Raw genomic sequence first — 230,686 nt, forward strand, 5'->3', positions numbered from 1 at the left:
ATGTCCGAGAGCCACTGCCACCCGTGCCGGGATCCCCAGCACGGGTGGATCATGAATACAAGCGGTATTGGAGTGAACCCAAAGCGCAGGACCAGCAGGCAAGTCACTTCTAGGCTGGATGATAGCGGGCGGCGAACTCGGCAGGTGGGACGTAGCCGAGACTGGAATGCAGGCGTTCTTGGTTGTAAAGCTTACCGATGAAGTGGTTCACATGGCGCTGTGCATCGTCCAGATCAGCATAATCTTGAAGATCAACCTCCTCTGTTTTGAGAGTTTTGTAGAAACTTTCCATGCGAGCGTTGTCGTAGGGATTGCCTCTTCTGGACATACTTGGCGTGATACCCATCGCCCGCAGGCGGGCGATATAGAGCCGGCTGGCATATTGGACACCTTGATCAGAGTGATGAAGGAGTCCAGGTGCTGGATTGCGAGCAGCAAGCGCGTTATTCAGCGCGGCCAGTGATAGGTCGGCGTCGATAAACTTTGACATTGACCAGCCCACGATCTCACGCGTGAAACTGTCCAGCACGCATGCCAAGTAGACGAAACCCTGCTTCACCCTCACATACGTCAGATCAGCTTGCCAGACCTGATCTGGTTGGGTTGGAATCACTTGTGGGAGCAGATTGGGGAAGCGTTTCTCGCTGTGAGTGGAATCGGTGGTGCGCTGGTAACGCCGCTTGGGTCGACACAATAAGCGATGTTCCCGCATGACCCGCAGAACGCGTTTGTGATTGATGGACTGCCCGCTGCGTGCCAGTTCGCGAGTGACCCGCCGATACCCATAGCCGTTCCACTTCAGCACCACTGCTTCAATGTCAGTAGCGAGTCGTTGATCTTGGTCGATGACTGCGCGGTTTCGTTGACGGAGGTACCACGACCGACTGACCGCATGCAGCTCACACAGGCGACGCACCGACACCGTGGGATGCGCGTGTCGCGCATCCGAGATCATTTGGTGCCTTTGTTCAAGCGGTACGTCGCCAGCGATTTTTTCAAGATGGTGTTTTCTAAGGCAAGTTGGCCGCAATACCGCTCCAGCTCAGCAATCCGCAGCTCGGCGCTGCGATCTGTGGCCACGCCGTCGGTGAAGGCGGCTTCTCCGCGCGCCTCGACCTCTTTGCGCCAACGGTGGATCAGGCTGGGCACTAAACCATGTTCCCGGCTGAGTTGAGCGGTCGTTCGCTGGCTTGAATTGATTTGGTTGACGACCTGAAGCTTGAATTCACGGCTGTGATTGCGTCCTGGCATGAATGCTCCTTCGCGCTGTGATCAGCCTAACGGCTGGTCGGGGCAAAGTGGCTTGGCCGTTGGTCCTCTCTAGGGGGTTCATTCCAGTATGGCACCGTCAATTTCTTTGTCGCTCTGGAACCACACACCGGTCAACGCACAGTCACGGTGACCGACCGACGGAGCAATGCGGACTTTGCTGAGCAGCTCCAGGCACTGGAGCTGCGCTATGCGGTTGCCGAGAAGATCGTTCTGGTGCTGGATCAGCTGTCCACGCACAGTCCAGCAGCGCTATATCAACATCTTCCGGCAGAGGAAGCTCGGCGGCTGAGCCGACGCTTCGAGTGGATCTACACACCAAAACATGCGTCCTGGCTCAACATGCGGGCAGGCCCCATATGGGTGCCGTTCTGCCCAAGACGGCGGAATTGGAGTGGTCAGCCTTGCAACGCCAGTGTCTGGGTCAGCGCTTGGCGAGTAAAGAGGCCGTCGAGCGTGAAATCCACGCCTGGGAAACAGACCGCAACGCGCGGTCTGTGCGCGTGAACTGGCAGTTCTCGACACCCACAGCTCGGGAGAAACTCAAGCGCCACTATCCGACTCGCAAATAACTATAGACATGCCTGTGGTCATATACTAGAAGGTGATGGCGGCCTGTTTGCCGTCCACCTCAAAGCGGTATTCGCCCGGTACCACGCTTCCCGTGACCGGCCCGAAAACGTCTCCGGTAAAGGCTTCCAGCCGCTCGGCAGGCACCGTCAGGCTGAGCGTGCGCGACTCGCCCGGCTTGAGTTCGGCCCGAACCACGCCCACCGGACGCTTGACCGCTTCCAGGTTTCCGGTAGGCGGCAAGCTGGCGCGGACAATGAAGGTGCCGGTGCCTGTTTTCTCGCCGACGTTTTTGAGCGTCACGCTGATACTCACGCCTCCGGGCACAGCGCTGGCCGTCATAGCCGAGGTGGCGAAGCGGGTGTAATCCAGCCCAAAGCCCAGCGGATACAGCGGCAGGAGCGTTTCACCCGCGCCTTCCGGGGGGCGGTCGGCGCTCAGCCCCGCTTCGCCGAGACTGCCGGGCCAGGTGAACGGCAAGCGGCCAGCGAATCCGGCGCGGCCATACAGCGCGTCGGCCAGCGCTGCACCGCCTTCACTGCCGGGCAGATAAGCCATCACCAAAGCCGCGAGGCGGTTGCGTAGGTCTTCGGGCAGCAGGATCGGGCGGCCTGCCATCAGCACCAGCACCACCGGCTTACCCGTGTCCAGCACATCGCGCAGCAGTTGAATCTGGCTGTCCGGCAGCGCCAAATTGGGATTGTTGGCCTGACTCTCAGCGGCAGGGGCCTCCCCCAGCGCCAGCACGATCTTGTCGGCGTTGGCGGCGGCTTTGAGCAGGGCCGCACGCTTGCCATCTGGCAGGGCGCTGACGCTGACACCCGCCGGGGCCGAGGTTTTGAGGGCCGACGCCAGCGTGCTGACTTTCGGCACATAGGTCACGTTGCCCTTGCCCACGCCCTGCCAGTTGACGCTCCAGCCGCCGAGCTGAATGGCCGCGCTATCCATCGCCGGGCCAGTCACCAGCACCCGGCCTCTGGTCAGCGGCAAGGCGGAGCTGTCGTTCTCCAGCAGGGTCAGGGTCGCCGCCGCCGCCCGCTTGGCCAGCGCCCGGTGGTCGGCCAGCACGCCGCTGCCAGCGGGCCGGGCGTCCATCAAATTCAGCTCGGCCTTGAAGGTCAGCATCCTGAGTGCCGCTTCGTCCAGCCGCGCCTGCGTGATGAGCTGGCCCTGCACCGCTTCCTTCAGCGCGGCCGCGTACTTTTCCACGTCGTAAGGCACCATGTAAAGGTCGATTCCGGCGTTGACGCTGTCGGCGGCAGCTCTCACCAGATCCGCGTGGGTCTTGTAGACCGTGACCAGCCGGTCGATGTCGTTCCAGTCGCTGACCACCAGCCCCCCGAACCCCAGCTCACCGCGCAGCACATCGGTCAGCAGGGTGTGCGAGGCGTGAACCGGCAGTCCGTTGACGCTGCCGCTGTTGGCCATCACCGCCATCGCCCCGGCCCGAATTCCAGCTTTGAATGGGGGCAGGTACAGCTCGTGGAGGGCACGCAAACTGATCTCGGCGTCGGCCCTGTCGCGGCCCAGACTCGGTGAGCCGTAACCCACGAAATGCTTGAGGGTGGCCGCCACCCCGCCCGCCTGCAAGCCCAGCACGTCGGCGCTGATCTGATCGGCCACCAGCCAAGGCGACTCGCCAAAGGTCTCGTAAAAGCGTCCCCAGCGTGGATCGCGGCCCAAATCGGCCACCGGACTGAAATCCCAGTCCATGTTCATGGCCCGCATGTCCTGAGCGGTGGCGAGGGCAATTTCTCTGGTCAGCGCCGGATCAAACGCCGCGCCCAGCCCCAGATTGTGCGGGTAGAGGGTCGCGCCCGCGACGTTGCCCACCCCGTGAACCGAGTCGGTGCCGAAAACGGCGGGCACGCCACCGGGCAAATGCTGGCGTCCCAGTTCTTCCAAGCCGCGCAGGGTGTCGGCCCAGCCGAGGGGCGTGTTGGGCTGTGGGGTGTCGCCGCCGCCATTAAGGATCGCGCCGGGCAGCAACCGAGAAAAGCTGTCGCCCGCGTTGGCAGCCACAGGCCCGCTGCGACCTCCCTCCAGAAAGCGGAAGAAGTGGGCCATGCTGACCTGCCCGATCTTCTCGTCGAGGGTCATTTTGGACAGCACGGCGCGGGCGCGGGTTTCGGCCTCGGTTCGGCTCAGCGTGGGGACGGCCTGAGCGCTGGCCACAGGAGTCAAAAGAAGGGCAACGGTCAATAGACGCTTCATTCAGTTTCCAGTCCTTAGAGCATTTGTCCGAATAGATGCCTGAGCAAAAAGCACGCTCAGGCATCCATCCTCCCAAATGCTCTCTTTATTCCACTCCCGCTGGTGCTCTAGGGCTGTGTTTGGCGGGTCGGTTAAGTGGCCTTACTCTGCTGGGTGCGGGCCAGAAAATCCTGGTACCACTTTCCCGACGCTTTAAGGGTTCGCGCCTGCGTCCCAAAGTCCACATGGACGATGCCGAAGCGCTTGTCATAGCCTTCAGCCCACTCGAAGTTGTCCATCAGCGACCAAGCGAAGTAGCCGGCCATTTTCGCGCCGCCGGTGATGGCCGCTCCCAATGCAGCGAGGTGCTGCTGGAAGTAGCGGGTACGGGCCGTGTCATGCACGGTGCCGTCCGGTGAGACGTGGTCTGGATAGGTCGCGCCGTTTTCGGTGATGTAAATGGCGGCGGGGTTGTAGTCGCGCTGCAACCTGAGCATCAAATCGGTCAAGCTCTGCGGAGCCACTTCCCAGTCGAAGCCGGTGTATTCGCTGCCCTCTACCTTGACCTGCTTGACGCCGAGGAAGTCGCCATTGTCCGGGGCGTCTTCCACCACGCTGCGCGAGTACATGTTGACGCCCAAAAAGTCAGACGGGCTGCTGATCATTTCCAAGTCGCCGGGCAGCACCAAACCCTGTGCCTGCGGGCTGGCCGCGCCCAGAAGGTCGACGGTGTCCTGCGGATAGCCGCGCCCGAACACTGGGCCGAGATACCAGCGGTTGGCAAAGCCGTCTTGCCGGTGGGCCGCTGCCTCATCGGCGGGTGAGCTGCTGGCCGGATACGCCGCCCCCAGGTTGAGGGTGATGCCCACCTGAGCGTCCGGCACGCTCGCCCGCACCGCTTGAACGCCCAGGCCGTGTGCCAGCAGCAAGTGGTGTGAAGCGGCAAAACTCTCGGCCAGATCGGTGTGGCCCGGCGCGTGAATGCCGACGCCGTAGCCCAAAAAGGCCGCCACCCAGGGTTCGTTGATGGTGATCCAGTGCTTGACCCTGTCGCCGAGTTCGGCGGCCACCACCGCCGCGTAGTCACCGAAGGCCAGCGCCGTGTCGCGCTCAGGCCAGCCGCCTTTGTCCTGCAAAACCTGCGGCAAGTCCCAGTGGTAGAGCGTCAGCCAGGGTGTGATGTCCCGCGCCAGCAAGCCGTCCACCAAGCGCGAATAAAAGTCCAGTCCGGCCTGGTTCGTCGCCCCGCGGCCACCGGGGATGATGCGCGGCCAAGCCACGCTGAAGCGGTAGGCGTTGACATTCAGCGAAGCAATTAAATCGAGGTCGCTGTCTAAGCGGTGATAGTGGTCACAGGCCACGTCGCCGTTTTCGCCGTTCATGACTTTGCCTGGCGTAGCGCAAAAAGTGTCCCAGATGCTGGGCGACCTGCCGCCTTCGTGGGCTGCGCCCTCAATTTGATACGAGGATGTGGCGACCCCGAAGACAAAGTCGGGCGGGAAGTTCTGGCGGGTGAGGCGGGTGGTGTCAGGTAAAGTCAGGGTCATAATTCTCCAAAAGTGAAGATAGAGACGAGGAGGGAAGGGGAGACTAAGGACAACAACGTTTTGTCCTTAGCCTTTCAGCGCTCCGCTGGTCAGGCCGTCGATGAGGCGGCGTGAGGCGAAGGCGAAGATGACCAGCAGCGGCACCACCGTCAGGGCCACGCCGCACATCAAAGCTCCCCAGTCGGTGTTGGCGATGCCTTGCAGGGTGCGCAGGGCCAGCGGCGCGGTATAAGTTTCAGCGCTGCGGAAAATAATCAGCGGCCCCAAAAAGCCGTTCCACGACTGCACGAAGGTCACCAGACCGAGCGTCGCCATCGCTGGGCCGGTCAGCGGCACAATGACTTTGCGGAAGGTCGTGAATTCGGTGGCTCCGTCGATGCGGGCGGCCTCGACCAGTTCACGTGGAATGGCGCTGCCGATGTACTGGCGCATCAAAAAGATGCCGAAGGCGTTGGCCATGCCGGGAATCCACAGCGCTCTGGGGGTGTCGATCCAGCCCAGTGCCTGCATGATCAGGGCGTACGGCACGATGTTGAGGGTCGACGGAATCAGCAGGGTCGCCAGCAGCAGCCCGAAGAGCCAGCCCTTGCCCTTGAATTCGTACATGGCAAAGGCGTAGCCGCCCAGCGTGCAGAAAAACAAGGTGGTTGCGGTGGTCAGCACTGCCAGGTACAAGCTGTTCCAGAGGTTGCGCCAGAACGGCATACGTGACAGCAGGCTTTCGTAGTTGTTGGTCAGGTCGTGGCCGAACCAGACGGGCGGCGGCAGCGAGAAGATCTCCTGGCGCGGGTGGGTGGCGAAAACAAACATGAAGTAGAAGGGAGCCAGCGTCAGCAGGCCGCCGAAAACGAGCAGCAGGATGGAAGCGGCGCGGCTGAGTGGGCGCTTGCCGCTGATGCTGCGGGGCGTCGTGCGCGGCGCGGCCAGAGGTGTGGAAGTCATTTTGCCGCCTTGCTGTCGCTCATGCCGCTGCGGCCGAAGATGCGGTTGTTGACCAGGGTCAGCAGGCCGATCACGATAAAGAGCAGCCAAGCCATTGCGGCGGCCAGTCCAGCGTCGCTGTAAGCGTTGTAGGTTCTAAACATATACATGATGGTGGTCAGTCCTGCCTGCCCGACGCCGCCGCCGCCGTTGGTGAGAATGTACGGTTCTTCGAACAGCTGGAAGCCGCCGATCAGGCTCAGGGTCACGGCCAGGAAGATGGTGGGGCGCAGCAGCGGCAGGGTGATGAACCGGAATTGCTCGGTGCGGGTCGCGCCGTCCACTGCCGCCGCCTCGTAGAGGTCGCCGGGAATGGCCTGCAGGCCCGATAAGTACAGCAGCATGTTCCAGCCCACGTAGCGCCAGACGATCACCATGGCAATCGACGGCTGCACAAAAGCGCGTTCGCCCAGCCAGTTGATCTTGTCGGCTGGAAATAGCGCACCCAGCACGGGAATGTTGTGCAGGCTGCCCAGGGCGGCGTTGAGCACCCCATACTGCCAGCTGAACAGCGTGAAGAAGATCACCGAGATGGCGACCACCGAGGTGATGTACGGCAAAAAGTAGATGGCCGTGATGAACGACTGCGCCCGCTTGAGGCCCATGTTGATGGCAAAGGCCAGCGGAATGGCGATCAGATGCTGCGGCAGACCGCTCTCGACGGCCAGGATCGCGGTGTTTTTCAGCGACAGCCAGAAGGTGGGGTCGGTCAGGTTGTCGGTGAAGTTTCTCAGGCCCACGAATTTCATGTCGCCCAGGCCGCTGCCGGGTTGCCATTCGTGCACCGAGAGGTAGGCATTGAAGATAATCGGAAACAGCCCAAAAACGAAAAACAGCAGGAAAAATGGGCTGATGAAGATGTAGGGGGCGTACTTGCGCTGGAAGTTGTCCCAGCCGCCGACCTTGGGAATGGGCGGCGTGGGGGTCAGATTGGCGGGGGGAGCAGTCACAGCGGAAGCCTCCTTCAAGACGGTGAACCGGGTCGGCGTGGCCGGTGCGAAAACCGGCGCAGCAAAAGCTGAGCGCGGGCACATGCCAGACACGCTCAGCCGGTTGAACTCAGGGGATGGAGTGCGCCCGGATTAGCGGGTGCGGCGCTCCACCAGACGCTGCGCGTCGGCCAGGGCGGTGGGGATGTCCTTGCTGCCGTCGAGCACACTGCCCAGCGCGTCGCCGACGATCTGGTCGGCAATGGGGTCGAGCTTGTTGACGTCGAGCGGCTGAATCTTGGTCGCCGCCGTGCGCCACAGCAAGCGGGCTTTCTGGTTGCCCAGGTAGGCCACGCCCTGGTTGAACACCGAGTCGGTCTGGCCGGCCTTGAGTGCCGGGAAGGCTCCGGTGGTCTTGAACGCCAACACCTGCTGGGCCGGGTTGGTGGTCAGGTACTGCAGCAGCTTCCAAGCGGCGTCCTTGTTGGCGCTCTGGGTGGGGATGCCGTAGAACGAGCCGCCCCAGCTGGCAAAGGTGTTGCCGGGAAGGTTCTGGGCGTTCCACTTGCCGCTGAAGTCCTTGGCCAGCCAGTTCTGCATGTGCCCGACCAGCCACGCACCCGAGAACTCGGTGGCGAGGTTGCCTTTCTGGAAGGCGGTGGTCCACTCCGGTGAGAAGGCTGCGCCGGCCTTGGCGTCGAGCTTGGCGTCGCGGATCTGCTTGGCCACCGTGAAGGCCTTGACGAAGCGGGCGTTGTCGGGGCTGACCAGCACCTTGTTATTCTTGTCGAAGTACAGGCCTTCGCCGGCCTTGAGGCCCGTGCGCAAAATGATCTGGGCCGCTTCAGAGGCGTCGGGAATCAGGAAGGTGCCGGGGTTGGCGGCCACCACTTTCTTGCCGTTGGTGATGTACGATTCCCAGCTGGCGTTGAGCTGCGCAGGCTTAACGCCAGCCTTGGCCAGCAGATCGGTGCGGAAGAACATCGAGCCGGGGCCGATGTCGGTGGGAATGGCGACGATGCGCCCGTCCTGGGTGGTGCTCTGCGGGAAGGTGAAGCTGACGAACTTGGAGGCGAGCGCTCCAGCGTTGTAGGGGGCCTTGCTGAGGTCGGTCATGCCGTTGCCTTCAGCAAATTTGGCGACGTAGCCGAAGTCGATGGCTTCGAGGTCGTTGGCTCCCTTGCCGGTCGAGAGCGCGGTGGTCAGCGCGTTGTGGTGATCGGCGTAGGCCAGCGAGTTGATCTTGACGTCGATGTCGGGGTAGAGCTTGTTGAAGCCCGGCAGGGCGGCCTTGACCACGCTGTCGAGGTCGGGGAACACGCCGACGGTGACGGTGGTTTTCTGGGCGGCGGCGAGGGTGGTCGAAAGCAGAGCAGTCAGAACGAGTAAGCGTTTGATCTTCATGGTAAAACCTCCGAGAACAGGAATTCTAAAAAAGGAAAGGAAGGCGGTGGGTGCGCTGCGGACAGTGCTGCCCAGAAACGAATGCTGCCCAAGAGTCAACCCAGAAGCGGCCGACTGTCACGCGCCTCCTGGGGGCGAAGCGGCCCGGACTGGGCCAGTGGACTCGCGCACGACGAGCTGCGGAAGGTGAATGGGCAAAGACGGGGTTTTTGAAGCCAGCAGTTGCAGCACGGCCTCGGCCGCCTGCTCTCCAAGTTCACTGACCGATTGACGCACGGTGGTCAGCGGCGGGGTGGTGTATTTGGCGGCGAACAGATCATCAAAGCCGGTCAGCGAGAGGTCTTCAGGCACCCGCACGCCCCGGCGGTACAGCGTCAGCCGCGCTCCAAAAGCCATCTGATCGTTGGCGCAGCACAAAGCCGTAAACGGGTGGCCTGCTTCGAGAAGGGTCGCGGCGGCCTGTTCGCCGCTGACCTCGGTGTAATCGCCGCGCCGCATCAGCTCAGGAAAAACCGTCAGCCCGGCGTCCCGCATTGCGGTCTCAAAGCCTTCCCGGCGCTCGAAAGCGTCGTGCTGCCCTTCTGGCCCGCCGATATAAGCGATGCGGCGGTGGCCGAGTGCCGCCAGGTGCTCTACGACTTGCCGCATCCCGGCTTGGTTGTCGGTCATCAGGCAGCGCTCAGCGAGGCTGTCCAGACTGCGGCCCACCACCACCAGCGGCAGCCGCTCGGCGGCCCGGTTTAGCGCCGCGTCTTCAATGACGCCGCCCAGCACGATCAGGGCGTCTACTCGGCGGCGCAACAACAAATTGAGAGCTTCGCGCTCTTGTTCGGCGTCCCAGTGACCGCTGACCGCAAGCAGGTGGTAGGCCGTACCCACAAAGCCGCGTTCGATGCCTGCCAGCGTTTCGCCGTAAAAGGGACTGGAGAGGTTTTGGGTCAGTACACCCACCGAGAAGCTGCGTCCACCTGCAAGGGCTTGGGCCTGCGCGTTGGGCGCAAACTCAAGCTTGTGAATAGCCGCTTCAACCCGCGCCCGTTTGTCGGAAGCGACTTTGGCGCTGCCGTTGAGGATGCGCGAGACGGTGCTGGGCGAAACGCCCGCTTCTCTCGCGACCTCGACCAGCGTCACCGTTTCTGTTGTTGAGGCCGTCACGACATGATCTCCTTGGCAGCCGCAGTGGCCTGCCGGTAACACGACATCCGAACTTTGTTTGGTGAACGGCTTTAGATTAGGCGTTCTTGAAAGCGCTGTCAAGCTTTCAGCCGCCTTGCCCAAAAGTCTTATCTCGGCGCAAATCCGTGCGGCGTTTTGTTTTGGCTTGGGGTCTGCTGAGCGGCGGTAAACTGCACCTGAACGCTGAAGTTTCCTGAAGACCACTGCGGCTGCACCCGCGCGTTCCAGCGCTGGGTCAGAGCCGAGACCAACGCCAGTCCCAAGCCACTGCCCGGCGTGCTTTGGACTCCGCTGCCACGCTCAAACGGTTGCAGTAAGCGGGGCCAGTCGTCTTGCTTTGGCCCCGCGCCCCCACTCCTGATGATGCAACTTTGCTGCTCTACCCGCACGTCAACCACCTCACCTGTACCGTACTTGAGGGCATTTTCCATCAAATTCATCAGTACCCGTTGCAGGCCGTCCGGTTCGGCTTCTATCCAGCTTTCGGTGAGCGACAAATGGACGCGCTTGCCTGTTCGCTGGGCCGCGTCGCTGAGTTGCTCGGCAGCCGCGATCACGCCAGCGGCCAACTCGACCGGCTCCAGTTGCACGGGGGCGTCGCTGCGGGCCAGCGCCAGCAGGCTTTCTGACAAGGTCATCAGGGCGTCGACCCGTCCCTGCATGCCTGCCAGCGCTTTTTGGTAGGCGGCGGCGTCGCGGGGGCGCTCTAAAGTCAACTCCAAGCGGCCCTTGAGAACGGTCAGTGGGGTGCGGAGTTCGTGGGCGGCGATGCGGGCAAACTGTTTTTCGCGCTCGATGGTGTGCTCCAACTGATCGAGCATGGCGTTGACGGTGTTGGTCAAGCGGGCCATTTCGTCGTGGCCGCTCATCGCTGGAACGCGCTCACGGTAATTGCCGCGCCCGGCAATCGCCGCCGCCGTGCGGGCCACCGCGTCCACTGGCCTGAGCGCCCGGTCGGCCAGAGAGTAACCAGCGGCGCAGGCCACCCCGATCATCAGCACGCTGCCGACCAGCAGAATGCGGGCCAGCGTTTCGAGCAAGTGGCTCAGGGTGTCGCTGGGCCGCGAAATTCGCAGATACAGACCGCTTCCGACGTCTTGGGTAAAGACCCGCTGCTCCGCGAAGCTGACAAACCCGAGCGTAAAGGGCGGTGAAGTGTCTTCGTCGCGTCCCACGCTGGTCAGCAGTCGGCCCGACGCCGAGAGCAGCTCAATACTCAGATCGCTGCTGGCTTTGAGTTGGGGCGCAAAAAAAGAGCGACCTTTTTGAGTTTCCACGCTGGCCTGCGCGACGGCAGCAGTTTCCCGCAGCGTCTGATCGAGCGAAGCGGTCAGCGACGAACGCGCCGTGAAATACACGCCCACCGCGCCGAGCAAGATGGTGAGGGCAAACACCAGCGCGTAGCCCAACGTGAGTTTGAGGCGCAGGCTCCAAGACTGTGGTTTCCAAGAATGCGGGCTCCAGCGGCCCATCAAGTGGTGCCGCGCCCGAGGCGGTAGCCGGTACCGCGAATGGTGTCGATGAGGGTGTCGTGGGTTTTGCGCCGCAGGGTGCTGACATACACGTCAATCACTTTATGCTCCACGCTGCCCTCACCGCGCCACAGCCGCTCAATAATCTCGTCCCTTCCAAAGGCCCGGCCCGGATTCATCACGAACAGTTCCAGCAATGCGAACTCCCGGCGCGTCAAATCGGCCCGAATGCCTGCCGCGTAGACTTCACGCGCTCCCAAGTCCATCATCCAGCCTTTTGGCAACGGCACCGCATTCTGGGTGTTGCCGCTGGCCCGCCGCAGCAGGGCGCGGATTCTGGCCCGCAACTCGGTGAAGGCAAACGGCTTGGTCAGGTAATCGTCGCCACCGGCTTCCAAGCCGGTGACGCGGTCTTCCACGGTGCCGCGTGCGGTGAGATAAAGGATGGGCACTTTAGACCCCGCTGCCCGCAACCGTTCGCCGAGTTGATAACCGGCGTCAATCCCCTCGGGCAGCATCACGTCCAGAATCAGCAGGGCGTAAGGGAACAGCGTCGCCAGCTGTTCACCTTCGGCGGCGCTGGCGGCGAGGTCGCATTCGTAACCTTCTTCGGTCAGGCCGTCGCTGAGCAGCTCGGCAATGTGTGGGTCGTCCTCGACAATCAAGAGCCTCATGAGTTGGGCCGTCCCGATCTGTGATTGGACATGATGCTGTAGACGCCCAGCACCCAGGCCAGCCCCGACAGCCAGCCGCACAGCACGTCGGTGGGGTAGTGAACGCCCAAATAAAGGCGCGACAGCCCGACGCTCAGGGTAAACAGCACACCCAGCACCAAAACCAGCGGGCGGTAAGGGGTACGCCATGACATCAAGATGAGGGCCACCACGAAGGCCATGCTGTACATACTGTGCCCGCTGGGAAAGCTGGCATCGCTTTCCTGAACCAGTCTGGGCCACAGCTCAGGGCGGGCACGGTGAAAGGCCAGCTTCATGATGACGTTGAGTGCTGCCGCGCCGCCGACCGATAAGGCCCAGAAGTAAGCGAGCGAGCGGTATTTCCACCACAAGAACGCCAGAATCACGGCGCTGAGTGGGGCGATTACACTGACGCCGCCTACGGTGGTGAAGATCAGGGCCAGGCGGTCTAGGCTGGGCGTGGCGAAAGAATGAATCCACAGCAGCAGCGGTGTCTCGAAGGCGAAACGGGCTTTTTCTACCAGGTCTTCGGCCACCACACCGACGATCAGCAGCGGAATCAGAATGCCGATCAGCAGCCGTAAGAGCTGGGCAGGACGGGCAGTGCGGGCGCGGGTGAGCAAAGTAGCCATGACAACAGCTTGACAAACAAAGGTATAAAAACGGTATAGCGACGAAGGCAAGGCAGGGAAACAAGAAAAAAGCGCTCCCACTGGGAGCGCCTCTCTTACGGGGGGAATGCGAGGAAGGTTAGTCGCTGGTTTCGGTGCCGCTCTCCATTCCAGTATCCATACCTTCAGCGTCGGCGGCGCTCTGACCCAGCACTTGGCCGTTGCCCGCGTCCACGGTCACTTCCATGTTGCCAATCTTGACCGTGTACACCAAGAAACCGTCTTGGTCTTCGAGCATCACGCTGCGGACTGCGCCGGGTACTTTGGCCTGCGCGGTAGCGCTGGCCTGCGCGGCGCTGATTTTGGCGAGGGCTTGATACTGGCTTTGCTCCTGAGCGTCCGGCACTTCGGCTCCGGCGGCCTCGGCGGGTAGGGCAATGCTGCCTTTGATGGTGGCTTCTTGGGTGTCGGGGCCGTCGTTGGTTTCGGTGTCGGCCATTTCAGGTTTGGTGGGCTGAGCGGCTTGGGCGAGGGTCATCAACTTAACACCCGGCGCTGAGCTGGTTTGGGCGAAGGCGTATCCGGCCAGCGGCGCGGCGAGGGCGGTCAAGACGGTGAGGGACAGCAAAGCGTTCTTGGTTGGCTTGTTCATGGTGTGTTCTCCTTGTAGCGCGAAGATAGGTGTTTTTTCGCGTAGGCCCAAGGTAGAACATATTGGTATAAACGCCGTATAGCACGGTAAAGAGAAAGTATAGAGCGCTAATCCGCTGGCGTCAGCGCTTCACTTGTTGCAGAAGAATGGCTTTTATGCGCTGCGCTGACCAGCATGAAAACCAAGATTAAACCGCTCAGGCCCAAGGTCACGACGCCGGTGCCCAAACCGAGTCCACCTTGACTGTGCGTCACCGCCACCCAATCGGCAAATGAAGCGCCGACAGGCCGTGTGATGACGTAGGCCCACCAAAAGGCCAGCACGGGGCTGAGCTTAAGCCGCACGCGCAACAAGACAGGTAAGGCTATCAACGCCGCAAACAACAGGCCGGAGATGAGCCAGCCCAGCCCCAGCGTGCGGGCCGTAAAATCTCCGGCGGCGGTGCCTAGCGCAAACGTCGCCAGCACGGCAGCCCAGTAAAACAGTTCGCGGCGGCGGGTGGTGACGCTGTGAATAGATAGCGTGCCCTCTAAGCGCTGCCAGAGAGTAAAGATCATTCCAAGCGCCAGCAAAAAACCAACCGTAGAAGCCCAATACGGCACCCCGAAGCCCACATGCACGGCGTCGGCGGCCAGCGTACCGAAGACGCTGACCATGATGACGGCAAACCAGTACAGCAGCGCGGCGTAGCGTTTTGCCTGCAGTTGCAGCGATAGGGCAACCACAAAGACACTGCCGGTCAAGGCGACGGCGGGCAGCGGCCCCAAGCGGTGCGCCAGAAAATCCGAAGCGGTCTCGCCCATGCCAGTGCTCAGCACTTTAATGATCCAAAATGATGCGGTGATGGATGCGACTTTGCTCAGTGGGGAATGGCCCAGCGGGGAGTGGGTTTGTGAATCTGGACTGCTCAAAAAAGGAAATGGCACGGCTGGCAGCTTAAAAGGCGCAGGTAACGCTGAGGTATAGCGGCGGCGTCACCCCGAGTTCTTTAGAATGACGAAATGTCATTTTCTTCTACTGGCCACCGCTTGCTGGTTTCTTTTGCTGTGTTGGGTGTCTTGGCACTTCCCGCTCAGGCCGCCCAAGTCAGTTTGGGACTTCAGGCCAATGCCACGCTGGGTTCAGTCGGCTTTGGCGCTCATACAACAGTTGAGACGCCCCTCAACGCTGCTGGTGATCTGCGGCTGCGCGGCAGTGTGGAAGGTAATCTGAATTTAGGTGGTGTGCCTGATATTTTGCTGGATGGTGTCCCTTATTAAGCGCTACGATGCCTTTTATGTCGGTCTGGGCGCGGGTTCGGGCGTGGCTTTCGATTTTGTAGATCACGGCAGCAGCTTTCCGGGCATCGTGCTTTCACCGATCTTTTTGGCCAATGTTCACGGCATTCTGGGCACCACGCTTAGCAGCGCCACGACGGTGGAAGGCGTGCTGCGGGTCGGCGCAGTGCCGCGTCTGGAAGCGCGAGTGAGCTTTCCACTGCATTAAGGTAAAAGATAGAAAAGGGCGACGTTTACTCTGTGTCCACTCTGTCGCCTTCATTGAAATTTTTATGATCTTGCTTGGCTCAAACTTCTGGAATATATACTTTTCTTCTTATTTCCACTTCTACACACGTATTCAAGTGACTCTTTTCCACTATGGGTCGCATACCCTGTGGTTATATACCGTGCTGGTCGTACTTGGTCAGCTTATTTTCAGCTTCGCCTGGCCTTAAATGACGTGCTTAGGCTAAGGCATCCGCACCCCGTAATGTGTCTACCTCTAGTTGACTTCTACTGCCAATGACTTTGAGTATCCCCGAGGCTACCAAAATCAAATCAGTGGCGATTGTCAAGATCTTAGACTGATTGTTATATATATTCTTACTGGCTTTAACTTCCACATTAAACTAGGCTTCTGACGCCAGTGCTGGCGAATGAATTTTGCCTTGATGTCCATCAAGCGGCCCGCCCGAAAATCCCCGGCTGGCTGCCAACAACTCGGCGACGACGCTGATGGCCACCTCGGTGGTGGTGTCGGCACCAATGGCAAGGCCCAGCGGGTTGCGAATACGGCTCAGTTCGGCTGGAGTAAGGGGCAATCCTTCATCTTGAGCATTGGCAGCCAGTTTGTCGAGGCGGCTGCGTGGCCCCAGCAACCCGATAAAGGGAGCCTCAGACTGTAGAGCACGCCGCAGACTGGCCAGATCGAGAAGAAAATGATGGTTCATGACGACGACAAAGCTGCGCGGCCCAATGGACAACTGGGAAAACTGCTCCGGCGTAAGGGGGGAGAGGGACGCGCCGGGAAAGCGCTCTGGTGTGAGCAACCCCGCCCGCATATCCACCACCCGGACTCGAAAGCCCGATTCGCAGGCGAGGCGCACCACCGCTTGGCTATCGTGCGCGGCTCCAAACAGCAGCAGTTCGGGCGGCGGGATATTCACATCTAAAAAGTAGGTCAGTCCGCCTAGCTCGACCAAGCCAGCCTTGGGTTGGGGCGAGGCCAGCCGCTGGCGCATCAGGACTTCGGCCTGCTCCTGCACCGCGCCGAGCGACCCGTAGACTTCCAGTGGCGTGAGAATAGTCCGCGCTCCTGAGCCGCTGAGGCAAGTCAACTGCGCGGCCAGTTCGAAGTTCTCCCAAGTCTGGTGCCAGCGCTGCTGGAGGGGATCAGCTGGGTTGGCCGCCTCGATATAAATATCCATTTCACCCGCACAGCCGATGCCCAAGCCAAACATCCGCTCCTCATCGAGGTTGTAGCGCTGCAAGCGTGCCTCACCGGAACGCATCACTTCCTGCGCCAGAAAAACGATTTCACCTTCGAGGCAGCCGCCCGAAACGAGGCAAGTGTACGTGCCGTCAGCCCGAACCAACATCACGGTGCCTTCACGACGGTAAGCACTGCCAATCACATTAACCACCGTTGCGAGGGCCGCTCGCTCACCCAGAAAACGGGCTTCACGCAGACCATTCAAAACGTCCAGACGCTCCATAGTTCCTCCACTTGTTGCCCGTTATGTTAGCCGCAATGCTGCTGGGCAAATGGGTCTGTGCCTTCACGGCACCAAGTGGAGTTGGAACAGCCTCACGGTTCTTTCTGTGAGCGGGCGATACACGCACACGGCAAGGCCACCTTCATGGTCGGTGGTCACCCATAATAAACGGGTGCTGGATTTGTGTGACCGAGCGGTGAGCACCGTCAGCGCTCAGCTCCGACCGTAAGCGCGTGCGCCCCTTTTCTGCTGGCAGTGCTTCTCTCTGATCTCAACATTCCACCACCGCGTTGCTCATTTGCCTCTTCAAGGAGTTTGGACATGAAAACCCCCATCACCGTTCTGCGCTGGATCGTCCGTATCGCTGGTGTCGCCGCCCTTGGGATGGGCCTCATTTTCTGGGGTGGGAGCGGCTACGCCCTGCTGAGTGCCCACCAAGGTCTGGGCTACCTCGTTTCTCTCGGGCTGCTGCTGCTGGCGATTCTCGGATTCAGACAAGGCGTCGCGCCGGGCCTGTTGATCACCGCCATCATCTGGAGCTTGGTCGTCCCGGCCATCGGCAGTATGCAGCTCAAATTGCTGCCCGGCGATCAGCACTGGGTGATTCAAGTCTTTCACCTGCTGCTCGGCGTGGGGGCCATCGCCTTTTCCGAAATCATCGCTGGCCGCGCACTACGGAGCCGAGTTGCCTAGAGGCTTTATGGGGGCTGGCTGGCTAAGCCAAAAGCACGCTCAGCCAGCCAGCCCCCCAAACACTCCCGTTGATTGCCGGTAGCCACCAACACGTCGAAGAGACAAAACAGAGGCTTTGAGTTGGGCGTCAGCTCGGCACCCAAGGCTCTCTCAGCTCTCAGCCCAGCGCCAATTCTTCACGTCGGGAAGGTCGTCCCCAGTGGCACGCACGTAAGCGTGATGCTCGGCGAGCTTGGCGAGAAGCTGTTGCCTGACGTCTGCACCCGCGTCCTTGAGATGAGGCACACGGTTAATCACGGCAAGGGCCAGGTGGAAGCGGTCGAGGTCGTTGAGCACGGTCATGTCGAAGGGGGTGGTGGTCGTGCCCTCTCCCTTGTAGCCGTGGACGTGCAGATTGCGGTGTCCAGCGCGGCGGTAGGTCAGGCGGTGAATCAGCCAGGGGTAGCCGTGATACGCGAAGATGATCGGTACGTCCGTGGTGAAGACCTCGTCAAAGGCCGCGTCGGACAGCCCATGGGGATGCTCGATCTGCGGTTGCAGCGTCATCAGGTCAACCACATTCACCACTCGGATTTTCAGCTCAGGGAAGGCTTTGCGCAGCAGACTCACCGCCGCGAGCGTCTCCAGGGTCGGCACGTCGCCCGCGCAGGCCATCACCACGTCGGGCGTGTCGCCCCGGTCATTGCTGGCCCAGGCCCAGACACCCAACCCGGCCGCGCAGTGCTTGGCAGCGTCGGCCATGTTGAGCCATTGAAGTTCAGGCTGCTTGCCCGCCACGATCACGTTGACATATTCGCGGCTGCGCAGGCAGTGATCGGTCACCGACAGCAGCGTATTGGCGTCAGGCGGCAGGTAAACCCGCACCACGGCAGGCGCTTTGTTCACCATCAAATCGATAAAGCCGGGATCCTGATGCGAGGAGCCGTTGTGATCCTGCCGCCAGACGTGCGAGGTGAGCAAGATGTTCAGGGACGGCACCGGACGACGCCAGGAAATCTCCCGGCTGGTGCCGAGCCACTTGGCATGCTGCCCGACCATCGAGTCCACCACATGAATAAACGCTTCGTAGCAGGAGAACAACCCGTGGCGTCCCGTCAGGGTGTAGCCTTCCAGCCAGCCCTCGCACAGGTGCTCGCTCAGCACCTCCATCACCCGCCCGTCCGGGGAGAGGTGAAGATCGGTGCTGAGCTGCGGTTCTTCCCAGGTCTTGCCGCTGGCGGCATACACGCCGTCTAAGCGGTTGGAGGCCGTCTCATCGGGGCCGAACAGCCGGAAGATGTTCATGTTGCGTTCCATGACACCCTTCAGAAACGTGCCGAGCACCCGTGTAGACTCGCCGTCCACCACACCGGGCTGAGGCACGGCCAGTTCGTAGTCGCGGAAGTCAGGAAAATCGAGGTCACGTGGCATAAGGCCGCCGTTGGATACCGGGTTCATACCCATGCGCCGCTCGCCGGATGGAGCCAGCGCCGCCAGTTCCGGGCGCAGCACACCGGCTTTGTCAAAGAGTTCCTCGGGGCGGTAGCTGAGCAGCCATTCTTCGAGCTGCCGCAGGTGTTCCGGGGAATCGCTCAGACCGGCGAGCGGCACCTGATGAGCACGCCAGGTGCCCTCGACTGGCAGGCCATCGACCACCTTCGGGCCAGTCCAGCCCTTGGGGCTTCTCAGCACGATCATCGGCCAGGCGGGGCGCTCCTGCACGCCGTCCACGCGGGCGCGGCGCTGGATGGCGGAGATGTCGGCGTAAACCTGCTCCAGCGTCCGGGCCATCTGCTCGTGCATCAAAGCCGGCTCGTCGCCCTCCACGTAGTACGGCGTGTGGCCGTAGCCGCGCAGCAGGGTGTCGAGTTCTGCATGGCTGAGGCGGGCCAGCACGGTCGGGTTGGCGATCTTATAACCGTTCAGGTGCAAGATCGGCAGCACCGCGCCGTCGGTGCGGGCGTTCAGAAACTTGTTGCCATGCCAGCTGGCGGCCAGCGGCCCGGTCTCGGCCTCGCCGTCGCCGATCACGCAGGCCACCAGCAGATCAGGGTGGTCGAAGGCCGCGCCGTAAGCGTGGGTCAGGCTGAAACCCAGTTCACCGCCCTCGTGGATCGAGCCGGGCGTCTGGGGCGCAGCGTGGCTGGGAACGCCGCCGGGAAACGAGAACTGCCGGAAGAGTTTGCGCAGGCCGTCCTCACCCGGCCCGACATCGGGGTACAGCTCGCTATAACTGCCTTCCAAGTAGACGTTGGCGACCACGCCGGGAGCGCCGTGACCCGGCCCGGCGACGTAAAGCACACTGAGGTCGTGCTCCTTGATCAAGCGGTTGAGGTGAACGTAAATGAAATTCAGCCCCGGCGTGGTGCCCCAGTGGCCCAGCAACCTCGGTTTGACATGCTTCAGGGTGAGTGGCTCGCGCAGCAGCGGGTTGTCCAGCAAGTAGATCTGCCCCACCGACAGGTAGTTGGCAGCCCGCCAGTAAGCGTCGAGATGCTGGAGTTCAGTCGGTGAAAGGGTTGAGCGTGACGTCGTGGGCGTGGTCATGGTAAACCTCCGGAAGTGGACTGAGGGCGGGGCGCGGCGGTATCAGCAGTGTGGCAGCTGAGCGGGTAAGTCTGGTCAAGGGCCGGTCAGCGCCCTCGGCATTCAGGACATTCCACAGACCACTCGGGTTCAGACAGCAGAGTCAAGAGTCACAGTGAGCCGCCCACGCTCAGGCGGGCGGCCGTGAAGAAGGGGATATTGGCCGCTTCAGGCGGGGGCGCAGTTCTGGTTCTTCTACCGAACGGTCGCCGGCTCCGCAGCACTCGGCCCTTCAGCAGCTGGCGGGGTAGCCCTGACTCCAAAGAGAGCGAGAACCCAGCGGTCAAGGCCCCACCAGCCCGCAACGCGCCAGCCGAGCACCAACCACGTCGCCAGAATGAACAGCAGCGGATTGGTGCTGATGGTGCCTGCCAGCAGGTAACTGGCATTCATCACGCCGCCAAAAAAAGCTGCGATGCCGGTGAACAGCCCCACGATCAGGGCCGCGCCCACCAGCACCTCGCCGTAGGCCACCAGATACGAAAAGGTGGCGGCGTTGGGCAGCGCCACGTGCTGCAAAAACCAGGCGTACCAGCCCTGCACGTCGGGATGTGCGCCGCCTGTCTTGGCGAGTGCGCCAGTCAGAAAGCCGCCGACAGCGGTTCCGGCCTTCTCGCCGACCCACACTCCAGCCGGATTGGTGATCTTTTCCCAGCCGGCCATCAGCCACTCGTAGCCGACATAAATACGCAGCAGCGCCCAGATGGGAGCGAGACGGGGATCAGCGAAGAGCAGGCGCGACACATTGGGTTCGCGCAGCAGGCCGGGACTGGCCCGCTGAAGGCGTGGAGTGGTCATCCGGCCACCTCCTGCGCGGCGGCTTTGTGTGTCACTGGTGCAGCGGTCTTGGGGGCCCGCACCAGCAGCACCGGCACCCCGATCCGGCGCATGACGCCCTCGGCGACGCTGCCCAGGAAAAACCGGTCCAGTCCACTGCGGCCATGCGTGCCCATCACCACCAGCGAGCAGTGCTGCTGCTCGGCCACATCGGCGATCGCCTGAGCGGTTCGTGGATCGCCGCCCTCCAAGCACAACAAACGGATGTTGGGCGATCCAAGCGCCGTGCGGGCGTCTTCCAGCAGGCGCTGGCCCTCGGCCTTGGCGCGTTCGCTGGCGTCCGGATCATCGTAGGTGTAGACCGCGTCGCCGTAAATCACGGGAAGCGGGGGCACGACGTACAGCACGGTCAAGGTGCTGTGGTGGCAGCGGGCCAGTTCGGCGGCCACCGGCAGAGCGAGAGCACTCAGTGGGCTGCCGTCAATTGGAACGAGAATGTGATCAAACATGGCAAACTCCTTTTTTCTGTCATTGGAGAAGGCTTCAACGCGGATTTGCGGAGAGTCAGGCCCTGTAGAATCAAGCCCAACGAAATCAGAATCAGGAGCCGGGCCAGCGCATGCCGGGGAGCCGTAATGCTGCTCATCAGCATTCCAGAACGCCGCGCCGTACCAGTTGCTCAGGACATCAGCGTTCCCGTTCCGGTTGACGCGGTGGGCGGTGCGCCTGCTTGCGCCACGCGGCGTCGTCGGGATCGTCACCGCAGCCGCCCTCATTTACCCAGCGGTCTAGGGCAGTCACCCAGGGCGGAATAACCGGCGCGGGCGTGCCGCTTTGTACCGTATGCTGACTCAGTAGCGTGGGCTGACTCACAGGTGTGTTCATTTGTCGGCCAACCAAGCTTTCCGCTCTGCTTTGGTCAGCCAGCCCAAGCCGGCCTGCACCACCATTCCGTTCTTGATTTGACCTGACTTGAGGTAAATTGGGGAGTTCATGCGATGCCTCCGAAGTTCATTTGAGGGTTTTGAGAAGCGCCGTTTGGGTGCGCTGACAAATCCCACTTTGACGAGTCGTTCAGTACTGGGCTTGAAGTGGCCGCAGGCGCGGCTCCGTGTAGGGCGGTCAACTAGGACGCTGAACAAGCTCAGGCTGCTCCTGCGCCGACTGAGTCAAAATGGCTTTGAGCATGTCGCTGATGGTGATGACGCCCAGCAGGTGACCGCCCTCGCCCATGACCGGCAAACCGTGAACGTCCGCCGAGAGCATGGCTTTCATGGCTTCTTCCACCGGGGCGCTGCTGCGGACTTGTGCGCCAGACGGTTTCATCAAGTCCGTGACTTTCAGCTGGCCGAGCATGAACTGATCAGGCATGACCGTGTCGCCGTGAGCCGAAGAGGCCCGCTCCACCGCCGCGAAAACGTCCTTTTCGTGCAGCACGCCCACCAGCCTGCCGCCTTCCAGCACCGGCAGCACCCGGAGCTGCGAGATTTTGAGGCGGGCGGCCCCCTCCGACGCCAGCGCTCCAGCGTCCACACTGACTGTGCTGGAGGTCATGTGATTGCCCACCCGCCCCCACGTCAGCGGCGCGGCCTGGGCAGCAGCCTTGAGCACGTCCGTCAGGGTCAGAATGCCGACCAAAGCGCCTTCCTCATTGACCACCGGCACGCCTCCGATGCGGCGCTCGACCATCATTTCGAGGGCCGCACCCAGGGGGCTGTGCTCCTCCACCGTCAGCACCGGGAAGCGCATACTCTGGCGTACGAGTAAGCTGCCCGCCCGCACGGCAAATTCCCAGGGCGTCAGGCCCTCGTGAACAGCGGGCAGGGCGCGGCGCACCTCGCCGTCGGTGAGGATGCCGACGAGTTGGCCCTGATGAACAATCGGCAACCGCTCGATCCGCATCGTCTGCATGGTCATGGCCGCTTTGGCCAGGTTGGCAGACGGCGAAAGGGTAAGTGGCCTGGGCGTCATGACCTCGCTGACGGGTCTGGAAGTGTTCATGCGCTGAGTGTGGCGGCGGGGCGTTACCAGAGCATTACCTGTCAGGTGCTGGGCTGTGGTGGAGTGGAGGCCAGCGAAGTGGGAGCCCGCAGCAGGCCAACGCCTCCCGGCTAGCGCTGACCCAGTTCGCGCCAGCGGCCTAGAAGTTTGTCTGGAAGCTCGCTTATGCGTTCAGGCCGCGCGGTGGCCAGCGGAATGACCTGCACCGGCACGCTGGCTCCCAGCAGCACGCCGCAGGTCACGCGGCCCAGCCGCAGCCGCCGGGGATCATGGCCGCTGTGCAGGCCCAACATCACCAGCTGGCTGCCCCGCGCCTGCGAAGCGGCCAAAATGCTCCCGCTCACCTCTTCCTCCGCCGCCAGCACCATCAGGCACACTGGAGGGCGGCGGTACCAACCGGCGAGCTGGGCCAGCCGCGACTCGGCCAATTCAGCGTCTTCGCCCGGAAGCAGCACGTGCATCAGCATGACCTGGCCGCCGGAGGCCCGCGTCAGGTGAGCGCCGAACGCCGCCGCCCGCAGGCTGCACGGCCCAAAGTCCACCGGCACCACCACCTGACTGATCTTTTCCAAGTGCGGCGGAGCGCGGCAAGGCAAGAATTCATCCATCGTTGACCTCCACCATCTGTGACCTCCACGTCCTGATGAGCCTCGCCCCAGCCCGTTACCCAGGCATTACACCCCAAACTGACCTCTGGCCACCCAAAAACCGGCCCGAGACCGGCCCACAGCCAAAAAGAGTACGATGAGTTACCAACCGCGCAGAAACGGCGGTTGCTAACCCGCACCCGGGTGACGGCGCACAGGCGCACCGCAAGGTCAGGTGTGCCAGAGGAGGAAGCGTATGATCACCCTCCACATTCAGACCTTAGGTCAAACCCGCATGACACGTGGCGGCACTGAACTCAAGTGGAGCGCCCAGAGCGCCCGCGAACTGCTGCTGTATCTGCTTTCCTTTCCCGAAGGCCGCACCCGCAGCCAAATTTTTGAGGATTTGTGGCAGCAAGACGTCGACGCTGCCAGCAACAACCGCTTCCGCGTTACCCTGCACCGCCTACGCACCTGCTTGGAGATGCCGCAGGCGGTGTCCGAGGAGCATGGCCGCTACCGACTTGCCCCGGAGGTGTGGCACGGCTCGGACGTCTACGCTTTTTATCAAGCGCTCGGCCAAGCGGAAACGGGAACAGCCGCGCAGCGCCGGGAAGCCTTGCAGCGGGCCGTCAATTTTTACACCGGCGATTATCTGGCCGAGGAGGGAGAGGAGTGGGTCATCAAGGCGCGGGGCGAGCATCAGGCCGCTTACGTGCAGGCCAATCTCGAACTCAGCTTGCTGCACTGCGACGAACACGCCTGCGACCTGTCGGTGCTGGCAATGGTCCGCGCCCTGAGAGCCGATCCCTACGTGGGTGAGCAGTATCACCAGCGGCTGATGACTTGCCTGTCGGTGGTGGAGAACAAATACCAGTCGATAGACCATTACCGCCGGTTTTTGAAGTTTCTGCGTGAAGAAGTCAACGACTTGCCGATGCCCGAGACTTTGCAACTGGCCGAGCGGATCAAAGCTGGAGAGCGCATCTGCCAGCACGATGACGGGGCCGTGCTGGCGATGCCGCAGGTTCGTCACTGCCCGCTGGCCTCCGACGGGCAATGTCCCGGCACTTTGCAGGCGCTGATAGAGTTGGAGACGTGGCCTACACCGCCTACAGGCACTACCACAGCCGCAACGTTTACCACAAACGCAACCCCGGCACCGGGTGCGGATTGAGCAGCAAACTGATGAAGGTGGGCAGGTACATCACCAGCACCAGCGCCAGTGCCAGCGCGAAGAACACCCACAGCCGCTCGAGTACCCGCACCGCGCCCGCGATTTTGGGCGAGCCGCCGTTGCCTGCCAGGGCCTCGACTTCGGCCAGCGACTGACTGAACGGAATCGGCACCTCGGCCTGTGCGCTGACGCGGGTGCGGCCCAGCAGGGTGCGGAAGATCACCGTGAAGTACAGCACGGCGGCGACCGCCAGCACCATGCCGCTGATACCGGTCAGCGCCAGCGGCACTTGAGCGCGGCTGATCATCTCGCTCAGGCCGGTGGCTCCCGCGAAATAGGTGCGGCGCGGAATACCGATGAGGCCTTCCCAGTGCATGCCGACGGCGAAGATGATCATGCCCCAAAACCACAGCCAAGCTGACCAGAGGGCCATTTTGACGCTTGCCAGCGGCTTGCGGGTCAGGTGCGGCAGCAGCCAGAAGCTGATCGCGAAAAAGGTCAAAGTCGTGGCGGTGCCCACCGTGATGTGAAAGTGACCGGGAATCCAAGCGGTGTTGTGGACGGCGGTGTCTAGAGCCAAGCTGGCGTTCACGATGCCGCCCGCGCCGCCGGGGATAAAGGAGATCATGGCCAGCACCTGCGCCGTGAACACCGGGTCTTTCCAGGGCAGGCGGCGCGTCCAGCCAAAGTAGCCGCCGCCGCCACGGGCCTGTGCGGCCAGTTCCAGCGACGCGCCCACGCTGAAAGCGGTCAGCATCGAGGGTACCACCACCAAAAAGGTTAGCAGCATCTGCACCGTCTTCCAGCCGATCGACAGTCCGGTATCGGAATACTGGTGGTGCAGACCCACCGGGGTAGAGAGCAGCAAGAACAGCACGAACGAAAGCCGCGCCATGCTGTCCGAGGCGATTACGCCGCCGGCTTGGCGCGGCAGCAGCGCGTACCACGAAATATAAGCGGGCAGCACCCAGAAATACACGATGGCGTGTCCGGTGTACCAGAACAGCGTACGGGCCAGCAGCGGATCGACGCCCTTGGTCCAGCCCAGCGACCAGGGAATCAAAAAGACGACGACCTCGACCACCAAGCCCAGCGAGGCGATCACCCACATCATCCAAGTCGCCACGCTCATGTAGGCCACCAGCGGGGTGGTTTCGCCGGGGTGCTGGCGCTTCCAGCCAGTCCAGATGACGATCACCTGCACGGCGATGATCAAGCTGCCGACCACCAGCAAGGCCGCGCCGATGTAAAAGAGTGGGCTGCCCTGAAGCGGCGGGTAAAACGTGTAGAGCAGCGTGGCGTTGTTGCCCAGCACTGCCCAGGCGGCCATCAGCACGCCTATGGTCATCGTCCAGTAAGCGGCCCAGGCCACCACCAGATTCGGGCGCACCCCCAGAGCGCGGCAGGGCAAGTAGAGCAGCAGGCCGCTGATGAAGTAGGTGGTAAACACCAGCGCGTTGAGAACCCCGTGCAGCGACAGGCCCTGGTAATACGATTTGAGAAAGGGCAGGTACTGATACACGTCGATGTTGGCGTAGTTGAGCGCTTGCAGGGGGCCGATGGCGACGCCGATCAGCAGCATCAGCAGGCCCGTCACCAAAAAGTAGAGCGTGACCTTTTTTTCGGGGTGGCCGAAGTAGACCTGCTCGGCTGGTGAAGCGGGCGCAGAGACGGTTGGGGGCGGGGCAGTGGTCACTTGGGAGCCTCCACGATCAAGGTAAAGCTCATGGTTTGGTGTCCGCTGCCGCAGTACTCGTTGCACTGGCTCACAAAGGTGCCAGCGGACTTGAAGGTGCGCGTGAAGGTGGCGACTTGACCGGGAACCAGCTCGGCATTGACATTGCCCTGACCCAGCATCAGGCCGTGAATGACGTCAGCAGCGACGAAATGCAGCGTAACGGGCGTGTTGGCCGGCACCCGCAGCACGTTGGGCTGAAACTGAAAAGCCCGCGCCACCATGTAAGCGTTCACCGATCCGTCGGGGGAAACCTTTAGGCCCGGCGCGGCAAACTCGGTCTTCGAGAGTTGGGTGGGATTGATATAGCGGGCGGGCGAGCCGAACATTCCCGGCACCGTCTCGGTGATCATACTGGCGATGACGCCGGCGAACATCAGCAAGACCATGACGACGGCCACCACCAGCCAGCCGAGCTCGTAGCGCTCGATGGTGTGATGATCGAGCATCTTTAGCTCCGGCCCTGCACGACGCCCAGCACCAGCATCCACAAAATCATGGTCGTGGCAAAGACCAGGCCCACCACCACCAAGGTGCCTTTGGGTGTTTTCTCGTTCATTTCAAGTCTCCTGTTGAACTTTGCGCTCTGCTCACAGGCCGCGCACGAAGGCGTAGAGATCGGCCATCTGGGCTTCGCTGGGCGGCTGACCGTCTAGGCCAGCGGTTCTGAAGTGCGGCATCATGGCGCTCAGGGTTCGTCCGCCGGGCGCGTGGCCGTCCAGCACGGCAGCGTCAAATTCGGCGGCGCTCCAGGGTTTGACCAAACCCGCCAGCTTGGGGCCGATGCCGCCCCCGCCCGCTGCGCCGTGACAGCCCGCGCAGTTGCCGGCAAAGAGGGCCGTGCCGCCCGTGCCCGCCGGAGCCGCCGTGGCCACAGCGGCGGATTCCTGAATGCCGGAAAGTTGGGTGCCCGCGTAATACGACAGACCCAGCACCGCGAAAAAAAGGGTCAGCACACCCGGAAGAACGATCTGCCCGGCTCTCAAGCGTGCCGCCGGAAGATGAATGATGATGCTTGCATAAAGTGTCCTCCTGGCCTTGAGCCTGCACAAAAAGCATTACCAAGCCGTTACGGCAACTTTTCGGCTTGGGCAATGCAGACCACCGCCGCGAATGAGCGCCCGCAAAGAAGCCTCTCTAGCTTGAGGTGCTGGGCAATGACCCGGTTCGGTAAACACCGCGCCACACTGAACCGACCTGTCACAAGACCGGAACGAAGCTGCGATATTTGCTCTGATATTTATCAAATTGACTTCTAATATTCTATTGAAAACGTAATCACTGGTGTTATTTGATATTGCTTGCGCCATTCAAATTCTGGTGTTATAGTCCTGTAGAACACTTTAACCCGTGTTGTGCGTCCGCTCATCTGTTGGTGCCTTGACAAAAGAGTTGTAGAAGTGCTTTCCGCTGCCCGGCAGCCGAACAATCCAGAGGAGATCTAATGAAGAGACTGACCCGCGCCGCGCTTGCCCTTGCCGCCACGCTCTCTCTCGGTCAAGCCCTCGGCGTTACTCGCGGCGGCCAGATGGTGTATGGCCGCTACGCCGACTCGCAGTTCCTTGATCCTGTCCTCAACGACTCCAACCTCGACATCTGGATTCTGACCAACCTCTACGACACGCTGCTGCAACCCACTGCTGACGGCAAGCGCGTTCAGCCGGGCCTGGCCAGCCGCTACGTCGTCTCCAAAGACGGCCTAACCATGACGCTGACCCTGCGCCCCAACATCAAGTTCGCCGACGGCAGCCCGATCACCTCCGCTGACGTCAAGTGGAACCTCGACCGCGCCCGTAACCCCGACAACGGGGCCTGGAACAACCTGATCGAGTCGATCGCCAGCGTCGCGGCCAGTGGCAACACCGTGACCATCACGCTCAAGCACCCCGATCCCGTTCTGCCTTCGGCGCTGGCGGCCTTCAACACCGCCATCATGCCGCAGAAGCTGTTCGACGCCGCGCCCGGCAAGAACGACGCCGAGAAGGCCAAGGCGTTTGCCGAGAAGCCCATCGGCTCGGGCCCCTTCGTGCTCAGCGAGTGGAAGCGCGGCTCATACATGGTGCTCAAGCGCAATCCCTATTACTGGAAAAAGGGCGAGGACGGTAAGGCCCTGCCCTACCTTGACACCCTGCGTTTCGAAATCCTTCCCGACGACAACACCCGCATTCTGAAGTTGCAGGCCGGTGAGTTGCAGGGTGCCGAGTTCATTCCGCTCAGCCGGGTGGCCGAACTCAAGGCCAATCCCAAACTCAATATGATGCTGTTTCCCTCCACCCAGGTCAACCAAATCGCCATGAACACCCGTCCCAAGCTCAAGGACGGCACGGCCAACCCGCTCACAGATGTGCGGGTGCGTCAGGCGCTCAACTACGCCGTCAACCGCCCGGCCCTGATTCAGCTGGTCACTTTCGGCAACGGCAAGCCGATGAAGTCGCTCATGTCGTCGGCCACCCCGCTGTTTGACAAGGGACAGAAAGGCTACACCTACGATCTGGACAAGGCCAAGGCGCTGCTGGCCGCCGCCGGTTTTAAGAACGGCTTCGATGTGACCACTATGGCAACCAGCGGCAGTGCCAACGACCTGACACTGACGACGGCCCTTCAGCAGATGTGGGGCGCGGTGGGCGTGCGCCTCAAGATTGAGCAGATCGACAGCGCGACCAAGGTCGCCCGCCGCACTGCTGGCGATTTCCAGATGAATACCGGGGGCTGGACCGACGACCTCGCCGATCCCAGCGAGGTTACCGGTTACTTCGCCACAAAAGGGGAGACGGACGCGGCCCACACCGGATTCAGCGATCCCACCATCGAGAAGCTGTTTCCCCAGAGCCAGCGGGAAATCGACAAGACCAAACGCGCGGCCATCTACAAGCAGATTCAGACCATCTACAGCAACGCCGCGCCCATCATTTTCCTGTATGAAACGCCCTACCCGGTGGCGCTGGCCAAGAACGTCAAGGGCTTCTATCAGATTCCACTGGGCTACAACGTCTTCGAGAAGACGAGCATCGAGAAGTAGAGAGTAGAGACAAGAACCGGGCCACAACGGCCTGAAGCAAATTTCCCGCGCGCCACGCTCCCCTCAATTCAAGGCGTGGCGCGTTTTTCGGCTCTCTACTCAAACTTAGGTGAGATGTGATGCATACGAGTTACATTCTGCGGCGACTTCTTCAGATCATTCCTCTCTTTCTGGCGGTGATGGTGCTCGTCTTCGTGCTTGTTCACCTCATTCCTGGCGATCCGGTGAGCGCCATACTCGGTGACCGGGCCACCCCGGAGAGAGTGGCGCGTGCCAACCGCCAGTTAGGACTGGACAAGCCCTTGATCGTGCAGTTTGGCCTGTTCGTGAATCAACTGCTGCACGGCAACTTGGGCGAGAGCATCAACCTCAAGGTGCCGGTGCTGCGGCTGATGCTCGACCGGTTGCCGATCACCCTCTTTCTGGACGTATACGCCGCCGTACTGGGTGTGCTCATGGCGGTGCCGCTGGCGGTGCTGGCCGCCGTGCGCCGCAACACCTGGGTTGACGGCGTCATCCGGGCTGTGTTTCAGGTGGGTCTGTCGTTGCCGGTTTTCTACGTGGGCCTGCAACTGTTGACCCTGCTCGGCGCTCGCCTGGGCTGGTTTCCCATCGGCGGCTACGGTGTAACCTTTGGTGATCACCTCTACCACCTGTTTTTGCCCGCCCTGACGCTGGGCCTCAACCTGGCGGCGGTGCTGGTCCGCACCCTGCGCAACAGCGTCATCGAGGTGCTGACTGCCGAATACGTGGATTTCGCCCGCGCCAAGGGGCTACGCAGCCGCGTCATCATGACCCGCCATGTCCTTCGCAACGCCCTGATCGCCACCGTCACCCTGCTAGGTCTCAACATCGGCGGGCTGATCGGTGGGGCCGTCATCACTGAAACGGTCTTCGCCATCCCCGGCGTTGGGAAGCTGATGGTGGACGCCATCTTCGGGCGCGACTACCCGGTGGTTCAGGGCCTGACCCTGACGTTCGCGGTGCTGGTGTCGCTGGTGTTCCTGGCGACCGACCTGATTCATGCCCGGCTTGATCCGCGTGCGGAACTCTCATGACCACCATGCATTCCCCCGCGCTGGAGGTGCAGACCCGCCCACGCCGCCGGATGCCCAAAGCGACGCTACTGATCGGGCTGGTGCTGCTCTTCATTCTGATCGTGGCCGCGCTGTTTCCGCAGTATCTGGCCCGCTACAGTCCCACCGACTTTGATTATCAGGCCATCTTGCAGGGGCCGAATGCCAAGCACGTGTTCGGCACCGACAACTTCGGGCGCGATATTCTCAGCCGGATCATCTACGGCACCCGCGTCGACATGCAGATCGCCATTTTCACGACCCTGTTTCCGTTTATCTTCGGCACGCTGCTGGGTGCTCTGACCGGCTATCTGGGCAAGTGGAGCGACGCGGTGGTGGGCCGCGTCGCCGATCTGGTGGTGGTCTTTCCCTTTCTGGTGCTGGTGATCGCCATCGTGTCGGTGCTGGGGCCGGGCCTGAGTAATATGTACATCGCGGTGAGCGCGGTGGGCTGGGTCAGCTACTGGCGGCTGACACGCGGCGAGGTGATGGCGCAGAAGAAAGCCGAATACGCGCAGGCCGGACGGGTGCTCGGCTACAGCCCCGGGCGCATTTTGCTGCGCCACCTGCTGCCCAATGCCGTCACGCCCGCTATCGTCTACCTGATGACCGACATGAGCCTCGGCATTTTGCTGGGCGCGTCGCTCGGCTATCTGGGCCTGGGCGCACAACCGCCGACCCCCGAGTGGGGCGTGATGGTCTCGGACGGCAAGAACTTCATGGCCACCGCTTGGTGGATCAGCACCTTTCCGGGGTTGGCCCTGACACTGGCGGGCGTGACCTTCAGCCTGATCGGCGACGGGCTGGCCGACGCCCTGAGGCCCCGCGCATGACCGCTTTTGTTAAGGAACAAGCCCCATTACTGACTGTGCGCGATCTGAACGTCCGCATCCCCACGCCCGGCGGCGTCCTCCACGCGGTGCGCGGCGTCAACTTCGATCTGATGCCCGGCGAGGTGCTGGGCTTGGTGGGCGAGTCGGGCAGCGGCAAGAGCGTGACCCTGCGCTCGCTGATCCGGCTGCACCGCCCGCCGATTCAGATGACTGGAACCGTCGAGTACAGCGGCCAGAATCTGTTGGGTGTGTCCGACTCGAAGCTGCGCTCGGTGCGCGGCGGGCAGATCAGCATGATCTTTCAGGAGCCGATGTCGGCCCTCAATCCGGTGCTGACGGTAGGCGAGCAAATTGAAGAGAATCTGCGCGAGCATAAGGGCTTGCGGGGCAAGGCGGCGCAGAGCCGGGCCGCCGAACTCCTCGACCTGACCGGCATTCCCAGCCCCCGCGCCCGCTTATCGGATTATCCGCACCAGTTTTCCGGCGGGATGCGCCAACGGGCCATGATCGCCATTGCGCTGGCTTCCGAGCCGCAACTGCTGCTGGCCGACGAGCCGACGACGGCGCTGGACGTGACCATTCAGGACCAGATTCTGAGACTCCTGCTGAGGCTGCGCGAGGAGCTACACATGAGCGTCATTCTGGTCACGCACGATCTGGGCGTGGTGGCGCAGACCTGTGACCGGGTGGCGGTGATGTACGGCGGGCGATTGGTCGAGACGGCAGGTGTCAATGATTTGTTTCACGCGCCCAAACACGCCTACACGCTGGGACTCTTGCGAAGCCTGCCGGGGGCCGGGGAACACCGCCGCCCGCTCCAGCCGATTCCCGGCGGGCCACCTGATTTGCGCTCGTTGCCGCCGGGCTGCCCTTTCGCGCCGCGCTGCGAATACGTGACGGATGAATGCCGTGGAACGGAGCCGCCGCTGCTGGAAGTTGCGCCGGGACGGTTCAGCGCCTGCATTCACTACGCCGAATTGCCCGCCCTCAAAGCCAGTCTTGAGGAGGTGGGCGTATGACCGTTCCTCTGTCTAAATCCACTCCAGCCCTGATGGAAATACACAACCTCACCAAGACCTTTCCGGTGGCACAGAGCTTACTGGCTCGCTGGAGAGGCCAGCCTAGGCGTGCCGTGCAGGCCCTGACCGACGTGGAACTGACCGTGCAGCGCGGCGAAACATTGGGCATCGTGGGCGAGAGCGGCTGCGGTAAATCCACGCTGGCCCGCACATTGGTGCGGCTCTACGACGCCGACCGGGGCAGCGTCCGTTACGGCGATCTGGACGTGCTAGCGCTACGCGGCGCAGAATTGCGTCAGTACAACCGCCGGGTGCAGATGATCTTTCAAGACCCCTATTCCAGCCTCAACCCGCGTATGACCGTGGAAGCCGTGCTGCGCGAGGCGCTGAGTGTTCACAAGATGCGCCCCGCTGCTAAGCAGCCTGCCCGCGTGCGCGAACTGCTGCAACTGGTGGGTCTGCCGCCCGAGGCTGCTGGACGCCTGCCGCACGAGTTCTCTGGCGGTCAGCGTCAGCGCATCGGCATTGCCCGCGCTCTGGCACTGGAACCCGAATGCCTGATCGCCGATGAGCTGGTCTCGGCGCTGGACGTGTCGGTACAGGCACAGGTGGTCAACCTGCTGCTGGAGTTGCAGGAACGTCTGAACCTGACGGTGCTGTTCGTGGCCCACGATTTGCGGCTGGTGCGCCACATCTCGCACCGGGTGGCGGTAATGTACCTGGGCCGGGTGGTGGAGGTGTCGGATACGCAGGCGATCTTCACTACTCCGCGCCATCCGTATACGCAGGCCCTTCTCGCCGCCGCGCCCACCCTCGATCCGTCGCGGCGCACGGCGGCCCCGGCCATCACGGGCGAGTTGCCCAGCCCGCTGAACGTGCCGAGCGGCTGCGCCTTTCGCACGCGCTGCCCGCACGCGTTTGAGCGCTGCGCCACCGAGCGGCCCGCCCTGCTCAAGTTGGAAGACGGCCCGGAGGTGGCCTGCCATCTGTACGACCCTGCCCACACCGCGTCACTCAAGCGGGCGACATGAAATCTCCCGTGCAGGAGCCATCCTCCGGAGCCGCTGAGCCTCTTATCTGGCCGCTGGGCATCGACCGCAGTCTGGGGGTGCCGGTCAATACCCAACTGCGCGGGCAACTGGAATACGGCATAGCTTGCGGGGACATCCCGCGCGGCGCACGGCTGCCCAGCGTGCGCGAACTGTCTCAGGAACTGGGCGTGGCGCACATGACCGTGGCGGGCGTCTACAAAGAACTGCTGGGGCTGGGCTTGATCGTGACCTCACGCGGGCGCGGCACCTTCGTGGCCACCACGCCGCAGCCGCCGCCCGGCCCTGATTTGACGCGGCTGACCCGGCTGCTCTCGGACACGCTGGCGCGGGCCGAGGGCGAGGGTTACAGCCTGCGCCAGATCGGGGAGGCCATGAACGCCCTGATCGCACGCGGCGCACAGCCACCGCAGCAAACCGGCGTCAGCGTGCTGCTGGTGGGCTTGTTTGCCGACGCCACCCGCAGTTACGCGGCGAACGTTCAGGCGGCGCTGCCCACCGGAGACCGGGTGCAGGCGGTCACGCTGGACGATTTGCGCTCCGGGCGCTCGCACACCGACGCGCAAAACGCCAACGTGGTGCTGGCTCTGGCCCACCGCCTGAATGAGACGCGGTCACTTTTGCCGGGCCGGGAGATTATTCCGGTGGGCTTCATTCCCTCGCAGCGCACCCGAGCGGCGCTGGCGGCCCTCGACCCGATGATCCGGCTGACGATTGTGGCGACCTTCGAGGAATTTCTGCCCACTTTCTTGAGCGGCGTCAAACGTTTCGCGCCGCACGTCTTGTCTATTCAGGCCACTCACCTGCACGCCAAGGACTTACAGAGCGTGCTGGACGCCTGCGACGTGGCCACTTACGCCACCGGCTCCGAAAGAGTCCGCACCTTGATACCCAATAAGCCGGCCCTCGAATACCGCCACGTCGTCGACCCTCGCGACATCGGGGGGCTGGTGCTGCCCGCCGTGGAAGCGCAGCGAGCGTTCCAAAAAACGACGCCGCATAAGCCCAAAAAGGAGCTGTCATGACCGCGATTGAACAGATGAACTGGATGCAGGTCGAAGAGTACCTCAAGAGCGACAACCGCTGCATTTTGCCGCTGGGCAGCACCGAGCAGCACGCGCACCTGAGTCTGTGCGTGGACAACATCCTGCCCTCCAAGCTGGCGCACGACGCGGTGGGCGACTCGGGCGTGCCGGTCTTTCCCGTGTTGCCCTACGGCATCACGCCGTATTTCCGGGCCTATCCGGGCAGCATCAATATCCGGGTACAGACGTATTTGGCAATCGTGCGCGACATTCTGGACGACCTGCACGAGCAGGGCTTCCGACGAATCCTGATCGTCAACGGGCACGGCGGCAACACCCCGGCGCAGGGCTTCACCGCCGAGTGGATGGCCGACCATCCCGGCACCCAGGTCAAATTTCACAACTGGTGGAATGCGCCGCAGGTCTGGGCCAAAGTGCAGGCCACCGACTCCAACGCCAGCCACGCGTCTTGGATGGAGAATTTTCCGTGGACACGGCTGGACGGCGTGGAGATGCCGGACACGGAGAAAACTGGCGTGGACTTCGATTACATGCGGCTGCTCGGCCCGGCGGCGCTGCGCGAGTACCTTGGCGAGGGCAATTTCGGCGGCAAATTCCAGCGCCCCGACGCCGATATGCAGGCCATCTGGGACGTGGCCGTGGCCGAAACCCGCGCCCTGCTGGAAAAGGGATGGGCCGAGTGAGCGAGGAGGACTCGCAACGCTTACTGATCTGGGGAGCTGGGGCCATAGGCGGCACCATCGGCGCATATCTGCTGCGCGGCGGCTGTGACGTGACCTTCGTGGATGTGGATGCGGGTCACGTTGGAGCAATCCATGAACGCGGCCTGAGCATCACCGGCCCGTTTGGAGAGTTTAACGTGGCCGCGCCCGCCTTCACCCCGGAGACGCTGCAAGGTCAGTGGGACACCATCTTGCTGTGTACCAAGGCGCAACACACGGCGGCGGCAGCTCAGGCCCTCGCACCCCATCTCAGCCCTGGCGGCGTGGTGGTGTCCATCCAGAACGGCCTCAATCCGCTGATCATCAACGAACACATTCCGCCGGAGCAGGTGCTGGGCAGCTTCGTCAACTTCGGCGCAGATTATCTGGAACCCGGCGTGGTGCAGTACGGCGGGCGGGGCGTGGTGGTCATCGGCGAGCAGGACGGACAGTTGACTGAGCATGCGCGGCAACTTCACGCCATGCTCCAGCACTTCGAGCCTGACGCCGTCCTGAGCCCCAACGTGTTCGGCTACCTGTGGAGCAAGCTCGCTTACGGCTCACTGCTGTTTGCCACCGCCGTCACCAACGACGGCATCGCCGACGCGCTCGCACGGCCCGAAGACCGCGCCCTCTACACCGAACTGGGCCGCGAGGTCATGCGGGTGGCTCTGGCGCACGGGGTCACGCCCGAAGCCTTCAACGGCTTTGCCCCGGTGGCCTTTTTGCCGGATGCCGGTGATGCGGCGGCGCAAGCGAGTCTGGACGAGATGGTGGCCTTCAACCGCCGCAGCGCCAAGACCCACAGCGGCATCTGGCGCGATCTGGCGGTTCGCAAACGCACGACGGAGGTGGACGCGCAACTCGGCTGGGTGGTGCATTTCGGGGAGCAGCACGCTGTTCCCACGCCATTAAATGCCCGCCTGATCGAGCTGATTCACGAGATAGAGCAAGGAACGCGTGAGCTGGGCCGGGGCAATCTAACTGATCTGCGCGGGCTGATGCTTCAGGAGCAGGTATGACAGCAGGGAAGAGATTTGCGGGCCAGACCGTCATCGTCACGGGCGCGGCCCACGGCTTCGGGCGCACGATTGCCCACGCCTTCGCCAGGGAAGGCGCGGCGGTGTGGGCCTGCGACGTAAACACCGAGGGGTTGGATGAGACAGCCCGGCTGGTTCAGGAACAAAGACTAACAATCCAGACCCGAAAAGTGGACGTGGGTGACTCGGAGGCCGTCTCAGCTTTCGTGGCCGAAGTCGTGGCAGAGACGGGCCGCGTGGATGTACTGGTCAACAACGCGGGCGGCGTGCGCGGGCAGGTGGGCCGCCCCATCGAAGAGATCAGCCCCCTGGATTGGCAGGCCATCTTTGCCGTCAACGTGGACGGGGCCTTTTTCTTCGCGCAGGCGGCGGCCCCGCATATGAAGGCCCAGAAGTCGGGCCGGATCATCAACATTTCCAGCGGCGCAGGTTTGGGCATCAGCCTGACCGGTATTCAGGCGTACGCCTCCGCTAAGGCTGCCCAGATCGGCCTGACCCGCCAGTTGGCGCATGAGCTGGGCGCGTGGGGAATCACGGTCAACAACGTGGCTCCCGGGTTCGTCCGCAGCAATCCTACCACCGAGCGCCAGTGGGAAAGCTACGGCGAGGAAGGTCAGCGCAAACTGATAGACGGCATCGCCCTGAAGCGCCTGGGCACCCCCGAAGACATTGCCAACGCCGTGCTGTTCTTCGCCTCCGATCAGGCGGGCTGGGTCACCGGGCAAGTCTTGAGCGTGGACGGCGGTAAATGAGCGGCCTGAACGACGTGCTGGACAAGTTGAGTGAGCGTTCCAAAGCCTCACTCTCTGAACTGATTGAGTTCGCCAGCATCCCCAGCGTCAGCGCCCAGCCGGATCACAAACCGGACATGGAGCGGGCAGCGCAGTGGCTCTCGACCCGCCTGAAACGCGCCGGACTGAAGACGGTGGAACTGTGGCCCACTGCCGGACACGCCGCCGTTTACGCCGAATATTTAGAGGCTGGCGAGGACGCGCCCACCCTGCTCGTCTACGGTCACTACGACGTTCAGCCGCCCGATCCGCTGGAGAAGTGGCACACGCCGCCGTTCACGCCCACGGTCAAGGACGAGCGGCTGTACGGGCGAGGCGTCAGCGACGACAAGGGGCCGCTGCTGCTGACCGTGCAGGTCGTGGACGCTTATCTGTCCACGCTGGGCAAGTTGCCTCTCAACCTCAAATTTCTGTTCGAGGGCGAAGAGGAAGTCGGCAGCGCCCATCTGAACGAACTCGTCGCGCAGAACGCCGAGCGGCTCAGGGCCGATTTCGTCCTGAGTGCCGACGGCGGGATGTGGAGTGCGGATATACCCTCACTGACGGTCAGCGCACGCGGGCTGGCGGCGCTGGAACTGACCGTGCGCGGCCCCACCAAGGATCTGCACTCCGGGCGGCACGGCGGCAGTGTCCACAATCCTCTGCACGCGCTGGCGACGCTAATCGCCGGACTTCACGACGAATCTGGCCACGTGACGGTGTCGGGCTTCTACGACGGCATTGCGGAGTTGACGCCGCAGCAGCGGGAGGGCATCCGGCAACTGCCCTTCACCGATGAAGACTACTTGACCCAGACCGGAGCGCCCGCCGTATACGGAGAATCCGGCTACTCCACCCTGGAGCGCCAGTGGCACCGGCCCACGCTGGAAGTTAACGGGATGTGGGGCGGCTACACTGGCGAGGGCAGCAAAACTGTGCTGCCCAGCGAGGCCCACGCCAAAATTACCTGCCGCCTGGTGCCGGGGCAGGAGCCAGGGCGCATCGCGGAGCTGCTCAAACAGCATCTGGAGGCCAAGCTGCCGCCCGGTGTGACGCTGAATATTCACCCCAGCGAACACGGCGCACGCGCCTACCGCCTGCCTGATGCCCACCCCGGCGGGGCGCTGGCGCGGGAAGTGCTGGCCGAGCTGTACGGCAAGCCGCCGCTGGACGTGGGCATGGGCGGCAGCATTCCGGTGCTGGAGACTTTTCAAAGCGTACTGGGCCTTGACACCGTATTTTTTAGCTTCTCGGTGGGCGACGAGGACATCCACGCTCCCAACGAATTTTTCCGCATCCCACGCTTGTCCGAGGGCCAGCAGGCTTGGGCGCAGCTGTGGTGGAAGCTGGGCCATCAGGAGAAAAGATGAATGAATTTCAGCGCCGCTCGGCAGAAATCAACGACTTGTTGTGTGTTCTGAATGTGCTCAACTGGGACGCCCGCACCCAGATGCCCGCAGGGGGCAGTTCCGCCCGTGCCCAGCAACAGGCGACAATCAGCGCTCTGGCGCAGGAAAAATTGCTCGATCCGGCTTACGAGGCGGCGGCGCAAGTGGTCAGCGGCGACGACAGCACTGACGACGTGGAGAACCGCGCCGCGCAGCAAGCGCTGGCCGCTGTCTCGGCCCTGAGGCGCATTCCTGCCGAGCTGACCCGCGAACTGGCCCTGCTCAAATCCGAGGCGCAGGACGTGTGGGCGCGGGCCAAGGCGGCCAATGACTTCAGTATGTTCGCCCCGGCCCTGACGCGCATGGTGGAGCTGAACCGCCAACTGGCCGAGGCGCTGGGCTACGAGGGCCACCCCTACGACGCGCTACTCAACCTCTACGAGCCGGGTGTCACGGTGGCGACGCTGTTGCCGCTGTTCGAGCGTCTCCGCGCCCACCATGTGCCGCTCCTCAAGGCTATCCAGCAGCAACCCCAGCCGCGCAGTGAGTTCCTGAACCGCTCGTATCCGGCAGACGCGCAAAAGCGTGTTTCCCTGACGCTGGCGCAGAAGTTCGGCTACGACACCCAGCGCGGGCGGCTCGACGAATCGGCCCACCCCTTCGAGATCAGTTTCACCCGCCAGGACGTGCGGATCACCACCCGCTTTCAGGAAAACTTCCTATCGGGCGCACTGTTCGGCACGCTGCACGAAACCGGGCACGCCATGTATGAGCAGGGAGTCCGCCCCGAGCTGAGCCGCACGGTGCTGACCAGTGATTTGACGGGCCTTTACGCCGTGGGTGGAGCCAGCTACGGTACCCATGAGAGCCAGTCGCGGCTGTGGGAGAACCGAATTGGGCGGTCAAAGGCCTACTGGGAGCTGCACTTTCCTCAGCTTCAGGCGGCGTTCCCCGAGCAGCTCGCGGACGTAGACACCGACGCCTTTCACCGCGCCGTCAACACGGTGCGCCCCAGCCTGATCCGGGTGGAGGCCGACGAGCTAACGTATGACCTGCACATCATGCTGCGGGTCGAGCTGGAACGCCAACTCATCGGCGGCGAACTGGCGGTCAAGGACTTGCCCGAAGCCTGGAACGCCCGCATCAAATCCGACCTCGGTCTGGACGTGCCGGACGACGCACACGGCGTGTTGCAAGACATCCACTGGTCGGCGGGGATGATCGGCTCGTTTCCCACTTACACCATCGGCAACGTGATGGCCTCGCAGTTCTACGCGGCGGCACTGGAGCAGGTGCCGGATCTGGAAGCTGGCCTCCTGCGCGGCGAGTACACCCCGCTGCGCGAGTGGCTCACAGACAACATTTACCAGCATGGCCGCACCTTCACGCCCCATGAGCTGCTGATACGGGCGACCGGGCGCGGCCTCGACCCCCAACCTTACCTGGATTACCTCAGCGGCAAATACGGCGAACTCTACGGCTTAAACCTTCAAAAGGAGCAAACAACATGACCCAGACAAACGGAAAACTCGCAGGTAAAGTCGCCCTCGTCACCGGAGCCTCCAGCGGCATCGGGGAAGCCACTGCCCTGGCCCTGGCCGAACACGGCGCGGCGGTGGCGCTGGTGGCCCGGCGCAAAGACCGCTTGGATGAACTGGCGGGCAAGATCCAGAACATGGGCGGCAAAGTAGCTGTCATTGTCTCGGATCTGGCGCAGGCCGGGCAGGGAGCCGAGGTCGTGAAACAGGCGGTGGAAGCCCTGGGCCGCCTGGACATCGTCGTGAACAACGCGGGCGTGATGCTGCTCGGCCCGCTCTCCGGCGGCGATCCCAGCGATTTGACGCGCATGATGAACCTCAACGTCACGGCGCTGATGCACCTTTCGCAGGCCGCGCTGGAAGTCATGAAGCCGCAGAAGAGCGGGCACATCGTCAACATCTCGTCGGTGTCGGGGCGCGGGGCCAGTCCGCTGAGCGCCGGATATAGCGCCAGTAAATGGGCGGTGGGGGGGTTCAGCGAGGGCCTGCGGCAGGAAGCCAAAGCCGATAGGATTCGCGTGACCGTCATCGAACCCGGTGTGGTCGCCACCGAGCTGACCGATCACATCACCCATACCCAGACCAAAGACATGTACGAGGGCCGCATCAAGGACATGGAGATGCTGCAATCGGAAGACATCGCCGCTGCCGTTGTCTATGCCGTGACCCAGCCGGAGCGCGTGAACGTCAACGAACTCTTGATCCGCCCGCTCGATCAGGGCTGAACTCAGGCTGACTGCCGCCTGCCTGCTCGGTCAAAAAAGAGTTTCTTTTGACCAAGCGGGCAGGCCCAGTAGGTGCGGACAGCCCGAGACGTGGAGTTGGGTCTGGCCGTACCTATTCTTCGTGAATGGCGACGTAGATCTCATCGGCGGTGATCCAGCCCCGGTACATGCCCTCGGTGTTGTACGGCAGGGCGACGTTACCGTCTTTGTCCACCGCGCACAGTCCCGCTCCGCCGCCTGATCCCAGCTTGCCGAGGGCCATCATCTCACCGTGAATCATGGCGTCGGTGGCCTCACTCAGCGCCGCGCCCTGATAAAGCATCCGGGCGTGGATTTCGTGGCCGAGCACGCGGCGAATAAAAAACTCCCCCTTGCCCGTGCCCGACAGCGCACAGGTGCGGTCATCGGCCCACGTCCCCGCCCCGATGATCGGTGAGTCGCCGATGCGTCCGGTGGGCTTGGCAGTGTAGCCGCCCGTGGAGGTTGCTGCCGCCAAGTGGCCGTGCAGGTCGAGCGCCGCCGCGCCCACCGTGCCGTGCTTGTCGCGCTCGGGGGCGGCGGCCAGCGTGCCTTCACGTTCCCGCTCCAGCATTCTTTCCAGCGCCTCCCGCCGGGAAGGGGTAGTGAAAAAGCTGTTGTCCACCACTTCAAATCCCCGCTGCCGCGCCCACTCGTCGGCGGCCTCACCTATCAGCAGCAGCGGATCGGCCACCTCGGCCAGTGCGCGGGCGACCCGCACCGGATGGCGAATGCGCCGCGCTCCGGCCACCGCGCCCGCCAAGCCTGCTGCCCCGTCCATCACCGAGGCGTCCAGCTCATGGTAGCCGTCCCGGTTGAGGGCCGCGCCGTAGCCCGCGTTGAACACCGGGTCGTCTTCCATCACCGCGACCGCTTCTGTGACCGCGTCGGTGGCCGGGCCGCCCGCTGTCAAGACGCTGAAACCCGCTTGAAGCGCCCGGCGCAGCGCGTCACGGGCAGCCCGGTTGAGATCCGGGGTCAATTCGTCTTTGGGAATCGCGCCGCAGCCGCCGTGAATCGCCAGCACTGGAGTCCGTCTCGTGGTCGTCATTTGCACCTCTCGCCTCAGCATAGCAACCTTCCCGGTTGTTGGAATGGCCCAGTTTGGTTGAAAAAGTCCAGCACCGGGGGCGGGATCATTCGGGCTCCTCGCCCGCCGGTTTGGTTTCTGATGGTGGCAGCGGCAACTCGGGGCCGTTCTTGAATTCTTCCAGCACCACACAGGTCTGAATCCGGTCGATCACGTCTTGGGCCTGCGCCAGCGTCTGCAACAAATCGCGCAGCTCACTTTGATCGCGCACCAAGATTTTGAGAATGGCGTCACTCGTTCCGGTCAGCGTGTAGCATTCCAGCACCTGAGGAATGTCCGCCACCGCCCGGCGCAGGGCGTCCTGGTTCTCGAAGCGCAGGTTGGAGCGAAACGTCACCAGCATGAACGCCAGCAGGTCGAGTCCCAAGCTGCGCCGGTTCAGGAGCGCCACCGTGCGCTGAAAGTACCCCTGACTTTTGAGGCGGGCCAAGCGCTTGTGCAACCCAGCCGGTGAGAGGCCCACCTCACGGGCCAGCTCAGCGCGGTTGACTTCAGCGTCGCGTTGCAGGGCCGAGAGCAATTGCCGATCTATCTCATCTAAGCGTTCAGGCCGCATAAGAGGGAAAATATATCAACAATTTTGCCGGTCTGGGTAAATAGTCTAGACGGTCATTGCACTTCTAGAAACATTCATCTACTCTACGGCATGCAACCAAGAGGCTATTTGCTGAAGGGCGCTGGGCCTATCAAGGAAACAAGCTAGATGGGAGCTGATCTGCTGTCAGCCGCCCCCCTCCTGGAAACCCGCGACCTTGCCAAGTCTTTTCGCGGTTTAAGGGCGCTCAGGAATCACGCCATCAGTGTACGCGAACGCGAGATCGTGGGCATTATCGGGCCGAACGGCAGCGGTAAAAGCACGCTGTTTAATCTGGTGACCGGCTTTCTGAAACCAACCGCAGGAGCGGTTTATCTGCGCGGTCAGGCCGTCACCAATCTGCCTCCAGCTCAGGTCAACCGGCTGGGCATCGCCCGCACCTTTCAGGGCACCCGGCTGTTTGCGCAGCTCAGCGTGCTGGAAAATGTGCTGGCCGCCGCCCAGCTCCGGCACCCCAGTTCGCTGCCCGGCGTGCTGCTGGGCTTGCCCACCGCCCGCGCCGCCCGGCAAGCCGCCGAGAACACCGCCCGTGAGCTGCTGGCCCTTACCGGCTTGGAACATCAGGCCAATCTGCGGGCCGCCAGCTTGCCCTACGGCGACGGACGCCGCTTGGAGATTGCGCGGGCGATGGCGACCCGCCCGGCGCTACTGATGCTGGACGAACCCGCCGCCGGACTCAATGCGGGCGAAACGCATGCTTTGGCGCAGCTCATCGGCCGTCTGCGTGACCGCTACAGCGTGGCCGTCATCGTGATCGAACACGACATGGACTTGGTCATGAACCTGTGCGAGCGGGTGCAGGTGCTGGCACAGGGTCAAGTGATCGGCGAGGGCACGCCCGCCGAGGTACAGGCCAGCGTGCGGGTGCGCGAGGCTTATCTGGGGAGTGACGATGCAGCCTGAGTCTGGGCCACTTAAGCCTGGGCCGCTTGGGTCTGGGCCATCTGAGCCTCAAACTCAGCCCCTCCTCGCTCTGCAAAACCTGTACGTCAACTACGGCGCGGTGAGTGCCCTGAGGGGCGTCAGTCTGCACCTCCACGCTGGGGAGGTCGTGGCACTGCTGGGAGCCAACGGCGCGGGCAAATCCACCACCCTGCGGGCCATTTCTAACCTCATCAAAGTCGCCAGCGGTCAGATTTTACTGGACGGCTCCCCGCTCACCGGCCTGAGTCCCACCGAGGTGGTGGCGCGGGGCGTGGCGCACTGCCCGGAAGGGAGGCGGGTTTTCGGCGGCATGAGCGTACTGGAAAACCTGCGGCTGGGAGCCAGCGTGCGCAGTGACAGCGAAGGAATCAAAAGTGACACCGAGCGGATGCTAAGCCTCTTTCCAATTTTGGCCGAGCGCCGTAGTCAGGCGGCAGGCACGCTGTCAGGCGGCGAGCAGCAGATGCTGGCGCTGGCCCGCGCCCTGATGGCCCGCCCGCGCCTGCTGCTACTGGACGAGCCCTCACTGGGCGTGGCTCCGCTGATCATCAAAGAAATCTTCAAGATCCTGCGTGAACTTCGTGAGACGGGCGTGACCATCCTGCTGGTGGAACAAAACGCCCGCGCCGCGCTGGGCCTGGCCGACCGGGCCTACGTGCTGAGAACCGGCAGCGTGGCCCTGTCCGGCAGCGCCGCCGAGCTGAGCCAGAGTGAGGAAGTGGCGCAGGCGTACCTGGGCGGCGGCGCAGCATGACCGGCTTTGAATACCTGTTCCAGCAACTGGTCAATGCCCTGAGCGTGGGCAGCCTCTACGCCCTGATCGCGGTGGGTCTGTCACTGATCTTCGGCATCCTGCGGCTTTCCAACTTCGCACACGGCGACATGATGATGATCGGAGCGTTCGCCACCGTGCTGCTGACCACCTCTGGCCTCAGCTTCTTGCTTGCCTGCTTGCTGGGCATCGCCGTTGCGGCGCTGGCGGGCGTCATCATCGAGCGGGTGGCTTACCGCCCGGTGCGGGGCGCACCCGACGTGACCATGCTGCTGACCAGTCTGGCGCTGACGTTCATTCTGGAAAATCTGGGCATTTTGCTGTTTACCGCCTCGCCGCGCAACTTCCCGCTGCCTGACTGGATGACCAAACTGTGGAGTCTGTTCGATGGGCGCGTGACCTTTACCAACATCAACGTGTTGAGCGTGGGCCTGACCCTCGTCTCGCTGCTGTTTCTGACATGGTTCATGCGCCGCACCACCGTCGGTCTGGGGATGCGGGCCGCCGCCGAGGATCTGGGCGCGGCGCAGCTCGTCGGCGTCAGGGTCAACCGGGTCATCGTGGTGGCGTTCATGCTGGCCTCGGCCTTCGCGGGACTGGCGGGCGTGCTGTGGGCGGCGCAGGCCGGGGTGGTCGATCCGCTGATGGGCTTCACGCCGCTGCTCAAGGCGTTTGTCGCCGCCATCATCGGCGGGCTGGGCAGCTTGCCGGGCGCGGTATTGGGCGGCTACCTGCTGGGAGCCTTGGAAGTGCTGATCGTGGCCTTCTTGCCGCCGGAAGTCTCGCCCTACCGCGACGCCATCGTGTTCGGCTTGCTGATCGGCTTTCTGCTCCTCAGACCCGGCGGCTTGCTCAACGTCACCCGAGAGGTCAAGCTGTGACGCGTTGGTGGCGGCTCGGCGTGGGCCTAGTTCTGCTGGCGTTGCTGGCCTGGCTGGGGCCACAATTCATGCCCGACTACTTCGTGCGGGTGCTGATCGTGATGGCCGTCAACGTGGTGCTGGTGTCCAGCCTGGGGCTGTCCAACGGCTTTACCGGGGTGTTCTCGCTGGGGCACGTGGGATTTGTGGCGCTGGGGGCGTACAGTAGCGCCATCCTCACCCTGGCGCTGGACAAAAAATTGGCTTACCTGCCCGATCTCCTCGGCTGGCTGGCGCAGATTCAGCTCGGTTTTCTGCCCGCTACCCTGATCGCAGGTTTGCTATGCGCTCTGGTCGGACTGATTGTCGGTGCGCCGCTGATGCGCCTCAACGGCAATTATGTCAGCGTCGCGACCCTGGGCTTTCTGATCATCGTCAATGTGGTGCTGGTCAATGCCGAGAGCTTTACACGCGGGGCGCGGACGTTTACCGGCATCGACACCTCGACCACCTTGCCCTGGGCGCTGGGCTGGATGGTGCTGACCCTGCTGATCCTCTCGCGGGTGGCCTACTCGCCATTTGGCCGGGCCATGCGAGCCACCCGCGAGGACCTGATCGCGGCGCAGGGCATCGGCATCCGGGTACTGCCCACACGGCTGATGGCTTTTATCATCGGCGCTTTCTTTGCGGGTGTGGGCGGGGCACTCTACGCCCATTACCTCGGCTCCTTCTCCCCGGCTACCTTCTACTTCGCCCTGATGGTCACGCAACTGGCGATGCTGGTGGTGGGCGGGCAGGGCAGCCTCACTGGAGCGGCCGTGGGCGTGGTGCTGGTCACGCTGCTCTCGGAGGTGCTGCGCAACTTAGAACGCGGTTTCTCGCTCGGTTCCCTCACGCTGCCGCCGCTTTACGGGGTCAGTCAGATCGTGCTGGGCATGGTGTTCATTCTGGTGATGGTCTACCGCCCGTCAGGGCTGCTGGGCGACCGCGAACTTCAACTCGTTGACTCATCGAAGGCGTCTCAGGGCGCTTCGCCCGAACAGGAGGCTGTATGAACAAGAACTTTACTCGCTGGCTGCTCACTGCTGGAATCGCCACCCTTCCACTCACGGTGGCGCTGGCCCAAGGCAAAACGCCCATCAAAATCGGCGGAGCGTTCAACCTCACCGGAGCGCTGTCCAGCCTAGACGCGCCCGCCGCCAACGGCGCAAAACTGGCCATCAAGGAGATCAACGCTGCCGGAGGCGTACTGGGCCGCCCGCTTGAACTGGTCGTCTACGACGGCAAGAGCGACGCCGCCACCATCACCAACGTCGCCTCGCAGCTCATCAGCAGCGCCAAGGTACGGGCCATCGTGGGCTTCACGGACTCCGACTCGGCCCTGGCGCTGGGGCCGATTGCTCAGAAAGCTGGTGTGCCGTTCGTGACGGCGGGAGCCACCTCACCGCAGCTCCCCACCCAGATCGGCGACACCATGTTCCTGGCTCCTTTCGGCGACAACGTGCAGGCGGCGGTAGGGGCCGAATTTGCCTACAAGAACCTCAAGGGCAAAACGGCTTATCTGCTGGTCGACCGCAGCGCCGAGTACACCACCCTGCTCGCCAAATACTTCAAGGACGCTTACCTCAAAGCGGGCGGCAAAATCACTCTGGAAGACTCGTACAAGTCCGGCGACAAGAACTTCGGGGCGCAGATCACCCGGCTGCGGGCGCTGGCTCAGAAGCCCGATGTTCTGTATATCGCCGCCCTGCCCGACGACATCGGTACGCTCGTCAAGCAGGTCAGGCAGGCAGGCATCCTGTCGCCCATCGTGGGCGGCGACGGGTACGACACGCCGCTCTTGGTGCAGGTGGGCGGCACGAGCGCCAACAACGTCTATTTCACCACCCACGCCCTGATCAGTCCCAAGAGCACCCCCGCCGTCAAGAAATTCATGGCCGGGTATCAGAAGGATTTTGGCAAGGAACCGGAAAACGCATTTGCCGCGCTGGGCTACGACTCGGTTTACCTGGTGGCTGACGCCATCAAGCGGGCGGGCAGCGATGAGCCGGCCAAGATCAAGGCGGCGCTGGCCACCACCAAGAACCTCAAAACCGTGACGGGCACCATCACCTACGCGCCCGGCTCGCGGGTGCCGCAAAAAGGCGTGACGGTGATCGGTGTCAAGAACAAGGAACTCACCCTGGCAGCGGAGATGACGCCCAACTATGTCCCCAAACCCTGATTCTTCTGAGCAGTTGCCGGGCCTGTGGGCCGCTTATCAGCAGCACCTTCGCGGCGCGACCTACACTGATCTGACCCACGCCTTCTTTCCCGGCCAACCACGCTTCCCGGCCTTCCCCGATCAGACGTTCGGCAATTTTGTGAGCTTAGCCAATGGCGCACTCTTCGAGGTTCATCAATACGGCTTCGTCGGGCAGTGGGGCACGCACGTCGACCCGCCCTCGCACATGGTGGCGGGCGGGCGCACCATCTCCGAACTCAGCGTCAACGAGATGCTGCTGCCGCTGTGCGTGCTGAATGTCAGTGAGCAGGTGAAGGCCGACCCAGATTACCGCCCCACTTTGGCCGACCTCGAAGCGTGGGAAAAGCAACACGGCCGAGTGCCGCAGGGCGGTTTCGTGGCTCTCAGAACCGACTGGCATCAGCGCTGGCCGGATCGGGAACGCATGGCCAATGCGGACGCTGAGGGCGTGGCCCATTTCCCCGGTTGGAGCCGCGAGGTGCTGAAAGCGCTGCTAGAGGAGCGCGGCGTCGTGGCCGTCGGTCACGAAACCACCGACACCGATGGCGGCATGTCCAGCACCCGTGACGGTGATTACAGCCTGGAGGCCTACATCCTGGGCCGCGACTGCTGGCAACTGGAACTGCTCACCAACCTCGATAAAGTGCCTGAAACTGGCGCACTGCTGCTGGCCAGCTGGCCCAACCCGAAGGGCGGTTCCGGCTTCCCGGCGCGGGCGGTGGCGATCCATTTATGACCCTTGACCCTGAGACGATCGACACTGAAACTATCCTTCAGCAAGACGTCCAACTCACCCGCATTCTGTGGACCGACAATGCGGGCCTGACCCGCGCTAAGGCCGTGACCCGCCCCAGCCTGCCGGGAGCAATGCTGCGCGGCGTGGGCCTGAGCATGGGTCAGCAAGCGCTGGCAATGATGGTGGACAGCGTGGTGCCGGAAAGCGGACTGAGCGCGGTGGGTGAGGTGAGAATCGTGCCCGATCCGGCCAGTTATGTGACCCTGCCCTACGCGCCCGGCTCGGCGGCGATGGTAAGCGACATGCGAACCCTGGACGGCAAAGCTTGGGCGCATTGCCCCCGCGACTTCCTGCGCCGCCAGGTGGAGGCCGCTGAGCAACTCGGCTTCACGGTAATGGCGAGTTTTGAGAACGAGTTTTACCTGTTCAAAGATGGAGAGCCGCTGGACAGCAGCGTGTACGGAGCGCTGGACGGCTTTTCAGCTTCTAACGCCTTTGCGCTGGATGTTCTCGCTGCACTGGACGCTCATGGCCTGAGCCCCGAGATGTACTATCCCGAATCCGGCCCCGGCCAGCAGGAAATTTCCATTGCGCCTGCCGAAGGGATAGCCGCCGCTGACCGTCAGGTGCTGTTCAAGATGGCGGTGAATGGCGTGGCGCGGCAGCACGGCTTACGGGCCTCGTTTGCCGCCAAGCCGGTCAGGGACGGAGCGGGCAGCGGGTGTCACATTCACCTGAGTCTGTGGCGAGACGGAGTCAATACTTTTTACGACCAGAAGGGCGAATTGGGCCTGTCCCTGACGGCGCGGCAATCCATCGCGGGCGTGCTGACCCATTTGCCGGGTCTGTGCGCCCTGACGGTGCCGTCGGTCAATTCTTACCGCCGCTTGCTGCCAGGCTGGTGGGCGGGCAGCTACGCCTGCTGGGGGCTGGACAACCGCGAGGCCAGCCTGCGGGTCGCCAGCGGCCATCTGCTGAGCGGCGCGGGCGGGGGCAGCACCAATTTTGAGCTCAAGACCTGCGACGCCAGCGCCAGTCCGTATCTGGCCCTAGGCGGCCTGCTGGCCTGCGTGCTGGACGGCCTGAGACGCCAACTCGACCCCGGAGCGCCGCTGGATATGCCGCCAGGGAGCCTCACCGACGCGGAGCGGGCCGAGCGGACGATTCAGCGCCTGCCCGAATCGCTGCCGGAAGCGCTGGCTGCCTTCGAGCAAGACGACCTGCTTCAAGCGGCCCTCGGCCCCGATCTGGCCCGCTCGTTTACGGCGGTGCGCCGCGCTGAGGCCGCCTACTTTGCCACTCAGGACGAGGACACCGAACTTAATATGCACCGCTTCGTTTACTAATTTCGCTTCCGCTCAGGAGACTGCTTTGAACCTCGACCACATCCCGATTCTGGATCACCACGCCCACGCCATCTTTCACGAAGCGGGCTGGCGCACGGCCCCACTGGAAAGCTACTTCACCGAGGCTTACGATCCCGAAGTGCTTGAGCGCCACACCCCGCACGGCATCTTTTACCGCCGCTCCCTGCGCGAGCTGGCCGAGTTTTACGGCTGCGAGCCACAGAGAACGGCGGTGGACGCGGCGCGGCAGGCGGCGGATTATCTGGAGGTGGCCCAGCGCATGATCCGGGGGGCCAACATCGACACCGTGCTGCTGGACGACGGCCTATTCACCGGCGAGTTGATGAGCGTGGCCGAATCGGATTCGCTGCTCCCCTGGCAAGCCCGGCGCGTCCTGCGGCTGGAAGCGGTGCTGGCCGGATTGGTTTGGCAACATGACCGCGTCTCTGACTTACTTCACTCGTTTGAATCACATCTGCGGCAAGTCGCCCCCACCCTGGCCGGACTCAAGAGCGTCATCGCTTACCGCACTGGGCTGGCGGTGGAGAAGTGGGACGCGGGCGAGGTGCAGGCTGCTTATGATGCCCTCAAACGCGACTTGAAAACAGGTGAGACACCAAAACTCACCAGCAAGCCACTTCTGGACACAGCGCTGCTGCTGGCCCTGCGGGTGGCGCGTGACGTGGATTTGCCCGTCCAGTTTCACACCGGCTACGGCGATCCCGACCTCGATCTACGCCTCGCCAATCCGCTCCATCTGCGATCCCTGTTTGAAGACCCCGATTTGCGCGGCCTCAAAATCGTGATGCTGCATTGCTACCCGTTTACCCGCGAGGCGGGCTACCTCGCCAGCGTCTACCCCGGCGCGTACCTCGACCTGAGCTTGAGCATTCCCTTCCTCAGTCAGCACGGCATGAGAACACACGTCCATGAGGCGCTGCACCTCTCGCCGCTGAGCAAACTCCTGTTTGCCACCGACGCCTCGCGGACGCCGGAGCTGTTTTATCTGGGCGCTCGCTGGGGCCGCCGGATGCTGGGCGAGGTGCTGGACGACACCGTACGAGTAGGCGATCTGACGGCCAACGAGGCCGAGGAAGCCGCCGTGATGCTGTTGCGTGGAAATGCTTCGGCGCTGTATCCGGCTCCTGTGCAGCCAAATGCGCCCACACAGGTTCAGGCGTGATCACGCTGCCCGTCGCCAAAACCGCGCCCGCTGCAAAAACGCGCTCGGTGGCCTGGCGGCGCTTCTCGCGTGACCGGGCCGCGCTGACCGGACTGGTCATCTGCATTTTGATCGTGCTGGCCGCGCTGCTGGCTCCCTGGCTCTCGCCGCATGATCCCAATTTCCAGTTCCCTGACGGCCTGTCTCTGGAGGGTGCGCCTCAGTCACCCAGCCGCACCTTTTTGCTCGGCACCGATCTGCTGGGGCGCGACCTGCTCTCGCGTTTGCTCTGGGGGGCACGGGCGTCCTTGCTGGTAGGCGTCCTGGCCAACGGGCTGGCAGTCATCATCGGCGTGCTGCTGGGCGCACTCGGCGGGCTGTGGCGCGGCGTGGTCGGCACCCTGATCATGCGCTTTACCGACGTGATGATGGCCTTCCCCGTGCTGCTCCTCGCCATCGCCCTGACGGCCATCCTGCGTCCCAGCTTGTGGATCGTGACTTTGGTGATTGCGCTGCTCAACTGGGTGGCGGTGGCGCGAGTCATCTACGCGCAGGTCGTATCACTACGCGAGCGCGAATTCGTGGAGGCGGCGCAGGCGGTGGGCGCGTCCGGCACCCGGGTTCTGTTCCGGCATGTCGCGCCGCACCTGCTGCCCACCGCGCTGGTGTGGGGGTCGCTGGGCATCGGCACCACCGTACTGCTAGAAGCCACGCTGTCCTTTTTGGGCGTGGGCGTGCAGCCGCCGACGCCAAGCTGGGGCGGCATCATCAACGAGTCACAGAGTTACCTGACCACCGCGCCCTGGCTGGTGCTGTTTCCCGGCGCGGCCATTTTGCTCACCTCGCTGGGCTTCAATCTGCTGGGCGAGGGCCTGCGCGACGCGCTCGATCCCAACGGGAACGGCTGATGCTGCCGTTCGCCGCCTCGCGGGTGATGCAGAGCTTGTTTGTGCTGCTGATCGCCTCGGTGATGACCTTCAGCTTGATTTTTTTGCTGCCTGCCGACCCAGCCCGCTTGGTCGCCGGGCCGAGCGCCAGCGTTCAGACCGTCAACAGCATCCGGCGCGAACTGGGTTTAGATCAGCCGTTTGCCGCCCAGTACGCGCAGTACCTCGGGAAGTTGCTGCAAGGCGATCTGGGGCGCTCCTACAAGCAGCAGTCCAGCGTGCGCGAGTTGCTGGCCTCTCGCATCTGGCCCACCACTCAGCTGATGCTGGGGGCCATTGCGCTGGAGTTGCTGCTCGGCCTGCCGCTGGGCATCTGGGCAGCACTCAGGCGCGGACGGTGGCCTGACCGGGTGGTGATGGGCTTCGCCTTTCTGGGAGCCTCCGCGCCGCAGTTCTGGCTGGGCCTGAGTTTGGTGTATCTGCTGGCCTACGGCCTGAACCTCTTTCCGCTGGGCGGCTACGGCGGCCTCTCGCACCTGTTCTTGCCTGCCCTCACCCTCGGTCTGGGCGGCGCGGGCTGGTACGCACGGGTGATCCGCTCCAGTCTGCTGGAGGTGCTGGCCCGCGATTATGTCCGCACCGCCCGCGCCAAGGGCCTGTCTCCCTCGCGGGTGGTCATTCGCCACGCCCTGCGCAACGCCGTGCCGCCGATTATCAGCATGATCGGATTGGATATCGGCGTGTTCATGGGCGGGGTGGTGGTGGTGGAAAGCGTCTTCGGTTGGCCGGGCCTGGGGCGACTCGTCTGGGACGCCATCCGGGTGGTCGATCTTCCGGTCATCGTGGGGGTTGTCATCTTCAGCGCCGTCGTCATCACCCTTGCCAACCTGCTGGCCGACCTCGTTCAGCTCGTCATCGACCCCCGCATCCGCTACTCGTAAGGAGAGATTATGAAAACACTGACCACAACGGCGCTTCTCGGATTGACCCTTTTGCTCGGCGGCGCTCTGGCCGCGCCGGGCGGCAACATCACCGTCTCCTACAAAGACGACGTGACCACCCTCGATCCGGCAGTGGGCTACGACTACCAGAACTGGCCGATGGAGAAGATGGTCTTCGACGCCCTGCTGGACTACAAACCCGGCTCCACGACGCTGACGCCGCGCCTGGCGGCCAAGATGCCAGACGTTTCCAAAGACGGCAAGACATATACCTTCACCCTGCGTAAAGGCGTCAAGTTCCAGAACGGGCGCGTGATGACAGCGGACGATGTGAAATACACCTTGGAGCGCGTTCTCAACCCGAAGACCAAGAGTCCGGGGCAGAGCTTTTATACCGGGATCGCGGGCGCACAGGCGTTCGTGGACGGCAAGGCCAAGGCCGTGTCGGGCATCACCGTACTGGCTCCTGACAAGCTGCGGATCACGCTGGACGCACCCAACGCCGCTTTCCTCAATATCATGGCCATGAATTTCGCCTTTATCGTCCCCAAGGAAGCCGTTGCCAGCGCCGGGGAGGATTTCGGCCACAAGCCCGTCGGCACTGGGCCGTTTACCCTCAAGTCATGGGTCAACGGTCAACAACTCGTCTTTGAGCGCAATCCCAATTACTTCATGCCCAACCTGCCGCAGCTTGCCAGCGTCACCGTCAAGGTCGGGCTCGATCCCAGTGTGGCTTACCTCAGCCTCCAGCGCGGCGAGATCGATCTGCTCGGCGACGGCATTCCGCCTGCTCAGTTTCTGCAAGTTACCCGCGATCCCAAGCTCAAGGCCAGCGTGGTGTCCAAGACCTCGGTCAACACCACCTACCTGAGCCTCAACACCGGCATCAAGCCGCTCAATGACGTGCGGGTGCGTCAGGCCATCAACATGGCGATTGACAAAACCAAGATTTTGCGCATCATCAACGGGCGCGGCGAGATTGCCAAAGGGGTGCTGCCGCCGCTGATGCCCGGCTACGACAAGACTGAGGCGGGGTACGCTTACGATCCGGTCAAAGCCAAAGCGCTGCTGGCGGCGGCGGGCCTGAAGTCCGGCTTCGACACCACGCTCTACACCACCTCCACCGACCCGAATCCGCGTATCGCCCAGAGCATCCAGCAAGATTTGGCGCAGATCGGCGTGCGGGTGCAGCTCAAGAGCTTGGCCCAGAGCAGCGTGATCGACGCGGCAGGCACGCCCAAGACGGCGGCTATGGTCTGGTCAGGCGGTCTGGCCTGGACGCAGGACTACCCAGACCCCAGCGATTTTTACTGGCCGATCTTGTCATGCAAAAGTGCGGTGCAGGGCGGCTGGAACTGGCCATTTATCTGCGATAAGGCGCTGGACGCCCGCGCCGACAAAGCCGATAGAATGGTGGCCCCCGCTCAGCAAGCCGCCCGTCTCAAGGAATACGCCAGCATCTTCGCCGCCATGAACAAGCAGGCGGCGTGGGTGCCGGTCTTTCACGAGGTGCGCTACACCATGAAGTCTGAGCGTCTGGTGGGCAGCGTGGACGACCTGCTCGACCCGACGCACTTCATTAATTACGAGCGGCTGTCGGTGAAATAAAGTCGGCGCTGAACAGGGGGGGCAGAATATCTCCTGCTCCCTTCCCACACGCCACAAGCCACCCCACTAGCGCGACGGCAAGGAGCCATATGACCGCCAGACCAAAATGCACCATCCATGATCACCATTACGGCTGGGACAACAGCCTGAAGCCCGCCCTGGAGGTGGAGAGCGGCGAGACGATTGAATTTGAAGTCGTCGATTCCGGCGGCGGCCAGTTCACGCCGTCTTCCACCTCCGCTGACGTGACCACACTGGACTTCTCCAAGATCAATCCGGTGACTGGCCCGGTGTACGTTCACGGCGCAGAGCCGGGCGACGCCCTGCAAGTCGAGATTCTGGAGTTCCGGCCCTCCGGCTTCGGTTGGACGGCGATCATTCCCGGTTTCGGACTACTGGCCGACGAATTTTCCGAGCCGTATCTCAAGCTGTGGAATTACACCGACACTTCAGCGGAGTTTCATCACGGCATTCAGGTGCCGGTGCGTCCTTTTCCCGGCACCATCGGCAACGCGCCCGCTGAGGCTGGCCACCACAGCGTCGTGCCGCCGAGGGCGGTGGGCGGCAACATGGACATCCGCGATCTGACGGCGGGCAGCACCCTTCACCTGCCCGTCGCGGTCAAGGGCGCACTCTTCTCGGTGGGCGATACCCACGCGGCTCAGGGCGACGGCGAGGTGTGCGGCACGGCGATTGAATCGGCCATGCACATCACCCTGCGTTTTACCCTGCAAAAAGCCGCGAAGCTGAGAACGCCGCGCTTTTCCACGCCCGGCCCGGTGACTTCGCATATCGATCAGAAGGGCTATCAGGTGACGACCGGCATCGGCCCCGATCTGTACGCCGCCGCGCAGGACGCCACCCGCAACATGATCGAACTGATGATGGCTGAATACGGCCTCAGCGCCCAGGACGCTTACCTGCTGTGCAGCGTGTGCGCCGACCTGCGTATCAGCGAGATTGTGGACGCCCCCAACTGGCTGGTCGGACTGTATTTGCCGAAGAGTATTTTTGGTTAGAGCCTTTAGGAGGAGGAGCTTCGTAGGCTGTTCCCGGCGACAGGCCCGTGAGAACGCCTGTCGCCGGGAACATGCCAGTCCTCAGTCGTCCCGGACGATCACCCACCTTGCCGGTATCAAAGGTTTCGTAAGCGCTCTGGGCTTGTTGCAGCGTGAAACGGCGCGTCACCGTGCCTTCAGGGTGCAGATGCAGCGCTCCAGCAACTTCACCAAACGCTGCATCTGCCCAATGCTGCACACGCACGACCCCAGCAGGCTCAGCTGCTTGTGAATTAGTAGCGGGCTGAGCGTCAGGGCTTGGCCATCACTGGAATCGGCAATGTCAGCGCCTTGCCGCCCCAGTCTTGGCGCATCCAAGCCCAATCCGGCTCATCCACGGGCGGCGTGCTTCTGGCCTCGCCGAGCGCTTCACCGGCCATAAAATTGAGGTAATAGACGTTGCTGCCGGGAGCCGCCGCCACCGGATGATAGCCACGCGGGCTGAGAATGAGGTCTCCGTCACGGGCAATCAGCGCTTCGTCGTAGGCGTCTTCAGGGCTGTAATTGCGGTGAATCGCCCAGCCCTGTTCGGGTTGGATGCGGTAGTGGTAGGTTTCCTCGATGTAGAGACTGCCGTGCCAGCCGTCATGCCGATGCGGGGGCCAGCCGCTCCAGTTGCCGCTGGGGGTATAAACCTCGTAGATCAGCAGCCGCTCGGCCAGCTGGTCGGGGCCAAGCAGGTGGCTGACTTGCCGGGTGGCGTTGGCCCCGCCGCGCATTTCCACCTTGATGTCCTGAGGCCGGATGACCCGCGCCGGATGCTGCCCAGTTGCCGGTGCGCCGCCGTGAGCGAAGGTGCCGCTGCCTGATACCGTGTAATGGGTGTGCGGCGGCAGGTAAACCACCGTCGGCAGCTCTTCGAACACGCCTGCTCTGGAGAGGTCATGTTCCTCATCACCCAAGTGAACACTCAGGCGGCCAGATTGCGGCACGAGGGCAACTTCGTTTTCGCCGCTGTTGCCCTCAAAACTTGCGCCGTCGAGCGTCATCACACCGAACGAAAGATATGTCCAGCCCGCGCTCTGGGGCGTGACGCTGAGGTTGCCGTCCACGCCGGGCTTGAGATGGGTTCCCGTGATGGTCACGGGTTGGCCCGAACGTCTTGCACCCGCACTGAGCGACCTTCCTTGAGACTCTGGGTGCAGGCCAGCGCCAGCCGCAAGGATTCCAGCGCGTCGTGGGTGCCGGGATTGGGCGACTCACCCGCCTGCAACGACGCGACGAAGGCAGCGATCTCAGCGCGGTAGGCGTCTTTGAAGCGGTCCATAAAAAAGTGGTAGTGATCCATCTTGACACTTTCGCCGTACGCCAGCAGCGGCGTTTTGGGAGTGGCGTCCAGCACGAATTTGCCGCCGGAACCGAAGACTTCAGTGCGAACATCGTAGCCGTAGACGGCGCGGCGCGAGTTTTGAACGACGCCCTGAGCGCCGCCGACAAACTTGAGCAGCACGGTGGTGGTGTCGGCGTCGCCCATTTCAGCAATGGCCGGATCGACTTTGGCGTCCCCGATGGCGATGACTTCTTCCACCTCGCCCACCAGAAAGCGGGCAATATCGAGGTCGTGAATGGCTTGATCCAGAAAAATCCCGCCCGACACTTTCAGGTACTCCAGCGGCGGCGGGGCGGGGTCGCGTCCGGTCGCGGCAAACTGCTCGATGGTGCCGAGTTCGCCCGCCTCAATGCGCTGTTTGGCCTGAGCAAAGGCCACATCGAAGCGGCGCTGGAAGCCGATCTGAAACGGCACGCCAGTTTCCTGCACAACTTTCATGACCCGCTCGGTTTCCACGAGGTCTGCTGCCACAGGCTTCTCGCAGAAGATGGCCTTGCCCGCCTTGGCCGCCGCTTCAATCAGTGCCGCGTGGGTGCTGGTCGGCGTCACGATGATGACGGCCTGCACCTGCGGGTCGTGGATGGCGTCCAGTGGGTCGGCGTAAACCTGATCGGCCCGCAGCAGCCCAGCCAGAGCTTGCGCGGCGTCCGGCAGCGGGTCGGCCACCGCCACCACCTGAGTTCCCGGCAGGCCCAGCAGCGCCTGACCATGTTCGCGGCCCATGCGCCCCGCACCCAGCAGGGCAAAACGAATCGGGGCGTCGGTGTAAGGGTTGGATTGTTTCATAACTTATTCTCCCTGAATATCGGTCTTTAGATTCACTGCCGGTTGATGACGGCCTGAGCTTCAGCCCAAGTCGGCGCAAAGTGCGAGCAACCGATCTCGCCCACCACCACCGCGCCGCAGGCATTGCCCAGTTGGGCAGCTTCCTGCCAGTCCAGCCCACGCAGCCGCCCGGCGATCAGCCCGCCCGCGAAGGCGTCGCCCGCACCCAGCACACTGACGACCTGAACTGGAAAGCCTGCGACGGGCAGAGGAGAGCGGCCACGTTCAAAAATGGTGCAGCCCCGCGCTCCCTCTTTACGGATGACCACGCCCACTTCCGAGAGGAGCGCGGTGGTGTTGGCCTCCAGGTCGCCCGCGATTTCCGGCGCGGTGAACTGGCTGTGTTTGACGACCACCTGCGCCGCACTCGTCAGCATGGCGGCGTTAATCTCCTCCTCGGTGCCCAGCACCACGTCCACGTCGCGCAGAACAGCCCGAATATTTAGACCAAATGCCAGTGGATCGGGCCACTGATCGGCGCGGAAGTCGAGGTCGAGGTAAACGGTGACACCCGCCGATTTGGCCCGCCGCGCGGCGCTCAGGGTGGCTGAGCGGCTGGGCTCCCGCGCCAGCGCCGAACCGTTGATGACCAGAGCTCGGGCCTGTTCAATCGGAGCCGCCACCACGTCCGCGATGCTGAGCTGGGTATCTGCCGGATTGTCACGGTAAAAGGTGATTGGGAATTTGTCGGGCGGCAAGATCGCCAGCAGCACGGCGGGGGTGCGGGTGCCGTGCTTGCGGGGAATGAAGCGAGTGTCCACCTTCTCACGTTCAAGACCTGCCAGCACGAAATCACCCACCTGATCTTCGCCCACCGCCGTCAGCAGGGCCGCCCTGACACCGAGGCGGCTGGCCCCCACCGCGATATTGAGCGGACTGCCACCCAGATAAGCGTTAAACTGCTGAATGTCGGGAAAGGCTGCGCCGACATTGTTGGAGTACAAATCGATGGAGCAGCGGCCTATGGTGAACAGTTCTACGGCTTGGTCGGTCACTCGGACACCGAAGGGGCTTCCAAGCTCCGCAGGTACTCGCGGTTGGCCGTTGCGCTCATCAGCGGTTCGCCCATACCCGGCAAGACGTCTTGCTCCACCGTGACCCAGCCCTGATAACTGCTGGTGTGCAGAGCGTTTAGAACTGGCCCAAACGGCACCACACCCTGACCAAGTTTGCAGAAGACACCCGCGCCCACCGCGTCCTTGTAGGCCGTGCCGGTTTGCCGCGCCCTCGCTGCCACCTCGGCGCTCATGTCCTTGAAATGCACGTACCAGATGCGCTCACGGTGGTTGTTCAGCAGTTCCAACACCGTGGCCGGATCGCTGCCGCCGCTGCCGTACAGCGCGTGCCCAGTGTCAAAGACCAAGCCGATCAAGTCAGGGTCGGTGCGGGCCAGAAACTCAGCGATTTCAGCGGGCGTTTCCACGTAGCCGCCGCAGTGGTGGTGAAACACCGTTCGCAGCCCAGTCTGCTCCAGCACTGCTTTGGCAATTCGCTCGGCTCCCTGCGCGAAATGTGTCCAGCCCTCTTCATCCAGCGCAAGGTCGGGGGTAATGCGTCCGGCGTTCTCGGAGCGGGCTGCGTCACGGCTGTGTTCGTCGGCCAACACCACCAGCGGCTTCCAGTTGGGGTCGCCCAGATCGGCCACCGCCGCCAGTTGACCTGCCACCCGCAGCACCCGCGCTTCTCCCTCGGCGTGGGCAGCGGGGTCGCGCAGATACACACCCTCGTAAGCGCCCAGCATGGTCAGGTGGCGCGAAGTCAAAGCCGTTCGCAACTCAGCGAGGTCGGTGGGCAGGTAGCCGTAGTCGCCGAGTTCGGTACCGCTGTACCCGGCCTGCACCAACTCGTCCAGCATCTGCACGGCGGGAACGCCCTCCCCGAAGCCCTCGATAGTGCCCCAGGAGCAGGGCGCGTTACCAAAGCGAATCTTTTGTTCGGTCATGCCTTTTCCTCTATCTGTGTAGGTGTAAATATTCGCACCTGCTTTGCTACATTCTGGCGGTAAGAGGCGTGGGTGGCGTTCACAGCGGCCTGCCCCGACACCTCGGCAATCGGCACGTCCCACCAGCTTTCAAACCCCGGCACCCGTTCACGCAGATTGACCGGCACCACGATCACCTGCACGCCGCCTTCTCGCTCGGCGGTATTGAGCGCCTCCTCAAGGGCGTCCAGCGTCTCGGCTTGGCTGGCCTGCGCTCCCAGTCCACGGGCATGTTGCACGAAGTCCAGCTTGACGATTGCGCCATCGGTTCGCCCGGTTGTGGGATTACGGTGGCGCAGTTCGTTATTAAAGCTGGGGCTGCCGGATTCCATCTGGAGGCCGCGAATACTCATGAAAGCGCGGTTGTCGATCAGCACCACCGTCAGGTTGAGGTTCTCGGCCACCGCCGTCGTCAGTTCGCTGTTCATCATCAGGTAACTGCCGTCGCCGACCATCACCACCACCCGCCGCGAGGGTTCGGCCAATTTGACGCCCAGCCCCGCCGGAATCTCGTAGCCCATACAGGAAAACCCGTACTCCACGTGGTAGCTCTTGGGGTCTTCGGCCCGCCACAGCCGCACGAGGTCGCCTGGCAAGCTGCCCGCCGCGCAAATCACGGTGGCGTGGCCGCCCACCACGTCGTTGACGCGCCCGATCACACTCCCCTGTGAGGGTGGAGTGCTGCCGCTGTCTTTGCGTTGCTCGTCCACAGCGGCATCCCAGCGGGTCTTGAGGTCGGTGACTTCGCGGGCATATTCGGCGTCCACTTTGTAGTTGACCAGCGCCCCCAGCAGCGCTTCCAGCCCCGTGCGGGCATCGACCACCACGCTCAGCGCTCCGAGTTTGGCGGCGTCCATCGCCACCACGTTCAGCCCGATCACCTTTACGTCGGGGTTCTGGAAGGCGGTTTTGCTGGCGGTCACGAAATCGCCCAGCCGGGTGCCCACCGCCAAAATCAAATCGGCGTCGCGGGCCAACAGATTAGCGGCCAGCCCCCCGATGCTGCCGACTGGCCCGGCGTTCTGCAGGTGATCCCAGCGCACCGCGCCCTTTCCAGCTTGCGACTCACAAAAAGGAATGCCGGTGGCCTCCGCCAGTGCGGCGAGTACGTCCTGCGCCCCGCTGTAGATCACGCCGCCGCCGCCCACGATCAGCGGGCGCTTGGCCGAGCGAATCAGAGATGCGGCCTGCTCTATCAATTCTGATTCCGGTGGCGGTCTACGGATGCGCCAGGTTCGTTCCGCAAAAAAGGTAGCGGGCCAGTCATACGCCTCGGTCTGCACGTCCTCCGGCAAGCTCAGCACCACCGCGCCCGTCTCGGCGGGGTCAGTCAGCACGCGCAGGGCTTCGGGCAGCGCCGACAGAAGCTGCTCGGGGCGCGAGATGCGGCTGTAAAACTTGCTGACGGGCCGGAAGCAGTCATTGACGCTCAGGTCGTGCTCGGTGGGATGCTCCAACCCCTGTAACACCGGATCGGGAATGCGGTTGGCGAAGTGGTCGCTGGGCAGCAGCAGCACCGGCAAGCGGTTGACGGTGGCCAGCGCCGCGCCGGTCAGCATGTTGGTGCTGCCCGGCCCCACGCTAGCGGTGCAGGCGTAGGTCGCCAGCCGATTGTTGTGGCGGGCAAACGCCGAGGCAATATGCACCATGCCCTGCTCGTTTTGCGGGCGGTAAGTGGGTAAGTTCAGGGCGTCGCCATATTCCTCCAGCGCCTGTCCCAGCCCTGCCACATTACCGTGACCGAAGATGCCCCAAACGCCGGGGATCAGCCGCTGACGCACCCCGTCTTGCTCGCTGTACTGCGCCGCCAGCACCCGAATCAGCGCTTGGGCGACGGTGAGGCGAATCGTTTTTTCTGTGTTCATTTTGAATCCCCCGCTGCATCCACTTGCTGCATCCATTCCCTCCCGAAATCCTGTACCCGCACCGTTTCCTGCTCCGCGCCCTGCTGAGCCTTGACCTGATCTTGATGGGGCACTTCGCCGAGTTCAACGCTCCGTTCTTCCAGCACTTCTCTGTATTTTGACAACTATTTTATGAGCGGCGCAGCGCACTCAGGACGCCCGCCGCGATTTCTTCCACGCTGGTGCTGGTAGTATCGCGCACCGGCAAACCCACACGCTGAAATAAGCGCTCGGCGCGGCGAACCTCGAACTCACACTGCTCAAGGCTGGCGTAGCGGCTGGCCGCCTTGCGCTGGGTGCGGATGGCGTGCAGGCGGCGCGGATCAATGGTCAGACCGTACAGCTTGCCACGGTGCTTTTCCAGCGGCAGCGGCAAGCTCTCACGCTCAAAGTCGTCCTCGGCCAGCGGGTAATTGCTGGCGCGGATACCGTGTTGCAGGGCTAAAAATAGGCTGGTGGGGGTCTTGCCCACCCGGCTGACCCCCACCAGAATCACGTCTGCCAACCCGTACTGCTTGTCGCCCACGCCGTCGTCGGTGGCCAGAGCGAAGTCCAGCGCTTCCATGCGCCCCAGATACGCGCTGGTGTCGTGCATGTCGTGGTAGCCGCCCACGGTACGTGCCGCCGTTTGCCCCAGCTCCACCTCCAACTCGTTGATGCCGGGGGTCAGCAAATCGAACAGGTGAGCCGGAGAAGCCTGCAACTCGGCCAGCACCTCCGGCTGGGTGATGGTGGTAAAGAGAATCGGGCGCTCTCCCGCCGCGCTCAGCGCCGTAACCTCCTGCGCCACCGCCCGCGCCGCCGCCACATCTGCGGTGAATGGCCGGGCAATATAGCGCAGCGGCTGACCCGGAAAATGCGCCAATAGAGCGCGGGCGATATTGTCGGCGGTCAGGCCGGTGTGGTCACTGACGATCAGCACCGGGCGGGCAGGCGGAGTGGTGGTGGGCATGCCTTCAGGGTGACAGGTTTGGGGCCGGGTGTCTCCCCGAGCGGAACAGCCCGCGTCCCGAACGCCCAAACCCGCTAAGCTGTAGGGGTATCCAACACTAATCCGGCTGCTTCCCGCACGTTATTGCCCATACCAACGGAGAAAACCCATGCAGATGACCAGAGCGTTCCAAACACTAAGGATGACCGACGTGGACACGGTGGGCGGCAAGAACGCCTCCATCGGCGAGATGATTCATGGGCTGGCAGCGGCCGGGGTGCGGGTGCCCGGAGGCTTTGCCACCACCGCCGACGCCTTCCGGTTGTTCCTGACTGAAAATAGAATCGAGGAAAAGATCAACGCCCGCCTCTCGGCGCTGGACGTGAATGACGTGGTGGCTCTCGGCGCTGCGGGCAAGGAAATCCGCGCCTGGGTGGAAGCGGCGGCGTTGCCCAAAGAGCTGGAAGACGCAGTCCACGCTGGTTATGAGGAGATGGCCCGCGAATCTGGCGTCACCGATCCCGACGTGGCCGTGCGTTCCAGCGCCACCGCCGAAGATTTGCCCGAAGCCAGTTTCGCCGGGCAGCAGGAAACCTTCCTGAACGTGCGCGGCATCGACAGCGTGCTGCACCATGCCCGCCTCGTCTTTGCTTCTCTTTACAATGACCGAGCCATCAGTTACCGCGTCCACCAGAATTTCGCGCATGCGGAAGTGGCGCTGTCCGCCGGGATTCAGCGGATGGTTCGCACCGATCTGGGCGTGTCGGGTGTGGCCTTTACCCTCGACACCGAGAGCGGCTACCGCGACGCAGTGCTGGTCACTGCCGCCTACGGTCTGGGCGAACTGGTGGTGCAGGGCGCGATCAACCCCGACGAGTTCTTCGTCTACAAACCCGCGCTGAAGGCGGGCAAGAAAGCGGTGTTGCGCCGCACTCTGGGCAGCAAGGCCCGCAAGATGATCTACGCCGACGGCGGCGGCGTGGACAGCGTGGACGTGTCTATAGAAGAGGCGCAGCGGTTCTGTCTCTCCGACGCTGACCTGACCGAACTGGCGCGGCAGTGTGTCACCATCGAAGACCACTACCAGCGCCCGATGGACATCGAATGGGGCAAGGACGGGCGCGACGGACAAATTTACATTCTGCAAGCCCGCCCAGAAACAGTGCAGAGCCGCAGCGGGCGCACGCTGGAACGTTTCGAGATAGAGGGCGGCGGCACGGTGCTGGTGGAGGGCCGCGCCGTGGGCAACCGTGTGGGCAGCGGCGTGGTGCGAGTGGTCAGTGACATCTCGCAGATGGCGAGCGTGCAGGACGGCGACGTGCTGGTGGCCGACATGACCGATCCCGACTGGGAACCCGTGATGAAGCGTGCCAGCGCCATCGTGACCAACCGGGGCGGGCGCACCTGCCACGCCGCGATCATTGCCCGCGAACTGGGTATTCCCGCCGTGGTGGGCAGCGGCGACGCCACCCGTATGCTCAAAAGTGGACAGGAAGTTACCGTGTCATGTGCCGAGGGCGACACCGGCTACGTGTACGAGGGCAAACGCAACTTCAAGATTCACCGCATCGAGCTGGACGCCATGCCCGACGTGCCGATGAAGATCATGATGAACGTGGCCTCGCCAGACCGGGCCTTCTCGTTTGCTGCGCTGCCCAATGAAGGCGTGGGGCTGGCCCGCGTGGAATTCATCTGCTCGAACGTGATTGGCGTCCACCCACGCGCCCTGCTGGATTACCCGGATGTGCCGGAAGACGTGAAGACCCAGATCGAGGAGCGCATCCGGGGCTACGCCTCGCCCCGCGACTTCTTCCGCGACAAATTGATGGAAGGGGTGGCCAACATCGCCGCCGCCTTCGCGCCCAAGCCGGTGATCGTGCGCCTGAGCGACTTCAAGAGCAACGAGTACGCCCACCTTATCGGCGGCGCGGCCTACGAGCCGCACGAAGAAAACCCGATGATCGGTTTCCGGGGGGCCAGCCGCTACCGCAGTCCCGACTTCGCAGCCGCCTTCGCGTTGGAATGTGAGGCGATGAAAGCCGTGCGCGACGACATGGGCCTGACCAATGTGCAGATCATGATTCCCTTTGTCCGTACAGTAGGCGAGGCCAAAACGGTACTGGAGATTCTGGAGAAAAACGGCCTCAAGCGCGGTGAGAACGAGCTCAAGATCATCATGATGTGCGAGATTCCCAGCAACGCCATTCTGGCCGAGCAGTTTCTCGAACTGTTCGACGGCTTTTCGATTGGCAGCAACGACCTGACCCAGTTGACGCTGGCACTTGACCGCGATTCGGGACTGGTGGCCGACCTGTTCGACGAGCAAGACCCAGCGGTGCTGGCGCTGATGGCGCAGGCGATCGCTGCCGCCAAAAAACACGGCAAGTACATCGGCATCTGCGGTCAGGGGCCAAGCGATCACCCGGCGCTGGCCGCGTGGCTGATGGAGCAGGGCATCGACTCGGTGAGCCTGAATCCAGATTCGGTGCTGGCGACTTGGCTCCATCTGGCTGAGGGAGCCAAAGCAGGAGCTTAGGACAAATACGCCGTATAAGCCCGCCGGGGTGAAGGGAAGTCCGGTCTGAGGTCGGGAGCTGAGCGGTAGACTAACAGCCATGACCATTGACGCTGTCGGCCAAGTCATCTACACGCGGGGCCAGCAACCCGAAAGCCAGCACGACGTGCACCTTGCCGTGATGGACGCTCGGGGCCGCCTGCTGGCCCACTGCGGAAACCCTGAACTGGTCACGTTTCCCCGCAGCAGCAGCAAGCCGGTGCAGGCTCTGCCCCTCGCTCTGGCAGCACCCGAGTTGCCGCTGGACGAACTGGCCATCGCCTGCGCCAGCCACGCCGGAACGCCCCAGCATCTGGCGGTGGTGGAGCGTCTGCTGGCCCGCTCGGGGAGTAGCGTGGCCGACTTGCGCTGCGGCACGCACCCGCCGTTTGATCCGGAAACCGCCGCCGATCTGATCCGGCGCGGCGAGAAGCCCACACCGCTGCACCACAACTGCTCCGGTAAACACGCCGGGATGCTGCTGGCCTGCACACTGATGGACTGGCCGCGTGAAGGCTACACCGAGCCGGATCATCCCTTGCAGCGCCGCATCCGGGAACTGCACGCCGAACTGGCCGGCCTCGCGCTAGACGAAGTGCGGGTCGGTACCGACGGGTGCAGCGTACCGGCCTTCGCGCTGCCGCTGAGCGGGGCGGCCCGTATTTTCGCCGGATTGGCGGCTCCCAGCGGCGAGTCTGCGGCGGGACTGGAACGCATTTTTCAGGCGATGCGGGCACATCCCTTTTTGATCGCTGGCCCTGAGCGGCTGGACACCACCCTGATGCCGCTGGTGCCGGGTCTGGCCGCCAAGATGGGGGCCGAAGCGTTCTACGGACTGGCACTGCGTCAGACGCCGCATGGGCCGCTGGGCGTCGCCTTCAAGGTGATCGACGGCGGCGAACGGGCCAGAGCCCACATCGCCCTGGCGCTGCTTGAGGCGCTAGGACTACCGTTGACGCAGGAGCTGAGCGCCCTGGCTCCCAGCACGCAGTTCAACTGGGCGGGGCGGGAAGTCGGCCGGGTGCAGGTGCGTTTGCCACTGATCTGGGCCTAGAGGCGATACCGCTACACCAGGTTCAGTCGGCCTCGAAAGCCACTCAGCCATGTTTCAAATCACCACGGTTCAAGCTTCACACTGCTGGCAGCTCAGGCTCTCTTCATTTCCCTCTCTCCATCAAGCTCAGGAAGGCGCGGACAACTTCAGGATCAAAGTGGTGACCCGACTGCCGTTCGATCTCCAAAACGGCGTCCTCGTGGCTCCAAGCCTTCTTGTATGGCCGTTCGCTGATCAAAGCGTCGTACACGTCGCAGACCGCGAAGATCCGCGCACTCAGGGGAATAGCTGCTCCGGCGAGGCCGTCCGGGTAGCCGCTGCCGTCCCAGCGCTCATGGTGCGAGCGGATGACATCCAGCGTTGGTGTGGAGAGTCCGGCGATACGGGTGGCCAGATCGTATCCCTGAACGACGTGGCTCTGCATGACGGCCCATTCCTCCGGGGTGAGGCGGCCAGGTTTCCTCAGGATCTGATCCGGAACGCAGAGTTTTCCGAGGTCGTGAAGGTAGGCCCCTTGCCGCAGGTGGTGGAGGTCAGTGGTACTCAGGCCGAGCTGCTCGCCGAGCTGTGCCGCCATGCCAGCGGCGCGGCGGGTGTGGCCAATCGTTTCGAAATCTCTGGCTTCGAGGACGATGCCGAGCGTCAACATGCCCGCTTCCAGGGTCGAGCGGACTTCACCAACCGCGCGGCGCAGTTCGAGGGCGTGCTCCAGACGCAGCGCGGTGAGTTCCACGATCTTGCGCATCTGCGGCGTGATGGTCTGCCAACGGTTCACGGTACGCAGCACGATGGCGGCAACCACCTGTCCCCGCCGGAAGACGGGTGTAACGATACTGCTCTTGACGCCCTGCGCGACCACGCTCGCTATATTGTCCGGAATGCTGGGGTAGTCGGTGCCCCACGCCGTCGTCCGCGTGCGGCGCACTGTATTGACGAGGCCGGCATCAGTGAGGGGCACCCGGACATGTAGGGCCGGTTGCGGAACCGGGACGCTCTCGCGGAAGGTGCGGTGAGAGAAAAAGGTTTCATTGCCGTCGATAATGGCGTAGGCGGCCTGATCGACATTGAGCAGCTTCAGCAATCGGTTCAGAGCGTGCTCGATCAGGTCGCCAGGGTCACACAGGGCCTCAAGCTCCTGAGAGAAGGTGACGAAAGAACTCGCCTCGTACTCGCTTGGGGTGGTTTCCCTAAGGTGCTCTTTCTGGACTTGGAGCTGTTCGTCAGCGATGGCAAAGGCACGCTCATAAACTGTTTCGGCTTCCCAAACGGTCATCCCGGCAGTGAATGCCAGAGTGCCCGGCATTGGGCCCGGCAAGCCCCTGTTGGTTTCATCGAGCAAATCTTGAAATGCACTTTGGTCAGGGCCGGGAGTGAGGATCACGAACTCGTCTCCGCCCCACCGGCAAATCAAGGCCCCCGCAGGCAACGCTTCCCTGAGGGCGTGTGCGACGGTGCGGATGTGCGCGTCTCCGCCGCTGTGTCCGCGCAGAGTATTGACGCTCTTCAGCAAATTCAGATCGACGATGGCCAGAACGTGTGGAAAGGTCAAGCTGCGCTGCGCCTCCACGAAAGCGCTGCGCGTGAGGCAGCCAGTCAGCGCGTCGAAGTCGGTGGGCACAGGGTTTCCAGCGCTCCTGAGCAGTGGCCGGACATGCACGATCAGGCCGCCATCGTCCGGGTAGACGGTGATGCCGATCCAACTCTGGTGGCGGTCTCCGAAGACTTCCAGTTCGGTTCGCTGCTGGGTCGACAGGACGTGCCTGAAAGCGGTCATAACTTCAGGTTGGGTCTTGCTCGGAAGGGCGTCCTGATAAGTTCGTCCGAGCAGTTCATGAGGTTCCTTTCCCCAGGCCTTCAAAGCGAAAGCGTTCACGAAAGTCAAGCGTTCATTCGCATCGAGGGTAAACATAACGTCTTCCACTCGGTCGAAGGGGTGCTTGCTGGCAAGCGGGAAGAGAGGAAGCATATGACATGCTACGTCTTGGGCCCGAACAGAAGCCTCACAGCTCACGGGAACACATACGATCTGACTTTCTGATAAGCCAAAATTTTGAAACCGTGTCTCAGCTTTTGCACGGCTCCTCACCACCAGATAGAGCTGCGCTCCCTCCGAAAACCATGCGTCAGGATTCCCGCGTGGGATCTTTGCGCCATTGGTCGAGACTCAGGCCGTACCATACATCTGCTCGGCGGCCACAGAAACGTCACCGAACTGGCACTCTTTAATCGACTCTGCCTCTGCCATCGTCGACTTGTCTGACGGCCTACCGAATCGTCATTGTTTGATCTCGGGCATGAAATCGGCAAGTCGGCCAAGAGCCAAGCCCTCGGCTCCTGACGCTCGGCCCTACAAGTAGGCAAAGTCTCCGCAATCGGGAGAGGCAAGCGGACGGAAGTGGATAGGATGGTGTGGATTCGGATTCACACTAATGTGAATTAGTATTAAAATGTCTATATGTCTACAGATCTCGTCCCGCTCAGCACTGCTCTCAGCTACGCCAACCTCACCGACCAGGTTTTGAGAGTGCGGGCCGTTCAAGCGGCTGCTGCCTACAACACACCCACCCTCGTTTTGGTGCTGCACGCTTACATGACCACCGCCAGCCGTAAAGGGGCAAGAACCAGCCAAAAAACTCTGGGAGCTTACACCCTCGCGGTGCAAGACTTCGTTCCCTGGGCGCAGAGCAGCGGCGTCTCCCTGCTGCGTCCGGGTCGGCGCGACGGCGGACGTTACCTCAGTCATCTTCAGCAGCGCCCCACTGAGGGCAAAGGCAAATCCGGCGTGCTCGCCGCGTCCACCATCGCTCAGTACACCGCAGGCGTCCGCGCCCTCTACCGCGCCCTCAACTGGACGCAGGCCACCGAAGCCCAGCCGTTCGGCGACGTCTACGTTCCGAGCGATCCCACCCCGGGCATCGTCAAAAACCCGCCGTACCTGAGCGAGGTCGATCTCGTCCTCCCGCACTGTGATGCGCCGCTGGCCGCTCTGCTTTTCCTGTGCGCTCACGCGGGTCTGCGCGTCAGTGAAGCGCTGAGCGTCAAGGCGAATGACCTACAAGGCAAGACGCTGACTGTCCACGGCAAGGGCGGCAAGGTGCGGCGGGTGCCGCTCGGCGCGAGAACCCGTCAGGCCCTCACGCTGCTCCCCACGCTTGACGCGGCAGGGCGTTACTTCGACTGGAATTACGGACAGGCGACCTACCGCGCCCGCAAGGTGTTCACCGCCTGCGGCTGTGAGTGGCGGGGCTTTCACGCTGCACGCAAACACTCCGGCACCCGGCTGTATCAAGCGACCAAAGATTTTACGCGGGTGGGCCTGTTTCTGGGCCATGCCTCGGTGGATACCACGCGCCGGTACGTGGCGGTGCAGGACAATGACGTGTCGCAGGAGGTTGAAGAGTGGTAAAACAGATGGGTACTCTAACCCTCAAAACAATTTGGAGGCCCCTTCACGGCCTTCCTGTGAGGCTGGATTTTATCCACTTGGTGAAATAGCGAGGGTACAGGCACACCCGGATGAAATAGGCCAGGCCCGCGCGGTAACTATAGTCCCGTACAACTTTAGAGGTTCAGGTGCAGACTCACACGGAAAACGCCGTTTCCGTCAACTCCTCGGAGATTTTCCACAGTTTCCAAGCGTCGCTGATGTTGTGTGAGCGCTCACTCGACATTGCCCGTTGCGGGTTGCCGCCAAGCTCGGCCAAACCCGACGGCCCGAAATACTGCCCACCCCGCACGTCCGGCGCGGTGGCGGCGTAGAGCGTCGGCAGCGCTCCCATTTGCTGGGTCTGGGCAAACAAGCGGTTGGCTAGCTGCATCCCGCCGCCCTCACCTTGTAATCCGGTGGCCGCGTACCCCGGATGCGCGGCGAGGGCCAGCGTGCCTTTTCGTGCCGCGTCCAGTTTGCGCTGAAGCTCGTAGATAAACAGCAGGTTGGCGAGCTTGCTCTGCCCGTAAGCTTGCCAAGCGTTGTACGGGCGCGTTTTCCAATTGAGGTCATCAAAATCCATCTGCCCAAAGCGGTGGGCGGTGCTGCTGACGCTGATTACCCGTGCGCCGGGGGTGGCATTGAGGAGGTCAATTAATTGAGCACTCAGGGCGAAGTGAGCCAGATGGTTGACGCCGAACTGGGTTTCAAAGCCCTGCTCCGTTTCGCCCTGCGGCGGCACCATGATTCCAGCGTTGTTAATCAGCAAATCGAGGCGGTCATACTTCGCCTTGAACGCCTCTGCGAACGAACGAACCGAATCCAGGTTGCCCAAGTCAAGCGCCATCACGCTGACGCTTCCAGCGGGGTTGAGCGACTGAATTTTCTTGGCGGCGGTGTCGGCTTTGGCGGGGTTGCGACAGGCCATGATCACCGCCGCGCCGCGCTGCGCCAGAGCGCGGGCCGTCTCGAAGCCCAACCCGCTGTTGGCTCCGGTGACGATGGCGACTTTGCCCGTTTGATCGGGGATGTCAGCTTCCGTCCAATCGCTTTTTTTGCGGCCTAAGGCGAGGTAAGCCGCTGGCCCGACGAAATTGAGAAACAGCGCGGCCCGCCAAACTGTTTTACTGCCGTTCATCCGCTCCTCTGAACGCAGGCTCAAGTCAGCCCAGGCAGCGACGAACAAACCAGTCTGCACGGTTCCAGCAGTGATGAGAGCGGCTTTCTGAGCTGGGCTCAGGGTCTTCCAAGTGGGTTTAGGCATAGGTACTCCTTGTTCATAGTCAGTTTGTGGAGGCTGAGAAGCGTTCACTCCAGCTTGCGGAGCGGCGGTACATGAGGAGACCGCGAAACTTCACAGTATCAGCATGTTCATTTTGCACGTCTACGGCGTTGCTCTCCGTGACGCAACAGGCTTCACACTCTAAGCTCCTGAGAAGGTGGCGGGCTGATTTCACGCTGATGACTGAGCTGAATCCCGCTCTCCCTCAGCGTGCCAGCTTGAGCAGCTTCACCAGATCGGCAGGTTCCTCTCCCCTCGCCCGGCACATCTCCACATAGGTTTCCAAGATCACGTCGCCGCTCGATTGAAAAGCGCTCTTGGCGCTGGCGTAGAGGGTCATCACGTCCACGCAGTTTTTCTCCTCCTCGATCATCTTCTGGAGTCCTCGAATCTGACCCTCCAGGCGGCGCAGGCGGTTGAGAATTTTTATCTTTTCGGCTTGACGGTCACTGATAGGAACACTCGCAGTCATGGAGCAAGCATACCCCCTGGGGTATTTGATAGGATAGGGTTATACGCTTCTGGTACGAACTTCAAACGATTTGACAACACGGATCTGACCCAGATTTCGGACATGATCAGTAAACAGCCAAGGTTTGAGAATGAACAGCGGTGCAGGCTAGCCGCCTGACTGAACATTGGCTTTTCAAGATGACGCTGCTGAATACGAATTTTTCAACACCTCCAATCTGATCTTCACCGTCTGCTAAGCTGCCTATACCTGAGTCAGGGGAAGTCCGGTGAGAATCCGGCGCTGTCGCGCAGCGGTATGCAGACGTTTGTTCTGTGAGCCCGAATGCCTCTCAGGAACGCCCCACGCCAAGCGCCATCAACACGGTGGCGGCCATTGCGGCGGGGCTGCGTGATTTTGGGTCGGGCAGCGAAATTGCCGGGGTCATTCTTAACCGGGTCGGCAGCCCTCGCCACACCGATTTATGCCGCGTGGCGCTCAAACAGGTGGGCATTCCGCTGCTGGGCCACCTCCCGAAACAAGAAGCGCTGAGCCTGCCAAGTCGGTATCTGGGGTTGCTGGCTGCCGAGCGGCACGCCCTAGAGCATTTGTCATAATAGAATCTTAGGATGAGTATGTTTGAACCAGTGTTGAATATCTGTCTCTGACACGACACCTAAGGCAACGCCGATGGCATCATAAAGCTCCGTCACGACTGTCACGACTCGCCAAGTCCCACCCCGAACCAGTGCCTTCAACTTGAAAAACATGAGTTCAATCGGGTTGAAATCCGGACTGTAGGGTGAGGTAAACATGACCTCACTTCCATGCGTTTGGATGAGCGTCCGAATGGACGCTCGATGATGTGACGAGAGATTGTCCATCACCACCACTTGCCCTGGCTTTAACGTTGGACACAGTATTTCGCGAACATACCATTCAAACGCTATGCCATCAAGGACGATGGCGGCCTGCGGCCCTGCCAAGCTCAGTGCACAGATCAAGGTCTGATTTCGCCCACGATTTCGCGGAACGCGGTCAACGGCACGCTCATTGCTCGGCGCACGGCTATATCCACGCGTCATCGCGATATGGAACCCACTTTCATCAAGAAAGACCAATCGGTCAGGCGTTTGGAGGTACGGTGCAAGGTCAGTGAGGAACTGCGAACGCAGTTCCTCACGGCGTTCTCTGGCGACCAGTGTTTTTTTTTGGGTGATCTTGTGGCGGCGAAAGACCCGGTCAACCGTTTTGTAACTGATCTTCAACCCGGTGATAGTTTCCAGCATGTCCGCGTGTTCTTGCAACGTCGCATCTTGGTGGGTTTCAAGCTGTGCAAGAAGCTGTTGCTCGTGGAGGGCCATCACCGTACGGCGACGGCCCGTCGGTTTGGCAACAATGTGCAGGGTATTTTGGTGGTGCCGTTTCAGATAGCTTTTGACAGTATCAACATGAACAGAAAAATGTTTTGCTGCTTCACCCGGCGAAGCGCCACCCAGCACCAATGCGACAATCCGAGTCCTAAGTTCCAAACTGTACCCACGTATTCCTACTGTATTCATGAAGCTATTATGTCAAATGCTCTAGTGTATGACCACAGGCATGTCTATAGCTATTTGCGAGTCGGATAGTGGCGCTTGAGTTTCTCCCGAGCTGTGGGTGTCGAGAACTGCCAGTTCACGCGCACAGACCGCGCGTTGCGGTCTGTTTCCCAGGCGTGGATTTCACGCTCGACGGCCTCTTTACTCGCCAAGCGCTGACCCAGACACTGGCGTTGCAAGGCTGACCACTCCAATTCCGCCGTCTTGGGCAGAACGGCACCCATATGGGGCCTGCCCGCATGTTGAGCCAGGACGCATGTTTTGGTGTGTAGATCCACTCGAAGCGTCGGCTCAGCCGCCGAGCTTCCTCTGCCGGAAGATGTTGATATAGCGCTGCTGGACTGTGCGTGGACAGCTGATCCAGCACCAGAACGATCTTCTCGGCAACCGCATAGCGCAGCTCCAGGCACTGGAGCTGCTCAGCAAAGTCCGCATTGCTCCGTCGGTCGGTCACCGTGACTGTGCGTTGACCGGTGTGTGGTTCCAGAGCGACAAAGAAATTGACGGTGCCATACCGCTTGTATTCATGATCCACCCGTGCTGGGGATCCCGGCACGGGTGGCAGTGGCTCTCGGACATGATCCAACAGCTGATACGACTTTTCATCGAAGCAGATGACAGGCCGTGAGGCATCGTAGGGCTGGGCATAGGTGTCCAGCACGGTTTCCATGCGCCACACGAAGTCCGCACCTACCTGGGCGACACACCAACTTTGAACCTGCCACGGTTTGAGTGCGTTTTTTTCAGTGTTCTCCGTACGGTCTCGTCACTGATGCTGTCCACCACACCCAGGGTCACCAGACGATCGGCCAGCAGTTGCATCGTCCATTTCTCCCGGCCGTCGGGACTCGAGCACACTTCGGCGATCAAGATCGCCGTCCGCTGCGCGTTCAGTTTGGGCGGCTGTTTGGGCCGTGCTTTCTCGTGGAGGGCAGCCTGGAGGCCGCCCTCGGTGTACTTCTTGCGGATCGACGCGACGGTGGCAGAACTCACGCCTTGGCGCTCGGCCACGTCCCGATCCAGCAGGCCTCTGTCGCTCAGGAGCAGGAGGCGTGCGCGGGTCGTGGCCCGCGCACTGTGCACGCCTTTCCGAGTCATGTCCGTCAGTTGCTGCCGCTCATCGTCGCTCAGCTGCACAACCCACTGTTTCCGTCGTCCCATCCCTCAGTTTACCTGAAGACATGCCTGTGGTCATGCACTAGGCGCGTCCGTTCACCACGATCCAGTATACCGTTTCCCTTTCATTGTTCCTCCAGCTTGCCACTGAATTCGCAACTTTTTTGGATCTAGATTCGGGGAGCACCCCACCAACTTACCCACTTGATTCAGGAAACACCGCACTGAACTAATCTCTAGAGCATTTGTCATAATAGAATCTTAGGATGAGTATGTTTGAACCAGTGTTGAATATCTGTCTCTGACACGACACCTAAGGCAACGCCGATGGCATCATAAAGCTCCGTCACGACTGTCACGACTCGCCAAGTCCCACCCCGAACCAGTGCCTTCAACTTGAAAAACATGAGTTCAATCGGGTTGAAATCCGGACTGTAGGGTGAGGTAAACATGACCTCACTTCCATGCGTTTGGATGAGCGTCCGAATGGACGCTCGATGATGTGACGAGAGATTGTCCATCACCACCACTTGCCCTGGGTTTAACGTTGGACACAGTATTTCGCGAACATACCATTCAAACGCTATGCCATCAAGGACGATGGCGGCCTGCGGCCCTGCCAAGCTCAGTGCACAGATCAAGGTCTGATTTCGCCCACGATTTCGCGGAACGCGGTCAACGGCACGCTCATTGCTCAGCGCACGGCTATATCCACGCGTCATCGCGATATGGAACCCACTTTCATCAAGAAAGACCAATCGGTCAGGCGTTTGGAGGTACGGTGCAAGGTCAGTGAGGAACTGCGAACGCAGTTCCTCACGGCGTTCTCTGGCGACCAGTGTTTTTTTTATGGGTGATCTTGTAGCGGCGAAAGACCCGGTCAACCGTTTTGTAACTGATCTTCAACCCGGTGATAGTTTCCAGCATGTCCGCGTGTTCTTGCAACGTCGCATCTTGGTGGGTTTCAAGCTGTGCAAGAAGCTGTTGCTCGTGGAGGGCCATCACCGTACGGCGACGGCCCGTCGGTTTGGCAACAATATGCAGGGTATTTTGGTGGTGCCGTTTCAGATAGCTTTTGACAGTATCAACATGAACAGAAAAATGTTTTGCTGCTTCACCCGGCGAAGCGCCACCCAGCACCAATGCGACAATCCGAGTCCTAAGTTCCAAACTGTACCCACGTACTCCTACTGTATTCATGAAGCTATTATGTCAAATGCTCTAGAAAGAATTATTTGCACTACCCCTTCCCCGATCGATATGACAGCCCCGGCGCGAGCGCTTGTAAACGCCGGTAGCAGACACTCCCATCTTCTGGTCAATGTGTCGTCTTGCCTCAGGGTTAGGGAAGCACAGCCGATTTCATCAAGCCGTGATGACATAGAGGTAGACAAAAAATTCTCAATACTCTTCGTCTGATGTATAGAATTCGCTTCGATTGACGATATGGTGAATTTGGGTTACCCTTCAGTCGACTTTCGTCGTCACTTTTTCAGGAAGAACTTCGCCCCGCCATCCTCTTCAAGTTATCGGGAGCTGCCATGACCCCATCCAACGTTCAGCCCAGCGCAGATGAAGTTCGGCACATCACCGTCGGCGGTGCTTATCGGGTGTATACCCGGCGGGTCGGCCACGGCCCGATCACGCTGCTGCTGCTGCACGGCGGCCCCGGCTGTACCCACGAGTATTTCGAGAGCTTTGAAGCGTTTCTCTCGCCGGACGAGTACACCTTCTATTACTACGATCAGCTCGGCAGCTTTTACTCGGATCAACCAGACGACACGAGCTTGTGGACGGTGGAACGCTTCCGAGAAGAAGTCGAGCAAGTCCGGTCTGCCCTCGGTTTGGAGTCGTTTTATTTGTTCGGCAATTCTTGGGGCGGAATGCTCGGTATCGAATATGCCCTCAAATACCAGTCTCATCTCAAAGGCCTGATCGTCAGCAATATGACAGCCAGCATCGCCTCGTACACCGAGTACATCAATGAACTGCGGGGGCGGATGGCCCCAGCACAAGTCGCGGTGATGAAGGCCCACGAAGCGGCTGGCACGCTGGACGACCCCGAATACCAGGAACTGCTCACGCAGCTCTACAACCAGCACATCTGCCGGGTGGTTCCTTGGCCCGAGCCGGTGCAGCGCATGTTCGGTCACCTCGCCCAGCCGGTTTACAACACCATGCAGGGGCCCAACGAATTTCTCGTCACCGGCAACTTCAAAGACTGGAACCGCTGGGAAGATCTGCGCCGCATCCACGTGCCGACGCTGCTATCGGTCGGGCGGCACGACACCATGCGGCCTGCCGACATCGAGGAGATGGGCCACCGAGTGCCCAACAGCCGGGTGTCCATCTGCGAGGATGGCAGTCACCTGAGCATGTGGGACGATCAGGACACCTATTTCACGGCGCTCAAGACCTTTCTCGCGGACGTAGAGGCCGGACAGTTTACGCCCTCTTCTGAGTGAGTGTTCAAGCTGAATTTGGTCTTTTGGTGTTGAATGAGGTTACCGAGTGAGGTCTACCGTGAACGTTGACGCTTCAGCGCTGCCCCAGAGGCAACTCAAGACCCGCACCGCTTCGGCTGCCGCGTGGAGGCGCTTTCGGCGGCAACCGGGCGCAGTGGCGGGACTGCTGATCACTGCGCTGCTGATCGCGATCTGCGTTTTTGCGCCGTGGCTGGCACCGCATGACCCGGTCACGCAGTACCCCAATGGCCTTTCGGAACTCGGTGCGCCGCTGCCACCAACCCACACCTTCTGGTTCGGCACCGACGCGCTGGGCCGCGACCTCTACAGCCGCCTGATTTTCGGCACCCGTACTTCACTGCTCGTCGCCGTGCTCTCGAACTTGATTGCCACGTCTATCGCGCTCCTGCTCGGTACGCTGGCCGGGTACTTCGGCGGGCTGACCGACACCCTGATCATGCGCCTGACCGACGTGCTGATCAGCTTCCCGGTGCTGCTCCTGGCGGCGTTTCTGGCGGCAGTACTGCGCCCCGGCATCGGCGTGATTATCGGTGTGATCGGCGGAGTGGGCTGGTTTTATCTGGCGCGGGTGATCCGGGCCGAACTGCTTTCGGTGCGGCGGCGCGAATATGTCGAGGCGGCCCGCGCCCTGGGGGCCAGCGACGCCCGTATCATCTTCCGCCACGCCCTGCCGCAGATTCTCGGTCAGGTGATGGTCTACAGCACCCTCAATTTCTCGACCACCGTGCTGTTCGTGGCGGCCCTTTCTTACGTCGGGATCGGAGTACAGCCACCGACTCCCGATTGGGGCAACATGATCGCGGACGGCTCGCAATACCTGACAGTCAGCCCCTGGCTGGTGATTTTCCCCGGCATCTTTCTGGGCCTCTCGGTGCTGAGTTTCAACTTGCTCGGTGACGGCCTGCGCGACGCGCTTGACGTCAAGAGCGGAAAGAAGGCGATCTGAATGTTTACCTTTTTAATGCGCCGTGTGGCCTGGAGCGTGGTGGTGCTGCTGTTTGCCTCGCTGCTGACGTTCTTCATCGGCTACAAGGTTCCGGCCGACCCCGCCCGGATGATCGCTGGCCCCAACGCCACCGCCGAGACGGTTCGCAGCATCTCGCATCAGCTCGGCCTCGATCAGCCGTTCTACGTGCAGTACGGGCGCTTTCTCGGCCACGCTGCCCAGGGCGATCTGGGCCGCTCGTACAAGACCGAGCAGCAGGTGTTGCCCACCATCTTGCAGCGCTTTCCGTACACGCTGGCGCTGGCGCTGGGCGGGCTGGCCTTCGAGGTGCTGATTGGCGCGTCGGTGGGCCTCTTGGCAGCGGGCACCAAACTGCGGGTCGTCGACGGACTGGCGAGCACCTTCGTGCTGCTGACGCTGGCGGTGCCGTCGTTCTGGCTGGGCATCATCTTGCTTTACGTGTTCGGCTTCAAGTATCCGATTTTGCCCCTCGGCGGCGCGGAGGCCGGGCCGATCAGTCTGCTGCTGCCCGCTCTGACACTGGGTCTGTCGGGGGCCGGTTACTACGCCCGGATGGGCCGGGCCAGCTTACTCGAAGTGATGGGCGAGGACTACATCCGCACCGCCCGTGCCAAGGGTGTCTCGCCGAGCCGGGTGATGCTCAAACATGCCTTCAAGAACGCTCTGCGCCCGCTGATCACCATGACGGCCCTCGACCTCGGCGTGCTGCTCGGCGGCGCACTGATTATCGAGCAGGTTTTCGGCTGGCCCGGTATCGGCACACTGGCGTGGCAGGCGGTGCAGAACATCGATCTGCCGATGATCATGGGCACGGTGCTGTTTTCGGCGCTGTGCATCGTCGTGGCCAACATCATCGTGGACGTGGTGTACAGCTGGGTCGACCCGCGCATCACCGTCTAACCACCCTTCCGACTTCTCCCCCCAGATAAGGAGTTCCATGACCAAGCCCGCTGTTCTGTCTGCCCTCGGTTTGACCCTCGCCCTCTCGCTGAGTTCCGCGCTCGCGGCCAGCACCGTCACGGTGAGTTACCCGTCCGATTTCCAGAGCCTCGACCCGGCCATCGGCTACGACGTTCAGAACTGGCCGGTGGAGCACGCCCTGTTCGTCACGCTGCTGACCTACGACAAGGGCACCAACCTGAAGCCTTGGGCCGCCACCGATTTGGGACAGGTCAGCAAGGTCAACAAGACCTACACCTTTCATCTCAAGAAAGGCATTCAGTTTCAAGACGGCGAGCCGACCGACGCCGCCGCTTTCAAGTACGCCTTCGAGCGGGTGCTCAACCCCAAAACCAAGTCGCCGCAGGGCGGCACTGGCGGCTGGTTCGGCAATCTGGTGGGGGCCGCCGACTTTGTGGCTGGCAAGGCCAAAGACGTCAGCGGCATCAAGGTAATCGACCCCAGCACCATCGAGTTCCAGCTCATCAAACCCGACCGCACCTTCCTCAACGTGCTCGCCACCCCGTTCTCGGCGGCGGTGCCGCGCAAGGCCGTGGAAAAGTGGGGCAGCGATTTTTCGCACCATGTCGTCGCCAACGGCCCGTTCCTGCTTGACTCGTGGGTACCAGGGCAAAAGGTGATGCTGGTCAAGAACCCTGGCTACTTCGATAAAGCAGGGGCCGCTCAGATTGACCGTATCGAGTTCTCGCTGGGCCTGAGCGAACAGGTCGCCCTGCTGCGTGCCCAGCGCGGCCAGGTAGACGTGCTGGGCAACGGCATTCCCTCGGCGCAGTTCGCGTCCATCATCTCCAACCCGCAGTACAAGGCCTACGTCAAGAGCCTGGTGCAGGTCGGCACCGAATACGTGTTCATGAACACCCAAAAGGCTCCTTTCAACAACAAGCTGGTGCGTCAGGCGGTCAGCCTCGCCATCGACAAGGCCCGCATGGTGCAGCTCGTCAACGGGCGCGGCAAGACCACCGGGCAGATTCTGCCGCCCGGTATGCCCGGTTACGACGCCTCCATTCCGGTCGGCACCCAAGACGTTGCCAAATCCAAGGCGCTTCTCAAACAAGCTGGCTACGACGCTTCCCAGACCTTGACACTGATCACCACCGCTGACGAGCCGGGGCCCAAGCTGGCTCAGGCCGTGCAGCAGCAGCTCTCCGCCGTGGGCATGAAAGTCGCCATCAAGGCGCTGCCGGGGGCCGAGTACATCAACACCATCACCACGCCGGGCGCGACCAGCATCGGCATCTCGGCCTGGTTTCAGGATTACCCCGATCCCTCGGATTTCCTCGACGTGCTGTTCGAGGCGGCCTACATCCAGCCTGGCGGCTTCAACCTCTCGGCCTACAAGAACCCGGCAGTAGATCAGCAACTCGAAGCCCTACGGGGACAGCCGCTTAAGCAGGCGCTCCCCGGCTACCAGAAGGTACAAAAACAGATTCTGGCCGATGCTCCCTGGGTGCCGCTCTACAACACCGTCCAGTACAACTTCATCAACCCGCGCCTGACCAATACCGACCTGCATCCCGTCTGGAACTACGTCTATCAGGACTGGAAAATCAAATAACCGACGCTCCTGCCTTCAAGACACCTTCGAGCAGATTCTTGATCTCAAGAGCAAATCGCCCTGAAGCGGGCTGGTTTTGCCGCTACATACATGACGCGGTGCAGATCAGTGCTGACTATTAGCAGCGCGATTGACCTACCCTCACTGTTCGGAGTGCCGGAGGCATTGCCCAAACGCCAAGTGGCTGGGTCTTAAGCTACTGGGCGTTTGGCTACATGGCCGCCCTAACCTGCAATCCACCAAGGAAGACCCTGATGACCCCTACTCGCCTACCCACCACGCACCAACCGCCCCGTCAGAACACCACCCGGCTCGGCCCAGCCCGCACCGTCTGGGAAGCGCAATTTCAGTGGGAAGGGAAGCGCCTCCTCGGGCGGCTTGACGATTTGCCGATCACTGGCGGCCCGCTGATTGTCCACGCCTACATGTCCGAATCCCCGGAAGTCCGTGCTGGGCTAAAAAACACCATTCTTCAAAAATTCCGAGCACGTGGGCAGAGCGCGGCGGTTCATGTCCGGAGCGCCTACAAAACCGGCTACTTCTGGGCGGCCGAGGAGATTCAGCCGCTCTGGAGACGTCACCAAGCTGACCGACTCAGCGTGACTTATCCGGTCATTGCGCCGGCAGCTCAGGGACGCTTCTTACAAGAACTCTACCCACTCGCTGCCCTGCTGGAGCGCGAGGGCGTACAAGCAGAATTTGAAGCTGGCAGCTCGGCAACTCAGTATGAAGCGGTTCTTTACTGGGGGAAAACCGTGCTCTGGCGCGGAACCTGCGCTGTGCCCCTCCACCACCGCACTTCACCCGACGGACGTGAGGTCTTGGGCCCGACCGGCTGGTTGACCGTCAAAAGCGGGGCGGTGACTTTATGCGGTGAGCGCCTGCCCACCGATGGAGAACTGTTCTGGGATTGGTACGGCGAGGTGGTGCTGCCTCATCTGCTGAACTTGGCCGGTGAGCGGCCTGCTTTGCCAGTCTTCAGAAATCTGTCGGTCAACCTACACCTCTCCGAGCCAGACTTTGCACTGGACGTGCTGGATGAGCGGGTCAGCATGACCGAAGCGCTGACCGAGGAGATCTACTTCGGGACGCTGGACGCCCTCAAGCAGCAGGCAGGCACTCCGGTCGGCGACCGCTCACTGATGCCGGGCCGAATCGCGCCTGTGACAATCAGCACGCCCGGTCAAGATGGCTGGGTGCGCGTGACGCTGACGCCTTGGGGCGAGTCTTCATTTCCTCCAGAGTTCACCGCCGAGACTGCGGTCGCCCTGCCCAAACTTGCTGCAATAGACGTTGGCGCTCTCTCCACTGACCGGCCCTGGAAACCGGCGCACACCTGGGCTTACGCACGCCAGCAGGCCGAGCAGTTTGGCCTGGAGTGGGCCATCCCAGCTTACAGCGTGGATGGACGGCCTGTGCCAGCCGTTTTGCGGCGCAGCACAGCAGATCGGCCAGAATTTCTGGCACGCGGGGTGCTACTCACCAGCGGCCAGCACGCCAACGAAACCACTGGCCCTGTTGCCGCTGGGCAACTCATCGGCACGCTGGCGGCCAGCCCACTGCCCTTTGCCGTGCTGCCCTTGGAAAATCCAGACGGTGCCCACCTCCACCGGGCGCTGATCCAGCTTAGCCCTGAGCATATGCACCACGCCGCCCGCTACACCTCGCTGGGTGACGATCTGGAATTCAGGCTCAGAAACGGCGAGCCCCGCTGGGAAGCCCGTGCGCGGGCCTGGGCTGCTGGAGAGGTCGGCGCGTCGCTCCACCTCAATTTGCACGGCTACCCGGCCCACGAGTGGGTGCGGCCTTACAGCGGTTACGCTCCTTTTGGATTCGAGTCTTGGGCGCTGCCCGCCGGTTTTCTGACCATCATCCGGTATCACTCGGGGCATGAGCGCAGCGCCCGCAGATTAGCCGACGCTATCGCTACGCGCCTGACCAACATGGATGACGTGGTAGCACACACCACCCGCGCCTGCCGGACAGGAGCCGCGCACAGCGGCCCACCGCATTATGAATTGATTCGGGGGTTGCCGTTTTTGCTGGCCGAGTATCCTGAGGCGCTTTGCCCTCTCACTGTGATTACAGAAGCGCCCGACGAGACCATCTACGGCCAGCGCTTTGCCATGTTCGTCCGCGCTCACCAAGCAGTGTGTGAGGCGGCGATTGAATACCACCGATTGTGTTGCCTTAGTTGGGCTCCCCCACCAGCCTGAGTAAGGCAACACGGCTGCACATCACGATAAGGAGAATTCGGTCAACGCTGGTGACGCTTGATCTTCCGGATCAGCGGCCACGACGACCACCCGGTTACGTCCTGACTCCTTGGCAGCATAAAGGGCGCGGTCGGCGCGGGCGGTCAAACGCTGCAAATCGTCTCCGGCAAAGCAAGGCGTGATCCCAAAACTGGCCGTCACCACACCAGCCGGCGTAAGCAGTGGTACCGCTACAGAGTGGCGTAACCGCTCTGCCAAGGCGCAGCCATCATCCTGAGAGACCCTAGGCAGAGTGATCAGAAACTCTTCACCGCCCCAGCGCCCCACACAACCCTGCGCCCCCACCTCGCGCCGCAGACGGGAAGCGATTTCAGTGAGTACCTGATCGCCGATGGTGTGACCGAAGATATCGTTGACACGCTTAAAGTGATCGATATCGAGCAAAATCAAACAGCCGTGATGGCCCTCACCGCTTTCAGTGAGGAGACGGTCAATCTCAAGGTAGAGCGCGTGACGGTTGGGAAGCTGCGTTAACGGATCGGTGTAGGCCAACTGTTCGAGGAGGTGGCGCTGCCCTTGTTCAGCCGCAAAGCGCTCTTTGTACCACGCCAGCAGCGACAACAACACCAGCACAGCGCCGCAGGTCAGCTGAACCCTGGCCAGTACGCCGTAAGATCCGAGCTGAGCGCCCCGGAGAAGCAAAATGCTCCACGGCAAGGCGACCGCCAATGTATACATTCCGCCGCAGAGCAGGAGCGCTTGGCGGTTGTTGAACAGCAAAAAAACCAAAATCGAAACGGCCACCAGCATCCAATACGCCGCGCTGGTGAGGCCGATCAGCTGGCTGTCTTTGGCAACGAGGGCCAGCAGCATTTGCACGAGGATGGACAGGGAATTGACGATCAAGACCACCCGTTCAGCGACGTTCAGAGCGCGGCCCTGAAGCAGCCAGACCATGATCCATATACACTGCAACAGCAAAAGAGGATGCCCAATTGAAATGTAGGGATCAGGACGCGGCGCCTGAATATTGATGATCCAGCTTCCTATCAAAACGCCGACGCCCAGCGCTGTCGATCCCAGATAAACGCGCCGACGCAAATGGTCTGGAGCCAACCCGTCAACAGTAAACGAGGTGGCTGCGCTCTGGGCAGCAGGGGTACGGGTGGGATCAGTCGGTAGCATCAAACTACTTATGATTATGATCGCAAGTGGCTGGGGGTTCTACCCGCCCCCTATCAGTTCGGCAGGCCACGCAGGCGGCTTGCCAGAGCGCTACCGGACGGCGCACCGTGGCGAAACCACGCCTATTTACTTCAGGTAAGCCAGCAGCAAGGCGACGCCCGCTTCCAGATCGCTGACATGCACCGCTTCGGTGACGCTGTGGATGTAACGGGTCGGTAGACTGAGTGTCAGCGTCGGCACTCCCGAGCGGCTGCCTTGAATGGCCGCGCCGTCGGTGCCGCCCTGCGAGAGCACTTCCAACTGATACGCGACGCCTGCTTGCTCAGCCAAGTCCACGAACTCGTCGACCAGCCAGCGGGTGCTGATCATGCTGCTGTCGTAGACCTTGATGCCGATGCCTTCTCCCATCCGCGTCACCGCCTCGTCCGCCTCGACACCCGGCGTATCGACGGCCAGCGTCACGTCCAGTCCGATGCCTATGGTCGGCTGCACGCTGTAAGCGGCGGTGACTGCGCCGCGCAGCCCGACTTCTTCTTGGGTGCTGAACACCGCATAGAGGTCGTGGCGTGGCGGGCCGGTCAACTGACGCAGCACTTCGAGCTGCATGAAAACGCTGGCGCGGTCGTCGAGCGCCTTACCCACCACCAAATCACCCATCCGCCGCGCCTGCTGGTCGAGCGTGACCATATCGCCAACCCGCACCTGCTGGCGCACCGCCGCCGCGTCCAGACCCAAATCCACAAAAAAGGCCCGCAGTTCCGGCACCTTGCTGCGGTCTTCAGGGTTGGAGATATGGATAGGGCGGCCTCCCGGAGTCAGAACGCCGGGCAAGGTTCCGCCGCGCGTCTGCACCGTCACATTGCGGGCAAACAGGTTGCGCGGATCGAAGCCGCCCAGCGGTTGGAGGCGCAAAAAGCCCCGCTCGTCGATGTAGCGCACCAGAAAGCCGATCTCGTCCATGTGGGCGCTGAGCATCACCCGCTCTTTGACTTTGCCATTGGGCGCGTCCCGGCCCGCCCGGAAGGCAATCAGGTTGCCCAAAGCGTCGACGCGCAAATCGTCCACCAGGCCGCCGAGTTGCTGTTGGACGTACTCCCGCACGGCGTCCTCGCGTCCGGGCACACCGTTGAGGTTGGAGAGTGTCAGTAGTTGATCCAGATCGAGTTTCACCCGACCAGTGTACCCTGAGCAGGGCTGCGGCAAGGTGGTGAGAGCGGGCAAAAGTGGGCTGGGTGCTCAGCAATCCACCACCTACCCGTTTTTTCTGGCGGTCTTCAGCCACACCATTTGGCTTTGCCACCGCCTGAGCATAAACGGCACAGCTGTGTTGCTTTCGCTTGGTCTGCTGCGGCAGCTCAGCACGTCTGGAACGCTTATTTTTGATGGCTTCTTCCTTGATAAATCAGCGTGCCCGCGCAGGGCGGGACTCGGGAGCGCGAGGGGATAACCGCCCTAGAGAGCAGTTTTCTCATGCTGGACGGCGACTTTGGGCAAGGTGAAGCCGAAGGTGGCCCCCACGCCAGGGCGGCCCTGTGCCATCACCGTACCGCCGTGCCGGGTCACGATCCGCCGGGCATTCGCCAGATCCACCCCTGCTCCCTCATACTCCTCCTGATGGTGCAGGCGCTGGAACATCGTAAACAGCTTGCCCTGGTACTGCGGCCCGAAGCCTATTCCGTTGTCGCGCACCAGCACCGTCCAGCTCTGCGGCTGCTCCTCAGCCCAGATCTCGATGACGGCCTGCTCACGGGTGCGGGTGTACTTCACCGCGTTGCTCAGCAGGGCCATCACCACCCGCCGCAGCAGATCAGCGTCGCCCGTGACCACCGGCAGCTCAGCGACTTTCCAGCTGAAGTGCCGGTCTGGGGCGGCCGCGCTCAGCTCTTTGCGAACCATCTCAACCAACCGGCAAAGATCAACACTTCCCACCTTGAGGGGTTGCCGGGAGGTGCGCGAGATCTCCAAGATACCGTCGATCAGCTGGTTGAGGTGGACGGCGGCAGCTTCGATGACGCCAAAGTAGCGCTCCGTTTTCTCGCTCAGCGGCCCCGGCAGTGAGCGGCGCAGCAGGCCGCCAAAACCGATGATGTGCCGCACCGGCGTGCGCAGATCGTGCGAAACTGAGTAGGTAAAGGCTTCGAGTTCCTCGTTGGACGCCTGAAGCATGTCGCGCTGCAGCTTCAGCTGCCGGGTCTGCTCGGTACGCTCGAGGGCCAGTTTGAGACTGCGGCCCACCGAATGAAACACCGCTCGCTGGTGGGCCGTCCAGTGCGGAGTGTCTCTGCGGCCCACCACGAAGACCGCTTGGATGCTGCCGCTGACCGACAACGGATAGGTGCCGACACTCTGGTAGGCCCCGGTCTGGGCAATCTGCTCTTTGTCCGGGTTCCAGCCCTCGACAAACACCGGGCCGCCGGTTTGCGCCGACTGAGCAAACACCGGCGTGTCCAGCGGCAGCCCAGCCTTGAGCGAGGCCAGAAGGTCTGGGTCAGCTTCCAGATCGCGGCTGTAGACCTTGAGTTTCCAGGCTCCGTCTTCTAGAGCGTAGTAACCGCTGGTGCAACCGGGAAAAAGCAGGCTCAGCACCTCTCCGGCGTGCGCCGCCAGAGCCAGCACGTCCGTCTCTCCGTCGGCCAGTTCAGTAAAACGCACGAAGGCTTCGAGTTCGGCGGTGCGGCCCTGCACTTGGCGCTCCAAACTCCCCGAGAGCCGCACCCGGTCGAGTGCCAGAGCGCACTGCCCGGCCAGCGTCAGGAGGAAGCGCTCCTCATCATGGGTGAAGTCGTGCGGCTCGCGGAAGTCCAGCACGATCACGCCCAGCGGCTGACCATCTTCGACCATCGGCAACACCGCGCTGGCCACCGCCGCCACGCCGCCGCTGTGGACTTCGAGCTGGGGATAAGCCCGAACCAGATCGCCGCTGCCGCTGAAGAAAAGCGGGGTGTTGGAACACAAAACGTCCGGGCCGGGGCGCGAGTCGCTCAGCGTGCCGTCCTGCCAGACGCTGGCTTCATCGTGACCCCGCCGGGCCGCGACGTACAGCCGGTTGTCCTGTACCAGCAAAACGGTTCCGGCGATGCCCTGAAGGGCTTCCAGCGCGTCGTTCAGGATAATGCCGAAGACCTCACTTTGCTGGCGAACGGCGGCCAGCGCCTGCGTCACACCCTGAAGGTGGGTGATCAGCTGCGCCGCTTGATCCGCAGCAGCGTTAAAGGGCTTCTGTGTATTGAGATCGTTCATAGCTGATGCAGTGTAGGCGCTTCGCAGCGCTGCTCACTGGGGCTACGTTCAATTCTGAGTTTCAGGCCCAGCAGAGCGCCGCCCAAAATTCGGTCAGCAGCGCTGCTGGCCTGTAGAGTGCTTGGCCCACCTGAGTAGAGGCGGCGGCCGCGTCAATGGGCCAGCTCAGCCCAATCACTCGCCGCTTTCGGCAAGATAAAGCCGAAGGTCGCTCCCTTCTCGATCTGACCATCTGCGGTCATCACTCCCCCGTGCCGGGCCATGATCCGCCGGGCGTTGGCGAGACTCACTCCTGCACCCTCAAAGTCTTCTTGACGGTGCAGGCGCTGAAAAACGGTAAACAGCTTGCCTTTGTAGCGCGGATCAAAACCCACGCCGTTGTCGCGCACAAACACGGCCCAACTCTGCTCACGCTCCTCGGCCCACACCTCGATCACTGCCTCCTCGCGTGGCCGGGTGTACTTCACGGCGTTGCTCAGCAGGGCGCTCATCACCCGGCGCAGCAAAGCGGCGTCGCCCGTGACCACCGGCAACTGGGCGACTTGCCAGGTGATCTGGCGTGAGGGTTCGGCGGCCCCGATCTCCTGACGCGCCGCGCCGAGTAGGCGACTCAGATCGACCTGCCCGGCCTCAAGCGGCTGACGTGAAGTGCGCGAGAGGTCGAGCATGCCGTCAATCAACTGGTTGAGGGTAACGGCGGCCGTTTCCACCACGTTGAAGTACCGCTGGGTCTTGGCGTCCAACTGCTCGGGCAGGGAACGGCGCAGCAGCGCCCCGAAGCTGACGATGTGGCGCACCGGGGTACGCAGATCATGCGAGACCGAATAGGCAAAGGCTTCGAGTTCTTCATTGGCCGCCTGAAGCATGTCGCGCTGGGCAATCAGTTGCCGAGCCTGCCCAGCACGTTCCAGCGCCAGACCTAAACCGTTGCCGACAGACTCGATGATGGCCCGTTCCCGCGCCGACCAACTGGAGCGGTCAATCCCGGTGGCGAACAGCGCATACGGCTGGCCTTGCCGGAAGTAGGGGATGATACTCAGCGCACTGGCGTAGCCCACCGACTGCTGACGGGCCTGGTCGTGCTCGGCAAAAGCGGCCCGGCGTTGTTCCAGCGCTTGCTGAATCAGGGGATACTGAACAGATAACCCGGGCCGCCGGAGCGCCTGAACTTCCGGCGGGGTGTTGCTGGAGAACATCAGCGGATGGGCGGTGTCTCCCTGAATCAGGTAAAACCCGCTCATGGCCCCGCCGATCACCTCTCTGAGCACGTCCGACGCGGCGGTGGCGAGCAGCTCAGAATCCGTGCTGCTCGCCACCTTCGTCGTGAAGCGCACGAAAGCGAACAGGGCCTGTTCATTCTGGCTGGCCTGAAGACTGAGCAACTCAGCCTGGGCCCGCAGACGCGCTTCACTTTCTTGAAGCCGGAATTCGGCTGTCTTGCGGGCGGTGATGTCGCGTGAGATCGCCAGCAACTTGGTGACGGTGCCGCCTTGATCCCGAATCGGTGAGATCCGGACTTCCCACCACTTGGGCGTCCCCGCAAACGTCTGGGCTGGCCCCTCAAAGACCGAAGCTTCTCCCGCTCTGGCCGCTTCGAGGGCACGTTCGACCTGAAGGCGGGCCTCTCCTTCCCAGAAGCTCGGCCAGCGTTGGTGCTGGCAAAGACTGAAGTCGCCGATCTCCATGGTGACCATCCCGCCAGCATTCATCGAGAGCAGGTGGGCGTCGAGATCAAGCACTTTAATGCAGTCGGTGCTGACGTCGACGATGTTTTGAAGCTGACTCATCTCCAACTGGTTCTCTTGGTCAGGGCGTGGGGCCGTCATAAGCCAGCGAAGGCCGCAGCGTTCGGCAAGCCGGTGAGAGCGGGCGACTTCGAACGTCGCCCAGTGTAAAGAGCATTGACCATGCTTCAGGATAGGTCAGCCAAGCGGCCTCATGGTGTAGAAACGCTCGTTTGCGTCAACCTGCCGATCTTCTGCAAAAGGCTAAATTCGCGTCGGCCAGTGACTCGCCTACAAGCAACTGGGTCGGGGAAACCATTGGGGCAAAACCCCGCCGTGCAGGTGCGGGGTGGAGGTTCGTTTCATCACTCGTCTGAAACGCCGGGGAGAGCTGACCAGGGTGGCGCTCAGAAATCAGTGCCTGAACGCTTGAACCACGCTGATTGTCAGCTGCCCTAGGCAGGCGTTTGACCATCCACAAAAAGGCGAATGAGACGGGCGGGCAGCATACAGCACGGCTGAGCGCGGCGCGTCAGGTGCAGACTAGACAACTTTGCTGTAAACGACACCGCTTTGGATACAGTTTTCCATAAGTTCAGTGGTCAGACCATCCGGCCACTCAATTTTGCTTTTGCTGCACGTGCTTGTTGGGTGTTTCATTTCCGCCGCTGCGCCGCTCTCCCCTGCCCGCTCCGCTTTTGATAAGCAAGTTTTCGTGGAGGTGTCTGTGACGGTCTACCCGGTCAAACGACAAAAAATCCCTCAAAGCGTAGCTGATGAATTGCTCGCGCTGATTGTGCGCTGTGAGATGCTGCCCGGCCAGAAATTGCCGCCGGAGCGGGTGCTGGCTGGACAACTCGGCGTTTCGCGGGCCAGTTTGCGCGACGCGCTAGCGCGTTTGGAAGTGCTGGGCCATATTGGCGTGCGGCAAGGCGAGGGCACTTTCGTGCAGCAGCCTGACGCGGCCACGCTGTGCTTGCCGTTTCAGGGCCTGCTAACCCGCTTGCCGCCGCAGGCCCGCGATCTGCTGGCGTTTCGGCAGATGATCGAGCCGGAGGTGGCTGCCCTCGCCGCGCTGCATGCCAGCGCCGCGCAGCTGGCAGCCATCAACGACTGCTTGGAGCGTCAGGAGACGGCCAAGCAGTCCCAGCAGCCACTGGGCGCGGAAGACTTGATCTTTCACGCCCTGATTGCTCAGGCGTCGGGCAACAGCGTGGTGGTCGCGGCGCTGAACACCTTGCAGCACCTGCTGCTTCATCTGCGTGAGCGCCTGCTGGTGGGAAACCAGCCCGGCCTGACCGTGCAGCAGCACCGCGACATCTTTGAAGCCATCGCCGCCCGATCGCCCGAACGGGCCCGCCTCACCATGTCCACTCACTTAGACAGCGTCATTCGCACCGCTCCCGACGCCTATTCATCCACTGGAGGTTCTACTCATGCCTAAACTCAAACCACTGGTTTTGCTCGGCCTCAGCCTCTCCTTCGCGGCCCTGATCAACTCGGCCTCGGCGGTCACCGTCACCGTGGGCCTAGACGCCGATCCGCCGCGCCTCGACCCGGCACTGTCCAGCGCACTGGTTGACCGGCAAGTGATGAACCAGATTTTTGACAAGCTGGTGGATTTAGACGTGAATCTCAAGGTGATTCCGGCGCTGGCAACGTCTTGGAAGGTTACGAACGGCGGCCTGCTCTACACCTTCAAGCTGAAGAGCGGCGTGAAATTTACCGACGGTACTGTACTGGACGCTGCCGCCGTCAAATACGGCATAGACCGCAACCGGACGCTGGAAGGCAGCGTGCGCAAAAACGAGCTTTCCAGCGTCAAAGAAGTCAAGGTCGTTGACCCGCAGACGGTTCAAATCGTTCTCTCGCAGCCGTATGGGCCGCTGCTGGCGGTGCTCACCGACCGCGCCGGCATGATCGTCTCGCCCACAGCGGCCAAGAAGGAGGGGGCAGATTTCCAAAACAACCCCGTGGGAAGCGGCCCCTTTGTCTTCGTCAGCCGGGTGCGCCAGGACAACATCACCCTCAGCGCCAACAAAAATTACTGGGACGGCGCACCCAAGATCGACAAGCTGATCTACCGCCCCTTCCCCGACGGCGACGTGCGGTACGCCAATTTGCTCTCAGGCGCGGTGCAGACTGTGACGCCGATTGACCCCAAAGACATCAGCAAGCTGGAGCAAAACACCAAATTCAGCGTGATGAACTACCCCGGCATCGGTTATCAGGGCGTCTGGTTCAACGTGACCCGCGCTCCGTTCAACAACAAGAATTTCCGGCAGGCGGTGGCGGCCACCATCGACCGCGAGGCGATTGCCAAGAGCATCTTCTACGGCACGGTCACGCCCGCCGCAGGGCCATTCCCACCCGGCACGTCCGCCGCGTCCTCGGCCATTACGGTTCAGAAGCCCAACATCGCGCTGGCCAAAAGCAAATTGGGCGGCAAGCCCCTGACCTTTACGCTCTTGACGGTGCCGGGGAGTGTGACCACCCAACTCGCTCAGGTCTATCAGGCTATGTTCGCGCAGGCCGGCATCACCGCCAAGATTGAGCAGGTCGAATTCGGCACGCTGCTCGACCGCGCCGACAAGAAGGATTACGACGCCCTGATGCTGGGCTGGAGCGGGCGACCCGACCCTGACGGCAACATCTACGACTTCTTCGTGACGGGCGGCAGCAACAACCAAGCCGGATACAGCAACAAGACCGTCGACGGTTTGCTGGCCAAAGCCCGCGCCCAAAACGCCATGTCGGCCCGCATCGCCACCTACAACGTCGCGCTGAGCACCATCATCAACGACACGCCCTACACTTGGGTCTATTTTCAAGGCAATCAGGTGGCGAGCGTCAAGGGTCTAAGCGGCCTCAAGCCCATTCCAGACGGGATTCTGCGCTTTAAAGACGTGGAACTGAAGTAAGGAGACTCAGTCTCAAAAAGGGCGGGCCGAGCACATTTCCCGCCCTTTTTTTCAGTCCTAAAGCAGCATTCCCAACCAAGGAGGTCAAGTGATTGCTTTTGCGCTGCGCCGCCTGCTCTCGGCCATTCCCACTTTGCTGATCGTCACCCTGATCGTCTTTGCGATGGTCAAGCTGCTGCCCGGCGATCCGGCCCGGCTGATTCTCGGACAGGAGGCCACGCCGCAGGCGCTCAATGAACTGCGCCGCTCGCTGGGGCTAGACCGCTCCTTGCCGCAGCAGTATTTCAGCTGGCTCACAGGCGCTTTGCGGCTCGACCTCGGCACCAGCCTGACCGACAACAGCAGCGTCAGCCACCTGATCGCCCAGAAGCTGCCGGTCACGCTGGAACTCTCGCTGTTTGCCATGCTGATCTCGCTGCTGATCTCGCTGCCCGCCGGAATTCTCAGCGCGGTGCGGCGCAACACCTGGATTGACCGGCTGCTGACGCTGCTGGCGCTGTCGGGCATCAGTTTGCCCAATTTCTTTTTGGGCATTTTGCTGATTTACTTGTTCAGCATCCGGTTGGCCTGGATTCCGGCGAGCGGTTACACCAGCTTGCTGGAAAATCCGCAGCGCAATCTGCTGCTGCTGCTCTTGCCCGCCGTCACGCTGGGCCTTGGCTCGGCAGCGGTACTGACGCGCTATCTGCGCTCCAGCTTAAGCGAAACGCTGACGCAAGACTATGTGCGAACCGCCCACGCCAAAGGCCTCACGGAGCGGCAAGTCACTTCCAAGCACGCCCTCAAAAACGCGCTGATTCCTTACCTGACGGCTTTTGGCCTGCAACTGGGCGGGCTGCTGGGCGGAGCGGTCATCACCGAGCAGATTTTTAGCATTCCCGGCTTCGGGCGGCTGCTGATTGACGCCGTGTTCACCCGCGATTTGCCGGTGATTCAGGGCGTGGTGCTGGTTTCAGCGGTGGCCGTGTTTCTGGTGAGTTTTTTGGTGGATTTGGGCTACGCGGCGGTAGACCCGCGCATTCGGTACCATTGATGGAGACAAGACGATGACCACAACGCTTTCCAAGACGCCGCCTCCGCTCAAGCGCCGTCTGCCCGCTCCACTGCGGCGTTTCCTCAAAAACAAGCTGGCCGTGATCGGGTTGTTCGTGCTGCTGGTTTTCGCGGTGGCGGCGCTGCTGGCTCCACAGGTGGCCCCCTTCGACCCCGCTCAGATTTTTTTCTCTGATCTGCGGGCCGCTCCCAACAGCGTGCACCCGTTCGGGGCCGACGAGTTGGGGCGCGACATCTTCTCGCGGGTGGTCTACGGAGCGCGGGTGTCGCTGAGCGCCGGGCTGATCTCGGTGTCTTTGGCACTCGTTTTCGGCGCGAGCATCGGCCTGATCGCCGGCTATATCGGCGGTTGGCTGGACGACGTGCTGATGCGCTTCGTAGACGCGCTGCTCTCGCTGCCGTTCTTGGTGCTGGCGATTGCGCTGGCGGCCATTCTCGGCCCCAGTTTGCAAAACACCATGATCGCTATTGCCATCGTGACCGCGCCCGCCTTTGCCCGCATCACGCGCGGCGAGGTGCTGTCACAGCGCGAGCGCGATTATGTACAGGCCGCGCAGGCGCTGGGCGCCGGCGACGGCCGCCTGATCACCCGCCACCTGCTGCCCAACATCAGCGGAGCGCTGATTGTGCAGACCTCGCTGGCGATCGCCAACGCCATTTTGGCCGAGGCCAGCTTGTCCTTTTTGGGCCTCGGCATTCAGCCGCCTGCACCGAGTTGGGGCTCTATGCTCAACGCGGCACGCGGCTACCTCACCGACGCGCCGTGGATGGCTTTGTTTCCCGGTATTGCTATTTTTCTGGCGGTGCTGGCCTTCAACCTGATCGGTGACGGCCTACGCGAAGCGCTCGATCCACGCAGCCAAAAATCCTGACGCACTGCTTCATCGGGACTGTCCTTTGCCGAACGTGTATGGGCGTTAATGGGCAGGCCGCCTAAGAATTACTTTCCTATCAGCACCCACTTCACCGAACCCTCTCGGCTTACTCCAAAGCACTTGAGCAACCGACAAATCAAAGCGGCCACTCGTTTTCACGGATGGCCGCTTTGATTGGAATGCTTGACTAAATTGCCTGGCCTACAGCGTGAGGTTTGCAAGCCTGTCGGCCTTCGAAACTCAGTTTCGGCGCAGACAGACCACAAACATTCCGGCAACGCTCCGTCTGAAGGGAAGGCTGAGCTTATTGACCCAGCGTCACACGCGGCCACAGGTAAGGCAGCGCCTGCTTGCCACCCCACGAGAACGCCGCCCAGGCCAGTCCACTCTGACTGATGTTCGCGCCCACGCGGGCGTCGGCCTGATCGCCGTCGTACATCACCAGATTGAGGCCGATGGTGTCGCCGGGCTTGGGCACCTTGGGCATGGCGGCCCAGGGCAAGCGGAATTCGATGTCATAGCCGCCGTCCACCTTCTTGGAGGCCACCTGCATGCCGGGAGCCGTCTCTTCCATCACGCCCTGGTTGGCGTCGGCGTCACGGAAGCCGCGTGCACCGAATCCGGCGGTGGTGCAGGGAAATGCGGCGGCCTGCATGGTGGTGGACGTGTCTTTGCTGGAGCCGCTGGGATCGACCGTCACGCCGATGGCGTCCGAGCGGAGCTGGGCTTTGATGTCGTCGGGGGCAATGTTGCAGGACACCACATCGTCCTTGACGTTCATACCCACGTACAGGTAGGTGTCATCGTAGCCGAGCTTGAATTTGCCGCTGGCGTCGGCGGCGTTGTCGGGCTTGGCCTTCCACCACAAATCATCCGGGCCGATCTGTCCGTCTGCTCCAGCCTGCATATCGCTCAAATCGCCGTCGATGACGGGCGCTTTGCTCAGGCGCGGAATGGTCAGGGTGGGCAGCACGTAAGCGTTGGCGGTGTCGGCAAACGAGCCGGTGTCTAAGCTGACAGGAAGCAGGGCACTTTGGCGTCCGGCAGGCAAAGCGGCGGACGTGGCTTCCATCTGAAGGGCCAGCGTCTTGCTCTGTCCGGCGGCCAACTGATAGCTGGTGTCTCCCGACAGCGTGATTCCAGCAGGCAGTTTGAGGTCTAGTTTGCCGCTCACGGCGGCGTTGCTGCGGTTGGTGACGGTGACGCCCACCGGGGATTTTTGGCCCAGCGCCAGCGCCAAGCGGGTCGGCAGCGAGCCGATCACCCAGTCGGTGCCGGTCTGACGCGCAAAGTCCTGATAGGCCGCCACGTCGAAGGTGGGCGCGAAGGTGGCGACGACAGCAGGCAGCGGACGCACGAAATTGCCCGCACGACCTGTGATGGCCTGACCGTCCTGCGCGGCGCTGTAGCTGCCGGTCAAGGTGCTGCGCTCGGCGGCGGCGGCTGACGGGGCCGTGACTTGAAAGGTGGCGCTGGCCGTCTCGCCGGGCTGGAGGTCTTTGGCTGCCGGGGCCGCCGAAACCGTCCAGCCCACCGGGGCGCTCAGGGCCAGCATCACGCTGGTCATGGCCTTGCCAGTCGTGTTGGTCAGTTTGACGGTTACCGGAGCGGCTTGCCCCGCACCGATATCGTAGGTGGCGGGCTGCACTTCCAGCCGCACGCCGGCGGGCGAGGAGCCGCTGGGGGTGAGCGCTCCGGTCAGCAGAGAGGTTTCCTGAGCAGGCGTGGCGACGCGTGAGGCCACCAGCATGAACGTTTCGGGGCCAGCCGTCTTGGCGGGCAGCGTGGAAAAAGTGTCCCAACCCTGCGTGCGGTAGTTGTACTGGGCGATGTTCTTGAGATCGGCGTAACGGATACGGGCGGTGCGCGAAACGTCGTCGGTCGGAATAGAGACGGTCGTATCGGCGGCGCTGTTGGGGTAGTAGTAGAGCTTGAGGGGCGTGAAGGGTTGCAGGCCCTCTTTGAGCTGCTCGGGGCAAGTCGCCGGATCGCCCGCCGTGGCGTAGGCCAGCGTGGCGGCACGGGCGGCCATCTGGTGCTGACCGTGGGTGCCGGGGCCGGGCCACATGGTCACGATGACTTCAGGACGGCGCAGCCGCACCAGCCGCACCACGTCGCACACAAAAGCCGGGCCGCCCCATTTGGCAAGCGTTTCTTCAGCCGACAGCGTGAAGTAAAAGTCGCGCAGGCCCAGAAAGTGTGGGCTGTTGACGCCCAGCATCGCCAGCGAGCGGCGCTCCTCTTCCTCGCGGATCAGGCCCAGGGCGCGGCCCGTTTCGCGGCCTGTGGCGTTGCCGCCGCCCTCACCGCCGGTCAGGGTCACCACCGTGCCCTTGTAGCCGCCGTCGAGCAGGTAGCGGGCCAGAATGCCGCCCACGCCGCCGTCGTCGTCAGGGTGAGCGCCGATGAACATCAGGTCTACGTCCATCAGATCCGTTCCGCTGACCGTGCCGCCGTAGGAACCGGGGCCGCTGTACATGGGACTGGGCGCGGCGGGCGTAGCGGCAGTCTGTGCGCCGGCGGCGCAAGCGAAGAGCGAAAGCATCAAAGCGGGCCAACAACGTTTTTTCATAACGGATCTCCTTGGAGGTGGCGGGCGTGATCGCGCCCCGAACGTATTCAGATCGGCCAGATTTGAAATGCCCGACTGAGGATTGACCCGCGAGACCAGCAGCGCGTTCGGGGCGCTGTAATAAACGACAAAGAGTTGTCGGCGCGGGTCTGGATCATCAGCCCGTGACCCTGAACTTCAGGGTTTTGACTTTCACCACTGCTCAACTCCAGCTCGGAAACACTCGAGATTAGGCCGCTAGGCGCTCTGGCGAAAGCGCGAAGGTGAGCGTCAGAAAAAAGCAGCGGGCCTTCGAGCGGGCGGCTGGGCAAACGGCCTGATTCAGCGTTGATTCCCAGTCAAAAGGCAGCATGTGGTTGAGTCCAGATCAGTTTAGCCGGATGACCTGCAAGTGAGCAAATGGGCCTCCCCTCAACCAATTCTAAATAAAAGCGGACGTGAAGCGGAATCGGGCACTTCAGGACTGCCAGAGGAATAAGCTCAATCACGTGAACTCTACTCTCCAGTACAGACCCGAATCCGGCGGTTCCGCATGACCTCCTGGCCTATTCAAGAAGGCGTCTTCTCACTGGGTGATCTGGAGGTCGAGCGCGGCGGCGTGATTCGTGACGCCCAACTCACTTGGCAGACCCACGGCACCCTCAACGCGGCCAAAGACAACTTGATCGTCTATCCGTGCAGCTACACCGCCACCCACAGCAGCCAGAACTGGCTGATCGGCCCGGACGGGATTCTCGACCCAGAGCAGTATTTCATCGTCATCCCCGACATGTTCTCCAACGGCTTGTCGTCGGGCGCGGCCAATACGCCGGACTACCCCGAACTGGTCACGGTGCGCGACAACGTGCTGGCCCAGATGCGGCTGCTGCGCGAGGTGTTCGGCACCGAACAGGTGGCCGCCGTCTACGGCTTTTCGATGGGCGCGATGCAGGCCTACCACTGGGCCGCGATTTTCCCTGAACTGGTGCAGCGGGCTATCGTCGTCTGCGGCAGTGCCCGCACGGCCATTCACAACAAGGTCTTTTTGTCTGGCCTGCTGCGAACCCTAGAGGCCGCACCGGAATATCAGGGACGCGGCCAGTTCTCGGCCCCTCCACGAGCGGCACTAAAAGCCTTCGGGCATATTTACGCCGCTTGGGGGCTGAGTCAGGATTTCTACCGCGCCGAGCTGTTTTCTTCGGTGCTGGGCGCACCCGATTTGGAAACGTACCTGAAAACCGATTGGGAAACGGGCTTCGGGGCGTGTGAGGCGGCCAATCTCTATGCTCAGGCCATGACCTGGACACACGGAGACATCAGCGCCGACCCGCGCTACGGCGGTGATCTGGCGGCGGCGCTGTCGGCCATTGACGCCAAAGTGCTGCTGCTCCCCAGCGAAACAGATCTGTATTTCCGGGTGGCCGACAATGCTGCCGAGTTGCCGCACCTTAAGGCGGGCGAATTGCGTCCCATTCCCAGCATCTGGGGCCACCGAGCGGGTAGTCCGGCGGGCCTACCCGCTGAGCTGGCCTTTGTGAAATCGGCGGTTCGTGACTGGCTCTCCCGCTAGAGCACCTTTAACTTGTAGGGCACTTGGGCAGACCGGCACCCACCGGGCCTGCCCGCCCAGTCAAAGCAGAGCTTGTTTTTGACGAATGCTCTAGGAACCGTGATTGAAGGTGGCGGTGCAGCCGCCGTCCACGGTGACCACCGAGCCAGTCATGAACGAGGCCGCTCCAGACGCCAAGAACACCACCACCCGCGCCACTTCTACGGCCTGTGCCTGACGGCCCAGCGGTTGCCGGGCGGCGTTGGCTTCGCGCCGGGTCTGGGCTGCCGCTTGCCCTGCGGGGCCAAGCCGGGCACGCCCGCCGCCCATGTCGGTGTCGATGTAACCCGGACAAACGGCGTTGACACGCACCTGCTGAGGGCCGTAATCAACCGCCAGTTGCCGGGTCAGGTTGATCAGCCCACCTTTCGAGGCACAGTAGGCGGCGGCGAGAGGTGCGCCGATCAGGCCGTAGGTCGAGGCGATGTTGACGATGGCTCCACGCGCAGCGATCAGGTGCGGCAGAGCGGCGCGGGCACACAAAAAAGGCCCGCGCAGATTGACGGCGATCACCCGGTCCCAAGCGTCCACCTCAAGCTGATGGGCCAACTGAGCGCCGCCCGAGATTCCGGCATTGTTGACCAGCACGTCGAGCTGCCCAAAGTGATTCACGGTTTCCGCCACCAAGTGCTCCACAGCCTGCGCATCGGCCACGTCGCAGGGCACGAAAAAGGCTTCGCCGCCCGCGTCCACGATGGCCCGCGCCGTCTGCTCACCTTCCGGCTGAAGGTCGGACACGACCACCCTCGCGCCTGCCTGCGCCGCCGCGAGGGCAATCGCCCGTCCGATGCCGCTGGCCGCGCCAGTGACGAGAACCACCCGCCCGGTCAGTTGGTCGGAAGCCGATGTGCCGGGTGCGTCCGTAGAAATTTGAGGCGACATGCTGCACTGTAATTCATTTTGCGCTCCAACCCGCGTTACAGCTCCAACTACCCAAACGCTGGGCTCGAACGCCTTCAAAAAACGACAACGGGCCAGTAGATTTTTGTCTGTCAAAAATCACCAGCCCGTTTCATTCAGGGCAATTTGGTTTTGTAGAGATGCAGACAAGGCTGGGGAAGAAGAGAACTCCATACCACAGCCTTGGCGACCTCGGCAAGCCCTGTTTTCAGCGGGTCAGAGGAATCCGAACGCTGTGCGGTGAGGGCAAGCAGTTTGCTTCAAGCCTTTTTGACTGTGACGCCCCACTGCTCCTGACACGGTCAAATTTATTTCTTGCTCAGCTCACGCAGGTACGTCCCAGTGAATGAAAAGCTGCGCATCGGGTTGTAATTGGTCGCCGAGACGCCCTGAAGGTCACTGCGGATAGGCCGGATATTCAAATCGGCGGGGAGCACCACGAACACACTTTGCTGGTAGGCCCGGTCAGCCACCTGCTTGTAAAGCTTATTGCGCTGCGCCGCGTCGGTGGTGGCGCGGGCTTGGTCGAGCCACTGATCGACTTGGGCGTCTTTCCAGTTGTTGGAGACGTAAAAATAGCCTTTGCTGGAATAAAAAGTGTACATGAAGTTGTCGGGATCGGCGTAATCCGCGCCCCAGCCCATCGGCAACATGACTTCCTCGCCGTTTTGAAACTTGACCGACTGCTCCGACCAGGGCTCTACGCCAATGTTGATGCGGAACTTCGGATTGATGGCTTCCACGTTTTGTTTGAGCAGTTCCAGCGCCGTTTGACCCAGAGTATGGCCGGTGCGGTATTTGGCATTGATCACAAAACCGTTTTTCCAGACTTCACCGCCCCAAGCTTTTTGGAAGGAGGCTTTGGCGGCAACTGGGTCAAACGGGTAGGTTTTGGTCTGCGCCGAGTAACCGGGGAACGTGTCGGGCAGCAGCATGGTTCTGGGCGAACCTTTGCCGCTTTGCACGTCTTTGATAAACCGGCTGTCATCAAACGAGAGCGCAAAAGCCCGCCTGACATCGGCGTCCGAGAAAAAATTCGCCGGAATACCTTTGCCGTCGAGCTTGCCGCTGCCCAGCGCCGCCGAGGGCTTGATGTTGTTGTTCATGAACAGGGCCTGTGCGGAGGTGGTAGGCAAGTTGTCGAGCACCACCACGCCGGGCCTACCTTTGAGCTGGGCTTCGACGTTGGCGCGGGTGCCCGCTTCGATCAAATCGGCGTCGCCGTTCAGGAAAGCCTGCTGACGCACGGCCAGCTCACCGACTTTTTGCATCACCACGTTCTTGATGGCGGGCTTGGCTCCCCAGTATCCGGGGAAGGCCTGCAAAAACACGCCGCTGGCATCCGACTTGACCAAGCTGTAAGCGCCAGTGCCGCTGGGTTTCACGCTGAGCGGACTGCCGCTGAGGTCTTTGCCAACCCAGGCTTGCCAGGTCTTCTCGCTGCCGTCCCACTCGCCCTGCTTGATGGCCCACTGCTTATCGATCACGCCCATGCCGGAAAACGTCATTTTCGCCATGAAAGCGGGATCGACTTTGGCCAAGGTAAAGACGAGTTGATTTTGGGCATTGCACTTGACGGCGGCGGCAATTTTGGCCCACGTGATGCTCTTGTTGTCCTGAGCATTTTTGGTGCTGCCCAGCAGCGCGTCGCTGATAAACCAGTTGGCCGATTCCGGCGCGTTGGTCACCAAATCGCGGCGGTAGGTGTACTCGGCGTCGGCGCAGCTCATGGCGTTGCCGCTCTGAAACTTGACGCCTGAGCGCAGACTGACCACCAGCGTCTTGCCCCCGTTGGTAAAGGTCGGCAAGCTGGAAGCCAGAAGCGGCGTCATCGCCGTCAAGCTGCCGCCCTTGTAAGTCCAGAGCGTTTCGTAAATGTTCTCGACGATCTGAGAGCTGAAGGTGTCGTAGGTGGCGCTCGGATCGAGGGTGCTGATCCCAGCGGCCTGCTGGATCACCAGCGTGTCTTTGGGCGTGGCGGCCAGCGCAAAGGAAGGAAGAAGGGCCAAGGAAAGGGAAAGAGCCGCAGTCCGGTACACCATAAAAGACCTCCTAAAAGCAGGTCTATTATCCATGATTCGGCAGATTGCTGCGGCGTGGTGGTGTCGGCACCAAATTTACAGCGTCCTTCACAACCAATCTGAATACGTGTCAGACGGCGGTGGTGTGCGTTTCAACACCACTGGTGTCGCCCCGTATGACACATCAAAAATGGCTCTCCAGTACTGATCCGAACACCCTCACTCCACAATTTCATCGTGACAGATGCGTTAGTGGTCATCTGTTGATTCAGTGGGGAGAGCCAATATCCGGCAGCTCAGCGCCCTTAGCGCACTCCCTTCCTACCAGAACCGACTTGCCCACCAACACCAACTCTGTGTTCTGGTTTCACTTCACCTGATCGCCAGCAAAATCTTATGAACTGGCGCGTTCGTTCAGCAGCAGTGCTGAGAGCGCCTCGCTGTACGCGTCTAGGTCTTCTAACAAGATGGCTTCTTGTGTGGTGTGGGCCAACCACTGATCTCCCGGCCCCCAGCCGACTGTCGGCCAGCCCTCACGGGCGGTGTAGCGGCCATCCGTGGCAAACTTCCACACGCCCGGCTCCGCGTGAAAGCGCTTGGCGTAGCGCCCCACCTTCTGGGCCAACGGATGCTCCGGCGAGGTGGCGAAACCGGGCGTATTCGCGGGCGTCCAAATTTCTTCCAGTTGGCCTTCGGCTGGCAGTCCGGCGAGCAGTTCCGCCAGGGTGGCGCGGTTCTCGGCGTCGCTCTCGTTGTAGCGCCAGCTCAGCATGACGTCGACGGTATTGGGCGTCAGGTTGTCACTGCCCGAGTCGGTAAAGATCTGTGTCGCGCTCAGCGACGAGGGGCCAGTCACCGGATAATCGGCGAACTGCTTGGCCTGAACCCTTTTCAGAAACTCCGCCAGCGCAAAGATTGGATTTTCATCGTTGAGCGCGAGGCTGGCGTGGTGGGCGCGTCCGGTAAAACGCACCTTGAGCCGCGCCACACCCCGGTGGCCCAACATCAACTGGTTGTTTGACGGCTCCCCGACGATGACCGCGCCCATCTGTGCCGGCGGATGTGTGACAAAGTGCGCTGCTCCCAATCCACCCGTCTCCTCCTGCACCGGGGCGGTGATCCACACATCGTTCAGGGGCCGCTCGCCGCGCCCGAGAAGCTGCGCTAGCGCGTAGGTCTGAGCGGCGAGCGGCCCCTTGATATCGACCGCGCCCCGGCCGTGCACGCTGCCGTTTTCCAACACTGCTTCGTAGGGTGGATGCTGCCACTGCGCCGGGTCGCCCGCATGGACGTGATCCAAGTGGGTCAGCAGCAGCCAAGCCGGGCCGGGTTCCTGACCTTTGACCATCCCGACCGCGTTGCCGATGTCGTCGCGGTACGCTTGATCGAAGCCGAGGTGTTGCCACTCTGCTATCACACGGTCACACAGGGCCTGCTCTTGGCCAGACAGAGCTTCGATGCGAATAAGATCGCGTAAAAAATTGGCGGCAGTCATTTCCATTTCCATATTCTCCTCAGCTCTTTGTGCGGTTGGCGACTTGAGGGTGACTCATGAAGCTTGGGTTTGGGATACACCTGAACTGACACAGCGTCAGTGTGCATACCCCACCCCCAAATCTACTGTGCTCACGTTCACCCTCACCGTAGAAGGATGCTCGGCTACTCAGACAACCCCGGCTGAGTTGGAATTCTGGTCGAGAGTGCTGCAAGAGGAAAAAAGTCCTGCCCTCCAGCGGCCTCCCGTAAAGTCAGGGCAAGCCGTTCAAGCGACTATTTGCTGACGGTTCCCAGCTTCAACAAGAACGGAGCAATCGGGTCGAGCGCAAAGCCTTTGAGGTTTTTGTTGTAGGCGACCACCTGTTTGGCGTGGTCGACAAATAGCCATGGCGCGTCGTCCACGATGACGGCTTCGGCCTGCTGGTAAAGGCCGCCGCGCTTCTTGGGATCTGCCTCGGCCCGCGCTCTAGTCATCAAGCTGTCGGCAGCCGCGCTTTTGTAAAAGCCGGTGTTGAAGCCCGGCGGAAACGAGCTGCTGGAGAGCAGCGGATCGAGCACGAAAGCGGGATCGACCGCCACGTTCATCCAAGACATCTGCCACATTTCCAGCCCGGACTTGTCGGCTCCCGCTCCGATCTTGGACAGGTAAGTGCCCCAATCGAGCTGCTGAATATTGATCTTGATCCCGATCTGGCTGAGGTAGGCCTGAATGGCGGTTCCCATCGCCACCGGGCTCTGCATCCCCGAACCCGAGGTGGGGACGAGCATGGTGGCGGTAAAGCCGTTGGGGAAACCGGCCTGGGTCAGCAGCGCTTTGGCTTTGGCGGTGTCGTAGGTGTAGGGCTTGAGGTCGGTGTTGTAGCCCGACTGCATCGAGGCCAGCGGCTGGGTCGCCATCACGCCGGTGTCGTACAAGATGCCCTTGATCATACCGGGACGGTCGATCGCGTAGCTCATGGCCTGACGCACCAGCTTGTTGTTGAACGGGGCTTTGTTGAGGTTCATCCCGATCCACCAGATGTGCGGCCCCGCGCCGGTGGCGACGTTGAAGCCCGCCGTTTTCAGGGACGCCAGATTTTCAGGGGCTGGATTGATCACCAGGTCCACCGTGCCAGATTGGAGGGATGTGGCCCGCTGGCCGGTCTGCACGATGGGCAGCCACACCAAGCGGTCTGCGCCGGGGGTTGCTCCCTTGAAGTAGGTGTTTTTCTTGAGGATCAGTTGCCCACCCCGGCTCCAGCTCTCGTAGCCGTACGGCCCACTCCCCGAGCCTTGCAGAGCAAAGGTCTTGCCCAATTTCAGCGCCACCTTCGGGTTGACGATGAAGCTGGTGGGCACCGTCAGTGCCGCCAGAAAGGCCGCGTCCGGCTTGTTCATCACGAACTGCACCGTCGTGGCATTGACTTTTTTGACGGTCTTGAGCGAGCCGTAGTAAAACTCGGCAAAGGGAAACGGCCCGAATTTATTGCCGGGGTTGGCTTTGTCGAGCTGCCGCATGAAGGTAAACGCCACAGCGTCGGCGTCGAGTGGATCGCCGCTTGAAAACTTGAGGCCGGGCCGCAGCGTAAAGGTGTAGGTGAGGCGGTCAGCCGAGAGCGTCCACTTGGACGCCAGACCCGGCTGGATCCCGCCGGTTTTGCCGATCATGACCAGCGGCTCGTACATCTGGGTCAGCACCTGCATGCTGTTGATGTCGGTGACCTGCGCGGGATCGAGCGAGGTGGCGTCGGCTTCGTAGCCGATCACGATCTGCTTGACGGCTTGGGCGTGGGCAACGGGGCTGATGGCAGCGGACAACAGGAACAGGGTCAGCATTCGTTTCATAATCGGGCCTCCAAAGGTTACTGAGCGTAGGGAAAGGGAGAGGGCAGGGAATTACTGGTCTTGCAGCAAACCGCTTGCACGGGCGGCCTGCATATCGAAAGTGCCCAGCGGCTGGGCTTTGGTGGGCATCATGTCGAGGAGCGGAACGAGACTGACTTTGGCGACTTCATAGACGCGCCGGAGTTCAGCCACTGGAGCGCTGTGTTCGTCCACCCGCAGGTCGAGCCAGGGGTAATCCTCGCCGGCGTGAACCTTGACGGCGGCAGAAACCTTGCCGCGCTTGTCGCCGCCTGCCGCTTGCCCGGCTTCCAGCGCCGAGATCAGGCGCTCGACGAGCGGATTTCCGGTGCTGCCGAGGAAACTGTGCTGCATGGCCTCCAGCGTCTCCGCGCCGACCAGCATGTTGCCGGCGATGGCGTAGTGCGGGCCGGTCAGCTCGCCGTACCACCCGTCACAGGCGCTGCCTGAGAAGGCCGCTGACCCACCGTGCCGGTCGACCACGCCGAGCTGGCGCAGCTCTATGCCCCCGTCCAGCGCTTTGAGAGCGGCGAGCGTTTCCTCGGCACTCTTTCCCTGCGCCAGCAACTCCAGGCCCCACAGTCCCAGATAAGGATTCACAAAGGACTGGGTGGCGACTGCGCCCACACCCGAGCGCACGAACGGGCAGAGCATCCCGACGCCCGGAATGGCGGTCGATACAGCGACACCGAGGTGCCCGGTGTCGGGACAGTGAGCGGTGATCGAAAACGTGGCGAGCTTGACCATCTGTAACCTCCTTGAGCCGTTTACTTTTCGCGCAGGGCGGCGGCCCGCAGACCCACACCGAAGAGGTTCATGCCGACTGAGGCCAGCACGATCATCAGCCCCGGCAACATGGCAATCTGCGGCATGGACGACATGTAGTTCTGAGATTCCGCCAGCATGCTGCCCCAGTCGGCGGTGGGCGGCTGGGTGCCCAGTCCCAGGAAGCTGAGCGCCGAAGTCTGGCCCAGCATCCAGCCTGCCGTCAGGAAGAAGGTGGAGATCAGCACGCTCAGCACGTTGGGCAGCATGTGCATCCAGATGATGCGGCTGTTGCCCGCACCCAGCGCCTTGGCAGCGGTGATGAATTCGCGTTCGCGCACCCGGATCGCCTCGCTGCGCACCAGCCGCAGGGTGAACGGCAGATTGGCGATGGCGACGGCCAGCAGGGCATTGAAGGTCGACGGGCCAAGCGCCGCCACCAGCAAGATGGCCAGCAGGATGAAGGGAAAGCCCATCAGGATATCGGTCACGCGCAGGGCAATCAGATCGATCCAGCGTCCGAAAAAAGCAGCGGTGAGGCCGACTGTGGCGCTGATTGCCGTCGAAATCAGGGCCGCCGTGAAGCTGCTGAGAAGGCTGATGCGGCCTCCGTAGAGCAGGCGGCTGAGCAGGTCGCGGCCCAGATTGTCTGTTCCCAAAAGGTGATCCGGTGAGCCGAGTGGCTGGAGCGCCAGCGCCGGATTGATCATGTTGGGGTCGACCCGGCTGAGCAGGGGAGCCAGCAGAGAGAGCAGGGCCAAGATCAGCATCAGCGCTCCGCCGATCGTCAGGTAGCCGTTGAGCTTCAGAAGCCGCCGGGGGGCGCGGGGTTGGGCGGTGAGCGCCGCGTTGGAAGCTGCGTCAGACACTTTGACCCCGCTGGCGTGGATCGACTAGGCCGTACGAGGCTTCCACCAGAAAGTTGACGACCACGAAAATGGCGGCCAGGATCAAGCTGGCTCCCAGCACCACCGGATAGTCGCGGCTGATGGCCGACTGCACCAGCAGCTGTCCAATGCCCGGCCAGTTAAAGACGTTCTCCACCAGCACCGAACCGCCGATGACGTAATTCATTTCCAGCCCCAGCGTCGTGATGACCGGAATCCAGGTGTTGCGCAGCGCGTGCCTGACCACCGCCCGGTTGGCCGATAAACCTTTGGCCACCCCGGTGCGGACATAATCTTGCTTGATCTCTTCGAGCAGCGTCGAGCGCGTGATCTGGGCGATGACGGCGGCAGGAGCCAGCGCCAGCGTCAGTACTGGCAAGATCAAGTGCCGGGTTATGTCACTCAGGTTCGGCTCGGCTCCCGGTGACGACATCCCACTGGTGGGAAGCCAGCCCAACGACAAACCGAACACCAAGATCAGCACCAGACCCAGCCAGAACACCGGCATCGCCAGGCCCACGAACATCACCGTGTTGGCGGTGTGATCCACCCAACCGCGCCGGTACATTCCGCTTAGCACGCCTGCCAAAATGCCCAGCACCGTCGACAAGATAAAAGCCGGGAGCGCCAAGATCACCGAGTTGTGCAGCCGCTCGGCCAGAATGGTCGTGACCGGAGCTTTGAGCATGATCGATGTTCCCAAGTCGCCCTGAAAGACGCGGGCCAGCCAGTGGCCGTACTGCACCGGCAGCGGTTGATCCAGTCCCAGTTCCAGCGTGAGACGGCTCAGGGCCTCAGGCGTAGCGAACGAGCCCAGCAGCAACTGCGCCGGGTTGCCCGGAGCCAAGTGCAGGGCCAGAAATACGGTGAGCGACACCCCCCAGAGCACAAACAGGAACATCATCACAGAGCGGAGTAAAGCAAGCAAAGCGGTCTCCTCTGGGCGTCCAGCCCACGAGATTGTGAATGAAACTATTCCATATATAGAACAATGAATAGAATGCACCAGCCAGCTTGATCTGTCAATCGGTGCTCCGAGCCGAGTGGAGCAGCGTCTGTAGCGCTTGACCCTATACGGCAGATGAATTGACAAAATCCATGCTGTGACGCCATGCTATTCATGTTCAATAAATTCTGAATGGTTTTATTCCACCTTCCCACTTCTACCCGCTTGAAGTCGTCCGCCCCTTTTTCTTGTTCAGGAGGATGTTTATGCTGCGGTCTTCTCAATGCACCGGACGCTCTTTGTTCCTTACCCTCGCTCTGGCGGCCGTGGCCAGTGCCGCTGCACAGACCCCGGTCAAGGGCGGCAGTTTGACCGTGGGGCAGCAGGCGGACATTGTCGGCCTCGACCCGGCCACCGTGTCTGCGGCTTCGTCGACTTCCGTGATCGAGCAGCTCTACAGTTCGCTGCTCTCGGTGAACCCCACAGGAAGCGTGCAACCTGAGCTGGCCCTCAAGTGGACGGTTTCTCCAGACGGTTTGAAATACACCTTTACCCTGCGTCCGGGAGTCAAGTTCGCCGATGGCCGCCCACTCACCGCCGCCGACGTGGTGTACACCATCAAGCGCATTACCGATCCCAAGACCGCTTCGCCGCGCCAGAACGACCTCGGGAAGATCGCCTCCCTCAGCGCTCCCAATCCGGTCACGGTGATCGTGCAGCTCAAAGAACCCTTCGCCCCCTTCCTCACCAAGGTGGCTTCGCCCCTGATGGGTATCATTCCTGCCGAATACGACAAGACCCATGATCTGAACAAACAACCGATGGGTTCCGGGCCTTTCAAATTCGGCGCTTGGGTGCCCGGCGACAGTGTGACGCTCAGCCGCAACCCCAATTACTGGGAAAACGGCAGACCCTACGTCGATACACTGGTCTTCAAGGCCCTCAAAGACGATGTGACCCGCATGATTGACGTTCAGAGCGCCGTGGTGGACTTGGCGCTGAGCGTGCCACAAAATCAGGTAGACCGCCTCAAAGCTCTGCCCGGCATGAGCGTGGTGGGAGGCCCCGGCACCTGGTACGACTACCTCGGCCTGAACTTGGCCCAGAAGCCCTTCAACGACGTGAGGGTGCGTCAGGCTCTCGCTTACGCCGTCGACCGTGACTCGATTGTCAAGACCGTTTTGTTCGGCAAGGGCACGCCCATCTTCTGCGGCCCGGTGCCGCCGTCGAGTTGGGCCTACGCGACCTGCAAGACGCAGGTTCTCAATCTGGCCAAGGCCAAGCAGTTGATGAACGCTGCGGGCTATGCCAAGGGCTTTGACATGACCATCAAAGTCGGGGCGGACTACAAATCACAGGTAAACATCGCTCAGGCGATTCAGGCTCAGCTCAAGCCGCTGAACATCAACGTCAAGGTGATGCCGATGGAATGGGGGGCGTTCCTGAACGATTACAACGCCAAGCGCTTCGACGCGGTGGTGCTGGGCTGGATCGGCTCGGTCGATCCGGACGACTTCTTGTACTTCCAGTTTCACACCGGCGAGAAATTCAATACCCAGAGCTTTTCCAACAAGCAGGTCGACACGCTCCTCGAAACGGGTCGGCGCACGGTGGATCAGGCCAAGCGCGGGGCCGTGTATAAGCAGGTGCAGCAAGTGATCTCCTCACAGGTCGGGTACGTCTTCCTCCACATCAACGACCAGTACGAGGCTTTCCGGCCCGCCGTCAAGGGGTACGTCCACTACGCCACCGGCTCCCTGAAATCGCTCAAAGATATTTGGATCGACAAGTAAGCCATGCTCAGTTACCTTGCCCGGCGTTTGCTCACCATCGTCCCGGTGCTGCTGGGCATCACGGTCATCGCCTACTTCCTCACCCGCACCATACCGGGAGACGCCGTCGCCATTTTGCTCGGTACCCAGAATGATCCGGTGGTGGCCGCACAACTCCGGCACAACTTGCACCTCGACCAGCCGGTGATCTTGGGGTACTTCGATTGGCTCAGTCAGGTCTTACGCGGCCACCTTGGGCAGTCGATCCGCTCGGGAGCCGACATCGGCCCAGACCTCGTCCAGCGCTTTGCCCGGAGTGCGCAGTTGTCGCTGGCCGCCATCTTGTTGGCGGTGGTGGTGGGGATTCCGGCGGGGATTGCCGCTGCCGTGCGGCGAAACCGTTGGCCGGATCAACTGATCAGTGTGGCCGCGCTGCTGGGCATCTCGACGCCGGATTTCTGGCTGGGCACTATTTTGGTTTTGGTGTTTTCTTTGCAACTCCAATGGCTGCCCCCGGCTGGTTACGTGCCGCCCAGCAGCGGTGTGTTGCCGTTTCTCAAAGTTCTGCTCCTGCCCGCCCTGACGCTGGGCCTCCAGATCGCATCGATCATTACCCGCTTTACCCGCGCGGCCATGTTGGACGTCTTGACCCAGGACTATGTCCGCACCGCCCGCGCCAAGGGCCAGACCCAGCACCGAATTTTCTACGGTCACGCTCTGAAAAATGCCGCCATCCCTATTCTCACGGTGATCGGCCTGAATTTCGGGTTTCTGCTGGGCGGCACCGTCATCGTGGAAACCATCTTCAGCTGGCCGGGCGTGGGCAATCTGGTACTCACGGCCATCAATCAGCGGGATTATCCTGTGGTTCAGGCCTGCGTGATGCTCTTTGCCATCACCTTCACCCTCATCAATCTGGCCATTGATCTGCTGTACGGTCTGGTCGATCCCCGGGTACGGTACTCATGACCCCAAAGATAAGCATCGCACCCACCCGTTCGCACCTTCCCTGGAAGCGTCTGTTCAGAAACCGCGCCCTGCTCATCGGGGGCGTCCTGATTACGGTGATGGTGATTCTGGCCCTCTTCGCGCCCTGGCTCGCTCCATACGGCCCGGCTGAGCAGCACACTGACCACGCCCTCGCCTCGCCCTCGGCGCAGTTTTTGCTCGGCACCGACATGTTCGGGCGCGATCAGCTCAGCCGCATCATCTACGGCACCCGGCTTTCCTTTCTGGTTTCGGCAGTATCGGTCAGCATTGCCCTGCTGCTCGGCACGGCTTTGGCACTCCTGGCCGTGACCTACCGTGGCTGGGTGGACGGCGTGATCATGCGCCTGATGGACATCTTGTTCGCCTTTCCCTTTTTGCTGCTGGTGCTGGGCATTATGGCGGCTTTCGGGGCGACCCTGACGAACGCCATGATTGCGATCGGCATCGTGTATACCCCGTCTTTTGCGCGTGTGGCCCGCGCCTCCGCACTCGGCGTAATGGAGCAGGACTATATCGAGGCTGCTCACGGGCTGGGCATCAGTCAGCTGCGACTGATTGTCCGGCACGTGCTGCCCAATATCTTGGGGCCGCTGATTATTCAGACCAGCCTCTCGCTGGCCTTTGCGATTCTGGCCGAGGCGGCCCTGTCGTTTCTGGGTCTGGGGGCGCAGCCGCCCACCGCCTCCTGGGGCCTGATGCTCAACGAAGGCCGCGACTTCTTTTATCAGGCCCCCTGGCTGGCGGTGTTTCCGGGCGTCGCCGTGACGCTCGCCGTACTGGCCTTCAACCTCCTCGGCGACGGCCTGCGCGACGCCTTCGATCCGCGTTCCCGGTAATGAGCAGTCCGAGAAAGAAAGGCGCTCTTGACCGCGACAAATTGACATACCGTGAGATCATGGGCCTGTTCTTCAGTTTCTAAGATAGGACGCTGACGCTCGGGCAGCGGAGTGGCGGCAGTGGCCTCAAACAGCCGGGCCGCCACCAGTACCAAAACCAGCGGTAGTGAAATCAGCTCAGCGCATCAGACTGATAACAACGTTCTGATGCGCTGAGTCTTGTGACCTGCACCAGCATCATCAGTGGAATCAATACCCTTTCCTATCCTCTACCCTTGTGTTTTGAGTACGCAGGGGTAGAGACTTGTCCGGTGTACCGACCACCACTTTCCGCCTTGAAATTTCGGCCCAGCACTCCGCAGCAGTCTTGCCGTAAGCACTTGGCCGTGGGCAGAGCCGTCACAGGTTCACCACAAAAAGACGGACAAAACAATACACACCCTCAAATTTGATCTTCTTGGGGACGGCAGGCGTGAGCGACTCAGAAGCCAGTCCCCAATTTCCGCGTAAGTCCTAAGATTTTGAGCGCCCTGAACAGGCTTTTTCAGGAGATCACTGATGGCTGATCCTACAACTCAACCCCTCACCCAGCCGCCCATATCAGCAGCGGTGCACACCTACATCTTGGGAAGCGCCGGCGCGGCAGCCATCCTCTGGCAGGCCGCGCTGATCAGCCCACCTCCCGAACACGGTTTTCTCTGGTTCGATGTCACTGACCCGGCTCCGCAGGATCTGGAACGCCTCCAGCACCAGTACCATCTGCACCCACTGGCGATAGAGGACGCTCTTCACGCGCATCAGCGGGCCAAGGTCGAAAGCTACCAGGGCTTCGAGTTCGTCGTCGCCCACGGCGTCTTTAGATCCCCGAATGGAACCTTGAAGACGCATGAACTTAACCTGTTCATTGGAGAGCGCTTTTTGATCAGTGTGCGGCACGGCTCCGGCCTGCCGCTTCAGGACATTTTGAACCGCTGGGAGCGCGTTCCCGAAGCGTGGCGGCCCGACTCCAGCAGTCTGCTTTATGTATTACTGGACGCGCTGGTCGATGAGTACGCCCCGTTTGCCGAAGAACTGGAAGCCGAACTCAGCAGGATTCGTCAGCGGCTGATTGATCCCACCCACTCGAACGAGCAGGAACTCAAAAAGATCTTCGAGATCAGTGAACTGGTGCATACGGCCCACGCCGTCATCTTCCCCCTCAAAGACGTGTTGGGCACTTTGCTGCGGATTGGCCCCCCGGTGGTCAGTCCGAAGGAGGTGCCCTATTTCCGGGATATCCGGGATCACGCTCAGCACACGGTGGAGCGCTTGGAACTCGCCGGCAACATGGCTGACCGGGCCTTCGACATCTACCACGCCCTCGAAAACCGGCGGCAGGGAGCGAGTTCCAGACAGCTCACCATGGTCGCTACCATCTTTTTACCGTTGACGCTGGTCACTGGTTTCTTCGGGCAAAACTTCGGCTTTCTGGTTAATCACGTGATCGCCAGCACCCCGGCCTTCTGGATTCTCTGCGTAGGTTTTGAAACGCTAGTCGCGGCGGTGACTATCGTGTTCGTTCAGCGGATCGGGTCGGACAGCAAGGCGGCGAACGTCAACCGCCGCCTGAGTAAGCGTGCATCAATCGAGTCTCACCGCAGCGAGGATTGAGCAGTGAGTGGAGGTTGATATTGGCTAAACCGCCAGAGCTGCCCTTAACAAAGAGGCACGAATTGACGGTGGTCTGAGGAGTAAGAGCGTCACCGTTTTCCGCTGAGTGTGCCCGGCTATGTCCTCCCACTCGCCTAACAGAGGCCAAAACACAGCTTTGAAATAAACTCGACTTCTCACCAACTCTTCCCTGGCCAACTGGCCCGATTTTCCTACCAAAGGGCCAGTACAGTTGGCGTTCATGGCGGCTCAGACTGTTCATATGGCCCTATTCCCCTCGTTGATGATCCTCAGATTGATGACGCTCACGGCGCTGTTTGGCTCAGTCCGTGACAGCGGTGTTTGGCTCTTTACCCTGTTCATCTCGGTCGCCCTGCTGGACGCCGCAGCGGTACGGAAGGTTCTGGCTTTCCGGGCCACCACCCGGCGGGCGAAGTCAATCCGCGTTACCGTTTTGCGCGTCCAGAAACGCGGTTGGTGAGGCGCACATTTACAAATGGAGTGCGGCTCAGCAGTGGGGCTGCTTGGCACTCAGCTCGGGTGCGGGCCTCCTGTTCAAAGCCGTCGGCAGCTTCATCTGGCCGACTGAGAGCAGCGCTTGGTTTCTTCTGACCGCGTCGCTGGGCTGCATTGCTGCCGCGCTGTACCTGCACCGCCGCTGAAGGGTTGATTGCGGCGGCGCGGCCAAAGACTAGACAGCCCCCGTCACTTTAGGGAGCGAAGTCGCTGTCTAAAAAAACTGATGGCCGCTCCCCCACCTGGCGGAGTCGGCCTGAAAGTCTGTGGGGGTAAGCAGACCGCGCTGTTGACCTGACGCGCCACGCAAATGACAGCACATCTACTGAGCCGCTTGTCTGGGTTGGCCCGCTGCTGATCGTGCATTTCCCAGATGTTGCGTTTCCCAGACCATCTGAGGCTACAAGCGGGTTCAGACCCGAAGTCTCAGAGTGGTCTTCTCCTGCAACTCCGAGCCACCCCGCCGCAAGGCAAAGGTCAGTCGCGCCCGCTTTGGCACTCGGGGCAGCTTTACTCGGTGAAAAAGTTTCGCACCGCAAAGTGAAAAATGGCCAGATGGCCAGCGCCGCCCGCCACCCGGCCAATACCGGTTGCAGCGCGGCCTCAGGATAATCGGTCGATATGCAAGACTTTTCTGCTGGAGACTCCCCATGACCGCTTCCCCTCCCCAGTCCAAGCGAAAAGGAGGCATTTTCTCGCCTCCACTGGTTCGCGCGGCCATCCGCGCCAGCTTCGCCAAGCTCTCGCCGCGTGCTCAGGCCCGCAATCCGGTGATGTTCTTGGTGTATCTGGGCACCATCTTGACTTTTTATGTGGCCGTCGCCAACCTCCTGACTGGTCAGCCGATCGGCTACCCGTTGGCCACATCACTGCTGCTGCTACTCACGGTGCTGTTCGCCAACTTCGCCGAGGGTCTGGCCGAGGCACGCGGCAAAGCGCAGGCGGCCTCCCTACGTGCCGCCCGCCAAGACACCCCCGCCCGCCGCTTGGTGGGCAGCGTGGAAACCACCGTTCCCAGCACCGAACTCCAGCGCGACGACCTGATCGTGGTGGAAGCGGGCGAACTCATCCCTGCCGACGGGGAGATCGTCGAGGGGCTGGCCAGCGTGGACGAGAGCGCCATTACCGGCGAGAGTGCGCCCGTGATCCGTGAGGCCGGCACCGATTACAGCGGCGTGACCGGCGGAACGAAAGTGCTCTCCGACCGCATCGTGGTGCGGGTGACCAGCGGAGCCGGCGAAAGTTTCCTCGACCGCATGATCGCGCTGGTGGAAGGAGCCAGCCGTCAAAAGACCCCCAACGAGATCGCCCTGAGTATTTTGCTCAGCGGCCTGACCCTGGTGTTCTTGCTCGCGGTGGTCACGCTGTATCCGTTCACGGTGTACTCGGGCGTGCCTGCCTCGCCCGTCACCCTGATCGCGCTGCTGGTCTGCCTGATTCCCACCACCATCGGGGGACTCTTGCCCGCCATCGGCATCGCCGGGATGGACAGAGCGCTCCAGGCCAACGTGATCGCCAAGAGCGGCAAGGCGGTCGAGGTGGCGGGCGACATCGACGTGCTGCTGCTCGACAAGACCGGCACCATCACCATCGGCAACCGGCAAGCGACACGCTTTAGCCCGCTGCCCGGCGTGAGCGAAATTGAGCTGGCCCGCGCCGCCGCACTGTCTTCACTGGCCGACCCCACGCCCGAAGGCAAAAGCATCGTGACGCTGGCCCGCACCCTCACCGAGTTGCCCGCCCAGCCGGAGAACGCCGAATTCATCGAGTTCAGCGCCCAGACCCGCATGAGCGGCGTGGACTTTTCCGACGCCGGAGGCACTGTCCGCATCCGCAAGGGCGCGGCAGACCGGATGGCCCGCTTTGCCTCCGAGTTTGGCGCGGCCGCGCCCGCCGACCTGACCGCGCTGGTCGAGGAGATCTCCCGCGCCGGCGGCACGCCGCTGACGGTGGCCGAGGTGCGCGGCAACGTGGCCCGCGTGCTGGGCGTGGTGGCGCTCTCCGACGTCGTGAAGCCCGGTATTCGTGACCGCTTCGCCCAGCTGCGCCAGATGGGCCTGAGAACCGTGATGATCACGGGTGACAACCCGCTGACCGCCGAAGCGATTGCCAAGGAAGCCGGTGTGGACAGCTTTCTGGCCGAAGCCACGCCGGAAGACAAGCTCCAGATGATCAAGGACGAGCAGCGCAGCGGCAAACTGGTCGCCATGATGGGCGACGGCACCAACGACGCTCCGGCGCTGGCTCAGGCCGACGTGGGCCTGGCCATGAACTCCGGCACGCAGGCTGCTAAGGAAGCTGGCAACATGGTCGACCTCGATTCCGACCCCACCAAGCTGTTGGAAGTCGTCGAGATCGGTAAGGGCCTTCTCATCACGCGCGGGGCGCTCACCACTTTCAGTATCGCCAACGACGTGGCCAAGTACTTCGCCATTTTGCCCGCCCTGTTCGTGGTCGCCTATCCGCCGCTGGCCGCGCTGAACGTCATGCAGCTGCACAGTCCCACCAGCGCGGTGCTGAGCGCCGTGATTTTCAATGCCCTGATCATTCCCCTGCTGATCCCGCTGGCCCTGCGCGGTGTTCCCTACCGCCCCACAAGCGCCGCCTCCCTGCTGAGCCGCAACCTGCTGATCTACGGTCTGGGCGGCCTACTGCTTCCCTTTGCCGCGATCAAACTCATCGACTTGCTCATCACGCCCCTGCTGGGCTGAGGTATTCCATGGACATTTTATTTGTGCTGCTCAGTCTGCTGATTTTTGGCCTGTGTGCTTTGTACCTCAAAGCGATGGAGCGGCTGTGATCTTCGTGCTGGGCCTGCTCGCTCTGGCCGTCTTCGTTTACCTGATGTACTCGCTTCTGCGCCCGGAGGATTTCTGATGGCTTGGCTGCAATTCGTACTGATCCTCGGCATCATGACCGCGCTGGTCGTGCCGGTGGGCAAATGGCTCCACAACGTTGTCAGCGGTGAGCGTCACAGCGCCGCCGAGCGGCTGACCTACGGCCTGCTGGGCGTAAATCCCGACGAGCGCATGGACTGGAAACGCTACGGCCTGGTGCTGATCGTGGCGAATCTGGCGCTGCTCTTGTTCGCCTACTTGCTGCTGCGCCTGCAAGGCATGCTGCCCTGGAACCCGGCAGGCCTGAGTGCGCAGGCCCCCGATCTGGCCTGGAACACCGCCGTCTCATTCATGACCAACACCAACTGGCAGGCTTACAGCGGCGAGCAAAGCCTGTCGTACTTCTCGCAGATGGCCGTCATCACCACCTTCATGTTCATCTCGGCGGCCACCGGCTTCGCGGCCGCTCTCGCCTTCATGCGCGGGCTGGCCGGGCGCAGCGGCGATCACCTCGGCAACTTCTGGGTCGACCTGACCCGTATCACCTACCGGATTTTGCTGCCGATCAGCTTCGTGCTGGCGCTGGTTTTCGTGTGGCAGGGCATGCCCCAAACGCTCAACAGCTACGCGGCGGCCACCACTTTGGAAGGAGCCGTCCAGCGCATCGCCCTGGGGCCTGTCGCCTCGCTGGAGAGCATCAAGCACCTCGGCACCAACGGCGGCGGCTTTTTCTCGATGAACGCCGCGCACCCCTTCGAGAATCCCACGCCGCTTACCAACACGCTGCACATCCTGTCCATGCTGCTGCTGCCCTCGGCCTTGACCTACGCTTTTGGGCGGATGATCGGCAACCTGCGGCAGGGCTGGGTCATCTTCGGCGGAATGCTGGTGATGTTCGTGGGCTTTCTCATCACCGTCTACAGCTTCGAGCAGGCCGGGAATCCTATTCTGAGCCGCCTCGGCGCGGAGCAGACCATCACGGCCACGCAGGCGGGCGGCAATATGGAGGGCAAAGAAGTGCGCTTCGGAATCGCGCAGACCGCTCTGTTTGCCACCACGACCACCGCCGCCACCACTGGCAGCGTGGATTCCATGCACGACTCCTACACGGGCATGGGCGGGCTGGTGCCCATGACGCAGATGATGCTCAACAATGTCTTCGGCGGCAAGGGCGTGGGCTTTATCAACTTCGTGCAGTACCTGATTCTGGGCGTCTTCATGGCGGGCCTAATGGTGGGCCGCACGCCTGAGTTTCTGGGCAAAAAGATCGAAGCGCGTGAGGTCAAACTGGTGATGCTGGCCGTTCTGGCGCATCCGCTGAGTATTTTGGGCTTCACGGCGCTCGCCGTTTCGCTGCCCAGTGCGCTGTCGAGTCTCAACAACCCCGGCCCACACGGCTTTTCCGAGATTCTGTACGCCTACACCTCCGGCACCGCCAACAACGGCTCGGCCTTTGCAGGTCTGAATGCCAACACGCCCTTTTACAACATCACCATCGGCCTCGCCATGCTGATCGGACGCTACCTCACGCTGCTTCCGATGCTGGCCGTAGCGGGCCTGTTGGCCACCAAACGCCGGGTGCCCGCCTCCAGCGGCACGCTTCCCACCGACACGGTGCTGTTCGGTAGCCTGACCGTCTTCGTCATCCTGATTGTCGGTGCGCTGACCTTCCTGCCTGCCCTGACCCTCGGCCCAGTGGCCGATCACTTCCAGATGCTCAAAGGCGTGGTGCTGAAATGACGTCACCTGAATCATCTCCCGTTCGCCCCGCCCCATTCCTCCGCCTGCTGCTGAGTGCCCTGATCGCCGCTGTGCTGTTTACGCTGGTCACGGGGCTGGCTTACCCGCTCCTGACCACGGCTGCGGCGGGTCTGCTGTTTCCCAGTCAGGCGCAGGGAAGCCTCATCAGCCGGAATGGGAAGGTCATCGGGTCGGCGGTGCTGGGCCAGAATTTCACGGCCTCCCAGTACCTGCACGGGCGGCCCAGTATGACCAACAAGACTGACGGCAGTGGCCCGCAGCCTTACAACGCTGAGAACAGCGGTGCCAGCAACTGGGGGCCGACCAACGCCAAGCTGTCGGAGGCTGTGCGTGCGCGGGTTGCTGCGGTGCGCAGCGAGAACGCTCTGAGCGCGGCAGCGTCTGTCCCGGTGGATCTGGTGACGGCTTCCAGCAGCGGCCTGGATCCCGATGTCACGTTGGCGTCCGCTCTGCTTCAGGTCAACCGCGTCGCGCAGGCACGCCGCCTGACCCCGGCACAAGTGGAGGCCGTGATCCGTGTTCACCTCACACCCAGGCAATTCGGCGTGCTGGGCGAACCGCGCGTGAATGTACTGGCCGTCAATCTGGCCCTCGACGCCCGGCAGTAACCTGAGCGGCGTTCACTGGGGCTCCGCTGTGTTTAACAGCTTCCGGTGTTCCCGGCTGGACAGTATGGCGCGTTGGAACTGGAGACGAAGTACCTATGCGATAGTTCCACTCCGAGACACAACAGAACGGAACAAGCTGGCCCGACACACTCAGTCGGCCAGCTTGTTCCGTTTTACTCCACTATTGCCTTGGACAGAGCGACACCTGTGTAGAGCCTGTCGGCTGGTCGGATTAAACTTTATTTGGAAGTGACCGTATCAGACATGCAAGGTCGTTTCTAAACACCCTCTACTCCTTTATTACGGTATCGGCTGTGTCGTTACTTATTCGTGGGCGCAGGAGATGGTGGTCGCGTTTCTCTTCGTACATGCGTTCGTCGGCCAACCGAACCAAGTCGCTCGGCAACTCGGCTTCCTTCGGGTAAAAGGCCACGCCTGAGCTGGCGTCAGCGTCTTCGAAGCCCGATTGTTTGACCAGTTCCACGGTCTTGCGCATCCGGTCGAGGATGCTGCGCGTCCGTTCAGGATCCGCGTGCGCCAAAATCACGCCGTATTCGTCCCCGCCCAGTCGGTACACCCGGTCATTGATCCGGAAGACGGCTTTCAGTGCCAAGGCAAACTCCCGCAGATACGCGTCGCCCCGCTCGTGGCCTTCGCGGTCGTTGAGCTGCTTCAGGCCGTCCAGATCGATCATCAGCACACCCAGCGAATGTTTGTGGCGCTTGGCTCCGGCCATCTCCACTTCCAAGTCCATATCAAAGGCCCGGCGGTTGTTCAGGCCAGTCAGCACGTCCACCAGCGCTGCCTCTCGCATAAACTGCAAGTGATTTTGGCGTTCAATCGACACGGCCATGATTCTGGCTGCCGCTTCGAGCAACTCTTTATCAAGTGGCGTCCACGGTCTCGGCTGGTGCAGCCTTGCCAGCATAAACAGCATCGATGTCTGAGACGAGGTTTTCAGCGGCACGAATGCCACCGACCGCAGGCCGAGGGCGGCGAAGCTGGGAACGCGGAGAACCTGCTGCTCGTAGTCGTCGACAAATAAGGTCTGGCCGCGTTCCAGCGCCACCCACACCATCCCGGTTCCTTTGGGCACGCCCTGAGTCAGAATGCGCTCGGTTTCGGCATCGACCGCCGCCGTTTTCCACTCGGTCTGCGCCGCCACCCACGGCTTTCCCATCCGCGAGGTGAGCTGAACCAAGCTCCCCCACTCGACGTCCGCCACCTGACAGATGGTGCGAATGGTCTGCCGGGCCGCTTCTTCGGGGGACAGGTCGACTTCCAGCAGCTTGGACACGTCGGCAATGGCGCGTGAGTACGCCGCGATCCGGGTCATTTCCCGAGTCTGCGCGAGAAGTTGCTGTTCGGTAAAGCGCTGCTGAAGATCAGACACGTGCAGTACCCGGGCGTACCACAGCAAAAATCCGCTCAGCACCGTAATCAGGATCACGACCAGCAGCGAGGTGCCGATCTCCCGGCTGTACAACCCGAGCCGTTCTCCTTCGAGCCGCAGCCACCCCAACACCAAGGGAATCAGCAGTGAGATCGGCAAGACCCGCCGGGCCAGGACTCCACCCAAACTGTCTCCAGTAAAAGTCTGCATGATCCCTAGGTTCGGGCGCACCGTCAGCAGGCCAACCAGCAGCACCAGAAACGTGAACGCGGTATGCAGGGCCATCGGAATGTACGTGCCGATACCGTAAAACTCGCTGGTTCCGTAACTATACCCGACCACCGGAATCAGGGTGATGATCAGCGCCAGAGCCACGAACACCTGAGCGAACACCTGCCGGGCGGGGACTTTCGAACCCAGCGCCAGCAAAGCGCCGCCGACCAGCATGAAGTTCAGAGCAGTGGTGGGAGCCATGTGATTGGCTTTTCCGGTGATCGGCTCGGTGTATCCCACGATCTTGGAGGCAAACAGCAGTTGATCGATGTTGAAGGGCAGCAGACCGAAGACCTGGGCCAGTTTCAGCAAGCCGGCGCTGAAGACCACAGCAGCCAGAACCTGCGCCCATACCCGGTGCGTTCTGGGCTGAGGTTCTGCGGAAAGCTGCAACGACAGCCCCCCCAGCAAAAAGCATGCGGCGGTGACAGGATTCATGGCGACGAAGCTGGGATGCACCCGCTTGAGAAGTTCGAGGTCGAACTGCCAGCCGAGCAAGACCAGTACGCCCATCAGCATGGCCGCCCAGCTTGCCGCCCGAGTCAATTGGGCAGAGGTCAGTTTCATAGAGGTTGACCTTCTCCACCAGCCTCCAGCGCTGCCAGAAACATCAGCAGAGCGCGGTTGAACACTCCAGGTTGGGTAAAATTAGGCAGGTGCCCGACGCCCGGCATCAAAGCCAGCTGCGCATTGGGCAAGTTGCGCTGCAAGTACTCACCGACTCTCACCGGCACCACGCTGTCGGCGCGGGTTTGGGTGATCAGCACCGGGTGACGAACTTGAGGGAGCAGGGCGCGGTAGTCCGATTGGAAGATGGCCCGGGCGACCACGCTCGCCACTTCGGGTTTGACCTCCCGGATACCCTCGGCCACTTCTTGGAGCGCCAGCGACACCGGCGCTCCGAGCATCATGCTGCTCAAAGCACCCGTCCAGTCTTGCTGACGGCGCACCAGATCGTAAAAAGCGTCGACGCCAGCTTGCTGAAACCCGCCGACATACGGCCCGTCGTCGAGGTAACGCGGCGAGGCTCCGATAAACGCCAGCGCTTCGAAGCGCTCGGGGCACTGGAGCGCAGCCAGCACCCCGATCATGGCGCTCATTGAAGCGCCCAGCAAAGTGATGTGGCGCAGGTCAAGTTCTTCGATCAGGTGCAGCATGTCCTCGGCGTAGCCTCCGAGATCAGCGTGGCGCTCGGCGCTCCAGAGGGACGGATCCGACTGACCGAATCCGGCCAAATCGTAGGTCACGATCCGGTGGGTGCCCTGAAAGTGCAGGTCACGAATCTGATGACGGAACACGCTCTGGTTGGAGCAAAAGCCGTGGGCACACAGCAGGGTGCGGGAGCCTTCGCCGAACATGTGGGCATTGGAACGCCGAGCGAACTCAGCCGTTTCAGGAATAGTCATACGGCACCTCACCCGGAGAAGTGGATTTGAGCGATCCATCGGTTTCAAACAACTCCAAAAAGATCTGCACGACCGATGCGTCGAGCAGCACGCCGGCCTCAAGCCGGAGTTGCTCGGCGGCTTCCTGATGTGACCAGGCCCGCTTGTAGGGCCGGACGCTCGTCAAAGCGTCGTAGACGTCCACCACGGCGAAGACCCGCGCCGAGAGCGGAATCTGCTGGCCTTGCAGACCGTCCGGGTAGCCACTGCCGTTCCAGCGCTCCTGGTGATACAAGACCACTTCCAGCGTCGCTGGGGGCAGAGAAGGGATGTGGTGCAGCATCTCGTACCCGATGCTGGGGTGCCGCCGGATGACAGTCCACTCCTCAGGGGTGAGTTTTCCGGGTTTCAGGAGGATGTTGTCGGGGATGGCGACTTTGCCGGTATCGTGCAAAAAAGCGCCCCAGCGTAGAGCGTCTTGATCGGCAGGCAAAAAGTTCAGGGCCCGGCCGAGGTGCTCGGTGAACAACACCACCCGGTCGGTGTGGCCTTTGGTTTCGTAGTCGCGGTATTCCAGCGCCAAGCCCAAAGCCCGCAGGGTTTCTTCGCGTGAGATGTTGAGCTGCTCGATGTGGTGGCCGCGCTCGAGGGCGTGGCTCAGACGGGCCGCGACATTTTGCAGCAGCTGACGGGTGTCTTGGCTGGTGGTTATCCGGCTGCTCGTCCCGAACATCAGCAGGGACATCAAGGTGCCTTGCCGGAGAATCGGCAGCACGCACAGGGATCGCCAGTGCGGGCGCGGCAGCTCCTCGGGTGGATCGAGGAAGGCTTGCTCATCCACCGCGAAGTAAGCTTCCCCTCTGCGGATGGCCTGCTCAGCCAGCGGCGTAAAAGCGTGGAGGCGCAGTTGATCCATGAAGTCGCTGATCGGCACTGAGTTCAGCCCAGCCTGCGCTTCAAATGTCAGCCCAGAAGCGCTACAAGCAAAGGCGTAGCCGTAGTCATACTCGGTGAGTTCTAGGCTCTTCTGGAGGGCTTCAGCAGTCAGGGCCGCCGGGTCACACAGCTGTTCGAGCGAAGCAGTGAAGTCCAGCAGGTGGTGGTAGCGGTCCAGCTGAACTTTGAGGTGCTGCTCGGCTTGTTTGCGCTGGTCGATGTCCCTGGACGTGTCGACGAACGCGGTAATGGCCTGAGTCTCAGGATCACGTACCGCCTTGAAGACCGTTTCTACCCATACGTAGGTTCCGTCACGCCGCCGCAAGCGGTATTCGAATTTCTCGTGTTCAAAAGCGGCGGTAAACCGGCGTTGAAAGGCTTGCTCAAGTGCCGGGAGATCCTCTTCATGGACGTGGTGCAGCGGGTCAGGCCCCAGCAGGTCTTCGCTGTTATAGCCGAGCAAGTCCTGCGCCGTCGGCGAAGCGTAAATCACGCTGCCATCGAGAGCGTACTGACGCACGAGGTCTCTGGAGTGGTCGGCCAAGCGCTTGAAATTGCGCTCGCTGAGACTCAGCTGATCGAGGGTGTCTTGCTGCACGGTGCGGGCTTTCTCGCGGGCGGTGACATCACGCGAATTGACCAGTACGCCGCTGACGTGAGGTTGGTGCCGGAGATCGGTGGCGATGCTTTCGAGCCAGATCCAGTGCCCGCTGTAGTGCAGGCAGCGAAAGATCACGGTCACCGGATCGCCGCCGGGCGAGAGCTGCGCCAAGGCCGCCTGCACGCGGGCGTGGTGATCCGGGTCAATCAGCGCGTAGATGCTTTTTCCGAGCAGATCGGTCGCCGCGTAGCCCAAGATGCGCTCTATCGATCCACTTTCATAGCGGATCAAGCCCTGATCATCAAAGACCGTGACGATGTCGGAGCTGTTGAGATTGACCGCCTGTGACCAGTCTTGTTCACGCTTGAGTTCCTGAGAAAGGCAGCGGCAGTCCAAGGCGAGCGCACACAAACTGGCGACCATCTGAAAAAAGGTCTGCTCCTGAGCACTGAAGTCGTGGTCTTCTTTAAACCCAAGCGTAAACACTCCGATCAGCCGCTCTCCGATGCTGAGCGGCAGGGCGGCAGCGCTCTGAAAGCTCAGGCCATAACACTGATAAACGTCTGGGTAAAGGGTCTGGAACTTCTGCTTACCCAAAAAAAGAGCTTCGCCGCTGCGGGCCACGTCGGTCACCGGCATCCTGAGCGTCAGGGGGAGGTCGTCCATCAGCTGTATGCCCTGATTTGAAAAGCCCGCTTGACCGCTCAGCTCAAGTTGCTGTCCATCGGAGCTGATTAAACGCAAACTGCCTGATGAAGCGCCGAGCAACTGAAGGCCGGTGGTGAGCAGGGCGCTGATGACCTCAGAGAGGTGGCCAGTGCTGTTCATGACCTGAGTCATTTCCCACAGCGCCCTGCGGTGCTGGTCTTGGCTGTGCCGATCTTGGTGGTACGGCTCCGGGCGAAATTGCACCATGATTGCCTGCACGTCCGGATTATCCAGGAAGGACACCGAAGAAGCGCTGACCCACAGCCATTCACCGTTGGTCTGCCGAACGCGCACCCGTAGAGTCTCAGCAGGATGTGCAGCTGGAGTGCGCTGGAAGGAACTCTTTAAGGTGAGTTGATCGTCAGGATGAACCCAAGAACTAAGCTCCCACCCCAGCAAAATCTCTACCGAATCACCGAGCAGCGCCTGAGCAGCCGGATTGAAAAAGAGAACCCGGCACTGAGAATCAATCAGCAACGTCAGTTCGGCATTGATCGAAATCGCCTGGCGAAGTAGGGTACGTCCTGATAGAGAAGGGGGGAAAGAAAGCAAGTGCGCCATCTTGAGCTCCTTGTGAGCGTGTACGCACTATCCATCCGGAAAGGGCTCTGTAGAACTTCCCACAAAGCTTAACCTCCACTTTCTTACACGTCTATTACACCTTAGTTATCGTCTCAGTTTGTTATAAAAGCGACTTCGGTGGGGGTTTGTGAAGAAGTTCGAGCTGATCTATCCCAGAGAATGACATATTGGTGTTCAGTCCACAGCACACCGGTAACTTCAAAGCACGAGCCGTTTAGCCACTCATCAGCGGGGAGATTTACGCTGAGGTCGCCCAATGCATACCGGGCGTGACATCACCGGAGTGGGGAGGAAGCCTGGCTCAAACAGACACTCCTAAATTACTGAGTCAGATCAAAAGCATTGTGCAGGTACATGGCTACGGTGTCGGCGGCAAGCACCAGATCCTGAACATCCGCCCATTCTTCCGGCGAATGGCTGACGCCGTTCAGACAGGGAACGAAAAGCATTCCCGCCGGAACGAGGCCGGCCATCATCATGGCGTCGTGGCCCGCGCCGCTTGCCATGCGCTGCGTTTGAATTCCCTGTTGACTGGCCGCTTCCCCAAGACCATCGACCACCGACAGATCAAGGGGAACAGGCGCACTGAACAGTTCTTCCCGGTAAGTGAACTGCTGATTGCGCCGGGCCGCCAGAGCCTGACCATGCAACTTCACCCGCTCAGCGAGTGAGCGCAGGTTCGATTCATCCGGGTCACGGAGATCGAGACTCAGGCGTGCGCGGCCCGGCACGACATTTGCCGCCCCCGGCCCGAATTCTAGAACCCCGACTGTCCCGACGGCCTTTTCTCCAGTCTGCCGAACCAATTCTTCAAGGTCGACGATGAATTGAGCGGCGGTTACGCCTGCGTCACTGCGGGCCGTCATGGGGGTAGTCCCTGCGTGGTCGGCGCGACCAAAAAAAATCAGCTCCGCCTGAATCAAACCCACGATGTCGGTCACCACACCCAGCCGTGCGCTGCCGTCTTGCAGCACTCTGCCTTGCTCGATGTGAATTTCTAAATACTGACGCCAGTGTGGTGTGCCTGTACTCACAAGTTGCGGCACGTTGACTGCCTCCCGTGTCCAGCGTGCTCCCTCGGCAAACGACCTTCCATTGCCGTCCAACAGCTGTTCGAGGTCTACGGAAGTCAGCTTTCCAGAGGCGAACCGGCTGCCAACCAGTCCCCCTGCAAAGCTCGCTCCTTCCTCTTCGGCGAAAATCACCACCGTGATGGGCAGTTCGGGGTAACTCTGCAGAATGTCAAAGCCGCAAAGTACACCGGCCACGCCGTCATAAGCCCCGCCCATCGGCACACTGTCGATATGTGAGCCGACAGCGACCGTCCAGCCGAGGTGTTGCGCTGCTGCCGAGGTCACGTGGAAGTTGCCGGCCTCGTCGCTGTGTACTTGGCAGCCCAGTGAAGTGGCGAGCGCTGTGAGGGATTTGAGGGCGTCCACGTAACGCTCACTGAACGTCAGGCGGGTTACTCCTACGGCAGAATCGCTGAACGCGGCAAGTTCTTTGACCTGACGTTCAAGGCGTTCACACCGGGCTGCAGTAAAATCGTGCATACCTTATTGTAACGGATTTTGGCAGCTTGATTTTGATGTTTTCCCTTAACAGTTCGGCAAATCTTGTTAAGAACATCTCCAAAAAAAGCACTCTCCATACACGATCATAGAAAGTGCCTCCAGAGTCTCCGCCTAGTCTTACTTAGCTGGTCTATTCCGAAATAACACTTATGATTCGGACTATTATCTCAAGTAAAACTAGGCTACCGTTGGACAAGCGTAAACAAAACGTCCAGACCGACTTCTAATGCTCAAAGTCGACTGGACGCCGGTTTTTTTCGCATGTGAAAAATTGATCAGGCTTTCGAAGCCCATTGGATAAACTCACTGAGATCTCGGTGCTGCTGCGCTAAGCTCGGGAGGTGAACATACATCATGTGGCCCGCTTCATAGTAGGCTTCACGGATGTTGCCGCGCAGTTGCTGGTTCAATTGTAGGTGGTCGAAAGTATGCCGCATTGCCCAGTAAGGTGTGGCGAAATCATAGTAACCGGCGGCCACCATCACCTTGAGATGTGGATTTTGGTGCATGGCGCTTCTCAAAGTATCCGAGACGCGGACGTGACGATTCTCGAAATCTTTGAAGCTCCACGGCTGAGTCCGTCCGGAGAGCACTTCATACGCCAGATCGGACTCGAAGTGCAGTTCTTGGCGGACATAATGATTCAGCGTAGCCGTGTACGGGCCGAGGATGGCGCTGTAGCTGGGGTCATAGTCGGTACTGCTGCCGCCCGCATCTCGGTCGATCCCGGTAAAGCGGCTGTCCAAACGGCCCACAGTCAATTCCTGATCGCGCAGGAGTTCCTTGCAAAAGCGTGAGAGCGGAACGCGTAGGTCATTTTGCAAAACAAAATTTTCACTCAGACCTGTCATCTGGGCGTACTGCTGAGCGATCTGGCGTCGGGCCGAGGGGGTCAGCCGCGCTCCGAGGTGCAGGGCACTGGCGTATTCATTGTCCGCAAACGCCTCCGCTTCGCGCAGAACAGTTTCCAGCGAGCGTTGTTTGCCGAGTTTGCCGTGATACCAAGCAGTCGCCACCTGCGTCGGCAAATGGGTCACGTAGGCGAGGTCGTGCCCCGGCGTCGTGTCGACTGTCGCGTAGTCGAGGATGGCGCTGATCAGCATCAGGCCGTTCAGAAACAAGCCGTGCCTTTCTTGTAAGTAGCCGCTGAGCCCCGCCGAACGCAGGGTGCCGTAACTTTCACCGATGAGAAATTTGGGACTCAGCCAGCGCCCGGCACGGGCCGTCCACAACCGGATAAAATCACCGACCGACTCGACATCCTTTTTGAAGCCGTGATAATCGCTGGGATTTTCTCCTTCCACAACGCGGGAGTACCCGGTACTGACCGGATCGATGAAGACGAGGTCCGTGTGGGTGAGCAGCGTGAATTCGTTGTCGGTGAGCTGGTAAGGCGGCCCGGTGAGCTGCCCGGCGTCGCCCATGACCACCCGGCGCGGCCCGAGCAGGCCCAGGTGCAGCCACAGCGAAGGACTTCCAGGCCCACCGTTGTAGGCGAACGTCACCGGACGCTCCTCCGGGTGCTGATCGTCTAAGGCGTACGCCACGAAAAAAATCCGCGCACGTTCCAAATTGCCGTCAAATTCGCCGTCCTTGTTGTGTTTTTCCTCGGCCAGCACCATCGTTCCGGCGGTGGCGGTGTAGTTCAGGGTCTGACCGTTTACCGTGATGCTGTGCCGGGTGACACTGATCTCGTCGCGGGGCTTTGCTTCCGGTTTCTCGGTGCGTTTGATTTCGACTTCCAAAGCTGGTTGATCAGAATTCTCGCTCACTTGAGTCCTTTTGTAGAGGTGCCTGTACGCTGCACCCGGTGAGATGTCGAATGGTTTGTGGTCAAATGACTCGAATGTGAGTAGTCTGACTTGGGAAAGATGAGCATTAAACCGGCAGGGTCAGGCTTTCCAAGTCACGCGGATAGTAGGTGAGAAATTCCACGCCCTGTTCCGTGACCATCACAGTATCGGAGTGCCGGAAGCCGCCCACTTCCGGATCATAAATTCCCGGCTCGACCGTGAACACCATACCTGCTTCCAAGATGGAGTGGTCGCCAGTGTCCAGATACGGCCCTTCGTGGTAGCGCATGCTGATGCTGTGGCCGGTGTGGTGTCGCCAGTACGGTTCGAGGTGGTGTTTGCTGAAATACTGCCGAACCGCTTGGTCGACACTGGAAGCGGTCACACCCGCCCGCATGCTCTCAAAGGCGATGTCCTGCACAGCGATCATGTGATCAAAGTAGGTTTTTTGCTTGGCGGTGGGCGTTCCAATGATCATGGTGCGCTCGAGTTCGCTGAGATAGCCCCAGACCGCAGAAGCAGCGCCGGTCACCAGCACGTCGCCTTCCTTAAAGATCAGATTGGCCCCGACCGCGTGCGGCACGCTGGAATTCCGACCGATCTGGCCCCGGTATCCGGCGACGGCCCCTTCTTGCCAGCGGCTGTTGGACTTATGGTACGGCGCGAGGGTTTCCACCATGATGCGGGTCGCTTCCTGGGAAGCCCGCATGCTGACCTCGGTTTCGATTTCGCCCACGCGGGTGTACTTCTGCAAAAGGCGGTGGGCCAAGTTCCCCCAGCGGCAGCTTTCGCGGATCAGTTCAATTTCGAAGGGCGATTTGACCGCGATCAAACGGTCGAGTTCCGGATGCATCCGCCGCAGTGGATTGCTGATCAGTTCAGACAAAACCGGCCCCTGATAGCCGAGCACATGAGGGTAACCGTCGTAGTCGATGCCCAATGTCCCCTGGCCGAGTCCAAGCTCTTCGAGCAGCTTCACAAAGAGCTTGAGCGGATGCACCTCACCCGGGTACTCGGGGTAGCTCACGACCCGGTCGGCGTGTGAGGCTTGTTTGGCGTGTTCTTCTTCGAGGCGCGGCACAAACAAAATGCGCTCGCCTTCCCGCGTAATGACCAGCATGATGGGGCGTTCAGTCGGGATGAAGTGAAAAGCGCACAGATAATAGATGTACTGATCGTCGGATAGGACTGCCCCCATCATCTCTGGGGGAAACGTCTCGGTGAAACGGGAGACACGCGTACGGGTTTCGTCCAGCGGTATACCTTTGATCATACTTCCTCCAATGCACGGTTCAGTAAGCGGCTCGGGGATCGAAAATATCGCGCAGGCCGTCGCCGAGCAAATTAAAGCCCGTGACGAGCAAAACGATAGCCAGGCCCGGAAAGACCGATGTCCACCATGCCCCGGAGATGATCTGCGTGCGTCCTTCGTTGATCATCGCTCCCCACTCCGGCGTCGGCGGCTGGGCACCCAGACCGATGAACCCCAAGCTGGCCGCCAGCAAAACGGCAAAGCCCATTCCCAAAGTGGCGCGGATCATGATGGGCGAAACGATATTGGGCAAAATGGCTTTGCGGATGATCTGGGGTGTACTCATGCCGACTGCCCGGGCCGCCTCGACATACATCAGCTCCCGCGCCGTCAGCGTCGAACTGTGCGCGAGCCGTGCGTAGCCAGCGATTCCGATGATGCTCACCGCCAAAATAGCGTTGCTCAAGCTGGGGCCGAGAACGGCGGCCAGGGTGATCGCCAGCAAGATGTCTGGGAACACCAGCAAAAGGTCCATGCAGCGCATGATGACGCCCTCGGTGCGGCCCCCGAAATAGCCTGCGATCATTCCCAGCGGCGTGCCGACTCCTGCCGCGAAGGCAACGGCGCTGACCGCGATCAATAAATCGTACCTCGTGCCGTAGATGATCCGGGCGAGAACGTCACGGCCATATTGGTCGGTTCCCATCCAGTGCTGAGCGCTGGGCGGCTGCAACTTGCTGGCCACCTCGACCTGAACGGGGTCATATGGCGTCAGCCACGGAGCCAGCACAACGGCGAGCACCATGACGCCGATGATGAACAGGCCCAAGAGGGTCAAGCGGTTGCGGCTCACTTTACGCCACAGTCGCCGCCTGGATGTTTGCGTGGGTGTTGCAGTTGTCGTTGTCATCCGTACTGAATCCTCGGGTCTATGGCGGCGTACAGCAGATCGACGCCCAAATTCACCAAAGCAAAGATCAGCGCGGCGATCATCGACACGCCCAGAACCGCCGCGTAATCCAGACTCTGAATTGAGTCGATGAAATACAGCCCGATTCCCGGCCAAGAAAAGACCGTTTCGACGAGTGCATTGCCCGATAGCAGGTAGCCGAGCTGAATGCCGACCACTGTGATCGTGGGAATAATGGCGTTCCTGAGCGCGTGCTTGAACATCACCTGACGTGAGGTCAGACCCTTGGCACGGGCTGTGCGGACATAATCTTGATTGATCTGCTCGACCATGCTGGAGCGCAGCATTCGTATGATCACCGCAATCACGCCGAGCGCGACCGTCAAAGCTGGCGCGACCAACTGAAAAGCGGTTGCAGCGAAAGTGGAGAAATTGCCAGTCAGTAAACTGTCGAGCAAGTACAAACCGGTGATGTCTGTCGGAGGTGTAGCGTCGATAGGCAGGCGGCCTACCGCTGGGGGAAGCAGCCGCCAGACAAAGTTGAACAAATAGATGATGACGATGCCCGCCCAGAACGTCGGTACACCCAACGTAATGAGCGACAGCGTCCGCACCGTATGATCGATCCAGCCGTTGCGGCGCGTCGCTGCGACTACAGCCAAGGGTATGCCGATCAGTACCGCGAGCAGCATCCCGATCAGCGTGAGTTCAACGGTGGCTGGCAGCCGAGCCGCGATATCGCTGAGTACACTTTGGCCCGTGTGGGTCGCCACGCCGAGGTTGCCGCGCACGACCCCGCCCAAGTAGTACAAATACTGCACCGGCAGCGGCAAATCTAAGCCCCACTGGCGGCGAACATTTTGCAGAGCTTCCTCGCTGACGGCCTGCCCGCCGAAATACAAGCTCGCCGGATCGCCCGGCACCAGATGCACCAAGATAAACGTCACCAAGCTGATCGCCAGGACAATCAGTGGAATCAGCAGCAGTCGGCGCAGCAGATAGGTCAGCACCAGCTACTCCTTGCTGACATCTTTGAAGTACCAGTTGCCGCTGGGATACAGCGTCCAGCCTTTCACCCATTTCTGCATCACGTAGTACAAGCTGACGTCGTAAAGGGGCGCGAGCGGCAGGTCGGTGTTGATGGTCTTTTGCAAACGCCGGGCAAGCGCGTTGCGGTCTGCTGGGGCGGTGGTCGCCGAGAGCTGAGCAATCATCTTGTCGACCGCCGGGTTTTTGTAAAAGCTGTAGTTGCCCCCCGCCCCGGCGCTGCCCGAATCGAAGTTCTGAGTCATGTACTGATCGAGAATCGGCGCGGCCAAATTGCTCACGACAAACATGGGGAATTTCCCGGTCTGGTACCCGTCAACGAAGGTAGGCCAAGCCACCGAGCGCACATCGACCTTGATGCCCACTTTGGCGAGTTGCGCCTGAAGGGTGACAGCCGTCTTTTCGCGTTCGGCATTGCCACTGTTGTAGTAGATGGTGCTCGCAAAGCCGCTGGGATAGCCAGCTTCTTTGAGCAGCGCCTTGGCTTTATCCAAGTTGGTTTTGTAAGGCCACTCGTTGCCGGTGTACCCCGGCAGAGCGCCAGGCAATACGCTCCGTGAGGGTTTGGCAATCCCCAAGGTCGCCGCGTCGGACAGTTCCTGCTGATTGACAGCGTACATGAGCGCTTGCCTGACCTTGGGATCGTTAAAGGGCTTTTGGGTGTTGTTCATGTACAAGGTTTGTGCGCCGATGGCCGACTGCTTGTTGACCGTCAAGCTGGATTCCTTCATGGACTGTTCCAGCAGCTCGGAAGGCAGGTTATAGACAACGTCCAGCTGGCCTTGCCGCAGCAGCAAATACTGGTTCGAGAGGTCTTTGATCACCCGGAAAACGATCTTGGCGAGTTTGGGTTTTCCGCCCCAGTAATTAGGGTTGGCGTTCAGTTCGAACTTCACGCCAGCGGTGGTGTCGCCCATCGTAAACGGCCCAGTGCCCATGCCGTGCGTCCTCAGATAATCATTGAGCTGACCGGGCTTGACGCCGCCGTTCTTATTGACGTACGCCTTGCTCATGATGGCCCCCGTGTTGGTCTGAGCCAGCAGGGCCAAAAAGCTCGGACAGCTGTTCTTGAGATCAACTTGAACACGGAGCGGATCAAGAACTTTGATGCCCGCAGGGTCTACGCAGTCCTTGAGTTGCTTGGCCGGGCCAAGATCAAGGGCCAGTACACGCTGAAGCGAGAACTGCACGTCGTCGGCAGTCAGAGCAGTGCCGTCTTGAAATTTCACATTTTTGCGTAACTCGAACGTGTAGGTCTTGCCGCCGTTGCTGGCGGTGTACTTCTGGGCCAGCCAGGGTTGAAGGGTAGTCGTGCCCTCCAGCTTGCCGCCAACCGATTTAGTCTTGTAGCGCACCAATGTTTCGTAGATGTTGTCGTCGAGCCACATGCCCGCCCATTCGGTAATGGCGTGGGCGTCGATGCTGGCGGGTTCAAAATACACGCCGAAATACAAGGTATCCGGGTTGCTGACCGCCTGCGCGGGAGAAAGCAGGAGCGCGGCACTCAGGGTGATCCAAAGACGTTTGTTCAACATGGGTTCCTCCAGAAGGCGTAAGATTTCGCTAGGCGAAATGTGTTTTCGGAAAGTGAACGCGAAGGTGCTTGTCTAAATTTTCTTGTGATTGTGGTTGGTCTATTTTAGGAGTCGATCTATGCCCCCTGTCAAGACACCTCTCTATACAGATCCTTACCTTGTCGCTTCGGTCGACGCCGCTTTCTCTGTTCTGGCACATATTGCCCGGGAGCCCGATCAGAGCCTGCAAGAAATTGCAGGGCGCTGTCAGCTGAGCGTGAGTCAGACCAACCGCCTCCTCCATACCCTCCGGATGCACGGGTACATCCTGAAGACGCCACTCAAGCGCTACAGGTTGGGTTACAGCGCACTGAACTTGGGCCACCACGCCAATCATCAGTTTCCCTTGATCGAGTACGCCGCCGCAGACCTCGATCAGGTATGGCGTGAAACTCAAGAAAGTGTTCACTTGGTTCAACGTTCCGGACTAGAAGTGATCATTTTGGATTTGCGCGAATCGCTTCAAAATGTGCGGGTGGTTTCCGAGATCGGCAAACGTGGCCCCCTTCATCTCGGCGGCAGTGGCAAGGTCTACCTCGCTTACGACGATCCAAAGTTGCTGGAGCAGATGCTGGCCCTCAACGCATCAGCTCCAGACACGTCTGGACACTCCACGCTGGTGCGTGAGATCAGGCAAATCAGAGAACAAGGCTACTACGTGGCCAGGGGCGATTTTGAAGCGGAGGCCTTCTCCATCGCGGCTCCCATCTTGGGGACACAGCACCGGATCGTCGGAAGCTTGGCGATCTCGGGGCCTTTGGCACGCCTCACGCCGGAGCACGAAGGCAAACTCATCGCCAGCTGCTTGGCTGCCGTCAGCAGAATTGGGCAGCAGATTCAGGGAAAGCTCTAAGTTGATAAGCACTTGATAACTACACTGCATTCATCTGATCCCGCGTCTCTCCCGGCACCCTCCTCAGTACCTGAAGCAAACGTCGCGCCTCCGCAGCTCATACCTTAAGGAGAAGAGTGTTCTGGCCGCAGGAAGGCCTTGACACCTGAATTTTTCGCCTAGCAGCGACATGCAGGTAGATTTTGGCAGGAGATGTGTTCAACCACAATGGCAAGTTGGACAGTCTTGCCGCTTTGAACAGGCGGCGAAAGCCGATCGGTGGGACGGAGTTCTAATCGACCTCTACTGTCCTCACATCAAGAGACCTATTCTTACAAATGACCGCTAGACTGCTTAATTATTGATGACCTTTTTCCCATCAGAAACTTGTAAGCCCTCTTTTTGTACAGTGAAGCGCTGCACTCATGATCGACCGCATTCTTCAGCTGGAGGACTTATATGCATCCAATACAACGACTGATTCCCGGCTTATTATTGACTGTCGGTCTTTTATCGGCCTGCTCACAATCACAGACGATGAGCACTACCAATTTACCTGGCCACAGTGCGCCGCGTTATGACTACGTGGTTTCGGTGCCGCTAGAGGCCGGAGACAGCCGCGCAGCGCTGGAAGCTCAGCTCGGTGGCACTGTCGTCACTTGGCCTGGCAGCGACTGCATGGACGAAACCGATTGCGTGGCCCTACTCGGCTTCAACCGCTCGCCCGCCGCTATGCAAGCCCTCAGCACTACCGCTACCCGCCCAGTCTTCATTGAGCGCAACAAAGATGTATTCAGTGGTGGCGGCGTGCTGACCGCTTCTATGGGCGGTTCGCGGAGTATTTGGGCCAGTGGGGACATTCAGGCTTGGGCAGGTGGCTCACGGAGTATCTGGGCCAGCGGAGAATATTCATTTTTACCTCAAAACACGGCCTTGTGGAGCAAGATTAACCTGCAAGCGGCTCAGGCGCTGGCCCCCAATCTGGGTGCGGGCGTCACGGTGGCCGTGATCGATACCGGCTTAGACCTGAATCACTCGGCCTTTCAGGGATCGCTGAGCGACCCGTCCACTTGGTACGACTTCTACGCCGGTGACGCTCTGCCGCAAGACGAGGGCACGCTAGGCACCGGCGGCTACGGCCACGGCACTAACGTTGCAGGGATCGTGCTGCAAATTGCGCCTGGGGCCAAGATCATGCCGCTGCGGGTTCTGGGGCCGGACGGCTCTGGTGACGTGTCCACCATCGCGCAGGCGATCTTGTGGGCAGCAGCCAAAGGAGCCGGCATCATCAACTTGAGTCTCGGCAGCACCGAGAACTCCAAAGTCGTCCAAGACGCCATCAATAAGGTCACCGCCAAGAATGTGCTGGTCGTTTCCTCAGCGGGCAACGCCAACAGCAACAAGATCACTTATCCGGCAGCTTTGGCGGCTGACGACAACGCTGCTGATTTCTCTTTGAGTGTTGGCAGCGTTGATCTGAGCGACCGGAAGTCGAGCTTCTCGAACTATTCAGACAAACTCGAAGTGGTGGGCCCCGGCGAAAATGTCTACGCGCCTGCGCCCGGCGAGTTGATGGCGGCTTGGAGTGGCACGTCGATGGCCGCGCCGATGGCCTCGGGTGCGCTGGCACTGGCGCTGGGCCAGCCCATCAAAGTAAAGCTCAAAGACCTTGAGAACACCCTGATCAACAGCGCCGACGACGTCTACGCCAATAATCTCAACAAAGCCTACAAGGGCAGGCTAGGCGAAAAGGGACGGCTCAATCTGACGGCCTTCCTTAGAGCCAGCCTCAAGTAGCGCGGGAGAGGAGGCGCTGAGGTGAAGACTTGGGAAACGCTTGGGTGGAGTGAACTGGGAAACGGGCCGTGATCCGCCCCACCCAGCCACTTTCCCCCTTCGGGCACGCGCCGGAAAACATGACCTTTGAAGCTCAGTGTCGGGCCTTCGAGGACGCGGTACAGGCGCTGATCACCGCCGCGCCTCAGCAGGCCCTCTCAGTGGCGAGCGATTACCTGCGCTTTACTGGGGGCCGGGGACTGGCACAGGCCCGCAGCCACCTGCTGCTCGGCCAAGTCCAGCTCGAAACCCGTGATCTGCTTGCCGCTTTGCAGAGCTTGGAGCAGGCTGCCACCGTATTTCTCGAAGGTCGAGACAGTTTAGGCGCAGCGCAGGCACATAACCTAGCGGGCAAGGTTTGCGCCGATCTGGGTGGGCTGGATGACGCCGAGAAGCATTTGAACGCAGCCATTGCCCAAGTAGAGGGCAGTAACGATCCGGCTGGGCAGCAACTGCACGCCACTGCACTTAACCATTTGGCCGGCGTTTACCATGCACGCGGCCAAGTTGAACAAGCGCTGAAAGCATCAGAAGCGGCTCTGGAACTTTGGATCAGCTTAGGCGATGTGCAGGCGCAAGCACGAGTTCTGAGCAATATCGGCAACATTCAGACTTGGCAAGGCCAGTACGACACTGCCGTATTGACTCTACGGCGAGCTTACTATTTGCATCAGACGGCCATTGAAAATCCCAGATCTGAAGCATTCATCTTGAGCAGCCTGGGGCGTCTCCACCACCTCAATGATGAGAATGCTCTGGCCATCGAGGTGATGATCGCAGCCCGAAACGCTGCCAATCGGTGCGGAGACGAACTCCTGAAAATGCGAGTTGATCTGAACTTGGGCACTTTTTATCTTGCTGCCGATCAACTCCCTGAGGCCGCCACACATTTAGAACAGGCGCTTGAAATCAGCCGGGTCAACAATTACCGGCTGGAGGAGGCGTCTGTTCTCGACAGTTTGGGCAGTCTGCGAACCAAACAAGGCGACCTTCCAGAAGCCCGATCCCTCCATCAAACAGCCTTAGAGATAGCGCTGGAGACTGGTGACGAACAGGGGCAACTTGACGCCCACCTGCACCTGGGCCAAGTACAGCACGCTCTTGGCAAGAGTGTGGCGGCTGAGGCGAACCTCGGGCGCAGCTTAGAACTCGCAGAGCAGCAGCACGCCCCCAAGGAACTGGCTCAAGCACATCTGGCGCTGGCCGATCTGTTCCAGGGTCAAGGTGAATGGGAGCAGACTGCCTTTCATCTACGGGCGCTGCGCTCTACCGAGCGCGACCTTTTTAGTCAGCAGCGCGAGCGGCAAGTTCGCAAGTTCATGGTGCAGTTTGAAGTCGAGCGTGCTCGGCACGAAACTGATGTTTACCGCTTACGAACCGAGGTCGAGCAAGACGCCCGACTAGCCGCTGAGCAGCTGGTGACGGAACGCACCTCGGAACTGGCCCGCGCCCAGCATGAGGTCGTGACCCGCCTGGCAATGGCTGCCGAGTACCGAGACGACACCACCGGCGAGCATACCCGCCGGGTAGGACGCTCGGCAGCCCGGCTGGCGCAGGCGCTGGGCTGGCCCGAGGAACGCGCTCAGGTGCTGGGCATCGCCGCCCGCCTGCACGATGTCGGCAAGATCGGTATTCCCGATACCATCTTGCTCAAGCCGGGAAAACTGAGCCAAGAAGAGTACAGCCAAATGCAGACGCATACCCTGATCGGCGCACGTATTTTGTCGGGAGGGCAATCCGAGTTGCTGCGGCTGGCTGAAGAAATCGCCCTCACCCATCACGAACGCTGGGACGGCCAAGGCTATCCGCAGCGACTGTCCGGCGAGGGCATTCCGCTGACGGGCCGGATCGTGGCGGTGGCCGACGTGTTTGACGCCTTGACTCAGCCACGGCCCTACAAACGGGCTTGGAGCGCTGAAGAAGCGCTGCGGGAAGTGCAGGCGCAGGCAGGCAAGCATTTCGATCCTCAGGTGGTCGAGGTGGCCCTGCAGGTGCTGACCGAGGAGAGCAGCGCCCGGCATGACCCTGAGTTGAGTGGTGAAGCCAAATTTATGCCCGGCGAGGATGCCAGCCACATGCTGGCGGTGTTCGAGCAGCTATTGGTCGAGCGCAGCCGGGAGCTGGACGTGGCCCGCCGTGAGGGGGAGCAGGTCGCCCAGCAGATGGAGCGCATGGCGTTGACCGACAGCCTGACCCAGTTACCCAACCGCCGCGCCTTTGAGGCCGACTTGGAAGCGAAATGCGGTGTGCAGCCACCACACGGAGCCAGCATGTTCGTGATGTCTCTTGACCTCGGCGGCCTCAAACTGATCAACGACGCGCAGGGACACGCCGCTGGAGACCGCTTGCTCACTGCTTTTGCCCGCTGCACCGCTGAGGCATTTGCGCCGCTGGGCGGGGTCTACCGGCTGGGCGGCGATGAGTTCGCGGTGATTGGCACGGCTCCTTTGCACACCCCAGCGCTGCTTGAGCGGCTGACCGGAGCGCTGGACGCGGTTCGCGCCGCCGGGTTCGAGGCCGCCAGTGCCAGTTGCGGCGTCGCTTGGCTGCCACACGACGCGCAGACATCCGGCGATTTGCTGCGCATCAGTGACCGGCGGATGTACCAGCAGAAAGCGAGTCGGCAGCGCGGTACCATCAACTGACCCAACGCCGTGCGAGAAGTGGCGATGCTGAGTCTAGGCAAGAGTTACTGAGCACGCTGAGTCCAGAAGTGCAGGTTCATCAGCGCGTTCTTGAGTCGGCCTCGTTGGGCAGGCCGGTCACGGCTGAACCTGCCTGCGACATTGGTACTCCAGTTGAAACTCATGGCTTAATTGAAACCGCAAAATTGAGATGCGAGTAAGGGTAAAAGGAATTCCTGTCAGGTACCCAGACTGCGGAGTTTGAGCGCCGACTCATCCCTTCAAACGATCTACGAACCCCACTTCGCCGAGCGCCAGCGCCAAGTAGGGCGCGGTTCGGCTGCCCGGCGTCCCCGCTACTTCTTGGGGCGTGCCCTGCGCCACGACTCTGCCACCCTCATCGCCCGCGCCGGGGCCGACGTCAATCACCCAGTCGCTGCCGACGACCAGTTGCATGTCGTGCTCTACCGTGATCACGGTGTGTCCAGCCTCAACCAGCCGCTCAAGCTGGCGGGCCAGGCGCTCCACATCGGCGGGGTGCAGGCCGGTGGTGGGTTCATCCAAGATGTACAGCGTCTGTCCCCGTCCGGCACGCTGCAACTCGGTGGCCAGCTTGATGCGCTGCGCTTCACCGCCCGAGAGTTCGGTGGCGGGCTGCCCCAGCCGCAGGTAGCCCAGCCCCACCTCGCGCAGGGTGTCTAAGCTGCGGAACACCGCTGGGTCATCCTTGAAGAAGTCCCAAGCCGTGTCCACCGTCATGCCCAGCACCTCGGCGATGGTGCGGCCCCGCTCCTGCACTTCCAGCGTCTCGGCGTTGTAGCGCGTCCCGTGGCAAACCGGACACGGCGCATACACGCTGGGCAGGAACAGCAATTCGACCATGACCCAGCCCTCCCCCTGACAGTGTTCACAGCGCCCACCCTTGACGTTGAAGGAAAACCGCCCCGCGCCGTATCCGCGCTGCCGGGCCAGTGGGGTGGCGGCGAACAGCTTGCGGACATGGTCGAACAAGCCGGTATAAGTCGCCATATTGCTTCTGGGTGTGCGGCCAATCGGCTTTTGGTTGACTTGTACCAGCCTTGAGAGTGAAGTGAAATCGCCTCCCAGATGCGCGGAGGTGGTGGGCAACTGGCTGTCCCCGAGGTCTTCCTCGTCTTGTGACCCACTGGCCTGCTCCACGCTTCCCTGGCCGAGGTGGGCGGCCAGCGTCTCGGCTAACACCTGACTGACCAAGGTGGACTTACCCGAGCCCGAGACGCCGGTGACGCAGGTCAGCACGCCTAACGGAAACCGGACGCTGAGGTCGTTGAGGTTGTGACGTGTCACGCCGTTCAGTTCGAGCCAGCCAGAAGGCGTGCGCGGCTGACGCGCTTCTTGGGAAGCTGCCCTGAAGAGGTACTCGGCGGTTTTGGAGTTCTGTATGTTGCGCAACCCTTCGGGCGGCCCGCTGTAAAGGATCTCACCGCCCTGCTCCCCTGCTCCCGGCCCGACATCCACCAGCCAGTCGGCGCGGCGTACCACATCCAGATCATGCTCGACGACGAACAGTGAGTTGCCCGCCGCCTTCAAACCGCTCAGTGCCGTGAGCAACGCCTCGGTATCGGCGGGGTGCAGCCCGGCGGACGGCTCGTCGAGGACGTACACCACGCCGAACAAGTTGGAATACAGTTGGGTCGCCAGACGCAGGCGCTGCAACTCGCCGGGCGAGAGGGTGGGCGTCGAGCGCTCCAGTTGCAAGTACCCCAACCCCAAGTCCAGCAACACGGCCAGCCGGGCGACTAGGTCTTCGGTCAGGCGCTGCCGGGCGATGGCTTGCGCAGGCTGGTCTTGGGCGAGCTGCGCGTCCTCCTGACCGGCAGCGTAGGGGCGCAGCAGCGCAGAGACTTGCTTGAGTGGCAGGCGCGAGAATTCGGTGATGTCATGGCCCGCGAACGTGACCGCCAGCGCTTCCGGGCGCAGCCGTTTACCGTGGCAAACTGGACACTCGGCGGCAATCATGTAGGTCTGCACCCGGCGTCTCATGGCTGCGCTTTCGGTGCTGGCGAAGGTGTGCATCACGTGCCGCCGGGCGCTGCTGAAAGTGCCCATATAGCTGGGTTCGAGCTGGCGCTTTACGGCCCGCCGGGTTTCCTCAGGACTCAGGCCCGGATACACCGGCACCACCGGCTGCTCATCACTGAACAAAATCCACTCGCGTGTCTCGGGCGGCAGTTCGCGCCACGGCACGTCCACGTTGATGCCCAGCGACACCAGAATATCGCGTTGGTTCTGCCCGCCCCAGGCGAGCGGCCAAGCGGCCACTGCACGCCCACGGATGGTCAGCGACGCATCGGGAACCATCGAGCCTTCGGTGACCTCGTAGACCCGGCCTTGACCGTGACAGTTCGGGCAGGCTCCCTCGGGCGTGTTGGGCGAGAAGCCCTCGGCGTAAACGATGCCCTGTCCCGGCGGGTATGTCCCGGCCCGCGAATACAGCATCCTGACCAGATTAGACAGGGTGGTGACGCTACCCACCGAGGAGCGGGCGGTGGGTGCGCCGCGCTGCTGCTGTAAAGCTACGGCGGGGGGCAGGCCCTCGATGGCGTCCACGTCAGGTGCGCCCACTTGATGAAACAGGCGGCGGGCATATGGGGAGACCGATTCGAGGTAGCGCCGCTGCGCCTCGGCGTACAGCGTTCCGAAAGCCAGCGAGGACTTGCCTGAGCCGGACACGCCAGTGAACACCACCAGCGCGTCACGCGGCACCCGCAACGAGAGGTCTTTGAGGTTGTGTTCCCGCGCTCCGCGTACTTCTACGAAGCCGGAAAATTGAGGGGGATTCTCCATGGCCTCAGTAGTATGGAGGGCGATTTAGAGTGACGGTGCAAGTCGCAAGGATGACTCAAGCTTTGGCTCCAGCCTCCAGCATGCCTTGACTTTCGTCGGGGCTCGTGGCCGCAATGATGTGGAGCGAACCATTGCTTGGCTTCAGAATTTTAGACGAATCGTGACCCGATATGAACGTCTTGCCGAGCACTTCCTGAGCTTCGTTCAGCTCACCTGCCTCCTCCTGCTCCTTCGCAGAAATAAGCTCTAGGATCGTCCCCTAACCTCACCTACGCAAAGTCGGGGTAACTCCAGTTGTCAATGAGCCAACGCAATATCGGCAGCCATGATAAGTACCATCAGAGGTGCCTATACCCCTGGGGGGTATTTGACTTGGCCTTGGCTGCGGGGCTAGTGTCAGATCAAAGGTCAGTCACTCTCTCTCTCGACCACCAGGAGATTCCATGTACTTCAAACGCATCTATGACAGCGATCTGGCCCAAGCCTCATATATTGTCGGCTGCCAGAAAAACGGCACAGCCATCGTCATTGACCCGGCCCGCAATGCCCAGCAGTACGTCACTCTGGCCCAGCAAGAAGGGCTGATCATCACCCACGTCACCGAAACCCACATTCACGCTGATTACCTCAGCGGCGCACGCGAACTGGCTGAGCAGACCGGAGCCGCCCTGCTGCTCTCCGCCGAGGGTAGCCCCGACTGGAGCTACACCTTTGACCACGAAGCCCTACATGACGGCGACAGTATCGCACTGGGCAATATCACCCTGAAGGTGCTGCACACCCCCGGCCACACACCCGAACACCTTTCCTTCCTGATCACAGATGGAGCGCGGGGGGATCAGCCGAGCATTCTGCTGACCGGCGACTTCGTATTTGTGGGTGATCTGGGCCGCCCCGATCTGCTGGACGAGGCGGCAGGCGGAGTGGATACCCGCTTTGAGGGCGCGAAGCAGATGTTCGCCTCGCTGCGCGGCAAATTCCTGACCCTGCCAGATTTCGTGCAGGTCTGGCCCGGACACGGCTCGGGCAGCGCGTGTGGCAAGGCGCTGGGCGCAGTGGAAAGCACCACCGTCGGCTACGAACGCGCCCTGAGCTGGTGGTCGCCGCTGGTTCAGAGCGGTGATGAGTCGGCCTTTGTGGACGAACTGCTGTCTGGTCAGCCGGACGCGCCCGCCTACTTCGGCAGAATGAAGATGCAGAACAAGGCCGGCCCAGCGCTGCTTGGAACTCCCGAGCCGCTGGGGCCGTTGTCGCCCGCTCAGGTTCAGCAGGCCATTGCAGGCGGGGCCAGAGTGCTGGATACCCGCTCGCGGGAGGACTTCCAGCAGGGTGCGCTTCCCGGTTCCATTCACCTCCCGGCGGGCAAGACCTTCGAAACCTGGGCGGGCTGGCTGCTTGATCCCAAGCAGGACTATGTCCTCGTTGCTGGCGACGCTGAGCGGGCAGAGGCCCTGCATCAACGCCTGTGGATGGTTGGCGTAGACCATGTTGCCGGTTTTATCGCCTCGTTTGGCAGCCTAAAACTGGAGTCGCAGGCAGCGGTTCCCGTTGACCAGATTCCCAGTCTCCAGAGCGCCTACATCCTGGATGTGCGGGCCAAAAGCGAATATGCCGCCGGACACCTGCCGGAGGCCCACCAACTACATGCAGGCCGCCTGATGGCCCATCTGGACGAATTGCCCCGCGACAAGCAGATGGTCGTGCATTGCCAGAGTGGGGCCAGAAGCGCCGCCGCCGTCAGCTTGCTGCGGGCCGAGGGCTTTGACAACGTGACCGAACTGGCAGGCGGCTACGAAGCTTGGGCGCGTCAGTCTGAACCGGTGGGCTGAAGTGCTGACTTGGTTCAAAAAACTGCTGGGCAGCGGCGCTGAAACCCATCATGTGTCGGCGGCAGAAGCCCAGCTACTCGTGCAGGGCGGCGCACTGCTTGTCGACGTGCGCTCCAAAGCTGAGCGTCAAATCTTACTTATTCCGGGCAGCAAGCACCTTCCACTAGAGCAGGTGGGCCATCCGCCCGCTTCGTTTGCCAGTGATAGGGTCATCATCTGCCAGTGCGCCAGCGGTCACCGATCAGGTCTGGCCGCTCGGCAACTCCGGGCGCAAGGCTTCGATGCCCGCAGCTTATCCGGTGGCATCACCGCCTGGAAGAACGCGGGCTTTCCGGTGAAGAAGGGATGACCGTGCAAGACATTTTTCCGGCGGAAATCAGCTTAGGGCAGCGGCGCGGCGCAAGGCTCATCGACGTTCGTGAGCCAGCCGAGTATGAATGTGGGCATCTGCCCGGTGCCGTCAACATTCCCCTTGCCAAATTGAGAGGCAACCAGGAATTCGGTGGCTCTCCCGTTGTTCTGGTCTGTGCCAGGGATTCCCGGAGCGCCCAAGCCGCCGCGCTGCTCTTGGAGGCCGGACACGCTGACGTCGCCAATCTGCTGGGCGGCACCCTCGGCTGGATGCAGGAACACCGCCCGGTTGACTTTCTGCCGGTTGAAGCGGCCCAAAGTCAAGCATGAGCAGCACGGATTCAGGTGAAGCGCCGTGGTGTTGACCGTTCTGGGGGCCTTGCTCATCGGCCTGTCGCTGGGCCTGCTCGGCTCAGGCGGCTCGATCCTGACGGTTCCCGTGCTGGTCTATCTGGTCGGCGAATCCGGCAAGACCGCCATCGTCGAGAGCCTCGCCATCGTGGGGCTGATCGCGCTGGTAGGGGCTGCGCCACACCTGAAAAAACGCTGTATTGATGGGCGGGCCGTGCTGCTTTTCGGAGGTCCCGGCCTCCTTGGAACGTCGCTCGGGACGCTGCTCAGCCACCAGATGCCTGCCGCCCTGCAACTGCTGATCTTTGCCGCCGTGATGCTGATCGCGGCGGTACGGATGTTCCAGCCCATGTCTGGGCCGTCCTCGAACGAGCCCCGCCCGTGGTGGCAGGTGGCGCTGGCCGGAATGGGCGTCGGGGTGCTGACGGGCGTCGTCGGCGTGGGCGGCGGCTTCCTGATTCTGCCCGCGCTGGTGCTGCTGCTGGGCTTGTCTATGGCGCGTGCGGTGGGAACCAGTCTGGTCATTATCGCCCTGAATTCCGCGCTGGGCTTTCTCCTGCATACCGCCGGGCAGAATACGACCCTGCACTGGCCCGTGATCGGCTTGATCGCTGGAATCGGCATTCTGGGCAGTCTGCTCGGCAGCCAGCTCTCGGGGTTTTTCTCACCACTGATGCTTCGCCGCTCGTTCGCGGGCTTTCTGGTGCTGCTCGGCAGTTACATCCTGATCACCAGTCTGCCCCACGCCCTTCAGGGAACCGCTCAGCATGCTGCTGTGGTTGCTCCCGTCTCTCCCTCTATTCCCTCTACAACGGTGACTCTTCGATGATGACCTTTTTTTTCTCCGCCTGGCCCTGGTATATCAGCGGGCCACTGATCGGGCTGATGGTGCCGCTGCTGCTGCTGCTCGGCAACAAGACCTTCGGGATTAGCGCCAATTTGAGACATGCCTGCGCAATCCTGCTGCCCAAGAACGTCAAACCCAGCTTCTTCCGCTATGACTGGCGCGGGGAGAAATGGAATCTGATGTTCGCGGGCGGTCTGATTCTGGGCGGGCTGTTGGCTGGGCTGATCTTCGCCAACCCAGAACCGACGCGCCTCAGCGCCGGGGCCATCGGCTCGCTGCAAGACCTTGGGGTTAGACTCAGCCCCGGATTGGTGCCGCCCGAACTGCTCGATCTGCGCCGCCCAGTCGTCTGGCTGATTCTCTCGCTGTCTGGCCTGTTGGTGGGCTTTGGCACGCGCTACGGTGGCGGCTGCACCAGCGGTCACGCCATCACCGGCCTGTCTACCCTGCAATTTCCCAGTCTGGTTGCCACCGTCAGCTTTTTCGCGGGCGGCATCCTGAGTGCCAACATTCTCCTGCCGCTGCTGCTCAAGTAGCGCCCCCAACTTCAAAGGACTCCGTTTTGATTTCCAGCACTCCTACCAGAACCGAATCTCAGGCCCCGGCTTCCACCCTTTCCCTCCTCGCTTATCTGCTGGCTGGAACCTTCTTCGGCGTCGTTCTGGTCAAGAGCGAGGCCGCCAGTTGGTACCGCATTCAGGAGATGTTCCACTTTCAGTCGTTTCACATGTACGGCCTGATCGGTTCAGCCGTGCTGACGGGCATGCTGACCACCGGGCTGCTCCGGCATTTTCGAGCACGCTCGCTGGACGGCCAGGCCATCAAGATTCAGCACAAGGCCCCCGGACTGCCCCGTTACGTCTTCGGGGGCCTGACGTTCGGCCTCGGCTGGGGTCTGGCAGGTGTCTGTCCAGGGCCGATTTTTACCTTACTCGGCAGCGGCATCTGGGCCATGCTGATCGTGCTCCTCTTTGCCCTGATCGGCACTTGGTTGTATGGGGTGCTGCGGAACCGCTTACCGCATTGAGCGCAACCTGAAACTTTCAGGTCAGGGCTTGATGTAGGCAAACCCTTCCCTCTGAGCTTCAGCCAGCGCCACCACCCCGGCAGGCACCACCGTGACCCATTTCGGAAGGTGCGCGGGATCAATGTCATGGCTTTTCAGAGAATTGGCGCAGGCTTGAAAGGCCACCTGTTTTTCGGCGGCCTCGGCCATTTTGGTCAGCAAGTCTGTACGGCCTAGGAAAGCATAAACGCCTGCCTCATTCGCCACAATGCGCAGAGAGATAGCTGGATAGTCGCGCAGCACGTTGGCGACGTTGCTCAAGGCGGCAGGCCAGCGATCGGCCTGGTCGATGTGCAGCACCAGTTTCAAGTTAGTCATTTTATTCCTCCTGAATAAGGATAGAGCCGTATTGAGGCGGTGTCCCTCCCCGGAGTGCCTCGGCTGGGACACCAGCATCTATTCAGGCCCGTTCTACATCAGGCCAGTCTCCTGAGCATCAGGTTCCAGTACATGAAGGGCAGACCGTGCCGCTTGAGCAGGTACATGTCGTAGCGCTCCTTGGCCTGGTTGAACGGGAAGGACGGCGTCGCCTCGTTCTTGTCATTGAACTCGGCCAGAATCAGCTTGCCGCGTCCAGTTACCAGCGGGCAGGAGCCGTACCCGTTGTAGATTTGGGTGAGAGGCTGCCCCCGAATCACTGCCGCCAGATTCCCTGCCACCACCGGGGCCTGCTTGCGAATGGCCGCCCCGGTCTTGGCGTTGGGCGTGCCGATCACGTCACCCAGACCGAATACATTTTTGAAAGTGGGGTGTTGCAGGGTCGAGTGATCCACCGTCATCCAGCCTTTCAGTGGGCTGTCTTGCAGGGCCAGCGTGCTGACAGTGTTGCCTGTGCGACCAATAAAATCAAATCGTATTTCTATATAACAATTATAGGACTGGGCAATATTGTGGCCCACAATTCTGATAGCCTGACGCCGTGCGCATCAACCCGGATTATCTGGTGACCTTCAGTGCAGTGGCCGAGTTGGGGAGTGTCAGCAAGGCGGCTGAGTTTCTGCATCTCAGCCAGCCTGCTGTCTCCGGCCAGTTGCGGGCGCTGTCCGACGCGGTGGGAGCGCCGCTGTACACGCGTCACTCGCGCGGCGTTGCGCTGACCAGCGGCGGCCTTGAGTTGTTGCCGCTGGCCCAAGCGGTTGCCCGCAACATCCGGCGTGTGGGCGATCTGGCCCATCAAAACCGAAATCACCTCAAAAAACAGGTGCGGCTGGGCGTGTCCTGGACGCTGGCGACGCGGGCGGTTCATCTGGCCGCCCACTTTTCCGGCGACGCGTTGAAAGTCAGTTTGCACTCCGACCACACCCCACGCCTGATTCAGATGGTGGCGGACGGCGAACTTGACGCCACACTGGCGGTGGACGCCTCGCACGCCTTGCCAGACGGCTTGGAAGCGCGGCGGTTTTCGAGTGAGGATCTGCGCTTGATCGTCCCTGGAGGACACCGCCTGGCGAAGATCGGTTACGTCAATCTGGGCGTTCTTCAAGACGAAACAGTGCTGTGGCCGATGCCCGAATCCTCGGTGCGGCGGCGTGCGGTGAAACTCCTGCGGGCCAGCGGCGTGACTCCGCAGCGCGAACTGGAACTGGGCAGCTTTCTGGCGCTCAAGGCCGCACTCGTCGAGGGTCTCGGGGTGGCCCTCCTGCCGCGCAGCATGGTGAGCCTAGAAATCACAGGCGGTCACCTGAGCAGCCTGGGGCTTGAAGCCAATGACATCACGCTCGGCTACCACGTGGTGTCTGCCCCACTCGCCATGTTGCCCGGCGCAGTGCGGGAAGTGCTGGAGCATCTGGGGCGCAGGCCATCTCCGAGCAGCGCCGACGCATGAGAGCACAAAAGGCGAATGGCTTGACCCTCAATATCTAGGGGTATAGAGCAGGCCAAGATATCAAGAATATGGGGGTGGCATGAACGACTGGATCGCTGCCGGTTCTCCCATCAAGCGCTGACCCGGCCACGTTTGACGCAAACGCCATGAATCTGACGGCTGGTAAACTTGAGCTGGCAGAGCCTGACGCTGTTGTTGAGGGTGATGGCGTGGTTGGGTCTGGCCCATTTTGTTCACGCTGAACGCACTTGCTAGGATTGGGTGGTGGGTAGCAGAAGGCCGCCGTTAGAGAACCTGCTCATTTCTGCATAGCTGGGGTTTCAAGCAGTTTCACCATCACGTTGTAGCCGAGCTGGCGGGCATGTTGAAGCGGTGTCACGCCGTTCTTGTCACCCAGGCTGCGGTCTGCGCCGTGCGAGAGCAGTTCGCGCACGATTTCGGTGTGGGTGGGACCACCGTCGCCCAGAATCACCGCTTCCAGCAAGGCCGTCCAACCCAGATTATTGACATGATTCACGTTGATCTTGGTGGTGGCCAGCAACTCGCGCACGTACGGCAAGTGGCCCCGGTCGGCAGCGGGGATCAGGGCAGTGCCGCCGTAGCGGTTGGTGCGGGTCAGATCAGGCTTGGCCCTGAGCACCTCACGCAGCATGGCCACGCTGCCCGTTTCACCCGTGATGAGCAAGGCATTGTTGCGCTGATCATCCTGCAAGTCGGGATCGGCCCCCGCCGCAATGAGGGCGCGGGCCACCGAGACGTGATCACCCTTGGCTGCCCAGGTCAGGGCCGTGCGCCGACCCGAATCTGACGCGTTGACGGACGCGCCTGCGTTCAGCGCAGCTTGGATCCGCGCCAGATCTCCATTTTGAGCGGCCTGGAGCAGCTGTGCATTCAGTTGAGTTTGATGCTGTGAAACGTTCACCGTTCTCCCCTTGGCGCTGACTGTGCTGAAAGGCGTCGGAAAGCTGCTCAGCACAATTATCCCAAATATCAGTCCCCTGGCCGCCATCACGCGCCCTGGCATTTTACTGGCCCAGCACCGTCGTGACAGCGTCGGTGCCGCATTTCTCGTCGGTCAGGCCGCTGGGTGCGCCGCCCACGCCCACCGCGCCCACCACTGCGCCGCCGACCCGGATTGGTGCGCCGCCCGCCAGCACCAGGTAGCCGGGAATATCGGCCAGTGCCGGATTATTGGGCAGGTTCTTGGCAATGTCGCTGGTCAGCGCTCTGGCACTGGCGCTGGTAAACGCCTTACCGGAGCTGGCCCCCAACGTGTGCGGCCCGGCGTTCTCGGAACGGGCCACAGCCAGGGTCACGCCGCTGCGGATCCACCACGGTGGCGCTGACGTTGTAGCCGAGTTGTGCACAGTTATTCACGGCCAGCGTGGCAATCCGGCTGGCGGCGCTCAGACTCAAGCTGGCTGGGGACACCGTGGCGGTGGTCGCCAGATTGATCGGTGTGGGCGTAGTCTGGGCGGCAGCGAGTGAAATGACGGAAACGGTCAGCAGAGCAGTCAGGGTCTTCATGCCTCTTATCTTGCGGCCAGCACGCAGAAAACGGTATCCGGACAATTCGCGCAAGCTCTCCGTAAAACTACGGAGGAGAGAAAGCCAACGTCTTCAGATCTCCTCTCCCTCCAGTGCCAGGCGGATCACCTCGGCCAGCGACTCGGCTTCCAGTTTGGCGAAGAGGCTGGCGCGGTGCGTTTCCACGGTGCGGGCGGAGATGGCGAGCGTGCGGGCCGTCTGCTTGCTGGTCTGACCGTCCAGAATGCCCCGCAAAACGTCGTGTTCGCGGGCGGTCAGGCGCGAGAGGCGTTCGCGGGCCTGACCATTCGCCGCCCGGCGCTGACGCCCCCGCAGGTGCTGGCGCACGGCCCGCTGAACAGCTTCAAGCAGCTCGGTCTCGTCTACTGGCTTGCTCAGGAAGTCCGCCGCGCCCTGACGAAAGGCCCGGCGGCACAGCTCCACGTCAGCGTGACCGGTCAGCAGGATCACGGGTAGATCCACACCACGCTCCTGAAGGCGGAGTTGCAATTGCAGGCCGCTGATATACGGCATACGAATATCCAGAAGCAGGCAGCCGATGGAGGGCGGCCCCTCAGCTTCTAGGGCGCGTTCCAACTCCAAGCCGTCGGCAAAGGAACGCACGTTCAGGCCGACGGTGCCCAGCAAAAACCCCAGCGCGTCCCGCACCGCGTCATCGTCGTCGACCAGGTAAACGGTCGGTTCCAGCAGCAAAAGCGGCTCAGTCACTGGCCGCCTCCATCATCAGGCGCGGCAAGCTGAGGGTAAAGACCGCGCCGCCCACGTCGGCATTTCTTCCGCTGAGATCGCCCCCCATCCCCTGTGCCAGCGTCTGTGACAGGCTCAGGCCCAGGCCTAGGCCGCCCGCCTTGCTCGTCGTGAAGGGCGTGAACAGGCGCGTGGAAACCTCGGCAGCGATCCCGGGGCCGTTGTCTCGCACGCTCAGGATCCAGCCCTGCTTATCCAGGGCGATGCTCAGCCCAATGGTGGGATCAGGGGTGTCCTGCACGGCATCTAGAGCATTCCGAAGCAGGTTCAGGATGATCTGCTCCAGTTGCACTGGATCGGCCCGCACCAGCGGTGTGTCGGCATACGACGTGACCACCCGCACGCCAAGGCGGTTCAGGTCGGCGCGGCAAAGCGTCAACACGTTCTCGGTCGCCTGTGACAGATCGGTGGGCCGGGACTGGCTGGGTGTGCGCTTCACCCACTGACGCAGCCGAGTGATGATCTGTGCTGCCCGCCTCGCCTGAGTGACCGAGGCACCCACCGCATGCCGCACCCGTTCCAAGTCAGGTTCGGGCTCGTCGAGCAGCCGCGCCGCCGCTTGACCGTAGCTGACGATGGCTGTCAGGGGCTGGTTCAGCTCATGCGCCAGGCCCGCCCCCATCTCACCCAGAGTGGACAGGCGTGAGACGTGGGCCAACATCTCCTCGTGTTCGCGCACGCGCCGCTCGCCGTCTTCTAGATGTTCGAGCATTCGGCGCTGAAGCGGCCCCACCTCGCGCAGAATCAGCACCCGGCCACGCAGTTCGCCACCCGCGCCGCGCAGGGGAGCCAGCGAACCCTCTACCTGTACGGCTTCCTGACCCGCTGCACCGGTACGCAGCAGCGTCAGTCCTTCAGGCAGCGACGTCGGCTGCGGGCTGTCCCAAAATGATGCGGCGTCAAACGGTGCCTGCAGTAGTGTGGCCTGAAAGGTGGTCACAGCCCGCAAATCGGTGCCGGGCGGCAGCGGATGGAACAGTGCCGCCCGCGCCGCCGGATTGGCCAGTGTGACCCGGTGATCCTCGTCGAGCGCCACGATGGCCTCGGAAGCGGCCTCCACCACGCCGCCCGCCCGCACCCGCTCGTCAAGCAGGGCGCGTTGCGCGGCTCGACGGGCTTCAAGGAGTTGCCAGACCAGCAGGCTCAGGCCAGCTGTCAACAGCGTCCATAGAACACTGCCCAGCCATGGCCAGCTTCCCCACGCAACCGGGCGCGAGATGCGGATGGGAAAGGGCTGAAGGGCAGTGCCCAAGATTTTTTCCACGTGTAGGGTCGTGGAAGCGCTGCCCCAATTCTCGGTCGTGGTGTGGGCCACGATAGCCGTATCTGTCTGGGGGCGAAAGAGCGTATAGGACAGCGGCGCGGCCTCACTGTCCAGTGCTCCGGTCAGCCGCCGGGCGTCCACCCACACCCGCACGTTGCCGCGCGACAGGGCGTAGAGCGGGCCACCGTCATCCGGCCAGCCCACGGCGGATGCGGCGGAGAGAGCAGCGGCCAGACGCGGCGGCCTTTCGGTGGGTGATCCCAGCACTTGGCAGCCCAGCGGCGTGCAGCGCTCCACGGCCACCACCTGAGGGTAGGGGCGAAGCAAAGTGTTGAGGTAGGTGCCCAGCGCCGCCGTACCCGTGCCCTGCCGTTCCAATGCATACACAGCGTTCAGCACAGCTTCCTGCTGCTCCATGCGCTGTGAGAGAACCCGGTGCAAAATGCGCGCGTCGGTGTTGAATGTCTCGGCTAGATGCTTACCCACCGATACAAAGAGCGCCGTCACACCTACGCCGGATAACAGGAGCCAAATCAGGAGGGCGAGAGAGAGACGCTTACGCTTCATAACGCCATTGTGGCCTGAATAGGTGATGAAAATAAAATCCACCGGTACATAACGAATCTACCAATCAGAAAGCTGGAGGCAATGGAGTAGCGCTTGACCGGAAAGTCTTAGCTGTGCTTTGGAGATATTCAAGAACCACTGAATAACGCTGTATACGCACAGCGAAAAGGGCAGGGAGGTGGCTGGGGCACACCCTCGGCCACCTCCCTGCGAATAGCAGGTACGGAATCGCCCATCAAATCATCTGGCTGGGTAAGTCGCAGCCACTGAAAAAAGCTCAGGGCAATCATGCAAAGCAGGGCGTGATGATGGAGGCCGTTCCAGGATCAGCCTTCGAAATAGTCCAGACCGACCTCTTGCTTGAGTTCACAATGGGTCAATTTACACGCCCAACAGCGTTTGGTCACTTCAATCAACTACGCCAGTGATGTTGTCAGTGGGAGGTTGCAAACATAATATTTTCGATCTTCACCACGCCGCTGTTCACCGATCACCTAAGCCGCTTGTCTTGGAAGATGTTGACCTTGGGCGTTCCCTTCTCCATCTGCTAGCCGAACATAAACGGCGGCGAAGCGACCTGAAAGCGCCCCTTGGTGCTGTGACGCTCTTCCCGGCGGCGGCGTCCAGCGACAAAAACCAGCGTGCGTTGAGGTATTCATTCCGAAAACTGCCTTTGAACGATTCGATGTGGCCATTGTTTTGAGGCCGTTATGAACGGGGAAAATCAAGGGTAACCTGACGCTGATAGGCACAAAGATTTAAGGCTTTAATGATGAACTCACTGCCATTGTCTACTCAAATCTTGCCAGGAGCTACACGGCCTTTGGTAGCCTCGGTGACGATCTTGACGATCCACTCAGCTTTGATACTTTGATCCACGTGAATGGCTAGACATTCGCGTGTGAAGATAATGATGGAATACGTCCAGCAGCATGCTCAAAGCGGGCGACTCAAATTTAGAGCATTTGTCACAATAGAATCTTAGAATGAGCATATTTGAACCAGTGTTGAATATCTGTCTCTGATACGGATCCGAGGCAACTCCGATGGCATCATAAAGCTCCGTCACGACTGTCACGACTCGCCAGGCCCCACTCCGACCCAATGCCTTCAACTTGGAAAACATGAGTTCAATCGGGTTGAAATCCGGACTGTAGGGTGAGGTAAACATGACCTCACCTCCATGGGCTTGGATGAGCGTCCGAATGGACGCTCGATGATGTGACGAGAGATTGTCCATCATCACCACTTGCCCTGGTTTCAACGTTGGACACAGTATTTCACGAACATACCATTCAAACGCTACGCCATCAAGGACGATGGCGGCCTGCGGCCCTGCTAAGCTCAACGCACAGATCAATGTCTGATTTCGTCCACGATTTCGCGGCACACGGTCAAAGGCACGCTGATCACTCGGCGCACGGCCATACCCACGGGTCATGGCCGTGTTGAAACGGCTTTCATCTAGAGCATTTGTCCGAATAGATACCTGAGCAAAAAGCACTCTCTATTCCACTCCCTTTGGTTCTTGGGCAAAGCGGCACCCTTATGGGGTCTGCTCGCTCGGTCAAAAAAGAACTTCTTTTTTGACAAACGCTTTAGAAAGACCAATTGGTCAGGCGTTTGAAGGTACGGTGCAAGGTCATTGAGGAACTGCGAACGCAGTTCCTCACGAGATTCTCTGGCGACCAGTGTTTTTTTGTGGGTGATCTTGTGGCGGCCAAACACGCGATCAATAGTCTTAAGACTGATCTTTAACCCTGTAGCGGCCTCAAGGATGTGCGCGTGTTCTTGCAACGTCGCATCTCGGTGGGTTTCAAGCTTCGCAAGAAGTTGTTGCTCATGGAGGGCCATCACTGTACGGCGACGGCCCGTCGGTTTGGCAACAATGTGCAGGGTATTTTGGTGCTACCGTTTTAGATAGCTTTTGACAGTATCAACATGGACAGAAAAATGTTTTGCCGCTTCGCCGGGCGAAGCGCCACCCAGCGACAATCCGAGTCCTAAGTTCCAAACTGTACCCACGTACTCCTACTGTATTCATGAAGCTATTATGTCAAATGCTCTAGAACTCGGCGAGAAAAAAACCAACTTCAGCGGCGACGCAACCAGCCCTGCACCGTGCCGACGACGCCAGCGCGGAAAAAGAGCACCACCACGACAAAGACCAGACCAGTCACGATGCCCACAGGCAGACTGGAAGTGGTCAACTGATCACGCAGCAGCAGCACCAGACCCGCACCCACCGCCGGGCCAAACAATGTGGCAGTGCCACCCAGCAAGGTCATCATCACAACCTCGCCGCTGGTGGTCCACTTGGTCACGTCCAGACTGACCACGCCGTGGCCGAAGGTGTACATGCTGCCGGCCAGACCCGCCAGCCCGGCGCTGATCATGAAGGCGGTGAACTTGAAGCGCACCGGATTGTAGCCGATGCTCTGGGCGCGTTGCTCATTGTCGCGCACCGCCTGTTGTGCCTGTCCAAAGGGGCTGCGAACCGTGCGGTAGGCGATGTAAAAGCCCACTGCGAACACAGCCAGACAGAAGTAATAGCGCGTGGTGCTGTTGCTGAAATCCAGTCCGAACAGGCTGGGGCGCTCAAAGCCCTGAAGACCGTTCTCGCCGCCCGTCACGTCGGTCCATTGCAGCGCCACGAAGTAGACCATCTGCGCGAAGGCCAGCGTAATCATGCTGAAATAGATACCGGCACTTCTGACACTCAGGTAAGCGATGGGCACGGCCAGCACCAAAGCACTCAGTGTGCCACCCAACATGGCCACAGGCACACTCTGACCGCTGGCCAGCAGGTAGGCAGTGAAATAGGCGCTGCTGCCCCAGAAGGCAGCGTGGCCGAAGGACAGCAGGCCAGAGAAGCCGAACAACAGGTCAAAGGCCACTGCGAACAGCCCCCAGGCCAGGATGTCCAGCGCCAGCACCGGGTAGATCAGCCGGGGCAGGATCAGCAGCAGCAGTCCCAGCCCGATCATCCATGCGGCACGCATGGTGCGCTCGCGGTCATTGCGGGGGGCGGTGCGGGGAATAGTGGTCACCGCGTCCCCTCGGGCAGCCCGAATAGACCGCTGGGGCGCACCAGCAACACAATCGCCATCAGGACAAAGACCAGCGTGTTGGCAATCGGCGGGTAAATCGCCGCGCCCACTGCCGCCAGCACGCCCACCGCGAAGCCGGTCACCACACTGCCCAAGATGCTGCCCAGCCCACCGATGACCACCACCGCGAAGGTCGTGATGATCAGCTCCGCGCCCATGTACGGCTCCACCGAGTAGATCGGCGCGGCCAGCACCCCGGCCAGCCCCGCTAGACCCACGCCCACGCCGAAGACGCCGGTGACCCATTTACTCACGTCGATCCCGAACGAGCGAGTCACACTAGGATTCTCGGTGCTGGCGCGGATGATTGCGCCCACCCGCGTCTTCTCAATCACGAACCAAGTCACCAGACAGATCACCAGCGTCAGCGCGATCACGAACAGGCGGTATTTGGGAAAGACGACAGAGCCCAGATTGACCACGCCCGTCAAAATATCCGGTGTGGTGTACGGCGCACTGGACACGGCAAACTGACTGAGCATCACCTGTTTGACCAGATCCTGAGTCAGTAGCGTCAGGCCGAAGGTGAGCAGCAGATTGTAACTGGGTTCCAGACCGTAGAGGCGTGAGAGCAGCGTGCGTTCCAGCAGCATGCCCAACGCCCCCACGATCAGCGGGGCCAGGATCAGCGCGGGCCAGAAGCCCAGTCCGAACGCCTGCCCCAGCGCGAAGGCGGTGAAGGCCCCCAGCATGTACAGCGCCCCGTGCATGAAGTTGACGATCCGCAGCATCCCGAAGATCACCGCCAGGCCCAGGCTCAGCAGCGCGTAGAACGCCCCGTTGACCAGACCGTTGAACACTTGAATCAGCAGCAGTTGTGTATTCATGTATTTTCCATGACGTCAAAAGGGTTGAGGGCCGGGGACGCCCGGTTCAGCGTCCCGGCCCCGCCCCCTCTAGCCGATCCTCAGAATTTGCACTTGGTTTCGGCCACGGGCGCAAACGCTTTGGCGGAAGGAATGGTGGCCACCTTGGTAAAGATGTCGCCCGCTTCCTTGGCCTGCGCTTTGGCCTTGACCTGCACGGTGTAGACGTCCAGCGTCACGCGGTGATCCTGCGGGCGGATATAGGCGCTGCGGGCGAAGAAGTCGCTGAAGCGGTAGCCTTCCAGCGCCTTGACCACCGCGTCGCCGTTATCGCTCTTGGCGCGGGATACGGCCTGAAGGTAGGTCATGGTGGCGCTGTAAACCCCGGCCTGCGCCCAGGTGGGTTTCTTGCCGAAGGCTTTCTCGAACTTGGCCGTCCAGTCGCGGCTGCGCTGATCCAGGTTCCAATACCACGGCACGGTGGCCAGTGCGCCCGCGTAGGCGTCCTGCCCCAGCGCCGCCACGTCGGTTTCAAACAGCAGGCCGATGCCCAGACCAATGCCCTGCTTTTTCAGGCCGAACTCGTTGTACTGCTTGACCACGTTGACCAGATCGTTGCCCGCCTGCATGGTGCCGAAGATCTTGGGCTTGAGGCTCTGTGCCTTCAGCAAGTACGAGGAAAAATCAGTGTTGGGAAACGGGGTGGCATCGCTGGGAGTGACCAGCTTGCCGCCGTTTTCCTTGATGGCCGCCGTCATCTGCCGGTCAAGATCCTGACCGAAGGCGTAGTTGGGGTAGATGATGTACCAACTGTTGCCGCCGCGTTTGGTCACGGCAGTGCCGGTGCCGTTGGCGAGCATGAAGTTGTCGTAGGCGTAGTGGAAGGTGTACTTGCTGCACTTCTCGTTGGTCAGCGCGGTGGTACCGCCGGTGACCACCATCACCGGAATCTTCTTGCCCTTGGCCACTTCGGAGGCGGCCAGCGCAGCGGAGCTGGTGGGCAAGTCCATCAGCACGTCCACGTTCTGGCGGTCAATCATCTCGGCAGCTTTGTTGCTGGCGACGTCCGCTTTGTTCTGGTGATCCACACCGATGACCTGCACCTTGCCCTTGTAGGCGGCGTTGGTGGCCATAAAGTCGTCGGCGGCCATCTGCGCGGCCTTGACGCTGCCGGGGCCGGACAGCTCCGAGTACACGCCCGAAAGATCGGTCAGCACGCCGATTTTAATGGCGTTGTCGCTGAGTTTGGCTCCCTGCGCCAGAGCGGCGGTCACGGAAAGAAGGGCGGCAGTTACGAGGGTGGGGGCAATGATGGCAGTCAGTTTGGCTTTTTTCATGTTGAGATCCTCCAGGAGGGGAAAGTGGGTAGGGGTGTTAAACGCTCAGATATTTCAATAAATCTTCGCGGCGGGCCACCGCGTCGGCGCGGGACACCTCATCAACAATCTGGCCGTCCACGAAGACGTAATGGCGGTCCGCGAGGCGGGTGGCAAATTTCAGGTTCTGTTCCACCAGCAGCACCGACAGACCCTCGGTGCGTAGTTTCTGGATAATGTCGCCGATGCGCTGCACGATCACCGGGGCGAGGCCCTCGCTGGGTTCGTCCAGCAGCAGCAAGCGGGGAGCGCTGCGCAGGACGCGCACAATCGCCAGCATCTGCTGCTCGCCGCCTGAAAGTTTGCTGCCAGGGTGGTGGCCGCGCTCGCGAAGCACCGGAAACGCCTCGTAAGCGCGTTCGGTGGTCCAGCCGCCGGGGCGGGCGGGTGGCAGTTCCAGATTCTCGCGTACGGTCAGGGTGCTCATGATGGCGCGTTCCTCCGGCACCCAGGCCAGCCCACGCGCGGCGACGCGGTTGCTGGGCAGGCGCAGGATGTCCTGCCCGTCAAAGGTGACGCTGCCGGTGCGCGAACGGAGCGCCCCCATGATGCTGCGCAGGGTGGTGGTTTTGCCCGCTCCGTTGCGCCCGATCAGACTGACAATCTCGCCCGGCTGGACGTGCAGGTTAACGCCGTGTAGAACGTGACTTTGGCCGTAGTAAGCGTTCAGATCACGCACGTCCAGCAGTGGCGGGACAGAAGGTGGCGGGGTGCTGACCGCTGACATGTGCGGCGCGGTCATTCGTCACCCTCATCGCCCAGATAGGCCTCGATCACGCGGGGATCCTGGCGAACCTCGTCGTAACTCCCGCTCGCCAGGAGTGAGCCGTACTGCAACACCGTGATGCGGTCGGCCAGTTCCGAAACCACACTCATGTTGTGTTCCACCAGCACCACCGTGCGCCCCTGCGCCACCTGCCGCACCAGCGCTTTCACGCGGTCAATGCCCTCCGAGCCCATGCCGGAGGTGGGTTCGTCCAGCAGCAGCACGCGCGGTTCCTGGGTCAGCGAGATGCCGATTTCCAGTTGCCGCTTCTCGCCGTGACTCAGATCCGCCGCCAGCCGCGCGTGAGAGTCGGCCAGCCCCACGTCCGCCAGAATCGCGTCGGCCTGTGGCCCCAGCGTTTCTAAACGTGAAAGCGGCGTCCAGAACTGCCCCGGCAGGCGACTTCTGGATTGCAGCGCCACCAGCAGGTTTTCCCGCACGGTCATGGTGGGAAATACGCTGCTGATCTGAAAAGAGCGCGACAGCCCGCGCCGCACGATCTGGTGGGGCGGCAGCGTGTCAATGCGTTCTCCGAACAACCGAACCTCACCCGAAGTGGGTTTCAGAAAGCCGGAGAGGAGGTTAAAAAGGGTGGTCTTGCCCGCGCCGTTGGGGCCAATGATGGCGTGAATCTCGCCCTCACGGATAGCAAGCGTCACGTCGTTGGTGGCCCGGAAGCCCCGGAAATCCTTGATCAGATTCCTTGCCTCCAGCGCCACACTCGGCCCGTTGACCACGCCTATCGGTGGGGCGAGCTGGGTCTGCGCCGTCATAAGAAACGTAGGGGTGCGAAATCGAGCATCGTCCTCCTTGCTGTGTCATTCGTGGGTTGTGGCACGCTGGGGAGTATAAAGTGCTGGCGTCACATCTGGGTTACAGCCTGTGCTTCAGATCAACGGGGAGGCAGGGAGTGGGTGAAGACTTCCGAATGCCGTACAGCCTGTTCAGTCCTTTGACGTTCAGACGGCCTGACCGACTTCGCGTTGGCACTCCATGTCCAGCTTCGCGCCTACCGCGCCGTCCACCCCAGATCTAAATCCAGTACCGCGCCGGTCATGCCCCAGGCGGCGGGGCTGGCGACATAGCTGGCGAGGGCAGCGATGTCCTCAGGATTAAGCAGTTGTTTGATGGCCGCGCTTTCGAGCATCACCCGCTGCTCGACTTCCTCAACACTGATGCCGCGCGTGCGGGCCTGATCGGCCATCTGGCCCGTGACCAGCGGCGTCCGCACGTAACCGGGGCAGATGGCGTTGACCGTCAAGCCCTGCTCGCCTGCCTCCAGCGCCGCCGTGCGCGTCAGGCCGATCAACCCGTGCTTGGCGCTGACATACGCGCTTTTGAAGGGGCTGGCGACATGGCCGTGAATGCTGGAGAGATTGATGATGCGGCCCTGCCCGCTGCGGATCAGAGACGGCCAAGCGTACTTGGACAGCAAAAAAGGCGCGGTCAGCATCACGCGCAGCATGGCGTCCCAAGTGTCTTCGGGGAAATCGGCCACCGGGGCAATGTGTTGAAAGCCCGCGTTGTTGACCAGCACGTCCAGTCCGCCCAGCGCGGCCACCGTCTCGTCAATGGCGCGGCGGCAGTCCTCACGCTGTCCCAGGTCTGCTCCTATAAAGGTCAGGCCGTGTTCGGCGGCGACCTCGCGTGCTCCGGGCCGGTCTAAGTCAAGGACAGCCACCTGCATTCCATCCGCCTGAAATCTGCGGGCGACGGCGAGGCCGATGCCGCCCGTGCCGCCCGTGACGAGCGCGGTTCTGTGTTCTGGTGAACTGGGTTCTTTTGGAGTTGTCATGCCCGGAGTGTAAAGGGGAAGCGTTACCGGGGCATTCTGGGCGCAGGTTCTGATGTGTCTCCGCCGAGCGCCCGTGTGTTCGGCAGCGGCTTCAACCCCAGCTCACCCAAGGCGCTGCGAAGCTGTTCGTAGACGCGGCGGGCGGCGGCGGCATTACCGCGTGCATGCCAAGCCCGCATCAGGGTATGGGCAGCGTTCTCGTGGGCCGCGTCCAGAACGAGAGCGCGTTCGGCGGCGCGAATGGCGTTCCCAAGCTCCCCGACATTCAGCGCGTATTCGGCCTCGGCGGCCAGAGCTTCGGGCAGGCGGGCCGCGTAACGCTGGGCTTCTTGCTGCACGTCGTCCAGATCGGAGTCGGCCACCTGACTGGGCAGGGTCAGCAGGCCCTCCAGTCGCCCTGCTTTTCCAGTCTGCGCGTCCAACAGGGCGCGGGCCGCGTGCAGATCAACGCGCAGATCGGAACCGATTTTCAGGCGTATCCAGTCGCCGCGTTCCAGAAACACGCCGCTGACCGCCCCCTCCTCCAGCACTTGCCCCAGCGCATGGAGGGTCACGCGAAAGTTGCGCTCGCCCACGCCAGGATCAGCTCCCGGAAACAACGCTTCCTGGGCTGTCTCGCGCGGCAGGCCAGCGGCATGCACCGACAGAAGCGCCAACAGATCACGCGCTCTGGCCCGGCCCCATTCGCGCCCCCTCGTCTCATGGCTGCGCGTGACCGCCACACGGCCCAATACAGCAATCTGGACAAAGAAGCCGGGCGTTTGATCGGGATGGGGCAGCTCTGAGTAACCCAGCTCACGGGCAATGGGCAGCAGGGCCGCTTGAAGTTCGGGCTGCGCCTGCGCCAACTGCGCCAGCAGCCGCGCCCGCCCAGATAAATCAGAGACTGGAGAGAACAGGCAGCGCCGAGTCAGCAGAAAAGGATAACGCGCCGCTGCCTGCGCTGCCTCCAGATCCCCACCGCTGCCCGCTGCGAAACGGGCCAGTGCCACGCAGGCCAGGCCAAAAGCGTCGCCACAAATCTGGAAGGCGGCGAAGGCCGAGTCCAGTCCGGACGCGTCCGCTCCCCCACCCTCCTGTACGCCCAGCGCCGCCGCCAGATGCAGCAGGCCCGCCATGTACCCGTCACCGCCAGTCTGGGCCAGCGCCTCGGTTTTGAGCGCCGTGGCCCGCGCCGGGTCACCCGCCCAGCCTGCCAGCGCGGCCAGTCCCATCAGCGGCTCCACTCGGAGACGGCCCGAAACGTGCTGTGCCAGCGCCAGCGCCTGTTCATAGGAGGCCCGCGCACCGTCTAGATCGCCCGCCGTCATCCCGGCATGACCCAGCCGCGCCAGCGCCAATGAGCGCACAAATGGGCTTTCCAGGCGTTCGCCCTCAGCCAGTCCGGCGCGGGCATGTTCGGCAGAGAGGGCCGACTCTCCCCGCAGTGCCGAGACGAAAGCGGCCAGCAGCAAGCCCTCGCGGTGGTTCTGGGCCGCTCTCGCGCCGCCCGCCTCACCGCGTGCTGCGGCCAGCGCCAGCTCGAGCGCCCGCTCAAGGTCGCCGGAGCGCAGGGCCGCCCGCGCTCCGTTTGCCAGCTCTGGTTCTAGCGCCAGCGCCTCGGGCAGCCGTCCGGCATTCAGCAGATTCTCAGCCCACATGCGCCGCAGCGTCTGCGAGTCAGGATCCAGGGTTGCTGCTGCCTCCAGCGCTTCCCAGGCCGCGTCCGGTTGCACGGTGTCCAGCGCCACCTGCACCTGCCCCAGCGCCCGCAAGAGGGGTGTGGCCTGTTCGTATTCGGCCACAGCCTCGCCGTAACGAGACGAGAGACGCAGGGCGTCACCCGCCAGCGCGTGCAGTTCCGGGGTCCAGACCGTGCGCGGCACTCTTCCCAGACTGCGCTCAATCAATCCGGCCCGCCCCTGATCCAGCCAGCCTGCTCCGTGCACCGAGAGCAGCGACGCCGCCCGCGCCGTGTCGCCCGACAACAGATGGGCCGCCAGCGCCCGGCGGGGCCGTCCGGCACGCTCAAAATACGCCGCCCCGCGCGAGGCCAGCGCCCGAATCTCGGCCTCTGGCAAGCCCGCCCGCAGGTGGGCGCGGAGCAGTGGGTGGGCGCGGTAAACCGTTCCTTCCGAAGCGCTCAGCTGTTCTGAACGGGTGAGGAAAGTGCCGCCGTTTGCCAGTGTTTCCAGGAGCGCCGCGCCGTTCGGCTCGTCCAGCACAGCGCGGGCGAGTTCGGGGGTCAGCTCTTCAAACAAGCTGCCGCGCGTCAGCACGCCGCGCAGGGCCGGATCCAGCGGGCCCAGCACCTCGGAGGCCAGGTAAGCAAAGAGCGTTCCCAGTTGCGCCTCGCCGCCGTCCAGATCGGCCAGTGTGGTCAGTTGAACGCGTCCCTGCGCCGCCGCCTGGGCCAGAAAACGCACGGCGATGGGCCAGCCCTCCGTCACGGTGTGGGCCAGCCGCACTTCCGCGTCGGTGGGATTCAGGCCACTGGCACGCAGCAGCGCCCCCACCTCTTGCCGGGTGAAGGCCAGCTCAGACGTTCCCAGCCGCACGACCTCGCCTGCTGCGTCCAGCCGGGCCAGTTCCGGCAGTGCGAGCGGCACGCGTGACATTAGTGCCAGCCGACCAGCCATGGTGCCGGGGAGGCCGCCGCTGAGCAACTCACGCAGAAGGTCTCCGACAGGTGAGCCACTTAAATGCTGCGCTTCATCCAATATCAGCAGCCCCCCGCAGGCATCCAGCAAATCTGCCATGCGTGCGGCCACACGGCGGGGAGAAGCTCCCGCGTCCAGCAGTTCGGCCAGTGCCGCGCCACCCGGTAAATTCTCGGCGGCCAGCGCCAGTCCGGCGGCCAGTACCTGCGGGTCAGCGTCGTCGGCGTCCAGGGTCAGCCAAGCATGCGCTCCCACGGCCAGACTCGCGGCCAGCGCAGTGGTCTTGCCGTAGCCTGCCGGGGCCACCAGCAGCAGCACCCGGGCAGTGTCCATCACCGCCTGAAGGCGGGGCCGGGCCAGTGCGCCGCGCACCGCAGGAACCCGCGCCCGTCGCCGCGAAGTCAGGTCACGCCAGGTGAGGGTCATGGGCGAATGCTAGCAGGATGCCGCTGACGGAATCTAACAGCCCGGTGATTGAACGGCTGGTGGCAATCCGCTCGTCTGGGGTGTAGTCAGCCGTCAGCCGTACCAACCCTCACAGCGCCAAATACGCCTCGCGCACGCTGGGATCGGCCAGCAACGCCGCGCCGGTGCCTTCCTTGACCACTTCGCCGTTTTCCAGCACATAGGCCCGCTGCGCCAATTTGAGGCTCAGGCCCACGTTCTGTTCCACCAGCAGCACACTGACGCCCTCGGCGTGGACGGCTTTGAGCGCTCCAAAGACCGTCTGGGTCATCAAAGGCGAGAGGCCCAAGCTGGGTTCGTCCACCACCAGCACGCTGGGGCGGCCCATCAGGGCGCGGCCCACCGCCACCATCTGCTGCTCGCCGCCCGACAGGGTTCCGGCCAGTTGCCCAGAACGCTCGGCCAAGCGCGGAAACAGCGAGTAGACGTGTTCCAGCGTCTGGGCCTGCTTGGCACGGGCCTCGGGGCGCATGGCCGCGCCCAGTTCCAGGTTCTCGCGCACGGTCATCAGGCCGAACAGTTCTCGGCCTTCAGGAACGTGGCCCAGCCCCAACCCCACAATCTGCGTCGGCGTGGCGCGGGTGATGTCGTGCCCACCCAAGCGAATGCTGCCGCCGCTGGGCCGCACCACGCCGCTGACGGCCCGCAGGGTGGTGGTCTTGCCCGCACCGTTTGCCCCGATCATGGCGACGAACTCGCCCGGCCCGACGCGCACGCTGACGTCCCACAGCACCTGAATCTTGCCGTAGCCAGCCGCTAGGTTTTCAATGATCAGTTCCTGGCCTTGAAAGGCGGTCATACTATGACCTCCGCGAGTTCCAGCCTTGCCCACAGCGCCAGACTCCAAAATTCCACGCCGTTTTTGCCCGATATTCCAATCATGCTCCCAGCCCCTCTTCCGTGCCCAGATAGGCGGCCACCACCTGCGGGTGCGCCGTGACTTCGCGGTAGGTGCCGTGAGCGATGACCTGCCCCTGATCCATGACCACCACGCGGTCTGCCAGATCGCGCACCACCGGCATGATGTGTTCGATAAACAGCACGCTGACGCCGTCGGCACGCACGCCCCGGATCAGTTCTACCGCCTCCGCCGCCTCGCCGGGGCGCAGACCGGCCATCACCTCATCCAGCAGCAGCACGCGGGGGCCAGTCGCCAGAGCGCGGGCGATTTCCATGCGCTTGTCTTGCAACAAGGTCAGTTCGTGAGCGGCGCGGGCAGCCTGATCGGCCAGTCCGGTGCGCTCCAGCAGGTCATAAGCGCGTTCGCGGGCCTGCGGCAAGCTGGTGCCGGGTTGCCCAAACAGCGCTCCCACCGTCACATTCTCGTGAACGGTCATTTCGGGAAAGGGGCGCACCACCTGAAAGGCGCGGCCCAGTCCCGCGTGACAGCGGTGTTCCATCGGCGCATGCGTCACGTCTTGGCCCAGCAGTTCCAGCTGCCCCGAACTGGGCCGGTAGACCCCTGACAGCAGGTTGAGGAGCGTGGTCTTGCCCGCGCCGTTCGGCCCGATGACCGCCAGAATCTCGCCGTCATAGTGGTCGAAGGTGACATTCTGGACGGCTTGGAGGCCACCGAAACTCTTGCTCAGGCCAGCGGCCCGCAAAACAACCTGACCCGTCACACGTCACCGCCGTGCCGTCCGCGCCGCAGCAGGCCCATCAGCCCACGCGGCAGCCACAAAATACTGAGCATCAGCACCAAGCCGTAGACCACCAGATAGCCGTTCTTGACGACGTTGTGCAGCGCTTCCTCGGCTATGCGCAGCACGGTTGCGCCCAGGATTGGCCCCAGCGTGGTGTACAGTCCACCAAAAATGCTGGTGGTCAGCGGCGCGATGGAATTGGCGAGGCTGAAAGTGTCCAGCGGACTGATAAAGAAGGTCTTGCCCGCGTACAGCACGCCCGCCAGCGCTGCCAGAAAGCTGGAGATGAAGAAGGCGGCCAGCTTGTAGCGCACAGTGGACACGCCCAGCACCCGCGCCGTTTCCTCGCCCTGCCGAATGGCAGCAAAAGCGTGGTGCAGGCGGCCTGTGCGCACCGCCAGACTGACGCCCGCCGTCAGCGCCAGCAGCAGTAGGGCCAGCAGATACTGTCCGCGCGAGTCGCCGCCCAGCAGCGCCGGAACCAGCAGACCGTTTGCGCCGCCCGCCACGTCTTCCGGCAGGTTCTGGATGATGGTTCGCACGACTTCGGTAAAGGCCAGAGTGGCGATGGCGAAGTACATGCCGCTCAGGCGCATGGTCACCGCTCCTAAAATCAGGCTGATCATGCCCGTGCCCAGCGCCGCCAGAGGCATCGCCAGCGGCCAGGCCAGCCCAGTTTTGAGCAGCAACGCGTAGCCGTAAGCGCCCATCCCGTAAAACGCTGCGTGTGCCAGACTGACCTGCCCACTGCGTGCCAGAATGTCCCACGACAGCGCCATGATTCCGGCCACCAGCGTGAAGAAGCCGATTTGCAACAGGTACGCGCCCCTATCGCCCAGTGGCAGAAAGGGGAAGGCCAGCGCCAGCACGAAAAAAATTGCCAGCGGCACCAAAGCTATTCCAGTGATGTCCGGTTTGCGGGCAGCCTGCCGTTTAGAAGCGGGCGTTATGCGGTCTGCCCTCACGCCGCCTTCCTGAACGAGCGAATGACCAGTGTGCCGAAAATCATCAGGAAGAACACGGCGTCGCTCCAGCCGCCGCCCCCGGGCACGTAGGTCTGCACCAGTGCTTCAGACAGACCCAGAATCACCGAGGCCCACAGCACGCCGGTCAGGTTGCCCAGCCCCGCCATCACAATGATGGCAAACGCCTTCAGGGCAAAGACCAGTCCCACGGTGGGAGAGGCGAACAGCAGCACGCTGACCAGCACGCCCGCCACCGCCGCCAGTCCGCAGGACACGCCGAAAGCGATCAGATAAACGCGGTCCACCGGAATGCCGATCAATTGTGCGCCCCGGCGGTTTTGCGCCACGGCCCGCATTTGGCGGCCCAGCACCGTGCGGTAAAGCATGAAATACAGCGCTCCCAGCAGAACCACCGCCAGTCCGAAGGCGATGGCCTTGGGGCCGCCGATGCTCAGCTCGCCGATGTTGAGACTGCTGGCCTGATACGGCGTGGTGACGGTGCGTGTGTTGCCGCCCAGCAGCATCAGCGCCAGATTTTGCAGCAGGATGCCCAACCCGAAGGTCAGCAGCATTTGATTGAGTTCTGGGGCCAGCAGCACATGCCGGATGCTGACGCGGTAGGTCAGCGCCCCCACACCGAAGACCGCCACCGCCACGATAGGCAGTGACAGCAGCGGATCGATGCCCAGAAAAGCGCTGGCCGCCCAAGCCATGAAGGCCCCGATCATCAGGAACTCGCCGTGCGCGAAGTTGACGATGCCCACCACGCCCACCGCCAGCGCCAGCCCGGAGGCCACCAGCGCGTAAATGCCGCTCTGCAACATGCCATTAAGCAGGGTTTGTAAAAAGAGATCCATTCAAGCTCCGTAAGGTGACGATTTATTTGGCTTCTTGGTGTTTGAAAGGAGAAGGAAGTGCAGATTTTAACTCTGGTTCAGATGTTTCAGAAACGCTGCCCCGAACTCGTCCGGCGCTTCAATGAACGGTGAATGACCCACGCCGAGGAGCACCAGCTCGCGCCACCGTCCACCGTTAACTTCACCACGTTCCAGCACGGTTCGCATCTGCGTTATCATCGGCTGAGGCGGGCAGACATCCGCTCCGGGCCAGCCGGGGACTGCGCCCAGTGCGCCAAGCTGGGCCAGATCGAACAGGCTGGTGTCCCCCACAATAGCGTCAGCGTCCCCACGCACCCACAGCACGGGCGGCGGCGGGGTCAGCTCCGCGAAGGCCGAGAGGTTCATGTATTTGGAGCTGAAGGCGTTCGCCACCCCAGCAATCCCCGGCGCGACATTCGGCCAGTGTTCGCTGGTCGTCATGTCGCCGGGATAGAAACCGTTCCCAGTGCGGGTTTTAAGCATGGACGACACCCACGCTTCTTCCTTCTGTGGGTCTGGCTGAAATTGTGCGGCGTTGAAGTAGAACTTCCGCATCACGTCGCGCGGGCTGCCGGGTGCGTCCGAGCGATCTCCAGCAGTGATCAATGGGACAAAGGCCGCGTTGACCGTCCCGCCGCCTGAACCCGCAAAATCCGGCGTGTTGGGCGTGCCGTCCGCGCCGTGCGTGCCGCCGAAGCCGTAGGGGCTGACCGGGGCCACCAGCGTCAACGACTTGACCCGCTCTGATGCGCTCAGCGCCACCTGCATGACCACGCCGCCGCCCATGCTCCAGCCCAGCAGATGTGCGTCTTTCCATTCCAGCGCGTCCAGCAGGGCCAGCAGATCGTCAGACCAGTCCTTCAGGCCGCGCGTGGCGTCAATCGGCTTGGCCTCGCTGTCGCCGTAGCCGCGCAAATCGGGAGCGACGACGTGAATATCGTCTGGCAAACCTTCTATCAGGTCACGGAAAAATTCACCATCGGATACGTTGCCGTGAACCAGCAGAAGCCGCCGTTTGGCCTCGCCCGTCGCGGGGCGTTCCAATACAGCGGTTTTCAGGCGTGAGGTCTGGAGTGTTCGTGAATTGAGTGTCATGTCGGCTCCCTGTTCCTCGGCTGGCAAGGGGATGCTCCTTCGAGAACCCCCTCTCCTGCGGAGTTGTTCCGGCCCGTTCGCTCATGCGGCCAACCCCACTTGAAAGGGAGCTGAGAAGCGCAGAAAGTGTCCGTGCCTCTTTTCCAAGGGGGCAGAGTGGTGCGTGCAACCGGCGCAGCTCCACTCTGCCGCCGTGCGTCCTCAGATTCCTACTTGTTCCACACCAAAGCCTTTTTGGTAAACTTGACCGGATACACCGGTACACGGGCGTCGTCGAGGAACTGGAAGTGCAGCCAGTTGCCCGCCTTAAAGCCCTGGTACTGGGTTTTGAGGCTCTTGCTGAAGGTCAGCGTGCCGAAGGGCGAGCGCATGTTGGTCTTGGCCAGTTCGGCGGCCACTGCGTCCTTGTCCACGCTGCCCGCTTTGTTAATGGCGGCGGCCAGCGATTTGAGGTTTACGTAGGCCAGCGGCGCAAAATATTCCTCGGTCACGTTGCCGAACTTTTTCTTGTAGGCGTTCACAAACAAGCGGCTCTCGCGATTGGGGCTGGTGGGCAGCCATAAGCTCAGGCCCGCAATGTCATTGGAGAGGGGATTTTTCTCGAATCCCACCGGCCAGCTCGGCGGGGTGCCGTAGATCAGGCCCAGCTTGAGGTTTTGCTGCTTGATCTCGGTTGCCAGCGGCAAGGCGTCGGTGTCGTAGCCTACCCAGTACAGAATATCGGGCTTGGCAGCCTTGGCCTTGCTGACCAGCGGGCCGAAGTTGCCGCTGCCCGTCTTAAACTTCTCAGCCAAAACAACATTAAATCCCGCTTTTTTGAAAGCGTCCACGGTGGCGTCGATCCCCGCGCTGCCGAAGGGGCCGTCCTCGTAGGCGATGGCGATATTCTTGGCTCCCTCCTTGACCTTGAGGGTCTTGAAGAAGCCCAAGATAGCCTCGAAATTGTAATAGGACCAAGGGTGGTAGTGAAAGAAGTACTTGTGGTCGGCAAACGCGTCTTCAACGGGGGTGGCGGCCGCCCCGATCCAGGCCATGAAGGTGTTGTACTGCTTGGCCGGGCCCGACAGCGCCACGCTGACCGCGCTGCTCACGCCGCCCGCCATGAAGTCCACCTTGTCCACCGTGACCAGCTTGACGAATTCCGGCACGGCTTTGGCTGGGGCGCTGGCGTCGTCGCCGTAAACCAGTTCCAGCGGCTTGCCCAGCACGCCTCCGGCCTTGTTTATCTCGTCCAGTGCCAGCTCGTAACCGTTCTTGGCCGCCTGGCCCGAAACGCTGCCTCCGCCCGAGAGGGGAAGCAACACGCCCACTTTCACCGCGCCCGCACTGGAAACCGCGAGCAGCATGCCCGTCAGAAGTAGAGTTTTCATAACATGGGCAGTTTAAATGAGTGGCGTCACGGGGGCGTTACAACCATGCAGAGGCAAGCGGTTACCCGCTCCGTTCTTTACTGTGACCACTCCGTAACGCCCTGCGCCTACCCTTGTCTTAATGAGCGATACGTTACGGGCGGCAAAGCTGGAAGCAGGCAAAGAACCAGGCGAGTGGGTTTTTTCGGCCCAGGCGACTTTTGCAGGCGTGGATGTGCCGCTGAGACTGGGCGCACAGTCGTGGGGCACACTGAACCCGGCGCGTGACAACGCCGTGCTGGTCTGCCATTACTACACCGGCACCATGCGTGCAGCGGGCCTTAACCCAGACGGCACGCCCGGCTGGTGGGCTGCGCTGATCGGTCCAGGACTGGCACTGGACACAGACCGTTTTTTCGTGATCTGCATGAATACGCTCTCCAACGTGCAGGCCCATGACCCCAGCATCGTGACCACCGGGCCGGATACCGCTCACCCAGACGGACAACTCTGGGGGCCTCGTTTTCCGGCCTGGGATTTCGGCGACCTGCACGCCGCTCAGCTCGGGCTGATGCGTGCGCTGGGTGCGCCCCGCTGGCACGCGGTGGTTGGCCCCAGTCTGGGCGGATTGCAGGCGCTCCAGTGGGCGGCCATCACTCCCGAACTTGCGCCGCGAGTGATGGCGGTGGCGACCAGTCCGCAGATCGGCCCGGCACTGCGCGACGCCTTCACCCCCTTTCTGCGGCAGGTCGCCCAGGCAGGCAGCCCGGATGAAGCTTTGCGCCTGATCACCTTCTTCGGGCTGGGTGCCGACGGGATGGAATTGATGTTCCGTGACGACGATTTTAGCAGATACCTGTCTTCCCGCTCAGGAACGGCCAGCCTGTCACACATTTTAGATCTTGCCCGGTTGATCGAAACGCATAACCTCGCAGCTGTGGCTCCTTCCCCGGAACTGTTTGCCCGCTGGATCAGATCAGGGTTGCGGCTGCTGACCGTGAATATTGCTGTGGATCAGTTCTTCCCTGCCGCCGAAATGCGGGCCTTCGCGCAGGCTTCGGCAGGAGCGGGCGTAAACCACACCCACATGGAATTCGCCTCCTCGCATGGCCATTTGGGCTGCGTCAATGGCACGGCGGCTTTTGCTGGCCAGTTGCAGGCTTTGCTGAACACTCCGGTGAGGCCGCTTCACCCAGTCTCTGCTGCCGAATACCTGCAGCATCCCTAACTTCGAGTCTATTTGGAAAATATGTGGACTAAAGGATATGACGACGACACAGCCTCACCGAGCGCAGATTGACGAATAAGAGACCTTCTGGGAGGTGTCAGATGCCCTCTGGACACGCCTTGAGCCGCTCCTGGCCATCGATAAACTGTGCAAGAAGTCTGGGCATCTCTCACGGAACGCCCGTGCTATGTTCAACGGTTTAATTTGGTTGGCCCGCACCGGCAGTCAACGGAGTCAACTCCCACAGCGCTCCAGTCTCTACGGCTCACGAGCGCTTTAGCGCTTGGGTGAAGCATAGCTGACTCAGACGGGCGTGGGCGGTGATCCTCGAAGAATATGGCGAGGAACTCGGCATCGATTGGGAGTGGCAAGCCGCAGACGAGAGAATTATCAAAGCGCCGTTGGGAAAAAGGGGCTTCCGGTGCCGAGGGAGCCACGGGGAGCAAGCCAACTGACCGAGGCAAAGCTGGTTGTAAACGCACCCTCCTGATGGATGCCAAAGGTATTCCGTTAGCGGTTATGGTGTGTAGGGCCAATCGCTATGACAGTTAGAAGCTCAAAGACGTGCTGGAGTCCGGTACCATCGCTGTTCCTCAGCTTTTGGCTGAGGAACAGCGTCGTCTGCTTATTGGTCGTGGATATGACACGCCAACGTGTCGCACCCTAACCTGCGATGCTAGCTTCGTCGTGCACATTCCGAAAAAATCGTCAAAGGAAACACCGCTCCCTGCACCAACAGACCCAGACCGCCATCCACCAAGACGTTGGGTCGTGGAAGTTGGGGATGCTTAGTTCAGATAGTTTCAGACGCGCTGGGAAAAGCATCAAGCGCTGTATCTGGGATTCGTCGAGTTGGCCGCCTACCTCACCATCTGGCGAAAACTGGCTCCACTCATCGCTTGAATAGATTTTCCAGACTTTAATCTGTTTTCCTGGATAGTGGTGAGATATGCGACGGTGGATGTCCAAATGCTCGCTGATTTTAAACACCAAGTTACAACCGCTTAAACTCACCCACGCGAAGTCCAGTCAGCGTCTGGTTCCACCATCTTGTGTACATGCCGCTCAGCTCTTATACTCGTTGACAAGTCAATAGTTGACAAATGAACTTTCTGGCGAGCGACACTCGGCGATCAACAACTTTTGGGCAGTTTCGGAGGTGGTGACTGATGTCTTCCTTTCCTGTACAAACCCTGATTCTCGGCGGCGGCCCGGCGGGGCTTTACTTCGCCCTGCTGCTCAAAAAAGAATGCCCGGACGCTGACATCACCTTGCTGGAACGCAACCGCCCTGGCGACACCTTCGGCTGGGGCGTAGTCTTCAGTGATCAGACGCTGGGCAACCTGATGGACGCCGATCCGGTGAGCGCCCACACCATCAACGCGGCCTTCAACCACTGGGAGGACATCGAAATCCGCTTCAGGGGCACACGCAGCCGCTCGACCGGTCACGGCTTCATCGGGATTGGGCGCAAAAAGCTGCTCAATATCTTGCAAGACCGCTGCCGCGAACTGGGCGTCAAGCTGGTGTTCGACCATGAGGTCAGAGACATCGAGGCCACCATCCGCGAGTACGCGCCGGATCTGGTCATCGCCGCAGACGGCATGGGCAGCCGGGTGCGCCAGCTCTATCAGGCCAGCTACCAGCCCGACATCGACATGCGCCAGAACCGCTTCGTGTGGCTGGGCACGCGGGCCAAATACGACGCCTTCACCTTCGACTTTCAGGAAACGCCGCACGGCTGGTTTCAGGCGCACATTTACCAGTTCGACGACCAGATGAGCACCTTCATTGTGGAGACGCCGCAAGCCGTCTGGGAAGCTTCGGGCTTACAAGATCTGTCCAAGCAGGCCAACGTCGAGTTCTGTGAAGAGCTGTTTAGTGAAGTGCTCAGCGGCGAAAAGCTGATTTCCAACGCGGCGCACCTGCAGGGAAGCGATATCTGGAGCCAGTTTCCACGCATCAAAACGCGGGAGTGGGTGCATTGGGGTGAGTACGGCGGCAAACAGGTGCCAGTAGTGCTGATGGGCGACGCTGCCCACACCGCCCACTACTCGATTGGCAGCGGCACTAAACTGGCTCTCGAAGACGCCATCGCGCTAATGGGAGCGCTGCGCCAGACGGACAAGCTGGAAAATGCCTTGCAGCGCTACACCGCTGAGCGCGGCACTGAAGTCCTCAAAATCCAGAACGCCGCCCGCAACTCCACCGAATGGTTTGAAAACGTGGCCCGCTACGCCCAGTTGCCGCCGGAACAGTTTGCCTACAGCTTGCTGACCCGCTCGCAGCGCATCTCGCACGAGAACCTGCGCCAGCGCGACGGCGCGTATCTCAACACCCTCGAAACCTGGCTGACCCAGCAGTCCGGCGGGCCGCCCACCACCCTGCCGCCGATGCTGACGCCCTACAGCCTGCGCGGCGTCAACCTCAGTAACCGCATCGTGATGAGTCCGATGGCGGTGTATTCGGCGGTTGGGGGTGTGCCAGGCGACTTTCATCTGGTGCATCTGGGAGCCAGAGCGCTGGGCGGCGCGGGATTGATTTTCACCGAGATGACCTGCGTCACTCCGCAGGGCCGCATCACGCCGGGGTGCGCTGGGCTGTGGAACGACGAGCAGCAACTCGCCTGGCAGCGCATTGTCACGTTCATTCACGGCAGCAGCTCCGCCAAAGTTGCCATTCAACTCGGCCACGCTGGAGCCAAAGGCAGCACCCGGCGGGCCTGGGACGGCGGTGATCTGCCGCTCGATGTGCCGGACGAACCCAACTGGCCGCTGCGCTCGGCCAGCCCGCAGCAGTACCTGCCGGGCATCAGTCAGGTGGCCGCAGAGATCACTCGCCGCGAGATGGACGAGGTGCGCGGGGCTTTCGTGGACGCTGCCCGCCGCGCCGCCGCCGCCGGTTTCGATTGGCTGGAACTGCACTGCGCCCACGGCTACCTGCTCAGCAGCTTTATTTCGCCGCTGACCAATCAGCGCAGTGATGATTACGGCGGCAGCTTGCCGAACCGTCTGCGCTACCCGCTGGAGGTGTTCCGGGCCGTGCGCGAGGTGTGGCCCACCGAGCGTCCCATCAGCGTGAGGATCAGCGCCCACGACTGGGTGGAGGGCGGCATCACCCCGGACGACGCGGTGGAGATCGCCCAGCACTTCAAGGCGGCGGGAGCCGATATGATCGACTGCTCCAGCGGTCAGGTCAGCAAAGCCGAGGCTCCCATTTATGGCCGGATGTACCAGACCCCCTTTGCTGACCGCGTCCGCAACGAGGTGGGCATTCCGACCATCGCCGTGGGTAACATCTTTGAGGCTGACCACATCAACAGCATCATCGCCTCGGGCCGCGCCGACTTGTGTGCGCTGGGCCGTCCACACCTGGCCGACCCGTTCTGGACGCTGCATGAGGCCGCCAAGCTGGGTTACACCGGGCAGCCCTGGCCCAAACCGTATTTTCTGGGCAAGCAGCAATTCGAGCGCAATCTGGAGCGCGAACGGGAACTGAGTGCCGCGCAGACCGGACAGGCCGCCAGCCTCAGCCGCCTGAGGGCCGAACTGGAGGGGGGCGTATGAACGGGGAGAGCCTGCCCCTGAGCGGTCTGCATGCGGTGGTCACGGGCGGCGGCTCCGGCATCGGCGCAGCGGTAGCGGAGCGGCTCGCACACCAGGGAGCACGAATTACCTTGATGGGGCGCAATCTGGCCCGCCTCGAAGTACAGGCGGCGAAGTTGGGCGCAGCCTTCGAGGTACTGGACGTGACCGACGAGAACAGCGTGACCGCAGCTTTTGAAGCGGCCCGCCAAACATCCGGCTCCATCCGCATCCTGATCAACAACGCCGGACAGGCCAGCAGCGCTTCCGCCCTCAAGACTGATTTGGAGCTGTGGCGGCGGATGGTCGATGTCAATCTGACCGGCACCTGGCTGTGTACCCGGGCCGCGCTGCCCGACCTCCTCGCACACGGCGGCCGGGTCGTGAACGTGGCGAGTACGGCGGGGCTGATTGGCTACGCCTACGTCTCGGCATACGTCGCGGCCAAGCACGGCGTCGTCGGCCTGACCCGCGCTCTGGCGCTGGAACTGGCCCAGCGGGGCGTGACGGTCAACGCGGTCTGCCCCGGTTACACCGACACACCGCTATTGGCCGGGGCGCTAGATAAGATCGTCAGCACCACCGGACGCAGCGCCGAGGAAGCGCTCGGCAGCCTGACCCGCAGCAACCCGCAGGGGCGTCTGGTGCAGCCGAGCGAGGTGGCCGACGCGGTGGCTTGGCTGTGCAGTCCGGGGGCGTCTTCGATTACCGGGCAGGCGGTGGCCGTGGCGGGCGGCGAGGTGATGACCGGATGACCGGCGGGATCACTGGCCAAGCTGGCGCACCTGCCGACCACGAAACCCGACTGAGCCAGGGCGACCATCAGGCCATCAAGCTGTGGTTGCGCCTGCTGACCACCACCACCCTGATTGAAACCGATCTCCGCGCCCGACTGGGCCAGCACTCGGACATCAGCTTGCCGCGCTTCGACTTGCTGGCGCAACTGGCCCGCCAACCCGACGGCCTACGAATGAGCGATCTCAGCGCCCGCTTGATGGTCACGCGCGGCAACGTCACCCGACTGGCCGATCAGCTTGAGCGTGAAGGCCTGGTGCAGCGGTGCGGCGGCCCGGATCGGCGCGGCGTCACGTTGCAACTGACCCGGCTGGGCCAAGAGCGTTTCGGTGAGGTCGCCAGCACCCATGAAGACTGGGTGGTGCAACTCTTAGACGCACTTTCCGGGCCGGAGCAGGAGCACCTTTCTCAGCTCCTCGGCAAAATCAAGACCCAGATCAACACCCGCAGATCAATACCCGGAGGCTGATATGAACTCGCGCCCCACCAAGCTCCTCAGTTTGCCTACAGACAACCAGCCCATCTGGGCCGAGTACGCGCCGCAGCACTTTGGCTGGACATTGGACGGCGGTGTGGCCCAGGTGACGCTCAACCGCCCCGAGCGCAAGAATCCCCTCACCTTTGAGAGTTACGCCGAGTTGCGCTCCCTGTTTCAGGCGCTACACCACACCACTGAGGTCAAGGTGGTGGTGCTGCGCGGAGCGGGCGGCAATTTCTGTTCGGGCGGCGACGTGTTCGAGATTATCGGGCCGCTGGTGGAAGCCGGAATGCCCAGCCTGCTCAACTTCACCCGGATGACCGGCGATCTGGTGCGGGCCATCCGAACCTGCCCACAGCCGATCATCGCCGCTGTGGACGGAGTGTGCGCCGGAGCAGGCGCGATTCTGGCGATGGCCGCCGACTTGCGTCTGGCCACGCCGAGTGCCGCCACCGCCTTCCTGTTTAATCGGGTGGGTCTGGCGGGCTGCGACATGGGAGCCTGCGCCATTTTACCGCGCATCATCGGGCAGGGCCGCGCCAGCGAGCTGCTGTATCTGGGACGCAAGATGAGCGCCGAGGAAGGCCTGAGCTGGGGCTTTTTCAATGCCCTGCACCCCGAAGGCGAACTGCACGACGCCGCGCTGAGACTCGCCCGCGAGATTGCGGGTGGCCCCAGTTTCGCCCACGCCCTGACCAAGAAGATGCTGTGGCAGGAGTGGAATCTCAGTCTGGATCAGGCTATTGAAGCTGAGGCGCAGGCCCAGGCGCTGTGCATGATGACCGGTGATTTTACCCGTGCCTTCGAGGCCTTCGCCCAGAAGCAGCGGCCCACCTTTCAGGGAGACTGAGCATGACCGACCAAGCTTTATCCGTGTCTTCCGGTTCAGCCCCGGCCCACCTTGCCTGGCCGTTTTTTGAACCCACCCACCGTGAGCTGGCTGTGCAGTTGCGTGGCTGGGCCGCCGAGCACCTCAGCCACGTCTCGCACGACGACCCCGATCAGACCTGTCGCCAACTGGTCAAGCAACTCGGTGAGGCGGGCTGGCTGCGCTATTCGGTGGGCGGCACGGCCTACGGTGCGGCACTGGACGTGATCGATACCCGCGCGATTTGTCTTATTCGCGAGACGCTGGCCGAGTTTGACGGGCTGGCCGATTTCGTGTGCGCCATGCAGGGTCTGGGCAGCGGCGCGATCACGCTGGCGGGCCGCCTTGACCAGAAAGAAAAGTACTTGGGGCCCGTCGCACGCGGCGAGAAGATCGCGGCCTTCGCGCTGACCGAGCCGAGCAGCGGTTCAGACGCGGCGGCTGTGCAGCTCAGCGCTGACCGAGCAGGCGACGGCTACACGCTCAACGGCCAGAAGACCTGGATCAGCAACGGCGGCATCGCCGACTTTTATGTGGTGTTCGCCCGCACCGGCGAGGCCCCCGGCGCACGCGGCATCAGCGCCTTCGTGGTGGACGCCCAGACGCCCGGACTGGCCATCAGCGAGCGCCTGCACGTTACCGCGCCGCATCCACTGGCGACATTAACCTTCACGGATTGCCGCTTGCCTGCCTCAGCGCTGCTGGGCGAGGCGGGACAGGGCTTCAAGCTGGCGATGCGTACGCTGGATATTTTCCGCACCTCAGTAGCGGCGGCGGCGCTGGGGTTTGCCCGGCGGGCTCTGCGCGAAGCGCTTCACCGCACCACCACCCGCCAGATGTTCGGCGGCACGCTCTCGCAGCAGCCCCTGGCGCAGGCCAGTCTGGCCGAGATGGCGACCCGGATCGACCGCAGCGCCCTGCTGACCTACCGTGCCGCCTGGCAACGCGATCAGGGCCAGGGGGTGACCCGTGAGGCGGCGATGGCCAAGCTGACTGCCACCGAAGATGCCCAGAAAGTCATCGACATCGCCGTGCAACTTCACGGCGGCGCGGGCGTGCAGGTGGGCGGCGTGGTGGAGCGGCTCTACCGCGAGATTCGGGCGCTGCGTATTTATGAAGGAGCCAGCGAAGTTCAGCAGCTGATCATTGCCCGCGAACTGCTCAAGGAAGCCAGGTGAACCTCACGCCTAGTGCCCATCAGGACACCTTCGCCCGCGATCATCTCCCGCCTGAGGAGCAGTGGCCCACCCTCATTTTTGAGTTGCCGGAAGTGCGGTATCCCGAGCGCCTGAACGCGGCCACCGCGCTGCTGGCCAGAGCTACGCCGCCGCCCGACAAACCCGCGCTGCTGGCGGAGGGCGTGTCGTGGACCTACCGGGAACTGGATGTGCTCTCCAACCAGATCGCAGCGGTGCTGCGAGACGACATGCAACTGATTCCCGGCAACCGCGTACTGCTGCACGGCCCCAACACACCGATGCTGGCCGCCTGCTGGTTCGCGGTGCTCAAAGCAGGCGGCGTCGCGGTCAGCACCATGCCGCTGCTCCGCGCCGCCGAGCTGGGCAAGGTCATCGCCAAAGCTGAAATTTCACATGCCCTGTGTGACGCCTCCTGCGTGGCTGTAGTGCGGGAAACATTAAGCACCACCACGCTGCGCCAGATTCAGATTTTTGAGGGCGAAGGCGGGGAGCTACTAGAGCTGGCCCGCCGCAAACCCGAACGCTTTGAAGCCGTGGACACTGCCGCAGACGACGTGGCGCTGATTGCCTTCACCTCCGGCACCACCGGACAACCCAAAGGCTGTATGCATTTTCACCGTGATCTGCTGGCAGTCTGCGACACCTTTGCCCGTCATATTCTGCGGCCCACCTCCGACGATATTTTTGTGGGCAGCGCTCCGTTCGCTTTCACCTTTGGGTTGGGTGCCTGCTTACTGTTTCCGGTATGGGCGGGCGCAACGGCGGTTCTCCTCGAACACGGCTCGCCGCCGCAACTGGCCGCTGCGATTGAGCAGTTCGGGGTCACCATCTGCGCCACTGCGCCCACGAGTTACCGGATGATGGCAGCCCTGCCTAATTTGGATAGTCTGCAATCGCTGCGGAAATGCGTCTCGGCCGGCGAAGCGCTTCCGGCGGCGACCCGCCTGCGCTGGCGCGAGGCCACTGGGATTGAACTGATCGACGGCATCGGCGCGACTGAGATGCTGCATATTTTTATCAGTGCCGATGAGCATCAGGCCCGCCCCGGCGCGACCGGGAAGGCTGTGCCTGGCATCCGCGCCTGTGTGCTGGGCGAGGACGGACAGCCGCTGCCGCCGGGAAGAATTGGACGCCTCGCCGTGCAGGGGCCGGTGGGGTGCCGCTACCTCGCCGATGAGCGCCAGCGCGACTATGTGCAGCACGGCTGGAACATCACTGGAGACACTTACCTGATGACCGAGGACGGCTACTTCGAGTACCAGGCCCGCAGCGACGACATGATCGTCTCCAGCGGCTACAATATCGCCGCGCCGGAAGTCGAGGAAGCGCTGCTGCGGCATCCATTGGTGGCCGAATGTGCCGTCATCGGGCTGCCCGACGAGTTGCGCGGGCAGGTGGTGGGGGCCTTCATCGTTCTTGCGCCAGACCAAACCGCCAGCGAAGCCCTCAAAATTGAATTGCAACTGTTCGTCAAAAACCAGATCGCGCCGTACAAGTACCCCCGCTTCATCGAGTTCCGGGACGACCTGCCCAAGACCGCCACCGGCAAATTGCAACGCTTCGCCCTTCGTCAAGACCGTCCCGCCTGACCGCCCACCCTCACACTTAAGGAGAGCCGCATGACCACCCTGCAAAATGTTGTGTCCGAGTTGGCGACTGGCCGCCTGCGTATCGTCGATCTGACCGCGCCGCTGAGCGAGCAGACCCCGGTGCTGCAATTGCCCGAACCGTTTGCCAACACCGCGACCTTCCAAATGGAGACCATCAGCGCCTTTGACGCGGCGGGGCCAGCCTGGGCTTGGAGCAACATCACGCTCGGCGAGCACACCGGCACCCATTTGGACGCCCCCATTCACTGGATCACCGGCAAAGACGGCAAAGCGGTGCATCAGATCGAACCGGAGCGCCTGATCGGGCCAGCCGTGGTGATCGACCTGAGCGCCGAGGCTGCTGCCAATCCCGACGTGCTGCTCGAACCGGAACACTTTGAGGCCTGGGAAGCCCAGCACGGCCCGCTGCCCCACAACTGCTGGGTACTGCTGCGAACCGGTTGGAGCGAGCGCAACACCGACGCCCAGCGCTTTCTGAACGCTGACGAGAACGGCCCGCACACCCCCGGACCCTCGGTGGCCTGTGCACGCTGGATGGCCGAGCATCCCGCCGTCTCCGGCTTCGGAGTCGAGACAGTGGGCATCGACGCGGGCGCGGCGGGCGGCTTCGAGCCTGGGTTTCCGATGCACCACTACCTGCTGGGCAACGACCGCTACGGCCTGACCTCGCTGATCAACCTGGATCAGTTGCCCGCTTCCGGCGCGGTGCTGGTGGTTGCGCCGCTACCAATCGTGGGCGGCACCGGCAGCCCGGCGCGGGTCTACGCCCTCGTCGAGAGCGCATGACGACGGTGGCCGAGGCGGTAGGCCAGACCCTGGCGCAGTTGGGCGTCGGCCACGCCTTTGGAGTGGTGGGCAGCGGCAATTTCCATCTGACCAATGCCCTGCGGCGCGGCGGCGTGCCGTTCACGGCGGCCCGGCACGAGGGCGGCGCGGCAAGCATGGCCGACGCCTACGCCCGGATGTCGGGCCAGCTCGCGGTGCTCACGACCCACCAGGGCTGCGGGCTGACCAACGCGGTGACTGGCCTGACCGAGGCGGCCAAGAGTCGCACACCACTGCTGGCTGTGACCGCCGACACCCAGGCGGGAGCAGTGCGCTCCAATTTTCGTATCGACCAAGACGGACTGGCCCGCAGCATCGGCGCGGTGGCCGAGCGGGTCTACTCGCCCGCCAGCGCGGTGGCCGACACGGTTCGGGCCTACCGCACTGCCGTCCACGAGCGGCGCACGGTGGTGCTGTCGGTGCCACTGGATGTGCAGGCTGCCGAAGCGTCCCCGTTTCATGAGGCTGACTTGAGCTTGCCGCCCGCGCAAGCGATTCGGCCTGATGCGGCCTCGGTTTCGGCGCTGGTCGAGCTACTTTCAGCTGCTGAGCGTCCGGTCTTCGTGGCGGGACGCGGGGCAAGGCACGCCAAAGCCGAGTTGAAGGCGCTGGCTGCACAGTGCGGGGCGCTGCTGGCAACCTCAGCGGTGGCGCACGGCCTGTTTGCGGGTGACGCGTTCAACCTGGGCATTTCCGGCGGCTTTTCCTCACCGCTGAGTGCCGAGCTGATTCGGGACGCCGACCTGATCGTGGCCTGGGGCTGCACTCTCAACATGTGGACGATGCGGCACGGGCAATTGATCGGCCCCGAAACCAAAGTGGTGCAGGTGGATGTGGAAGACGCGGCGCTGGGCAGCAACCGGCCCATCACGCTGGGCGTGCGCGGCGACTGCGCCCAGACCGCCGACGACGTGCTGAGCGTGTGGCACGGTCAAGGCCCCGTTATGAAATACCGCACGCCGCAGGTCGCAGAGGCGATAGCCCAGTGCTCCCTGTGGCGAGACACTCCGACGCTCGATCTCTCAACCCATGAGCGCATTGACCCACGGGTGCTGAGCCGCGCCCTGGATGATCTGCTGCCCAGAGAGCGCGTCGTTTCGATTGATTCCGGCAATTTCATGGGTTACCCCAGCACGTACCTGTCGGTGCCAGACGAATTCGGCTTCTGTTTTACCCAGGCGTTTCAGAGTATCGGCCTGGGGCTGGGGAGTGCCATAGGCGCAGCGCTGGCCCAGCCGGGGCGCTTACCCGTGCTGGGCAGCGGCGACGGCGGCTTTCTGATGGCCATCAGCGAGCTGGAAACGGCGGTGCGACTCAAGTTGCCGCTGGTGTGCATCATCTACAACGACGCTGCTTACGGCGCGGAGGTGCATCACTTCGTGAACGACGATCACGCCGCTGTCCGCTTCCCCGACACCGATCTGGCCGCGCTGGGACGTGGATTCGGAGCCGATGGAGTGACAGTGCGGACGCTGGACGATCTCAACGCCGTGCGCGACTGGCTCGCCGCCGCGCCGCCGCGCCCGCTGGTCATCGACGCCAAGATCGCCTCGGACGGCGGGGCGTGGTGGCTGCAAGAAGCCTTCAAGGGTCATTGAGTCAAGGAGGAGCCATGACAGACATTCATTCTCTTCAGGTATTGCAGCCGCCCGGTTGGGCGCAGCCACGCGGCTTTGCTAACGGCGTTGCGGCGCGAGGCCGACTGGTGTTTACCGCCGGAATGATCGGCTGGAACAGCCAGCAGGTCTTTGAAACCGACGATTTCGTGGAGCAGACCCGGCAGGCCCTCCGTAACGTGCTGGCGGTGGTTGCCGAGGCCGGGGGCGGCCCTGAGCATCTGGTGCGCCTGACCTGGTTTATTACCGACAAGCCCGCTTACCTCGCCCAGCAGCGGCAAATCGGCGCGGTCTACCGCGAGGTGCTGGGCCGCCATTATCCGGCCATGAGTGTGGTGGCGGTCAGCGCCCTGATGGAAGACCGGGCCAAAGTCGAAATCGAGGGGCTGGCGGTCATTCCGGAGAATGCCGAGGATTAAAGACGGAGAAGGTTTGGAGACGATAGGCAGCAGCTCTGACCCGCGCCTGTGGCGATCAGACCCACTTTCCTGAACGCATGATGACCACCTCGCCGCCGCCGCGCGTCCTGGCCGTGACTTGCAACTCAGGCGACCCCACCATGAAATCCAGATGGACACGGCTGTGATTGCCCCCAGCCGCTTCAAATTCGGCAGCGGATAGGTCGCCTCCGCCTTTCAGCGTGACCGGGTAAGCCCGGCCCAGCGCCAGATGACACGAGGCATTCTCGTCAATGAGGGTGCTGTAAAATACTTTGTGTTCACGGGCCACCAGGCTCTCCTCGCTGACGAGCGCCACTTCACCGAGCCGGAGCGCTCCCTCATCGGTGGCCAGCAGGTGCTCAAGTGTTTCTCCAGCTGAGGAACTGCGCCAGTGGCTCAGCCGGCCACCCTCAAAGCTGAGTTCAAGGTCGTCGATGCGCTGGCCATTGATGATCAGTGGCCGGGTCATCTGGACATGACCGTTGGTCTGCAAGCGGTGCGGCAAGGTGGAGACTTCCTCAGTCGGCATGTTGGGAATGCCGGTAATTCCCAGCGCACTGCTCACCGACGGGCCAAACCACTGGTGGCCTGTCGGCAACCCAATCTCCAGGTCTGTACCGGGGCCGGAGAAATGCAGCGATTCGATCTCCAGCTGGTCGAGCGCGGCGCACCGCTGTGTCAGCCGCTGGGCATGCTCTTGCCAGGCCGCTGAAGGATCCGGCTGATCGAGCCTCAACAGACGCGAGAGGGTCGCCCAGAGGTTCTCCAGCGCCACTTCAGGTGAAGCCTCAGGATAGAGGTGACGCGCCCAGGCCGGGGTCGCCACGGCCATCACTGACCAGTTGAACTGCACCCGCGAACGGCGCATTCCGTACTCTTCCAGCGCCGCATTGCGGGCGGCGGCGGCAAGGGCCACCCGGTTGCCCAGCCCGCCGGGGCCGCTTTGAAGGTGCGCCGCGTGCAGGGTGAGAATCGGCTGCGCGGCTTGGGCGTGCTCGGTGAGGGCCGCCGCCATCCAAGCTGGAAAAACCGTGAGTTGATCTGCCGAAGCCGAGCGAATCCGGAGTTCCTGAACGGTGGCGTCTTCGTAGAGCACTTCAGCGGCGGCGGCCCCCGCCTGGTAAGCCGCCTCGGCGATCATCTGGGCCAGTTCATAGACTTCGGGCGGGCTGACGATCAGTAGCCGCTGGCCCGCTTGGATAGGCACGGCCATCTGCACAGCCAGTCGGGCATACCGCTCATAAAACGCTTGATTAGACATGCGGGGCACCTTTGTTGGGAGCGATCAGATCAACCGGGGAGGCGTACTCATAGTCAGGATGCGGGCCTCACTGCTGGAGACATTCCCGATGCAGTGCGGCAGAGCGCTGGGATAATAAGCGCTGTCACCGGTGCGCAGGGTTCGGGGAGCGGAGTGGTGAACGGTCAACTGAATTTCACCATCCAGAACATAAATAAACTCTTCGCCCGCGTGACCAACGTCGTTGCGCTGCTCACTGCCGGGTTCGAGGCTGAGCAAGACCGGCTGAATTTTCTGGAGCAGATCGGTGAACAGCACCTGCACCTGCACGCCTGGCCCCAACTGGACACTCCGGGGCGCTTCGCCGCGCCGCACCACTTTCAGAATGTCGCTGCGGGCCTCGTCAGGCAACAGGTCGGCGGCGCTCAACTGAAATGCGGCGGCCAGGCGTTGCAGCAAGGTCGCCGAGACATCAGTCTGGCCACGCTCAAGCATGCTCAGAAAACTGCGCGAGCATTTCGAGGCGTCGGCGAGCTGTTGCAGGGTCATGCCACGGGCCTGCCGGAGCGCCCGCAGCCGCTCACCCAGTCGCGAGCGGGTTGGAGGCGCGTCACCTTTCACGGGGGTTGAATGTATCACGCAGGCCGTCGCCCAGAAAGTTGATGGCCAGCAATGTCACCAAAATCGCCAGGCCGGGAGGCAGCCACAGCCACGGCTGAGATTGCAACACCGTGATGGTGCGGGCGTCGGCGAGCATGTTGCCCCAGGAAGCCACCGGCTGCTGCACACCCAGACCCAGAAACGACAGTGCGCTTTCGGTCAAGATGGCGTCGGCCACCCCCAGCGTGGTCTGCACGATGATCGGCGCGGCGGCGTTGGGCAGGATATGCCGGAACATCAGCCGGGGATCGCCCGCGCCCAGCGCGCCCGCCGCTTCCACATAATCCAGATGGCGCAGCTTGAGCGTTTCGCCGCGCATCAAGCGGTAGGTGGGCACCCAGCTCAGTAAACCGATGATCGCCACGGTGGTGATCAAGCTCGGTTTGACAAAACTCGACACCGTGAGAATCAGAAATAAGCTGGGGAAGGCGGCCACCGCGTCGGTGAAGCGCGACAGCAGCGTGTCGGTCAGGTGGCCCCGGAAGCCAGCGATGACGCCCAGCACCACGCCGATTACCAGTGCCAGCGCCGCCGCGCTGATGCCGATGGTGAGTGATACCCGCGTGCCGAAGATCAAACGTGAGAGGACATCGCGTCCCAGCGCGTCGGTGCCCAGCCAGAATTCGCGGCTGGGCGGACTGGCAAACAGAATATTGCCGCTGGTGCTGGTCGCCAGATTGTAGGGATCGTAAGGAGCCAGCAGCGGCGCGAACACCCCGACCAGCACCAAGACGGCCAGCACCAGCAAGCTGACGAAGGCCAAGCGGTGGCGGGTGAAGCGGCCAAACATCCGGCCTGAAGGGCGCGAACGCCCCGGCGAGATCGGCGCGGCGCTCACGACTCGAACCGAATACGCGGGTCGATAAAGCCGTAGAGCAGATCAGCCAGCAAACTGCCCAGCACCACCAGCACCGCTGTAATGGTGTTGATCGCCATCGACACCGGATAATCACGGGAAAACACCGAATCGACCAGCAGACGGCCCATGCCCGGCCAGGCGAAGATGGTCTCGGTAATGACTGAGCCAGCAAAGAAGGCAGGCAGGGACAGGCCCAGCAGCGTCACCACCGGAATCAGGCCGTTGCGCAGGGCATGTTTGACCAGAATATTGCGCTCGCTGACGCCCTTGCTGCGGGCAGTGCGGATGTAATCCTGGCGCAGCGCCTCACTGACCGAACTGCGGACGTGCCGCAAAATCCCGGCGATGCCGGTGAAGGTCAGCACGCACACCGGCAAGATCATGTGCCACAGTCGGTCGACGAAGAGTGCCCAGCCCTGATGATCGGCGCTGTAGTTTTCGTAGCCGGAGGTCGGCACCCAGCCCAGCCGCACCGAGAAGAAATAGATCAGGGCCAGACCAAGGAAGAAGCTGGGAATGCTGATGCCCCCGAACACCAGCGTCGTGCTGAAGTAGTCGATCCAGGAATACGGCCTGGCCGCGCTGGCAATCCCGATCCATAGCGCGATGGCAACGATCAGCACGAACGAGGTCAGCGTCAGCAGCAGCGTCGGCCAGGCGCGTTGCAGCAGCAGGGCGGAGACGCTCTGGCCGTTGCGGATGGAGTAACCGAAATTGCCGCGTGCCACGTTCGAAATCCAGCTCAGGTACTGCACCGGAATCGGCTTGTTGATGCCCAGAGCGTTCTCAGCCCGCGTGATCTCCTGCGGACTCATGCGCGGATTGATAAAAGTCTGCATGGCGTTGCCGGGAGCCAGATTCATGACGGCAAAACTGATGAACGAAACCAGAATCAGTAAGACGAACCCTTGAAGTGAGCGCCGGGCGATAAACGGCAGCACGGTTTTACTGAACCCACCATTTCATCACGTTGACGTTCACACCCCGGATGTCCGGCGCGAAGTTGTGCAGGCGGGTCTGGTTGCCGTAGAGGGCCTGGGCCTGGGTCAGCGGAATCCAGGGCAGCTGGTCGCGCATCAGCACACCAAACTGGTTGTAGAGCGACTTTCTGGCGGTCTGATTGACCGTTTCCTGTCCCTTCATCAGCAGGTTGCCGCCCGCCGGGTCGGTGTAGCCGGTGAAGTTATAGCCGTTGGGCGGCTGACCGTCAGCCGTGAAGTACGACAGGTACTCGCTGGGATCGCGTTCAATCCCGAAGCCCAGGATAAACAGATCAAAGTCGCCCGCGTTCACGGCACGCGGCTTGCTCTGGCCATCTTTGGGCAGCAGGTAAGTGACCAGTGTGGGAAAATCCATGCTCTGCAAATCCACCTGAATACCGACCTGGCGCAGGTTGGCCTGAATCAGCGCCGCGCCGCGCTCGCGCACCGGATTGCCGGTGGTGTAGAAGAGACGGAATTTCAGGGTCTTGCCGCCTTTGCTGCGCACACCGCCGCTCATCTTCCAGCCAGCATCGTCCAGGGTTTTCTGGGCCAGCGCCGGGTCATAAGGGATGGGTTTGACGCTGGTCGGGTAAGCCCAGTGTGACTTGGGGAAAAGGGTGTCCACGACGTTTCCGTAGCCGGACATGAGGCCGGTGACGATGGCCTTGCGGTTGATGGCGTAGGCCATCGCCGTTCTGACCGCCTGCTCCGCCAAAATGGGGTTACGCAGGTTGGTGCCCACATAATCGAAGTTCAGTTGATTGACCGTCGTGAGTTTGACTTTGGGATTGGCCTTGACGCTGGCCACGCTCGGCACAGGAACCGGCGCGGCGTCCACTTCGCCGTTGACCAGGGCGGCCAGCATGGTGTTGGCGTCTCCAAAGCGGACGATCAAGCGGTCCAAGCAGGGCCGCCCGGCGAAGTAGTTTTTGTTGGCGGCCAGCTCGATCAGCTCGCCGCTGCGGTACTGCTTGAACACGAAGGGACCGCTGCCGACGGGGCTGCGGTTGGTGGCGTCTTTCTGCCAGTTCTCAACCGGAATCTTGCCGTAGATATGCTCGGGCAAGATCATGATCCCGGCCATCGTCGCCAGAATCGGCGCGTAGACCTTGTCAGTCGTCAGGGCAATGGTGGTCGGGTTGATCACGTTGATGCCGCTGACCTTGCTGGCTTTGCCGTCATGGTAGGCGTCTGCGCCGCTGAGGATTTCGACCTGGCTGAAGGCCCCGCCGTTGTATTTGGGACTGGCAATCGCCGTCAGGGTAAAGGCCACATCCTGAGCGGTGAGCGGCTGCCCGTCCGACCACTTGATGCCGGGGTTGAGCTTAAAGGTGATGGTCTTTTTGTCCGGCGAGAATGTCCACGACTTTGCCAGATCACCTTGATAGTTCAGGTCAGCGGTGGGCTTGACCAGAGCATTGAAGACCAGTTCCTCGATGTTGGTGTCGTAGGTGGTGGGAAAGATCAGCGGGTTGAGGTTGCCCGGCTCACTGTTCTGAGCGATGGTCGCGGTGCCGCCCACCTTGGGGCAGGTGTTGCCCTGAGCGAGAGCGCCGGTGAGCAGCAGGGCAGCGGAAAGAGTAAAGAGAGTACGCATCGTGGGCCTCCTGGGCAGGGTTGTGGGCAGGGAAAGGGAAAGAGGAGAGGTTAGCGGGCCGTCCAGAGCTGATCCTGGCGCGGATTGAGATACTTTGGGCCGCTGGCAGTCACCAAGACGTTTTCTTCGACGATCATGCTGGGTTCGGGACTCATCAAGACGGTGGGTTCCAGGGTAAAGACCATGCCTGCTTCGAGTTTGAGGGTGGGAGCGCGGCGCTTGGCGTCCCAGCGCGGCCCCAGGACTGCGCCGCCGTCGTGGACGTGACGTCCGATCTGGTGGCCGGTAGAATGCTGAATTTCTGGATACCCCTGACTGAGCAGGTGCTGGCGGGCAGCGGCGTCGACCTCAAACCCCGCCACGCCTGGCTGCATGGCGGCGAAGGCGGCGTCAATCGCTCCGTAAATGGCTCCAAAGACCCGCTGCTCTTTTTCGGGTGGCTGATTCTCGCCGTCTTTGAGAAGGTAGATCGTCCGGGCAATATCCGAGAAGTAGCCCTGCACTTCCAGCGCCGTATCCAGAATCAGCAGATCACCCGGCACCAGCGGCTCGTCTGTCGGCCCCCGGTGCGACATGCCCATGCGGTTGATCAGTACCAGCGGCCCGCCGAAATCGCCCTGATCCGGCACCGTTCCCAGTTCAGCGGCCAGCGCGTTCATGCGGGCCTGAATCTCGCGCTCGGTCTGTCCAGCACGAATTGTGGGCAGCAGGCGGTCATACATCAAAATGGTCTTGTCGATGGCGCTCTGAAGGCGGCGCAACTCCTCGGGCGTTTTGATGGCCCGCACCCGGCTGAGCTGCTCCTCGCTGCTGACGAGAGTAACCCCCGGCAGGGCTGCCTGAAGTAGACGCTCGGCGGCCAGGTATTGCCCGTGCGTCAGGTTATCGCAGCGGATGTCGTGTTCGCTGAAATTAAGCAGCACCCTCTGGGGACGCAGTTCTCGTAGCCAGGTGGTCAGCGCCTCGTCAAACGAAGTGGTGTACTCGCGTATTTCCAGGTACTCGGCGTGCTGCTCGAAATGTCCAGCGTCAATCCGGGAGACCAGCGCTTTAGGGCCGCTGGCGTGAATGATAAAAGCCGCTTTGCCGACGGACTGGGTGTCGAATACCAGTGGAACGCTGGAATCACTGCCTTCCTGAGTGATAAAGAGCCAGACTTCTTCGGGCCGCACCTGCTGCGCCGCTTGCCGCGCTTTCTCTTCGCCTAGCTTGGACATTCCACCTCCGCGCAAATTTTTACCGGAACTCGAATTGGTCAGTAATACCACAATGTTCCAATCAGAGTCAAGATATTGAACTTTGCCGAGACTTGATTGGCCTGCAAGGAGACTCTGGTCTCACCCTTAGTGTCTAGAATAAGCTTAACTTGATTGAACTTTGTTCAACAAATTGACGCAGCGACTCTCAGCTCCTACAATGGCCTCGCTAAGAGTCGCGCCCTATTTCTGGAGGTGAGCGGTATGAAAAGCCTTGCTCAGCAAAAAATTACTCAAGCCCTCAGCACGCTTCAGGAGAAAGAACTGTGGCTCTTCATCACGCAGGAAGGCAGTGATCCGAATGTCGGGCTGGTCTTTGATACGGCGCTGAGCGGGAAAGCAGCGCTGATGCTCGCGCCGGGCAAAGGAGCGCTGGCTCTGTGCGCCAACTACGACCGGGGCCACCTGGAGCAGCAGGGCCAGTTTGACGAGATCCGCGCCTACACAACCAGTTTTGCCGACGAATTCTGCCACTGGCTCGCCGAACTCGCGCCGGACACCATCCTGCTCAATTTCAGCGAACATGATATTCACGCCGATGGACTGAGTTATGGCCAGTACCTCAGCACCGAGAAATTGATCCGGCGTGTGCTGCCGCACGTTCGTCTGGAAAGCAGTCAGGCGCGGCTTTCCACGGTGCGCGGCGTCAAAACGGATGAGGAGTTGCGCCGAATCCAGAGTGCCATCGACAAGACCATCCTCATGTATGACCGCTTACGGCCCACCCTGCAAGTCGGCCAGACCGAGCGCGAGATTCAGGCCCGCATGAACGCGATGGCCGCTGGACTCGGCGCTACGCCGTATCTGGGCGATCACGGCGGGCCGCTGGTCTGCATCAACCGGGTCGGGCTGGCGCACCGTGGCCCCAGCGACGAGGCTTTGCGCCCCGGCGATCTGCTGATTCTGGATACCGGACTGGCGGTGGGCGGCTACTTTTCCGATATCGCCCGCACCTGCTATGTCCGGGTACCGGGTGAGGACACGCCGCCGGAAATTCTGGCCACCTTCCAGGCCATTCACGACGCCATTGACGCGGCGTTTGCGGCCTTGAAACCGGGCGCGACGGGCATGGAGGTCGACGCTGCGGCACGGGCCGCGCTCCGGCGTGGTGGTCAGCCGGAACTCAGCCACGCCACCGGGCACCAGATCGGACGCCACGTCCACGACGGCGGCACACTGCTCGGCCCCGACTGGGAGCGCTACCTGCCCGCTTCGCAGGGTCAGCCACAGGTCGGTGAGGTCTACACCCTGGAACCCACCGTGGTCCAGTCGCCGCTTCCCAGCATGATCGTAGAAGAAAACGTGGTGGTGACGGCTGATGGAGCACGCTGGCTCAGCCGCAGACAGGACGATTTGTGGATCGTCTAGCCCAGTTGCAAGCGGCGCTGAAGCCAGCCGCGCTTGATGCCCTGCTGCTGACTGCGCCGTATCAGTTGCGGGCGTTTTGCGGCGCTCAGGTTTCGGCAGGAGCGCTCGTCGTCACGCCGGAGCGCCGCGTGCTGCTGCTCGACCCGCGTTACCAGCAGGCCGTCAAACCGGGCAAGGTCGAGATCAAACCGTATGTCGGGATTCATGAGTATGCTCGGGCGCTGCGCGAGCTGTTCGGGCCTGACGCGGTTCGTATCGGCGTCTACGCGCCCGCCCTGAGTCTGGCGGACATGCAGACCCTGAACCCGCACGGCGACCTGACCTTCGTGCCTGCCGACGCACTCATCAACGAACTGACCAGCCTGCTCAGCAGCGCTGAGATTGAAGCGCTGCAACAAGCGGAAGCGGTCACCCGGCAGGCCATCGAGGTGGCCTTTGCGGCGCTGCGTCCCGGCGTGACCGAGCGGCAACTCCAGCAGCTTCTCCTGAGCCATATCTACCAGGAAAGTGAAGGGCCGTCCTTTGAGCCGATCATCGCTTTCGGATCAAGAACCGCCCTGCCACACGCCCATCCCGGCATGACCGCCCTGGGTCAGAATGAGCTGGTCACGATTGACGCTGGAGCAGTGATTGACGGCTTGCACGCGGATCTCACCGTGACGCGGCTGTTCGGGCAAAGTGAGCGGGCGCAGCAGTTGATCGACCTCACCCAGCAGGCGCTGGAGGCGGCTCTACAGGCCGTCCGTCCTGGGGTGACGGCCAGCGAGGTTGACGAGGCGGCCCGCGCTCCCATTCGGGCGGCAGGACTGGATCAGCACACCCTGCGCGGCATCGGGCACGCGCTCGGCTACCAGACCCACCAGTTTCCTATTTTGCGCGAGCACGGCCAGGAAAAGCTTCAGGTCGGGCAGGTGCTGGCGATTGAACCGGGCGTTTATCTGCCTGGGTTTGGTGGCGTGCGGCTGGAAAAAATGATCGTCGTCACCGAAACAGGAGGCCGCCTGATCTCGGAGTGGCGGAGCGAGGAGCGTGCCGAATGACCCTGAGTTTGCCTGAATTTCGTGCCCACTTTCCCAATCTGGAGCAGTATGTTCACGCCAACAACTGCTCGCGCGGCGCTCTCAGCACAGATGTTGAGGCCGCACTGAGCGATTATTTGCACTCCTGGCGCGACTACGGCTCTCCCTGGAACCAGTGGATGAGTGTCTGGGAAGAGGCCCGCGCCGCTCTGGCGGCCCTGATCGGAGCCGGGGCCGAAGAACTGGCCCTCACCGACAGTGCCAGTCACGCGCTGGGGATGGCGGTTCTGGCACGGCCACCCTCAGCGGGAGCGGTGGTGATCGAGGAACACAATTTTCCCAGCGCTTTTTATCTGGCTGACGCCCTGAGACGCGGCGGGTATGAAGTGCGTTTCGCGGCTGATTTTCCCGGCGACACGCCGCTGGAACGCACGAACGCAGCGCTCAGGGGCGCGGCCCTGCTGGTGCTGGCACAGGTGAGCTTTCAGACTGGCGAGGTGCTGGCGGTGCCTGATTACGTTGCGGCGGCCCGTGCACACGGCTGCGAGGTGGTACTGGACGGCTATCAAGCGCTTGGCATCGTGCCCACTGACGTGAAGGCGCTGGGCGTGAGTTACTACCTGAGCGGCACCCATAAGTACCTGCTGGGCACCGAGGGCTTTGCCTTTCTCTACGCCGCGCCAGAAACCGGAGAGGCTCAAGCGCCCGGCTGGATGGCGGCGGCAGACCCGCACGGCATGGACTTGCTGCACCGTGAACTGAGCCGCGACGCCCGGCGTTTCGAGACTGGTACGCCGAATGTCACGGGCGCGTATGCCTGCCGGGCCGCGCTGCGGTTGCTTGAGCAGGTGCCTGCTGGCGTGCGGCTTGAGCAGGTTCGGCGCTGTGTGGACATCGTTCGGCAGACTTGCGGCGAGGCGGGCTATCAGGTGGTCACGCCTGCTGAGCAGGGCCGCTACGCCGCCATGATCGCCGTGGCCGCGCCGGACGCCCAGCACACGGCGGCGGCCATGCAGCAAAGCGGCTTTCTGGTCAGCGCCCGTGGCCCGGTGGTGCGCGTCAGTTTTCACGCCTACAACACCGAGGACGAGGCTCAACGTCTCGCGGCGTGGATTTTGAGTCATCCAGATCAATTTCAACAACGAATCACTCAGGAGCAAGCATGAAGCAGCACGTTTTGGTGATTGGCGCAGGAATTATCGGAGCCTGCATCGCCTACGAACTCGCGCGGGCCGGGCAGCGCGTGACCTTGCTGGAAGCGGCGTCGCCCGCTGCTGGAATCACCCGCTGGTGTCCCGGCGGCGTCCGGCAGCAATGGGGCAGCGACCTTAACATTTTGCTGGTGCGCGACAGCCTGCCCTTTTTCAACCGAATTGCCGAGTTGGATGCGGCACTGCATTTTGAGCGCTGCGGCTACATTTTTCTGAGCTACAGCGCTGCTGGTCAGGACTACACGCGGCAACTGGTGGAACGGCAGCAGCGTCTGGGCGTCAATGCTCAATTCGCGGATGTGGAAACCCTTTTGCAGTTGTGTCCCAGCTTGAATACCGACGGGCTGCTGTCTTCCAGCTACGGCCCCGACGACGGTTTCGTCAACAACCCGGTGCGCTTGACGCAGGCAATCGTTGAGGCGGCCCAGCAACACGGCGCGGCGCTGGTTCAGGGGCAGGCCAGCGCACTTCTCAGTGACGATGGGCGAATTACCGGCGTTCAGACTGATCACGGGCCGATCTACGCCGATACCACGGTGCTGGCTGCCGGGCAGGGAGCGCGGGCTCTGGCCGACAGCGTGGGCCTTGAGCTGCCACTGCATCCGGAAGAGAGGCGGCTACACTACCTGAGCGGCGCTCCCGAAGGCTACTGCCATCCCTTTCTGGCTTCATCCGATCACCAGTGGGCCGGGAAGCAGCTTGGCGAGGCGTTTTACATGAGCCGTCTGGGAGAACTTCCACCAGACGATGAAACCTTCAAGGCCGCGACTTTTGAGCACGGCGCACGGGTCCTGAACGGCTTGGAGCAACTGCAAACCACCCATGTCGTTCACGGGTTTTACAGCTCCACACCAGATTTTCAGGCCATCGTGGACGTTCCGGTGAGTCATCCGGGCTTGATTCTCAGCGTGGGCTTCAATGGCAACGGCTTTATGATGGCCCCCGCCAACGCCCGGATGGTCACTGATCTGGTGCTCGAACAGCGCCCACAGTACGATTTTACCGACTACCGTCTGGACCGCTTCAAGGGCCAGATTCACGTTGAAACGGCGGTGATCTGATGCTGGTCTTTGCTTTCAAGGCCGGTGAACTCCACGCCCAGCTTGACCCACAACTCGCACCAGAAACGTGCGCGGCGTTCAGTGAGGCGCTGAGAACGCCGGTGACCATCCGCACCCGTCACGCCATGTTCACCGGGCCGGAAATGTCGATGCAACTGCCCGCCGCTCAGTATCCGCAACTGCTTCAGGTGCCGCAGGAAGCCGCCGTCATTATGCCTGTAGAGGGACAGGTTCTGTTTACCAGCCTGCCAGCGCGGGTCTGGCCCGGCAGTTCGGAGCCAATTCTGGATCTGGGTATCTTTTACGGCCCATACGGACGAACGTTTTTTCCCAGCGGCTGGCTCCCCGGCAACGCCTTTGCTCACATCGCCGCTGAGCATTTTCCGCTTATGAAACAAATTGGTCGCTCACTCATTGAAAGCGGTGCCCAAGACGTTGAACTCTCGTTCAGATCAATTTGAAGTGCTGGGCAGTTGTGTTGCATTAGAGCATTTGTCGTAATGGCTATACGAATACAGCAGGGTTACATGGGTACAGCTCGGAATTGCGAACTCGGCTTGTCGCGCTGGTATTGGGTGGCGCTTCACCTGACGAAGCAGCGCGGCATCTCTCTGTTCATGTCGCTACCGTTAAAACTTATCTGGAATGCCATCGCCAAAATACCTTGTATGTGATCGCCAAACCGACAGGCAGTCACCGTACGGTGACTGCCCTCCACGAGCAACAGCTTCTTGCACAGCTTGAAACCCACCGAGATGCGACCTTGCAAGAACAGACGAACATGCGACCGCTACAGAGTTGAAGACCAGTTTTAAGGCTGTTGACCGCGTTTCTGGCGAGCAGGCTCACCGACATGTCTGGCACGGTGACAGAGTCCTCATCTTCCATTACCCGCTGCAAGCCTAGGACTTTGAAACTTGCCCAATTTAGACGCTGTTCGCTAGGAGCGTCTGCAACATCTGCCGCACGGCCTCAAGTTCGTCCTCATTGATGGTGTGGCCCATTCGCGGGTAGATGCGCTTGTCCACCGTCGCGCCGTGTTCAGCGAGCACCCCGGCGCTTTCCTCCACGCGCCGTAGCGGAATATGACCGTCCACATCGCTGCACCCGATAAAGACGGGTGTGCCGTCCAAGTGGCCGATGGCGTCGCGAGGAGTGCCGTCCGGGCCGATCAGGCCGCCCGAGAAGGCGAAAACGCCGCCGTAGCGCCGGGCGTGACGGGCCACGTATTCCAGCGCTAGGCACGCGCCCTGCGAGAAGCCGCCGATGACGATGTTCGCAGGTGCGATGCCCTGCCCGCCCAGCGTATTCACCACGTCGTCAATGGCCTGCAAGCCCGACGACAGGCCGGGTTCGTTGCGCTCCAGCGGGGCCAGAAAGCTCTGCGGGTACCAAGTGTGGCCCTGAGCCTGCGGGGCGAGGTACGCCAGGGTGGGCACGCCAAACTGCTGCGAGAGGCCCAGCATGTCCTCGGCGCTGCCTCCGCGTCCGTGAATCAGGATCACAGCAGCGCGCGCTTCTGTCAGGGCGGGGCCCGTGGACCTTACCGGCTGGCCCTGGTGGAGGCCGCTGATCTGGGAACGCTCAGGCATTCTGCCCGCCGATGGTTACGCCGTACTCGTGGTTCACGATGGGCCTGACCCGCGCCTCAATGGACGCGCGCTTGCTCTCGTACCACGCGGGCAACTTCAGGTGTTTGCCCAGTTCGTCCACACGCTCGTCGTCAGGGAAGCCGGGGGCGTCGGTGGCGATTTCGAACAGGATGCCGGAGTGTTCCCGGAAGTAAATGGAGTGGAAATACTGTCGATCCTGCACCGGAGTCACATCGTACCCGTGTTCGCTGAGCAGTTTCTGGTATTCCAGTTGCTCAGTGTCGTCCACGGTGCGCAGCGCGACGTGGTGAACGCTGCCCGCGCTGAATTGCCCGTGCGGTTTGCCAGGGCGCTCGACCAGATCCACGTACAGTCCCACACCCTCTGACTGGCCCCTGAAGCGGGTTCGCAGGCCCTCGGCGTCCGGCTCACTACCAACTTTGCTAAACCCCAGCGGCCCGGTCAGCAGCGCCTCGGTACGCGCGGTCTGTCCCACCCAGCCGGTGACACTGTGAAAACCGCGCAGGGCGTGTTCGCGGGGCACCGGGCTGTTCGGCCAGAAGCGGGGCACGTCCGCGCCGTCCTCAAAGACCAGCTCGATCCACAGGCCATCGGGGTCTTCGAATCGGACGGCGGGGCTGCCAAAGCGCACCTCTTCGGTAAAGGTAATCTCAAAGCTGTTCAGGCGGGCCTTCCAGTAGTCCTGGGAGGCGACGGGGGCAGCGTAGGCAGCGGCCACGATCTCGCCGTTGCCGCGCCGTCCCCTGACCGCATTGGCCCAGGGAAAGTAGGTCATGATGGTGCCGGGCGCGCCGGTTTCATCGCCGTAGTACAGGTGATAGGTGCCGGGGTCATCAAAATTGACGGTGACCTTGACCAGGCGTTGGCCGAGCACCTGGGTAAAGAAGTCGACATTCTTCTGGGGATCGCTCGCCATTACAGTGAGGTGGTGGAGTCCTTGAATGGGATTCATACATCCATTTTGACTTTAATATTTAACTGTATAGTGACTTATGATTCAAATTAAACTTTTTCTGGAGCCTTTAGAGTGGCAGCGATGACCGAGGAAGCTTTGAACAACGCGCTGCAGCAGCCCGCCATCCGGCTGTGGCGGCGCTTGGTCTTTACTACGCAGAACAAGATTCGTGAGGTGGAAACCGCGCTGGCTCCGCTGGAACTGACCATGACCGAGTTTGACCTGCTGGCCGTTCTGCGCCGGTTTGACGGCGCGACGCAACAGGAGGTGGCCCAGCGACTGCTGTTCACTGAGGCCAATATGTCCTACCACGCCAAACGCCTGAGCGTGCGTGGTCTGATTGAGAGGCGCACTGCTGGAAAGTGCAAGCAGCTAACGCTGACCGACGCTGGCCGGACGCTGGTGGAACGCGCCCTGCCCACGGTCATCGAGCTGCATGAGGCTCAGTTTTCTGACTTGAACCAGGAAGAGCTTGGTGTACTGCGGGGACTGCTGAGCCGCCTGAGATAAGAATGAGACTTGACTACCGAATACGTACTTATGCTCGTTCACTGTCCCTCAGAACCACGCGCGTCAAGTCCATCCATCCTCACTTCCGCGTCTTTAGAGATGCCACCACTTGACGCTTGATCAGCGTCTGGAACTGCACTGTAACTTCGTGATTCACCGCTTTCTTGCAACCACCTCTTTGAGGATCAAATTATCGAGCGACAGATCCGCCACCAGCCTTTTGAGTCGGCGATTTTCTTGCTCCAACAAACGAGGGCCGTTTAGTTTCGTCCTTGGTTATCCCGCCGTAATATGCCTTCCATTGGTGAATCTTCGTCACTCCGACGCCCGCTGTTCTTGCAACCTCGCCAATTGGTTGACCTGCTTCACTGAATCAGAACGTCCAGCATTTGCTGTGAGAATTGGCGTGCCTAGGCGCGTCCGTCCACGACGATTCGGTGTACCGTTTCCCTTTCATCGTTCCTCCAGATTGCCACTGAATTCGCAACTTTTCTGAACCAAGATTCGGGGGTCACGTCATCTCACTGTACAGTCCCGATTTCAATCTATTGATAGCGGCTTAAATTGGGGTTTGCGCCATGAGGTGTTGTGGGAACCGGATGTAGCGGATTCACTGCCACCCTGATCGAAGCCGGGTTTTGAGTTCTTTGGTTGTCTTGGCGCAGAAATTTCCCAAGATATTGCGCTTGATGTAGGCCCAGACTTTCTCAATTGGATTGAGTTCTGGCGAGTAGGGCGGCAAGTAGACCTGATCTGTCAAGGGTTTGGTGGAGGCTCAGTTCGGGATGGGGGCTTGCTCCTCAAAGGCCGCCGGGGACCGGTAGCCCAACGCGGAGTGACGACGCTGGCGGTTGTAGAACACCTCAATCCACTCGAAGACCTCCGTTCGTGTCTGGGCACGGCCCACTGCGCCTTTCCAAGTTCCAGTTCCGTCTTCAACGTCGCGAAGAAGCTCTCCTGAACGGCGCTATCCCAGCATTCTCCTTTCTCGCTCATGCTCTGCACCGCGTGCAGTCTGTCCAGCGCCTCCTTGTACACCTCACTCGTGTATTGGCTCCCCCTATCTGAATGGTGGAGCAGCCCTCCTGGTGGCTGTCGACGCTCTACGGCCATTCCCAACGCCGCTGTAACCAGCGGCGTGTGGAGTCGCTCATTCAGCGCCCAGCCGACGATTTTCCGTGAGTACAGGTTCATGACCGTGGCCAGGTACAGCCAACCCTCCCGGGTGGGTAAATACGTGATGTCCGTCGCCCATTTCTGATTCGGATCATCGGCGTCAAAATTCCTGGCAAGAAGATTTTCTGCGACTGGATGGGATGATTTTGCTTTGGTCGTCGTCCGGAACTTTTGCTTCCCTCGCGCGACAAGCTGAGCTTGTCGTATCAGGCGTCCGATGCGCTCACGGCTCACCTGCTCTCCCTGCTCACAGAGGTCTGCTTTGATGCGCAACGCACCGTACGTCCCGCGGCTGTCCTCGAAGCTTTTCCTGATTCTGGCCGTCAAACTTCGGTCTTTTGCGATTCTCTCGCTGTCTGGCCTTCCCCGCAAAGCGTAATACCCACTGATGCTGACATCGAGAACTCGGCACACGCGTTCCACTGGGAATTCATCGTGATGCCGGGCGATGAAGCGAAAAATCAGGGTTGCTTGGCGAAAAAGCGGGCAAGCGTCCTCAAGGGCGTCTGTTCTGCCCAAGATAGACCAGTGCTTTTTTCAGGATATCCCGTTCCTGTCGTGCAATTTCCAGCTCCCGTTCGAGTTCTTTAAGACGAGCCTCCTGTGGTGAGAGGGCGGGGATCCCCCCGCCCAGTGAATACAGGGCGGCCAGCGGCCGTTTGATGGTCTTGCTGTTGCTTCCAACGCACGACGTAGTGAGGAGGAACGCCGAGATCACGGGCGATCTGAGCGCAACTCTTACCGGTCGTGCGAACCAAGCGGACAGCTTCGTATTTGAACTCAGCGGTGAACTTCTGCTTGGATACGGACATTCTGTCCTCCAGTGTCGATCACACTGAACTTACCCCCCACTAAACCCTACTCACATCACACCTAAGCCGCTTGTCTTGGAAGATGTTGACATTGGGAGTTCTCTTTTCCATCTGCTAGCCGAACGTAAACGGCGGCGAAGCGACCTGAAAGCGCCCCTTGGTGCCGTGACGCTAGATCCACGTTGCGTTGTGCCAGACGACTTCGCTCAGCGCTTGCACGACCGCCAAACGGTCGTGACGTGGTCGGGTATTTCGGCCTTCGACCTCTGAAGTGCCTAAGAATTGGACTCAGACGCACTTCAGCTGGATATACCGTTTGCGTTCGCGTGATGCCGCCTGACCAAAATAGTACCCGCGCACTGAGTGCCTGACGAAATCGAGCATTGACGCCGTATCCCGCAGCAGCCAACACCACGCCAAAGGTGACATATTCGCGGACACAATCAAGTTTGCGGAGCGCCAATTCCCATTTAGTCAACGGTGATCAGTAGACCTCTTGCGAAAGTCATGATTGGCAGGCTCGCGTAAGGTTGCAGAGGGCTGCGATCAGCTGAACTCGGAGAGCGAAACGACGACGTCGATGGCGATACACGCCCTTGAGCACGCGAAAGACTTCCATGCGACGAATCACGTGCTCCATCCCTTGGCGGGTATAGGCCAGTTCCCGATTCTCCTGACGCTGTTGAGTACAGAGAGGCGACGCCCGCGTTGCCTTTTGAGTGGTGATGGCGCGCCTGTGGCGAAGCCACAGGCCTTGATAACCGGCATCCCCGATCACGGCCGTGTCGTGGGGGAAGCGCACGCCGGACTGCCGGAATAGCTTCAGCTCATGAACCGCTCCAGCGCTTGTCGCTGTGCCGAGGATCCGCTGCGTCACGGTACAGATGAGCAGTTGGAACTTCAGTGTGTGCTGCTTTTTCTTGCCACTGTACCAGCGCCGCTGCTGTCTTGTGCAGAACGGCAACCTATCGGGCCTGCACACTTTTTTAGGTCGTTCACACGGTACTTCGGAGGCACCGACTGCGACAATGCTGTAGACGATCTGCGCTTCTTGAAACACGCGCTTTTTGGGCATCTGGACTTGCGGACTGGCAATCAGCGCTGCCTCGACACGTTCCACCGTGCGGTGCACGGTGGCCTCATGGACACCCCAGTCATTGCCCAAGTGCGCGAACGTACGATATTCACGCCAAAATTTCAGGGTCATCAGGAGCTGCTCAGCCAAGCTGAGTGCCGCTGGGCGGCCAGATTTCTTCTTCCGTTCTTCTCGTTCAATCAGGACAGCCTCCATCTCAGCGAAGGTCTCAGGATGTACCCCAGTGCGTCGACGGGACTGCTTGCGGTTCATCTTCAGCGTGCGTGTCAGGCGTTCTTGCTCCACCCTCTAAGCTTAGCCTGCGACTTTCGCAAGAGGTCTAGTAAGGTTTTACATTCAATAGAAGGAATCCCAAGAGCATCACTACTGCACACAGAACTCGGCGGCCCTCAAAGGCATTTAAAAAGCAAATTATTTCTTAATCCACACGTCTTTCAAGCTTTCCAGCGAGCCGTTGGCATAATGTTCATACCCCTGAACAGCAGGGCGCACCAGCTCATACTGCTGATTGGCGTCGATAAAGACGTACCCGACCTGCTCGGAGATCAGCTGCTGAACTTGCTGATAAATAACCTTGCGCTTGGCCTGATCTGTGGTGCGCCGACCTGCTTCGAGGAGCGTGTCGACCTGCTTGTTGGAAAAGCTCTGCACATTGAATTTTTCGCCGGTATGAAACTGATTGTAGAAGAAGTCGTCAGGATCGGTGCTGCCCACCCAGCCGAGCAAGACCGCATCGAAGTTTTTATTGATGAAGTCGTTGAGGAACAGCCCCCACTCCATCGGTACAACCTGCACTTTGATGTTCAGCGGTTGAAGTTGGGCCTGAATCGCTTGGGCAATGTTCACCTGCGATTTGTAATCGGCCCCGACCTTGATGGTCATCGAGAATCCGTCTTTGTAGCCAGCCGCGATCATCAACTGTTTGGCCTTGTCCAGATTGGTGACCTGCACTTTGCAAGTGGCATGGGCCCAGCTGAAAGAGGGCACCGAACCGCAATTGAGCGGCGTGCCGTGGCCGAACAGCGCCGTCTTGACGATCGAGTCGCGGTCGATGGCGTAGGAGATCGCCTGACGCACCCGCACATCGCTGAACGGTTTTACCTTGTTGTTGAGGCTCATCTCATCGTAGTTGCTGCTGGAGCCGCCGACCAGCTTGACGCTGGAATTGGTCTTGAGGCTGTCGATCTGGTTAAATGGCACGCTCATGGCGATATCGGTCAGCCCGCTTTGGAGATTGATGATCCGGCTGACGTCGTCTTTGACGGCCTTGAAGACCAACTGATCGACGTAAGGCTGATTCTTTTCCCAGTAGTAGGGGTTGCGTTCCAGCGTGACCGAGTCGCCGGGCACCCAGCGCACGAACTTGAATGGGCCGGAGCCGAGCGGCACTTTGTTGAGATCCTTGCCCTCGGCGTAGCCGCTCGGCATGACGCCCATGGTCTGGTCGGCCATCTTGATCAAGAACGGCGCAAAAGAAGCCTTGAGCTTGATCACCACCTGATTGGGGCTGGGCGCTTCGATGCTGGTGATATTCAGCAGGTCGCCGCGCCGAGGAGAAGCCAGTTTGGGATCAAGGACACGCTTGATCGAGTACACCACGTCCCGGCTGGTCAGGGCGCGGCCATCCGAGAACTTGACGCCAGGGCGCAGGGTAAAGGTGTAAGTCTTGCCATCGGCGCTGATTTTCCAGCTCTGGGCGATTGCGGGCGCAGGCTGACCGTCCGGGGTGATCGTCGTCAGCGAATCGTAGATCTGATCCACCACAACCGACGACGAAGCTGCCGAAAGGGTTGCCGGATCCAGCCCCACGATATCGGCCTGCTGCGCGACCGTGAGTGTGCCGCCGCGCACAGGCGCACCTTGAGACTGGGCAGCGCCGTTCGTGCTGGCTGCCATGAAGGCCGTGAGGAGAAGAACCGATAACGAACGCTGAGACAAATGAGACATGACGCACTCCTTGGCAAAAGCCAGATAGCAATGAATGAAGCTGTAAGTACTGCTCAGTGTGGTCCTTGAATGAAACTATGTCAAGCGCCAATGTCTGGGTTGATCTCATTCATGCAGGCCGCGTTTTTTGTTACAGTGCTGGAGATGACTACTCCAACAGACGGCAATCGGCGCTTTCCTGAAACCCGGCGCGGCGACCATGTGGAGCTTTACCAACGCTTGGGCGGACAGGAGGCCGCCCTTCCTGACCCCTACCGCTGGCTCGAAGACGCCGAGTCGCCTGAGACACGGAAATGGGTCAAGGCCCAAAATGAGCACGCGGCGGCCTACCTAAGCGCCCAGCCCCTCTGGGATATTTACCGCGCACGCCTGACTGAACTGTGGAACTTTCCCAAGAGTGGAGTGCCCTGGCACCGGGGCGCTTCCTATTTCCGCACGTTCAATCCGGGACTCCTGAATCAGCCGCGCCTGGAAGTCGCCGCTGGCCCGCACGGCCCTTGGCGAGGGCTGCTCGACCCCAATTTGCTGAGCGAGGACGGCACGGTTTCGCTGACAGCGGCCTCGGTCAGCCGCGATGGACGCTGGCTGGCTTACAGCACCCAGAGTGGCGGCAGCGACTGGCTGACCTGGCAAGTCCGCGACGTGGCAACCGGTGAAAACGGCCCCGATCTGATCGAGTGGAGTAAATTCAGTGACGCGACGTGGCATCCGGATGGCAGCGGTTTTTACTACGCCGCCTATGACGCGCCGCAGCCCGGTGAAGCGCTGACCGGCACCAACCGCGACCAGCGACTGATGTTTCACCGTCTCGGCACGGTCCAAGCCGACGACCAGGTGGTGCTCAGCCGTTCCGATCAACCGGACTGGGGTTTCCGGCAAATAGACATCACCGACGATGGCCGCTTTCTGGTCGTCGAGGTCTGGCTGGGCACCAGCCGCAAGAACCAACTGTGGGTGCAGGAGCTGGGCAGCGCTCAGCCCTTCATGGAGCTCGTCGGTGAATTCCGTGCCGGATACCATCTCATCGGCAGTGAAGGCGACGAACTGCTGCTGCTGACCGATGAGGACGCGCCGCTCAACCGGGTGCTGCGCTGGAACATCTCGACCGGCGAGCGGCGCGACGTTCTGGCGCAGGGCGCTCATCAGCTCGATTCCGTGTCGCTGGTCAAGGACGGCCTCCTTGCCGTCACGCTGCATGACGCCAGCCACCGCCTTCACCTGTATTCACGCTCAGGTGAGCGGCGCGGTGAGATTGCGCTGCCTGGCCTGGGCACCCTGCAAGACCTACACACCCAGTCGGGTGATTCCGAGGTCTTTTTCGGCTTCGATTCGTTTCTGGCACCCCTGACGCCCTACCGCCTACAGCTGCCGAATACCACTCCTGAAGTTCTGGGGGACACGTTATCTGCTCAAGATACCGGGGCCTCCCAAGACACAGGGGCCTACGAGGTGACCCAGACCTTCATTCAGAGCAGCGACGGCACCCGCGTACCGTATTTCCTGATCGCGGCCCGTACCCTGACCCGGGACGGCACCAACCCAACTTTGCTGTACGGCTACGGGGGCTTCGGCGTCAGTGTGCTCCCGAGCTTTAATCCGGGGATGCTCGCGTGGCTCGAGCGCGGCGGGGTGTTCGCCGTCGCCAACCTGCGGGGCGGCGGCGAGTACGGCACCGCGTGGCACCAGGGCGGCATGCTGGAAAGCAAGCAAAACGTGTTCGATGATTTTATAGCCGTGGCAAAGCACCTGATCTCCACAGGCGTCACCAGCGCCGCGCACCTGGGCATTCAGGGAGTCAGCAACGGCGGCCTGCTCGTCGGCGCGGCGATGACGCAGCGTCCCGAACTCTTCGCGGCAGCGGTGCCGCAAGTCGGCGTGATGGATATGCTGCGCTATCACCTCTTCACGGTCGGGTGGAGCTGGGCTAGCGATTACGGACGCAGCGACGATCCCCAGATGTTTGATGTTCTGCGGGCCTACTCGCCGCTGCACAATTTGCGGGAAGGAACGCGCTATCCCGCCACGCTGATCACCACTGGCGACCACGACGACCGCGTGGTGCCGGCACATTCCTACAAGTTTGCAGCCGAGTTGCAGCGCTGCCAAGCGTCCGAGGCTCCTACCCTGATCCGGATTCAGACCCGGGCCGGACACGGTGCCGGTAAACCGACCGCCCTGCTGATCGAGGAAGCTGCCGATCTGTTCACCTTCCTGGAAGTTGAGCTTAAAGGGACAGACGCTCCACGGGCGTGATAAAGAAGAATGAAGATGCAGACGGCACAAAAGACTGAGCAGACCGCAACCAGAGCACTCTCGACCCGCCAAGACGTGATTGGGCACATTCAGGACACCTTGGCGCAGTTGCCACCGGCCCAGCAGCGGGCGGCGCATTTTGTGATGAACGCCCTTTCGCAGGTGCCGTTCATGACGACCACGGCGCTCGCGGAGGCGGCGCAGACCAGTCAGGCAACCGTGACCCGGCTGGTGCTGTCACTCGGCTTTCGCAGCTATCTGGAATTTTCTGAGACGGTTAGCCGGGTGGTGCTCAGTGAACTGGGAGAAGCCGCGCCACCCGACCGCTTCGAACAGTCACGCTTCCATCCCGATCCGACGTCCCTCCTTCATCAGGAAGCGCAGCATATCTTGCAACTCGCCGCACTGGTGGAGGGTCAAACCTTTCAGCGCGTGGTGCAAAAGCTTGTGGGCGCACGCGAGGTGATTGTGGTCGGCATGGGCGCTTCGGCCTGTATCGCGTCCCACACGGCCCTCTACCTCTCCCGCCTGCGCCCCGGCGTGCGCTCGGTCACGACCCTGGATATCGGGCAGGCCATAGAAACGCTGAACGCTGGCCCAGACGTTTGGGCGTTGGTTTTTACAGTACCGCGCATCACCGTTGATCTGGAGCGCTACCTGATTCTCCTAAGGCGCTGCCAGGTGCCGGTGGTGCTGGTCGCCGAGCAGCCGGCCAACCCACTCATCCCCTTCGCCAGCGAACTGCTGGTTGTGCCGGTTTCGCGCAGTCCCACCACCTCAGTTCCCGCCGCCATGCTGGTGCTGGGCACCCTGCTGGTGGACGCCGTAGCGCAGGCCCAGCCCGAGCGCACCACCGCCCAGCTCGCCACCTTTGAACAACTGCTGGTACGGGAGTTGCCGCAGGTTCTTCCCGAAACGATGCCCTTGCCCCAATTTGCGTCCACGGCGGCCTCACCGCTGGAGGAGAACTCATGAGCCCGTCTGTTCCTAGCCGTAAACACCTCCTCGGCACCGACTCTTTTCACACGGTCTGGTCACGTGACCTCGCCCCAGCGCTGCGGGTGGCTCCGGGTGACACGATCACTTTTCAGACGCTCGACGCTTCCTACGGCGCAGTGGCGCGTCAGGTCGCCGCCGGTTCCCTAGACTGTCCCGAGGCGCTGCGCGAAACCGTCCTGCAAAGCGTTTATCCTGAACAGCCGGCCACCGCCGGTGTGCGCGGACACCCCCTCACCGGCCCAGTGTTCATTGAAGGTGCGCTGCCCGGAGATACTGTACAGATCGAACTTCTGGGTATTGAGGTGGCGGCCTGGGGCTGGAACGCCTGCCGTCCAGGGGGAATCGGGCTGCTCGACGACGAGGTGCCGGAGGCGCACACCCAGTTCTGGGATCTGAGCGACGGACACTCCGCCGACTTTCTGGGCCTGGCCCGGATTCCTCTGGCTCCCTTTCCCGGCATTGTCGGCGTGGCTCCAGCGGAAGCTGGACTGCACCGCACCGCGCCGCCGCGCCAGGTGGGCGGCAATATGGATATCCGGCAGCTCACCGTGGGCAGCACGCTGTATTTGCCCGTCGAAGTGGAGGGAGCGCTGCTGAGCCTTGGGGACGTGCACGCGGCCCAGGGCGACGGCGAGGTGTCGAGCACCGGCATCGAGACCGACGCCCGCGTCACCCTGCGTGTACAGGTGCTCAAAGACAGGCCCATCCGCACGCCTCACCTGCGCACGGGGCCGGAGCCGACAGACTTATGGAGCGCCGGAGCCTACATGACCACCGGGCACGCTCCCGATCTACGCGAGGCGGCCCGCACGGCGCTGCGAGAATTGGTGGTGCACCTGCAGCGCGAGTACAGCCTGACTTATGTGCAGGCCTACGTGCTGTGCAGCGCCTGTGCCGACCTGAGGATCAGTCAAATCGTTGACGCACCTCATTTCACGGTGAGCGCCCTCTTCCCTGAGCGTATCTTTGGGCGCTAAAAACAATAAAAGTGCATTTCTGGGAAATGAGACAGCCAATTTCCCAGAAAGTAATTCGTAGCAGGCGGAGTGTTGAAAAAGAGGGGGATGTTGGGGAACTGACCCGTTCCCTCCACATCACTCCGCTTACTCAGTCATGTCATTTCAGTCGCGTGGGGACTTGAACGTCGCAGATACTGAAATCCGCTCCCTTCTCACGCTTCACCTTGGCGATAAGTTGCGCGAAGGCGGGGCTCTGCGTATCCATCATTTCGACGTTGGGGCGCTGGCCTTCGGGCAGGTCGGCGGCCACCTGAACACGCTGCATCACATCAGGATTCGCTGGGGGTTCGCCAGCCGCCACCGTAGTGATAACTTCGCGTCCTATCACGGCATTGCCCCAGGCGGTATACTGCAGGCCCAACCGGAATGAAGACGCCCCGCGCATGAAGAAAATTTCGCTGTTGGCGCTGTTCACGTCCTCCCCCCGGCCCATCCCAGCCACTCCCGGGCAATAAGCGCCCCAGGCTTGGAAGTTAGGGACGTTGCGCCGCTGGGTTTCCTTGGCCGAAACGGTTAGGATAGGCATGGTGCCCAGAAAACCTGCATTGCCGTCGCTGGTCTGTGTGACCTGTCGCCAGGGCGTTTTGTCTGGCAATCTCACCGAAAACTCGGCTTCAAGATTCGGATAGGTCGAAGTTCCCCCGTCTTTGTTGTTGGGATTGCCTGTCTGTACGACGAAGAGATCGATCACACGGTGAAACTGCAAGCCGTTGTACACCCCTTCGCGGGCGAGCAGCTTGATGCGCTGGACGGCATTGGGCGCTAAATCAGGGCGCATCTCGACAATCATGCGCCCTTTGGTGGTGTCAATGACCAACAGATTTTGCGGATCGAGTGGAACCCACTGGGCTTGAGTCTGCACAGATTGCATTGGAGCACACGAAGCGAGCAAGGACAAGCTGAGCCACAATGCAGATTTCTTCATAGCTCAGTATTAAGCTTTAGGTGAGAAACGTCAACAGACTTCTTAGAAAAGTCTGGGATTGCTAACGGGCAGGCCCGGTAGGTGCGGGTGTGCCGGACGCTTCAGCAGACCAAAAAATGGATTCAGAGAGTTTTGATGACCCATATCCACCAAGAGCAGCAACCCGCTCACCTTTGGTGCGGAGAACTGAGTTGGCCCAGACCACCACCCCGACTATGCCTGTGCTGACCACCACTGGGGCCGTAAACGAATACAGATTGAATCTGTCGGGTTTGGCTCCATCTCGCCATCCTTAAGGGCGTGAGTGCCCCCAAGAGCGGCAAGTCGCTCCGGCTCCGGCTCTCCAGCTTGTCCACCGTCCAAGTGGAGAATCTAGAACCCACTCTGCGAGTGCCACACCACCACACTGGCATTTTCAAGCTGGCAGTAGCCGTGAAGAGCAGCGGAGAACCACCTACAGGCGTGGTTTGGTGCTTGGTCTTCCATTTCAGTGCAGCCACCAAATCCCTTCAGACACGCTTACCACCCAGACAAATTCCACGAGTGTGTCTCAGGGCCGCAGCGCCTGTCCCCGCTCGTCTCCACTTTGAAGCAGATAGGTTTTGAGGTCACTGACAAAGCCCTGAGCGTCCAGCGCCGCCAGCCGGGAGTGGGCCTGCTCAAGCAGCGGCGCGGCGTCGAGTTGGCCCGCGAGGATCAAGTGACGCAACTGATCGAGTTCGAGGGCGCTGAATTTGCGGCCGTACAGCAGCGCAAGCCGCTTGACAGTAAAAGTCGCCGCTTCTTCCGGCGAGCGGCTTCTGACTTCACTACTCAAATCGGGTGCAGGCGGCTCATCCTGCGCCGGGGCGACGCGGCGTTCACGTGGGATCACGCTGCGCACCACTTGGCCCTGTCCGGCATCCGGATACTGGTCGGGGTGCTTGATGAGGTGAACGAGCGCGTGTGCGGGCGTCTTCTTGATTTTGAGCGCCTCCGAGGCTATCAAGCGCTCAAACAAAGACACCCGCGCCATCAGCACCGAAACGGTGTAGAGCCTCACCAGTTGCCGCGACACGCCGTCCGCTACCCCGTGGGCTCGCAGCCGCTGCAGGAGCGTCGGGTTGATGGGCGTAAATTCGGGAGCAAACTCGTAGTGCAGACGCTGTTTGCGCCCCCGCCCGTCGAGGAGGACTTGGCGCAGGTAGCCCCGGCGGAGCAACTCCTCATGCGGCCCTTCCAGAGCGCGGCGCACCACATCTGGGCGGGTGTTAGGCAACTTGCACTGGTCGGCCCACTCGATCAGACCCACCTCGTAGCGGTCGATAATCTCGTCCGGATCTTCAGGGTTGTAGCGCATAGCGTCGAGCAATCGGAAAATAATGCGGGTTCGGGGACGTGACAAAGACTGCATAAACTCGATGTTGAGCGGTTTGGTGTAGCCGCTGCGGAGAGACAGCGCCAGCGGCCCAGCCAGCCGCAGCCGCAACATGCTGCGTTCATCGAATTTCCCTGATTCTCCCTGATGGGTGTATTCCAGCGACTCGATGAAGTGAAATTTGGCGGTGGTCCAGCGGCGATTGGGATGGTCACGCCAGCCGCCGCTGACCTCATAGGAGGTGGTGTGCAGCCGGTCTAAGCTGACCGAAAGCATTTCGCGGTACTTGCCATTGCGGTGAAATCCGGCGAGGCGCAGCAGCTCAGAAACGGCCAGCACCATCTCGCCGTCTTCTGGCAGGCCAATACTCATGTAATGGTCGATCAGGGCGCTGCTGACGTCATTGTCGATGCCGTGCGGGATGCCCTGTTCCGGCAAAGCCCGGCAAGCCACTTTGACCACTCGGTCGCCCTGCTGGTAAGTCACGCGCCAGGAATGCTGGCCCGACACCTGATCTTGTGCCGAAACCAAGTTGAGACGGCCCCAATTCAAATCGTCGAAACGTGCCCCGGCGTATTCGGTCATAAATCTCCTTTGTTGGTGAACAAGATACCTGACTCCTGAAAGATCTTTTGTATAAAGATATTGGTGAAAAACACCACCAAAGCCAGAAAAAAAGTAACGTCCCAGACGGCGTAAACGCAGCTTTCTCCACAGGTATGTCTCAGTAAATGCTACGAGTGTGTCTCAGTGAAAGGGGCCAAAACACCCCCACTCTGTCTCAGGGAGGTCAGAGAAACGCCACGAGTGTGTCTCAGCAAATTCCACCAGTATGTCTCAGGGAGAGGTGAGACATACTGGTGGAATTTGCTCAAAACGCTACAGGTATGTCTCAGGGAGGGGGGGCTAAACGCCACGAGTGTGTCTCAGGCAAATCCGCGTTATCCCACGAGTGTGTCTCAGTGAAATAGGTCAAACGCCATAGGTGTGTCTCAGGCCATTACGAGGGCCTAGCGGAGCGGTTCGCCAATAGTTGTCTGTCGGCCCAAGGTCACCTGATCCAAGTCGTCACCGACATATCAGCTTTTTGACATTCGGGCAAATAAGAATCTATTCGGAAAATATGTGGACTAAGGAGATAACGAAGACACAGCCTCACCAAGCGCAGATTGATGAGCAAGAAACCATCTGGGAAGTGTCAGATGCCCTCTAGACACGCCTTGAGCCGCTCCTGATCATCGATAAACCGCGCAAGAAGTCTGGGCGTCCCTCACGGGACGCTCGTTCTATTTTCAACAGTTTAATCTGGTTGGCCCGCACCGGCAGTCAATGGAGTCAACTCCCACGGCGCTACTCTCCAGTCTCTACGGCTCACGAGCGCTTTAGCGCTTGGGTGGAAGGTGGCTGTCTCAGACGGGTGTGGGCGGTGATCCTCGAGGAATATGGCGAGGAACTCGGGATCGATTGGGATGGCAAGCCGCACACGGGAGGATTGTTAATAGCGCCGTTGGGAAAAGGGGCCTCCGGTGCCGAGGGAGCCACGGGGAGCAATCCAATTGACTATGGCAAAGCTGGTTGTAAACCTACCCTCTTGATGGATGCCAAAGGTATTCCGTTAGCGGTCATGCTGTGTAGGGCCAATCGCCATGACAGTTAGAAGCTCAAGGACGTGCTGGAGTCCGTTATCATCGCTGTTCCTCAGCTTTTGGCTGAGGAACAGCGTCGTCTGCTTATTGGTCGTGGATATGACACGCCAACGTGCTGCGATGCTGGCTTCATATTGCATATTCAGAAAAAAGCGTCAAAGGAAACACCGCTTCCTGTGCCAACAGACCCAGACCGCCATCCGCCTAGACATTAGGTCGTGGAAGTTGGGCATGCTCAGTTCAGACGGCTTCAGACGCGCTGGGAAAAGCATCAAACGCTGTATCTGGGATTCGTCGAATTGGCCGCCTGCCTCATCATCTGGCGAAAACTGGTCCCGCTCATCACCTGAATATACTTTCCGAACAGACTCTAAGTACAGCAAGATTGCCGTTTCGGAATTCCGCGTCTTGGGTAGAACGGCACCTCTTCGGCTTGCCTACTCCGCTTGGTTTCCTTAAAGATAACTATTGGCGTACCTAGAAGCTGCCAAGATCACTATACAAAAAACGGACGGAGCTTGTTGGAGAACAGAATGCAAGCGGCCAAGAAGTAGAACCCGATCAGCGTCCAGAGCCGTCCGCTCTCCGGTATAACCCTGATCCGCGTACGCCACTTCGACCTTCACACCCGTGGCTTCCTATACCTCCAAGCACAGGTCTTTGACCTGTGCCCGATCCTGCTCATTGGCGGGTGTGGTCAGCACAGCGAGGAGATGCCCCAGCGTATCCACCGCCAAATGAATCTTGGTGCCTTTGCGCTTCTTTGCGCCGTCGAATCCGGCACGGTGTCCGCTCTCTGGAGGGTGCGGCTGTCGATAATGATCGCTGTCGGCTCGCCATTCCTGGTCTGTTCTACACGACAGAGCAAGCGCAAGTCGTGTGCGGCATTCTCGAAGCAGCCCGCTTGGAACCATCGGTGCACCTGTTGGCGCACCGTCTCAGCTGGAGGAAGGTCGTGGGGGAGATAAGCACTGCGCCCCTGTTCGGGCGACCCAGAGCAGGGGATTGAGGACGTCTCTGATGGCATATTTGCGCTGTCTGGCGTCTTTTGGACTGAGTAAGAGGTAGGGAAGCAAGAAGAGATACATGTCGTCGTTGACATTGCTCGGGTAGTCACGCTGGGTCATCTAATCATTCTGCTGTGCACCGAGTCTGCTCCCAGAATTTCAAACCGGTCCTTGGCAGCCTCTAGGAAAATGCCTTGATGAGGACGAACCAAGAAGTGGAATTCATGAGAGAAAGTAAACGTGCCATAAAGAAGCCCGTGAGACCTCCTTCCTTAGAGTCTTTGTATGGTCAATTCTGTTTCTGCTTTGGGGGCCTCCGCAGCCGTCTCGGACACCGAGCGGCTACAGGAACTGATGACGGCAGCAGAACCGCTGTTGGGTTCAGATGCAGAACGCGCTGAACTTCTTCTTCGGGAAGCCCACACGCTGTCCCTCAGCCTTGGGGATGGACAGAATGAAGCCCGTGTCCTGACTCTTCTGGGGCTCACATACTTCTACCGTTCGCAATTTCAGACAGCGATTGATGTCCTTGAGCGGGCACGGACTCTCGCGACTTCCATGCCGGATGCGGGCATTCTGGCACGCATCCTGAACGGTCTAGGAATCTGTGCACAGTCTCTGGGCAACTACGGCACAGCTATGGAACACTTTTGGGAGAGTCAGCAGTTGGCTGCGGCGAGTGGAGACGACTTGGGGAGCGCACGAACGCTTTGCAACGTCGGGATCATCCGTACAGAACTCGGCGAATATGACTTGGCCGTCGAAGCTTTCTTGGAAGTCTCGTCATTTGGCGAGGCCACTGGAAATGTGTTGCTGCACCTGACCAGCGTCGTCAACCTGGCATTCGCCTATCAGCAGATGAAACAGGATGCTCGGGCTATAGAACTGGCCCACACCCACCTCCCCACCGTCCGCAGACTGGGACTGCGTCAACTAGAGGTCGTCTTGCAGGGAACGGTCGCACGCTCTCTGGTGAAGCTGGGCCAGTTGCAAGAGACCTTGGAACGGGTACAAGACGTCATGTCTCTGGCTGAAGAGGTGGGCAACCAGGAGGTGATCGTGAACTTGCGGCTCGCCCAGGGCCTGGCCTTCCAAAGGCTCGGCCGCTCAGAGGAAGCCCAATACGTCCTCCAGATGGCGTTGTATAAGGCCCGCCAGTACGGAATCAAACCGGACGAACGAACGATCTTGAACCATCTGAGCGAGCTGCACGCCGAGCGCCACGAGTGGCAACAAGCATACGAGTCATCACGTGCTTACCAAGTGCTCGAGCAGACGCTTCACGCCGAAGAAGTGGACCGCAAGGCCAGGATGCTTGGCGCACAGATGCAGCTTGAGCGACTGCAACAGGAAGCCGAAGTCGAGCGCCTGCGCAACGCCGAACTGTCGCAGGCCAACACCGCCCTTCAAACTGCCAAAGCGGATTTGGCCCACCGAGCCACCCATGACGCCCTGACCGGACTGGCCAACCGGGCATATTTTCAGAGTGAAGTGGAGCGGGCCCTGAGTGAGGGATCGCTGTTCGGGATTCTGTTCATCGACCTAGACCGCTTCAAGCTGGTCAACGACACCCTCGGCCACGACGTTGGTGACGAACTGCTCAAGCAAGTCGCCCGCCAGCTCACCCAAGTGGTGCGCTCAGGCGATCTGGTCGCCCGCATGGGCGGCGACGAATTCACCATCATTTTGCGCCGCCTGCGGAGTGCACAAGACGCCGAACGCGTGGCAAATAAGGTTCTCAATCAGCTGGCCCAGCCCATTCATGTGCGCGGACACACCCTGCACGTGACCGGCTCTATTGGCGTGGCTGTCGCGCCACACGACGGGCAGGACGTGACGACATTGCAGCGGCACGCCGATATCGCCATGTACCGGGCCAAAAACGAGGGCAAGAATGGCGTGCGGATCTTTCGGCCCACCATGGGTGAAGAAACCACCCAGCGGGTCGGTCTGGAGCGTGATCTGCGTCTGGCCCTGGCCCAAGACGAGCTGGTTTTGCATTATCAGGGCCAGTTCGATGCACGCAGCCAAATGCTGGTGGGCTTCGAGGCGCTGGTTCGCTGGCAACACCCCACTCAGGGGCTGCTCTCTCCGGGGAAATTCATTCAGGTGGCTGAAGAAAACGAGCTGATCGTGCCGCTCGGAGAGTGGGTGCTGCGCGAAGCCTGCCGCCAAGCGGCGCTCTGGGAGGCCAACAGCCGGGACTTTACCATGAGTGTCAACGTCAGTGCCCTGCAGTTCGAGCACTCTGGCTTGCTGAACGCTGTGCAGCAGGCCTTAGCATCTTCAGGACTTGATCCACAGCGCTTGGTGCTCGAACTCACCGAGAGTGTCGTCCTACGCAACCCTGAGGTGGCCGCTTTACAGCTGACCCGGCTCAAAGATCTGGGCATCCGGGTGGCGTTGGACGATTTCGGCACAGGACAAAGCAGCCTGAGTCTGCTGCGTACCCTGCCCATCGACGTGCTCAAGATTGACCGTTCGTTCGTGCAGGATGAGAACATCGCCGAGGGCAGCTCAGCCCGGATGCTGCTCAATGTGATGATCACCCTGGCCCACGGGTTGAACATGCTCGTCACAGGTGAGGGAGTTGAGACCCCTGAGCAGCAAGCCCTGCTTGACGAACTCGGTTGTGACAACATTCAGGGCTTTTTGCTGGGCCAACCTGGGCCGCCTGAAGACATCTGCTGGACGCCGCTGAATCACACCAACAGACACGAACATTAGTCCGCTCCTCTTGAGGGTCACATCGGTGCAGCGTGTTGTCCAACACCTCAAGCGTTCTCTGGGGACGCTCTCAACCAAGGGGCGAGGGCCACTTGGACGGCTTCTAAGATGGTCGCCTGCACCTCGGCCGGGTCTTGTACAGGGTCTTCCCCCTCGAACAGCAGATCCAGCACAGCCGTCACCGCTCCGATGAACGCTCCAGTCAGAGCCGCCGCCGAGATGGGGTCGAGGTCGGTCGGGAAGGCGGCAACGAGGTGACGGGCAATCTCGCGCTGCGCGTCAAGCTGATGTTGCAGCGCCCGGCCACGCAGGGCAGGAACCGTCCGCATCAGCCGCAGCCGCAGCGCCGCCCGGCGGCCCGTCAGATCATCGGATTCTTGGGCTGTGGTGGTCATGGCCCGCATCAAGACCTGTACCGGGCCGTCGCTGGGCTGCCGGGCCGCAATCGCGTCGATGGCTGAGCCGATTCGCGCGTCGCTTTCGGGAAACAGCAGATCTTCCTTGCTAGCAAAGTAACTGAAAATGGCCCGTTTGCTCATCTCGGCAGCGGCGGCGATGTCGTCCAGGGTGGTTGTAGTGTAGCCGTCACGCTCAAAGAGTCGTGTTGCGGCGGCGAGGATGGCCTGCCGGGTGCGCAGGCGTTTGCGTTCGCGCAGAGTCATGCGGCTCATTCTAATCACGGAGGGCATTTCTTCACTTGTTGCAAAAATGCACTTGGTGAAGTATAAAGATACATGGCCCTACCTTGCGTTCTGATTTCCGGCGCTGGCATCGCTGGCCCCACGCTGGCGTACTGGCTGGCCCGCAGCGGCTGGCAACCTACGGTGGTCGAACGCGCGGGCCGCCTGCGCTCCAGCGGCAATCCGGTGGACGTGCGCGGCGCAGCGCTGAGCGTCGCCGAGAAGATGGGCATCGTTGCGGCCCTCCGAAGCGCTTCCACATCCGTTCGGGCCATCAGCTTCTATGACCGTGCGGGCCACCGCTTCGCCCGCGTGCCCACTTCCGCTGGGCGCAGCGCCGCTGGAACGCCTGAAATGGAGATTCCCCGCAGTGATTTGGCCCGCGTCCTGTTTCAAGCCGCGAGTGACGTCACCGAATTCCTTTTTGACGACACCATCACCGCCCTCCATCAGGATGCGGGCGGTGTTGATGTCACCTTCGAGCGCCACGCTCCCCGCCGATTTGACTTGGTGATCGGCGCGGACGGTCTACACTCCGCCGTGCGTCAGCTGGCGTTTGGCCCAGACGAGCAATTCGTGCGGCACATGGGTACGTACGTCGCCACCACAGCGCTGCCAGAGCCGGTTAAATCGCCGCAGGACGTGCTGATGTACAACACTCCCGGACGGCTGGTGGCGGTTCATCCGGGCCGAGACTGCGCGATGGTCGGCTTTTTTTTCTGGCATCCCGCCGCCGCCCCTGATTGCCGGAATCCAGAGGCGGTCAAGCGGTTCGTGGCAGCGGCGTATGCGGGTGTAGGCTGGCGCGTGCCGGAGTTGCTGGCGTAGTTGTGCGCCGCGCCGGATCTGTACTTCGACGCGGTCAGCAGGGTTGAGATTCCCCGCTGGTCTCAGGGGCGCGTGGCGCTGCTCGGAGACGCCGCGTCCTGCCTGTCCCTCTTTGGCGAAGGATCGAGCTTGGCGGTGGCCGGCGCTTACGAGCTGGCACAGGCCCTGAGCGCCAGCCCACACGATCACGGCCTAGCATTTGGGCGCTACGAGGCTGCACACCGCGCCCGTGTGGCTCCAAAGCTGCGCAATTTTGGCTTGATGGCGTCGCTGCTGGTTCCGCGTTCGCGCCCCGGTCTCACAGTTCGTGATCTGGCACTCCGTGTGCTGACGCGCGGTAGGGACAAAAAGTGGTGACATTCGGAGGCGGCCCGGATTTTGAGCTGCCCGGTTCACGTCGTTGACGTCGGAGCATTCGCACGCCGATCTTCTAGACTGCCCCCTTTCATCTGCGGCTACCGTTCAGTGCTATTGCCAGCAACATGACAGCATCCCTGCATGTCAGAAACCCACTGGGCCACAGCTCGGCGCTGGGTGGCCGAAGCGCTGGGCCTCTCCGGCTTCGTGGCTTTCAGTTTAAGCGCGGCGGTACTGGCCCAGCTCGGTGTACTGCCTACACTGGCTGCCGACGCGCTGGTGCCGGGCCTGGTGATCTTGGCGCTGGTCTACGGCCTGAGCGATCTGTCCGGAGCTCACTTCAACCCCGCCGTGACGCTGGCCTTCGCGCTGCGGGGCAGCCTTCCGTGGGCGCGGGTGCCGGGATACCTGGCCGCGCAGTTCCTGGGGGCCTGCGGCGGGGTGTGGCTGGTCTCAGCCTGCGTGCCGCTCCCCAAAGCGCATGAGCTGGTCAGGCCTTGGGGAGCGTTTGGGCTGGAGACGGTCTGCACCACGCTGCTGCTGGTGATTTTGGCCACCGCCAAGCGCAAGGCGGAAGTCGGCTCTCAGGCGGGTTTGGTGATCGCCGGAACGCTGGGGTTGTGCTTGTTCACAGCGGGCAGCGTCTCCACCATCGGCGTTAATCCCACGCGCACGCTGGCCGCCGCGCTGTTCAGCGGCACGGTGCTGGCATCTTGGCCGCATCTGCTGGGGCCGTTTGCGGGCGGCACGCTAGCCACAGGGCTGACCTATCTGCTGCGCGGCCCACTCAACCAGCAGGAAGCCGAGACGGCCAAAGGGCAAGCAGAAGCGGGAGAGGGGTCATCCAGTTAGATTTTCGTGCCTCAGTTTGCCTGCGTAAGAGCCGTCTGGGAAGAAAGTCCGCGAGTATTTGCGGCAGATCAGGAACCGCTCTAAGCGCGGGGTTTGCTGATCTGCCGCCGATTTCCATAATAGAAACTGCCGGGAAGCTTAAGGCCCCGGCAGTTTCTTCTAAGTGGAAAGCGAATTTTCTTTGCTGTGCAGGAGAGCTGGCCGGTCTTTGTCGAGGCAGCGGAGAGTATCGTCTCCGCTCTCAGGCTCTAGCGGGTCTGTTCGCCGCCCTGCGCCGCCTCAAACAAAAACCAGGTGCGTCGTTCGGTTTCGTCGATCAGCACTTCCAGCAAGCTGGAGGTGGCGTAGTCGCGGGCGTCGTCGCACACTTCATGCGCTTTTCGCATATTGGCGGCGATGCTCTGGTTGTCGGCCATCAGCTCACGGAGCATATCCAGCGGAGTCACAAAGTCGGCGTTGTTGTCTTGCACAGTCTGAAGGCTGGAGATATGCGAGATGGAGCGCAGCGTGGTGCCGCCCAGCTTGCGAACACGCTCAGCCAGCGGATCGGTGCTGCCCAGCAATTGATCGGCCTGCTCGTCGAGCATCAGGTGATAATCGCGGAAGTGGCTGCCCGACAGGTGCCAGTGGAAGTTCTTGGTCTTGAGGTACACCGCGAAAGCGTCGGCGATCAGGGGGTTGACGGCCCCGACGACGGCGCTGACCTGATCAGGGGTCAGATCGGTGGGGGTTTTCAGGGCAGCAGGTGCGGGATAAGGTTTCTGAAACGTGTTGGTCTGAGTCATCAAAAGCTCCTTTATAAATAGGCGGCCACTCAGCAGCGAAGAGAAAATGTCAAAGGAATGCTGGTCTGGAAGGGTTCCAGAGGCGTTTGTCCCTCAAGCAGTAAAGGCCGGCAGCGTTAAGTGGAGGTATGAATCTGGCAGAAAACAAGGAACAGTAAAGCTGCGGTGAGAAGCAGGCCACGACCGAATAAGCTCTCCACTTTGCTAAGCGCCCCGGCTGATTTAAATATCGCCATGTCTCTCTTTAAGCCAACATAACTTTTTAGACTGATCCCAAAACCTATTCATCTCGCAAAAGAAAGAATCACTTTTCGCAGCAGTACACTGCCCTGTCACAGGAGGCCCCATGTACAGAGCGGTCAACAGCCACAGAGAAACCCATTTCACGGGCTCGGAGATGGTGCGCGACATCGTGATCGGCATGAGCGACGGCCTGACCGTCCCCTTCGCGCTGGCCGCCGGACTGTCGGGCGCAGTTGCCAGCGGACACGTGGTGCTGATCGCCGGGATCGCCGAGATGGCCGCTGGAAGCATTGCCATGGGGCTGGGCGGGTACTTGGCGGCCCGCAGCGAGCACGAGTCCTACGTCTCGGAACGTGCCCGCGAGGAAAAGGAAATTGACGAGAAGCACGACGCTGAGATTGGCGAAGTGCGGGCCGTCTTTCAGAAATACGGGCTGACCGGCGACCCACTCGAAGCCGCCACACAGGCCATCACCAGCAACCGCACGACCTGGGTTGATTTCATGATGAAAGAAGAGCTGGGCTTGGAGGAACCGGATCCGAAACGGGCGCTGAGATCAGCCCTGACGATTGGGCTGGCGTATATCGCTGGCGGCGTCATTCCGCTGACGCCTTACGCGCTCAATTTGACGCTCAGCCGGGCGCTGCTGCTGTCGGTGGTCTTGACCCTGATCGCTCTGTTTGCCTTCGGGGCGCTCAAGGGCCGCTTCACGGGGTCATCGGTGCTCAAGAGTGCTGTCCAGACCATGTTCGTGGGTGCGGTGGCTTCGGGTACGGCCTTCTTGATCGCGAGGCTGGTGTCCGGCTCGGGCGGACTATAGGGTCTGCGGCTAAGGTTTTTCAACTTTCCAGATGACCGGGTCGCCTGTTCCAACTTCACCCGGCAACTGACCTAACGCCCAGCGCTTTCCATACCCACGCAACCAACAGCGGCTGTGCTCCGTCAGCCCTGAAGGCTGTGCTCAGGCGCTAAGGCGGGTTCTGAGCCGCCCGGCACACCGGCTTCCTCAAACGTCAGCATTTCGCGCAACGTCGCGGCGGCGGCCAGCAGGAACGGCGCAGCCAGTACCCCCCCGGTGCCCTCGCCCAGCCGCAGCCCCAAATCGAACATCGGCGTCAGCTTCAAGTGGTCGAGCTGAGCGCGGTGGCCGATTTCGGCGCACAGTCCGGCGGCAAATAAGTAATCGCGCAGGGCTGGAGCGAGCGCTACTCCAATGAGCGCCGCTGAACCTTCCACGAAGCCGTCTACGATAATGGCCCGCTTTAGGGCCGCCGCCTGAAGCATCATGCCGAGCATGGCCGCGATTTCGTAGCCGCCGAGGTCGGCCAGCACGCCCAGCGGGTCGCTGAGTTGGCTGCCTCGGCGGGCCAGCGCGTCCCGAATCACCTCAACTTTGTGGGCCAAAGTCGAGTCGTCCACTCCGGTGCCGCGCCCAGTGACGGCGGCGGGATTGAGGCCCAGCAGCTTGGCGCTCAGGGCGCTGGCTGGGGTGGTGTTGGCGATGCCCATTTCGCCAGGAATCAGCACGTCCGCGCCCGCGCCGATGGCCTGCCGCGCCACTGATGCGCCCGCCGCGATCAGACTCAGGGTTTCTTCCCGCGTCATGGCGCTCTCAAGCCGCAGGTTGCGGGTGCCGCGCCGGGCGGCGGCGCGAATGAGCTGGGGATGATCCGGCAACTCGGCGGCCACGCCCGCGTCCAGCACATAAACCTGTGCGCCGAGGCTGCGGGCGATGGCGTTGACGGCGGCTCCGCCCGCGCCCGCCGGGGTGGAAAGCAGGAAGTTGCCCACCATGGCGGGCGTCACCGTCTGCGGAAAGGCGCTGACGCCCTCAGCGGCCACGCCGTGATCGCCCGCTGCCACCACCACCGCCACGCCGCGCGGGTGCGGTTTGGGGGTTCTAAAAACGCCCGCCAACCGCACTGAAATTTCTTCGAGCTGGCCCAGTGCACCGGGCGGCTTGGTGAGCTGAGCCTGCCGCTCACGGGCGGCCTGCATAGCCAGTTGGTCGGCGGGAGTAACGCTGCTGAGCAAATCGGCAAGGTGATCAGACAAGTTCATGATGTTTCCTCACTTCATTTCAGGCGCAGGGGCAGGCCGCTGACCAACAGGTGCGCTTCATCGGCGGCGGCGGCGAAGTGCTGATTGGCCCAGCCCAGCAGATCGCGGTAGCGGCGGGCCAGTGCGTTGTCTGGGACGATGCCCAGCCCCACTTCGTTGCTGACCACGATCAGGGTGGCGCTGTTGTGTCTGAGCAAGTCGTCCACCCGCGCCAGCACCTCACCGTCTTCCCGCTCGGCCAGCATCAGATTGCTGACCCATAAGCTCAAGCAGTCCAGCAAAACGGTGGGCGTGTGCGCGGTTTGTAGGGCTGCCACCACGTCCAGCGGCTCCTCAAGGGTGATCCACTCGGCGGGGCGGTCGCTCTGGTGGCGCTCGATTCGCGCCCGCATTTCGCCATCAAAGGCCTGCGCGGTGGCGAGGTAGGTCACGGCGTGGCCGCTCAAACGTAGGGCCTGCCGCTCGGCGAAGCTGCTCTTGCCGCTTCTGGCTCCGCCCGTGATGTAGATGAGCTTGCCCGCCTTGGTCAAGTTAGAGTCTGTCAAGGTTGAGTCCTTCCAGCCACCACGCGCCGCCTGCCCGCCTCAGGTGGGTCACGCGGGCGTGGTGAATGCGGGCCGCACTGAAGCCGAGTGTCAGGCGCAGGGCGGCCAAAATGAATCCGGCGTGGGTGAAAGCCAGGGTTGTTTCGCCGGGTAGGGCGTCGAGCCAGGTCTGCACCCGTGCGTGAAAGGCTCGCCCCGTTTCGCCCCCGGGCGGGCCACTTTCCGAAGTGGGGTCGCTCAGCGCGTCGATCCAGTGGCGCGGTTGAGTGCCGTAACGGGTTTCCAATTCGCTCCAAGTGTGTCCGGCCATCTCACCAAAGTCGGCTTCCAGCAAAGCGGGAGAGCGCTGAGGCTTATCTAGGCCTGCCAAAGTTGCTGTTTGCAAGCAGCGCCGCGCTGGACTGCTCCAGACCTGTGCGCTCTCAGGCAGATGCAGAGCACGGGCCTGCCGTTCTCCCTCCGGCGTCAGGGCGGCGTCGTCCTGTCTGCCAGGATAACGGCCCTCGGCGTTGCGGGGCGTCTGGGCGTGGCGAATCAGGTACAAATCGAGCGTCATTTCGGCCAGCCCGCCAGCGTGATGAGCACGGTCAGGGCGCTGAGTTCAGCCACCTCGATACACGCGCCGTACACGTCGCCGTTGATGCCGCCGCCCAGTCGCCGCGCTGCGAAGGCGGCCACCCCCAGTGCCGAGAGCAGCGCCGCCGCAAATCCTGCCCAAGCCTGCGAAAAAAACAGCGCGGGCAAGGCCACCAAGCACGCCACCGGCCACCAGCCTTCCCGCGAGCGAGCGCCCAGCGACTCGGTTCTTGCCGCCGGGTAAAGGTTCATGGGAGCCAACACCGCCAGCCGCGCCGACACCGCCGCAATCAGCAGGGGCCAAGCGTTCGGCAGCGCCTGAAGCAGCGAAAAGCGGATCAGCAGGGCAATCACCCCCGTCGCCAGCCCGAAGGCCCCCACATGCACGTCGCCCAGAATCCTGAGCCGCTCGGCGGGCGACTTCATGACAAACAGGGCGTCGGCGGCGTCCACCAGCCCGTCAAAGTGCAGCATGCCGGTCAGGGCCAGCCAAGCCGCCACCGCCAGCGCCGCGCCGACTCCCGGTGGGAGGTGCAGCCACTGACAGGCCGCCCACACCAGCGCCGCCCCGCCGCCCACCGCGTAGCCCGCCAGTGGGTAAAAACCGCTGGCCCGCGCAAATTCGCCTTCCCCCACCTCGCGCACGTGCGGCAGCGGCAAGGTGGTCAAAAAGGTCAGGGCCAGGTGAGCTGGGCGCAGCAGGCGGCCGAGGCCGCTCACCACGCGTACCGAATCAAATCTGTAAAAACCAAGCGTCAACCTCAACTCAGGCAACCGGAACCAAAAAAGCGCCCGGCGGGGGCGCGTCAAAGTCGGAAAGTCGGGGATGCTGAGCCGGATAAAGGCCGCAAGCCGTTTCCCTGCTCCTGACGCGGAAGCAAGTTCAGCAGATCATCAATAAGCCCCGCAGTGAGCAACCGGACTGAAACCGTGGCGCGGCCGTGCTCGACAACCGTGCCGGACTGTGCTTGCCCCGTTTGCTGGGAGGCATTTACCGGACTTCTCTCAAGCAGAGCGGGTCAGGTCAAGCGCTGATCCCAGCGGGAGTGTAGCACTCGGGGCGGCGTTCCTCCTTTTTGCGCGGCGTCCGCTGACCGCTCTTCCCAGTTCCGCGCTGCCCAGTTCTGCTAAGCTGCCGGCACCTGAGGTTGGGGAAGTCCGGTGAAATTCCGGCGCTGTCGCGCAGCGGTAATCAGACGGAGTTCTGTAAGCCCGAATGCCTCTCAGGGACGCCCCACACCAAGCGCCGTAAGGCCGCGTGTGGGGCACCTCTCGCCGTCAGAGGGCCAAGTTGTGCGTGCTGCTGGAGATCACCTCCGGCACGGCTCCGCGCTGGCCCCAGCCAGATCGGGCTTTTTTTTGCTGTGCTCCCGCTCTGGCTGCTCTCGCCCACGCACACCGGAGCTTACCCATGCGTCACCCCGCCACTTTCGTTTTGTTTGCCCTGCTGTCCAGCGCCGCCGCCACCACCTACCCGCTGACCGTCACCGATGATCTGGGCCGCTCCGTGACCTTGAAAAGTAAGCCGCTCAGAATCGTGGCGATGCTGCCCTCGCACACCGAGACACTTTTTGCCATCGGAGCGGGCGATCAGCTGGTCGGCGCGGACAAGTACAGCACCTACCCCGACGCCGCCAACAAACTTCCCAAAGTCGGCAGCGGCTACCAGCCCAACATCGAAGCGATCTTGGCGCTCAAGCCCGATCTGGTGCTGGCCGACGAATCGGCAGGGTCGCGCCTGACCGAGAAGCTGGCGGCGGCGGGTCTGACCGTCTACGGCGGCACAGCCCAGACCTACAACGAAGTTTTCGAAAAAATCGCGGTGCTGGGCAAGCTGACCGACCACGAAACTGGAGCGGTCAAGCTGATCACCAAGATGCGCTCAGAACTCAATGCCCTCAGCGCCAGCGTCGTCAAGTTGCCCAAAGTCAGCACTTACTACGAGGTCGATCCTGCGCCGTATTCTGTCGGCCCCAATTCGTTTATCGGCGTGCTGATCGCCAAAGCCGGCGGCCAGACGATTATTCCTTCCACTTTGGGCGACTTTCCCAAAATTGCCCCCGAACTCATCGTCAAAAGTAATCCGCAGGTGATGGTCGGCTTGACGCTGGATGAAGCCAAGAACCGGCCCGGCTGGAACACCCTGAGCGCCGTGAAAGCGGGCCGCGTCTTCAAGGTCACGCCGGAGCAAAACGACGCGCTGTCGCGTCCGGGGCCGCGCCTGCCCGACGCCCTGAGAACGTTGATCCAACTGATTCATCCGGAGGCGCTGAAATGACTTCGGGCGACGAAGCGACCCGGCAGCGCCGTGAGGCCGCCATGCAGGAATTGCAGGAAGCCAACGACAGCCACACCAAGCAGGAAGGCATCAGCAAGGGTCGGCGGGGGCTGATCATCGTCAACACCGGCAACGGCAAGGGCAAAACCACCGCCGCGCTGGGCCTGATGATGCGGGCGCACGGGCGCGGCCTCAAGACACGGCTGTTTCAGTTTCTCAAGCACGAGAATGCCAAATTCGGCGAGCACCGTACCCTCGACGCGCTGGGCTTGCCGTATGAAGGACTGGGCGACGGTTTTACCTGGCGTTCGCGCAACCTGGAGAACTCCGCCGAGATGGCCGCGCACGGCTGGGAACTGGCCAAGGCGGCCATCGAGGCGGGCGAATACGATTTGATCGTGCTCGACGAGTTTACCTATCCGCTCAAATACGGCTGGGTTAGTTGGCCGGAGGTGGAAGCCACCCTGAAAGCCCGCAGTCCGCTGATGCACGTGGTGATTACCGGGCGCGGCGCTCTGCCCGAACTGATCGAGCTGGCCGATACCGTCAGCGAGATTCAGCCGGTCAAGCACGCCTACAGCGCCGGAATCGGAGCGCAGATCGGGGTGGAATACTGAGGCGAGCCGTGCTGCTGGCTCTCGCGCTGGACGCCTGGGGTGAGCCGCCTGCCCGCCTTCATCCGGTGGTCTGGATGGGAAATTACCTCAAGTGGGCGCGGCAGCAGTGGCGGGGTCAAACGCCTTTCCTCCAACTGGCGGAGGGCACGCTGACCTGGACGCTGGGCGCGGTCATCAGCGCGGCGGCGGGGCAGCAAGCGCGGCGGTTGCCGTGGTGGGCGCAGGGCGTACTGCTCAAGCCCCTACTGGCCCGCCGAGCGCTCTTTGACGCCGTCAGAGAAGTCCATAGCGCTTTGGCCCATGACGACTTGCCTGAAGCGCGGCGCTTGCTTTCATGGCACTTGGTCAGCCGCGACACCGCCGAGCTGAGCGCCTGCGAAGTGGCGGGCGCGGCGATTGAAAGCTTGGCAGAGAACCTTTCTGACAGCCTAATTGCGCCGCTGCTGGCTTACCGGGTGGGGGGGCTACGACTGGCCGCCTTCTACCGCTACGCCAACACCGCCGACGCCATGTGGGGCTACCGCACGCCCGAGCTGGAATGGGCGGGCAAATCGGCGGCCCGAACCGACGACCTGCTCAACCTCGCGCCCAGCCGCCTGACGGCCCTGTGCGCCTTGGTGGTGGCTGGGCAGCCGAAAGCTTGGCGAGTCTGGTGGCGAGATCGCTGCACCACCACCAGTCCCAACGCGGGCCATCCGATGAGCGCTTTTGCGGGGGCGCTGGGCATCAGATTAGACAAACGCGTCGTCTACACCCTCAACCCGGCGGGCCGCTCACCCTGTGCCGCCGACTTGCCGAGGGCGCTGCAACTGGCGGAGCGCACTTTTGGTCTGGCGCTGTTGGTGCTGCTCGTCAAAGGGAAAAGTCGTGCCTGAGCTCCTTCCACGTGTCCCACACGGTGGCCCGGGCGCTGAGCCGTTCAGGGGCCTGGATTTCAGCGTCAATGCCAACCCGTATGGCCCTAATCCAGTTCTCTTGAAGGCGCTCCTCGACGCCGACCACACCCATTACCCCGACCCCACCTACTTTGAGACGAGACGCCAGCTGGCCGACTGGCACGGCGTCAATCCTGAAAACGTGGCGGTGTCGGTGGGCGCGTCCGATCTGCTGCACCGCCTTGCCCGCGCTTTTTTACCGGTTGGCGGCACGCTGCTGAGCCTTCACGCCCCGTTTGGTGAGCTGGCCCGCGCCGCTCAGCTGCAGGGCAACCGGATCGAGGTCATGACTGATGTGCCCACCGATTTACCTCCAAACGCAGCTTTGGTCTACGTCGGTTATCCGCACAATCCGACGGGGCAAGCGCCGACTCCCGACCAGCTCAGCCAGCTCTCCGAGCAGTGCGCGGCTTCCGGCGCTTTGTTGATCGTGGACGAAGCCTACGCCGCCTTCGCGGGATTGCCCGACCCGCCGAGGCATCCCCACCTGATCCGGTTGCTGTCGCCGGGCAAAGCGCACGGTTTGGTGGGAGCGCGGCCCGCCTACGCGCTGGCGGCGGCTCAGCTGATCCGCGCCCTCGATAATCTGGCTCCGGCTTGGCACGTTCCGGCGAGCACGGCGGCGGTGCTGGCGAGTTTGCCCGAAGCGCAGGCGTTTTTGGCTCAAACGTTGCCACAAGTTCGGCGTCACGCGGAGGATTTGGCCGAGCAGCTCGGCTTGTTTGGGGCAGTTCAGCACCTCGGCACACCTTACTTGCTGCTTAAAGTCGGAAATGCTCAGCAGGTCAGCGTCGTCTTACTCGCCTCCGGCATCAAAGTCCGGGACTGTACCAGCTACGACCTGCCGCAGTGGATTCGGGTGTCGGCCCGCTTGCCGGGTGAGAATGCCGCGCTGATCGAGTCCATAGAGCATTTGTCGTAAAAGTTTCAAAACTTTTACGACCGAGCGGAGCGAGCGAAATACGTGTTAGAGCAGATGGGAGTGGAATTGGTGGGGTGCTTTTCCACAACAATGGAACGGACAAATGCTCTAAGGAGGCTGTATGGGTAAGGCCATCATGATTCAGGGTTGCACCAGCAACGCCGGAAAAAGTTATCTGTGCGCCGCACTGTGCCGCATTTTGTCAAATGAAGGTGTGCGGGTGGCTCCTTTCAAAGCCCAAAACATGAGCAACAACGCGGGCGTGACCCCGGACGGCCTGGAAATGGGCCGCGCTCAACTGGTGCAGGCGCGGGCGGCGCGGGTCACGCCCGACGTGCGGATGAATCCGGTGCTGCTCAAACCTGAAGCCGACACCCGCTCGCAGGTGGTGCTGCTGGGCAAGGCCAATCCCGAACTCACCGCGCTGGGCTGGCGGGAGCGCAAACCGCACCTATGGCCGCACGTGCAGAGCGCCCTGCACAGTCTCATGGCCGAGTACGACGTGGTGGTGATCGAAGGCGCGGGCAGCCCCGCCGAGGTCAATCTGCGAAGCTCCGACATCGTAAACATGCGGGTGGCGCTGGAAGTCCGAGCGCGTGTTCTGCTGGCCTGCGATATAGACCGGGGCGGCGCGTTTGCTCACCTGCTCGGCACCTGGCATTGCCTGAGCGCCGATGAGCGGCAGTTGCTGGGAGGCTTTTTGCTCAACCGTTTTCGCGGCGACGCCCGCCTGCTCTCGCCCGCGCCCGAGTGGTTGGAGCAGCAGACTGGTGTCCCCACCCTCGGCGTCATCCCGATGCTGGATATTCCGCTGCCGGAGGAAGACGGGGTGGTGTCACGAGAACCCTCAGGTTCGTCAGAAGGTTTTGTGGCGGTGGCCCGCTTGCCGCGCATTTCTAACTTAGATGAATTCGCGCCGCTGGGCGAGCTGCTGCGCTGGGTGACCTCGCCCGCCGAGCTAGAGGGAGCGCGGGCCGTTATCTTGCCCGGCAGCAAAAGTACCGCAGCTGATTTGGCGTGGCTGCGTTCCAGCGGTCTGGCCGCCGAAGTGGTGCGGCAAGCGCAGCGGGGCATGCCGGTGCTGGGCATCTGCGGCGGCCTGCAAATGCTGGGCGAGCGCCTGAGCGACCCGCACGGCGTAGACGGCCCGCCGGAAAGCTCAGGATTGGGGCTCCTCCACTTGGACACCGAATTTGCCCCTGCCAAAACCACCCGTCTAACCACATTCACCGACTCAGAAACGGGCCTCAAGCTGGAAGGCTACGAAATTCATCACGGCCACACCCGCGTGGGCGGCGCGGTGGACGAACTCGCTCCCGAGCTGCTGTGGCGCAGCGGCAATGTGCGCGGCACCTACCTTCATGGCCTGCTGGAAAATCCAGCGTACTTGGAGCGCTTCTTGGGTTGGGCCGGTTTACCGCTGCCGGAGAGCTTGGACACTCTGGACGCCCGCTTGGACGCCATTGCCGAGCGGGTCAAAGCCAGCTTGGACTGGGAGCGGGTGCGGGCCTTGTTGTGAAGAGCCTCGGCTGCCGGGAAAGGCGTTCTAAAGGTCACCGTCGTTGCCGAGCTTTGGCCCGATGTCCGGCACCGGCTGGCCCGGCTTCCATTCCACGACCACACCGTCGTCGGGGTTATGCGGCGCTTTGATGAACACTGCCCGCCACGGCACCTTGCCCTCGTTGACGAGGTAATGCATCTCCATCGGGTCGCAGCGGTGGTAATCGCCCGGCCCCAGTTCTACTCGCAGGCCATTCGTCCACATCACCGCGTTTCCTTCCAGGGTGTAAAACGATTCCTCGGTGCGCTCGTGGTAATGGTTGGGAAAATCTTGACCGGGCGGTAACACCACCACGCCGAAATCGGTGCGCGGGCCACGCGAAAGGTAGCCGGGGCCGTAGGTGTCGTAGCGTAGGGGCGTCTCGTCAATTTTGGCTTTGTGCATATCGTTCTCCTTTAGAGTCCCGGAGCTTTCCACAGCGAAGTGGTAATGCCCTGATCCACCAAACTCCGCTGGGCAGCGTAGGCAATTTGCCAGCGGCCGGTTAGCTCAGCGTACAGTGACCCGAGCGCCCGGTTTGGCTGGTAGGTGCGCTCCCAACTCACCAGCGCCTCGCCGCCCTCGACCAGCGAGGCGTAGACGCCCACGCCCGTTCCGGCGGCAATCGCCGTGCCCAGCGCTGTCGCTTCCTTGACCACCGGCACCCGCACAGGCTTACCGCTCACGTCGGCCAGAATCTGGCACCACAATTCACCCTTGCTGCCGCCGCCCGCGAAGGTCAGTACCTCGCTGTCCACGCGGGTAAATTGCTGAATCAGCAGCAGGTTTTGCACGCTGACGATAGCGGCATGTTCCTCCAGCGCCCGGAACAGTGCGCCCCGGCTGGATTTGACAGGATCAAGCGAGAGATTGAGGAACGACGGAGCGGCGTGATACCAAGCGCTGTAGCGCATGACATCGCTGAAAATCGGGATGATGCCGTAAGCGCCGGGCGGCACCTGGCGGGCCTGCTCTTCCAGTGAGCTGTAGGCGTCGCGCCCGCCCAGCTGCTCCTGACGGCGCTCCTCGTCGCAGTACGTGTCGCGAAACCAGCGCATCGCCGCGCCCACAAAAAAGGAGATGGTTTCGGCCTGCCAGACCCCCGGCACCGCGTGGCAGTTGATGCGGATGTCCATTGCCGGATCGGTTTTGGGCTCAGCCAGATTGACTTCCTGTTGCCAGAATGTGCCGCCCAGAATGGCCGTCTGACCGGGACGCACCACGCCCAGCCCCACGCAGCCGAGTTGCACGTCTCCCCCACCCATCACGACGGGTGTGCCGGGCCGCAAACCAGACTCCTCGGCGGCGCGTGGAGTGACGACCGCAAAGGCGGTGCCGGATTCGAGAACGGGGGGAAACAGTTCGTTGGGCAAGCCCAGATCGTTTAGGCCTACCCTCGACCAGTCGCGGCGAAGCAAACTGAACATCCCACTGGTGCAGGCGTTGGATGGATCGCTGGCCAGCACGTCGCCCAGTCGGTAAAGCACCCAGTCGCTGAGCATGCTGACGCGGTGAATGCGCCCGAACACGTCCGGCTGGTGCTGCTTGATCCACAAAAGTCTCGGCACGGCGCTGAGCGCGAAAGTCTGGCCGCTTTCCTGATAAGTTTGCCGCTCGACTTGCGCGTGGTCGCGCTGAAGCAAGCGCACCTGCTCGGCGGCGCGGGCATCCACGTTGGCGCAGGCCCAGATCTCGCGGCCAGACTCGTCATACAGCACGATGGCCTCGCGCATACTGCTGGCGCTGACGGCCAGAATGCTCTCCGGCGCGGCCCCGGCCTGAGCCATCACCCGCTGGATGCACTGACAGATCACGCCCCAGTTGCGCTCCACGGCAAAGTCCATCACGCCGGGGGTGCCGTCATTCTCGTGCGTCCATTCCTGAGCGGCCACCGCGACTTGCTGGCCTTGCGGCGTGAACAGCACCGCCCGGACGCTGCCGGTGCCTGCGTCAATGGCCAGCAGGAAGCCGCTCACGCCCGTTTCCTCAGCCGCAGCACATTGAGGTGTTCTCCCGCCAGCGACCCAGCATAATAGCCAATTTGAGCGGGCTGCTCAAAGCCCTGATCCGCAGAAGTCTGGTGCCGAACTGCGGCTGCGAAATGGCGATGATCTGCTGCTGAATTGGAGCATCGAGACATTTGGCCTCCTGAGTCGTAAAAGTGAGAGAGCACGTCGCCGCCCGCGCTGATCAGTTCAGGCCACCGACTCTGCACCGCTGGCGGCAAGTTCCAGATTCTTCACAGCACGCTCCTGTGGCTTGACAGACCCGAACTTTGAACCAATAAGGAATGTGTTTTCGTTTGGCCTGAGTATAAGGGGGCCGGAGCAGCAAAGGCGAAGATGCAACCTTCAAATGTGATTGATACTTACGGCATTGAGCGGCCTCTGCTGCGAGTTGAACACGTCTGAACACTGTTTGGGGACATGCTTATCTTTAGCGGCATTCGTTTCAAATTGTTGGTCTGCTCCGTGTCCGGCCGGCTGCCACCCCGGTAATCAGCACCAAGCCCGTCATCGCCAGCAAGAACAGCAGCGGCGCGTGCCAGTTGCCCGCTCTGTCGTGCAGCGCTCCGAAGAGAAATGGGCCAGTCGCCGCCAGCGCGTAGCCGAAGCCCTGAGCCGTCGCCGAGAGCTGCGGCACCTGCGCCAGATTGTCGGCCCGCACAGCGATGAACATCAGCGCGAGCGGAAAGGTGCTGCCCGCGCCGATGCCCAGCAGCAGCAGCCACGGCAGCGGCGTCAGCGGCGCAAGCAGCAGGCCCATGACGCCCGCCGCGCTGATGAGTGCTGTAACCACCGCCAGCGGCACCAGCAGCCGGGGCCGCGCTGCCAGCACCGGCACCGCCAGTGTGAAAGGCAACTGCACCACGTTGGCAAAGGCCAGCATGAGCCCCGCCTGCGCCGCCGTGAAGCCCTCGTCTTGCAGCACTTTGGGCAGCCAAGTCAGCCAAGTAAAAAACACCAGCGACTGAAAGCCCATGTACAGCGTCACCGGCAGCGCGTAGGGATTTTTCCACACTGACGGCCCCCCTTTGACTGCTGTTCGGGCGTGTGTCTGCCGCCCGAAGACGGCGGGCAGCCAAGCCAGCACGCCAGCCGCCGCCAGCAAGATCCACACGCCCACCGACGAGCGCCACGCGCCGCCCAGCGCAGTCATCAGCGGCACCGCCACCCCCGAGGCCAGCGCCGCGCCGCCCACCACCGCCAGCGTGTACAACCCGGTCATCGGCCCGACGCGGGTCGGGTAATCGCGCCGGATCAAACTGGGCAGCAGCACGTTGTTCAGGGCGATGCCCGCGCCGACCAGCACCGTGCCCATCAAAATGACCGGCAGCGTCGCGCCGATCCTCAGCACGCTGCCCAACCCGATCAGCGCGGTGGCCAGCAAGATGATGGTTTCGTTGCTGTAGCGGCGGCTCAGCAGCGGCGCGAGGGGGGCCAGGATGCCCCAGCACAGCAGCGGCAAGGTGGTCAGCAAACTGAGTGTGGCCGCGCTGACGTTGAGCTCTGCTTGGATCTGAGACAGCAGCGGCCCGAACCCGGCGATGGGCGGGCGCAGGTTGAGCGCCACCAGAATCAGCCCCACGATCAGCAGGGGCGCGGCGGCGGGCTTGCGGCGTTGTGGAATTTGCGGCGTTGTTCTTGCCGCCTCTGGGGGCTCGGGGTCGGCTTGGTGAAAACGGCTCATCTGCACAGGTTAGCGTGCCGAGTCCTGCTTCCCGACTTCAGTTCAGGATTCAGCCACCAGAGCACGCCCAAGTAAACTCTTGAGCCGCACTCATCTGCACTGGCGCGTTAGGAGAGAATCCATTTCTCTCCCTGCCCCCCGAGAGCAGCAGTGAACTGAGTCGGTCGGGCTGAGCGCTGGAAGCGGTAGACTCGGCAGGCAAATTCAATTGTGGAGTAGACAAGGCGTCTAAGTTCGCCTTAAGCTGTAGCTCATTAAAGCCATCTTCGGCTGATCTGAGGATGCTCCTTTATGGCTGGGGAGCGCCCGCACAGTCGGCGGCACTCCAAGTTCGAGATTCAAAGATTCGAGATCTAGGATTTTCCGGAGGATTTCAAATGAAGCGAACGAAGACCGCACGCGGCGGGTTGCTGCTGATTTCTCTACTGCTGGCAGCGAGCGCTCAGGCTCAGGACACGATCAACGTCGGAGCCAACATCGGCAACGTGCCGTGGGAATTTCAAGACGCCAGCGGAGCCAACGTCGGCTTTGAAATCGAGCTGGTCAGCGAGATCGCCAAAAATCTGGGCAAAAAGGTCAACGTCGTCAACACGCCGTTCAACGGCCTGTTCGCCGCCGTGCAGTCGGGGCGCATCGACGCCGCCATTTCCAGCATCACCATCACCAAAAAGCGTTTGGAAACCGTGTCGTTCGCGCAGCCCTACTATGACTCCGACCAGTCCCTCACGGTGGCGAGTGGCAGCACCCTCGGCAAAATCAATACCTTCAAAGGCAAAACCGTCGGCGTGGACACCGGTTCGACCGGCGCGGTGTGGGCCTCTGCTCATCAGGCCCAGTACGGTTACACCATCCGTGAGTACACCGGCCTGAATCCGGCCATGCTCGACCTTAAGGCCGGGCGCATCGACGGCTACATCTCCGATATTCCGGCTCTGTTGTATTACGCCAAAATCACTGGCGGCGTTAAAGTCGTGGAGCGCCTCAAGACCGGCGAGCAGTACAGCGTGATGTTCGCCAAAGACAATCCGCTGGCCGCGCAGTTCAACACCCAACTCGACGCCATGAAGAAGAGCGGCTACCTTGCCAAGCTGCACCAGAAATGGTTCGGGGTCTTGCCGGAGAAGGGAACCTCGACGGCCACCCTCTTGCCGATGCCCAAATAATTGCGCTCATTTGATGGCGGGTGCCGGTGAAACTGCTCGACACTTTCTTCAATCTCGGCGTGCTGCAATCGGCGCTGCCTGCTCTGCTGCGCGGCCTGCTGATCACCTTAGAGCTGGGGGTGATCAGCGCCGTTGTGGGCACTTTACTGGGCCTGGTGGTGGCGCTGATGGGCCTGTATGGGCCGCGCTGGTTGCGGGCGCTGGTGCGTTTTTACATCGACGTGCTGCGGGCCATGCCGCTGCTGGTGTTCATGGTGCTGATCTACTACGCTCTGCCGTTCGTCAAGATTTTGCTGCCCGCTTTTACCTGCGCCGTTCTGGCGATTGCCTTGATCGCCTCAGCGTATGTGGCCGAGATTATCCGCTCAGGCATCGAGGCGATTCCCACCGGACAGTTCGAGGCGGCCCGCTCGCTGGGCCTGCGCGGCTGGGACGTCATGACCAGCGTGATCTTGCCGCAGGCGCTCAGAATCGTGGTGCCGCCGCTGACCGGCAATGCCGTCTCGATTATGAAGGATACAGCCATCGCTTCGGTGGTGGCTTTGCCCGAACTGCTCCAGCAGGCCACCTCGCAGCAAGCACTCTCGGCCAATCCCACCCCGCTGGTGGGCGCGGCACTGATTTATGTGGTGCTGCTCTTTCCGCTGGTGCGCCTCGTCAGCCGCTTTGAAGCGCGGGCCAAACAGCGGGCCAGCCGCTGAGAATAAACCAGCAGCACCAAGCCAGCAGTACAGACTTCAGATTCCCTTCGCGCCCTGATTCGTTTACAAGGAAGACCCTATGACCACACTTCCCGTTCCCGTCTCCCCTACCGTTTCACCGCTGGAGCCGCACCTCGGCTTCATCCGTTCTCAGTTTCCGGCGCTCGACAGTCCTTGGGCTTTTTTCGACAATGCGGGCGGCTCACAGGTGCTGCGCGGCGTGGCCGAACGCGTCAGCGAGTACCTGACCGGCACCAGCGTGCAGCTTGGGGCCAGCTACGCCGTGTCGCAGGAAGCCAGCGCCCGCGTCGCGGCGGGTGTGCAGGCGGCGGCCCACTTTGTCAACGCCGCCGATCCGCGTGAGGTTGTTCTGGGCGGCAGTTCGACGCAGCTCGTCGCCAATCTGGCCTCCTCAATGGGCGAATTCCTGAAAGCCGGCGACGAGATCATCATCACCGACACCGACCACGAGGCGAACGTGGGAGCCTGGACACGGCTGGAATCGCGCGGCATCAAAACCAAAATCTGGAAGATCGATACCCAGACGCTGCAACTCGATCTGAACACGCTCGGTACCCTGATGACCGACCGCACCCGGCTGGTCTGCTTCACGCACGTCTCGAACGTGCTGGGCACCATCAATCCGGTGCCGGAAATTACCCGCTTCGTGCATCAGCGCGGCGCGAAAGTGTTCGTGGACGGCGTGGCTTACGCGCCGCACCGAATGGTCGACGTTCAGGCCTGGGACGTGGACTATTACCTGTTCAGCTGGTACAAGGTCTACGGCCCGCACATCTCGCTGCTGTTCGGCAAGTTGGAGAACCTCCTCGAACTGCCCAGCATTAACCACTTCTTCGTCTCGCCGGACGCGGCGGCGTACCGACTTCAGCCGGGCAACCTCAACTATGAGCTGACCTACGGCCTGACGGGCGTGACCGATTACATGAGCGCCCTTCAGTCGCGGCTCGGGGTGGACAGTCTCAGCGGCGTGTTCGACGCCTTTGCCGCGCACGAAGCGGTGCTGGCCGGGCGACTGCTCGAATACCTTGCCACCAAACCCAATGTGCGGGTCATCGGGCATCCGCTGGCAGATCCTTCGGCGCGGGTGGACACCATCAGTTTCGTGGTGGATGGTGTGGCCTCGTCGGAGCTTCCCAAATTTCTGGACGGGCAGCACATCGCAGTGCGCTACGGACATTTTTATGCTTACCGCCTGATTCAGAGCTTGGGCCTCGATCAGGAGGAGGGCGTGGTGCGTGTCTCGATGGCCCACTACAACACCCTAGCCGAAGTCGACCGCTTGATCGCTGGTCTGGAAGCGTTTGGCCTGTGAAGTGAGAGAGGAGAAATTCATCCACACAGATCAACTTTCTCAAGCTGCAAGAGTCAAACTGGAGACAACCGAATGAGCTTGATCATCAGCGGCGGTACGGTCGTCACGGCAGATGGCCGTTTTCAAGCTGACGTGCGGGTGGACGGCGGCAAGATCACGGCGCTGGGGCTAGATTTGGCGCAATCCGGCGACGAGATCACCGACGCCAGCGGCAAACACGTCTTGCCGGGCGGCATCGACGTTCACACCCACCTGTCAATGCCTTCGATGGGCACTGTGACCTGTGATGATTACTACACCGGCCAGGTCGCGGCGGCGATGGGTGGCACCACCACGCACCTCGACTTCTGCATTCAGTCCAAAGGAAGCAGCCTGAGAGCGGCGCTGGACACCTGGCACGGCAGGGCAAAGGGGCAAGCCGTCATCGACTACGGCTTTCACGTCGCCGTGACCGATCCGCTGCCGGAGGTGCTGGACGAGATTGCTGGTCTGCCGGATCAGGGCGTCACGTCCATCAAGCTGTTTCTGGCGTACAAGGACACCCTGCAAGTCGATGACACGGCGATGTTCCGCTGCTTGGAGCGTGCCCGCGACGCCGGCGTGCTGACGCTGGTGCATGCCGAGAACGGCGACGCCATCGAGATTCTCATGGCCGAGGCCATCGCCCGTGGCGAGACGGCTCCCAAGTATCACGCCCTAACCCGTCCTCCAGAGCTGGAGGCCGAGGCTACCGGACGGGCGATTGCGCTGGCTGAGGTGTTGGGCGCACCGCTCTACATCGTCCACCTGAGCTGCCGCCCGGCGTTGGCGAGGGTGCGTGAGGCCCAAGCGCGGGGGGCACGCGTCACAGCCGAGACCTGCACCCAGTATTTCTTTTTTACCAAAGACGACTTAGACCGTCCCGGCTTCGAGGGAGCCAAGTGGGTGTGCAGTCCACCGCTCCGTGAGAAGGAAGATCAGGCCGCACTGTGGGCGGCGGTGGGTGACGGCACGCTCAGTGTCATCAGCACCGATCACTGTCCGTTCCGTTTCGATACCCAAAAGACTCTAGGCAAGGACAATTTCACCCTGATTCCCAACGGCGTGCCCGGTATCGAGGAGCGCTTAGTGGTGCTGCACCAAGCGGGCGTGCG

At 61.8% G+C, this 230,686-nt stretch carries 201 protein-coding genes, 9 pseudogenes and 2 riboswitches (1 of these 212 running past the window's edge); of the genes and pseudogenes, 100 read left to right on the top strand and 110 right to left on the bottom strand.

Annotated features, from left to right (window positions below; translation table 11 throughout):
* Positions 1-109: 109 nt before the first annotated feature.
* Together EHF33_RS18245 and EHF33_RS18250 are read right to left on the bottom strand one after the other, a co-directional pair.
* Positions 110-955, bottom strand: a complete 846-nt coding sequence (locus EHF33_RS18245) for an IS3 family transposase (RefSeq protein ID WP_124867809.1) — start codon at positions 953-955, stop codon at positions 110-112.
* On the bottom strand, positions 952-1,251 hold the full coding sequence (locus EHF33_RS18250) for a transposase (RefSeq protein WP_124867807.1): 300 nt from the start codon (positions 1,249-1,251) through the stop codon (positions 952-954). Before EHF33_RS18250 ends, EHF33_RS18245 begins: the two co-directional genes overlap by 4 nt.
* 33 nt (positions 1,252-1,284) lie before the next feature.
* Here EHF33_RS18250 and EHF33_RS22030 point away from each other — a divergent pair, with 33 nt between their 5' ends.
* The gene (locus EHF33_RS22030) at positions 1,285-1,776 is read left to right on the top strand and encodes a transposase (protein WP_124875421.1); all 492 of its coding nucleotides are present in this window, start codon (positions 1,285-1,287) and stop codon (positions 1,774-1,776) included.
* A gap of 90 nt (positions 1,777-1,866) precedes the next feature.
* On the opposite strand, the gene EHF33_RS18260 is transcribed toward EHF33_RS22030, so the two are convergent.
* The 11 genes from EHF33_RS18260 to EHF33_RS18310 all read right to left on the bottom strand — a co-directional run bounded on the left by EHF33_RS18260 (position 1,867) and on the right by EHF33_RS18310 (position 14,425).
* On the bottom strand, positions 1,867-4,041 hold the full coding sequence (locus tag EHF33_RS18260) for a glycoside hydrolase family 3 protein (RefSeq protein WP_164473607.1): 2,175 nt from the start codon (positions 4,039-4,041) through the stop codon (positions 1,867-1,869).
* A 143-nt stretch (positions 4,042-4,184) separates the two neighbouring features.
* Positions 4,185-5,579, bottom strand: a complete 1,395-nt coding sequence (locus tag EHF33_RS18265) for a GH1 family beta-glucosidase (RefSeq protein WP_124874908.1) — start codon at positions 5,577-5,579, stop codon at positions 4,185-4,187.
* A gap of 66 nt (positions 5,580-5,645) precedes the next feature.
* Positions 5,646-6,521 (bottom strand): carbohydrate ABC transporter permease, encoded by an 876-nt coding sequence (locus EHF33_RS18270; RefSeq protein ID WP_124874910.1) that lies wholly within the window; start codon positions 6,519-6,521, stop codon positions 5,646-5,648.
* A complete protein-coding gene (locus EHF33_RS18275; protein WP_241191444.1) occupies positions 6,518-7,510 on the bottom strand; it encodes a carbohydrate ABC transporter permease in 993 nt (330 codons plus the stop codon). The genes EHF33_RS18270 and EHF33_RS18275 overlap by 4 nt, the downstream gene beginning before the upstream one ends.
* Positions 7,511-7,642: 132 nt before the next feature.
* Positions 7,643-8,893: an ABC transporter substrate-binding protein gene (locus tag EHF33_RS18280; protein ID WP_124874914.1), complete on the bottom strand. Its 1,251-nt coding sequence runs from the start codon at positions 8,891-8,893 to the stop codon at positions 7,643-7,645.
* A gap of 117 nt (positions 8,894-9,010) precedes the next feature.
* A complete protein-coding gene (locus EHF33_RS18285; RefSeq protein WP_241191445.1) occupies positions 9,011-10,048 on the bottom strand; it encodes a LacI family DNA-binding transcriptional regulator in 1,038 nt (345 codons plus the stop codon).
* 128 nt (positions 10,049-10,176) lie between these two features.
* Positions 10,177-11,541 (bottom strand): sensor histidine kinase, encoded by a 1,365-nt coding sequence (locus EHF33_RS18290; RefSeq protein ID WP_124874916.1) that lies wholly within the window; start codon positions 11,539-11,541, stop codon positions 10,177-10,179.
* Complete coding sequence (locus tag EHF33_RS18295; protein WP_124874918.1) at positions 11,541-12,215, bottom strand: response regulator transcription factor; 675 nt, start codon at positions 12,213-12,215, stop codon at positions 11,541-11,543. Before EHF33_RS18295 ends, EHF33_RS18290 begins: the two co-directional genes overlap by 1 nt.
* Positions 12,212-12,868: a phosphatase PAP2 family protein gene (locus tag EHF33_RS18300; protein ID WP_241191446.1), complete on the bottom strand. Its 657-nt coding sequence runs from the start codon at positions 12,866-12,868 to the stop codon at positions 12,212-12,214. The genes EHF33_RS18295 and EHF33_RS18300 overlap by 4 nt, the downstream gene beginning before the upstream one ends.
* A gap of 118 nt (positions 12,869-12,986) precedes the next feature.
* Positions 12,987-13,499 (bottom strand): PepSY domain-containing protein, encoded by a 513-nt coding sequence (locus EHF33_RS18305; protein ID WP_124874920.1) that lies wholly within the window; start codon positions 13,497-13,499, stop codon positions 12,987-12,989.
* A gap of 107 nt (positions 13,500-13,606) precedes the next feature.
* Positions 13,607-14,425: a COG4705 family protein gene (locus EHF33_RS18310; protein WP_338135050.1), complete on the bottom strand. Its 819-nt coding sequence runs from the start codon at positions 14,423-14,425 to the stop codon at positions 13,607-13,609.
* A 75-nt stretch (positions 14,426-14,500) separates the two neighbouring features.
* On the opposite strand from EHF33_RS18310, the gene EHF33_RS18315 reads away from it, so the two are divergent.
* Positions 14,501-14,758 carry a hypothetical protein gene (locus EHF33_RS18315; protein ID WP_124874924.1) on the top strand — a complete coding sequence of 86 codons (258 nt, stop codon included), beginning with the start codon at positions 14,501-14,503 and terminating at the stop codon, positions 14,756-14,758.
* Complete coding sequence (locus EHF33_RS18320; protein ID WP_124874926.1) at positions 14,742-14,984, top strand: hypothetical protein; 243 nt, start codon at positions 14,742-14,744, stop codon at positions 14,982-14,984. Before EHF33_RS18315 ends, EHF33_RS18320 begins: the two co-directional genes overlap by 17 nt.
* Before the next feature lie 403 nt (positions 14,985-15,387).
* On the opposite strand, the gene EHF33_RS18325 is transcribed toward EHF33_RS18320, so the two are convergent.
* On the bottom strand, positions 15,388-16,473 hold the full coding sequence (locus tag EHF33_RS18325; RefSeq protein ID WP_124874928.1) for an XdhC family protein: 1,086 nt from the start codon (positions 16,471-16,473) through the stop codon (positions 15,388-15,390).
* Positions 16,474-16,794: 321 nt separating this feature from the next.
* Here EHF33_RS18325 and EHF33_RS18330 point away from each other — a divergent pair, with 321 nt between their 5' ends.
* Positions 16,795-17,166 carry a hypothetical protein gene (locus EHF33_RS18330; protein ID WP_124874930.1) on the top strand — a complete coding sequence of 124 codons (372 nt, stop codon included), beginning with the start codon at positions 16,795-16,797 and terminating at the stop codon, positions 17,164-17,166.
* 150 nt (positions 17,167-17,316) lie between these two features.
* On the opposite strand, the gene EHF33_RS18335 is transcribed toward EHF33_RS18330, so the two are convergent.
* The 6 genes from EHF33_RS18335 to EHF33_RS18355 form a co-directional block, all read right to left on the bottom strand.
* A complete protein-coding gene (locus EHF33_RS18335) occupies positions 17,317-19,692 on the bottom strand; it encodes a phosphoketolase family protein (protein WP_124874932.1) in 2,376 nt (791 codons plus the stop codon).
* Positions 19,693-19,926: 234 nt separating this feature from the next.
* Positions 19,927-20,529, bottom strand: a complete 603-nt coding sequence (locus EHF33_RS18340) for a DoxX family protein (protein WP_124874934.1) — start codon at positions 20,527-20,529, stop codon at positions 19,927-19,929.
* Entirely contained in the window at positions 20,526-21,017 is a 492-nt protein-coding gene (locus tag EHF33_RS21220; RefSeq protein ID WP_164473608.1) for a universal stress protein, read from the bottom strand. Before EHF33_RS21220 ends, EHF33_RS18340 begins: the two co-directional genes overlap by 4 nt.
* 178 nt (positions 21,018-21,195) lie before the next feature.
* Positions 21,196-21,381, bottom strand: a complete 186-nt coding sequence (locus EHF33_RS21225; RefSeq protein WP_164473609.1) for a hypothetical protein — start codon at positions 21,379-21,381, stop codon at positions 21,196-21,198.
* 249 nt (positions 21,382-21,630) lie between these two features.
* Positions 21,631-22,509, bottom strand: coding sequence for a CBS domain-containing protein (locus EHF33_RS18350; protein ID WP_124874938.1), 879 nt, complete (start codon positions 22,507-22,509; stop codon positions 21,631-21,633).
* Positions 22,510-22,619: 110 nt separating this feature from the next.
* Complete coding sequence (locus EHF33_RS18355; RefSeq protein WP_124874940.1) at positions 22,620-23,117, bottom strand: universal stress protein; 498 nt, start codon at positions 23,115-23,117, stop codon at positions 22,620-22,622.
* 235 nt (positions 23,118-23,352) lie between these two features.
* Here EHF33_RS18355 and EHF33_RS18360 point away from each other — a divergent pair, with 235 nt between their 5' ends.
* On the top strand, positions 23,353-24,273 hold the full coding sequence (locus EHF33_RS18360; RefSeq protein WP_124874942.1) for an AfsR/SARP family transcriptional regulator: 921 nt from the start codon (positions 23,353-23,355) through the stop codon (positions 24,271-24,273).
* On the opposite strand, the gene EHF33_RS18365 is transcribed toward EHF33_RS18360, so the two are convergent.
* The 3 genes from EHF33_RS18365 to EHF33_RS18375 form a co-directional block, all read right to left on the bottom strand.
* The gene (locus EHF33_RS18365) at positions 24,236-25,969 is read right to left on the bottom strand and encodes a cbb3-type cytochrome c oxidase subunit I (RefSeq protein ID WP_124874944.1); all 1,734 of its coding nucleotides are present in this window, start codon (positions 25,967-25,969) and stop codon (positions 24,236-24,238) included. The genes EHF33_RS18360 and EHF33_RS18365 overlap by 38 nt on opposite strands.
* Entirely contained in the window at positions 25,966-26,457 is a 492-nt protein-coding gene (locus EHF33_RS18370) for a cupredoxin domain-containing protein (RefSeq protein ID WP_124874946.1), read from the bottom strand. The genes EHF33_RS18365 and EHF33_RS18370 overlap by 4 nt, the downstream gene beginning before the upstream one ends.
* Before the next feature lie 141 nt (positions 26,458-26,598).
* Positions 26,599-26,964 (bottom strand): c-type cytochrome, encoded by a 366-nt coding sequence (locus EHF33_RS18375; protein ID WP_164473610.1) that lies wholly within the window; start codon positions 26,962-26,964, stop codon positions 26,599-26,601.
* Positions 26,965-27,452: 488 nt separating this feature from the next.
* Between EHF33_RS18375 and EHF33_RS18380 the strand changes: the two genes are divergently transcribed.
* The 12 genes from EHF33_RS18380 to EHF33_RS18435 all read left to right on the top strand — a co-directional run bounded on the left by EHF33_RS18380 (position 27,453) and on the right by EHF33_RS18435 (position 40,212).
* Positions 27,453-29,027: an ABC transporter substrate-binding protein gene (locus tag EHF33_RS18380; protein WP_124874950.1), complete on the top strand. Its 1,575-nt coding sequence runs from the start codon at positions 27,453-27,455 to the stop codon at positions 29,025-29,027.
* 119 nt (positions 29,028-29,146) lie between these two features.
* Positions 29,147-30,085, top strand: coding sequence for an ABC transporter permease (locus EHF33_RS18385; RefSeq protein WP_124874952.1), 939 nt, complete (start codon positions 29,147-29,149; stop codon positions 30,083-30,085).
* Entirely contained in the window at positions 30,082-30,936 is an 855-nt protein-coding gene (locus tag EHF33_RS18390) for an ABC transporter permease (protein WP_124874954.1), read from the top strand. The genes EHF33_RS18385 and EHF33_RS18390 overlap by 4 nt, the downstream gene beginning before the upstream one ends.
* Positions 30,933-31,955, top strand: coding sequence for an ABC transporter ATP-binding protein (locus EHF33_RS18395; RefSeq protein ID WP_124874956.1), 1,023 nt, complete (start codon positions 30,933-30,935; stop codon positions 31,953-31,955). The genes EHF33_RS18390 and EHF33_RS18395 overlap by 4 nt, the downstream gene beginning before the upstream one ends.
* Complete coding sequence (locus tag EHF33_RS18400) at positions 31,952-32,986, top strand: ABC transporter ATP-binding protein (RefSeq protein ID WP_420889979.1); 1,035 nt, start codon at positions 31,952-31,954, stop codon at positions 32,984-32,986. Before EHF33_RS18395 ends, EHF33_RS18400 begins: the two co-directional genes overlap by 4 nt.
* Before the next feature lie 8 nt (positions 32,987-32,994).
* Positions 32,995-34,029 (top strand): GntR family transcriptional regulator, encoded by a 1,035-nt coding sequence (locus tag EHF33_RS18405; protein ID WP_241191447.1) that lies wholly within the window; start codon positions 32,995-32,997, stop codon positions 34,027-34,029.
* Positions 34,026-34,733, top strand: coding sequence for a creatininase family protein (locus EHF33_RS18410; RefSeq protein ID WP_241191448.1), 708 nt, complete (start codon positions 34,026-34,028; stop codon positions 34,731-34,733). Before EHF33_RS18405 ends, EHF33_RS18410 begins: the two co-directional genes overlap by 4 nt.
* On the top strand, positions 34,730-35,773 hold the full coding sequence (locus tag EHF33_RS18415; RefSeq protein ID WP_241191449.1) for a ketopantoate reductase family protein: 1,044 nt from the start codon (positions 34,730-34,732) through the stop codon (positions 35,771-35,773). The genes EHF33_RS18410 and EHF33_RS18415 overlap by 4 nt, the downstream gene beginning before the upstream one ends.
* Entirely contained in the window at positions 35,770-36,543 is a 774-nt protein-coding gene (locus EHF33_RS18420; RefSeq protein WP_124874962.1) for an SDR family NAD(P)-dependent oxidoreductase, read from the top strand. Before EHF33_RS18415 ends, EHF33_RS18420 begins: the two co-directional genes overlap by 4 nt.
* Positions 36,540-37,931 (top strand): dipeptidase, encoded by a 1,392-nt coding sequence (locus EHF33_RS18425; RefSeq protein ID WP_124874964.1) that lies wholly within the window; start codon positions 36,540-36,542, stop codon positions 37,929-37,931. Before EHF33_RS18420 ends, EHF33_RS18425 begins: the two co-directional genes overlap by 4 nt.
* The gene (locus tag EHF33_RS18430; protein WP_124874966.1) at positions 37,928-39,460 is read left to right on the top strand and encodes a carboxypeptidase M32; all 1,533 of its coding nucleotides are present in this window, start codon (positions 37,928-37,930) and stop codon (positions 39,458-39,460) included. The genes EHF33_RS18425 and EHF33_RS18430 overlap by 4 nt, the downstream gene beginning before the upstream one ends.
* Entirely contained in the window at positions 39,457-40,212 is a 756-nt protein-coding gene (locus EHF33_RS18435) for an SDR family NAD(P)-dependent oxidoreductase (protein WP_124874968.1), read from the top strand. Before EHF33_RS18430 ends, EHF33_RS18435 begins: the two co-directional genes overlap by 4 nt.
* A 112-nt stretch (positions 40,213-40,324) precedes the next feature.
* On the opposite strand, the gene EHF33_RS18440 is transcribed toward EHF33_RS18435, so the two are convergent.
* Together EHF33_RS18440 and EHF33_RS18445 are read right to left on the bottom strand one after the other, a co-directional pair.
* The gene (locus tag EHF33_RS18440) at positions 40,325-41,281 is read right to left on the bottom strand and encodes an isoaspartyl peptidase/L-asparaginase family protein (RefSeq protein WP_124874970.1); all 957 of its coding nucleotides are present in this window, start codon (positions 41,279-41,281) and stop codon (positions 40,325-40,327) included.
* Between the two features lie 85 nt (positions 41,282-41,366).
* Positions 41,367-41,876, bottom strand: coding sequence for an Lrp/AsnC family transcriptional regulator (locus tag EHF33_RS18445; RefSeq protein ID WP_124874972.1), 510 nt, complete (start codon positions 41,874-41,876; stop codon positions 41,367-41,369).
* Positions 41,877-42,023: 147 nt separating this feature from the next.
* Between EHF33_RS18445 and EHF33_RS18450 the strand changes: the two genes are divergently transcribed.
* The 12 genes from EHF33_RS18450 to EHF33_RS18505 all read left to right on the top strand — a co-directional run bounded on the left by EHF33_RS18450 (position 42,024) and on the right by EHF33_RS18505 (position 54,415).
* The gene (locus EHF33_RS18450) at positions 42,024-42,818 is read left to right on the top strand and encodes an ABC transporter ATP-binding protein (protein WP_124874974.1); all 795 of its coding nucleotides are present in this window, start codon (positions 42,024-42,026) and stop codon (positions 42,816-42,818) included.
* Positions 42,808-43,593: an ABC transporter ATP-binding protein gene (locus EHF33_RS18455; protein ID WP_124874976.1), complete on the top strand. Its 786-nt coding sequence runs from the start codon at positions 42,808-42,810 to the stop codon at positions 43,591-43,593. Before EHF33_RS18450 ends, EHF33_RS18455 begins: the two co-directional genes overlap by 11 nt.
* Positions 43,590-44,492 carry a branched-chain amino acid ABC transporter permease gene (locus EHF33_RS18460; RefSeq protein WP_124874978.1) on the top strand — a complete coding sequence of 301 codons (903 nt, stop codon included), beginning with the start codon at positions 43,590-43,592 and terminating at the stop codon, positions 44,490-44,492. Before EHF33_RS18455 ends, EHF33_RS18460 begins: the two co-directional genes overlap by 4 nt.
* A complete protein-coding gene (locus tag EHF33_RS18465; protein WP_241191450.1) occupies positions 44,489-45,526 on the top strand; it encodes a branched-chain amino acid ABC transporter permease in 1,038 nt (345 codons plus the stop codon). Before EHF33_RS18460 ends, EHF33_RS18465 begins: the two co-directional genes overlap by 4 nt.
* The gene (locus EHF33_RS18470) at positions 45,523-46,695 is read left to right on the top strand and encodes an ABC transporter substrate-binding protein (RefSeq protein WP_124874980.1); all 1,173 of its coding nucleotides are present in this window, start codon (positions 45,523-45,525) and stop codon (positions 46,693-46,695) included. Before EHF33_RS18465 ends, EHF33_RS18470 begins: the two co-directional genes overlap by 4 nt.
* Entirely contained in the window at positions 46,679-47,452 is a 774-nt protein-coding gene (locus tag EHF33_RS18475; protein WP_124874982.1) for a cyclase family protein, read from the top strand. The genes EHF33_RS18470 and EHF33_RS18475 overlap by 17 nt, the downstream gene beginning before the upstream one ends.
* Positions 47,449-48,798, top strand: a complete 1,350-nt coding sequence (locus EHF33_RS18480) for a glutamine synthetase family protein (RefSeq protein ID WP_124874984.1) — start codon at positions 47,449-47,451, stop codon at positions 48,796-48,798. The genes EHF33_RS18475 and EHF33_RS18480 overlap by 4 nt, the downstream gene beginning before the upstream one ends.
* Before the next feature lie 25 nt (positions 48,799-48,823).
* A complete protein-coding gene (locus EHF33_RS18485; protein ID WP_124874986.1) occupies positions 48,824-49,981 on the top strand; it encodes an amidohydrolase family protein in 1,158 nt (385 codons plus the stop codon).
* The gene (locus EHF33_RS18490) at positions 49,981-50,868 is read left to right on the top strand and encodes an ABC transporter permease (RefSeq protein ID WP_420889985.1); all 888 of its coding nucleotides are present in this window, start codon (positions 49,981-49,983) and stop codon (positions 50,866-50,868) included. The genes EHF33_RS18485 and EHF33_RS18490 overlap by 1 nt, the downstream gene beginning before the upstream one ends.
* A complete protein-coding gene (locus EHF33_RS18495) occupies positions 50,868-51,788 on the top strand; it encodes an ABC transporter permease (RefSeq protein WP_124874988.1) in 921 nt (306 codons plus the stop codon). Before EHF33_RS18490 ends, EHF33_RS18495 begins: the two co-directional genes overlap by 1 nt.
* Before the next feature lie 9 nt (positions 51,789-51,797).
* Positions 51,798-53,396 (top strand): ABC transporter substrate-binding protein, encoded by a 1,599-nt coding sequence (locus tag EHF33_RS18500; RefSeq protein ID WP_124874990.1) that lies wholly within the window; start codon positions 51,798-51,800, stop codon positions 53,394-53,396.
* Positions 53,397-53,485: 89 nt separating this feature from the next.
* Positions 53,486-54,415, top strand: coding sequence for an acetamidase/formamidase family protein (locus EHF33_RS18505; protein ID WP_124874992.1), 930 nt, complete (start codon positions 53,486-53,488; stop codon positions 54,413-54,415).
* A 290-nt stretch (positions 54,416-54,705) separates the two neighbouring features.
* Here the strand turns inward: EHF33_RS18505 and iolB are convergent, their stop codons facing one another.
* Genes iolB through EHF33_RS18535 form a run of 7 tightly spaced genes read right to left on the bottom strand, consistent with a single transcriptional unit; the run spans position 54,706 to position 61,446 of the window.
* The gene (gene iolB, locus EHF33_RS18510; RefSeq protein WP_241191451.1) at positions 54,706-55,539 is read right to left on the bottom strand and encodes a 5-deoxy-glucuronate isomerase; all 834 of its coding nucleotides are present in this window, start codon (positions 55,537-55,539) and stop codon (positions 54,706-54,708) included.
* Positions 55,536-56,570 carry an inositol 2-dehydrogenase gene (gene iolG, locus EHF33_RS18515; RefSeq protein ID WP_124874994.1) on the bottom strand — a complete coding sequence of 345 codons (1,035 nt, stop codon included), beginning with the start codon at positions 56,568-56,570 and terminating at the stop codon, positions 55,536-55,538. The genes iolB and iolG overlap by 4 nt, the downstream gene beginning before the upstream one ends.
* A 32-nt stretch (positions 56,571-56,602) precedes the next feature.
* Positions 56,603-57,604 (bottom strand): 5-dehydro-2-deoxygluconokinase, encoded by a 1,002-nt coding sequence (gene iolC, locus EHF33_RS18520; RefSeq protein WP_241191452.1) that lies wholly within the window; start codon positions 57,602-57,604, stop codon positions 56,603-56,605.
* Positions 57,601-58,551 carry a TIM barrel protein gene (locus EHF33_RS18525; RefSeq protein WP_124874996.1) on the bottom strand — a complete coding sequence of 317 codons (951 nt, stop codon included), beginning with the start codon at positions 58,549-58,551 and terminating at the stop codon, positions 57,601-57,603. Before EHF33_RS18525 ends, iolC begins: the two co-directional genes overlap by 4 nt.
* The gene (iolD, locus tag EHF33_RS18530; RefSeq protein WP_124874998.1) at positions 58,548-60,455 is read right to left on the bottom strand and encodes a 3D-(3,5/4)-trihydroxycyclohexane-1,2-dione acylhydrolase (decyclizing); all 1,908 of its coding nucleotides are present in this window, start codon (positions 60,453-60,455) and stop codon (positions 58,548-58,550) included. The genes EHF33_RS18525 and iolD overlap by 4 nt, the downstream gene beginning before the upstream one ends.
* Positions 60,452-60,619, bottom strand: coding sequence for a hypothetical protein (locus EHF33_RS21230; RefSeq protein ID WP_164473613.1), 168 nt, complete (start codon positions 60,617-60,619; stop codon positions 60,452-60,454). Before EHF33_RS21230 ends, iolD begins: the two co-directional genes overlap by 4 nt.
* Positions 60,620-60,624: 5 nt before the next feature.
* Positions 60,625-61,446, bottom strand: a complete 822-nt coding sequence (locus EHF33_RS18535; protein WP_124875000.1) for a pyruvate, water dikinase regulatory protein — start codon at positions 61,444-61,446, stop codon at positions 60,625-60,627.
* Between the two features lie 148 nt (positions 61,447-61,594).
* On the opposite strand from EHF33_RS18535, the gene ppsA reads away from it, so the two are divergent.
* Positions 61,595-63,961 (top strand): phosphoenolpyruvate synthase, encoded by a 2,367-nt coding sequence (ppsA, locus tag EHF33_RS18540; protein ID WP_124875002.1) that lies wholly within the window; start codon positions 61,595-61,597, stop codon positions 63,959-63,961.
* Between the two features lie 79 nt (positions 63,962-64,040).
* The gene (locus EHF33_RS18545) at positions 64,041-65,033 is read left to right on the top strand and encodes an asparaginase (RefSeq protein ID WP_124875004.1); all 993 of its coding nucleotides are present in this window, start codon (positions 64,041-64,043) and stop codon (positions 65,031-65,033) included.
* A 103-nt stretch (positions 65,034-65,136) separates the two neighbouring features.
* Here the strand turns inward: EHF33_RS18545 and EHF33_RS18550 are convergent, their stop codons facing one another.
* Positions 65,137-66,999, bottom strand: coding sequence for an HD domain-containing phosphohydrolase (locus EHF33_RS18550; RefSeq protein WP_124875006.1), 1,863 nt, complete (start codon positions 66,997-66,999; stop codon positions 65,137-65,139).
* A gap of 489 nt (positions 67,000-67,488) precedes the next feature.
* Here EHF33_RS18550 and EHF33_RS18555 point away from each other — a divergent pair, with 489 nt between their 5' ends.
* The gene (locus tag EHF33_RS18555) at positions 67,489-68,439 is read left to right on the top strand and encodes a tyrosine-type recombinase/integrase (protein WP_124875008.1); all 951 of its coding nucleotides are present in this window, start codon (positions 67,489-67,491) and stop codon (positions 68,437-68,439) included.
* Between the two features lie 175 nt (positions 68,440-68,614).
* Here EHF33_RS18555 and EHF33_RS18560 read toward each other — a convergent pair whose 3' ends face one another.
* Together EHF33_RS18560 and EHF33_RS18565 are read right to left on the bottom strand one after the other, a co-directional pair.
* Positions 68,615-69,724 (bottom strand): oxidoreductase, encoded by a 1,110-nt coding sequence (locus tag EHF33_RS18560; RefSeq protein WP_241191453.1) that lies wholly within the window; start codon positions 69,722-69,724, stop codon positions 68,615-68,617.
* A gap of 223 nt (positions 69,725-69,947) precedes the next feature.
* Positions 69,948-70,214: a metal-sensitive transcriptional regulator gene (locus EHF33_RS18565; protein ID WP_124875010.1), complete on the bottom strand. Its 267-nt coding sequence runs from the start codon at positions 70,212-70,214 to the stop codon at positions 69,948-69,950.
* Between the two features lie 233 nt (positions 70,215-70,447).
* A riboswitch (cobalamin riboswitch) is annotated at positions 70,448-70,564 on the top strand.
* On the opposite strand from EHF33_RS18565, the gene EHF33_RS18570 reads away from it, so the two are divergent.
* Positions 70,529-70,810, top strand: coding sequence for a nucleotide-binding protein (locus tag EHF33_RS18570; protein WP_164473614.1), 282 nt, complete (start codon positions 70,529-70,531; stop codon positions 70,808-70,810). Its footprint overlaps the riboswitch before it by 36 nt.
* Here EHF33_RS18570 and EHF33_RS18575 read toward each other — a convergent pair.
* From EHF33_RS18575 to EHF33_RS18590, 4 genes and pseudogenes are all read right to left on the bottom strand, one after another.
* Positions 70,805-71,755 (bottom strand): IS630 family transposase, encoded by a 951-nt coding sequence (locus EHF33_RS18575; RefSeq protein ID WP_124875014.1) that lies wholly within the window; start codon positions 71,753-71,755, stop codon positions 70,805-70,807. The genes EHF33_RS18570 and EHF33_RS18575 overlap by 6 nt on opposite strands.
* Positions 71,756-71,870: 115 nt before the next feature.
* Positions 71,871-72,476 (bottom strand): annotated as a pseudogene (locus EHF33_RS18580) (IS630 family transposase); the annotation flags it as partial.
* Between the two features lie 8 nt (positions 72,477-72,484).
* Complete coding sequence (locus EHF33_RS18585) at positions 72,485-72,955, bottom strand: helix-turn-helix domain-containing protein (protein WP_124875016.1); 471 nt, start codon at positions 72,953-72,955, stop codon at positions 72,485-72,487.
* 203 nt (positions 72,956-73,158) lie between these two features.
* Positions 73,159-74,110 (bottom strand): IS630 family transposase gene (locus EHF33_RS18590; protein WP_124875018.1). Its coding sequence is split into 2 segments (ribosomal slippage): positions 73,159-73,758 and positions 73,760-74,110, totalling 951 coding nucleotides; the frame shifts between segments, so codons are not numbered across the junction.
* A 341-nt stretch (positions 74,111-74,451) separates the two neighbouring features.
* Between EHF33_RS18590 and EHF33_RS18595 the strand changes: the two genes are divergently transcribed.
* The 5 genes from EHF33_RS18595 (at position 74,452) to EHF33_RS18615 (ending at position 81,094) form a co-directional block, all read left to right on the top strand.
* A complete protein-coding gene (locus EHF33_RS18595; protein WP_124875020.1) occupies positions 74,452-75,375 on the top strand; it encodes a proline iminopeptidase-family hydrolase in 924 nt (307 codons plus the stop codon).
* 58 nt (positions 75,376-75,433) lie between these two features.
* The gene (locus EHF33_RS18600) at positions 75,434-76,342 is read left to right on the top strand and encodes an ABC transporter permease (RefSeq protein ID WP_241191454.1); all 909 of its coding nucleotides are present in this window, start codon (positions 75,434-75,436) and stop codon (positions 76,340-76,342) included.
* Complete coding sequence (locus EHF33_RS18605) at positions 76,343-77,263, top strand: ABC transporter permease (RefSeq protein WP_124875022.1); 921 nt, start codon at positions 76,343-76,345, stop codon at positions 77,261-77,263.
* A 37-nt stretch (positions 77,264-77,300) separates the two neighbouring features.
* Entirely contained in the window at positions 77,301-78,878 is a 1,578-nt protein-coding gene (locus tag EHF33_RS18610) for an ABC transporter substrate-binding protein (protein ID WP_124875024.1), read from the top strand.
* 254 nt (positions 78,879-79,132) lie between these two features.
* The gene (locus EHF33_RS18615) at positions 79,133-81,094 is read left to right on the top strand and encodes a zinc carboxypeptidase (RefSeq protein WP_241191455.1); all 1,962 of its coding nucleotides are present in this window, start codon (positions 79,133-79,135) and stop codon (positions 81,092-81,094) included.
* Positions 81,095-81,115: 21 nt separating this feature from the next.
* Here the strand turns inward: EHF33_RS18615 and EHF33_RS18620 are convergent, their stop codons facing one another.
* The 4 genes from EHF33_RS18620 to EHF33_RS18635 all read right to left on the bottom strand — a co-directional run bounded on the left by EHF33_RS18620 (position 81,116) and on the right by EHF33_RS18635 (position 87,345).
* The gene (locus EHF33_RS18620; RefSeq protein WP_124875026.1) at positions 81,116-82,279 is read right to left on the bottom strand and encodes a GGDEF domain-containing protein; all 1,164 of its coding nucleotides are present in this window, start codon (positions 82,277-82,279) and stop codon (positions 81,116-81,118) included.
* Positions 82,280-82,405: 126 nt separating this feature from the next.
* Positions 82,406-83,449 carry a M42 family metallopeptidase gene (locus EHF33_RS18625; protein WP_241191456.1) on the bottom strand — a complete coding sequence of 348 codons (1,044 nt, stop codon included), beginning with the start codon at positions 83,447-83,449 and terminating at the stop codon, positions 82,406-82,408.
* A 282-nt stretch (positions 83,450-83,731) separates the two neighbouring features.
* Positions 83,732-85,519 (bottom strand): ATP-binding protein, encoded by a 1,788-nt coding sequence (locus tag EHF33_RS18630; RefSeq protein ID WP_124875028.1) that lies wholly within the window; start codon positions 85,517-85,519, stop codon positions 83,732-83,734.
* Between the two features lie 152 nt (positions 85,520-85,671).
* The gene (locus EHF33_RS18635) at positions 85,672-87,345 is read right to left on the bottom strand and encodes a sensor histidine kinase (RefSeq protein ID WP_124875030.1); all 1,674 of its coding nucleotides are present in this window, start codon (positions 87,343-87,345) and stop codon (positions 85,672-85,674) included.
* A 625-nt stretch (positions 87,346-87,970) separates the two neighbouring features.
* Here EHF33_RS18635 and EHF33_RS18640 point away from each other — a divergent pair.
* The 4 genes from EHF33_RS18640 to EHF33_RS18655 all read left to right on the top strand — a co-directional run bounded on the left by EHF33_RS18640 (position 87,971) and on the right by EHF33_RS18655 (position 92,089).
* Positions 87,971-88,687, top strand: coding sequence for a FadR/GntR family transcriptional regulator (locus tag EHF33_RS18640; protein ID WP_124875032.1), 717 nt, complete (start codon positions 87,971-87,973; stop codon positions 88,685-88,687).
* Positions 88,680-90,164, top strand: coding sequence for an ABC transporter substrate-binding protein (locus EHF33_RS18645; RefSeq protein WP_124875034.1), 1,485 nt, complete (start codon positions 88,680-88,682; stop codon positions 90,162-90,164). The genes EHF33_RS18640 and EHF33_RS18645 overlap by 8 nt, the downstream gene beginning before the upstream one ends.
* A gap of 88 nt (positions 90,165-90,252) precedes the next feature.
* Positions 90,253-91,197: an ABC transporter permease gene (locus EHF33_RS18650; RefSeq protein ID WP_185974731.1), complete on the top strand. Its 945-nt coding sequence runs from the start codon at positions 90,253-90,255 to the stop codon at positions 91,195-91,197.
* A gap of 13 nt (positions 91,198-91,210) precedes the next feature.
* Positions 91,211-92,089 carry an ABC transporter permease gene (locus EHF33_RS18655; protein WP_124875036.1) on the top strand — a complete coding sequence of 293 codons (879 nt, stop codon included), beginning with the start codon at positions 91,211-91,213 and terminating at the stop codon, positions 92,087-92,089.
* Between the two features lie 307 nt (positions 92,090-92,396).
* Here EHF33_RS18655 and EHF33_RS18660 read toward each other — a convergent pair whose 3' ends face one another.
* A complete protein-coding gene (locus tag EHF33_RS18660; RefSeq protein ID WP_124875038.1) occupies positions 92,397-94,664 on the bottom strand; it encodes a sugar-binding protein in 2,268 nt (755 codons plus the stop codon).
* A gap of 532 nt (positions 94,665-95,196) precedes the next feature.
* Here EHF33_RS18660 and EHF33_RS18665 point away from each other — a divergent pair.
* Positions 95,197-96,213 carry an alpha/beta fold hydrolase gene (locus EHF33_RS18665; protein ID WP_124875040.1) on the top strand — a complete coding sequence of 339 codons (1,017 nt, stop codon included), beginning with the start codon at positions 95,197-95,199 and terminating at the stop codon, positions 96,211-96,213.
* Positions 96,214-96,303: 90 nt separating this feature from the next.
* Here the strand turns inward: EHF33_RS18665 and EHF33_RS18670 are convergent, their stop codons facing one another.
* The 7 genes from EHF33_RS18670 to EHF33_RS18700 all read right to left on the bottom strand — a co-directional run bounded on the left by EHF33_RS18670 (position 96,304) and on the right by EHF33_RS18700 (position 105,071).
* A complete protein-coding gene (locus EHF33_RS18670) occupies positions 96,304-97,134 on the bottom strand; it encodes an SDR family NAD(P)-dependent oxidoreductase (RefSeq protein WP_124875042.1) in 831 nt (276 codons plus the stop codon).
* Positions 97,135-97,460: 326 nt separating this feature from the next.
* Positions 97,461-99,194, bottom strand: a complete 1,734-nt coding sequence (locus tag EHF33_RS18675; RefSeq protein WP_124875044.1) for an ABC transporter substrate-binding protein — start codon at positions 99,192-99,194, stop codon at positions 97,461-97,463.
* Positions 99,195-99,567: 373 nt separating this feature from the next.
* Complete coding sequence (locus EHF33_RS18680; RefSeq protein ID WP_241191457.1) at positions 99,568-100,668, bottom strand: M20 family metallopeptidase; 1,101 nt, start codon at positions 100,666-100,668, stop codon at positions 99,568-99,570.
* A gap of 275 nt (positions 100,669-100,943) precedes the next feature.
* Positions 100,944-102,494, bottom strand: a complete 1,551-nt coding sequence (locus EHF33_RS18685; RefSeq protein WP_124875048.1) for an ABC transporter substrate-binding protein — start codon at positions 102,492-102,494, stop codon at positions 100,944-100,946.
* A gap of 51 nt (positions 102,495-102,545) precedes the next feature.
* On the bottom strand, positions 102,546-103,259 hold the full coding sequence (locus EHF33_RS18690; protein WP_124875050.1) for a DUF1028 domain-containing protein: 714 nt from the start codon (positions 103,257-103,259) through the stop codon (positions 102,546-102,548).
* A 20-nt stretch (positions 103,260-103,279) separates the two neighbouring features.
* A complete protein-coding gene (locus tag EHF33_RS18695) occupies positions 103,280-104,146 on the bottom strand; it encodes an ABC transporter permease (protein ID WP_124875052.1) in 867 nt (288 codons plus the stop codon).
* A complete protein-coding gene (locus EHF33_RS18700; RefSeq protein WP_124875054.1) occupies positions 104,139-105,071 on the bottom strand; it encodes an ABC transporter permease in 933 nt (310 codons plus the stop codon). Before EHF33_RS18700 ends, EHF33_RS18695 begins: the two co-directional genes overlap by 8 nt.
* A 305-nt stretch (positions 105,072-105,376) precedes the next feature.
* On the opposite strand from EHF33_RS18700, the gene EHF33_RS18705 reads away from it, so the two are divergent.
* The 10 genes from EHF33_RS18705 to kdpC all read left to right on the top strand — a co-directional run bounded on the left by EHF33_RS18705 (position 105,377) and on the right by kdpC (position 116,080).
* Positions 105,377-106,903 carry an ABC transporter substrate-binding protein gene (locus tag EHF33_RS18705; RefSeq protein WP_124875056.1) on the top strand — a complete coding sequence of 509 codons (1,527 nt, stop codon included), beginning with the start codon at positions 105,377-105,379 and terminating at the stop codon, positions 106,901-106,903.
* 3 nt (positions 106,904-106,906) lie between these two features.
* Positions 106,907-107,851: an ABC transporter permease gene (locus EHF33_RS18710; RefSeq protein ID WP_124875058.1), complete on the top strand. Its 945-nt coding sequence runs from the start codon at positions 106,907-106,909 to the stop codon at positions 107,849-107,851.
* Positions 107,848-108,708, top strand: coding sequence for an ABC transporter permease (locus EHF33_RS18715; RefSeq protein WP_124875060.1), 861 nt, complete (start codon positions 107,848-107,850; stop codon positions 108,706-108,708). The genes EHF33_RS18710 and EHF33_RS18715 overlap by 4 nt, the downstream gene beginning before the upstream one ends.
* A 558-nt stretch (positions 108,709-109,266) precedes the next feature.
* Positions 109,267-110,358, top strand: coding sequence for a magnesium transporter CorA family protein (locus EHF33_RS18720; RefSeq protein WP_124875062.1), 1,092 nt, complete (start codon positions 109,267-109,269; stop codon positions 110,356-110,358).
* A gap of 262 nt (positions 110,359-110,620) precedes the next feature.
* Entirely contained in the window at positions 110,621-110,839 is a 219-nt protein-coding gene (locus tag EHF33_RS18725; RefSeq protein WP_124875064.1) for a hypothetical protein, read from the top strand.
* A 43-nt stretch (positions 110,840-110,882) separates the two neighbouring features.
* Positions 110,883-111,020, top strand: coding sequence for a hypothetical protein (locus tag EHF33_RS21235; protein ID WP_164473615.1), 138 nt, complete (start codon positions 110,883-110,885; stop codon positions 111,018-111,020).
* Between the two features lie 504 nt (positions 111,021-111,524).
* Complete coding sequence (kdpB, locus tag EHF33_RS18730; RefSeq protein ID WP_124875066.1) at positions 111,525-113,585, top strand: potassium-transporting ATPase subunit KdpB; 2,061 nt, start codon at positions 111,525-111,527, stop codon at positions 113,583-113,585.
* A 94-nt stretch (positions 113,586-113,679) separates the two neighbouring features.
* Positions 113,680-113,751 carry a K(+)-transporting ATPase subunit F gene (gene kdpF, locus EHF33_RS22035; RefSeq protein ID WP_420889980.1) on the top strand — a complete coding sequence of 24 codons (72 nt, stop codon included), beginning with the start codon at positions 113,680-113,682 and terminating at the stop codon, positions 113,749-113,751.
* Positions 113,751-115,451 carry a potassium-transporting ATPase subunit KdpA gene (gene kdpA / locus EHF33_RS18740; protein WP_124875070.1) on the top strand — a complete coding sequence of 567 codons (1,701 nt, stop codon included), beginning with the start codon at positions 113,751-113,753 and terminating at the stop codon, positions 115,449-115,451. The genes kdpF and kdpA overlap by 1 nt, the downstream gene beginning before the upstream one ends.
* Positions 115,448-116,080, top strand: a complete 633-nt coding sequence (gene kdpC / locus EHF33_RS18745) for a potassium-transporting ATPase subunit KdpC (protein ID WP_124875072.1) — start codon at positions 115,448-115,450, stop codon at positions 116,078-116,080. Before kdpA ends, kdpC begins: the two co-directional genes overlap by 4 nt.
* Positions 116,081-116,369: 289 nt before the next feature.
* On the opposite strand, the gene EHF33_RS18750 is transcribed toward kdpC, so the two are convergent.
* The 9 genes from EHF33_RS18750 to EHF33_RS18790 form a co-directional block, all read right to left on the bottom strand.
* Positions 116,370-118,313: a GGDEF domain-containing protein gene (locus EHF33_RS18750; RefSeq protein ID WP_124875074.1), complete on the bottom strand. Its 1,944-nt coding sequence runs from the start codon at positions 118,311-118,313 to the stop codon at positions 116,370-116,372.
* Positions 118,310-119,152, bottom strand: coding sequence for an alpha/beta fold hydrolase (locus EHF33_RS18755; protein WP_164473617.1), 843 nt, complete (start codon positions 119,150-119,152; stop codon positions 118,310-118,312). The genes EHF33_RS18750 and EHF33_RS18755 overlap by 4 nt, the downstream gene beginning before the upstream one ends.
* The gene (locus tag EHF33_RS18760) at positions 119,139-121,928 is read right to left on the bottom strand and encodes a PAS domain S-box protein (RefSeq protein ID WP_164473618.1); all 2,790 of its coding nucleotides are present in this window, start codon (positions 121,926-121,928) and stop codon (positions 119,139-119,141) included. Before EHF33_RS18760 ends, EHF33_RS18755 begins: the two co-directional genes overlap by 14 nt.
* 350 nt (positions 121,929-122,278) lie before the next feature.
* Entirely contained in the window at positions 122,279-123,511 is a 1,233-nt protein-coding gene (locus tag EHF33_RS18765; RefSeq protein WP_124875080.1) for a M20 family metallo-hydrolase, read from the bottom strand.
* A 296-nt stretch (positions 123,512-123,807) separates the two neighbouring features.
* Positions 123,808-125,304 (bottom strand): S10 family peptidase, encoded by a 1,497-nt coding sequence (locus EHF33_RS18770; protein WP_124875082.1) that lies wholly within the window; start codon positions 125,302-125,304, stop codon positions 123,808-123,810.
* Positions 125,305-125,410: 106 nt separating this feature from the next.
* Positions 125,411-126,598, bottom strand: a complete 1,188-nt coding sequence (locus tag EHF33_RS18775) for a M24 family metallopeptidase (RefSeq protein WP_124875084.1) — start codon at positions 126,596-126,598, stop codon at positions 125,411-125,413.
* 19 nt (positions 126,599-126,617) lie between these two features.
* On the bottom strand, positions 126,618-127,487 hold the full coding sequence (locus EHF33_RS18780) for an ABC transporter permease (protein ID WP_124875086.1): 870 nt from the start codon (positions 127,485-127,487) through the stop codon (positions 126,618-126,620).
* The gene (locus EHF33_RS18785; RefSeq protein ID WP_124875088.1) at positions 127,484-128,497 is read right to left on the bottom strand and encodes an ABC transporter permease; all 1,014 of its coding nucleotides are present in this window, start codon (positions 128,495-128,497) and stop codon (positions 127,484-127,486) included. Before EHF33_RS18785 ends, EHF33_RS18780 begins: the two co-directional genes overlap by 4 nt.
* 3 nt (positions 128,498-128,500) lie before the next feature.
* A complete protein-coding gene (locus EHF33_RS18790) occupies positions 128,501-130,069 on the bottom strand; it encodes an ABC transporter substrate-binding protein (protein WP_124875090.1) in 1,569 nt (522 codons plus the stop codon).
* Between the two features lie 118 nt (positions 130,070-130,187).
* Here EHF33_RS18790 and EHF33_RS18795 point away from each other — a divergent pair, with 118 nt between their 5' ends.
* The 3 genes from EHF33_RS18795 (at position 130,188) to EHF33_RS18805 (ending at position 135,421) form a co-directional block, all read left to right on the top strand.
* A complete protein-coding gene (locus tag EHF33_RS18795) occupies positions 130,188-130,961 on the top strand; it encodes an IclR family transcriptional regulator (RefSeq protein ID WP_124875092.1) in 774 nt (257 codons plus the stop codon).
* 516 nt (positions 130,962-131,477) lie between these two features.
* Complete coding sequence (locus EHF33_RS18800) at positions 131,478-132,737, top strand: S8 family peptidase (RefSeq protein WP_241191460.1); 1,260 nt, start codon at positions 131,478-131,480, stop codon at positions 132,735-132,737.
* 68 nt (positions 132,738-132,805) lie between these two features.
* Entirely contained in the window at positions 132,806-135,421 is a 2,616-nt protein-coding gene (locus tag EHF33_RS18805) for an HD domain-containing phosphohydrolase (RefSeq protein WP_124875096.1), read from the top strand.
* A 252-nt stretch (positions 135,422-135,673) separates the two neighbouring features.
* Here the strand turns inward: EHF33_RS18805 and uvrA are convergent, their stop codons facing one another.
* Positions 135,674-138,226 (bottom strand): excinuclease ABC subunit UvrA, encoded by a 2,553-nt coding sequence (uvrA, locus tag EHF33_RS18810; protein ID WP_124875098.1) that lies wholly within the window; start codon positions 138,224-138,226, stop codon positions 135,674-135,676.
* 103 nt (positions 138,227-138,329) lie between these two features.
* On the opposite strand from uvrA, the pseudogene EHF33_RS18815 reads away from it, so the two are divergent.
* From EHF33_RS18815 to EHF33_RS18845, 7 genes and pseudogenes are all read left to right on the top strand, one after another.
* Positions 138,330-138,476, top strand: a pseudogene (locus EHF33_RS18815) (IS5-like element ISDds9 family transposase); the annotation flags it as partial.
* Positions 138,477-138,669: 193 nt separating this feature from the next.
* Entirely contained in the window at positions 138,670-140,055 is a 1,386-nt protein-coding gene (locus EHF33_RS18820; RefSeq protein ID WP_124875102.1) for an MBL fold metallo-hydrolase, read from the top strand.
* Position 140,056: 1 nt separating this feature from the next.
* Complete coding sequence (locus EHF33_RS18825; RefSeq protein WP_124875104.1) at positions 140,057-140,404, top strand: rhodanese-like domain-containing protein; 348 nt, start codon at positions 140,057-140,059, stop codon at positions 140,402-140,404.
* Positions 140,401-140,736 carry a rhodanese-like domain-containing protein gene (locus EHF33_RS18830; RefSeq protein ID WP_124875106.1) on the top strand — a complete coding sequence of 112 codons (336 nt, stop codon included), beginning with the start codon at positions 140,401-140,403 and terminating at the stop codon, positions 140,734-140,736. The genes EHF33_RS18825 and EHF33_RS18830 overlap by 4 nt, the downstream gene beginning before the upstream one ends.
* A gap of 28 nt (positions 140,737-140,764) precedes the next feature.
* The gene (locus EHF33_RS18835; RefSeq protein ID WP_338135051.1) at positions 140,765-141,586 is read left to right on the top strand and encodes a sulfite exporter TauE/SafE family protein; all 822 of its coding nucleotides are present in this window, start codon (positions 140,765-140,767) and stop codon (positions 141,584-141,586) included.
* Positions 141,586-142,140, top strand: a complete 555-nt coding sequence (locus EHF33_RS18840) for a YeeE/YedE family protein (protein ID WP_124875448.1) — start codon at positions 141,586-141,588, stop codon at positions 142,138-142,140. Before EHF33_RS18835 ends, EHF33_RS18840 begins: the two co-directional genes overlap by 1 nt.
* Before the next feature lie 26 nt (positions 142,141-142,166).
* Positions 142,167-142,631, top strand: coding sequence for a DUF6691 family protein (locus EHF33_RS18845; protein ID WP_241191461.1), 465 nt, complete (start codon positions 142,167-142,169; stop codon positions 142,629-142,631).
* A gap of 21 nt (positions 142,632-142,652) precedes the next feature.
* Here EHF33_RS18845 and EHF33_RS18850 read toward each other — a convergent pair whose 3' ends face one another.
* A complete protein-coding gene (locus EHF33_RS18850; RefSeq protein ID WP_124875110.1) occupies positions 142,653-142,988 on the bottom strand; it encodes a DsrE family protein in 336 nt (111 codons plus the stop codon).
* A 98-nt stretch (positions 142,989-143,086) separates the two neighbouring features.
* A complete protein-coding gene (locus EHF33_RS18855; protein WP_206431659.1) occupies positions 143,087-143,569 on the bottom strand; it encodes an NAD(P)/FAD-dependent oxidoreductase in 483 nt (160 codons plus the stop codon).
* Positions 143,570-143,589: 20 nt separating this feature from the next.
* Between EHF33_RS18855 and EHF33_RS18860 the strand changes: the two genes are divergently transcribed.
* The gene (locus EHF33_RS18860; protein WP_124875112.1) at positions 143,590-144,495 is read left to right on the top strand and encodes a LysR family transcriptional regulator; all 906 of its coding nucleotides are present in this window, start codon (positions 143,590-143,592) and stop codon (positions 144,493-144,495) included.
* A 298-nt stretch (positions 144,496-144,793) separates the two neighbouring features.
* On the opposite strand, the gene EHF33_RS18865 is transcribed toward EHF33_RS18860, so the two are convergent.
* From EHF33_RS18865 to EHF33_RS18960, 21 genes and pseudogenes are all read right to left on the bottom strand, one after another.
* On the bottom strand, positions 144,794-145,417 hold the full coding sequence (locus EHF33_RS18865; RefSeq protein WP_241191462.1) for an ankyrin repeat domain-containing protein: 624 nt from the start codon (positions 145,415-145,417) through the stop codon (positions 144,794-144,796).
* A 103-nt stretch (positions 145,418-145,520) separates the two neighbouring features.
* Complete coding sequence (locus tag EHF33_RS18870; RefSeq protein ID WP_164473619.1) at positions 145,521-145,799, bottom strand: heme-binding protein; 279 nt, start codon at positions 145,797-145,799, stop codon at positions 145,521-145,523.
* Positions 145,747-146,022 (bottom strand): hypothetical protein, encoded by a 276-nt coding sequence (locus EHF33_RS21245; protein WP_164473620.1) that lies wholly within the window; start codon positions 146,020-146,022, stop codon positions 145,747-145,749. Before EHF33_RS21245 ends, EHF33_RS18870 begins: the two co-directional genes overlap by 53 nt.
* A gap of 93 nt (positions 146,023-146,115) precedes the next feature.
* Positions 146,116-146,751 (bottom strand): response regulator transcription factor, encoded by a 636-nt coding sequence (locus tag EHF33_RS18875; RefSeq protein WP_124875118.1) that lies wholly within the window; start codon positions 146,749-146,751, stop codon positions 146,116-146,118.
* Complete coding sequence (locus EHF33_RS18880) at positions 146,744-148,621, bottom strand: sensor histidine kinase (RefSeq protein ID WP_124875120.1); 1,878 nt, start codon at positions 148,619-148,621, stop codon at positions 146,744-146,746. Before EHF33_RS18880 ends, EHF33_RS18875 begins: the two co-directional genes overlap by 8 nt.
* A gap of 128 nt (positions 148,622-148,749) precedes the next feature.
* Positions 148,750-149,214 (bottom strand): annotated as a pseudogene (locus EHF33_RS22040) (IS701 family transposase); the annotation flags it as partial.
* 375 nt (positions 149,215-149,589) lie between these two features.
* Positions 149,590-150,089: pseudogene (locus tag EHF33_RS18890) on the bottom strand (IS630 family transposase); the annotation flags it as partial.
* Between the two features lie 134 nt (positions 150,090-150,223).
* Positions 150,224-150,665, bottom strand: a pseudogene (locus EHF33_RS18895) (IS630 transposase-related protein); the annotation flags it as partial.
* Positions 150,666-150,714: 49 nt separating this feature from the next.
* A complete protein-coding gene (locus tag EHF33_RS18900; protein ID WP_124875124.1) occupies positions 150,715-151,671 on the bottom strand; it encodes a branched-chain amino acid ABC transporter permease in 957 nt (318 codons plus the stop codon).
* On the bottom strand, positions 151,668-152,558 hold the full coding sequence (locus EHF33_RS18905) for a branched-chain amino acid ABC transporter permease (protein ID WP_124875126.1): 891 nt from the start codon (positions 152,556-152,558) through the stop codon (positions 151,668-151,670). The genes EHF33_RS18900 and EHF33_RS18905 overlap by 4 nt, the downstream gene beginning before the upstream one ends.
* Positions 152,559-152,638: 80 nt before the next feature.
* Positions 152,639-153,874, bottom strand: coding sequence for an ABC transporter substrate-binding protein (locus tag EHF33_RS18910; RefSeq protein ID WP_124875128.1), 1,236 nt, complete (start codon positions 153,872-153,874; stop codon positions 152,639-152,641).
* A 37-nt stretch (positions 153,875-153,911) separates the two neighbouring features.
* On the bottom strand, positions 153,912-154,655 hold the full coding sequence (locus EHF33_RS18915) for an ABC transporter ATP-binding protein (protein WP_124875130.1): 744 nt from the start codon (positions 154,653-154,655) through the stop codon (positions 153,912-153,914).
* Positions 154,652-155,452, bottom strand: a complete 801-nt coding sequence (locus EHF33_RS18920) for an ABC transporter ATP-binding protein (protein ID WP_124875132.1) — start codon at positions 155,450-155,452, stop codon at positions 154,652-154,654. The genes EHF33_RS18915 and EHF33_RS18920 overlap by 4 nt, the downstream gene beginning before the upstream one ends.
* A gap of 236 nt (positions 155,453-155,688) precedes the next feature.
* A complete protein-coding gene (locus EHF33_RS18925) occupies positions 155,689-156,474 on the bottom strand; it encodes a 3-hydroxybutyrate dehydrogenase (protein ID WP_124875134.1) in 786 nt (261 codons plus the stop codon).
* Positions 156,475-156,497: 23 nt separating this feature from the next.
* On the bottom strand, positions 156,498-159,539 hold the full coding sequence (locus EHF33_RS18930; RefSeq protein ID WP_124875136.1) for an AfsR/SARP family transcriptional regulator: 3,042 nt from the start codon (positions 159,537-159,539) through the stop codon (positions 156,498-156,500).
* A 109-nt stretch (positions 159,540-159,648) separates the two neighbouring features.
* Complete coding sequence (locus EHF33_RS18935; RefSeq protein WP_124875138.1) at positions 159,649-160,377, bottom strand: ABC transporter ATP-binding protein; 729 nt, start codon at positions 160,375-160,377, stop codon at positions 159,649-159,651.
* A 79-nt stretch (positions 160,378-160,456) separates the two neighbouring features.
* Positions 160,457-161,200 carry an ABC transporter ATP-binding protein gene (locus EHF33_RS18940; RefSeq protein ID WP_206431653.1) on the bottom strand — a complete coding sequence of 248 codons (744 nt, stop codon included), beginning with the start codon at positions 161,198-161,200 and terminating at the stop codon, positions 160,457-160,459.
* Positions 161,197-162,129 (bottom strand): branched-chain amino acid ABC transporter permease, encoded by a 933-nt coding sequence (locus EHF33_RS18945; RefSeq protein ID WP_241191464.1) that lies wholly within the window; start codon positions 162,127-162,129, stop codon positions 161,197-161,199. Before EHF33_RS18945 ends, EHF33_RS18940 begins: the two co-directional genes overlap by 4 nt.
* Before the next feature lie 53 nt (positions 162,130-162,182).
* Positions 162,183-163,043, bottom strand: coding sequence for a branched-chain amino acid ABC transporter permease (locus tag EHF33_RS18950; protein ID WP_124875140.1), 861 nt, complete (start codon positions 163,041-163,043; stop codon positions 162,183-162,185).
* 66 nt (positions 163,044-163,109) lie between these two features.
* Complete coding sequence (locus EHF33_RS18955) at positions 163,110-164,159, bottom strand: alpha/beta fold hydrolase (protein WP_124875142.1); 1,050 nt, start codon at positions 164,157-164,159, stop codon at positions 163,110-163,112.
* A gap of 209 nt (positions 164,160-164,368) precedes the next feature.
* Entirely contained in the window at positions 164,369-165,529 is a 1,161-nt protein-coding gene (locus tag EHF33_RS18960; RefSeq protein WP_124875144.1) for an ABC transporter substrate-binding protein, read from the bottom strand.
* A gap of 121 nt (positions 165,530-165,650) precedes the next feature.
* Between EHF33_RS18960 and EHF33_RS18965 the strand changes: the two genes are divergently transcribed.
* The 11 genes from EHF33_RS18965 (at position 165,651) to EHF33_RS19015 (ending at position 178,130) form a co-directional block, all read left to right on the top strand.
* Complete coding sequence (locus EHF33_RS18965; protein WP_124875146.1) at positions 165,651-166,736, top strand: alpha/beta fold hydrolase; 1,086 nt, start codon at positions 165,651-165,653, stop codon at positions 166,734-166,736.
* Positions 166,737-166,830: 94 nt separating this feature from the next.
* A complete protein-coding gene (locus tag EHF33_RS22045; RefSeq protein WP_124875148.1) occupies positions 166,831-167,016 on the top strand; it encodes a transposase in 186 nt (61 codons plus the stop codon).
* 889 nt (positions 167,017-167,905) lie between these two features.
* A complete protein-coding gene (locus tag EHF33_RS18975) occupies positions 167,906-170,302 on the top strand; it encodes a bifunctional salicylyl-CoA 5-hydroxylase/oxidoreductase (RefSeq protein ID WP_124875150.1) in 2,397 nt (798 codons plus the stop codon).
* Positions 170,299-171,075, top strand: a complete 777-nt coding sequence (locus tag EHF33_RS18980) for an SDR family NAD(P)-dependent oxidoreductase (protein ID WP_124875152.1) — start codon at positions 170,299-170,301, stop codon at positions 171,073-171,075. Before EHF33_RS18975 ends, EHF33_RS18980 begins: the two co-directional genes overlap by 4 nt.
* Positions 171,072-171,584, top strand: coding sequence for a MarR family winged helix-turn-helix transcriptional regulator (locus EHF33_RS18985; RefSeq protein ID WP_124875154.1), 513 nt, complete (start codon positions 171,072-171,074; stop codon positions 171,582-171,584). The genes EHF33_RS18980 and EHF33_RS18985 overlap by 4 nt, the downstream gene beginning before the upstream one ends.
* A gap of 1 nt (position 171,585) precedes the next feature.
* Positions 171,586-172,443, top strand: coding sequence for an enoyl-CoA hydratase family protein (locus EHF33_RS18990; protein WP_124875156.1), 858 nt, complete (start codon positions 171,586-171,588; stop codon positions 172,441-172,443).
* Between the two features lie 2 nt (positions 172,444-172,445).
* Positions 172,446-173,639, top strand: a complete 1,194-nt coding sequence (locus EHF33_RS18995) for an acyl-CoA dehydrogenase family protein (protein WP_124875158.1) — start codon at positions 172,446-172,448, stop codon at positions 173,637-173,639.
* Positions 173,636-175,249 carry an AMP-binding protein gene (locus EHF33_RS19000; protein WP_124875160.1) on the top strand — a complete coding sequence of 538 codons (1,614 nt, stop codon included), beginning with the start codon at positions 173,636-173,638 and terminating at the stop codon, positions 175,247-175,249. The genes EHF33_RS18995 and EHF33_RS19000 overlap by 4 nt, the downstream gene beginning before the upstream one ends.
* A 30-nt stretch (positions 175,250-175,279) precedes the next feature.
* Positions 175,280-176,056, top strand: coding sequence for a cyclase family protein (locus EHF33_RS19005; protein ID WP_124875162.1), 777 nt, complete (start codon positions 175,280-175,282; stop codon positions 176,054-176,056).
* Positions 176,053-177,693 carry a thiamine pyrophosphate-binding protein gene (locus tag EHF33_RS19010; protein ID WP_124875164.1) on the top strand — a complete coding sequence of 547 codons (1,641 nt, stop codon included), beginning with the start codon at positions 176,053-176,055 and terminating at the stop codon, positions 177,691-177,693. Before EHF33_RS19005 ends, EHF33_RS19010 begins: the two co-directional genes overlap by 4 nt.
* A gap of 14 nt (positions 177,694-177,707) precedes the next feature.
* A complete protein-coding gene (locus EHF33_RS19015; RefSeq protein ID WP_124875166.1) occupies positions 177,708-178,130 on the top strand; it encodes a RidA family protein in 423 nt (140 codons plus the stop codon).
* Positions 178,131-178,185: 55 nt separating this feature from the next.
* Here the strand turns inward: EHF33_RS19015 and EHF33_RS19020 are convergent, their stop codons facing one another.
* Genes EHF33_RS19020 through EHF33_RS19045 form a run of 6 tightly spaced genes read right to left on the bottom strand, consistent with a single transcriptional unit; the run spans position 178,186 to position 184,707 of the window.
* The gene (locus EHF33_RS19020; protein WP_124875168.1) at positions 178,186-179,412 is read right to left on the bottom strand and encodes an aminopeptidase; all 1,227 of its coding nucleotides are present in this window, start codon (positions 179,410-179,412) and stop codon (positions 178,186-178,188) included.
* A 24-nt stretch (positions 179,413-179,436) separates the two neighbouring features.
* Positions 179,437-180,012 carry a helix-turn-helix domain-containing protein gene (locus EHF33_RS19025; RefSeq protein ID WP_124875170.1) on the bottom strand — a complete coding sequence of 192 codons (576 nt, stop codon included), beginning with the start codon at positions 180,010-180,012 and terminating at the stop codon, positions 179,437-179,439.
* Complete coding sequence (locus EHF33_RS19030) at positions 180,002-180,889, bottom strand: ABC transporter permease (protein WP_124875172.1); 888 nt, start codon at positions 180,887-180,889, stop codon at positions 180,002-180,004. The genes EHF33_RS19025 and EHF33_RS19030 overlap by 11 nt, the downstream gene beginning before the upstream one ends.
* The gene (locus EHF33_RS19035; RefSeq protein WP_124875174.1) at positions 180,886-181,851 is read right to left on the bottom strand and encodes an ABC transporter permease; all 966 of its coding nucleotides are present in this window, start codon (positions 181,849-181,851) and stop codon (positions 180,886-180,888) included. The genes EHF33_RS19030 and EHF33_RS19035 overlap by 4 nt, the downstream gene beginning before the upstream one ends.
* Before the next feature lie 4 nt (positions 181,852-181,855).
* Entirely contained in the window at positions 181,856-183,490 is a 1,635-nt protein-coding gene (locus tag EHF33_RS19040) for an ABC transporter substrate-binding protein (RefSeq protein WP_124875176.1), read from the bottom strand.
* Positions 183,491-183,540: 50 nt separating this feature from the next.
* On the bottom strand, positions 183,541-184,707 hold the full coding sequence (locus EHF33_RS19045) for a M24 family metallopeptidase (RefSeq protein ID WP_124875178.1): 1,167 nt from the start codon (positions 184,705-184,707) through the stop codon (positions 183,541-183,543).
* A 243-nt stretch (positions 184,708-184,950) separates the two neighbouring features.
* Here EHF33_RS19045 and EHF33_RS19050 point away from each other — a divergent pair, with 243 nt between their 5' ends.
* The 6 genes and pseudogenes from EHF33_RS19050 to EHF33_RS19075 all read left to right on the top strand — a co-directional run.
* The gene (locus tag EHF33_RS19050) at positions 184,951-186,114 is read left to right on the top strand and encodes a M24 family metallopeptidase (protein WP_124875180.1); all 1,164 of its coding nucleotides are present in this window, start codon (positions 184,951-184,953) and stop codon (positions 186,112-186,114) included.
* Entirely contained in the window at positions 186,102-187,154 is a 1,053-nt protein-coding gene (locus tag EHF33_RS19055) for a M24 family metallopeptidase (RefSeq protein WP_124875182.1), read from the top strand. The genes EHF33_RS19050 and EHF33_RS19055 overlap by 13 nt, the downstream gene beginning before the upstream one ends.
* A complete protein-coding gene (locus tag EHF33_RS19060; protein WP_124875184.1) occupies positions 187,151-188,299 on the top strand; it encodes an aminotransferase class V-fold PLP-dependent enzyme in 1,149 nt (382 codons plus the stop codon). The genes EHF33_RS19055 and EHF33_RS19060 overlap by 4 nt, the downstream gene beginning before the upstream one ends.
* On the top strand, positions 188,296-189,405 hold the full coding sequence (locus EHF33_RS19065; RefSeq protein WP_124875186.1) for an NAD(P)/FAD-dependent oxidoreductase: 1,110 nt from the start codon (positions 188,296-188,298) through the stop codon (positions 189,403-189,405). The genes EHF33_RS19060 and EHF33_RS19065 overlap by 4 nt, the downstream gene beginning before the upstream one ends.
* On the top strand, positions 189,405-189,866 hold the full coding sequence (locus EHF33_RS19070; RefSeq protein WP_124875188.1) for a DUF3830 family protein: 462 nt from the start codon (positions 189,405-189,407) through the stop codon (positions 189,864-189,866). Before EHF33_RS19065 ends, EHF33_RS19070 begins: the two co-directional genes overlap by 1 nt.
* A gap of 29 nt (positions 189,867-189,895) precedes the next feature.
* A pseudogene (locus EHF33_RS19075) lies at positions 189,896-190,269 on the top strand (IS630-like element ISDds8 family transposase); the annotation flags it as partial.
* Positions 190,270-190,331: 62 nt separating this feature from the next.
* Here EHF33_RS19075 and EHF33_RS21625 read toward each other — a convergent pair.
* Both EHF33_RS21625 and EHF33_RS21630 read right to left on the bottom strand, forming a co-directional pair.
* Entirely contained in the window at positions 190,332-190,910 is a 579-nt protein-coding gene (locus EHF33_RS21625) for an alpha/beta hydrolase (RefSeq protein WP_241191421.1), read from the bottom strand.
* A gap of 79 nt (positions 190,911-190,989) precedes the next feature.
* On the bottom strand, positions 190,990-191,970 hold the full coding sequence (locus EHF33_RS21630) for a ring-cleaving dioxygenase (RefSeq protein WP_124875192.1): 981 nt from the start codon (positions 191,968-191,970) through the stop codon (positions 190,990-190,992).
* Positions 191,971-192,054: 84 nt separating this feature from the next.
* Here EHF33_RS21630 and EHF33_RS19090 point away from each other — a divergent pair, with 84 nt between their 5' ends.
* A complete protein-coding gene (locus tag EHF33_RS19090) occupies positions 192,055-192,483 on the top strand; it encodes a MarR family winged helix-turn-helix transcriptional regulator (RefSeq protein ID WP_124875194.1) in 429 nt (142 codons plus the stop codon).
* 610 nt (positions 192,484-193,093) lie between these two features.
* Here EHF33_RS19090 and EHF33_RS19095 read toward each other — a convergent pair.
* The 6 genes and pseudogenes from EHF33_RS19095 to EHF33_RS19120 form a co-directional block, all read right to left on the bottom strand.
* Positions 193,094-193,228, bottom strand: a pseudogene (locus tag EHF33_RS19095) (transposase); the annotation flags it as partial.
* A gap of 11 nt (positions 193,229-193,239) precedes the next feature.
* Positions 193,240-194,178: an IS3 family transposase gene (locus EHF33_RS19100; protein ID WP_164473622.1), complete on the bottom strand. Its 939-nt coding sequence runs from the start codon at positions 194,176-194,178 to the stop codon at positions 193,240-193,242.
* Between the two features lie 68 nt (positions 194,179-194,246).
* The gene (locus tag EHF33_RS22055; RefSeq protein ID WP_124875198.1) at positions 194,247-194,471 is read right to left on the bottom strand and encodes a transposase; all 225 of its coding nucleotides are present in this window, start codon (positions 194,469-194,471) and stop codon (positions 194,247-194,249) included.
* Positions 194,472-194,532: 61 nt separating this feature from the next.
* Positions 194,533-194,949 (bottom strand): transposase, encoded by a 417-nt coding sequence (locus tag EHF33_RS22060; RefSeq protein WP_124875200.1) that lies wholly within the window; start codon positions 194,947-194,949, stop codon positions 194,533-194,535.
* Between the two features lie 27 nt (positions 194,950-194,976).
* Positions 194,977-195,852, bottom strand: coding sequence for a transposase family protein (locus tag EHF33_RS19115; RefSeq protein ID WP_241191422.1), 876 nt, complete (start codon positions 195,850-195,852; stop codon positions 194,977-194,979).
* 126 nt (positions 195,853-195,978) lie between these two features.
* Positions 195,979-197,514 carry an ABC transporter substrate-binding protein gene (locus EHF33_RS19120; RefSeq protein ID WP_241191423.1) on the bottom strand — a complete coding sequence of 512 codons (1,536 nt, stop codon included), beginning with the start codon at positions 197,512-197,514 and terminating at the stop codon, positions 195,979-195,981.
* Between the two features lie 144 nt (positions 197,515-197,658).
* On the opposite strand from EHF33_RS19120, the gene EHF33_RS19125 reads away from it, so the two are divergent.
* The 3 genes from EHF33_RS19125 to EHF33_RS19135 are packed head-to-tail and all read left to right on the top strand — an operon-like array spanning position 197,659 to position 201,743.
* Positions 197,659-199,767 (top strand): prolyl oligopeptidase family serine peptidase, encoded by a 2,109-nt coding sequence (locus EHF33_RS19125; RefSeq protein WP_124875202.1) that lies wholly within the window; start codon positions 197,659-197,661, stop codon positions 199,765-199,767.
* Positions 199,768-199,782: 15 nt separating this feature from the next.
* Positions 199,783-200,742 (top strand): MurR/RpiR family transcriptional regulator, encoded by a 960-nt coding sequence (locus EHF33_RS19130; protein WP_164473623.1) that lies wholly within the window; start codon positions 199,783-199,785, stop codon positions 200,740-200,742.
* Entirely contained in the window at positions 200,739-201,743 is a 1,005-nt protein-coding gene (locus EHF33_RS19135; protein ID WP_124875206.1) for an acetamidase/formamidase family protein, read from the top strand. Before EHF33_RS19130 ends, EHF33_RS19135 begins: the two co-directional genes overlap by 4 nt.
* 139 nt (positions 201,744-201,882) lie before the next feature.
* Here the strand turns inward: EHF33_RS19135 and EHF33_RS19140 are convergent, their stop codons facing one another.
* Together EHF33_RS19140 and EHF33_RS19145 are read right to left on the bottom strand one after the other, a co-directional pair.
* Positions 201,883-202,710: a peptidylprolyl isomerase gene (locus tag EHF33_RS19140; RefSeq protein ID WP_124875208.1), complete on the bottom strand. Its 828-nt coding sequence runs from the start codon at positions 202,708-202,710 to the stop codon at positions 201,883-201,885.
* A 550-nt stretch (positions 202,711-203,260) separates the two neighbouring features.
* Entirely contained in the window at positions 203,261-204,652 is a 1,392-nt protein-coding gene (locus EHF33_RS19145; RefSeq protein WP_124875210.1) for a replication initiator protein A, read from the bottom strand.
* A 643-nt stretch (positions 204,653-205,295) separates the two neighbouring features.
* On the opposite strand from EHF33_RS19145, the pseudogene EHF33_RS22065 reads away from it, so the two are divergent.
* A pseudogene (locus EHF33_RS22065) lies at positions 205,296-205,724 on the top strand (transposase); the annotation flags it as partial.
* A gap of 557 nt (positions 205,725-206,281) precedes the next feature.
* On the opposite strand, the pseudogene EHF33_RS19155 reads toward EHF33_RS22065, so the two are convergent.
* Positions 206,282-206,840 (bottom strand): annotated as a pseudogene (locus EHF33_RS19155) (transposase); the annotation flags it as partial.
* A 165-nt stretch (positions 206,841-207,005) separates the two neighbouring features.
* Here EHF33_RS19155 and EHF33_RS19160 point away from each other — a divergent pair.
* Positions 207,006-209,447: an EAL domain-containing protein gene (locus EHF33_RS19160; protein WP_124875212.1), complete on the top strand. Its 2,442-nt coding sequence runs from the start codon at positions 207,006-207,008 to the stop codon at positions 209,445-209,447.
* A 47-nt stretch (positions 209,448-209,494) separates the two neighbouring features.
* Here EHF33_RS19160 and EHF33_RS19165 read toward each other — a convergent pair whose 3' ends face one another.
* Positions 209,495-210,109, bottom strand: coding sequence for a TetR/AcrR family transcriptional regulator (locus tag EHF33_RS19165; protein WP_124875214.1), 615 nt, complete (start codon positions 210,107-210,109; stop codon positions 209,495-209,497).
* A gap of 72 nt (positions 210,110-210,181) precedes the next feature.
* Between EHF33_RS19165 and EHF33_RS19170 the strand changes: the two genes are divergently transcribed.
* From EHF33_RS19170 to EHF33_RS19175, 3 genes are all read left to right on the top strand, one after another.
* Positions 210,182-210,955, top strand: a complete 774-nt coding sequence (locus EHF33_RS19170) for an FAD-dependent monooxygenase (RefSeq protein WP_338135048.1) — start codon at positions 210,182-210,184, stop codon at positions 210,953-210,955.
* The gene (locus tag EHF33_RS21830) at positions 210,956-211,312 is read left to right on the top strand and encodes a Rossmann-fold NAD(P)-binding domain-containing protein (RefSeq protein WP_338135049.1); all 357 of its coding nucleotides are present in this window, start codon (positions 210,956-210,958) and stop codon (positions 211,310-211,312) included.
* A 141-nt stretch (positions 211,313-211,453) separates the two neighbouring features.
* The gene (locus EHF33_RS19175; RefSeq protein ID WP_124875216.1) at positions 211,454-212,164 is read left to right on the top strand and encodes an MIP/aquaporin family protein; all 711 of its coding nucleotides are present in this window, start codon (positions 211,454-211,456) and stop codon (positions 212,162-212,164) included.
* A 248-nt stretch (positions 212,165-212,412) separates the two neighbouring features.
* On the opposite strand, the gene EHF33_RS19180 is transcribed toward EHF33_RS19175, so the two are convergent.
* Positions 212,413-212,949, bottom strand: coding sequence for a Dps family protein (locus EHF33_RS19180; protein ID WP_124875218.1), 537 nt, complete (start codon positions 212,947-212,949; stop codon positions 212,413-212,415).
* Positions 212,950-213,295: 346 nt separating this feature from the next.
* On the opposite strand from EHF33_RS19180, the gene EHF33_RS19185 reads away from it, so the two are divergent.
* Complete coding sequence (locus tag EHF33_RS19185; protein WP_124875220.1) at positions 213,296-214,012, top strand: VIT1/CCC1 transporter family protein; 717 nt, start codon at positions 213,296-213,298, stop codon at positions 214,010-214,012.
* A gap of 122 nt (positions 214,013-214,134) precedes the next feature.
* On the opposite strand, the gene cobT is transcribed toward EHF33_RS19185, so the two are convergent.
* The 4 genes from cobT to EHF33_RS19205 are packed head-to-tail and all read right to left on the bottom strand — an operon-like array spanning position 214,135 to position 217,094.
* Positions 214,135-215,253 carry a nicotinate-nucleotide--dimethylbenzimidazole phosphoribosyltransferase gene (gene cobT / locus EHF33_RS19190; RefSeq protein ID WP_124875222.1) on the bottom strand — a complete coding sequence of 373 codons (1,119 nt, stop codon included), beginning with the start codon at positions 215,251-215,253 and terminating at the stop codon, positions 214,135-214,137.
* 14 nt (positions 215,254-215,267) lie between these two features.
* Complete coding sequence (cobU, locus tag EHF33_RS19195) at positions 215,268-215,798, bottom strand: bifunctional adenosylcobinamide kinase/adenosylcobinamide-phosphate guanylyltransferase (protein ID WP_241191424.1); 531 nt, start codon at positions 215,796-215,798, stop codon at positions 215,268-215,270.
* Positions 215,785-216,354 carry a histidine phosphatase family protein gene (locus EHF33_RS19200; protein WP_124875224.1) on the bottom strand — a complete coding sequence of 190 codons (570 nt, stop codon included), beginning with the start codon at positions 216,352-216,354 and terminating at the stop codon, positions 215,785-215,787. The genes cobU and EHF33_RS19200 overlap by 14 nt, the downstream gene beginning before the upstream one ends.
* Positions 216,351-217,094 (bottom strand): adenosylcobinamide-GDP ribazoletransferase, encoded by a 744-nt coding sequence (locus tag EHF33_RS19205; protein WP_124875226.1) that lies wholly within the window; start codon positions 217,092-217,094, stop codon positions 216,351-216,353. The genes EHF33_RS19200 and EHF33_RS19205 overlap by 4 nt, the downstream gene beginning before the upstream one ends.
* Before the next feature lie 383 nt (positions 217,095-217,477).
* A riboswitch (cobalamin riboswitch) is annotated at positions 217,478-217,616 on the top strand.
* A 169-nt stretch (positions 217,617-217,785) separates the two neighbouring features.
* Between EHF33_RS19205 and EHF33_RS19210 the strand changes: the two genes are divergently transcribed.
* The 5 genes from EHF33_RS19210 (at position 217,786) to EHF33_RS19230 (ending at position 222,645) form a co-directional block, all read left to right on the top strand.
* A complete protein-coding gene (locus EHF33_RS19210) occupies positions 217,786-218,652 on the top strand; it encodes an ABC transporter substrate-binding protein (RefSeq protein ID WP_124875228.1) in 867 nt (288 codons plus the stop codon).
* Entirely contained in the window at positions 218,649-219,269 is a 621-nt protein-coding gene (gene cobO / locus EHF33_RS19215; protein ID WP_124875230.1) for a cob(I)yrinic acid a,c-diamide adenosyltransferase, read from the top strand. Before EHF33_RS19210 ends, cobO begins: the two co-directional genes overlap by 4 nt.
* A gap of 14 nt (positions 219,270-219,283) precedes the next feature.
* Entirely contained in the window at positions 219,284-220,144 is an 861-nt protein-coding gene (cbiB, locus tag EHF33_RS19220; protein ID WP_241191465.1) for an adenosylcobinamide-phosphate synthase CbiB, read from the top strand.
* Positions 220,137-221,126, top strand: coding sequence for a pyridoxal phosphate-dependent aminotransferase (locus tag EHF33_RS19225; RefSeq protein ID WP_124875232.1), 990 nt, complete (start codon positions 220,137-220,139; stop codon positions 221,124-221,126). The genes cbiB and EHF33_RS19225 overlap by 8 nt, the downstream gene beginning before the upstream one ends.
* A 121-nt stretch (positions 221,127-221,247) precedes the next feature.
* The gene (locus tag EHF33_RS19230; RefSeq protein WP_124875234.1) at positions 221,248-222,645 is read left to right on the top strand and encodes a cobyric acid synthase; all 1,398 of its coding nucleotides are present in this window, start codon (positions 221,248-221,250) and stop codon (positions 222,643-222,645) included.
* A 27-nt stretch (positions 222,646-222,672) separates the two neighbouring features.
* Here the strand turns inward: EHF33_RS19230 and EHF33_RS19235 are convergent, their stop codons facing one another.
* From EHF33_RS19235 to EHF33_RS19245, 3 genes are all read right to left on the bottom strand, one after another.
* Positions 222,673-223,071: a cupin domain-containing protein gene (locus EHF33_RS19235; protein ID WP_124875236.1), complete on the bottom strand. Its 399-nt coding sequence runs from the start codon at positions 223,069-223,071 to the stop codon at positions 222,673-222,675.
* An 11-nt stretch (positions 223,072-223,082) separates the two neighbouring features.
* On the bottom strand, positions 223,083-224,642 hold the full coding sequence (gene lsrK / locus EHF33_RS19240; protein ID WP_241191425.1) for an autoinducer-2 kinase: 1,560 nt from the start codon (positions 224,640-224,642) through the stop codon (positions 223,083-223,085).
* A 475-nt stretch (positions 224,643-225,117) separates the two neighbouring features.
* Entirely contained in the window at positions 225,118-226,356 is a 1,239-nt protein-coding gene (locus EHF33_RS19245; protein WP_124875238.1) for a CynX/NimT family MFS transporter, read from the bottom strand.
* Between the two features lie 377 nt (positions 226,357-226,733).
* Here EHF33_RS19245 and EHF33_RS19250 point away from each other — a divergent pair, with 377 nt between their 5' ends.
* The 4 genes from EHF33_RS19250 to hydA form a co-directional block, all read left to right on the top strand.
* A complete protein-coding gene (locus EHF33_RS19250; RefSeq protein WP_124875240.1) occupies positions 226,734-227,519 on the top strand; it encodes a transporter substrate-binding domain-containing protein in 786 nt (261 codons plus the stop codon).
* 26 nt (positions 227,520-227,545) lie between these two features.
* Entirely contained in the window at positions 227,546-228,220 is a 675-nt protein-coding gene (locus tag EHF33_RS19255) for an amino acid ABC transporter permease (RefSeq protein ID WP_124875242.1), read from the top strand.
* A 79-nt stretch (positions 228,221-228,299) separates the two neighbouring features.
* Entirely contained in the window at positions 228,300-229,553 is a 1,254-nt protein-coding gene (locus tag EHF33_RS19260) for a cysteine desulfurase-like protein (protein ID WP_124875244.1), read from the top strand.
* A gap of 72 nt (positions 229,554-229,625) precedes the next feature.
* Positions 229,626-230,686, top strand: the 5' portion of a protein-coding gene (gene hydA, locus EHF33_RS19265; RefSeq protein WP_124875246.1) for a dihydropyrimidinase. Its footprint extends 313 nt past the window's final position; 1,061 of the gene's 1,374 nt are visible here — the first part of the coding sequence; the start codon lies at positions 229,626-229,628; its stop codon lies beyond the right edge, outside the window.

This window comes from Deinococcus psychrotolerans (assembly GCF_003860465.1).
GTDB classification, from domain to species: Bacteria; Deinococcota; Deinococci; order Deinococcales; family Deinococcaceae; genus Deinococcus; species Deinococcus psychrotolerans.

Coding starts and splice junctions, on each gene's coding strand:
- EHF33_RS18340 (WP_124874934.1), bottom strand. CDS start 20,529: ATGACCACTCCACGCCTTCAGCGGGCCAGTCCCGGCCTGCTGCGCGAA.
- EHF33_RS18915 (WP_124875130.1), bottom strand. CDS start 154,655: ATGACCGCGCCGCACATGTCAGCGGTCAGCACCCCGCCACCTTCTGTC.
- EHF33_RS18685 (WP_124875048.1), bottom strand. CDS start 102,494: ATGAAACGAATGCTGACCCTGTTCCTGTTGTCCGCTGCCATCAGCCCC.
- EHF33_RS18790 (WP_124875090.1), bottom strand. CDS start 130,069: ATGTTGAACAAACGTCTTTGGATCACCCTGAGTGCCGCGCTCCTGCTT.
- EHF33_RS18880 (WP_124875120.1), bottom strand. CDS start 148,621: ATGAAGCGTAAGCGTCTCTCTCTCGCCCTCCTGATTTGGCTCCTGTTA.
- EHF33_RS18545 (WP_124875004.1), top strand. CDS start 64,041: ATGACCATTGACGCTGTCGGCCAAGTCATCTACACGCGGGGCCAGCAA.
- EHF33_RS18680 (WP_241191457.1), bottom strand. CDS start 100,668: ATGACTGCCGCCAATTTTTTACGCGATCTTATTCGCATCGAAGCTCTG.
- EHF33_RS18630 (WP_124875028.1), bottom strand. CDS start 85,519: ATGAACGATCTCAATACACAGAAGCCCTTTAACGCTGCTGCGGATCAA.
- EHF33_RS19260 (WP_124875244.1), top strand. CDS start 228,300: ATGACCACACTTCCCGTTCCCGTCTCCCCTACCGTTTCACCGCTGGAG.
- EHF33_RS18930 (WP_124875136.1), bottom strand. CDS start 159,539: ATGACCCTCACCTGGCGTGACCTGACTTCGCGGCGACGGGCGCGGGTT.
- EHF33_RS19165 (WP_124875214.1), bottom strand. CDS start 210,109: ATGACTCTGCGCGAACGCAAACGCCTGCGCACCCGGCAGGCCATCCTC.
- EHF33_RS19070 (WP_124875188.1), top strand. CDS start 189,405: ATGCTGGTCTTTGCTTTCAAGGCCGGTGAACTCCACGCCCAGCTTGAC.
- EHF33_RS18780 (WP_124875086.1), bottom strand. CDS start 127,487: ATGACAACGACAACTGCAACACCCACGCAAACATCCAGGCGGCGACTG.
- EHF33_RS18430 (WP_124874966.1), top strand. CDS start 37,928: ATGAATGAATTTCAGCGCCGCTCGGCAGAAATCAACGACTTGTTGTGT.
- EHF33_RS18425 (WP_124874964.1), top strand. CDS start 36,540: ATGAGCGGCCTGAACGACGTGCTGGACAAGTTGAGTGAGCGTTCCAAA.
- EHF33_RS18820 (WP_124875102.1), top strand. CDS start 138,670: ATGTACTTCAAACGCATCTATGACAGCGATCTGGCCCAAGCCTCATAT.
- EHF33_RS18390 (WP_124874954.1), top strand. CDS start 30,082: ATGACCACCATGCATTCCCCCGCGCTGGAGGTGCAGACCCGCCCACGC.
- EHF33_RS18360 (WP_124874942.1), top strand. CDS start 23,353: ATGATCACCCTCCACATTCAGACCTTAGGTCAAACCCGCATGACACGT.
- EHF33_RS18265 (WP_124874908.1), bottom strand. CDS start 5,579: ATGACCCTGACTTTACCTGACACCACCCGCCTCACCCGCCAGAACTTC.
- EHF33_RS18800 (WP_241191460.1), top strand. CDS start 131,478: ATGAGCACTACCAATTTACCTGGCCACAGTGCGCCGCGTTATGACTAC.
- EHF33_RS18610 (WP_124875024.1), top strand. CDS start 77,301: ATGACCAAGCCCGCTGTTCTGTCTGCCCTCGGTTTGACCCTCGCCCTC.
- EHF33_RS18410 (WP_241191448.1), top strand. CDS start 34,026: ATGACCGCGATTGAACAGATGAACTGGATGCAGGTCGAAGAGTACCTC.
- EHF33_RS18380 (WP_124874950.1), top strand. CDS start 27,453: ATGAAGAGACTGACCCGCGCCGCGCTTGCCCTTGCCGCCACGCTCTCT.
- EHF33_RS19015 (WP_124875166.1), top strand. CDS start 177,708: ATGACAGACATTCATTCTCTTCAGGTATTGCAGCCGCCCGGTTGGGCG.
- EHF33_RS19170 (WP_338135048.1), top strand. CDS start 210,182: ATGGCCCTACCTTGCGTTCTGATTTCCGGCGCTGGCATCGCTGGCCCC.
- EHF33_RS18725 (WP_124875064.1), top strand. CDS start 110,621: ATGGCCCTATTCCCCTCGTTGATGATCCTCAGATTGATGACGCTCACG.
- iolG (WP_124874994.1), bottom strand. CDS start 56,570: ATGAAACAATCCAACCCTTACACCGACGCCCCGATTCGTTTTGCCCTG.
- EHF33_RS18320 (WP_124874926.1), top strand. CDS start 14,742: ATGGTGTCCCTTATTAAGCGCTACGATGCCTTTTATGTCGGTCTGGGC.
- EHF33_RS18665 (WP_124875040.1), top strand. CDS start 95,197: ATGACCTCCTGGCCTATTCAAGAAGGCGTCTTCTCACTGGGTGATCTG.
- EHF33_RS18535 (WP_124875000.1), bottom strand. CDS start 61,446: ATGCCCACCACCACTCCGCCTGCCCGCCCGGTGCTGATCGTCAGTGAC.
- EHF33_RS18595 (WP_124875020.1), top strand. CDS start 74,452: ATGACCCCATCCAACGTTCAGCCCAGCGCAGATGAAGTTCGGCACATC.
- EHF33_RS18495 (WP_124874988.1), top strand. CDS start 50,868: ATGCTGCCGTTCGCCGCCTCGCGGGTGATGCAGAGCTTGTTTGTGCTG.
- EHF33_RS18635 (WP_124875030.1), bottom strand. CDS start 87,345: ATGACGGCCCCACGCCCTGACCAAGAGAACCAGTTGGAGATGAGTCAG.
- EHF33_RS18245 (WP_124867809.1), bottom strand. CDS start 955: ATGATCTCGGATGCGCGACACGCGCATCCCACGGTGTCGGTGCGTCGC.
- EHF33_RS19250 (WP_124875240.1), top strand. CDS start 226,734: ATGAAGCGAACGAAGACCGCACGCGGCGGGTTGCTGCTGATTTCTCTA.
- EHF33_RS18300 (WP_241191446.1), bottom strand. CDS start 12,868: ATGGCTACTTTGCTCACCCGCGCCCGCACTGCCCGTCCTGCCCAGCTC.
- EHF33_RS19145 (WP_124875210.1), bottom strand. CDS start 204,652: ATGACCGAATACGCCGGGGCACGTTTCGACGATTTGAATTGGGGCCGT.
- EHF33_RS19065 (WP_124875186.1), top strand. CDS start 188,296: ATGAAGCAGCACGTTTTGGTGATTGGCGCAGGAATTATCGGAGCCTGC.
- EHF33_RS18615 (WP_241191455.1), top strand. CDS start 79,133: ATGACCCCTACTCGCCTACCCACCACGCACCAACCGCCCCGTCAGAAC.
- EHF33_RS19235 (WP_124875236.1), bottom strand. CDS start 223,071: ATGCACAAAGCCAAAATTGACGAGACGCCCCTACGCTACGACACCTAC.
- uvrA (WP_124875098.1), bottom strand. CDS start 138,226: ATGGAGAATCCCCCTCAATTTTCCGGCTTCGTAGAAGTACGCGGAGCG.
- EHF33_RS18645 (WP_124875034.1), top strand. CDS start 88,680: ATGCCTAAACTCAAACCACTGGTTTTGCTCGGCCTCAGCCTCTCCTTC.
- EHF33_RS19130 (WP_164473623.1), top strand. CDS start 199,783: ATGCAGACGGCACAAAAGACTGAGCAGACCGCAACCAGAGCACTCTCG.
- EHF33_RS18620 (WP_124875026.1), bottom strand. CDS start 82,279: ATGCTACCGACTGATCCCACCCGTACCCCTGCTGCCCAGAGCGCAGCC.
- EHF33_RS19185 (WP_124875220.1), top strand. CDS start 213,296: ATGTACAGAGCGGTCAACAGCCACAGAGAAACCCATTTCACGGGCTCG.
- EHF33_RS18990 (WP_124875156.1), top strand. CDS start 171,586: ATGAACTCGCGCCCCACCAAGCTCCTCAGTTTGCCTACAGACAACCAG.
- EHF33_RS18705 (WP_124875056.1), top strand. CDS start 105,377: ATGCTGCGGTCTTCTCAATGCACCGGACGCTCTTTGTTCCTTACCCTC.
- EHF33_RS19020 (WP_124875168.1), bottom strand. CDS start 179,412: ATGTCTAATCAAGCGTTTTATGAGCGGTATGCCCGACTGGCTGTGCAG.
- EHF33_RS18290 (WP_124874916.1), bottom strand. CDS start 11,541: ATGGGCCGCTGGAGCCCGCATTCTTGGAAACCACAGTCTTGGAGCCTG.
- EHF33_RS18445 (WP_124874972.1), bottom strand. CDS start 41,876: ATGCGGCCTGAACGCTTAGATGAGATAGATCGGCAATTGCTCTCGGCC.
- EHF33_RS18830 (WP_124875106.1), top strand. CDS start 140,401: ATGACCGTGCAAGACATTTTTCCGGCGGAAATCAGCTTAGGGCAGCGG.
- EHF33_RS19160 (WP_124875212.1), top strand. CDS start 207,006: ATGGTCAATTCTGTTTCTGCTTTGGGGGCCTCCGCAGCCGTCTCGGAC.
- EHF33_RS21630 (WP_124875192.1), bottom strand. CDS start 191,970: ATGAATCCCATTCAAGGACTCCACCACCTCACTGTAATGGCGAGCGAT.
- EHF33_RS18980 (WP_124875152.1), top strand. CDS start 170,299: ATGAACGGGGAGAGCCTGCCCCTGAGCGGTCTGCATGCGGTGGTCACG.
- EHF33_RS18305 (WP_124874920.1), bottom strand. CDS start 13,499: ATGAACAAGCCAACCAAGAACGCTTTGCTGTCCCTCACCGTCTTGACC.
- EHF33_RS18715 (WP_124875060.1), top strand. CDS start 107,848: ATGACCCCAAAGATAAGCATCGCACCCACCCGTTCGCACCTTCCCTGG.
- kdpB (WP_124875066.1), top strand. CDS start 111,525: ATGACCGCTTCCCCTCCCCAGTCCAAGCGAAAAGGAGGCATTTTCTCG.
- EHF33_RS18480 (WP_124874984.1), top strand. CDS start 47,449: ATGACCCTTGACCCTGAGACGATCGACACTGAAACTATCCTTCAGCAA.
- EHF33_RS18330 (WP_124874930.1), top strand. CDS start 16,795: ATGAAAACCCCCATCACCGTTCTGCGCTGGATCGTCCGTATCGCTGGT.
- EHF33_RS19180 (WP_124875218.1), bottom strand. CDS start 212,949: ATGACTCAGACCAACACGTTTCAGAAACCTTATCCCGCACCTGCTGCC.
- EHF33_RS18720 (WP_124875062.1), top strand. CDS start 109,267: ATGGCTGATCCTACAACTCAACCCCTCACCCAGCCGCCCATATCAGCA.
- EHF33_RS18605 (WP_124875022.1), top strand. CDS start 76,343: ATGTTTACCTTTTTAATGCGCCGTGTGGCCTGGAGCGTGGTGGTGCTG.
- EHF33_RS19045 (WP_124875178.1), bottom strand. CDS start 184,707: ATGTCCAAGCTAGGCGAAGAGAAAGCGCGGCAAGCGGCGCAGCAGGTG.
- EHF33_RS18985 (WP_124875154.1), top strand. CDS start 171,072: ATGACCGGCGGGATCACTGGCCAAGCTGGCGCACCTGCCGACCACGAA.
- EHF33_RS18670 (WP_124875042.1), bottom strand. CDS start 97,134: ATGTCGCCTCAAATTTCTACGGACGCACCCGGCACATCGGCTTCCGAC.
- EHF33_RS18250 (WP_124867807.1), bottom strand. CDS start 1,251: ATGCCAGGACGCAATCACAGCCGTGAATTCAAGCTTCAGGTCGTCAAC.
- EHF33_RS18435 (WP_124874968.1), top strand. CDS start 39,457: ATGACCCAGACAAACGGAAAACTCGCAGGTAAAGTCGCCCTCGTCACC.
- EHF33_RS18335 (WP_124874932.1), bottom strand. CDS start 19,692: ATGACCACGCCCACGACGTCACGCTCAACCCTTTCACCGACTGAACTC.
- EHF33_RS19200 (WP_124875224.1), bottom strand. CDS start 216,354: ATGACGCTCGATTTGTACCTGATTCGCCACGCCCAGACGCCCCGCAAC.
- EHF33_RS22055 (WP_124875198.1), bottom strand. CDS start 194,471: ATGTCCGTATCCAAGCAGAAGTTCACCGCTGAGTTCAAATACGAAGCT.
- EHF33_RS18585 (WP_124875016.1), bottom strand. CDS start 72,955: ATGGGACGACGGAAACAGTGGGTTGTGCAGCTGAGCGACGATGAGCGG.
- EHF33_RS18460 (WP_124874978.1), top strand. CDS start 43,590: ATGACCGGCTTTGAATACCTGTTCCAGCAACTGGTCAATGCCCTGAGC.
- EHF33_RS18525 (WP_124874996.1), bottom strand. CDS start 58,551: ATGACCGAACAAAAGATTCGCTTTGGTAACGCGCCCTGCTCCTGGGGC.
- EHF33_RS19005 (WP_124875162.1), top strand. CDS start 175,280: ATGACCACCCTGCAAAATGTTGTGTCCGAGTTGGCGACTGGCCGCCTG.
- EHF33_RS18965 (WP_124875146.1), top strand. CDS start 165,651: ATGAGCGATACGTTACGGGCGGCAAAGCTGGAAGCAGGCAAAGAACCA.
- EHF33_RS18450 (WP_124874974.1), top strand. CDS start 42,024: ATGGGAGCTGATCTGCTGTCAGCCGCCCCCCTCCTGGAAACCCGCGAC.
- EHF33_RS18385 (WP_124874952.1), top strand. CDS start 29,147: ATGCATACGAGTTACATTCTGCGGCGACTTCTTCAGATCATTCCTCTC.
- EHF33_RS18420 (WP_124874962.1), top strand. CDS start 35,770: ATGACAGCAGGGAAGAGATTTGCGGGCCAGACCGTCATCGTCACGGGC.
- EHF33_RS18500 (WP_124874990.1), top strand. CDS start 51,798: ATGAAAACACTGACCACAACGGCGCTTCTCGGATTGACCCTTTTGCTC.
- EHF33_RS18325 (WP_124874928.1), bottom strand. CDS start 16,473: ATGGAGCGTCTGGACGTTTTGAATGGTCTGCGTGAAGCCCGTTTTCTG.
- EHF33_RS18920 (WP_124875132.1), bottom strand. CDS start 155,452: ATGACGGCGCAGACCCAGCTCGCCCCACCGATAGGCGTGGTCAACGGG.
- EHF33_RS18550 (WP_124875006.1), bottom strand. CDS start 66,999: ATGCTTCCTCTCTTCCCGCTTGCCAGCAAGCACCCCTTCGACCGAGTG.
- EHF33_RS19120 (WP_241191423.1), bottom strand. CDS start 197,514: ATGTCTCATTTGTCTCAGCGTTCGTTATCGGTTCTTCTCCTCACGGCC.
- EHF33_RS18765 (WP_124875080.1), bottom strand. CDS start 123,511: ATGCACGATTTTACTGCAGCCCGGTGTGAACGCCTTGAACGTCAGGTC.
- EHF33_RS18925 (WP_124875134.1), bottom strand. CDS start 156,474: ATGACAACTCCAAAAGAACCCAGTTCACCAGAACACAGAACCGCGCTC.
- EHF33_RS18850 (WP_124875110.1), bottom strand. CDS start 142,988: ATGACTAACTTGAAACTGGTGCTGCACATCGACCAGGCCGATCGCTGG.
- EHF33_RS18270 (WP_124874910.1), bottom strand. CDS start 6,521: ATGACTTCCACACCTCTGGCCGCGCCGCGCACGACGCCCCGCAGCATC.
- EHF33_RS18560 (WP_241191453.1), bottom strand. CDS start 69,724: ATGCCTAAACCCACTTGGAAGACCCTGAGCCCAGCTCAGAAAGCCGCT.
- EHF33_RS18355 (WP_124874940.1), bottom strand. CDS start 23,117: ATGGATGAATTCTTGCCTTGCCGCGCTCCGCCGCACTTGGAAAAGATC.
- EHF33_RS18660 (WP_124875038.1), bottom strand. CDS start 94,664: ATGAAAAAACGTTGTTGGCCCGCTTTGATGCTTTCGCTCTTCGCTTGC.
- EHF33_RS18910 (WP_124875128.1), bottom strand. CDS start 153,874: ATGAAAAAAGCCAAACTGACTGCCATCATTGCCCCCACCCTCGTAACT.
- EHF33_RS18470 (WP_124874980.1), top strand. CDS start 45,523: ATGAACAAGAACTTTACTCGCTGGCTGCTCACTGCTGGAATCGCCACC.
- EHF33_RS18775 (WP_124875084.1), bottom strand. CDS start 126,598: ATGATCAAAGGTATACCGCTGGACGAAACCCGTACGCGTGTCTCCCGT.
- EHF33_RS18950 (WP_124875140.1), bottom strand. CDS start 163,043: ATGGATCTCTTTTTACAAACCCTGCTTAATGGCATGTTGCAGAGCGGC.
- EHF33_RS18995 (WP_124875158.1), top strand. CDS start 172,446: ATGACCGACCAAGCTTTATCCGTGTCTTCCGGTTCAGCCCCGGCCCAC.
- EHF33_RS19125 (WP_124875202.1), top strand. CDS start 197,659: ATGACTACTCCAACAGACGGCAATCGGCGCTTTCCTGAAACCCGGCGC.
- EHF33_RS18675 (WP_124875044.1), bottom strand. CDS start 99,194: ATGGTGTACCGGACTGCGGCTCTTTCCCTTTCCTTGGCCCTTCTTCCT.
- EHF33_RS19245 (WP_124875238.1), bottom strand. CDS start 226,356: ATGAGCCGTTTTCACCAAGCCGACCCCGAGCCCCCAGAGGCGGCAAGA.
- cobT (WP_124875222.1), bottom strand. CDS start 215,253: ATGAACTTGTCTGATCACCTTGCCGATTTGCTCAGCAGCGTTACTCCC.
- kdpA (WP_124875070.1), top strand. CDS start 113,751: ATGGCTTGGCTGCAATTCGTACTGATCCTCGGCATCATGACCGCGCTG.
- EHF33_RS18905 (WP_124875126.1), bottom strand. CDS start 152,558: ATGAATACACAACTGCTGCTGATTCAAGTGTTCAACGGTCTGGTCAAC.
- EHF33_RS18315 (WP_124874924.1), top strand. CDS start 14,501: ATGTCATTTTCTTCTACTGGCCACCGCTTGCTGGTTTCTTTTGCTGTG.
- EHF33_RS19050 (WP_124875180.1), top strand. CDS start 184,951: ATGAAAAGCCTTGCTCAGCAAAAAATTACTCAAGCCCTCAGCACGCTT.
- EHF33_RS19230 (WP_124875234.1), top strand. CDS start 221,248: ATGGGTAAGGCCATCATGATTCAGGGTTGCACCAGCAACGCCGGAAAA.
- EHF33_RS19040 (WP_124875176.1), bottom strand. CDS start 183,490: ATGCGTACTCTCTTTACTCTTTCCGCTGCCCTGCTGCTCACCGGCGCT.
- EHF33_RS18475 (WP_124874982.1), top strand. CDS start 46,679: ATGTCCCCAAACCCTGATTCTTCTGAGCAGTTGCCGGGCCTGTGGGCC.
- EHF33_RS18440 (WP_124874970.1), bottom strand. CDS start 41,281: ATGACGACCACGAGACGGACTCCAGTGCTGGCGATTCACGGCGGCTGC.
- EHF33_RS19060 (WP_124875184.1), top strand. CDS start 187,151: ATGACCCTGAGTTTGCCTGAATTTCGTGCCCACTTTCCCAATCTGGAG.
- kdpC (WP_124875072.1), top strand. CDS start 115,448: ATGACGTCACCTGAATCATCTCCCGTTCGCCCCGCCCCATTCCTCCGC.
- EHF33_RS18960 (WP_124875144.1), bottom strand. CDS start 165,529: ATGAAAACTCTACTTCTGACGGGCATGCTGCTCGCGGTTTCCAGTGCG.
- EHF33_RS18575 (WP_124875014.1), bottom strand. CDS start 71,755: ATGAATACAGTAGGAATACGTGGGTACAGTTTGGAACTTAGGACTCGG.
- EHF33_RS19090 (WP_124875194.1), top strand. CDS start 192,055: ATGACCGAGGAAGCTTTGAACAACGCGCTGCAGCAGCCCGCCATCCGG.
- EHF33_RS18840 (WP_124875448.1), top strand. CDS start 141,586: ATGACCTTTTTTTTCTCCGCCTGGCCCTGGTATATCAGCGGGCCACTG.
- ppsA (WP_124875002.1), top strand. CDS start 61,595: ATGCAGATGACCAGAGCGTTCCAAACACTAAGGATGACCGACGTGGAC.
- EHF33_RS18750 (WP_124875074.1), bottom strand. CDS start 118,313: ATGAAACTGACCTCTGCCCAATTGACTCGGGCGGCAAGCTGGGCGGCC.
- EHF33_RS18955 (WP_124875142.1), bottom strand. CDS start 164,159: ATGACACTCAATTCACGAACACTCCAGACCTCACGCCTGAAAACCGCT.
- EHF33_RS18795 (WP_124875092.1), top strand. CDS start 130,188: ATGCCCCCTGTCAAGACACCTCTCTATACAGATCCTTACCTTGTCGCT.
- EHF33_RS21245 (WP_164473620.1), bottom strand. CDS start 146,022: ATGAAGACCCTGACTGCTCTGCTGACCGTTTCCGTCATTTCACTCGCT.
- EHF33_RS18655 (WP_124875036.1), top strand. CDS start 91,211: ATGACCACAACGCTTTCCAAGACGCCGCCTCCGCTCAAGCGCCGTCTG.
- EHF33_RS18935 (WP_124875138.1), bottom strand. CDS start 160,377: ATGACCGCCTTTCAAGGCCAGGAACTGATCATTGAAAACCTAGCGGCT.
- EHF33_RS18710 (WP_124875058.1), top strand. CDS start 106,907: ATGCTCAGTTACCTTGCCCGGCGTTTGCTCACCATCGTCCCGGTGCTG.
- EHF33_RS18395 (WP_124874956.1), top strand. CDS start 30,933: ATGACCGCTTTTGTTAAGGAACAAGCCCCATTACTGACTGTGCGCGAT.
- EHF33_RS18690 (WP_124875050.1), bottom strand. CDS start 103,259: ATGGTCAAGCTCGCCACGTTTTCGATCACCGCTCACTGTCCCGACACC.
- EHF33_RS19010 (WP_124875164.1), top strand. CDS start 176,053: ATGACGACGGTGGCCGAGGCGGTAGGCCAGACCCTGGCGCAGTTGGGC.
- EHF33_RS18350 (WP_124874938.1), bottom strand. CDS start 22,509: ATGAACACTTCCAGACCCGTCAGCGAGGTCATGACGCCCAGGCCACTT.
- EHF33_RS18975 (WP_124875150.1), top strand. CDS start 167,906: ATGTCTTCCTTTCCTGTACAAACCCTGATTCTCGGCGGCGGCCCGGCG.
- EHF33_RS18455 (WP_124874976.1), top strand. CDS start 42,808: ATGCAGCCTGAGTCTGGGCCACTTAAGCCTGGGCCGCTTGGGTCTGGG.
- EHF33_RS19140 (WP_124875208.1), bottom strand. CDS start 202,710: ATGAAGAAATCTGCATTGTGGCTCAGCTTGTCCTTGCTCGCTTCGTGT.
- EHF33_RS18565 (WP_124875010.1), bottom strand. CDS start 70,214: ATGACTGCGAGTGTTCCTATCAGTGACCGTCAAGCCGAAAAGATAAAA.
- EHF33_RS18555 (WP_124875008.1), top strand. CDS start 67,489: ATGTCTACAGATCTCGTCCCGCTCAGCACTGCTCTCAGCTACGCCAAC.
- EHF33_RS18295 (WP_124874918.1), bottom strand. CDS start 12,215: ATGAGGCTCTTGATTGTCGAGGACGACCCACACATTGCCGAGCTGCTC.
- EHF33_RS18755 (WP_164473617.1), bottom strand. CDS start 119,152: ATGACTATTCCTGAAACGGCTGAGTTCGCTCGGCGTTCCAATGCCCAC.
- EHF33_RS18280 (WP_124874914.1), bottom strand. CDS start 8,893: ATGAAGATCAAACGCTTACTCGTTCTGACTGCTCTGCTTTCGACCACC.
- EHF33_RS19175 (WP_124875216.1), top strand. CDS start 211,454: ATGTCAGAAACCCACTGGGCCACAGCTCGGCGCTGGGTGGCCGAAGCG.
- EHF33_RS18400 (WP_420889979.1), top strand. CDS start 31,952: ATGACCGTTCCTCTGTCTAAATCCACTCCAGCCCTGATGGAAATACAC.
- EHF33_RS18505 (WP_124874992.1), top strand. CDS start 53,486: ATGACCGCCAGACCAAAATGCACCATCCATGATCACCATTACGGCTGG.
- cobO (WP_124875230.1), top strand. CDS start 218,649: ATGACTTCGGGCGACGAAGCGACCCGGCAGCGCCGTGAGGCCGCCATG.
- EHF33_RS21220 (WP_164473608.1), bottom strand. CDS start 21,017: ATGTTTGATCACATTCTCGTTCCAATTGACGGCAGCCCACTGAGTGCT.
- EHF33_RS19135 (WP_124875206.1), top strand. CDS start 200,739: ATGAGCCCGTCTGTTCCTAGCCGTAAACACCTCCTCGGCACCGACTCT.
- iolD (WP_124874998.1), bottom strand. CDS start 60,455: ATGAACACAGAAAAAACGATTCGCCTCACCGTCGCCCAAGCGCTGATT.
- EHF33_RS19210 (WP_124875228.1), top strand. CDS start 217,786: ATGCGTCACCCCGCCACTTTCGTTTTGTTTGCCCTGCTGTCCAGCGCC.
- EHF33_RS18370 (WP_124874946.1), bottom strand. CDS start 26,457: ATGCTCGATCATCACACCATCGAGCGCTACGAGCTCGGCTGGCTGGTG.